Annotated in this window: 236 protein-coding genes, 3 tRNA genes, 3 pseudogenes and 1 riboswitch; of the genes and pseudogenes, 134 read left to right on the forward strand and 108 right to left on the reverse strand. The window is 64.3% G+C overall.

Features of this window, described 5'->3' with window-relative positions; translation table 11 throughout:
* Positions 1–138 (forward strand): annotated as a pseudogene (locus EN874_RS22110) (IS481 family transposase); the annotation flags it as partial.
* Between the two features lie 230 nt (positions 139–368).
* On the opposite strand, the gene EN874_RS22115 reads toward EN874_RS22110, so the two are convergent.
* The 3 genes from EN874_RS22115 to EN874_RS22125 all read right to left on the reverse strand — a co-directional run bounded on the left by EN874_RS22115 (position 369) and on the right by EN874_RS22125 (position 2,086).
* The gene (locus tag EN874_RS22115) at positions 369–1,547 is read right to left on the reverse strand and encodes a porin (protein WP_127427281.1); all 1,179 of its coding nucleotides are present in this window, start codon (positions 1,545–1,547) and stop codon (positions 369–371) included.
* Positions 1,548–1,647: 100 nt separating this feature from the next.
* Positions 1,648–1,890 carry a GIY-YIG nuclease family protein gene (locus EN874_RS22120; RefSeq protein ID WP_127427282.1) on the reverse strand — a complete coding sequence of 81 codons (243 nt, stop codon included), beginning with the start codon at positions 1,888–1,890 and terminating at the stop codon, positions 1,648–1,650.
* A 105-nt stretch (positions 1,891–1,995) separates the two neighbouring features.
* Positions 1,996–2,086, reverse strand: a tRNA-Ser gene (locus EN874_RS22125).
* Between the two features lie 451 nt (positions 2,087–2,537).
* Between EN874_RS22125 and EN874_RS22130 the strand changes: the two genes are divergently transcribed.
* Positions 2,538–3,719 carry a porin gene (locus EN874_RS22130; protein ID WP_127427283.1) on the forward strand — a complete coding sequence of 394 codons (1,182 nt, stop codon included), beginning with the start codon at positions 2,538–2,540 and terminating at the stop codon, positions 3,717–3,719.
* A 242-nt stretch (positions 3,720–3,961) separates the two neighbouring features.
* Positions 3,962–5,035 carry a site-specific integrase gene (locus tag EN874_RS22135; RefSeq protein WP_127427284.1) on the forward strand — a complete coding sequence of 358 codons (1,074 nt, stop codon included), beginning with the start codon at positions 3,962–3,964 and terminating at the stop codon, positions 5,033–5,035.
* 80 nt (positions 5,036–5,115) lie between these two features.
* On the opposite strand, the gene EN874_RS22140 is transcribed toward EN874_RS22135, so the two are convergent.
* Positions 5,116–6,003: an alpha/beta hydrolase gene (locus EN874_RS22140; RefSeq protein WP_127427285.1), complete on the reverse strand. Its 888-nt coding sequence runs from the start codon at positions 6,001–6,003 to the stop codon at positions 5,116–5,118.
* Between the two features lie 298 nt (positions 6,004–6,301).
* Positions 6,302–8,335, reverse strand: coding sequence for a lytic transglycosylase domain-containing protein (locus EN874_RS22150; protein WP_127427286.1), 2,034 nt, complete (start codon positions 8,333–8,335; stop codon positions 6,302–6,304).
* Between the two features lie 249 nt (positions 8,336–8,584).
* Here EN874_RS22150 and dapA point away from each other — a divergent pair, with 249 nt between their 5' ends.
* Genes dapA through EN874_RS22165 form a run of 3 tightly spaced genes read left to right on the forward strand, consistent with a single transcriptional unit; the run spans position 8,585 to position 10,748 of the window.
* A complete protein-coding gene (dapA, locus tag EN874_RS22155; RefSeq protein WP_127427287.1) occupies positions 8,585–9,466 on the forward strand; it encodes a 4-hydroxy-tetrahydrodipicolinate synthase in 882 nt (293 codons plus the stop codon).
* A gap of 25 nt (positions 9,467–9,491) precedes the next feature.
* On the forward strand, positions 9,492–9,971 hold the full coding sequence (gene smpB, locus EN874_RS22160) for an SsrA-binding protein SmpB (RefSeq protein ID WP_041002108.1): 480 nt from the start codon (positions 9,492–9,494) through the stop codon (positions 9,969–9,971).
* A gap of 54 nt (positions 9,972–10,025) precedes the next feature.
* The gene (locus EN874_RS22165) at positions 10,026–10,748 is read left to right on the forward strand and encodes a glycoside hydrolase family 25 protein (RefSeq protein ID WP_245516137.1); all 723 of its coding nucleotides are present in this window, start codon (positions 10,026–10,028) and stop codon (positions 10,746–10,748) included.
* Here the strand turns inward: EN874_RS22165 and EN874_RS22170 are convergent.
* Positions 10,721–11,677 carry a DMT family transporter gene (locus tag EN874_RS22170; protein WP_127427525.1) on the reverse strand — a complete coding sequence of 319 codons (957 nt, stop codon included), beginning with the start codon at positions 11,675–11,677 and terminating at the stop codon, positions 10,721–10,723. The two genes, EN874_RS22165 and EN874_RS22170, sit on opposite strands and share 28 nt — an antisense overlap.
* Before the next feature lie 132 nt (positions 11,678–11,809).
* On the opposite strand from EN874_RS22170, the gene EN874_RS22175 reads away from it, so the two are divergent.
* Positions 11,810–12,301, forward strand: a complete 492-nt coding sequence (locus tag EN874_RS22175) for an Lrp/AsnC ligand binding domain-containing protein (protein ID WP_127427289.1) — start codon at positions 11,810–11,812, stop codon at positions 12,299–12,301.
* A gap of 18 nt (positions 12,302–12,319) precedes the next feature.
* Here the strand turns inward: EN874_RS22175 and EN874_RS22180 are convergent, their stop codons facing one another.
* Together EN874_RS22180 and EN874_RS22185 are read right to left on the reverse strand one after the other, a co-directional pair.
* Complete coding sequence (locus tag EN874_RS22180; RefSeq protein WP_168247549.1) at positions 12,320–12,991, reverse strand: uracil-DNA glycosylase; 672 nt, start codon at positions 12,989–12,991, stop codon at positions 12,320–12,322.
* Complete coding sequence (locus EN874_RS22185) at positions 12,988–13,569, reverse strand: NYN domain-containing protein (protein ID WP_059189095.1); 582 nt, start codon at positions 13,567–13,569, stop codon at positions 12,988–12,990. Before EN874_RS22185 ends, EN874_RS22180 begins: the two co-directional genes overlap by 4 nt.
* 301 nt (positions 13,570–13,870) lie before the next feature.
* Here EN874_RS22185 and rpoZ point away from each other — a divergent pair, with 301 nt between their 5' ends.
* The 4 genes from rpoZ (at position 13,871) to EN874_RS22205 (ending at position 17,896) form a co-directional block, all read left to right on the forward strand.
* Positions 13,871–14,272, forward strand: coding sequence for a DNA-directed RNA polymerase subunit omega (gene rpoZ, locus EN874_RS22190; RefSeq protein WP_127427291.1), 402 nt, complete (start codon positions 13,871–13,873; stop codon positions 14,270–14,272).
* Between the two features lie 126 nt (positions 14,273–14,398).
* On the forward strand, positions 14,399–16,627 hold the full coding sequence (locus EN874_RS22195) for a bifunctional (p)ppGpp synthetase/guanosine-3',5'-bis(diphosphate) 3'-pyrophosphohydrolase (protein WP_127427292.1): 2,229 nt from the start codon (positions 14,399–14,401) through the stop codon (positions 16,625–16,627).
* A 234-nt stretch (positions 16,628–16,861) separates the two neighbouring features.
* Positions 16,862–17,440 (forward strand): orotate phosphoribosyltransferase, encoded by a 579-nt coding sequence (gene pyrE, locus EN874_RS22200; RefSeq protein WP_127427293.1) that lies wholly within the window; start codon positions 16,862–16,864, stop codon positions 17,438–17,440.
* Positions 17,441–17,515: 75 nt separating this feature from the next.
* On the forward strand, positions 17,516–17,896 hold the full coding sequence (locus tag EN874_RS22205; protein WP_127427526.1) for a VOC family protein: 381 nt from the start codon (positions 17,516–17,518) through the stop codon (positions 17,894–17,896).
* Here the strand turns inward: EN874_RS22205 and EN874_RS22210 are convergent.
* The gene (locus EN874_RS22210) at positions 17,877–18,404 is read right to left on the reverse strand and encodes a MarR family transcriptional regulator (protein WP_127427294.1); all 528 of its coding nucleotides are present in this window, start codon (positions 18,402–18,404) and stop codon (positions 17,877–17,879) included. The genes EN874_RS22205 and EN874_RS22210 overlap by 20 nt on opposite strands.
* A gap of 83 nt (positions 18,405–18,487) precedes the next feature.
* Between EN874_RS22210 and EN874_RS22215 the strand changes: the two genes are divergently transcribed.
* The 6 genes from EN874_RS22215 (at position 18,488) to era (ending at position 22,668) form a co-directional block, all read left to right on the forward strand.
* Positions 18,488–18,997 (forward strand): DUF417 family protein, encoded by a 510-nt coding sequence (locus EN874_RS22215; RefSeq protein ID WP_127427295.1) that lies wholly within the window; start codon positions 18,488–18,490, stop codon positions 18,995–18,997.
* A gap of 208 nt (positions 18,998–19,205) precedes the next feature.
* On the forward strand, positions 19,206–19,790 hold the full coding sequence (locus EN874_RS22220) for a DUF2062 domain-containing protein (protein ID WP_127427296.1): 585 nt from the start codon (positions 19,206–19,208) through the stop codon (positions 19,788–19,790).
* Positions 19,787–20,200, forward strand: a complete 414-nt coding sequence (gene acpS / locus EN874_RS22225; protein ID WP_127427297.1) for a holo-ACP synthase — start codon at positions 19,787–19,789, stop codon at positions 20,198–20,200. The genes EN874_RS22220 and acpS overlap by 4 nt, the downstream gene beginning before the upstream one ends.
* A gap of 80 nt (positions 20,201–20,280) precedes the next feature.
* Positions 20,281–21,030, forward strand: a complete 750-nt coding sequence (lepB, locus tag EN874_RS22230) for a signal peptidase I (protein ID WP_127427298.1) — start codon at positions 20,281–20,283, stop codon at positions 21,028–21,030.
* A gap of 4 nt (positions 21,031–21,034) precedes the next feature.
* A complete protein-coding gene (gene rnc, locus EN874_RS22235) occupies positions 21,035–21,751 on the forward strand; it encodes a ribonuclease III (RefSeq protein ID WP_127427299.1) in 717 nt (238 codons plus the stop codon).
* A complete protein-coding gene (gene era, locus EN874_RS22240; RefSeq protein ID WP_127427300.1) occupies positions 21,736–22,668 on the forward strand; it encodes a GTPase Era in 933 nt (310 codons plus the stop codon). Before rnc ends, era begins: the two co-directional genes overlap by 16 nt.
* Before the next feature lie 117 nt (positions 22,669–22,785).
* On the opposite strand, the gene EN874_RS22245 is transcribed toward era, so the two are convergent.
* Positions 22,786–23,139, reverse strand: coding sequence for a hypothetical protein (locus tag EN874_RS22245; protein WP_127427301.1), 354 nt, complete (start codon positions 23,137–23,139; stop codon positions 22,786–22,788).
* A gap of 90 nt (positions 23,140–23,229) precedes the next feature.
* Between EN874_RS22245 and EN874_RS22250 the strand changes: the two genes are divergently transcribed.
* Positions 23,230–24,903: a winged helix-turn-helix domain-containing protein gene (locus EN874_RS22250; protein WP_168247550.1), complete on the forward strand. Its 1,674-nt coding sequence runs from the start codon at positions 23,230–23,232 to the stop codon at positions 24,901–24,903.
* A 287-nt stretch (positions 24,904–25,190) separates the two neighbouring features.
* Here EN874_RS22250 and EN874_RS22255 read toward each other — a convergent pair whose 3' ends face one another.
* The gene (locus EN874_RS22255) at positions 25,191–25,388 is read right to left on the reverse strand and encodes a hypothetical protein (RefSeq protein WP_127427303.1); all 198 of its coding nucleotides are present in this window, start codon (positions 25,386–25,388) and stop codon (positions 25,191–25,193) included.
* A 215-nt stretch (positions 25,389–25,603) separates the two neighbouring features.
* Between EN874_RS22255 and EN874_RS22260 the strand changes: the two genes are divergently transcribed.
* Positions 25,604–27,277 (forward strand): winged helix-turn-helix domain-containing protein, encoded by a 1,674-nt coding sequence (locus EN874_RS22260; protein ID WP_127427304.1) that lies wholly within the window; start codon positions 25,604–25,606, stop codon positions 27,275–27,277.
* A gap of 162 nt (positions 27,278–27,439) precedes the next feature.
* Here EN874_RS22260 and EN874_RS22265 read toward each other — a convergent pair whose 3' ends face one another.
* A complete protein-coding gene (locus tag EN874_RS22265; RefSeq protein WP_127427305.1) occupies positions 27,440–27,967 on the reverse strand; it encodes a GNAT family N-acetyltransferase in 528 nt (175 codons plus the stop codon).
* Entirely contained in the window at positions 27,964–28,242 is a 279-nt protein-coding gene (locus EN874_RS22270; protein ID WP_127427306.1) for a DUF1778 domain-containing protein, read from the reverse strand. The genes EN874_RS22265 and EN874_RS22270 overlap by 4 nt, the downstream gene beginning before the upstream one ends.
* Positions 28,243–28,341: 99 nt before the next feature.
* Here EN874_RS22270 and recO point away from each other — a divergent pair, with 99 nt between their 5' ends.
* On the forward strand, positions 28,342–29,094 hold the full coding sequence (recO, locus tag EN874_RS22275) for a DNA repair protein RecO (protein ID WP_127427307.1): 753 nt from the start codon (positions 28,342–28,344) through the stop codon (positions 29,092–29,094).
* 9 nt (positions 29,095–29,103) lie between these two features.
* On the opposite strand, the gene EN874_RS22280 is transcribed toward recO, so the two are convergent.
* Both EN874_RS22280 and EN874_RS33780 read right to left on the reverse strand, forming a co-directional pair.
* Positions 29,104–29,568 (reverse strand): NUDIX domain-containing protein, encoded by a 465-nt coding sequence (locus EN874_RS22280; RefSeq protein WP_127427308.1) that lies wholly within the window; start codon positions 29,566–29,568, stop codon positions 29,104–29,106.
* An 87-nt stretch (positions 29,569–29,655) separates the two neighbouring features.
* The gene (locus EN874_RS33780) at positions 29,656–29,817 is read right to left on the reverse strand and encodes a hypothetical protein (protein ID WP_168247551.1); all 162 of its coding nucleotides are present in this window, start codon (positions 29,815–29,817) and stop codon (positions 29,656–29,658) included.
* Between EN874_RS33780 and EN874_RS22285 the strand changes: the two genes are divergently transcribed.
* The 8 genes from EN874_RS22285 to EN874_RS22320 all read left to right on the forward strand — a co-directional run bounded on the left by EN874_RS22285 (position 29,816) and on the right by EN874_RS22320 (position 37,953).
* Positions 29,816–32,554: a DUF2339 domain-containing protein gene (locus tag EN874_RS22285; protein WP_127427309.1), complete on the forward strand. Its 2,739-nt coding sequence runs from the start codon at positions 29,816–29,818 to the stop codon at positions 32,552–32,554. The two genes, EN874_RS33780 and EN874_RS22285, sit on opposite strands and share 2 nt — an antisense overlap.
* A gap of 62 nt (positions 32,555–32,616) precedes the next feature.
* Entirely contained in the window at positions 32,617–32,859 is a 243-nt protein-coding gene (locus EN874_RS22290; RefSeq protein WP_040972040.1) for a type II toxin-antitoxin system VapB family antitoxin, read from the forward strand.
* Entirely contained in the window at positions 32,856–33,272 is a 417-nt protein-coding gene (locus tag EN874_RS22295) for a type II toxin-antitoxin system VapC family toxin (RefSeq protein ID WP_189394131.1), read from the forward strand. Before EN874_RS22290 ends, EN874_RS22295 begins: the two co-directional genes overlap by 4 nt.
* 161 nt (positions 33,273–33,433) lie before the next feature.
* Complete coding sequence (locus EN874_RS22300; RefSeq protein ID WP_126085039.1) at positions 33,434–33,952, forward strand: RNA polymerase sigma factor; 519 nt, start codon at positions 33,434–33,436, stop codon at positions 33,950–33,952.
* Positions 33,949–34,743 (forward strand): anti-sigma factor, encoded by a 795-nt coding sequence (locus tag EN874_RS22305; RefSeq protein WP_127427311.1) that lies wholly within the window; start codon positions 33,949–33,951, stop codon positions 34,741–34,743. Before EN874_RS22300 ends, EN874_RS22305 begins: the two co-directional genes overlap by 4 nt.
* A gap of 200 nt (positions 34,744–34,943) precedes the next feature.
* Complete coding sequence (locus EN874_RS22310; protein ID WP_127427312.1) at positions 34,944–36,041, forward strand: peptidase C39 family protein; 1,098 nt, start codon at positions 34,944–34,946, stop codon at positions 36,039–36,041.
* Positions 36,042–36,045: 4 nt separating this feature from the next.
* A complete protein-coding gene (locus EN874_RS22315) occupies positions 36,046–37,509 on the forward strand; it encodes a RimK family protein (RefSeq protein WP_127427313.1) in 1,464 nt (487 codons plus the stop codon).
* 171 nt (positions 37,510–37,680) lie between these two features.
* Positions 37,681–37,953: a DUF3303 family protein gene (locus EN874_RS22320; RefSeq protein WP_127427314.1), complete on the forward strand. Its 273-nt coding sequence runs from the start codon at positions 37,681–37,683 to the stop codon at positions 37,951–37,953.
* 3 nt (positions 37,954–37,956) lie between these two features.
* Here the strand turns inward: EN874_RS22320 and EN874_RS22325 are convergent, their stop codons facing one another.
* Complete coding sequence (locus EN874_RS22325; protein ID WP_127427315.1) at positions 37,957–38,868, reverse strand: LysR substrate-binding domain-containing protein; 912 nt, start codon at positions 38,866–38,868, stop codon at positions 37,957–37,959.
* Positions 38,869–38,979: 111 nt separating this feature from the next.
* Here EN874_RS22325 and EN874_RS22330 point away from each other — a divergent pair, with 111 nt between their 5' ends.
* Complete coding sequence (locus tag EN874_RS22330) at positions 38,980–39,870, forward strand: fatty acid desaturase family protein (protein WP_127427527.1); 891 nt, start codon at positions 38,980–38,982, stop codon at positions 39,868–39,870.
* Positions 39,871–39,892: 22 nt separating this feature from the next.
* On the opposite strand, the gene EN874_RS22335 is transcribed toward EN874_RS22330, so the two are convergent.
* The 6 genes from EN874_RS22335 to EN874_RS22360 all read right to left on the reverse strand — a co-directional run bounded on the left by EN874_RS22335 (position 39,893) and on the right by EN874_RS22360 (position 46,650).
* The gene (locus EN874_RS22335; RefSeq protein WP_127427316.1) at positions 39,893–42,031 is read right to left on the reverse strand and encodes an EAL domain-containing protein; all 2,139 of its coding nucleotides are present in this window, start codon (positions 42,029–42,031) and stop codon (positions 39,893–39,895) included.
* A gap of 176 nt (positions 42,032–42,207) precedes the next feature.
* Positions 42,208–42,789 carry a methyltransferase domain-containing protein gene (locus EN874_RS22340; protein ID WP_127427317.1) on the reverse strand — a complete coding sequence of 194 codons (582 nt, stop codon included), beginning with the start codon at positions 42,787–42,789 and terminating at the stop codon, positions 42,208–42,210.
* Positions 42,790–42,957: 168 nt separating this feature from the next.
* Positions 42,958–44,001: an AraC family transcriptional regulator gene (locus EN874_RS22345; RefSeq protein WP_127427318.1), complete on the reverse strand. Its 1,044-nt coding sequence runs from the start codon at positions 43,999–44,001 to the stop codon at positions 42,958–42,960.
* 64 nt (positions 44,002–44,065) lie between these two features.
* Positions 44,066–44,896 (reverse strand): oxidoreductase, encoded by an 831-nt coding sequence (locus tag EN874_RS22350; RefSeq protein ID WP_127427319.1) that lies wholly within the window; start codon positions 44,894–44,896, stop codon positions 44,066–44,068.
* A 225-nt stretch (positions 44,897–45,121) separates the two neighbouring features.
* On the reverse strand, positions 45,122–45,775 hold the full coding sequence (locus tag EN874_RS22355) for an HD family hydrolase (protein ID WP_127427320.1): 654 nt from the start codon (positions 45,773–45,775) through the stop codon (positions 45,122–45,124).
* Complete coding sequence (locus tag EN874_RS22360; RefSeq protein ID WP_127427321.1) at positions 45,775–46,650, reverse strand: folate-binding protein YgfZ; 876 nt, start codon at positions 46,648–46,650, stop codon at positions 45,775–45,777. The genes EN874_RS22355 and EN874_RS22360 overlap by 1 nt, the downstream gene beginning before the upstream one ends.
* A gap of 77 nt (positions 46,651–46,727) precedes the next feature.
* Between EN874_RS22360 and EN874_RS22365 the strand changes: the two genes are divergently transcribed.
* The gene (locus EN874_RS22365) at positions 46,728–48,059 is read left to right on the forward strand and encodes a dihydroorotase (protein WP_127427322.1); all 1,332 of its coding nucleotides are present in this window, start codon (positions 46,728–46,730) and stop codon (positions 48,057–48,059) included.
* Positions 48,060–48,124: 65 nt separating this feature from the next.
* Here the strand turns inward: EN874_RS22365 and EN874_RS22370 are convergent, their stop codons facing one another.
* The 4 genes from EN874_RS22370 to EN874_RS22385 form a co-directional block, all read right to left on the reverse strand.
* Positions 48,125–48,919, reverse strand: a complete 795-nt coding sequence (locus EN874_RS22370; RefSeq protein ID WP_127427323.1) for a hypothetical protein — start codon at positions 48,917–48,919, stop codon at positions 48,125–48,127.
* A 120-nt stretch (positions 48,920–49,039) separates the two neighbouring features.
* Positions 49,040–49,297: a hypothetical protein gene (locus EN874_RS22375; protein WP_127427528.1), complete on the reverse strand. Its 258-nt coding sequence runs from the start codon at positions 49,295–49,297 to the stop codon at positions 49,040–49,042.
* A 356-nt stretch (positions 49,298–49,653) separates the two neighbouring features.
* Positions 49,654–50,031 (reverse strand): TIGR02301 family protein, encoded by a 378-nt coding sequence (locus EN874_RS22380; RefSeq protein ID WP_127427324.1) that lies wholly within the window; start codon positions 50,029–50,031, stop codon positions 49,654–49,656.
* 63 nt (positions 50,032–50,094) lie between these two features.
* Entirely contained in the window at positions 50,095–50,529 is a 435-nt protein-coding gene (locus EN874_RS22385; protein WP_127427325.1) for an NUDIX domain-containing protein, read from the reverse strand.
* 109 nt (positions 50,530–50,638) lie between these two features.
* Here EN874_RS22385 and EN874_RS22390 point away from each other — a divergent pair, with 109 nt between their 5' ends.
* Entirely contained in the window at positions 50,639–51,400 is a 762-nt protein-coding gene (locus tag EN874_RS22390) for an SOS response-associated peptidase (protein ID WP_127427326.1), read from the forward strand.
* 84 nt (positions 51,401–51,484) lie between these two features.
* Here the strand turns inward: EN874_RS22390 and EN874_RS22395 are convergent, their stop codons facing one another.
* Positions 51,485–51,640 (reverse strand): hypothetical protein, encoded by a 156-nt coding sequence (locus EN874_RS22395; protein ID WP_126085021.1) that lies wholly within the window; start codon positions 51,638–51,640, stop codon positions 51,485–51,487.
* A gap of 387 nt (positions 51,641–52,027) precedes the next feature.
* Between EN874_RS22395 and cysS the strand changes: the two genes are divergently transcribed.
* From cysS to EN874_RS22450, 10 genes are all read left to right on the forward strand, one after another.
* A complete protein-coding gene (gene cysS, locus EN874_RS22400; protein ID WP_127427327.1) occupies positions 52,028–53,479 on the forward strand; it encodes a cysteine--tRNA ligase in 1,452 nt (483 codons plus the stop codon).
* 208 nt (positions 53,480–53,687) lie between these two features.
* Positions 53,688–54,089, forward strand: coding sequence for a DUF559 domain-containing protein (locus tag EN874_RS22410; RefSeq protein WP_127427329.1), 402 nt, complete (start codon positions 53,688–53,690; stop codon positions 54,087–54,089).
* Positions 54,086–54,472 (forward strand): VOC family protein, encoded by a 387-nt coding sequence (locus EN874_RS22415; protein ID WP_127427330.1) that lies wholly within the window; start codon positions 54,086–54,088, stop codon positions 54,470–54,472. Before EN874_RS22410 ends, EN874_RS22415 begins: the two co-directional genes overlap by 4 nt.
* 45 nt (positions 54,473–54,517) lie before the next feature.
* Positions 54,518–55,009, forward strand: a complete 492-nt coding sequence (locus EN874_RS22420) for a GFA family protein (protein WP_127427331.1) — start codon at positions 54,518–54,520, stop codon at positions 55,007–55,009.
* Complete coding sequence (locus EN874_RS22425) at positions 55,006–55,482, forward strand: GFA family protein (RefSeq protein ID WP_127427332.1); 477 nt, start codon at positions 55,006–55,008, stop codon at positions 55,480–55,482. Before EN874_RS22420 ends, EN874_RS22425 begins: the two co-directional genes overlap by 4 nt.
* Entirely contained in the window at positions 55,479–56,444 is a 966-nt protein-coding gene (gene pip / locus EN874_RS22430) for a prolyl aminopeptidase (RefSeq protein WP_127427333.1), read from the forward strand. The genes EN874_RS22425 and pip overlap by 4 nt, the downstream gene beginning before the upstream one ends.
* A 53-nt stretch (positions 56,445–56,497) precedes the next feature.
* Positions 56,498–58,114 (forward strand): citramalate synthase, encoded by a 1,617-nt coding sequence (gene cimA, locus EN874_RS22435; protein ID WP_127427334.1) that lies wholly within the window; start codon positions 56,498–56,500, stop codon positions 58,112–58,114.
* 4 nt (positions 58,115–58,118) lie between these two features.
* Complete coding sequence (locus EN874_RS22440) at positions 58,119–58,646, forward strand: hypothetical protein (RefSeq protein ID WP_127427335.1); 528 nt, start codon at positions 58,119–58,121, stop codon at positions 58,644–58,646.
* Positions 58,647–58,769: 123 nt separating this feature from the next.
* Positions 58,770–59,699, forward strand: a complete 930-nt coding sequence (gene rarD, locus EN874_RS22445; protein ID WP_127427336.1) for an EamA family transporter RarD — start codon at positions 58,770–58,772, stop codon at positions 59,697–59,699.
* 52 nt (positions 59,700–59,751) lie between these two features.
* Entirely contained in the window at positions 59,752–60,438 is a 687-nt protein-coding gene (locus tag EN874_RS22450; RefSeq protein ID WP_127427337.1) for a glutathione S-transferase family protein, read from the forward strand.
* Between the two features lie 40 nt (positions 60,439–60,478).
* Here EN874_RS22450 and EN874_RS22455 read toward each other — a convergent pair whose 3' ends face one another.
* Positions 60,479–61,474, reverse strand: coding sequence for a transporter (locus EN874_RS22455; RefSeq protein ID WP_127427338.1), 996 nt, complete (start codon positions 61,472–61,474; stop codon positions 60,479–60,481).
* 161 nt (positions 61,475–61,635) lie between these two features.
* Complete coding sequence (locus tag EN874_RS22460; RefSeq protein ID WP_168247568.1) at positions 61,636–64,197, reverse strand: EAL domain-containing protein; 2,562 nt, start codon at positions 64,195–64,197, stop codon at positions 61,636–61,638.
* A gap of 403 nt (positions 64,198–64,600) precedes the next feature.
* On the opposite strand from EN874_RS22460, the gene EN874_RS22465 reads away from it, so the two are divergent.
* From EN874_RS22465 to EN874_RS22475, 3 genes are all read left to right on the forward strand, one after another.
* Entirely contained in the window at positions 64,601–65,572 is a 972-nt protein-coding gene (locus EN874_RS22465; protein WP_127427339.1) for an MBL fold metallo-hydrolase, read from the forward strand.
* A gap of 32 nt (positions 65,573–65,604) precedes the next feature.
* Complete coding sequence (locus EN874_RS22470) at positions 65,605–66,066, forward strand: tetratricopeptide repeat protein (RefSeq protein WP_127427340.1); 462 nt, start codon at positions 65,605–65,607, stop codon at positions 66,064–66,066.
* A gap of 241 nt (positions 66,067–66,307) precedes the next feature.
* Entirely contained in the window at positions 66,308–66,712 is a 405-nt protein-coding gene (locus EN874_RS22475) for a DoxX family protein (RefSeq protein WP_127427341.1), read from the forward strand.
* A gap of 106 nt (positions 66,713–66,818) precedes the next feature.
* Here the strand turns inward: EN874_RS22475 and EN874_RS22480 are convergent, their stop codons facing one another.
* Positions 66,819–67,601: a glucose 1-dehydrogenase gene (locus EN874_RS22480; protein ID WP_127427342.1), complete on the reverse strand. Its 783-nt coding sequence runs from the start codon at positions 67,599–67,601 to the stop codon at positions 66,819–66,821.
* 421 nt (positions 67,602–68,022) lie between these two features.
* Here EN874_RS22480 and EN874_RS33785 point away from each other — a divergent pair, with 421 nt between their 5' ends.
* Both EN874_RS33785 and EN874_RS22490 read left to right on the forward strand, forming a co-directional pair.
* A complete protein-coding gene (locus EN874_RS33785) occupies positions 68,023–68,397 on the forward strand; it encodes a hypothetical protein (RefSeq protein WP_168247554.1) in 375 nt (124 codons plus the stop codon).
* Positions 68,398–68,608: 211 nt separating this feature from the next.
* Positions 68,609–69,319 (forward strand): hypothetical protein, encoded by a 711-nt coding sequence (locus EN874_RS22490; RefSeq protein ID WP_127427343.1) that lies wholly within the window; start codon positions 68,609–68,611, stop codon positions 69,317–69,319.
* 40 nt (positions 69,320–69,359) lie between these two features.
* Here the strand turns inward: EN874_RS22490 and EN874_RS22495 are convergent, their stop codons facing one another.
* On the reverse strand, positions 69,360–69,650 hold the full coding sequence (locus EN874_RS22495; RefSeq protein WP_127427344.1) for a muconolactone Delta-isomerase family protein: 291 nt from the start codon (positions 69,648–69,650) through the stop codon (positions 69,360–69,362).
* 98 nt (positions 69,651–69,748) lie between these two features.
* On the opposite strand from EN874_RS22495, the gene EN874_RS22500 reads away from it, so the two are divergent.
* Complete coding sequence (locus tag EN874_RS22500) at positions 69,749–70,648, forward strand: LysR substrate-binding domain-containing protein (protein ID WP_127427345.1); 900 nt, start codon at positions 69,749–69,751, stop codon at positions 70,646–70,648.
* Between the two features lie 149 nt (positions 70,649–70,797).
* Here EN874_RS22500 and EN874_RS22505 read toward each other — a convergent pair whose 3' ends face one another.
* A complete protein-coding gene (locus EN874_RS22505) occupies positions 70,798–71,409 on the reverse strand; it encodes a TIGR00730 family Rossman fold protein (RefSeq protein WP_127427346.1) in 612 nt (203 codons plus the stop codon).
* Between the two features lie 117 nt (positions 71,410–71,526).
* Between EN874_RS22505 and EN874_RS22510 the strand changes: the two genes are divergently transcribed.
* From EN874_RS22510 to EN874_RS22525, 4 genes are all read left to right on the forward strand, one after another.
* The gene (locus tag EN874_RS22510; protein WP_127427347.1) at positions 71,527–73,107 is read left to right on the forward strand and encodes a LysM peptidoglycan-binding domain-containing protein; all 1,581 of its coding nucleotides are present in this window, start codon (positions 71,527–71,529) and stop codon (positions 73,105–73,107) included.
* 266 nt (positions 73,108–73,373) lie between these two features.
* Positions 73,374–73,694 (forward strand): metalloregulator ArsR/SmtB family transcription factor, encoded by a 321-nt coding sequence (locus EN874_RS22515; RefSeq protein WP_127427348.1) that lies wholly within the window; start codon positions 73,374–73,376, stop codon positions 73,692–73,694.
* Between the two features lie 27 nt (positions 73,695–73,721).
* Positions 73,722–75,605 (forward strand): ABC transporter ATP-binding protein/permease, encoded by a 1,884-nt coding sequence (locus tag EN874_RS22520; protein ID WP_127427349.1) that lies wholly within the window; start codon positions 73,722–73,724, stop codon positions 75,603–75,605.
* Positions 75,606–75,753: 148 nt separating this feature from the next.
* Positions 75,754–76,095, forward strand: coding sequence for an antibiotic biosynthesis monooxygenase (locus EN874_RS22525; RefSeq protein WP_127427350.1), 342 nt, complete (start codon positions 75,754–75,756; stop codon positions 76,093–76,095).
* Here the strand turns inward: EN874_RS22525 and EN874_RS22530 are convergent.
* Entirely contained in the window at positions 76,071–76,967 is an 897-nt protein-coding gene (locus EN874_RS22530; protein ID WP_127427351.1) for an SMP-30/gluconolactonase/LRE family protein, read from the reverse strand. The genes EN874_RS22525 and EN874_RS22530 overlap by 25 nt on opposite strands.
* A gap of 185 nt (positions 76,968–77,152) precedes the next feature.
* Between EN874_RS22530 and EN874_RS22535 the strand changes: the two genes are divergently transcribed.
* Together EN874_RS22535 and EN874_RS22540 are read left to right on the forward strand one after the other, a co-directional pair.
* Positions 77,153–77,851 carry a phosphatidylserine decarboxylase gene (locus EN874_RS22535; protein WP_127427352.1) on the forward strand — a complete coding sequence of 233 codons (699 nt, stop codon included), beginning with the start codon at positions 77,153–77,155 and terminating at the stop codon, positions 77,849–77,851.
* A gap of 75 nt (positions 77,852–77,926) precedes the next feature.
* Complete coding sequence (locus tag EN874_RS22540) at positions 77,927–78,670, forward strand: phosphatidylcholine/phosphatidylserine synthase (RefSeq protein ID WP_245468285.1); 744 nt, start codon at positions 77,927–77,929, stop codon at positions 78,668–78,670.
* Positions 78,671–78,673: 3 nt separating this feature from the next.
* On the opposite strand, the gene EN874_RS22545 is transcribed toward EN874_RS22540, so the two are convergent.
* Positions 78,674–80,896: an AMP-binding protein gene (locus EN874_RS22545; protein ID WP_127427353.1), complete on the reverse strand. Its 2,223-nt coding sequence runs from the start codon at positions 80,894–80,896 to the stop codon at positions 78,674–78,676.
* A gap of 124 nt (positions 80,897–81,020) precedes the next feature.
* Positions 81,021–81,428: a 4-oxalocrotonate tautomerase family protein gene (locus EN874_RS22550; RefSeq protein ID WP_127427354.1), complete on the reverse strand. Its 408-nt coding sequence runs from the start codon at positions 81,426–81,428 to the stop codon at positions 81,021–81,023.
* 114 nt (positions 81,429–81,542) lie between these two features.
* Here EN874_RS22550 and EN874_RS22555 point away from each other — a divergent pair, with 114 nt between their 5' ends.
* Positions 81,543–82,391, forward strand: a complete 849-nt coding sequence (locus EN874_RS22555; RefSeq protein WP_127427355.1) for a LysR substrate-binding domain-containing protein — start codon at positions 81,543–81,545, stop codon at positions 82,389–82,391.
* Positions 82,392–82,526: 135 nt separating this feature from the next.
* Here EN874_RS22555 and EN874_RS22560 read toward each other — a convergent pair whose 3' ends face one another.
* Positions 82,527–83,444, reverse strand: a complete 918-nt coding sequence (locus tag EN874_RS22560) for a DMT family transporter (protein WP_245513627.1) — start codon at positions 83,442–83,444, stop codon at positions 82,527–82,529.
* A 247-nt stretch (positions 83,445–83,691) separates the two neighbouring features.
* Between EN874_RS22560 and EN874_RS22565 the strand changes: the two genes are divergently transcribed.
* Positions 83,692–84,123 carry a nuclear transport factor 2 family protein gene (locus tag EN874_RS22565; RefSeq protein ID WP_127427356.1) on the forward strand — a complete coding sequence of 144 codons (432 nt, stop codon included), beginning with the start codon at positions 83,692–83,694 and terminating at the stop codon, positions 84,121–84,123.
* 21 nt (positions 84,124–84,144) lie between these two features.
* Here EN874_RS22565 and EN874_RS22570 read toward each other — a convergent pair whose 3' ends face one another.
* Together EN874_RS22570 and EN874_RS22575 are read right to left on the reverse strand one after the other, a co-directional pair.
* Positions 84,145–85,647: a peptidase S10 gene (locus EN874_RS22570; RefSeq protein ID WP_127427357.1), complete on the reverse strand. Its 1,503-nt coding sequence runs from the start codon at positions 85,645–85,647 to the stop codon at positions 84,145–84,147.
* A 268-nt stretch (positions 85,648–85,915) separates the two neighbouring features.
* Positions 85,916–86,392 (reverse strand): VOC family protein, encoded by a 477-nt coding sequence (locus tag EN874_RS22575; RefSeq protein WP_127427358.1) that lies wholly within the window; start codon positions 86,390–86,392, stop codon positions 85,916–85,918.
* Between the two features lie 55 nt (positions 86,393–86,447).
* Between EN874_RS22575 and EN874_RS22580 the strand changes: the two are divergent.
* A pseudogene (locus EN874_RS22580) lies at positions 86,448–86,732 on the forward strand (OsmC family protein); the annotation flags it as partial.
* Positions 86,733–86,761: 29 nt separating this feature from the next.
* On the opposite strand, the gene EN874_RS22585 reads toward EN874_RS22580, so the two are convergent.
* The 14 genes from EN874_RS22585 to EN874_RS22655 form a co-directional block, all read right to left on the reverse strand.
* Positions 86,762–86,986 carry a hypothetical protein gene (locus EN874_RS22585; RefSeq protein ID WP_124996320.1) on the reverse strand — a complete coding sequence of 75 codons (225 nt, stop codon included), beginning with the start codon at positions 86,984–86,986 and terminating at the stop codon, positions 86,762–86,764.
* Positions 86,987–87,386: 400 nt separating this feature from the next.
* Complete coding sequence (locus EN874_RS22590) at positions 87,387–88,028, reverse strand: hypothetical protein (protein WP_127427359.1); 642 nt, start codon at positions 88,026–88,028, stop codon at positions 87,387–87,389.
* Between the two features lie 86 nt (positions 88,029–88,114).
* Complete coding sequence (locus EN874_RS22595) at positions 88,115–88,858, reverse strand: SDR family NAD(P)-dependent oxidoreductase (protein ID WP_127427360.1); 744 nt, start codon at positions 88,856–88,858, stop codon at positions 88,115–88,117.
* A 27-nt stretch (positions 88,859–88,885) separates the two neighbouring features.
* Positions 88,886–90,367, reverse strand: a complete 1,482-nt coding sequence (gene purF / locus EN874_RS22600) for an amidophosphoribosyltransferase (protein WP_127427361.1) — start codon at positions 90,365–90,367, stop codon at positions 88,886–88,888.
* Positions 90,368–90,469: 102 nt separating this feature from the next.
* On the reverse strand, positions 90,470–91,147 hold the full coding sequence (locus EN874_RS22605; RefSeq protein WP_126084981.1) for a CvpA family protein: 678 nt from the start codon (positions 91,145–91,147) through the stop codon (positions 90,470–90,472).
* Between the two features lie 27 nt (positions 91,148–91,174).
* Positions 91,175–92,593: a DNA repair protein RadA gene (gene radA / locus EN874_RS22610; protein WP_127427362.1), complete on the reverse strand. Its 1,419-nt coding sequence runs from the start codon at positions 92,591–92,593 to the stop codon at positions 91,175–91,177.
* A gap of 220 nt (positions 92,594–92,813) precedes the next feature.
* Positions 92,814–94,304: a replicative DNA helicase gene (locus tag EN874_RS22620; protein WP_127427363.1), complete on the reverse strand. Its 1,491-nt coding sequence runs from the start codon at positions 94,302–94,304 to the stop codon at positions 92,814–92,816.
* A 570-nt stretch (positions 94,305–94,874) separates the two neighbouring features.
* On the reverse strand, positions 94,875–95,840 hold the full coding sequence (locus EN874_RS22625) for a small ribosomal subunit Rsm22 family protein (RefSeq protein ID WP_127427364.1): 966 nt from the start codon (positions 95,838–95,840) through the stop codon (positions 94,875–94,877).
* A 1-nt stretch (position 95,841) separates the two neighbouring features.
* Positions 95,842–96,165, reverse strand: coding sequence for a YnfA family protein (locus tag EN874_RS22630; RefSeq protein ID WP_127427365.1), 324 nt, complete (start codon positions 96,163–96,165; stop codon positions 95,842–95,844).
* Positions 96,166–96,238: 73 nt separating this feature from the next.
* Positions 96,239–97,525, reverse strand: a complete 1,287-nt coding sequence (locus tag EN874_RS22635; protein WP_127427366.1) for a cyclopropane-fatty-acyl-phospholipid synthase family protein — start codon at positions 97,523–97,525, stop codon at positions 96,239–96,241.
* A gap of 246 nt (positions 97,526–97,771) precedes the next feature.
* On the reverse strand, positions 97,772–98,356 hold the full coding sequence (gene rplI, locus EN874_RS22640) for a 50S ribosomal protein L9 (protein WP_127427367.1): 585 nt from the start codon (positions 98,354–98,356) through the stop codon (positions 97,772–97,774).
* Between the two features lie 212 nt (positions 98,357–98,568).
* The gene (gene rpsR, locus EN874_RS22645) at positions 98,569–98,817 is read right to left on the reverse strand and encodes a 30S ribosomal protein S18 (protein ID WP_006203718.1); all 249 of its coding nucleotides are present in this window, start codon (positions 98,815–98,817) and stop codon (positions 98,569–98,571) included.
* A complete protein-coding gene (gene rpsF / locus EN874_RS22650; RefSeq protein ID WP_127427368.1) occupies positions 98,817–99,311 on the reverse strand; it encodes a 30S ribosomal protein S6 in 495 nt (164 codons plus the stop codon). Before rpsF ends, rpsR begins: the two co-directional genes overlap by 1 nt.
* A 326-nt stretch (positions 99,312–99,637) precedes the next feature.
* Positions 99,638–101,584 (reverse strand): LTA synthase family protein, encoded by a 1,947-nt coding sequence (locus tag EN874_RS22655; RefSeq protein ID WP_127427369.1) that lies wholly within the window; start codon positions 101,582–101,584, stop codon positions 99,638–99,640.
* Positions 101,585–101,842: 258 nt separating this feature from the next.
* Here EN874_RS22655 and fabD point away from each other — a divergent pair, with 258 nt between their 5' ends.
* The 7 genes from fabD to gmk all read left to right on the forward strand — a co-directional run bounded on the left by fabD (position 101,843) and on the right by gmk (position 108,655).
* Positions 101,843–102,796 (forward strand): ACP S-malonyltransferase, encoded by a 954-nt coding sequence (gene fabD / locus EN874_RS22660; RefSeq protein WP_127427370.1) that lies wholly within the window; start codon positions 101,843–101,845, stop codon positions 102,794–102,796.
* A gap of 312 nt (positions 102,797–103,108) precedes the next feature.
* Positions 103,109–103,846 (forward strand): 3-oxoacyl-[acyl-carrier-protein] reductase, encoded by a 738-nt coding sequence (gene fabG, locus EN874_RS22670; RefSeq protein WP_127427371.1) that lies wholly within the window; start codon positions 103,109–103,111, stop codon positions 103,844–103,846.
* A gap of 199 nt (positions 103,847–104,045) precedes the next feature.
* Positions 104,046–104,282: an acyl carrier protein gene (locus tag EN874_RS22675; RefSeq protein WP_006203723.1), complete on the forward strand. Its 237-nt coding sequence runs from the start codon at positions 104,046–104,048 to the stop codon at positions 104,280–104,282.
* 34 nt (positions 104,283–104,316) lie between these two features.
* Entirely contained in the window at positions 104,317–105,579 is a 1,263-nt protein-coding gene (gene fabF, locus EN874_RS22680; RefSeq protein ID WP_127427372.1) for a beta-ketoacyl-ACP synthase II, read from the forward strand.
* 103 nt (positions 105,580–105,682) lie between these two features.
* Positions 105,683–106,930: an endolytic transglycosylase MltG gene (gene mltG / locus EN874_RS22685; protein ID WP_127427373.1), complete on the forward strand. Its 1,248-nt coding sequence runs from the start codon at positions 105,683–105,685 to the stop codon at positions 106,928–106,930.
* 154 nt (positions 106,931–107,084) lie between these two features.
* Positions 107,085–107,975 carry a YicC/YloC family endoribonuclease gene (locus EN874_RS22690; RefSeq protein WP_127427374.1) on the forward strand — a complete coding sequence of 297 codons (891 nt, stop codon included), beginning with the start codon at positions 107,085–107,087 and terminating at the stop codon, positions 107,973–107,975.
* Positions 107,976–107,980: 5 nt separating this feature from the next.
* Positions 107,981–108,655, forward strand: a complete 675-nt coding sequence (gene gmk / locus EN874_RS22695; protein ID WP_127427375.1) for a guanylate kinase — start codon at positions 107,981–107,983, stop codon at positions 108,653–108,655.
* 46 nt (positions 108,656–108,701) lie between these two features.
* Here the strand turns inward: gmk and rsmA are convergent, their stop codons facing one another.
* The 6 genes from rsmA to lptF all read right to left on the reverse strand — a co-directional run bounded on the left by rsmA (position 108,702) and on the right by lptF (position 116,613).
* Positions 108,702–109,535, reverse strand: coding sequence for a 16S rRNA (adenine(1518)-N(6)/adenine(1519)-N(6))-dimethyltransferase RsmA (gene rsmA, locus EN874_RS22700; RefSeq protein WP_126089502.1), 834 nt, complete (start codon positions 109,533–109,535; stop codon positions 108,702–108,704).
* 22 nt (positions 109,536–109,557) lie between these two features.
* The gene (gene pdxA / locus EN874_RS22705; RefSeq protein ID WP_127427376.1) at positions 109,558–110,592 is read right to left on the reverse strand and encodes a 4-hydroxythreonine-4-phosphate dehydrogenase PdxA; all 1,035 of its coding nucleotides are present in this window, start codon (positions 110,590–110,592) and stop codon (positions 109,558–109,560) included.
* Positions 110,593–110,773: 181 nt separating this feature from the next.
* Positions 110,774–111,700: a peptidylprolyl isomerase gene (locus EN874_RS22710; RefSeq protein ID WP_127427377.1), complete on the reverse strand. Its 927-nt coding sequence runs from the start codon at positions 111,698–111,700 to the stop codon at positions 110,774–110,776.
* Between the two features lie 214 nt (positions 111,701–111,914).
* Positions 111,915–114,329 carry an LPS-assembly protein LptD gene (locus EN874_RS22715; protein ID WP_168247556.1) on the reverse strand — a complete coding sequence of 805 codons (2,415 nt, stop codon included), beginning with the start codon at positions 114,327–114,329 and terminating at the stop codon, positions 111,915–111,917.
* Positions 114,329–115,414 carry an LPS export ABC transporter permease LptG gene (gene lptG, locus EN874_RS22720; protein ID WP_189394132.1) on the reverse strand — a complete coding sequence of 362 codons (1,086 nt, stop codon included), beginning with the start codon at positions 115,412–115,414 and terminating at the stop codon, positions 114,329–114,331. The genes EN874_RS22715 and lptG overlap by 1 nt, the downstream gene beginning before the upstream one ends.
* Positions 115,414–116,613 (reverse strand): LPS export ABC transporter permease LptF, encoded by a 1,200-nt coding sequence (gene lptF / locus EN874_RS22725; protein ID WP_127427380.1) that lies wholly within the window; start codon positions 116,611–116,613, stop codon positions 115,414–115,416. The genes lptG and lptF overlap by 1 nt, the downstream gene beginning before the upstream one ends.
* A gap of 351 nt (positions 116,614–116,964) precedes the next feature.
* Here lptF and EN874_RS22730 point away from each other — a divergent pair, with 351 nt between their 5' ends.
* Both EN874_RS22730 and EN874_RS22735 read left to right on the forward strand, forming a co-directional pair.
* Positions 116,965–118,506 carry a leucyl aminopeptidase gene (locus EN874_RS22730; protein ID WP_127427381.1) on the forward strand — a complete coding sequence of 514 codons (1,542 nt, stop codon included), beginning with the start codon at positions 116,965–116,967 and terminating at the stop codon, positions 118,504–118,506.
* 10 nt (positions 118,507–118,516) lie between these two features.
* Positions 118,517–118,966, forward strand: a complete 450-nt coding sequence (locus EN874_RS22735; RefSeq protein WP_126084960.1) for a DNA polymerase III subunit chi — start codon at positions 118,517–118,519, stop codon at positions 118,964–118,966.
* Positions 118,967–118,971: 5 nt separating this feature from the next.
* On the opposite strand, the gene EN874_RS22740 is transcribed toward EN874_RS22735, so the two are convergent.
* On the reverse strand, positions 118,972–119,385 hold the full coding sequence (locus tag EN874_RS22740; protein WP_168247557.1) for a T6SS immunity protein Tdi1 domain-containing protein: 414 nt from the start codon (positions 119,383–119,385) through the stop codon (positions 118,972–118,974).
* A gap of 312 nt (positions 119,386–119,697) precedes the next feature.
* Here EN874_RS22740 and EN874_RS22745 point away from each other — a divergent pair, with 312 nt between their 5' ends.
* Genes EN874_RS22745 through EN874_RS22770 form a run of 6 tightly spaced genes read left to right on the forward strand, consistent with a single transcriptional unit; the run spans position 119,698 to position 125,902 of the window.
* The gene (locus tag EN874_RS22745) at positions 119,698–120,690 is read left to right on the forward strand and encodes a 3-oxoacyl-[acyl-carrier-protein] synthase III C-terminal domain-containing protein (RefSeq protein WP_127427383.1); all 993 of its coding nucleotides are present in this window, start codon (positions 119,698–119,700) and stop codon (positions 120,688–120,690) included.
* A 2-nt stretch (positions 120,691–120,692) separates the two neighbouring features.
* Entirely contained in the window at positions 120,693–121,676 is a 984-nt protein-coding gene (locus tag EN874_RS22750; protein WP_127427384.1) for an NAD(P)-dependent oxidoreductase, read from the forward strand.
* Complete coding sequence (locus EN874_RS22755; RefSeq protein WP_127427385.1) at positions 121,673–122,506, forward strand: MBL fold metallo-hydrolase; 834 nt, start codon at positions 121,673–121,675, stop codon at positions 122,504–122,506. Before EN874_RS22750 ends, EN874_RS22755 begins: the two co-directional genes overlap by 4 nt.
* Positions 122,503–123,759 (forward strand): F390 synthetase-related protein, encoded by a 1,257-nt coding sequence (locus EN874_RS22760; RefSeq protein ID WP_127427386.1) that lies wholly within the window; start codon positions 122,503–122,505, stop codon positions 123,757–123,759. The genes EN874_RS22755 and EN874_RS22760 overlap by 4 nt, the downstream gene beginning before the upstream one ends.
* Positions 123,756–124,901 (forward strand): GNAT family N-acetyltransferase, encoded by a 1,146-nt coding sequence (locus EN874_RS22765; RefSeq protein WP_245513628.1) that lies wholly within the window; start codon positions 123,756–123,758, stop codon positions 124,899–124,901. Before EN874_RS22760 ends, EN874_RS22765 begins: the two co-directional genes overlap by 4 nt.
* Entirely contained in the window at positions 124,898–125,902 is a 1,005-nt protein-coding gene (locus EN874_RS22770) for a Rieske 2Fe-2S domain-containing protein (protein WP_127427387.1), read from the forward strand. Before EN874_RS22765 ends, EN874_RS22770 begins: the two co-directional genes overlap by 4 nt.
* 29 nt (positions 125,903–125,931) lie before the next feature.
* On the opposite strand, the gene EN874_RS22775 is transcribed toward EN874_RS22770, so the two are convergent.
* Positions 125,932–127,098, reverse strand: a complete 1,167-nt coding sequence (locus EN874_RS22775; RefSeq protein WP_127427388.1) for an ATP-grasp domain-containing protein — start codon at positions 127,096–127,098, stop codon at positions 125,932–125,934.
* A 64-nt stretch (positions 127,099–127,162) separates the two neighbouring features.
* Entirely contained in the window at positions 127,163–128,341 is a 1,179-nt protein-coding gene (locus EN874_RS22780; RefSeq protein ID WP_127427389.1) for an amidohydrolase, read from the reverse strand.
* A gap of 101 nt (positions 128,342–128,442) precedes the next feature.
* Here EN874_RS22780 and EN874_RS22785 point away from each other — a divergent pair, with 101 nt between their 5' ends.
* A complete protein-coding gene (locus EN874_RS22785) occupies positions 128,443–129,273 on the forward strand; it encodes an AraC family transcriptional regulator (RefSeq protein ID WP_127427390.1) in 831 nt (276 codons plus the stop codon).
* A 29-nt stretch (positions 129,274–129,302) separates the two neighbouring features.
* Here EN874_RS22785 and EN874_RS22790 read toward each other — a convergent pair whose 3' ends face one another.
* Positions 129,303–129,788 carry a DUF995 domain-containing protein gene (locus EN874_RS22790; protein ID WP_127427391.1) on the reverse strand — a complete coding sequence of 162 codons (486 nt, stop codon included), beginning with the start codon at positions 129,786–129,788 and terminating at the stop codon, positions 129,303–129,305.
* A gap of 116 nt (positions 129,789–129,904) precedes the next feature.
* Positions 129,905–130,822: a glycoside hydrolase family 26 protein gene (locus EN874_RS22795; protein WP_126084950.1), complete on the reverse strand. Its 918-nt coding sequence runs from the start codon at positions 130,820–130,822 to the stop codon at positions 129,905–129,907.
* A 547-nt stretch (positions 130,823–131,369) separates the two neighbouring features.
* On the opposite strand from EN874_RS22795, the gene EN874_RS22800 reads away from it, so the two are divergent.
* The gene (locus EN874_RS22800; RefSeq protein ID WP_127427392.1) at positions 131,370–133,250 is read left to right on the forward strand and encodes a cellulose synthase catalytic subunit; all 1,881 of its coding nucleotides are present in this window, start codon (positions 131,370–131,372) and stop codon (positions 133,248–133,250) included.
* Positions 133,251–133,618: 368 nt separating this feature from the next.
* The gene (locus EN874_RS22805; protein WP_127427393.1) at positions 133,619–134,026 is read left to right on the forward strand and encodes a hypothetical protein; all 408 of its coding nucleotides are present in this window, start codon (positions 133,619–133,621) and stop codon (positions 134,024–134,026) included.
* Positions 134,027–134,097: 71 nt separating this feature from the next.
* Here EN874_RS22805 and EN874_RS22810 read toward each other — a convergent pair whose 3' ends face one another.
* From EN874_RS22810 to EN874_RS22825, 4 genes are all read right to left on the reverse strand, one after another.
* Entirely contained in the window at positions 134,098–134,205 is a 108-nt protein-coding gene (locus EN874_RS22810) for an NAD-dependent epimerase/dehydratase family protein (RefSeq protein WP_127427394.1), read from the reverse strand.
* Positions 134,206–134,235: 30 nt separating this feature from the next.
* The gene (locus tag EN874_RS22815; protein WP_127427395.1) at positions 134,236–135,312 is read right to left on the reverse strand and encodes a glycosyltransferase family 2 protein; all 1,077 of its coding nucleotides are present in this window, start codon (positions 135,310–135,312) and stop codon (positions 134,236–134,238) included.
* A 5-nt stretch (positions 135,313–135,317) separates the two neighbouring features.
* Positions 135,318–136,235: a lysylphosphatidylglycerol synthase transmembrane domain-containing protein gene (locus EN874_RS22820; RefSeq protein WP_127427396.1), complete on the reverse strand. Its 918-nt coding sequence runs from the start codon at positions 136,233–136,235 to the stop codon at positions 135,318–135,320.
* Between the two features lie 136 nt (positions 136,236–136,371).
* Positions 136,372–137,982 carry a glycosyltransferase family 39 protein gene (locus EN874_RS22825; RefSeq protein ID WP_127427397.1) on the reverse strand — a complete coding sequence of 537 codons (1,611 nt, stop codon included), beginning with the start codon at positions 137,980–137,982 and terminating at the stop codon, positions 136,372–136,374.
* 319 nt (positions 137,983–138,301) lie between these two features.
* Here EN874_RS22825 and EN874_RS22830 point away from each other — a divergent pair, with 319 nt between their 5' ends.
* The gene (locus tag EN874_RS22830; RefSeq protein WP_245513629.1) at positions 138,302–138,877 is read left to right on the forward strand and encodes a DUF995 domain-containing protein; all 576 of its coding nucleotides are present in this window, start codon (positions 138,302–138,304) and stop codon (positions 138,875–138,877) included.
* Positions 138,878–138,968: 91 nt separating this feature from the next.
* Here EN874_RS22830 and galE read toward each other — a convergent pair whose 3' ends face one another.
* A complete protein-coding gene (gene galE / locus EN874_RS22835) occupies positions 138,969–140,105 on the reverse strand; it encodes a UDP-glucose 4-epimerase GalE (RefSeq protein WP_127427399.1) in 1,137 nt (378 codons plus the stop codon).
* Positions 140,102–141,169: a UDP-glucuronic acid decarboxylase family protein gene (locus tag EN874_RS22840; RefSeq protein ID WP_127427400.1), complete on the reverse strand. Its 1,068-nt coding sequence runs from the start codon at positions 141,167–141,169 to the stop codon at positions 140,102–140,104. Before EN874_RS22840 ends, galE begins: the two co-directional genes overlap by 4 nt.
* 592 nt (positions 141,170–141,761) lie before the next feature.
* On the opposite strand from EN874_RS22840, the gene EN874_RS22845 reads away from it, so the two are divergent.
* Complete coding sequence (locus tag EN874_RS22845; RefSeq protein ID WP_127427401.1) at positions 141,762–142,154, forward strand: hypothetical protein; 393 nt, start codon at positions 141,762–141,764, stop codon at positions 142,152–142,154.
* 188 nt (positions 142,155–142,342) lie between these two features.
* On the opposite strand, the gene EN874_RS22850 is transcribed toward EN874_RS22845, so the two are convergent.
* The gene (locus EN874_RS22850) at positions 142,343–142,810 is read right to left on the reverse strand and encodes a carboxymuconolactone decarboxylase family protein (protein ID WP_127427402.1); all 468 of its coding nucleotides are present in this window, start codon (positions 142,808–142,810) and stop codon (positions 142,343–142,345) included.
* Positions 142,811–142,946: 136 nt separating this feature from the next.
* Here EN874_RS22850 and EN874_RS22855 point away from each other — a divergent pair, with 136 nt between their 5' ends.
* The 4 genes from EN874_RS22855 to EN874_RS22870 all read left to right on the forward strand — a co-directional run bounded on the left by EN874_RS22855 (position 142,947) and on the right by EN874_RS22870 (position 145,789).
* Positions 142,947–143,594: a TetR/AcrR family transcriptional regulator C-terminal domain-containing protein gene (locus tag EN874_RS22855; RefSeq protein WP_245513630.1), complete on the forward strand. Its 648-nt coding sequence runs from the start codon at positions 142,947–142,949 to the stop codon at positions 143,592–143,594.
* A 12-nt stretch (positions 143,595–143,606) separates the two neighbouring features.
* Entirely contained in the window at positions 143,607–144,230 is a 624-nt protein-coding gene (locus tag EN874_RS22860) for a hypothetical protein (protein ID WP_127427404.1), read from the forward strand.
* A 7-nt stretch (positions 144,231–144,237) separates the two neighbouring features.
* Positions 144,238–145,086, forward strand: coding sequence for a 23S rRNA (adenine(2030)-N(6))-methyltransferase RlmJ (locus EN874_RS22865; RefSeq protein WP_127427405.1), 849 nt, complete (start codon positions 144,238–144,240; stop codon positions 145,084–145,086).
* 295 nt (positions 145,087–145,381) lie between these two features.
* Entirely contained in the window at positions 145,382–145,789 is a 408-nt protein-coding gene (locus EN874_RS22870) for a VOC family protein (RefSeq protein ID WP_127427406.1), read from the forward strand.
* 11 nt (positions 145,790–145,800) lie between these two features.
* Here EN874_RS22870 and EN874_RS22875 read toward each other — a convergent pair whose 3' ends face one another.
* A complete protein-coding gene (locus EN874_RS22875; RefSeq protein WP_127427407.1) occupies positions 145,801–146,568 on the reverse strand; it encodes a helix-turn-helix domain-containing protein in 768 nt (255 codons plus the stop codon).
* Positions 146,569–146,741: 173 nt separating this feature from the next.
* Between EN874_RS22875 and EN874_RS22880 the strand changes: the two genes are divergently transcribed.
* The 4 genes from EN874_RS22880 to EN874_RS22895 all read left to right on the forward strand — a co-directional run bounded on the left by EN874_RS22880 (position 146,742) and on the right by EN874_RS22895 (position 149,956).
* Complete coding sequence (locus EN874_RS22880; RefSeq protein WP_127427408.1) at positions 146,742–147,164, forward strand: VOC family protein; 423 nt, start codon at positions 146,742–146,744, stop codon at positions 147,162–147,164.
* A 23-nt stretch (positions 147,165–147,187) separates the two neighbouring features.
* A complete protein-coding gene (locus EN874_RS22885; RefSeq protein WP_127427409.1) occupies positions 147,188–147,550 on the forward strand; it encodes a DoxX family protein in 363 nt (120 codons plus the stop codon).
* Positions 147,551–147,660: 110 nt separating this feature from the next.
* The gene (locus EN874_RS22890; protein WP_127427410.1) at positions 147,661–148,113 is read left to right on the forward strand and encodes a hypothetical protein; all 453 of its coding nucleotides are present in this window, start codon (positions 147,661–147,663) and stop codon (positions 148,111–148,113) included.
* Between the two features lie 280 nt (positions 148,114–148,393).
* Positions 148,394–149,956, forward strand: coding sequence for an FAD-dependent monooxygenase (locus EN874_RS22895; RefSeq protein ID WP_127427411.1), 1,563 nt, complete (start codon positions 148,394–148,396; stop codon positions 149,954–149,956).
* Positions 149,957–149,982: 26 nt separating this feature from the next.
* Here EN874_RS22895 and EN874_RS34435 read toward each other — a convergent pair whose 3' ends face one another.
* Entirely contained in the window at positions 149,983–150,144 is a 162-nt protein-coding gene (locus EN874_RS34435) for a hypothetical protein (protein ID WP_245513632.1), read from the reverse strand.
* A 211-nt stretch (positions 150,145–150,355) separates the two neighbouring features.
* Positions 150,356–150,949 carry a TetR/AcrR family transcriptional regulator gene (locus EN874_RS22905; RefSeq protein WP_127427532.1) on the reverse strand — a complete coding sequence of 198 codons (594 nt, stop codon included), beginning with the start codon at positions 150,947–150,949 and terminating at the stop codon, positions 150,356–150,358.
* Between the two features lie 102 nt (positions 150,950–151,051).
* On the opposite strand from EN874_RS22905, the gene EN874_RS22910 reads away from it, so the two are divergent.
* The 5 genes from EN874_RS22910 to EN874_RS22930 all read left to right on the forward strand — a co-directional run bounded on the left by EN874_RS22910 (position 151,052) and on the right by EN874_RS22930 (position 154,243).
* Positions 151,052–151,582 carry a DinB family protein gene (locus EN874_RS22910; RefSeq protein WP_127427412.1) on the forward strand — a complete coding sequence of 177 codons (531 nt, stop codon included), beginning with the start codon at positions 151,052–151,054 and terminating at the stop codon, positions 151,580–151,582.
* A 426-nt stretch (positions 151,583–152,008) separates the two neighbouring features.
* Positions 152,009–152,374 carry a histone gene (locus EN874_RS22915; RefSeq protein ID WP_127427413.1) on the forward strand — a complete coding sequence of 122 codons (366 nt, stop codon included), beginning with the start codon at positions 152,009–152,011 and terminating at the stop codon, positions 152,372–152,374.
* 270 nt (positions 152,375–152,644) lie between these two features.
* A complete protein-coding gene (locus EN874_RS22920; protein ID WP_127427414.1) occupies positions 152,645–153,241 on the forward strand; it encodes a glutathione S-transferase in 597 nt (198 codons plus the stop codon).
* Between the two features lie 115 nt (positions 153,242–153,356).
* On the forward strand, positions 153,357–153,737 hold the full coding sequence (locus tag EN874_RS22925) for a TfoX/Sxy family protein (protein WP_127427415.1): 381 nt from the start codon (positions 153,357–153,359) through the stop codon (positions 153,735–153,737).
* Between the two features lie 77 nt (positions 153,738–153,814).
* Positions 153,815–154,243 (forward strand): GFA family protein, encoded by a 429-nt coding sequence (locus EN874_RS22930; protein WP_127427416.1) that lies wholly within the window; start codon positions 153,815–153,817, stop codon positions 154,241–154,243.
* 79 nt (positions 154,244–154,322) lie between these two features.
* Here the strand turns inward: EN874_RS22930 and EN874_RS22935 are convergent, their stop codons facing one another.
* Complete coding sequence (locus EN874_RS22935; RefSeq protein WP_126084926.1) at positions 154,323–154,979, reverse strand: outer membrane protein; 657 nt, start codon at positions 154,977–154,979, stop codon at positions 154,323–154,325.
* 413 nt (positions 154,980–155,392) lie between these two features.
* Here EN874_RS22935 and EN874_RS22940 point away from each other — a divergent pair, with 413 nt between their 5' ends.
* From EN874_RS22940 to EN874_RS22970, 7 genes are all read left to right on the forward strand, one after another.
* Positions 155,393–156,157 carry an SDR family oxidoreductase gene (locus EN874_RS22940; protein ID WP_127427417.1) on the forward strand — a complete coding sequence of 255 codons (765 nt, stop codon included), beginning with the start codon at positions 155,393–155,395 and terminating at the stop codon, positions 156,155–156,157.
* Complete coding sequence (gene uvrC / locus EN874_RS22945) at positions 156,154–158,250, forward strand: excinuclease ABC subunit UvrC (protein ID WP_127427418.1); 2,097 nt, start codon at positions 156,154–156,156, stop codon at positions 158,248–158,250. The genes EN874_RS22940 and uvrC overlap by 4 nt, the downstream gene beginning before the upstream one ends.
* A gap of 105 nt (positions 158,251–158,355) precedes the next feature.
* Positions 158,356–158,952, forward strand: a complete 597-nt coding sequence (gene pgsA / locus EN874_RS22950) for a CDP-diacylglycerol--glycerol-3-phosphate 3-phosphatidyltransferase (protein WP_126084923.1) — start codon at positions 158,356–158,358, stop codon at positions 158,950–158,952.
* Between the two features lies 1 nt (position 158,953).
* A complete protein-coding gene (gene moaD / locus EN874_RS22955) occupies positions 158,954–159,211 on the forward strand; it encodes a molybdopterin converting factor subunit 1 (protein WP_040972157.1) in 258 nt (85 codons plus the stop codon).
* Position 159,212: 1 nt separating this feature from the next.
* Complete coding sequence (locus EN874_RS22960; protein ID WP_127427419.1) at positions 159,213–159,692, forward strand: molybdenum cofactor biosynthesis protein MoaE; 480 nt, start codon at positions 159,213–159,215, stop codon at positions 159,690–159,692.
* Positions 159,693–160,044: 352 nt separating this feature from the next.
* Positions 160,045–160,812: a YbaY family lipoprotein gene (locus EN874_RS22965; protein ID WP_127427420.1), complete on the forward strand. Its 768-nt coding sequence runs from the start codon at positions 160,045–160,047 to the stop codon at positions 160,810–160,812.
* A 229-nt stretch (positions 160,813–161,041) separates the two neighbouring features.
* Positions 161,042–161,311: a hypothetical protein gene (locus EN874_RS22970; protein ID WP_127427421.1), complete on the forward strand. Its 270-nt coding sequence runs from the start codon at positions 161,042–161,044 to the stop codon at positions 161,309–161,311.
* Positions 161,312–161,372: 61 nt separating this feature from the next.
* Here EN874_RS22970 and EN874_RS22975 read toward each other — a convergent pair whose 3' ends face one another.
* Together EN874_RS22975 and EN874_RS22980 are read right to left on the reverse strand one after the other, a co-directional pair.
* Positions 161,373–162,113 carry a DUF1194 domain-containing protein gene (locus tag EN874_RS22975; protein ID WP_168247559.1) on the reverse strand — a complete coding sequence of 247 codons (741 nt, stop codon included), beginning with the start codon at positions 162,111–162,113 and terminating at the stop codon, positions 161,373–161,375.
* Between the two features lie 211 nt (positions 162,114–162,324).
* Positions 162,325–162,894 (reverse strand): helix-turn-helix transcriptional regulator, encoded by a 570-nt coding sequence (locus EN874_RS22980; RefSeq protein WP_135884710.1) that lies wholly within the window; start codon positions 162,892–162,894, stop codon positions 162,325–162,327.
* A gap of 814 nt (positions 162,895–163,708) precedes the next feature.
* A riboswitch (Fluoride riboswitch) is annotated at positions 163,709–163,770 on the forward strand.
* Between the two features lie 99 nt (positions 163,771–163,869).
* On the opposite strand from EN874_RS22980, the gene crcB (EN874_RS22985) reads away from it, so the two are divergent.
* Genes crcB (EN874_RS22985) through EN874_RS22995 form a run of 3 tightly spaced genes read left to right on the forward strand, consistent with a single transcriptional unit; the run spans position 163,870 to position 165,035 of the window.
* Positions 163,870–164,262 carry a fluoride efflux transporter CrcB gene (gene crcB, locus EN874_RS22985; protein WP_127427533.1) on the forward strand — a complete coding sequence of 131 codons (393 nt, stop codon included), beginning with the start codon at positions 163,870–163,872 and terminating at the stop codon, positions 164,260–164,262.
* A 6-nt stretch (positions 164,263–164,268) separates the two neighbouring features.
* On the forward strand, positions 164,269–164,682 hold the full coding sequence (crcB, locus tag EN874_RS22990; RefSeq protein WP_127427424.1) for a fluoride efflux transporter CrcB: 414 nt from the start codon (positions 164,269–164,271) through the stop codon (positions 164,680–164,682).
* A 14-nt stretch (positions 164,683–164,696) separates the two neighbouring features.
* Entirely contained in the window at positions 164,697–165,035 is a 339-nt protein-coding gene (locus EN874_RS22995; RefSeq protein WP_126084915.1) for a DUF190 domain-containing protein, read from the forward strand.
* A gap of 14 nt (positions 165,036–165,049) precedes the next feature.
* On the opposite strand, the gene EN874_RS23000 is transcribed toward EN874_RS22995, so the two are convergent.
* Both EN874_RS23000 and ndk read right to left on the reverse strand, forming a co-directional pair.
* Complete coding sequence (locus tag EN874_RS23000) at positions 165,050–165,256, reverse strand: hypothetical protein (protein ID WP_127427425.1); 207 nt, start codon at positions 165,254–165,256, stop codon at positions 165,050–165,052.
* Positions 165,257–165,434: 178 nt separating this feature from the next.
* Positions 165,435–165,857, reverse strand: coding sequence for a nucleoside-diphosphate kinase (gene ndk / locus EN874_RS23005; RefSeq protein ID WP_127427426.1), 423 nt, complete (start codon positions 165,855–165,857; stop codon positions 165,435–165,437).
* A gap of 182 nt (positions 165,858–166,039) precedes the next feature.
* On the opposite strand from ndk, the gene EN874_RS23010 reads away from it, so the two are divergent.
* Entirely contained in the window at positions 166,040–166,261 is a 222-nt protein-coding gene (locus tag EN874_RS23010) for a hypothetical protein (protein ID WP_127427427.1), read from the forward strand.
* 108 nt (positions 166,262–166,369) lie between these two features.
* Here the strand turns inward: EN874_RS23010 and EN874_RS23015 are convergent, their stop codons facing one another.
* Together EN874_RS23015 and EN874_RS23020 are read right to left on the reverse strand one after the other, a co-directional pair.
* Positions 166,370–166,663 (reverse strand): DUF1905 domain-containing protein, encoded by a 294-nt coding sequence (locus tag EN874_RS23015; protein WP_127427428.1) that lies wholly within the window; start codon positions 166,661–166,663, stop codon positions 166,370–166,372.
* A gap of 38 nt (positions 166,664–166,701) precedes the next feature.
* Positions 166,702–167,394, reverse strand: coding sequence for a glutathione S-transferase family protein (locus EN874_RS23020; RefSeq protein WP_127427429.1), 693 nt, complete (start codon positions 167,392–167,394; stop codon positions 166,702–166,704).
* 54 nt (positions 167,395–167,448) lie between these two features.
* On the opposite strand from EN874_RS23020, the gene EN874_RS23025 reads away from it, so the two are divergent.
* The 3 genes from EN874_RS23025 (at position 167,449) to EN874_RS23035 (ending at position 169,809) form a co-directional block, all read left to right on the forward strand.
* On the forward strand, positions 167,449–167,961 hold the full coding sequence (locus EN874_RS23025) for a DinB family protein (protein WP_126084909.1): 513 nt from the start codon (positions 167,449–167,451) through the stop codon (positions 167,959–167,961).
* Positions 167,962–168,122: 161 nt separating this feature from the next.
* Positions 168,123–168,761 carry a hypothetical protein gene (locus EN874_RS23030; protein WP_245513633.1) on the forward strand — a complete coding sequence of 213 codons (639 nt, stop codon included), beginning with the start codon at positions 168,123–168,125 and terminating at the stop codon, positions 168,759–168,761.
* A 262-nt stretch (positions 168,762–169,023) separates the two neighbouring features.
* Positions 169,024–169,809, forward strand: a complete 786-nt coding sequence (locus EN874_RS23035) for a GGDEF domain-containing protein (protein WP_127427431.1) — start codon at positions 169,024–169,026, stop codon at positions 169,807–169,809.
* 30 nt (positions 169,810–169,839) lie between these two features.
* On the opposite strand, the gene EN874_RS23040 is transcribed toward EN874_RS23035, so the two are convergent.
* The 6 genes from EN874_RS23040 to EN874_RS33790 all read right to left on the reverse strand — a co-directional run bounded on the left by EN874_RS23040 (position 169,840) and on the right by EN874_RS33790 (position 174,035).
* Positions 169,840–170,259 (reverse strand): hypothetical protein, encoded by a 420-nt coding sequence (locus tag EN874_RS23040; RefSeq protein WP_127427432.1) that lies wholly within the window; start codon positions 170,257–170,259, stop codon positions 169,840–169,842.
* Between the two features lie 243 nt (positions 170,260–170,502).
* Positions 170,503–170,805, reverse strand: coding sequence for a DUF982 domain-containing protein (locus tag EN874_RS23045; protein ID WP_127427433.1), 303 nt, complete (start codon positions 170,803–170,805; stop codon positions 170,503–170,505).
* A 142-nt stretch (positions 170,806–170,947) separates the two neighbouring features.
* Positions 170,948–171,133: a hypothetical protein gene (locus EN874_RS23050; protein ID WP_127427434.1), complete on the reverse strand. Its 186-nt coding sequence runs from the start codon at positions 171,131–171,133 to the stop codon at positions 170,948–170,950.
* 60 nt (positions 171,134–171,193) lie between these two features.
* The gene (locus EN874_RS23055; protein ID WP_127427435.1) at positions 171,194–171,505 is read right to left on the reverse strand and encodes a hypothetical protein; all 312 of its coding nucleotides are present in this window, start codon (positions 171,503–171,505) and stop codon (positions 171,194–171,196) included.
* Between the two features lie 121 nt (positions 171,506–171,626).
* Positions 171,627–173,708, reverse strand: a complete 2,082-nt coding sequence (locus EN874_RS23060; RefSeq protein ID WP_127427436.1) for an ATP-dependent helicase — start codon at positions 173,706–173,708, stop codon at positions 171,627–171,629.
* A gap of 171 nt (positions 173,709–173,879) precedes the next feature.
* Positions 173,880–174,035, reverse strand: a complete 156-nt coding sequence (locus EN874_RS33790) for a hypothetical protein (protein ID WP_168247560.1) — start codon at positions 174,033–174,035, stop codon at positions 173,880–173,882.
* 135 nt (positions 174,036–174,170) lie between these two features.
* Between EN874_RS33790 and EN874_RS23065 the strand changes: the two genes are divergently transcribed.
* Positions 174,171–174,353 (forward strand): hypothetical protein, encoded by a 183-nt coding sequence (locus EN874_RS23065; RefSeq protein WP_127427437.1) that lies wholly within the window; start codon positions 174,171–174,173, stop codon positions 174,351–174,353.
* Positions 174,354–174,621: 268 nt separating this feature from the next.
* Here EN874_RS23065 and EN874_RS23070 read toward each other — a convergent pair whose 3' ends face one another.
* Positions 174,622–175,590, reverse strand: a complete 969-nt coding sequence (locus EN874_RS23070; RefSeq protein WP_127427438.1) for a LysR substrate-binding domain-containing protein — start codon at positions 175,588–175,590, stop codon at positions 174,622–174,624.
* A 111-nt stretch (positions 175,591–175,701) separates the two neighbouring features.
* Here EN874_RS23070 and EN874_RS33795 point away from each other — a divergent pair, with 111 nt between their 5' ends.
* The 5 genes from EN874_RS33795 to EN874_RS23105 all read left to right on the forward strand — a co-directional run bounded on the left by EN874_RS33795 (position 175,702) and on the right by EN874_RS23105 (position 178,935).
* A complete protein-coding gene (locus EN874_RS33795; protein ID WP_168247561.1) occupies positions 175,702–176,535 on the forward strand; it encodes a hypothetical protein in 834 nt (277 codons plus the stop codon).
* A gap of 53 nt (positions 176,536–176,588) precedes the next feature.
* On the forward strand, positions 176,589–177,614 hold the full coding sequence (locus tag EN874_RS34440; protein WP_245513641.1) for a DMT family transporter: 1,026 nt from the start codon (positions 176,589–176,591) through the stop codon (positions 177,612–177,614).
* 29 nt (positions 177,615–177,643) lie between these two features.
* The gene (locus EN874_RS23095) at positions 177,644–177,853 is read left to right on the forward strand and encodes a hypothetical protein (RefSeq protein WP_127427535.1); all 210 of its coding nucleotides are present in this window, start codon (positions 177,644–177,646) and stop codon (positions 177,851–177,853) included.
* A 349-nt stretch (positions 177,854–178,202) separates the two neighbouring features.
* On the forward strand, positions 178,203–178,643 hold the full coding sequence (locus tag EN874_RS23100; RefSeq protein ID WP_126084900.1) for a MucR family transcriptional regulator: 441 nt from the start codon (positions 178,203–178,205) through the stop codon (positions 178,641–178,643).
* Between the two features lie 10 nt (positions 178,644–178,653).
* Positions 178,654–178,935, forward strand: coding sequence for a hypothetical protein (locus EN874_RS23105; protein ID WP_127427439.1), 282 nt, complete (start codon positions 178,654–178,656; stop codon positions 178,933–178,935).
* Positions 178,936–179,019: 84 nt separating this feature from the next.
* On the opposite strand, the gene EN874_RS23110 is transcribed toward EN874_RS23105, so the two are convergent.
* The 3 genes from EN874_RS23110 to EN874_RS23120 all read right to left on the reverse strand — a co-directional run bounded on the left by EN874_RS23110 (position 179,020) and on the right by EN874_RS23120 (position 180,843).
* Positions 179,020–179,211 (reverse strand): hypothetical protein, encoded by a 192-nt coding sequence (locus EN874_RS23110; RefSeq protein WP_127427440.1) that lies wholly within the window; start codon positions 179,209–179,211, stop codon positions 179,020–179,022.
* Positions 179,212–179,522: 311 nt separating this feature from the next.
* Positions 179,523–180,245, reverse strand: coding sequence for a lysozyme inhibitor LprI family protein (locus EN874_RS23115; protein ID WP_168247562.1), 723 nt, complete (start codon positions 180,243–180,245; stop codon positions 179,523–179,525).
* 187 nt (positions 180,246–180,432) lie between these two features.
* The gene (locus tag EN874_RS23120) at positions 180,433–180,843 is read right to left on the reverse strand and encodes a hypothetical protein (protein WP_127427442.1); all 411 of its coding nucleotides are present in this window, start codon (positions 180,841–180,843) and stop codon (positions 180,433–180,435) included.
* Between EN874_RS23120 and EN874_RS23125 the strand changes: the two genes are divergently transcribed.
* Both EN874_RS23125 and EN874_RS23130 read left to right on the forward strand, forming a co-directional pair.
* Entirely contained in the window at positions 180,830–182,707 is a 1,878-nt protein-coding gene (locus EN874_RS23125) for an ABC-F family ATP-binding cassette domain-containing protein (RefSeq protein WP_127427443.1), read from the forward strand. The two genes, EN874_RS23120 and EN874_RS23125, sit on opposite strands and share 14 nt — an antisense overlap.
* A gap of 87 nt (positions 182,708–182,794) precedes the next feature.
* A complete protein-coding gene (locus EN874_RS23130; RefSeq protein WP_127427444.1) occupies positions 182,795–184,900 on the forward strand; it encodes a molybdopterin oxidoreductase family protein in 2,106 nt (701 codons plus the stop codon).
* Here EN874_RS23130 and EN874_RS23135 read toward each other — a convergent pair whose 3' ends face one another.
* Positions 184,901–187,672 (reverse strand): sel1 repeat family protein, encoded by a 2,772-nt coding sequence (locus EN874_RS23135; protein WP_127427445.1) that lies wholly within the window; start codon positions 187,670–187,672, stop codon positions 184,901–184,903.
* A gap of 209 nt (positions 187,673–187,881) precedes the next feature.
* Here EN874_RS23135 and speB point away from each other — a divergent pair, with 209 nt between their 5' ends.
* From speB to EN874_RS23160, 5 genes are all read left to right on the forward strand, one after another.
* Positions 187,882–188,691 (forward strand): agmatinase, encoded by an 810-nt coding sequence (gene speB, locus EN874_RS23140; protein ID WP_127427446.1) that lies wholly within the window; start codon positions 187,882–187,884, stop codon positions 188,689–188,691.
* A 62-nt stretch (positions 188,692–188,753) separates the two neighbouring features.
* The gene (gene dapB / locus EN874_RS23145) at positions 188,754–189,530 is read left to right on the forward strand and encodes a 4-hydroxy-tetrahydrodipicolinate reductase (RefSeq protein ID WP_127427447.1); all 777 of its coding nucleotides are present in this window, start codon (positions 188,754–188,756) and stop codon (positions 189,528–189,530) included.
* A 176-nt stretch (positions 189,531–189,706) separates the two neighbouring features.
* Positions 189,707–190,720 (forward strand): ABC transporter substrate-binding protein, encoded by a 1,014-nt coding sequence (locus EN874_RS23150; RefSeq protein ID WP_126084891.1) that lies wholly within the window; start codon positions 189,707–189,709, stop codon positions 190,718–190,720.
* A 165-nt stretch (positions 190,721–190,885) separates the two neighbouring features.
* Complete coding sequence (locus EN874_RS23155; protein WP_127427448.1) at positions 190,886–191,740, forward strand: ABC transporter ATP-binding protein; 855 nt, start codon at positions 190,886–190,888, stop codon at positions 191,738–191,740.
* 13 nt (positions 191,741–191,753) lie between these two features.
* Positions 191,754–192,629: an ABC transporter permease gene (locus tag EN874_RS23160; RefSeq protein WP_126084889.1), complete on the forward strand. Its 876-nt coding sequence runs from the start codon at positions 191,754–191,756 to the stop codon at positions 192,627–192,629.
* On the opposite strand, the gene EN874_RS23165 is transcribed toward EN874_RS23160, so the two are convergent.
* The gene (locus EN874_RS23165; protein ID WP_127427449.1) at positions 192,610–193,998 is read right to left on the reverse strand and encodes a sensor histidine kinase; all 1,389 of its coding nucleotides are present in this window, start codon (positions 193,996–193,998) and stop codon (positions 192,610–192,612) included. The genes EN874_RS23160 and EN874_RS23165 overlap by 20 nt on opposite strands.
* A gap of 5 nt (positions 193,999–194,003) precedes the next feature.
* On the reverse strand, positions 194,004–194,672 hold the full coding sequence (locus EN874_RS23170) for a response regulator (protein ID WP_127427450.1): 669 nt from the start codon (positions 194,670–194,672) through the stop codon (positions 194,004–194,006).
* Positions 194,673–195,140: 468 nt separating this feature from the next.
* Between EN874_RS23170 and EN874_RS23175 the strand changes: the two genes are divergently transcribed.
* The 3 genes from EN874_RS23175 to EN874_RS23185 all read left to right on the forward strand — a co-directional run bounded on the left by EN874_RS23175 (position 195,141) and on the right by EN874_RS23185 (position 196,200).
* Positions 195,141–195,386: a DUF680 domain-containing protein gene (locus EN874_RS23175; RefSeq protein ID WP_127427451.1), complete on the forward strand. Its 246-nt coding sequence runs from the start codon at positions 195,141–195,143 to the stop codon at positions 195,384–195,386.
* Between the two features lie 269 nt (positions 195,387–195,655).
* Positions 195,656–195,901, forward strand: a complete 246-nt coding sequence (locus EN874_RS23180; protein WP_127427452.1) for a DUF680 domain-containing protein — start codon at positions 195,656–195,658, stop codon at positions 195,899–195,901.
* Positions 195,902–195,957: 56 nt separating this feature from the next.
* Positions 195,958–196,200 (forward strand): DUF680 domain-containing protein, encoded by a 243-nt coding sequence (locus tag EN874_RS23185; protein ID WP_127427453.1) that lies wholly within the window; start codon positions 195,958–195,960, stop codon positions 196,198–196,200.
* 218 nt (positions 196,201–196,418) lie between these two features.
* On the opposite strand, the gene EN874_RS23190 is transcribed toward EN874_RS23185, so the two are convergent.
* Genes EN874_RS23190 through purM form a run of 4 tightly spaced genes read right to left on the reverse strand, consistent with a single transcriptional unit; the run spans position 196,419 to position 198,964 of the window.
* On the reverse strand, positions 196,419–196,928 hold the full coding sequence (locus EN874_RS23190) for a histidine phosphatase family protein (RefSeq protein ID WP_127427454.1): 510 nt from the start codon (positions 196,926–196,928) through the stop codon (positions 196,419–196,421).
* Positions 196,929–196,937: 9 nt separating this feature from the next.
* Positions 196,938–197,144: a hypothetical protein gene (locus EN874_RS23195; RefSeq protein WP_127427455.1), complete on the reverse strand. Its 207-nt coding sequence runs from the start codon at positions 197,142–197,144 to the stop codon at positions 196,938–196,940.
* Between the two features lie 36 nt (positions 197,145–197,180).
* Positions 197,181–197,888, reverse strand: a complete 708-nt coding sequence (gene purN, locus EN874_RS23200; RefSeq protein WP_127427456.1) for a phosphoribosylglycinamide formyltransferase — start codon at positions 197,886–197,888, stop codon at positions 197,181–197,183.
* Positions 197,885–198,964, reverse strand: coding sequence for a phosphoribosylformylglycinamidine cyclo-ligase (gene purM / locus EN874_RS23205; RefSeq protein WP_127427457.1), 1,080 nt, complete (start codon positions 198,962–198,964; stop codon positions 197,885–197,887). Before purM ends, purN begins: the two co-directional genes overlap by 4 nt.
* Positions 198,965–199,194: 230 nt before the next feature.
* Between purM and EN874_RS23210 the strand changes: the two genes are divergently transcribed.
* From EN874_RS23210 to hdaA, 3 genes are read left to right on the forward strand one after another with little or no spacing between them, the layout of a single operon-like run.
* A complete protein-coding gene (locus tag EN874_RS23210) occupies positions 199,195–199,782 on the forward strand; it encodes a CDP-alcohol phosphatidyltransferase family protein (protein ID WP_127427458.1) in 588 nt (195 codons plus the stop codon).
* Positions 199,724–200,935 (forward strand): AI-2E family transporter, encoded by a 1,212-nt coding sequence (locus tag EN874_RS23215; RefSeq protein WP_127427459.1) that lies wholly within the window; start codon positions 199,724–199,726, stop codon positions 200,933–200,935. Before EN874_RS23210 ends, EN874_RS23215 begins: the two co-directional genes overlap by 59 nt.
* Position 200,936: 1 nt before the next feature.
* Positions 200,937–201,641 (forward strand): DnaA regulatory inactivator HdaA, encoded by a 705-nt coding sequence (gene hdaA, locus EN874_RS23220; protein WP_127427536.1) that lies wholly within the window; start codon positions 200,937–200,939, stop codon positions 201,639–201,641.
* Positions 201,642–201,775: 134 nt separating this feature from the next.
* On the opposite strand, the gene EN874_RS23225 is transcribed toward hdaA, so the two are convergent.
* Positions 201,776–202,042: a hypothetical protein gene (locus tag EN874_RS23225; RefSeq protein WP_127427460.1), complete on the reverse strand. Its 267-nt coding sequence runs from the start codon at positions 202,040–202,042 to the stop codon at positions 201,776–201,778.
* Positions 202,043–202,140: 98 nt separating this feature from the next.
* On the opposite strand from EN874_RS23225, the pseudogene EN874_RS34445 reads away from it, so the two are divergent.
* The 3 genes and pseudogenes from EN874_RS34445 to EN874_RS23240 form a co-directional block, all read left to right on the forward strand.
* Positions 202,141–202,388: pseudogene (locus tag EN874_RS34445) on the forward strand (hypothetical protein); the annotation flags it as partial.
* A gap of 174 nt (positions 202,389–202,562) precedes the next feature.
* Positions 202,563–202,820 (forward strand): type II toxin-antitoxin system prevent-host-death family antitoxin, encoded by a 258-nt coding sequence (locus tag EN874_RS23235; RefSeq protein WP_127427461.1) that lies wholly within the window; start codon positions 202,563–202,565, stop codon positions 202,818–202,820.
* Positions 202,817–203,200 (forward strand): type II toxin-antitoxin system VapC family toxin, encoded by a 384-nt coding sequence (locus EN874_RS23240; RefSeq protein ID WP_127427462.1) that lies wholly within the window; start codon positions 202,817–202,819, stop codon positions 203,198–203,200. Before EN874_RS23235 ends, EN874_RS23240 begins: the two co-directional genes overlap by 4 nt.
* Before the next feature lie 42 nt (positions 203,201–203,242).
* Here the strand turns inward: EN874_RS23240 and EN874_RS23245 are convergent.
* Positions 203,243–203,319, reverse strand: a tRNA-Pro gene (locus EN874_RS23245).
* Between the two features lie 74 nt (positions 203,320–203,393).
* Positions 203,394–204,590 carry an NAD(P)/FAD-dependent oxidoreductase gene (locus tag EN874_RS23250; protein WP_245513635.1) on the reverse strand — a complete coding sequence of 399 codons (1,197 nt, stop codon included), beginning with the start codon at positions 204,588–204,590 and terminating at the stop codon, positions 203,394–203,396.
* 245 nt (positions 204,591–204,835) lie between these two features.
* Between EN874_RS23250 and EN874_RS23255 the strand changes: the two genes are divergently transcribed.
* The 4 genes from EN874_RS23255 to EN874_RS23270 all read left to right on the forward strand — a co-directional run bounded on the left by EN874_RS23255 (position 204,836) and on the right by EN874_RS23270 (position 206,006).
* On the forward strand, positions 204,836–205,141 hold the full coding sequence (locus tag EN874_RS23255; protein ID WP_126084876.1) for an ETC complex I subunit: 306 nt from the start codon (positions 204,836–204,838) through the stop codon (positions 205,139–205,141).
* Positions 205,142–205,198: 57 nt separating this feature from the next.
* Positions 205,199–205,275 (forward strand) — tRNA-Arg (locus EN874_RS23260).
* 117 nt (positions 205,276–205,392) lie between these two features.
* Entirely contained in the window at positions 205,393–205,671 is a 279-nt protein-coding gene (locus tag EN874_RS23265; protein ID WP_127427463.1) for a type II toxin-antitoxin system RelE/ParE family toxin, read from the forward strand.
* 26 nt (positions 205,672–205,697) lie between these two features.
* Positions 205,698–206,006: a HigA family addiction module antitoxin gene (locus EN874_RS23270; protein WP_127427464.1), complete on the forward strand. Its 309-nt coding sequence runs from the start codon at positions 205,698–205,700 to the stop codon at positions 206,004–206,006.
* A 332-nt stretch (positions 206,007–206,338) separates the two neighbouring features.
* Here EN874_RS23270 and EN874_RS23275 read toward each other — a convergent pair whose 3' ends face one another.
* A complete protein-coding gene (locus EN874_RS23275; protein ID WP_127427465.1) occupies positions 206,339–207,124 on the reverse strand; it encodes a hypothetical protein in 786 nt (261 codons plus the stop codon).
* Positions 207,125–207,356: 232 nt separating this feature from the next.
* Here EN874_RS23275 and EN874_RS34940 point away from each other — a divergent pair, with 232 nt between their 5' ends.
* The gene (locus tag EN874_RS34940; RefSeq protein ID WP_127427466.1) at positions 207,357–207,938 is read left to right on the forward strand and encodes a CatB-related O-acetyltransferase; all 582 of its coding nucleotides are present in this window, start codon (positions 207,357–207,359) and stop codon (positions 207,936–207,938) included.
* An 88-nt stretch (positions 207,939–208,026) separates the two neighbouring features.
* On the forward strand, positions 208,027–209,001 hold the full coding sequence (locus EN874_RS23285) for a glycosyltransferase (RefSeq protein WP_127427467.1): 975 nt from the start codon (positions 208,027–208,029) through the stop codon (positions 208,999–209,001).
* 376 nt (positions 209,002–209,377) lie between these two features.
* Here EN874_RS23285 and EN874_RS23290 read toward each other — a convergent pair whose 3' ends face one another.
* A complete protein-coding gene (locus EN874_RS23290) occupies positions 209,378–209,620 on the reverse strand; it encodes a DUF982 domain-containing protein (protein ID WP_126084872.1) in 243 nt (80 codons plus the stop codon).
* Positions 209,621–209,898: 278 nt separating this feature from the next.
* Here EN874_RS23290 and EN874_RS23295 point away from each other — a divergent pair, with 278 nt between their 5' ends.
* Positions 209,899–210,081, forward strand: a complete 183-nt coding sequence (locus tag EN874_RS23295) for a hypothetical protein (protein ID WP_127427468.1) — start codon at positions 209,899–209,901, stop codon at positions 210,079–210,081.
* Positions 210,082–210,229: 148 nt separating this feature from the next.
* Here EN874_RS23295 and EN874_RS23300 read toward each other — a convergent pair whose 3' ends face one another.
* The gene (locus tag EN874_RS23300) at positions 210,230–210,475 is read right to left on the reverse strand and encodes a DUF982 domain-containing protein (protein WP_059186167.1); all 246 of its coding nucleotides are present in this window, start codon (positions 210,473–210,475) and stop codon (positions 210,230–210,232) included.
* Positions 210,476–210,590: 115 nt separating this feature from the next.
* Positions 210,591–210,788 carry a hypothetical protein gene (locus tag EN874_RS23305; protein ID WP_127427469.1) on the reverse strand — a complete coding sequence of 66 codons (198 nt, stop codon included), beginning with the start codon at positions 210,786–210,788 and terminating at the stop codon, positions 210,591–210,593.
* A gap of 446 nt (positions 210,789–211,234) precedes the next feature.
* On the opposite strand from EN874_RS23305, the gene EN874_RS23310 reads away from it, so the two are divergent.
* Positions 211,235–211,594 (forward strand): metalloregulator ArsR/SmtB family transcription factor, encoded by a 360-nt coding sequence (locus EN874_RS23310; RefSeq protein WP_059186266.1) that lies wholly within the window; start codon positions 211,235–211,237, stop codon positions 211,592–211,594.
* Between the two features lie 262 nt (positions 211,595–211,856).
* On the forward strand, positions 211,857–212,396 hold the full coding sequence (locus EN874_RS23315; RefSeq protein ID WP_127427470.1) for a cytochrome b: 540 nt from the start codon (positions 211,857–211,859) through the stop codon (positions 212,394–212,396).
* Between the two features lie 335 nt (positions 212,397–212,731).
* Here the strand turns inward: EN874_RS23315 and EN874_RS23320 are convergent, their stop codons facing one another.
* The 4 genes from EN874_RS23320 to EN874_RS23335 form a co-directional block, all read right to left on the reverse strand.
* A complete protein-coding gene (locus tag EN874_RS23320) occupies positions 212,732–213,538 on the reverse strand; it encodes an ABC transporter permease (protein WP_127427471.1) in 807 nt (268 codons plus the stop codon).
* A 4-nt stretch (positions 213,539–213,542) separates the two neighbouring features.
* A complete protein-coding gene (locus EN874_RS23325) occupies positions 213,543–214,376 on the reverse strand; it encodes an ABC transporter permease (protein WP_127427472.1) in 834 nt (277 codons plus the stop codon).
* A 21-nt stretch (positions 214,377–214,397) separates the two neighbouring features.
* Positions 214,398–215,513 carry an ABC transporter substrate-binding protein gene (locus EN874_RS23330; protein ID WP_127427473.1) on the reverse strand — a complete coding sequence of 372 codons (1,116 nt, stop codon included), beginning with the start codon at positions 215,511–215,513 and terminating at the stop codon, positions 214,398–214,400.
* A 68-nt stretch (positions 215,514–215,581) separates the two neighbouring features.
* Positions 215,582–216,676: an ABC transporter ATP-binding protein gene (locus tag EN874_RS23335; protein ID WP_127427474.1), complete on the reverse strand. Its 1,095-nt coding sequence runs from the start codon at positions 216,674–216,676 to the stop codon at positions 215,582–215,584.
* Positions 216,677–216,735 lie beyond the last annotated feature (59 nt).

Genomic DNA, 216,735 nt, shown 5'->3' on the forward strand with positions numbered 1-216,735 from the left:
GACGCTTACAACTTCGGGCGCCGGCTTAAGACACTGACGGGGCTAACCCCCTACGAATACATCTGCAAATGCTGGACAAAGGACCCTGAACGCTTCAGGCTCGATCCAATCCATCAAATGCCGGGACTAAACACCTAGGTTGGTAAACGATGGGCGTTCCAGCCGATTCCAAACATTTGCGATGGTTTGCCGAAACGACCTGTGAAATCTCGGCTGATCATGTCTGCAACTTGTCCGGATTGATCCGGCTGAGTGAGGTCCCTGCGATCGCGCAAAATGCAACCTCTGCAAATTGCACGTCGGGTGCAGCCAGCAGAAAAAACCCGGCGGTTGCCCGCCGGGTTTTCGATTCAATCAGGCAGCGCCTGTTAGAACGAGCGCTGGAAGCGGAGCAGGCCGCCGACGCTGTTTTTCTTGTTGGCGCCAGTGAAGTTGACGGTCGAGGTGGGGTCGGCGGTCCATTCGTCAAACTTGCCGAAGTGATCGTAGTCGACTTCGGCAGTGACCGTGAAGCCGGGAACGATGTCGTAGGCGACGTTCGCCGCCACGCCGTAGTTCTTGTCCTCGTCACCCGACACCTGGAGGTTGAACGAGGTCTTCTCGTTGAACTTGTAGGTGCCGCCAGCCCAGAACGCCCAGTTGCCGCCCCAGATCTTGTAGAAGCCGCGGTCACCGGCCGGGATGGCATAGGTCGGGTCGTTGAGGTTGTCGTCGCTGCCATAGCCGAACATGCCGAACAGCGAGATCTGGTCGTTGACGTTGACGTCCAGGCGGACCTTGCCTGCGACTTCCTCGTAGTTGCTGTCGTAAGCGACGACGCCGGTGATGGCGCCCCAGCCCTGCGTCCACTTCACGCCGCCGACGACATGCGGAACGTAGCTGTCGATGGTGCCGACGACGCCCGAACCTTCTTCGAGCGAGACCACGGCCGAGAAGCCGTTGCCGGCGTCGAAGTAGTACTGGACGACGTTGGTGTCGAAGTCACCGTAAGGAACGAGCGTATCCTGGATGACGTTGCCGGCGTAGCCGATGAACGTATCGAAGGCCGATTCGTCCTTACCGACGCGGAGGCCACCGAGCTGGATCCAGGCGAAGTTCAGCGAGACATTCTTGTTGCCAGCGGGATTGCCGATCGGGTCGCCGCCGGTGGTGAAGGCACCGTAGCCGTTGCGGTTGCCGAAGTTGAAGCGGGTCTCGGTGTAGGTCTTCAAGGTGCCGAGCTCGGTTTCCTGGCCGGTCCAGGTCTTCAGCGTGAAGCGGGTGTTCTTGTACCAGGTATCCTGGCTGTCGCCGTCTTTGTGGTCGAACGACCTCGCGCCGTCGAACGAGCCGACGTCGCCGAGGCCGATGTCGTAACGGACATAGCCGCCGATGCGCAGGCAGGTCTCGGTGCCGGGGATGTAGAAGTAGCCCGAGCCGTACACGTCGCAGATCTTGACGTATTCAGCCGGTTCCGGCTCGGCGACGGTCACCGCGTCGGCGGCGCGAGCGCCGGAAACTGCGATCAGGGCCGCAGCTGAGCCGAGAAGAAGGCTCTTGATGTTCATTTTCTGACCTCCAGTCAGAATCGAACGAAAGGGCCGAGTTCATTCGACGGCCATCACTGCCAGTGCTTTGCTATTGCTACATTTTTTGCTCTGGTGAATCCTACCAAAGGCGTTTGCTGGCGAACGCGTGTCCGGATCCCGATTTGAGATAGCGCTCGACTGAAGTCGCCTTTGCTCGGCTTGAAAAGGCCACGTAGGTCACGATTCGCCAGGGGAGAAATTTGGAAGTGTGACTGGATTTTCCGGCGTTGTGATCGGCAATCCGCCTCTTCAAATCGGACGTTATGCCGATATAGCGCTCGCCTTCCAAAGCCTCGCTCTCAAGCAGATAGACGTACCACACGGACCGGCCCTCCTTTGCCAAGGCTTCGGAGGGCATCCTCTCCGCCATCCTGCTTCGCACGAACGGTTGGGGCTTGTCCTGCGAAGCGCGCAGCGCGAAGCAGGATGGCGGAGAGGATGGGATTCGAACCCACGAGAAGCTTTTGACCTCTACTCCCTTAGCAGGGGAGCGCCTTCGACCACTCGGCCACCTCTCCGTCGCGCCGCTGGATAAAGAAAAGCGGCGGCACAATCAACAAGCCGGCGCCAGAATCGCTGAAAAAACAGCGCATCAGCCCGGCCGAGCTCCGCATGAGGCGATTCCGCGGCGGCAACTGGGGTCGGCGACTCGCCTCTGCGCCGCATTTCTGTCCAGCCATCGCCGGATTCGGCCGGATTCAGGGGTCGCGCCGCCCCTATTGGTTAACGAGAGCTTTCGGAGTGAGGCCAAATCGTGTCATTTGTGCAACAACGTCCGGGGATAGCATCCGGATAGGGCTTTTGCCGATACGATCCTGGTTGAACGCCGCCGCCGCCTGGGTAAAGGTCTGGTTCGAAGGAGCGGCGCGGTGCGCATCTTTTTCGGTAAGTGGGGATGGGGCAGGGAACGCTGTCCTTCAGCAAAAAATACCCAGACCCGTTTTTTAACTTTTGACTGGAGGTCAGAAAATGAACATCAAGAGCCTTCTTCTCGGCTCAGCTGCGGCCCTGATCGCAGTTTCCGGCGCCCGCGCCGCCGACGCGGTGACCGTCGCCGAGCCGGAACCGGCTGAATACGTCAAGATCTGCGACGTGTACGGCTCGGGCTACTTCTACATCCCCGGCACCGAAACCTGCCTGCGCATCGGCGGCTACGTCCGTTACGACATCAGCGGTGGCGACGTCGGCTCGTTCGACGGCGCGAAGTCCCGTGATGTGAAGGACGGCGACGAACAGGATACCTGGCGCAAGAAGGCCCGCTTCACGCTGAAGACCTGGACCGGCCAGGAAACCGAGCTCGGCACGTTGAAGACCTACACCGAGACCCGCTTCAACTTCAACAATGCCAACGACTATGCCACGTTCTATGGCAACCCTGCTGGCAACTCGGGCGCCTCGCTGAACTTCGCCTGGATCCAGCTCGGTGGCCTCCGCGTTGGTAAGGACGAATCGGCCTTCAATACCTTCATCGGCTACGCCGGCAACGTCATCCAGGATACGCTCGTTCCTTACGGTGACTTCGACACCAACGTCGTCCAGTACTACTTCGACGCCGGCAACGGCTTCTCGGCGGTCATCTCGCTCGAAGAAGGCTCGGGCGACGGTACTTTTGGTCAGTACGGCGTGGGCACGATCGACAGCTATGTTCCGCATGTCGTCGGCGGCGTGAAGTGGACCCAAGGCTGGGGCGCCATCACCGGCGTCATTGCCTACGACAGCAACTATGAAGAAGTTGCCGGCAAGGTCCGCTTGGACGTCAACGTCAACGACGCGATCTCGCTGTTCATCATCGGCGGCTACGGCAGCGATGACAACTACAGTGACCCGACGTATACGCTCCCGGCTGGTGGCCGCGGCTTCTACAAGCAGTGGGACGGCAACTGGGCAGTCTGGGGCGGTGGCACCTACAAGTTCAACGAGAAGACCTCGTTCAACGCTCAGGTGTCGTATGACGAAGGTGAGAACCTCGGCATCGCCGCCAACATCGCCTACGACATCGTTCCCGGCCTCACGGTTACGGCCGAAGTCGACTACGTCAATGCAGGCAAAATCGGCGATCCCGATACCCTTGGCACGAATCACAACTGGACCAACATTCGCAATGGCGACGACGCCATCGGCGGCATGCTCCGCTTCCAGCGCTCCTTCTAAGGGCTGGACTGCAACAACTGAAATCCGGCCCGGGCGTCAAATGCCCGGGCCGTTTTGTTTTCGCGACTGGTTCAACGCAACGAAAGGATGGGGGTGAAATCGGTAAGCTGATCGGGTCTGTGGAGCGACTTTGTGGGATCCGCCACCAGCGGATGGAGTCGGCCGCAAGATTCGAAAACTCTTGAAAGGACATCTCCGAACGGTTAGGGCTGAAAGCTTAACCACAGGGGGTGTGGCTAAGAATGTCGAACGAAGCGATTCAAGAGGGGGAGCCCTCTGGTCAATTTGCGGTATTTTCTTCTCAGAATTCGAAGTTTAGGTACACCTACAACAAGATCCGGGAAGTAAGATCGTACAGGGTCAGTGAGCTCTTTACAGCGTACCGGGACATACTCTGGGATGACGGGCGGCATAAATACAATGTCAGCTCGTTCATCGGTGAAATAGACGAGATCCTTCTGGGAGAACGTTTCAGCACCTTTGACCAGAACACCCTGGACAATCTTATCGGTACCTTGCGTCAGCGCGGGAACAGCAACGCAACCATCAACCGCAAGATGGCTGCCCTCAGCAAGCTGCTGCGCAAGGCTCATAAGATGGGAGATATCCACAGCCTGCCTGAGTTCCGCCGCCAGAAGGAGCGGGCGGGACGGATTCGCTTCCTTGAAAGGGACGAAGAAGCAAGGCTGTTCGCCGCCATCAGGAGCCGCAGCGAGGACGCCTACCGGCTTTCCGTCTTCCTGGTCGATACCGGCTGCCGCCTCGGGGAGGCGCTCGGCCTGATCTGGAACGACATCCAGGAACACCGCGTCTCGTTCTGGATCACAAAATCCGGCCGCAGCCGCACCATTCCGATGACAGAACGCGTCAAGGAGGTGATCAAGCTGCCGCCGACGACCGAAGGCCGCCGGCCGAAGGGTCCATTCACCAAGCTCAGCCAGGCGCAGTATCGCGCCATCTGGAACGAGGCGAAGGCCGAGGTCGGTCTTGGCGCCGATGAGCAGGTGGTGCCCCATATCCTGCGCCACACTTGCGCTTCGCGACTTATCCAGGGCGGCATCGACATCCGGCGCGTGCAGATGTGGCTCGGCCATCAAACGCTCTCGATGACCATGCGCTACGCGCATCTCGCCACCAACGACCTCGATGGCTGCGTCGTCGTGCTCGAAAAACCGCGCGCCGACGAGGCGCCGCGCCCGGCGGAGAGCTCGGTCTTTGCCTCTCCGTTGACCACGTCGTCGCCGCCCAAAGCCGCTCGCAAGGAGAGCGGACCGGAGCCGGCGAAGGCGCGTCGCAAGAGCTCGAAGGGCAAATAGGCGGACGCCGCGCGCCGGCACGCAAGCGAAAAACTATATTTCACCGACGAGCCCGAGGCCGAGATAGTCTCGGGCTTTACTTATTTTGACTTATCTTCAGCGCGATCGAGGAAATCGGCAATCTCCTGCGGCAGGGTGCCGGTTTCCAGGAAGGGCGCGTGTCCTTGGCCTTCGACCGTGATTGCCTCCATGCCGGGATGACGCTTTCCCATCGCCTCGAGCGTCGCGGCGGACAACAGCTTCGAATTGTCGCCGCGGATGGCGAGCATCGGCGCCGCGGCAAGCGCGTCGAATTGTGGCCACAGATCCGGCAGCGGCTTGGTGAAGTCCGCGCCGGCCAGCGTATCGACCAGCGCCGGGTCGAAATCCGGTACCAGTCCGGCATCCGTGTCACGGCAGATGGCGCTAACCATCCGCGCCCAGTCGGCATCGGTAAGTGCCGGAAAGCTGGCGCCATGCACGCGCCGCTGCGCGTCGACCGCCTCGGCGAATGTCTTCGGTTTCGGCGCACGGTCAAGGTAGGCGCGGATTTGGGCGAGGCCTTGCGCCTCGATCACCGGGCCGATGTCGTTGAGGACAATCGCTTTCAGCACGGCGGGTTTCAATGCGCCGAGCACGTGGACGATCAGGCCGCCGCGCGAGGTGCCGATGAAGACAGCCTCTGCGATGCCCAGCTCCGACAAGCCGGCGAGCACGTCGCCGGCCTCGACGCCGACATTATAGTGGGTGGTGTCGGGATCATAGTCGGACTGGCCACGACCGCGATAATCGAAAGCGATGACCTTGCGCGGTCTCTTCGCCTTGCTGGAAAGATAGAGGGCGAACTCATGGAAGTCGCGGGCATTGCGCGTCAAGCCGGGCAGGCAGACGACAGGCCAGCCAGTGTTGGCCTCGCCGTATATCCGTGCATGGAGTTTCAGGCCATCGGGTGCGATATAGAAGAAGTCGGAAAAGCCTTCGCTCGCCATAGGAGTATCGTTCTTCCTCGCTGAAGACAGCCGTCAGCTACAGGCGAGAGCAGGAATGGTCAAATGGCAGGTTTGCCCAGAGGAATCAGCGCTGGCGGGACAGCGCCCCCCTCTGTCCTGCCGGACATCTCCCCCACAAGGGGGGAGATCGATTGGCACCTCGGCTTTCGCCAATTTTCAACGCTGCAGAATGGGCGAACCGCCGAAACTGCCAATCTCCCCCCAAGTGGGGGAGATGTCCGGCAGGACAGAGGGGGGCGCGAAGGAACTCGACCTTAAACGCTTCGCGGAAGACGCCTCAACTCCGCCCGTTCACCAGATCTCCGACGATGTCGTACTTGCCTGAAATACGCATCTTGTAGACCTCGTAATTCTCCATCACGCGCTGCACGTAACCTCTTGTTTCCGTGTAGGGAATCCTCTCGATCCAGTCGACGACGGCATCCACGTCCCTGCCGCGCGGGTCGCCGTATTTCGCCACCCACTGGGCGGCGCGGTTGGGGCCGGCATTGTAGCCGGCGAAGGTCAGCACGTAGGAGCCGTTGAAGCGGTCGAGCTGCTCGCCGAGGAAGGCTGAACCGAGCGTGGCGTTGTAGCCGGCGTCGGTCGTCAGCCGCGCCTGCGAGAAGGTCATGCCGGCTTTCTTCGCCAGTTGCTTGGCGGTGCCCGGCATCAATTGCAGAAGGCCGCGCGCGCCGGCGCTGGAAATCGCGCCGATGTTGAACTCGCTTTCCTGGCGGGCGATGGCATAGGCCAGCGCCTTGCCGGAGCCCGAGATATTGGCCGAATCGGGGATGACGCCGAGCGGATGCGACAGCGCGCCGACATCGATGCCGCGCTGAGCGGCGATCTTGCCGACCTTCAGCGCCATGAAATGATTGCCCTGCTTTTCGGCGAGCACCGCCAGCAGCGCAAGCTCGCCGGGGCTGGTCAGCTGTCCCGCAAGGTCGCGGTAGAGCGTTTCGGCGTAGCGGTCATAGCCAGCCTCCTGCAGCCGCTTGATCGCGTTCACCGCCTCGCGGCCCTCGAAGCTCTGGCGGTCGGCGGCGCTGGGCTTGGGATAGGCGATGTTGAGGGTTCTCAAGCCCACGCGCTCGCCGGCGAGCTGGCCATAGAAGGTCGTGCCGTAAGCGGCCGCGCGGGTGAAGTAGTCCTTGGCATTGCCCGGACCGCCGACTTCCGCGGCGCGGCCAAGCCAGTAATAGGCGCGCGACAGCGACACCGGTCCCTGCGCCATGTCTGCGATGCGCGAAAAATGCGTGGCCGCGGTCGCCGGGTCGTTCAGGCCGCGCAGCGCGTACCAGCCGGCATGGAATTCGGCTTCCGCGGCGCTTGCCGGGCTCTCTGACGCATGCATGGAGACTATTTTGTAGGCGGTTTTCACGTCGCCCTGGTCGACCAGCTCGCGCGAAAGAACGCGGCGCTCCGCCCACCAGGCATCGGGATCGACCAGCGCGTCGCGGTCGGTCGGCGCCTTCATCAGAACCGCCGCGGCTTGCGCGAACTTCTGCTGCTTGCGCAGATATTCGGTCTCGGCGAAGAAATAGCCGGCCGAACGCTGCGCCGCAGGCACCGCCTTCAACAGCTTCACCGTGTTCTTGTCGCCCCTGTCGGTGGCCGCCCAGGCATCCGCCATTGGCTGGGCGCCGGCAAGGGCGGCGACGCGCAGCGCCGAGTCCGGCCTGTCGGCATAGAACATGCGCTCCATGCGGTAACGATGATCGGCCGCAGGGATCAGCGCGCCGAATTCCTTGATAAAAGCGGTTTCGTCCTTCGCTTCCAGCTTCTCGCTGCGCCAGAAAGGCACCAGCACCGCGCGCGCCGCCGCGGCATTGCCCAGCGCCACCTGCGAACGGGCGAGGATCATCACCCCTTCCGGCGTCAGCGGTTGGCTGCGGCCGAAGGCCTGCACCACAATTTGCGGCGGCGGGTTCTCCCGATAGAGCGCGCGTTCGCTGTTCTTGCGCAGCGCGATCGTGCCCGGCCATCCGGGCAGCATCTTGGCCGCGTCGGCGATCTCGCCGCTCGGCACCTGGCCGCCGCCATAGAGCGCGATCGCCCAGGCCAGGATATGTTTGTCGAGCGAGGTGGCTGGCAGCGTGTCGCGCGCGTTGCGGGCGCCGGCGATGTTGTTGGCGGCCAAGGCGTCGAGGCCGCTCTTCAACTGGGCTATGCTGGCCGGGGAGGGCTGCGTCTCGCCCGAGGCGTGCGCCTCGGGAACGGGGATCGCCGCCGTCACGCGCACGTCGACGCTGCCGCCGATTGCCATCCCCGGCATCAGCGCGACGACCGCGCTGAGAAGCGCGAAGAGATGAGGCCGCCCCGTCGGCATTGTTTCTTACCCCAGCACGTTGTCAGCAGGCAGGGACGCTGAAGGTCCGGTCCCGAAGCCTAGACTTAGGTCGTCAAAGGCTCGTAAACAAAAGGTTATGGAGGCCGTTCGAATTCCCCCTGCTGGCATTATTGCGATGCTTGCCGCTGAACCATGTCGAGACTATGGTGCGCGGCTTCGCTTTCGGTTAGAAGGCGCGCGAACTAACGGATCAACAACCCCAAAAAGTCCCAAGGGAGTTTGGACAATATGCTGAGAGGCTCGCTGACCGCGCTCGTCACACCGTTCGAAAAGAGCGGGCGTTTCGACGAGAAAGCCTTTCGGGCGTTTGTCGAATGGCAGATCTCGGAGGGCACCAAGGGCCTCGTCCCGGTCGGCACCACCGGCGAGTCGCCGACGCTGTCGCATGACGAGCACCGCCAAGTCGTGAAGGTCTGCATCGAGGTGGCCAAGGGCAGGGTGCCAGTCGTGGCCGGCGCCGGCTCCAACAACACCGAGGAAGCCGTCGGCCTGGTGCAATATGCCGAAAAGGCCGGCGCCGATGCTGCCCTTGTCGTCACACCTTACTACAACAAGCCGACACAGCGCGGCCTCTACGAACATTTCGCCGCCGTCGCCAGGGCAACTAGGCTGCCGATCATCATCTACAACATTCCGCCACGCTCGGTGATCGACATGAGCCCGGAAACGATGGGCAGGCTGCGCCACGACTTCAAGAACATCGCCGGCGTCAAGGACGCGACCGGCAAGGTCGAGCGCGTCTCCGAGCAGCGCATGACCTGCGGCAAGGATTTCATCCAGCTTTCCGGCGAGGATGCCTCGGCACTTGGCTTCAACGCGCATGGCGGCGTCGGCTGCATCTCGGTGACCTCGAATGTCGCCCCGCGCCTCTGCGCCGAGTTCCAGGAAGCGACGCTCTCCGGCGACAGCGCCAAGGCGCTCGAGCTGCAGGATCGCCTTTTGCCGCTGCACAAGGCGATCTTCATGGAGCCTGGCGTGTCCGGCGCCAAATACGCGCTGTCGAAGCTGGGCAAGATCGAGAACGTGGTCCGCTCGCCGCTGGTGACGGTCGAGGCCCCGACCGCGGAGAAGCTCGACGCGGCCATGAAGCATGCCGGCTTGATAAATTAGGGATGAGGCGCCACCTCTCCGCATTATGAATCAAGTCAAGAAAGCCGACCCCAACAACAGGACGGTCGCCGAAAACCGCAAGGCGCGCTTTTCCTACGAGGTGCTCGACACGATCGAGACCGGCCTGGTGCTGACCGGCACCGAGGTCAAGTCGCTGCGCCAGGGCCAGGCCAACATCCAGGAAAGCTACGCCTCGGCCGAAGGCGGCGAGATCTGGCTGATCAATTCCTATCTGCCGGAATATCTGCAGGCCAACCGCTTCAACCATGAGCCGCGCCGGCGCCGCAAGTTGCTGGTCAGCAAGCGCGAGATGGCGAAGCTCTCGCAGAGCGTCGAGCGCGAAGGCATGACGCTGGTGCCGCTGAAAATCTATTTCAACGACCGCGGCCGCGCCAAGCTGCTGCTCGCCATTGCCCGCGGCAAGAAGCTGCACGACAAGCGCGAGACGGAAAAGCAGCGCGACTGGTCGCGCGAGAAGGGGCGCCTCCTCAAGGAGCGCGGGTAGCGACGCCGGCTATTCCAGGCAGGGCGGCAGGGGAGCCAAGGCTTGAGGAACCGCTTGATTGTCCTGGCCCTGGCTTTCGTCTTTCTGGCGCTCGCCATTTGGCCGGAAGGCTTTTTCCGGCCTCGCGCTTTCCCGCCGGATCGCGGTGAATTTCCCATAAGGGGCATCGACGTCTCGCATCACCAGGGCAGGATCGACTGGCCGCGCGTCGCGGCTGACGATGTCGCCTTCGCCATCATCAAGGCGACGGAAGGCGGCGATCATGTCGATGACGCCTTTGCCGAGAATTTGCGCCAGGCCCGCGCGGCGGGTCTCGCCGTCGGCGCTTATCATTTCTTCACCTTCTGCCGTCCGGGCGCCGATCAGGCGAAGAACTTCATCTCGGCGGTGCCGCGCGGCGAGCAGCTTTTGCCGCCGGTCGTCGACATCGAGTTCCACGGCAATTGTCCGCGACGCCCGTCGCCCGCCGAGCTGAACGCGGAGCTGCTTGCATTCCTGGACCCGGTCGAGGCGGCCTATGGCAAGCCGGCCATCATCTATATCACCGACGAGATGGCGCCGACCTATTCCGCCCATATCGCGGTTCGCCAGCGCTGGCTGCGCTCGCTGCGCGGCCCGCTCAACGATGACGACTGGATTTATTGGCAATATCTCGACACGGGCCGTGTCGACGGCATCGTTGGCGATGTCGACCTGAATGTGCTGAAGGGCGGACCGGCGAGGCTGACCGAACTGTTCGCGCCGGCGCCTCAATCCAGCGCTTCAGGAACGCCGTGACCGCCTGGACGGCTTTGTCCCGTTCGCGGTCGGGCGGCTTCAGCCATGGGCTTGGCAAAAGCTGACAATGCCATGCCTGCCGCCATGATTGCGATGGCCGCGAGCTGGGCGCTTGTCGGCGTTTCGCCAAGCACCGCCATGCCGACGATGACGGTCACGATCGGCACGCAGGGCATGAACAGCGATGCCGTCTGCGATCCCAACTGCCGGACAACAAAGGTGTAGAGAAACATGGCGGCCGCACCTGCCAGAAATCCTTGGATGACGATCTGGCCCGCGATTTCGGCGGCCGGCGCTGCATGAAGGCCGGTCGGCGCAAATAGGTAGACAAGGGGCAGCGGCAGGCATGACAGCAGCACGACGCTGGCGGTCGCCGTCACCGGATCGACGCGCCATCGCCGCACGAGCACGGCGTAGCTGGCAAACATCGCGCCCGATCCGATGAACAGGAGATCACCGAAGAATACGTCCGTCATGCCGAGGCCTGTATCCGCGGGCGAAATGAAGAGCATCAGGCCGGCAATGATGGCAACGACGCCGATGGTTCGTTGGCGTGAGGCCTGGTCGGTGGTCGCGATTTGCGAGAGCAGGTACGAGAAGAAGACAATCGACGCCGGACAGAGCGCCGCGCCATGCGCGGCCGGCGCATAGGTCAGGCCCCAGTTGATGATGATCGGATATGGCAATCCGGCCAAAGCCGCAAGCGCCAGGGCGCGCTTCCAACCCAACATTTGCATTGCCGCCATGCCGCTTCGACAGGAAATCGGCAGCAAGACCATGCCGGCGCCGGCAAAACGCAGGGTTGCCAGATCGGTTGACGTCAGATGTTCCCTGAGACTGAAGCGGGCGGCAACAAATTGCACGGCGTAGATGCCGATCATGGCCAAGCCCGCGATGATCGCCAGCCTCGTATTGCGGTCCCGTGCCATCTTGGTACCTGCCTGTCGTTCTCGCTGGACAAAGCGGAAACTGCCTCGGCCTCGCTTGGTCAAGCACAGACTATTGTCGAAAAATCCGCGATGAAATACGCTGCTTTTGCAAGACTTGAGTGAGATTCACCGATGAAGGGCATTTCCGGCGTGAATCCTGAAGCCGGCGATCTGGACAATATCGACCGCAGCCTCCTTCGCCTGCTGCAGGAGGACGGGCGGCGCACGACTCTCGATCTCGCTGCCCGAGTAGGCCTGTCGCCAACCGGCGCCAGTCAGCGGGTGAAGCGTCTGTTTCGTGAAGGCTTCATCACCGCGGTCAGGGCCGTGCTCGATCCACGAAAGATCGGCCGCGGCACCCTTGTGTTCATCGAAGTGCGGCTCGATCACACGGCACCCCATATTTTCGACCGCTTCGCCGAGGCCGTGATCAGGGCCCCCGAGGTTCTGGAGTGCCACATGGTCGTCGGCGGCTTCGACTATCTGGTGAAGGCCCGAATTGCGGAAATGGGCGCCTATCAGGATTTTCTGAAGCGGGTCATCCTGCCGCTGCCGGGCGTGAAGGAAACGCACACCTATGCCTCGATCGGCGACGTCAAGCCCGAAGCGCTGTTGCCGGTATGAACCCCGCCGGCAGTCTTGTCAGCCGTGCAGGAACGCCGCGATTTCCTTGAAGACGTCGACGAACATCTCTTCCGTCAGCACGCCGGTATTGGTGTTGTAGCGCGAGCAGTGATAGCTGGAGAACAGTGTGATGCCGCCGGCTTCCTGCCGCCCGCCATGGCGGAAGGGAAGTGCGGCGACACGTCCCCCCAGCGCCCGCACCGTCGACTGATGCGCGATCGAGCCCAGCGTCAGGATGGCGCGCAAATTGGCGAACCTTGCGATCGTCGGCTGGAGGAAGGTGCGGCAGGTGGCGATCTCGGCGCCGACCGGCTTGTTCTCCGGCGGCACGCAGCGCACCGCATTGGTGATCGCGGTGCCGACGAGTTCCAGCCCGTCATCGGGCCTTGCCTTGAATTCGCCGCGCGCCAGGCCCTGCGCGATCAGCGTGCCGTAGAGCAGGTCGCCGGCATAGTCGCCGGTGAAGGGACGCCCCGTGCGGTTGGCGCCGCGCAGCCCAGGCGCCAGCCCGACTATAAGAAGCTTGACCGAAGCCTCGCCCTCCGGCGGCAGGAAGGTCGGCACCGGCGCGTTGAACCAGCCGGGCTCGCGCTCGCGCCAGCCGGCGATGAAGTCGTGCAGCCGCGGGCAGAGCGGACAGTCACGGCTGGGTTCGGGGGAGGGCGCGGCGCTCAACGCCGCCGCTCTCAATAATCGTCCTCGTCGACCTCGGCCGGCTCGGGCCGGCGGACCGGCCGCTCGGATGGGTCGCGACCGACCTCGTTCTTCAGTGTCATCAGATCGATGAAATGGTCGGCCTGGCGGCGCAGGTCGTCGGAGATCATCGGCGGCTGCGAGGCCATGGTCGAGATGATCGAGACCTTGCGGCCGCGCCTTTGCAGAGCCTCGACAAGGGTGCGGAAATCGCCGTCGCCGGAGAAGATGACATAGTGATCGACGACATCGGCGAGCTCCAGCGCATCGACGGTCAGTTCGATATCCATGTTGCCCTTGATCTTGCGGCGGCCGGTCGAGTCGGTGAACTCCTTGGCTGGCTTGGTCACCACCTTGAAGCCGTTATAGTCCAGCCAGTCGATCAGCGGCCGGATCGAGGAATATTCCTGATCCTCGACCAGCGCGGTGTAGTAATAGGCCCGAAGCAGGTAGCCGCGCTTCTGGAAGCTCGACAGAAGCTTGCGGTAGTCTATGTCGAAGCCCAGCGCCCGCGAGGTGGCGTAGAGATTGGCGCCGTCGATGAAAAGGGCGATCTTTTCACGGGGATCGAACATTGAAAAACATCCCTTTTCGAAAATTTCTGTCATCTAAATTGGACGTGACGGACAGGCTCGGTAATGGTCCCTCTTGCCGTCTCATCCGAGATAGCGCCAGATTTGTGGATATCCAAGGGCGCGGACGCGCATTGCAAGCAATTGTGATCGGCACTATGTGGCAGCAGAGCGATGTCCGGTTGTTGAGCCGGGCAAGGGCTTATGCTTTGGTCGCTGCCGCCATAAAGCTTGTGTTTCGGCGGCGTCCTTGTTATGGAGCCCGCCAGTTTTCCATTAAATCCACGCATGAAAGGGGCAGTCCATGGCCCGCGTAACCGTTGAAGATTGCATCGACAAGGTCGACAACCGTTTCGAGCTCGTGCTGCTCGCCGGCCACCGTGCCCGCCAGATCAGCCAGGGCGCGCAGATCACCGTTCCTCGCGACAATGACAAGAATCCGGTCATTGCGCTGCGCGAGATCGCCGAGGAGACGCTGTCGCCCGACGACCTCAAGGAAGACCTGATCCACTCGCTGCAGAAGCATGTCGAGGTCGACGAGCCGGAGGTCGACGGCGAGGCGATCGCCGATCAGACCGGCGCCGCCACCGCTGCCGCCGACACCGACGATGCGGAAGAGAACATCGCCTTCGACCGTATGAGCGAGGAAGACCTGCTCGCCGGCATCGAGGGTCTGGTGCCGCCGGAAAAGAGCGACGACTACTAAGCGCATCCGGAACCCGTCTGGATCAAGCATCCGGCACTTCCGTATCGTCAGTTTCGTGGCTATCTATGGCATGCGCCGCAAGCAACTGCGGCGCATGATTCATTTCAGCACCGCGAGATCCCGCCCATGATGCGTCAGTATGAGCTTGTCGAGCGCGTGCAGCGCTACAAGCCTGACGTCAACGAGGCGCTGCTCAACAAGGCCTATGTCTACGCCATGCAGAAGCATGGCCACCAGAAGCGCGCCTCGGGCGATCCCTATTTCTCGCACCCGCTGGAAGTCGCCGCCATCCTCACCGAAATGCATATGGATGAGGCGACCATCGCGGTTGCCCTTTTGCACGACACGATCGAGGACACGACCGCGACCCGGGCCGAGATCGACGAGCTGTTCGGCCCCGAAATGGGCAAGCTGGTCGAAGGCCTGACCAAGCTGAAGAAGCTCGACCTCGTCTCCAAGAAGGCCGAGCAGGCGGAGAACCTGCGCAAGCTGCTGCTCGCGATCTCCGAGGATATCCGCGTTCTCCTGGTCAAGCTCGCCGACCGCCTGCACAACATGCGTACGCTCGACCATATGCCGGAGTCCAAGCGCCTGCGCATCGCCGAGGAGACGATGGACATCTATGCGCCGCTCGCCGGGCGCATGGGCATGCAGGGCATGCGCGAGGAGCTGGAAGAGATCGCCTTCCACTACATCAATCCGGAGGCCTATCGCGCCGTCACCGCGCGGCTGGCTGAAATCTTCGAGCGCAACAAAGGCGTGCTTGACGAGATCGAGAAGGCGCTGTCGGGCCTGTTTGAAAAGCATTCGATCAAAGCCAGCGTCAAAAGCCGGCAGAAGAAGCCGTGGTCTGTGTTCCGCAAGATGGAGGCCAAGGCGCTTTCCTTCGAGCAGCTCTCCGACATCTTCGGCTTCCGTGTCGTCGTCGACACGGTCGAAGATTGCTACCGCGCGCTCGGCGCAATCCACACCACCTGGTCGATGGTTCCCGGCCGCTTCAAGGACTACATCTCGACCCCGAAGCAGAACGACTACCGTTCCATCCACACCACCATCGTCGGTCCGTCGCGCCAGCGTGTCGAATTGCAGATCCGCACCCGCGAGATGAACAAGATCGCCGAATACGGCGTCGCCGCGCACTCGATCTACAAGGATACCGGCGGCAAGACGAATGGCGCCGCGCACTCGATCTCCAAGGAGACCAACGCCTATGCCTGGCTGCGCCGCACCATCGAGCAGCTGGCCGAAGGCGACAATCCCGAGGATTTCCTGGAAAACACCAAGCTGGAGCTGTTCCAGGACCAGGTGTTCTGCTTCACGCCCAAGGGCATGCTGATCGCGCTGCCGCGCGGCGCCACCCCGATCGACTTTGCGTACGCCGTACACACCGATGTCGGCGACACTTGCGTCGGCGCCAAGGTCAACGGCCGCATCATGCCGCTGATGACGGAACTGAAGAACGGCGACGAGGTCGAGATCATCCGCTCCAAGGCGCAGGTGCCGCCTGCCGCTTGGGAATCGGTCGTCGTCACCGGCAAGGCGCGCGCCGCCATCCGCCGCGCCACCAAGAACGCCATCCGCAAGCAATATTCCGGGCTCGGCGCCCGCATCCTCGAACGCGCCTTCGAGCGCGCCGGCAAGAACTTCACCAAGGAAAGCCTGAAGCCGGTGCTGCACCGGCTGGCGCGCAAGGACATCGAGGACGTGCTGGCCTCCGTCGGGCGCGGCGAGCTTGCATCGACCGACGTCATGAAGGCGGTCTTCCCCGACTACAAGGACGAGCGGGTCACGGTCGCGGCGTCCAAGCAGCGCGAGGAGGGCTGGTCGAAGATCCGCAACGCCGCCGGCATGCTTTTCCAGATGCCCGGCCGCGCCGCGCGCAAGGGCAAGGACCAGCAGCGCGACGACGCGGTGCCGATCCGCGGCGTGCGCGGCGACCTGCCGGTGCGCTTCGCGCCGGAAGGGGCGGTGCCCGGCGACCGGATCGTCGGCATCATCCAGCCGGGAACCGGCATCACCATCTATCCGATCCAGTCGCCGGCGCTGCAGGCCTTCGACGACCAGCCCGAGCGCTGGATCGACGTGCGCTGGGACATCGACGAGAGCACCAAGGAGCGCTTTCCGGCGCGCATCTCGGTCACCGCCATCAATGCGCCGGGATCGCTCGCCGACATAGCGCAGGTCGTCGCGTCCAACGACGCCAACATCCATACGCTATCGATGGTGCGCACCGCGCCCGATTTCACCGAGATGCTGATCGACCTCGAGGTCTGGGACCTGAAGCATCTCAACCGGCTGCTGTCGCAGCTTAAGGACAATTCGAGCGTCAGCGATGCGCGGCGCGTCAATGGGTGAATAGTGAATGGTGAATGGTGAATAGTGAATGTGAATAGTGAATAGTGAATAGTGAATAGTGAATAGTGAATAGTGAATAGTGAATAGTGAATAGTGAATAGTGAATAGTGAATAGTGAATAGTGAATAGTGAATAGTGAATAGTGAATAGAAGGTGTTCTCACTACCATTCACCATTCACCATTCACCATTCACCATTCACCATTCACCACTCGCCAAGGGCAGGGAGCGAACAATGAACACCGACGAAGTGCTGGGCATATTCCGCGATGCCGGCGCGGTTCTCGAAGGCCATTTCATCCTGACGTCCGGTCTGCGCAGTCCGATCTTCCTGCAGAAAGCGCGCGTCTTCATGCATGCCCACAAGACCGAGCGTCTGTGCAAGGCGCTGGCCGAGAAGATTCGGGAAGGCGTGCCGGGCAGGATCGACTATGTCGTCGGCCCGGCCATCGGCGGCCTGATCCCGGCCTATGAGACCTCGCGCCACCTCGGCGCGCCGGCGATCTGGGTCGAGCGGGAAGGCGGCGAGTTCAGGCTCCGCCGCTTCGAGATCGACAAGGGGTCGCGTGTCGTCATCGTCGAGGACATCGTCACCACCGGCCTCTCGATCCGCGAAACCATCGACTGTCTGCGCGAGCTCGGCGCGGAGGTGGTGGCGGCCGCCTGCATCATCGATCGCTCGGCTGGCAAGACCGACGTCGGCGTGCCGCTGATCGCGCTCGCCGAATACGAGGTTCCGGCCTATCCGCCCGATCGCCTGCCGCCCGAGCTTGCCGCTATTCCAGCCGTCAAGCCGGGCAGCCGCAACATCTGAAGTCGCCATGCGCAAGAACAAGCACTTGAGCGCGCCGCTTGAGTCTCTTTGCCAGCGATGCGCGTGGCGATCGCGATGATCGCCGGCATCGATCATTTCGTGCTGACGGTCCGCTCGGTCGAAGCGACCTGCGACTTCTACCAGCGCGTGCTGGGCATGCGGCGGCTTGATGAACCGAGCCGGCCGACGGCGCTTTTGTTCGGATCGCAGAAGGTCAACCTGCACGAGGTCGGCCGCACCTTCGAGCCGAAGGCAAAGGCGCCGACGCCGGGCTCCGGCGATTTCTGCCTGGTTGCGGCGGTACCACTTGCCGATATCCTCGCCAGCCTCGCAGCCAACGGTGTCGCGATCGAAGTTGGCCCGGTCGAGCGCATCGGCGCGCGGGGAAGGATGACGTCGGTCTATTTCCGCGATCCCGACGACAATCTGGTCGAGGTCAGCGAGTATCCGGCGTAGCTAGCGCCATAGACAGTTCCGCTTCCACCGGGCAGTCGAGGCAAGCGATATAGTTGCAGAGCCGGCAAATACGGTATGCCTGATCCTCGTTGCCGACCAATCCCCGCAGCACCTTGGCGGCAAGTTTGCCGAATTCCTGCAGCTCTTGCGGATCCAGAACGGCGAGCGCTGACGCGAGCCCGCTCTGGCGGGCGGAAAGAATGGCATTGCAGGTTGTCTCGCCCAAAGGAGTGAGCCTTAGCGCTACGGCGCGATGGTCGGGCGCCGCGAACCGAGCCGCCAATCCTTCCGCAACCAATCGATCGACGAGGCGAACCGCACCCGAATGCGACAAGCTCAGGGCGCGGCGCAGCCTCTCGATCGACAGGCCCGGTACGTGGCCAATGAGGGTGACAGCCGCAGCCGCGGGACCCGCCTCCGGCGCCTCGGCCTGAGCGTCCCGCTGCAATGTGTCCGCGAATGCAAGCGCCAGAGCGCCAATCACATTTTCGATCTTGGAATCAGTCATTTGTGAAAAATATATGCTTGGCGCATATACATCAAGGTCGAAATATTATATGCTTCATGCATACAAACCGAAGGAGGCTTGCTATGTTTACCCCCGTAACATCGACCACGCCGTTCGGGACGCACGTCAATCTGGCCGCCGGCCGGCTTGCCGCTGTTGGCCGCGCGGTAACCCTTTTGGGAGTGGTGCTCCCGCTGTTGTTGATTGGCGTTTTGAAATTCACCTCGATCGAAATCGAGGCGCTTAAGCCATTGATCGAGAACACGCCGTGGCTCGCATGGCTTTACGCCGTCTTTGGTTTTGCAGGAGCGTCCTACTTTCTGGGCGTGGTCGAACTCGGCACCGCGCTTCTGCTGATTGCATCACTTCGCAGCGCCTGGGCTGGCCTCGTCGGAGGCGCCTTGGGGTCAATCACCTTTGCGCTGACATCGTCCACCATGCTCATCCTGCCTATCTGGGAAACCGGCTCGGGAGGATTTCCCTTCCTCAACGGTCTAGGTTCCTTCCTGATAAAGGATGTCGTGCTGCTGGGTGTGAGCCTGAGCATAATGGGCCGCAGCCTTCGGAAACTCGCGTCCCTCGATGAACGGTGAGCCGAGCGGCCGAGGTCATGTTCGCTGTCTGGCGCATGACGGGCGAACCAGGCAGGCTGCGGCAGACCATCGCGGCCAGGTTCGTTGTTCCGCGGCCTGGCCGTCGCTATATCAAAGTTTTGTTGCCTTCCTGCGCCCTCGAAGCGCAAGATATGTCGGCGCGACCCGGTTGCAGGGGAGCGCGTGTTGGACCAGGAACTGAAATAGAGTGCTTTTTCGACGCCGAGAGCCTGATGGCCTCCTGGAGCGGGTGCGTACTTACCTGTGGCCGCGCCGCTCCTTTTCGCGCTCCGTTCAGTATTTCTCCAAGCGCATCCTGCGGCTGAAGGCGACGCCCCATTCCGTCGCGGCCGGCGTCGCGGCGGGCGTTTTCGCCTCTTTCTTCCCGCTTGGCTTCCACTTCGTCATCGCCGCCGTGCTCTGCTGGGTGATTGCCGGCAATCTGGTGGCGGCGGCGCTCGGCGCGGTGTTCTTCGGCAATCCGCTGACCTTCCCGCTTCTGTGGGGCGCGTCCTGGGAGACCGGCAAGCTCATCCTGCATGAGCGCCTGCCCAAGCACGGGCCGCCTGAGCATCTTGGCGAAATGATGCACACGCTTTCCTTCGCCAAGCTGTGGCACCCCATCCTGGAGCCGATGCTCATCGGCGCCGTGCCGCTCGGCCTTGTCTTCGGGCTTCTGTTCTACGGCGTCACCCGATGGGGCATGACGGTGTTTCGTGAGCAGCGCAAGAAACGCATAGCCGAGCGAGCCAAGAAGGCGGGACAAGGCGGACGGGAAGTGCCCGCGGAATGATCATCGGCATCGGCAGCGACCTGATCGACATCAGACGCATCGAGAAGTCGCTGGAACGGCATGGCCAGCGGTTCATCCAGCGAATCTACACCGAGTTCGAGCAGGCGAAGTCCGAAAAGCGCGCGGCCCGCGCCGCTTCCTACGCCAAGCGCTTCGCAGCCAAGGAGGCCTGCGCCAAGGCGCTGGGCACCGGCATGGCCGAGGGCGTGTTCTGGCGCGACATGGGCGTGGTCAATCTGCCGAGCGGCGCTCCGACCATGGCGCTCACCGGTGGCGCTGCCGCCAGGCTGGAAAAAATCCTGCCCAAGGGCCAACGCGCGCTGATTCACCTCACCATCACCGACGATTTTCCGCTTGCTCAAGCCTTTGTGATCATCGAGGCAGTGCCCGCCGAACAAGCGCCACATTGATTCCATCTGACCACGGGCGGCATGACGTTGCCCAGCGCGCGCCGAGACTCTATACCAACCAACGCACAATCGAGGACGACATGAGCGTGGCTGAAAAATCGCAGAAGAAATCCGGCGGGCTTGGCGAAACCTTCTCCGTTATCATCCAGGCTCTGCTGCTCGCGCTCGTCATCCGCACGCTGCTGTTCCAGCCCTTCTCCATCCCGTCCGGCTCGATGCGGCCGACGCTGCTCGAAGGCGACTATCTGTTCGTCACCAAATGGGCCTACGGCTATTCGCGCTACTCGCTGCCTTTCGGACCCAACATCTTCTCCGGCCGCATCTGGGGCTCGGAGCCCAAGCGCGGTGACGTGGTCGTGTTCAAATTCCCGCCGGATCCGTCCGTCGACTACATCAAGCGCGTCGTCGGCCTGCCTGGCGACAAAATCCAGGTCAAGGACGGCCAGCTCTTCATCAACGGCACCGCTGTGCCGCGCGAAAAGGTCGGCCAGATCGACAATCCCGACATCACCGAGGTGGACCGCCCCGTCGATGTCTATCGCGAGACGCTGCCCAACGGCGTCACCTATGACACGCTCGACCTGACGCCCAATTCGATCGGCGACAACACGCGCGAGTTCGACGTGCCGCCCGGTCACTATTTCATGATGGGCGACAACCGCGACAACTCCTCCGACAGCCGCTTCACCGTCGGTTTCGTGCCGGCCGAGAACCTTGTCGGCCGTGCCAATATCATCTTCTTCTCGATTGCCGATGGCGCAAGCCCCCTGGAAATCTGGAAGTGGCCGTCGCTGATGCGCGCCGGGCGCCTGTTCCATCTCGTCCACTAAAGTCATGGCGGCCACCAAGCGTTTGACCGCCGATGCGCTTGCCGAAGCGCTTGTCGAGCGCACCGGCCACGTCTTCGCCGACCGCCAGCGTCTGCAGCGCGCGCTGACCCATGCCAGCGCGCGTTCGACCCATGCCGGCGTCGACTACGAACGCTTCGAATTCCTGGGCGACCGTGTCCTCGCCCTTGTCGTGGCCGACATGCTGCTGGCCGCGTTCCCCGATGCCGCCGAGGGCGAGCTGTCGCTGCGCCTCAACGCGCTGGTCAATGCCGAGGCGCTCTCCGGGATCGCCGAGGAGATCGGCCTGCCGGCACTGGTCCGCGCCGGCTCCGATGTGCGCAACCTCGAAGGCCGCAAGCGCACCAACCTGCGCGCCGACGCGCTGGAATCGCTGATTGCCGTGCTTTATCTGGACGGTGGCCTTGAGACTGCCCGCGCGTTCATCCATCGCTACTGGCAGCCGCGCTCGCAGGCGATAGGGGCCGCCCGCCGCGACGCCAAGACCGAATTGCAGGAATGGGCGCACCAGGCGGCGTCGGGCGCCGTCCCGACCTACCGGGTCGACGGCCGCGAGGGGCCCGACCACGATCCGCTTTTCACCGTCAGCGTCAAGGTCGGCTCCTTCGCGCCGGCCATCGGCAGCGGCCGTTCCAAACGCGAGGCGGAGCAGGCCGCCGCTGCGGTGTTGCTGTTGCGCGAAGGCGTATGGAGCGCTGCATGACCGGCACCGAATGTTCAGAAACGCCTGCCACGCGCTCCGGCTTCGTCGCGCTGATCGGCGCGCCCAATGCCGGCAAGTCGACGCTGGTCAACCAGCTGGTCGGCGCCAAGGTGTCGATTGTCACCCACAAGGTGCAGACGACGCGCGCGATCGTGCGCGGCATCGCCACGCACGACAATGCGCAGATCGTCTTCGTCGACACGCCCGGCATCTTCAAGCCGAAGCGACGTCTCGACACGGCGATGGTCACCACCGCCTGGGGCGGCGCCAAGGACGCTGATGTCGTGGTGCTTTTGATCGACGCCGAGCGCGGCATCAGAGGCGACGCGGACGCCATACTCGACCGGCTGAAGGACGTCCAGCAGCCGATGCTGCTCGTCCTCAACAAGGTCGACCGCGTCAAGCCGGAGACGCTTCTGGCCTTGGCCGCGGCAGCGAACGAACGCGTGCCGTTCAAGCGCACCTTCATGGTTTCGGCGCTGACGGGCTCAGGCTGCAAGGACCTGCTCGACCATCTCGCCGAGACGCTTCCCTCCGGCCCCTGGTACTATCCGGAAGACCAGATCTCCGACCTGCCGATGCGCCAGCTCGCGGCCGAGATCACCCGGGAAAAACTTTATCTCAGGCTGCATCAGGAGCTTCCCTATTCCTCGCATATCGAGACCGAGAAATGGGAAGAGAAGAAGGACGGCTCGGTACGCATCGAGCAGGTCATCTATGTCGAGCGCGACAGCCAGAAGAAGATCGTGCTCGGCCACAAGGGCGAGACGATCCGCGCCATCGGCCAGGCGGCGCGCGCCGAGATCGCCGAGATCCTCGAGCAGAAGGTGCATCTCTTCCTGTTCGTGAAGGTGCGCGAGAACTGGGGCGACGACCCCGAGCGCTACCGCGAGATGGGGCTCGAGTTTCCGCATTAAGGCATGTCTCCCGAAACCGGTTCCCACTTTCGGGAGACGCGCTTTCAAAGCGCGTCGCGCTGAAGTGGATTCAGGCGACGCGCTTTCTCCCAAATCGCTGCGCAGTTTTGGGCGACATCAGGATGGCTGACGTGTGTCGCGCCGAATGACTGGCACGAAGAGGTACTTCACGACACGTTCCTTCATCAGCAAGAGCGCCTTGGTCGTGTCCATATCAGGGGTCGCGGCCGGTCGGGTGCAGAGATAGAACTCGTCGCTCGTGGTCCGCATGATGCGGGGGTCGCCTTCATAGACCTGCTCCCTGAGGCTGGCCACATAATAACCGGCGGGGTTGGCACGGACATCGTCAGCCGAAGCAACCTCGTTGACGTGGTCAGGGCCACAGAATTTCGCGATATCGGAATCCGCTTTCGCAGCCGCTGGCGCTGCCGAAAGAAGAGCGAGAGCGATGATGAGCCTGGTGGGTTTCATGTCTTCCTCCTTCCGATCCGGTGACCGCTGCGATCGCTTTGAAGCGACGACCGAATGCGGTACGTTAGGAAGAGCGCCAGGAGGGGTGAAATGTCCCGAAAGGCTCCTGAAATTGACCTGAAACCTGCCGAAATGATCACCTTCGGCGGTTTTGTTTTCCTGACGAAAAAGAGAGAACTCCGGACCGTTGAAGGCAAAATGGTCGATCTTCGCAGCCAGTCTGCCGAAGTGCTCTCCGTGCTCGCGGCGCGACCGAGTGAGATCGTCTCCAAGGACGCGCTGATGCAGGCGGTTTGGCCCGATACTTTCGTGACCGAGGACAGCCTTACCCAATGCATCGCCGATATTCGCCGCGCCTTGCGGGACGACGCGCATAAGATCGTGGAAACCTTGCCCAAGCGAGGCTACCGGCTGAACGCCGATCTGTTGGATGCGGTGGGTTCAGCCGCGACTGCTGGCGCGGAACGAACCAAGTCACGATTCCTGCAACTCGGATTGGTTACTGCAATCGTTCTCGTCGTCGCAGCTATCGGCGCGTACTTCGGCGCCGAAACATGGCGAGCCGCTCCGGTTCGTTCGAGCGACATGCCCAGGATCGCGGTCCTTCCCTTCGACGACATGAGTGCTGGTGCGGACAAGGGCTATCTCAGCGATGCCGTCGCCGAGGGGATCATCACCGAGCTGGCGCGGAGCAAGACATACACCGTCATCGCACGGAATTCGAGCTTCAGGTACCGTGATAAGCCCACCGATGCCAGGCAGATTGGAGATGAACTCGGTGTCGACTATCTGCTCGAGGGTAGTCAGCAGAAGGCCGGAGACCGGCTGAAAGTGACCGCCCAGCTGCTCGATGCGCGTGACGGCTCGCATCTGTGGGCCAACGCCTACGACCGCGAGATTGGCGATCTTTTCGTCGTCCAGGAGGAGATCATCCGCACGCTTGCGGATCGGGTCGGACTCAGGATCGAGCGCCCCTTGCCAGAAAGGGGTGCGGAGAGAGTCAGCGCGCTCCATTATTTCCTGAAGGGGGTAGCTGCGATCGAGGATTTCTCTGCCGCAGGGAACGAGTTGCTGCGGCAGTTTGGCCGCAAGGCGATCGAAGCGGATCCAAACTCGCAGTTCGGCTATATCGCCCTCGCCTGGTCCTATCGCAATGCCGGGCAGTTCGGGTGGGACGAGCAGGAGCATAACCGTGACCAGGCGTTCAAGCTTGCCGCCGAGTACGCCGACAAGGCCATCCTGCTCGCTCCTGACGACGCCGAGGCGCACCATATCCGCGCCCAAATCCATACCGACGCCGGCGAGGCGGAGCAGGCCCTTGCGCAATTCGACCAGGCGATCACCCTGAATCCCAGCAACTCGAATATCCTGGTCCACAGTACGAATCTGCTGCTCTTTGTTGGCCGCACAGACGAGGCGATCGATCGGATCAAGCAAGCTATGGGCATCGATCCTTTCTACCCAGACTGGTACAACTGGCAGATGGGCTGGGCGCTCTATGAAAAAAACGATTGCGAGGCTGCGCTGGCGTCGATGCGGAAAATGTCGAGAATCCCGAACGGCGCACAGCGCATGGTTGCGGGAATCCAAGCTTGTCTGGGGAACTTGCGGGAGGCAAGGGAAGCGCTTGCGGTTTTCCTCAAAGACTCGCCCAACGAATCCATCAGCAAAGAACGCAAGGAATGGGGGAAGGTATATATCGCCCCCGGAGCCCTCGACCGCTGGCTCAACCACATGCGGATCGCTGGCTTGCCGGAGGAGTGACAAGCAGTCGGTGTGGCCCGCCGGGCGGCACGAGTAATGTCTCGGGACCTACCAGTCCGGCGGGGCAGCGCGACAACTTTTGACCAGGGACCGCATGGAGAAAGTCCTGAACGGTCCCTGCCAGGAAACCTCGGTCTAGTCGGGCGCATCGTGCCCTTCATCGGGCGGGCCGTCCTGGGTAACCCTGGTCTTGCGCCGGCGTTTGAGCGACCTGGCCAACGCAGCGTTTATCACCGCGCCGCGCCTGGGTTTTTCGGCCGTCTGAGCATTGTAATCAGAAGCGATAATCATTTCCTCTCACAGATATAAGCGGCTGACAGATATTTAAGACCAACAGGGAGGCACAAAAATTCATATTGATGTTTCAGATATTTGCATTCGGCCTCTGAAACTAAAACCTTGGGAGGAAAACCATTTTCATCATTGCCGGATACTACCGTGCCGTCAAAATTTAACAGAAGGGTAATTAAAAGAAACTGTTCCATTGCTATCCCCTAATCTCCCCGACGTGGTCAGGGCCGCAGAGTTTCGCGATGCGGGAGTCCGCTTTTGCAGCCGTTTGCGCTGCCGAAAAAAGAGCGAGCGCGACGATGGGCTTGGTGCAATTCATGTCGTCCTCCGTCCCCATCCGATGCTGCTGGGATCGCTTGGAAGCGACGGCCGGATGGGCTAAGCTAAAAAGAGTGCCGGGAGGGGTGAAATGTCCCGAAAGGCTCCCGAAATTGACCTGAAATCTGCCGAAATGATCACCTTCGGCGGTTTTGTTTTCCTGGCGAAAAAAAGAGAACTTCGGACCGTTGAAGGCAAAGCGGTCGAACTTCGCAGCCAGTCTGCTGAAGTTCTGTCCGTGCTCGCGGCGCGGCCGGGCGAGATCGTCTCCAAGGACGCGCTGATGCAGGCGGTCTGGCCCGATACCTTCGTGACCGACGACAGCCTTACCCAATGCATTGCCGATGTTCGCCGCGCCTTGCGGGACGACGCGCATAAGATCGTGGAAACCTTGCCCAAGCGAGGCTACCGTCTGAACGCCGATTCGTTGGATGCGGCGGGTTCAGCCGCGACTGCAAGCGCGGAAAGAGCCAAGTCACGATTCCTGCGACGCGGCTTGCTTGCCGCGCTCGTTCTCGTCGTCGCAGCGATCGGCGCGTACTTCGGCGCCGAAACATGGCGAGCCGCTCCGGTTCGTTCGAGCGACGTGCCCAGGATCGCGGTCCTTCCCTTCGACGACTTCAGCACCGGCGCGGACAAGGGATATCTGAGTGATGCCGTCGCCGAGGGGATCATCACCTACTTGGCGCGGAGCAAGACGTATGCCGTCATAGCCCGGAACTCGAGCTTCAGGTACCGCGGCAAGCCGACCGACGTCAGGCAGATCGGAGATGAACTCGGCGTCGACTACCTGCTCGAAGGCAGCCAGCAGAAGGCCGGAAACCGGCTGAAAGTGACCGCCCAGCTGCTCGATGCGCGTGACGGCTCGCATCTGTGGGCCAACACCTATGACCGCGAGATCGGCGATCTGTTCGTCGTCCAGGAGGAAATCATCCGCACGCTTGCGGATCGGGTCGGGCGCAGGATCGAGCGCCGCCTGCCAAAAGGCGGTGCGGAGAGAGTCAGCGCGCTCCACTATCACCTGATGGGGCTCGCCGCGCTCGACAAGGATTTCTCCACCGCGGGGAACGATCTGTTTCGGCAGCTGAACCTCAAAGCGATCGAAGCGGATCCGAACTCGCAGTTCGGCTATATGGGAGTGGCCTTTGCCTATCGCGATGACGCGGTATTTGGGTGGCATCGGCAGGAATACACCTTCGACGAGGCATTGAAGCGGGCCGCCGAGTACGCCGACAAGGCCATACTGCTCGCTCCGGACGACGGTGAGGCGTATCATGTCCGCGCCCAAATCCATGCCGAAGCCGGCGAGGTCGAGCAGGCACTTGCGCAGTACGATCAGGCGATCGCCCTGAACCCCAGCAACTCGGAAATCCTCGTCAACAGCGTTAGCCCGCTGCTTAATGTCGGGCGCGTCGACGAAGCGATCGATCGGATCAAGCAAGCTATGGGCGTCGATCCTTTCTACCCTGACTGGTTCAACTGGCAGATGGGCTGGGCGCTCTACGAAAAGGACGATTGCGGAGCCGCGCTGAGGGCGATGCAGAAAATGTCCAAAATCCCGAACGGCGCACAGCGCATGCTTGCGGGGATCTACGCTTGCCTGGGAAACGTTCCGGCGGCAAGGGAAGCGCTTGCGGTTTTCCTGAAGGACTCTCCCAACGATTCCATCCATGAACAGCGCAAGAAGTGGGAGAGGTCATATACCGCCTCCGGAGCCCTCGACCGTTGGCTCAAACACATGCGCATCGCGGGCTTGCCGGAGTGATGCCACCAGTGCGCGGCACAGGCGGGCGACCAGAAAGTGGTCCTAGTCGGGCGCATCGTGCCCTTCATCGGGCGGACCGTCCTGGGCCAGGCCGAGGTCGGAAGACAGCGCCGGGTGATCGACGAAGTGCTCGCCGATCACGAACGCCGGGCTTGATGTAGACTACAACAGGCCTTTGGCCCTGAGATCGGCAGCGAAAGTCGCCAGCGGCATCGCGAGGGTCAGCGGTTTTCCCGAAAGGGGCTCGGCGCCATATCCACGATACCAGTTCGCGGCACGCTCGCTCTTGGCGTCAATGATGAGCAGCAGACCGCCACTCTCGGCAGCGACACGTAGGCAGCGCAGGGCAGCCGCCGCCAGCAGCTGACCTCCGAGGCCTTGACCCGCGACGGTTAAATCGGTCGCCAGGCGGGCAAGCTTGAACCCGGATACTTCATGTCGGGCCAGCCCTTTTGTTAGGGCCGAGGGCACTTGCTCATGAGCAACGGCGGAGGGTGCGACCGTATAGAAGCCAAGAATACGGCTTGGGTTCTCGCCGTCGACAGCGCAAAATGTCTTCGAAGCATTCTGTTCATGACTCTGCCTGGCGAACCGCCGCAGAAAATCATTCATCTGCTCGTCGCCGCAATCAAAGGACGCGCGATCGTGCGATTTCCAGATCGGCTCCTCTTGCCATCGCGGCAGGATCATATCGTATCGGGAAGAGCCGCAATGGCAGCCCGCAGTTTCGCATTTGGCTTCGGCGGATGCTCGAGCAGTTCGAGGATACGTTTGAAGTCACGCTCCGAGACTTCGGTCTTTTCGATCGCCTTGATCACGGCTTCCGCCTCGGGCAGCACCTTGTCGAGGATGAAATCGGTCATGTCCTTGTGCGACAGCGCCGCCGCGCGGGCGATCATCGCCTTTTGCGCGGGCCGGATGCGGATGTTGAAGCGTTCGGTTTTGTCGCTGGATAGCTTAGGCATGGCGAGTTCCTTTGTATCAACATAGCGTACGTACGGGATGCGTACAACAGTCAACCCCAATCTTGATTTCGCCACCCAACAGGTGAAAAGCTCTGGCCCATGGAATGGCGCGATGAGGGAATCATTCTCGGCACCCGAAAGCATGGCGAAACCAGCGCCATCCTCGAGGTGATGACGCGTGCGCATGGCCGGCATCTGGGTCTCGTGCGCGGCGGCCGGTCGCGCAAGCAGCAGCCGGTGCTGCAGCCAGGCAACCGCGTCGACCTTCTGTGGCGGGCGCGGCTCGACGAGCATCTCGGCATCTTCCAGGCCGAGGCGATCGAGATGAACGCCGCCCGGCTGATGGACAGCGCCGTTGCCGTCTACGGGCTGCAGACCATGGCCGCGCATCTGCGGCTCCTGCCCGAGCGCGATGCCCATGGCGGCCTCTACGAGGCGCTGGCCGTGATGATCTCCCATCTCGACGACGCCGATGCCGCGGGCGAGCTGGTGGCGCGTTTCGAGCTGCTGATCCTCGACGAGCTCGGCTTCGGCCTCGATCTCAGCCAATGCGCGGCGACCGGTTCGAGGCAGGACCTCGCCTATGTCTCGCCGAAATCCGGACGCGCCGTCTCGCGCGGCGCCGGCGAGCCCTGGCGCGACAAGATGCTGGCGCTGCCTGCCTTCCTGCAGCGCGGCTCGGGGCTCCGCGCCGATCAGGCGGCGCTGGAGGACGCCTTCCGGCTGACCGGCTTCTTCTTCACCCGACATGTCTATGAGCCGCGCGGCATCGAGCCGCCCGACGCCCGCGCCGGCTTCCTGGCCGCGCTGCGCCGCCATCAGGTGGCGGTGAAGGCAATCGCCGGCGGATAGGGCGAGCATCTAATCGGCGCTTCGCCGCTCCAGAAAATCGTCGAGGATGGGACGCTGGCCTTTCAGGATCTTTTGGCCGGCTTCGGGAAGTGAAAACCAGCCGGCTTTGTCCACTTCGGGGAATTCCTTCTTGGCGCCGGACCTTGGCGGCCATTCCATGGTGAACGTATTGCTCCTGACGGCATCCGCATCGATGTCCGCTTCGACGCTCCAGGCAATCACGATCTTGCCGCCCGGCTGCTTGTAGCTGCCAACGGGCTGGAAGTCGCCGTCGATGGCGACGCCGAGCTCCTCCTCGGCCTCGCGACGGGCCGCCTCCAGTTCATCCTCATTGTCGTCGATCAGCCCTTTGGGGATCGACCAGGCGCCTTCATCCTTCCTTGCCCAGAACGGGCCGCCGGGATGAACCAGCAGGAACTCCATCACACCGGCGGTTCGCCTGTAGATCAGCAGGCCCGCGCTTCGCTGCGGCATCGGTCTTCCTCTTGGCAATTTCAGCGAGCGTCAGAGAATAGCATGAGTATTTCGCGGCCAGCGGCAGGTAATTTTCCGGCCCGAGTCTCAGCCGTTTAGACCTATCGCCTTTGGACAACGCGTCAAGTTGCTGGCAATCGACGCCGAAACATGCTCGATCTTGCAGGCCGGCAACGCGCTGATTTCAATAGCCGTCTCATTGCCGCATTTGTCGGCGACGACTGGCACGGTTTTGAGGGGAACCGCCATGTTTTTCAGCCTGATTGCCATTGCCGCGGTCATCGCCTTATTCGTCATCATTTCGCGCCAGCAAACCCGCATCGGCCTGATCGAGCGCGAGCTCGGCGCACTGCGCAGCCTGGTGCTTTCGGGTGTTCCGCAGCCCGCGCCCAAGACGAGCGCCGCGACGGAAGGCGCGCCGGCAGGGGCGCCCGCCGCAGTGGCCGACGGTGTTTCGCCGATGGCTGGTGAGGCTGCCCCAGCCGAAGCCGCTGTCGCGACGCCCGACGCTTCCAAGGTCGAGGTGCTGGAAGAAGCGGGCGAGGGGACTCCCACCGAACCCACGGAGCCGGCCGAAGCGGCGCAACCTGCCGCGCCGGCCGAGGCTGCGCCGCCGGCGGCGGCGGCACGCCAGACCGATGTCGAGACCGCGCTCGGCACGCGCTGGGCGGTGTGGGTCGGCGGCATCGCGCTGGCGCTGGGCGGCCTGTTCCTGATCCGCTACACCATCGAAGCCGGCATTTTCGGGCCCGGCGTGCGCCTCGCCATGGCCGGCATCCTCGGCCTGGTGCTGATCGCCGGCGCCGAGTTCATCCGCCGCACCGGCTTCAGGGTGCCGGTGCAGGGCGCTGCCGGCGCCTATATCCCGTCGATCCTGACGGCGGCCGGCGCCTTCATCCTGTTCGGCACCGTCTATGCCGCGCACGGCATTTATGGCTTCATCGGCCCGGCGCTGGCCTTCACGCTGCTCGGCGCGATCGGCGTCGCGGCTATCGCCGCCTCGCTGGTCCACGGCCTGGCGCTGGCCGGCATCGGCCTCGTCGGCGCCATGGTCACGCCGGCGCTGGTCGCCTCGCAAGCCCCCAACCCCTGGGCGCTGTTCGTCTATCTGGCGATCGTGCTTGCCGCCACCGCCGCAATAGCCCGCATCCGCGACTGGAAGGCGCTTGTCGCGGCGGCCTTCGCCGGCACCGGCATCTGGACCATCCTCTACATGACCGATGCGCCGGAGATGAACCTCGCCGCGGTAGTGTTCGTCAGCCTGGCCACGCTCGCCGTGCTTGCTTTGGTCTGGCTCAGTCGGCGCGACGAGGCGGAGTCTGGCTTCGACTGGCCTTCGATCGCGCCCGGTTTCTTCGTTGCGCTGACCGCGCTCGGGCTGTCGGTCGATCCGGTCTTTGCCAAGGCGGGCGACGCCTTGCATGGCGCGCTGCTGCTCGCGGCGCTCGTGGCGGTGGCGCTCTACCGGCCGCGCGCGCTGCCGCTGGTCTTCGCCGCCGGCCTGGCGACGGTGCTGATCTATCTCGGCATTATTCCGCCCGCCACCATCGGCGCCGACGCGCTTGATGTCGGCCTGGGCGCCGAGCCGCTGGCGACATCCGACACGCTGACCTTCCGCCTCGGCATCGCGCTCGCCCTTGTCTTCATCGGGGCCGGCTTCTGGGCCGCGCGCCGCTTTGCGGCTGCCGCGCCCGCCCTTGCCGCGTCATGGGCGGCATGGGGCGTCATTGCGCCGCTGGTCGTGCTCACGGCGCTCTGGCTCACCTTCGGCGATATCGACCGCGACCTCGGCTATGCGCTGCCGGGGCTGCTTCTGGGGCTGGTCTTTGCCGCCGGCGGCGAGTGGATCGCGCGCAGCGAAGAGCCGCCGCTCGGCGGCGGCCCCGCCGTCTCCTTCGCGCTTGCCGGCGCCGGCGTCGCTGGCCTTTTGATGCTGCACATGGCCTTTGGTTCCGGCTGGACGACCGCGCTTCTTGGCGCCGCAGCCATCGTGCCTGCGCTTGCGACGCGCTGGCGCTCCTATCCGGTGCTTGGCTGGATAGCGGTGGGTGCCGCGGTTGCCGTGCTCGGTCGCGTCGCCTTCGACCCGACCATCGTCGGCGCGGCGACACTGTCGAGAACGCCGGTCTTCAACTGGCTGCTGATTGGCTACGGCGTGCCGGCGCTCGCCTTCGGCTTTGCCGCCTGGCAGCTCGCTCGCACCACCAATGGAAGGCCGCGTCTCGCCATGGAGGCGGCGTCAGCACTGTTTGCGCTGCTTGCCGTTGCGATGCTGGTGCGCCACGCCATGCATGGCGGCGTCATCGACACCGGCGCCGTTACGCTCGGCGAACAGGCGATTTACACGCTGATCGCGCTCGGCGCCGGCGCGATCCTGGTTGCCATCGACATGCGCTCGCCGAGCTCGGTGCTGCGCTATGGCTCGATGGCCGCCGGCGCGCTTTCGGTCGCCTTCATCGTCATCCGGCATTTCGCGGTGCTGAACCCGCTGCTGACCGACGAATCGACCGGCACCATCCCCGTGTTCAACCTGTTGTTCCTCGCCTATCTGCTGCCGGCTGTCGCCGCCGGCGCGCTGGCGCTATACGTCCGCGACAAGCGCCCGCGATGGTTCGCCGCGATGCTGGCGCTGGTCGCCTCGCTGCTAGCCTTCGCCTATGCGACGCTGTCGGTGCGACGGCTGTTCAAGGGCGAGTTCATCGGCCTGTGGAGCGGCCTCGGCCAGTTCGAGACCTACACCTATTCGGCGCTCTGGCTGGTCATCGGCGTGGCGCTGCTCACCGCCGGCGTTTGGCTGAGGTCGCAGGTGCTGCGCATTGCGTCGGCCGTGCTGATCGCGGTCGCGGTGCTGAAGGTCTTCCTCTTCGACATGTCGGAGCTGGAAGGCGTGCTGCGCGCGCTGTCGTTTATCGGCCTTGGTGCCGTGCTGATCGGCATCGGACTTTTCTATCAGAGGCTTTTGACGCGAGCGGTGAGAGAGAGATGAAGCTAGATCCTTGTATGAATATTCAAAATGGAATATATGAATATTCAACAGGAGATATTCAAATGCCGCTCTACATCCGCGACGACGAGGTGGATGCGCTGGCCACGAAATTGCAGCGCGAGACAAATGCTCCAAGCAAGACCGAAGCGGTCCGGACCGCGCTTTTGCACGAGCTCGAGCGCAATCGCGCCCGCAAACCGCTGCGCGAAAGGATTGCCATTCTTCAGGCACAAGCTGCTGCATTGGGACCGTCCGATCCCAACTTCGACATGAAGGCGTTCATGGACGAGATGTGGGAAGACTGATGTTCGTCGATGCGTCGGTGATCGTAGCGATTCTCGCCAAGGAGCCAGGCTGGGAGCAACTGCTCAAGCAAATAGTCGGCGCCGACGGTCCTCTATATATTTCCGCGCTTGTTCGACTTGAAGCGACGCTCGCACTTGGACAAACGAGCGCTGGTGCCAAAAAGCCGACCTCCGAAATGCTCTCAGCAGCTGATCTAGTCGATACATTCATTGTCGAGATCAACGCCCACAATGTGGTCATCGACGAAGACATCGGCTCGCGAGCCATCGACGCCGGCACCCGCTATGGCAAAGCGGTCGACCATCCAGCCTATCTCAATCTAGGAGACTGCTTCGCCTACGCCTGCGCCAAGGCGCTTGACGTTCCGCTGCTCTACAAGGGCGGTGATTTTCTGCAGACGGATTTGGCATAAATATAGCTTCGACAACCGGATAGCCGGGAATAAACCGCCATCCGCCGGCGTTGTTAAGGTGCTTGGGTACCGGAGCGGGTTAGCCGCTTCGCGCTGGCTGCTTGCGCCGCGCCGGAAAGGCGCGTTCAATCGGATGGAAGACGATCTCGAAACAAGCCGTCATGGACGACAAGAAGGCAGCGATCCTGAGCGAGATACCGCGTTTGCGGCGCTACGCGCGCTCGCTGCTGCGCGACCGCGATTCCGCCGACGATCTCGTCCAGGACTGCCTGGAGCGCGCGCTTGTGCGGCTCGACAACTGGCAGACTGGAGAAAGCCCCAGGAGGTGGCTGTTTACGATCATGCATCACTTGTTCATCGACCAGATGCGGAAGGTGAACCGGCGCGGTGAGGCGGCGATGCTGCCTCTGGAAGCCGGCGAAGCCCAGTCCGCGCCCGCCGATCAGGTCGAGACCGTCGCCTCGCGCGAGATCATGGATGCGCTGCAGGCGATCAGCCCCGATCGCCGCGCGGCGCTGGTCATGGTCGCCATCGAAGGCTTTTCCTACGCCGAGGCCGCCAACATCCTCGGCGTGCCGGCCGGCACGCTGATGTCGCGCATCGCGCGCGGCCGCGAGGAACTGCGCGGCCTGCTGGACGATTCCTCGCGCCGCCGCTCGATAAGGATTGTCGAGCGATGACCCGGCGCGATTTCTCCGAACGCGATATCCACATGGCCCTCGATGGCGAGCTGCCGGGCGAGGAGCGCGTGGCTTATGACGCCTGGCTCGAGGCCAATCCCGAGATGAAGGCGAAGAGCGCCCGCTACATCGCCGACCGCGCGGCGCTCCGCGCCGCCTTGGCCGGTGTGATGGACGAACCGGTGCCGGCGAGGCTGCGTCAGGCGGTGCTGGGCGAAGCGCCGGCGAGGGCGCCCGCCTGGCGTTCGCGCTGGTGGCTTTCGGCCGCGGCCGCCGCCGTGCTGATGGTCGGCGGGCTCGGTGGCTATGTCGCGGGCATCGACGGCATCGGCCGAATCAACGAGAGCGACGACCAGCTTGCCGAGCAGGCGATCGCCGCCCATGTCATCTACGCCGCCGAGAAGCGTCATGCGGTCGAGGTGCCGGCAAGCGAGAAGGACCATCTGCAGACCTGGCTGTCCAACCGTGTAGGGTTGAAGCTGGTCGCGCCCGATCTCGCAGCGGAAGGCTTCCAGCTTGTCGGCGGGCGGCTGCTGCCCGCCGGCGACCAGGGCAAGGCGGCGATGCTGCTTTACGAGGACGCCAAAGGCGAGCGCATCTCGCTCTTCGTCACCGCCGAATCGTCGCAGACCACCAAGGGCACCTACAGTGCCGAGGCGGACGGACCCGAGGCGGTCTATTGGCTGGACAAGGGTTATGGCTGCGCCGTCGTCGGCTCGCTGCCGCCCGAGCGCCTGTCGGCGGTCGCCAAGAGAGCCTATGGCCAGCTTCTGGCCGGTATTTCGAGCTGAGACCCGGCTGCGTTTTCCGCAGCCGGCAGCCCATCCAAACAGCGATCTTGTTCAAACGCTTCGCGCTTCCTTGCCGCCGCCGAAAGTGTCACAATTCAGCCCAAATCAAGGAGCGATAGCGCTTGATGAATACCGGCTCTTCGGCTGGTATTGCCGGGGCCATTTCATTAAACCCAATCCGAGGTTCTCCCAAAGCCCGTATGCCTGCCGAGATCCGCAAGGCCCGCGCGTCAGACGTCGATGACCTCGCCGCCATCGAGAAGGCCGTTTTCTCGGGCGACCGGCTTTCCCGCCGCTCCTTTCGCCAGTTCATCGAGCGCGAGACCGCCGAGATGCTGGTGGCCGAGAATGACGGCCATGTCGCCGGCTACGCGGTGGTGCTGTTTCGCAAGGGCAGCGGCGTGGCCCGGCTTTATTCCATTGCCGTCGGTCCTTTCTTCGGCAGTCTCGGCATCGGCCGGCAACTGCTGGCCGCGGCCGAGGAGGCGGCCTATGAGCACGACCGCATGATGCTCAGGCTCGAGGTGCGCGAGGACAACCAGCGCGCCATCCGCATCTACGAGCAGGCCGGCTACCGCAAGATTGGCCGCGAGCCCGACTATTACGAGGACGGCGCCACGGCGCTGCGCTACGAAAAGACGCTGCGCGGCGATGTCCCGACCGCCACCCGGGTGCCATTCTACCAGCAGACCTGCGAGTTCACCTGCGGCCCCTGCTGCCTGATGATGGCGATGGCCAATTTCGACCGCGGCTTCGTGCCCGACCCGGTCATGGAAATCCGCCTGTGGCGCGAGGCGACTACCGTCTTCATGATGTCGGGGCCGGGCGGCTGCGAGCCTTTCGGCCTGGCGGTTGCCGGCTATGAAAGCGGGCTCGCCGCCGAGATTTTCGTCTCCTTCCACGGCGCGCTCTTTCTGCAGTCGGTGCGCAGCGAGGAGAAGCGCCGGGTGATGGAGCTCGCCCAGGTCGACTTCCGCCGCCGCGCGGAACTTTACGGCATCCCGGTGAATTACCGTCCGTTCGGCATCGACGACATCCGCTCGGCGCTTGGCGAGGGCAAGCTGTTGCTGGTGCTGATCAGCGGCTTCCTGATGTTCGGCAAGAAGGTGCCGCATTGGGTGCTCGCCATCGGCGACGACGGCGACCATATCCTGATCCACGATCCCTGGGTCGAGGACGAAAGGCAGGAGACCATCCTCGACGCCGCCAACATCCCCGTGCCCTACGGCATCTTCATGAATATGGCGCAGTTCGGCCGTGACGGCTTGCGCGCCGCGATCACTCTGGGAAAACGTTGAAACAATGACCTGGGTCATCCTTACAGGCCGGCAGAACGATCTCGACCAGGTGGCGACGCCGCACAAGATCATCACCAACCGCGACTATCTCGCGCACCCGGCGCTGTTTCGCGGCCAGCGGCCGAAGGTGATCAACCTGTCGAACAATTACGGCTACCAGAGCCGCGGCTACTATGCCTCGCTGCTTGCCGGCTCGCGCGGCCACAAGGTGATCCCGACCGTCGAGACCATGATCGATCTCTCGGAGCGCAAGCTCTACGAGCACGCGCTGCCGGAACTCGAGCTCGCGCTCAACAAATGCCGCAAGGATCTCGGCGGCACCTTCCCGTCGAAGGTCGCGGTCTTCTTCGGCATCGGGCCGTCGAAAGTGTGGGATCGCTTCACCAAGCTCCTGTTCGACTGGTTCCGCGCCCCGGCGCTCGAGGTCCATATCAAGGACAGCGCCGAATGGGCCTCGATCCGCAAGATCGGCTTCCTGCCGCTCGCCCGCATGAACGACGAGGAGGAGGCCTCCTTCCTGCAGTGCCTGGAGACCTACACCAATCGCGAATGGCGCGACACCAAGGGCCGCACGCCGGCGCGCTATACCTTTGCGACGCTGGTCGATCCGCATGAGGAACTGCCGCCGTCAGAGATTTCCTCGCTGCGCTACTGGGCGAGGATCGCCGAAAAGATGGGCGTCGAAGTCGAGCCGATCACCAGGAAGGACCTGGCCAAGCTCGCCAACTACGACGCGCTGTTCATCCGCGAGACGACGTCGATCTCCAACCACACCTACCGCTTCGCGCGCCGCGCCCAGCAGGAAGGCATGCCGGTGATCGACGACCCGCTGTCGATGATCCGCTGCACCAACAAGGTCTATCTCAACGAGCTGATGACCTACAACAAGGTGCCGGTGCCGCCGACCGTGATGATCGCCGGCACCTCGGATCTCGAAGTCGCGGCGCAGACGCTGGGCTTCCCGCTGGTGCTGAAGATCCCGGATTCCTCTTTCTCGCGCGGCGTCAAGAAATGCGAGAACCTGGCCGAGCTCACCAAGCTCGCGACCGAGTGGCTGGAGGATTCCGACCTCCTCATCGCGCAGAAGTTCATCCCGACCGAATATGACTGGCGCGTCGGCGTGCTCGGCGGCCAGCCGCTGTTTGCGGTGCATTACCTGATGGCCAAGAAGCACTGGCAGATCGTCAACCACAAGGCCAACGGCAAGCCCGACCAGGGCGGCATAAAGACCTTCACGCTGAAGCAGACGCCGCCGCATGTCGTCGAGACGGCGGTCAAGGCGGCAAAGTGCATCGGCGACGGACTCTACGGCGTCGACCTCAAGGAGACCAGGGACGGCGTCTTCGTCATCGAGGTCAACGACAACCCCAATCTCGACCATGGCTGGGAGGATTCCGGCGAGAAGGACGAGCTCTGGGTGCGGCTGACGCAATGGTTCCTGGAGCGCCTGGAGCGGCCGGAGAAGTAGCGGCCGGAGAAGCGGAATTGAGAAACTGGGGAATTGAGGAATTGAAGAACTGAGGAACTGGGGAACTGAGGAACTGATGAAGTGACTGACGGCCCTTCTAACCGCTCCAATTCTTCAGTTCTCCAGTTCTTCAGTTCTCCAGTTCCCGATCGTTCAAACCTGAGGGAAAGAATGCTGTTCTTCGTGATCGAGGATTTTGCCGGCTGCGATCGCAAGGAGATCTACCGCCGCTTCCGCGACAAGGGCCGGCTGAAGCCGGACGAGCTCGTCGTGCACCACAGCTGGATCGCCGGGGACATGGGCCGCTGCTTCATGCTGGTGGAGACCGATGAGGTCACGCTGCTGCAGCGCTGGGTCGTCGAATGGGCCGATCTGGTGGAGTTCGAGATCGTGCCCGTCGCCACCAGCAAGGACATGGTCGCGGCGCTGGCGGGGCATCTCTGACTGCTAGGCGATGAGCGCCGGAGATCTGACCGCGCGCACGCATTCCCCCACCAGCCATTGGCGGAACGCCGCCACCACGTCGCGCCTTGCGCTGCGCTCGGGGATCGTCAGGCAATAGGGCTGGCGCAGGTCCAGTGCTCGGGCAATCGGCCGCACAAGCCTGCCGTCTTCCAGCGCCTGGGCACAATAAATGCCTTGCGCCAGCGCCACGCCGAGCCCCGATATGGCGAGGTCGAGTGCTGCCCGCGACGAGTTGGCGGAAAGGCCGCGCTGCGCCGCCCGGCCTGGCTCGATGCCGGCCGCCTCGAACCAGTTGCGCCAGGACGGAAAGGCGGCGCCGGTCGGTCCCCAGTCGGTGTGGATCAAGGGCAGGCCGGCGAGGCTTTCCGGCTTGATTGCGCCGGCAAGGCTGGGTGTGCAGACGGGATAGACGGCGTCCTGGACGATCTCCTCGGTCGGATGCTCGCGATAATGCGGACCGTAGGAAAGCCGGATGTCGATCAGCTCATGATCGAACGGCACCGGGTCGTCGTCGCCTCTGAGCGAGATGTCGGCGGCGCCGTGGCTGGCGACGAAGCCGGCGAGCCGCTCGGAAAGCCAGCCCATCGCCATCGAAGGCGGCACCGAAATGACGAGCCTCGGCCGGAACGCATCGCCGACATCGCGCGCGACGCTGCCGATCTCCCGGAAGGCCATGGTGAGCCTGGGCAGCATCTCGACGCCGGCCTCGGTGAGCACGACGCGCCGGTTGACGCGGTGGAACAGCTTGCGGCCCATCTGCTCCTCGACGGTGCGGATGAGCTGGCTGACAGCGGCCGCCGAGACCGACAGTTCTTCCGCCGCCGCGGCGAAGCTGCCGGTGCGCGCCGCCGCCTCGAAGGCCTGAAGTCCGCGCAGGGAAGGAAGTGCGACCATGACGACCACAAAGATAAGTTAAGCTTATCTATTTTGCAGAATTCCTCGTTTTTCGAAAGGTTTCTTTCTAAGTAGGCTGGTTTCATGAATGCAATCGACCGCAACGAACCCATCGATCACCGCGACGTCATCGCCTCGCTGAGCAATGCGGAGCGCAGCCGGCTGACCGGCAAGTCGGACTGGCCGGGCCTCCTCCAGTTCGCCCTCCATCTCGGCGCCATCGTCGGTCTCGGCGCGCTAATCGCGGCCAAGGTGCCGTTCTGGCCTCTCCTGATGCTGCCGCAGGGGATATTGATCGTGTTCCTGTTCACGCTGCTGCATGAGACCGTGCACAGGACGGCGTTCGAGACGCAGTGGCTGAACGATGCCGTCGCGCGGCTCTGCAGCCTGGCGATCGCGCTGCCCGCCGACTGGTTCCGCTATTTTCACTTCGCCCATCACCGCTTCACCCAGGATCCGCAGAACGATCCGGAATTGGCCTTCCCGAAACCGGAGACCTTGCGGCAGTACATTGTCCACGTCTCGGGCCTGCCGGTATGGTGGGGGCATTTCAAGACCCTCTATACCAATGCCGGCGGCCGCTGCCGCGACAGCTATGTGCCGCCGAAGGGTTTGCCGAAAGTGCAGGCCGAGGCGCGGGCGATGATCGCCTTCTATGTCATGGTCCTCGGGCTAGCCGTCTGGTTCAAGGCAAGCGTGCTGCTCTACGTCTGGATCGTGCCGGCGCTGCTCGGGCAGCCCTTCCTCAGGCTTTACCTGCTGGCCGAACATGGCCGCTGCCCCTTCGTTGCCAACATGCTGGAAAACACCAGGACGACGCTGACCAACTGGTTCGTGCGCAAGCTCGCCTGGAACATGCCTTACCATGCCGAGCACCACGCCTATCCCGGCGTGCCATTCCACCAATTGCCGGCGTTCCATCGGCTGATCGAGCGCCATCTCAAGGTGGTCGAGCCCGGCTATGTGAGCTTCCACGAGAGATACATCGAGACTCTGCGCTGACGGGCTACAGAAATCTCCGCCGTCAGCCGGACCGGCGCAGCTGCGCCTGCGAACGCAGCAGCCGGGTCATCTCCGAGGCCTTGGCCGGCACGCCGATCAGATAGCCTTGCGCCTCGCCGCAGCCGGCCTTGCGCAGCATGTCCAGCTGTTCCTCGGTCTCGACGCCTTCGGCGGTGACGGTGATGCCGAGCTCCGCTCCAAGGCCGATCACGGTGCGCACGATCGCCGCGGTCTCGCGCCTGTCGAGGTCGCGGATGAACGAGCGGTCGATCTTGATCTTGTCGACCGGGAAACGCCGCAGATAGCCGAGCGAGGAATAGCCGGTGCCGAAATCGTCGAGCGCGATGCGGATGCCGAGCCCGCGCAAATGGCCGAGCGTCCTCAGCACCGTATCGCTCTCATCCATCATCACCGTTTCGGTGATTTCGAGTTCCAGCCGGCTGGCTGGCAGGCCGGAAAAGGCAAGCGCCGAGACGACGCTGCGGGCGAAACCGCCGCTCTTGATCTGGGCAGCCGAGACGTTGACCGCCATGCGCATCTCCTGCGGCCAGCCCACCGCCACGCCGCAGGCCTTGCGCAGCGCCCAGTCGCCGAGTTGCACGATCAGGCCTGTCTCCTCGGCCGCCGCGATGAAATCCTCCGGCGATACCCGCCCGCGCGACGGCGAGCGCCAGCGCATCAGCGCTTCGGCGCCGACGATGTCGCCCGAAGCGATGTCGAGGATCGGCTGGTAGTCCAGTTCGAACTCGCGCCTGGGGAGCGCGGCTTCGAGATCGGCCTCGAGCGCCCGGCGCTCCCGCACCATGGCGTCCATGCCCGGCTCGAAGAAACGGTAGATGTTGCGGCCTTCGCTCTTGCCCCGGTAGAGCGCCATGTCGGCATTGGTGAGCAGCGTGTCGGCATCCTGCCCGTCTGCGGGATAGAGCGCGATGCCGAGGCTGACGCCGACATGCATCTCCCGGCCCTTGTCGCGATAAGGCCTGCCGATCACCTCGATAATGCGCTTGGCAAGCTTTTCGGCATCGGCGGTGCCTTTGATATTGGACTGGATGATGGCGAATTCGTCGCCGCCGAATCGCGCCACCACGTCCTTGTCGCTGCGCAGGCAGCGCCGCAGGCGCTCGGCCACACATTTCAGCAGCCAGTCGCCTGCCGGATGCCCGAACGTGTCGTTGACGGCCTTGAAGCGATCGAGGTCGAGCGAGAAGATCGCCAGCGGCGCGATCTTGGCCTCGCTCAGCGCCTGGTCGAGCCGCTCGCGGAACATCGAACGGTTGGGCAGGTTGGTCAGCGTGTCGTGATGCGCAAGATGCGTCATGCGCTCCTCGGCGCGGCGACGCTCGGTGACATCGTCGAAGGTCACCACCCAGCCGCCGCCCATCGGCTGGCGCACGACGAGCAAGGTCCTGCCGTCGGAAAGATAGCGGTAAGTCGAATGCATCTTCCCCGCCTGCAGGCAGGCTTCGGTCTTGGCGACTTCGCTGGCGACGTCGAGCTTGGTATAGATGCCGAGCTCCAGCAGCCGTTCGAGCGCGTCGCGATGCGTCGTTCCGAACGGGAAGTCCGCCGCGGTGACGTTGTAGAGTTCCAGAAAACGCTGATTGCGCACGATCATCTTGCCGTCGGCGTCGTACATCAGCAGGCCTTGAGACATGTTGGCCAAAGCGGCGTCGAAGCGGCGGTGCTGCTCCTTCAGCTCCTCTTCGGCGCGCCGCTGCACGGTCACGTCCTCGTAGATCGACACCCAGCCGCCGGAGGCCAGCGGCCGGTGCGAGATGACGATGATGCGCCCGTCCGCCAGCGTCTCTTCATAGGTCGAGGGCTTCGCGCCGTCGATGTAAGGCTTGCGAGCGGCATAAAGCTTCTCGGCGCTTTGCGAGGCGACTCCGATATCGACGCTGTGCTGCAGGATGTCGAAGAAAGGGATGCCGGGCTTCACCACCTTGGCGTCGAGGCGGAACAGGTCGATGTAGTTTCGGTTGCAGATGATCATCCGCTCTTCGGCGTCGAACATGCACAGCCCATGCGACATGTTCTCGACGGCCGCCGAAAAGCGCTCGTTCTGCGCGCGCAGTTCCTCAGCTATTCGTCGAGCCGGACCAATACGGGTTGCTTTCCGCCTGCCTGCGGCCGAACCAGCCTTGACATGAGCGACGGGCATGAGCGCGCCTGCTGACCGTGACTGAACGCACTACTGTCGTGGCCGCCGGTTAATTTAGCGTTCTTTCACTTGACGGAATTGACAGCAGGAAGACCTGGCGTTTGGCTTCTGGCGCATTCAGTCGCCAGAAAATGAACATGCACCACCGAGTCTTAGAATGCTTGCTGGATCAGTCTTCAGTGTTGGCGCAAGGCTCGTCGCCGCGAAATCCGGTAGACCGCCGCAGGTGGGACGTTCAGCATCGTACGACCAATGTGTGTTGCTTGAAGACCCAATCCCTCGAGGATCGGTCGCGCGACAGGGCATCGCGGGCCGTAGGTGAATTGATAGAATGCTCCGTCCGGTTTCAGGTGCGCAAATGCACCGTCCAGGATCGCAATCACCTTCTGATCAGGCATGCTTAGCAGTGGCAGGCCGCTTATGACTGCGCCGACCGGCGTGCCGCTCGGCAGTTCGATCTCCCCAACTTCGGAGGCGTCCATTCGAAGCACGCGCACCCGAGGAAATCGCGATTTCAGGTGCGTTGCGAAGTTCGCGCCATATTCAACCAAGGTGAGGTCTTCCGGCCGCACGCCGCGCTCAAGCAGTTTAGCTGTGAAGACGCCGGTGCCCGGTCCCAGTTCGATTACTTGTCCTATCCCCGGCGTAATGTCCTGCGTAATGATCCTCGCCAGCGCGTTGCCGGACGGCGCGATCGCCGCCACACGGAGGGGCGCGGTCATCCAGGACCGAAAGAACATCCAGAAATCGCCTTGCATCGTTCTCCTCGAAAGAAGGCCAGTGAGCATTCGACGGGGATTTGGATAGCGCTTGGGACGGGTGCGTCGCAGTAACGGAGGGCGCCAACGAACTTGCGGAGAACGCCAATGGCGTAACGCATTTCAGGATTGCGAGCGGACCTGCGAAACGCCGCTGGTCAGCCTTCGCTATTGCAGGAAGCTGCCTGAAGCCGCCGGCTTGAAGCCATCGAAATTGAGTTCCCGCCAACGATTGGGGGTCGTGCCCTCCCACTCCCGGAACGCACGATAGAAGGAACTCGCATCCTGGTAACCGAGCAGGCAGGCGACTTCGTCGATATCGGCAGAAGGATCCGACAAGAGTTGCCGGCCGAGTTCCTTTCGCGCGCTGACGAGAAGCTCGCGGAAGCTCGCTCCTTCTTCCGTTATCCGCCGCTGCAGCGTGCGTTCGCTCATCCCAAGCTCGCACGCGACGCCGGAAAGCTCTGGCCTTCCGCTCGCCAGGCTTCTCTTAAGAACGACCTTGACTTGTTCGCTGGTCGAGCTTTGCGCGTTGAGTTCACCGAGCGCGGCCGCAAGGGCGGGCGTGAGAATGTCGAGAAGCTCGGGGTTGTGACCTGGAAACGGCCGATCGAGGTCGGCGGACCGCAGGACGAGCAGGTCGCGCGGTGCTGCGTAGCGGACCGGACATCCGAAATAGTCCCGGTGCACGTCGCTCTTCGGATCGGCACGCGCGAATTCGACGCGGCGAGGAGTAAGATGCTGTCCCGTCCCCCGCCGGCCGAGTTCGAGGAGAAAGGCAAAGGCGACATCGGTGGCAATCGCGGGTGCCGGCTCGGTGGCGTAAGGCCATTCGCAGCTTATTGTGCATTCGCCGTTCTCCTCGGCGACATTGAGATGCTCGGGTGTGCAGAGCCGCTTGAAGCGCGCAATCCGGGCGATGCCGTCACGGTAGTCGCGCGCGTGAAAGGCGGCGAGAGTCGACGGTGGATGGATCGCGGTGTCGGCGGCTTGGACCAGCTTTATGCCTGGAGCCGGTTCAGCGGACAGCTCTTCGAGAGCCTTCCAGAGAGCGAAATACTGAACGGTCGTGACAAAGGCGTATTCGTTGAGATGAAGGGCGGCGGGAAGCCGGGCCTGCCGCAACACGGCGCGCGGAGGTAGGCCGATACCCTCCACGGCTCGCCAGAATGCGCGTGGCACCTTGCATTTGTCGCCCGGAACTCCGCTCATGCAGGTTTCCCTCGCTGTCCTTGCACGGCCCGTTGAAGAGCTTCCAGGCTTGCTTTTGCGCCGTTCACCGCATCTGGCTGAGGATAAGCCGGTCGAACATCCGATCGCCCAACCACTTCCTGACGCCGATCATCATTTTTGCATATTTGCCGGCGGCGTAGCGCGTCCGCGGTCTAGCCGAACGCACGGCCGTCGAGACCACATCGGCGATGACGCGGGGATGGCTGCCAAGTCCATGGCCGTAGCTCGCTCTCGTCGTCTTCGCCACCACCTGGGCCACCTTTGCATAGGCGCTGGTACTGGATCGTTTCAGAAGCCCGTCCGCGACGACATCGCCGAATCCGGTCTCGATCAGGCCGGGCTCGACGACCACGACTTTGATGCCGAAGGGAGCGAGCTCGAGCCGGAGGCTGTCCGACCAGCCTTCAAGCGCGTGCTTCGTCGCGTGATACCACGCGCCGAGCAGGGTGTAGATCTTGCCGCCCATCGAGGTGATGTTGACGATCGTGCCCGCTTTCTTCCTGCGCATCGCCGGCAGCAGGAGCTGCGTCAGCCGGGCCGGGCCGAAAACGTTCACCTCGAACTGATAACGCGCTTCGTCGATGTCGATATCCTCAACCGGCCCGTAGAGCCCGAAACCCGCATTGTTGACGAGGACATCGACCCCGTCGACCTCGGCGAGGATGCTGGCGACGGCCGCCTCGATCTCTTCGTTCTTGGAAATATCCATGCACAGCGGGCGCGCGCCGAGCGCCGCCAGATCTTCCATTTTCTCCATCTGGCGCGCGGCCACATAGACTTGTAAGCCGTCCTGAATCAGGCGCTTTGCGATTTCCTTGCCCATGCCGGACGATGCGCCGGTCACGAGGGCTGTCTTTTTCTGTCTGTCAAACATGATTGCCTCTCATCTGCTTGACCAGAATCTAAAATCGGGCGCCCGCAATTTCATTGACGAAACACGCCATGAGAGTAGCAGATTACGCCAAAACTTGCCGCTCTTCATGCTCAATCCAAGGGCGGACAGATGGTTGAATAGCTGCTGCGATTGGTTCGATTGCCGATAGATTTTAGGCCGCGGCTCATCTCGGCGGCGAGCTACCGGTGCGGTGACGGTCGCATATCAAGTAAGCGTTTTTTGCGCAGTGGAATTGATCGCACGGAAAGCCTGTCGTTCAGCCTCAAGCGTCGCGAAACGCTTCAGAAATGCCGTCTGCGCCCAGGTCACCGAGCGCGGCGTGAAGTCGAAGCGGTCGGCCGAAAATCCGCGCGGCCGGCCGAAATATTCGGTCGCTTCAGCCGTCGAGAAGCCCGCGAGCAGCGTCGCCTCGTAATAGGCGGCGATCTGGTCGGCGCGCTTGATGTCCTTGCGCAAGGTCGCGCCGAGCTCGGCCGGCAGCGAGAAGCGCAGATGGATGGCGCGCTGCAGCCTGAGCTCGCAGTCCTTGTAGGAACCGCCCATCACCGATTTGAACGGCGAGATCATGTCGCCGATGACATATTCGGGCGCGTCGTGCAGCAGCGCGGCGAGCCGCGCCTCGGCGGAAGCGGCCGGCGCAAGCTCGCCATAAAGTGACTCGACCAGCAGCGAATGCTGCGCCACCGAAAAGGCGTGATCGCCGCTGGTCTGACCGTTCCAGCGGGCGACGCGGGCGAGCCCGTGCGCGATGTCGGCAATCTCGATGTCGAGCGGCGAGGGGTCGAGCAGGTCGAGCCGGCGCCCCGACAGCATGCGTTGCCAGGCGCGCGGCGGCGCTCCGGCCCTGTCGGCCGCCATCAGGCTTCCTCCGCGCTGACGGCATCCTGCGGGAAGGAGAACTTGGCCCAGGCGGGAATCGCGAGCGTCACCGGGACGTTTCCGGCCATGATCGCATCGCCCGCATCAAGCGCCGCCTTGACGCGGTCGATGCGGGCGATGGCGAGGCCGCGTCCGCCGCTTACCGAGCCAAGAGTGCCGACAGGCCGGCCATTGACGGTCACCTCCGTGCCGGTCGCGGGTAGCGCGCCGGCGGCAGCGGCGATCAGCACGCGGCGGCGCGCGGTGCCGCGGTGCTGCATGCGCGAGACCACTTCCTGGCCGACATAGCAGCCCTTCTTGAAGCCGACGCCGCCGGTCTCGCCGAGCAGAACGTCGTGCGGGAAGGCGTCGCCGAGCGCGTAGTCGCTGCCGCTCTCGGCAATGCCGTTGGCGATGCGCAGGGCCAGCCATGCGTCGAGGTCGCCGCCCTCCGCCGAACCACCGTGGACGCGTCTGACCGCCACGTCGCGGAAACGGGCGTCGACGAGCGATGTTGAATCAGCCCCGATTGAATCAAGATATGAAGCGGTTGAATCATCGCCCCATGCGGTCGTGACAAGCACCTGATCCTGCTTGGCAATCTCGGCCTTTGCCCGCAACCGGTAGAGCATCAGCCGGCGTACGAAATCGTCGGCAATGTCGGCCCGGCACTCCAGCCGGAAGCCGTCCTCACCGGCGCGCGAGACCAGAAAATCGAACAGGATCTTGCCTTGCGGCGAAAGCAGCGCGCCCGGCTTTGCCTCGCCCGAGCCGAGCGCATCGAGATCGGTGGTGAGGATGTTTTGCAGGAAATGCTCGGCATCCGGGCCTGACACGGAAATGAGCGCGCGGTCTTTCAGCAGGGCAAAGGGCATGAGCGGCCTGATCTTGCAAAACGTTCGGTCATTACGTAAGCCGGCCACACTCCCCCCGCAAGAGATTGGACCTGTCCATGGCAACCACCTTCGATCTCATCCTGACAGGTGGCACGGTTGTCAACCATGACGGCGAAGGCCGGCGCGACGTTGGCGTGAAGGCCGGACGCATTGCCGCCATCGGCGATCTCGGCCAGGCATCGGCCGGCGAGACCGTCGACTGCAAGGGCCTGCACATCCTGCCCGGCGTCGTCGACAGCCAAGTGCATTTCCGTGAGCCGGGGCTGGAGCACAAGGAAGATCTGGAGACCGGCTCCCGCGCCGCCGTGCTGGGCGGCGTCACCGCCGTCTTCGAGATGCCCAACACCAATCCGCTGACCACCAGCGCGGCCGCCCTTGCCGACAAGGTGCGGCGCGCCACGAACCGCATGCATTGCGACTTCGCCTTCTGGGTCGGCGGCACGCGCGACAATGCCGGCGATGCCGGCGAGTTGGAGCGGCTGCCGGGCGCTGCCGGCATAAAAGTGTTCATGGGCTCGTCCACCGGCGACCTGCTGGTCGAGGATGACGAAGGCGTCGCTTCCATCCTGCGCAACACGCGCCGACGCGCCGCCTTCCATTCTGAGGACGAATTCCGCCTGCGCGAGCGGCTTGGGCTCCGCGTCGAGGGCGATCCCTCGTCCCATCCGGTCTGGCGCGACGAGATCGCGGCACTGCGCTGCACCGAGCGCCTGGTGCGCATCGCAAGGCAGGCGCGCGCCCGCATCCACGTGCTGCACATCTCGACGGCCGAGGAAATCCTCTTCCTTGAGCAGCACAAGGATGTCGCCACCTGCGAGGCGACGCCGCATCATCTGACGCTCTCGGCCGACGACTATGCGCGGCTCGGCACGCTGATCCAGATGAACCCGCCGGTGCGGGCGGCGCAACACCGCGACGGCGTCTGGCACGGCATCGCGCAAGGCATCGTCGACGTGCTGGGCTCCGATCATGCGCCGCACACGCTCGCCGATAAGGCAAAGCCCTATCCGGCCTCGCCGTCAGGCATGACCGGCGTGCAGACGCTGGTGCCGATCATGCTCGATCACGTCAATGCCGGCCGGCTCACCCTGCAGCGTTTCGTCGACCTCTCCAGCCACGGCCCACAGCGCATTTTCGGCATGGCGCGGAAGGGCCGCATCGCCGCCGGCTACGACGCCGATTTCACCGTCGTGGACATGAAGCGCCGCGAGACCATCACCAATGCGCAGGCGGGTTCGAAGGCCGGCTGGACGCCCTATGACGGCAAGCCGGTCACCGGCTGGCCGGTTGGCACCATCGTGCGAGGCACGCGCGTCATGTGGGAGGGCGAAATCGTCACGCCCGGCCAGGGCAGGGCGGTGGAGTTTTCCGAGGCGCTGCCGGCCTAGCTAGAGCAATTCCAGGGAACGTGTGAGACGGTTTTCCGTCCGCGATTGCGCCAAAACAACAGCCTTCAATCCCCGGCGACGAAGAACAGCCACTGGCCGGTCGGGGTTATGCCGACGCGGTAGAAGATGTAGGCGCCGAACTGCTTCATGTCGTCATAGTCGCTGGCGGTGACCAGCTTGAACAGCTCGACCCGTTGCCTGGGGTCGAGCTTGTCGAGCGGTAGCGCGAAGAAATACGGCCAGACATAGAGTTCCTGCGGCGTGCCGGTGTCGACATGGACATAGCCGGCGCTGAGCACCTCTTCCAGAATGGCGAGGATCTCCTGGCCGTCGCCGTCGCCCGAGAGCCCCTTGAGGAAAGTGACCGGGTCGCCGTCGATGTCGCCGAGCGACAACTGCGTCATGGATTCGCCCGAGCCGATCAGAGGCCGAAGTTTCTCGATGTCGCCGCTCTTGCAGGCCTCGATGATCAGGCCGTGCATGCGCTTGACCGGTTCGGGAAGCTTGTCGAGGTCGTAGACGACCGGTGGCGGCGGCGCATCTGGATCGGAGCGCGGGCTGGTGACGCCGCCGCTGCCGGCTGGCGCCTCGGGCTCGCTCTTGTCCGTGTCGTCGGCCGGCTGGCCGGTGTCGGAGGGTTTGGTGCCGGGCGGGACCGGCATCGGCACGGTGGTTCCCGGAGCGGTGTCGTTATCGGCAGGCGGCGTGACCGGCGAGGGCAGGTCCCCGCGCTGGATCTCGCTCAGCGCGTAGGATGGCGTGCTGGCGAGGCAGATCGCCAGCGGAACGGCGCAGCAGGAAGCGGCAATCCAGATGCGGAGGATCAGCCCGCTTGGGCGGCCTACCAACGAAAATCTCACCCCTTGCCTCTCCATGGTTTCCGGGCTCGCTCGGTCCGGACAGCGCTTTTGAGCTGTTAAGGCACCCAGGCATGATGCAGAAATGGCGCGTCGCCGTCAAAAGGCACAAAAGCGGGCGGGCTAGTGTTTCAGCCGCTCCGGCTCGAGGGCGCCGGAAAGTACCTTTTCCCGCATGCGGTCGAGCAGGGCCAGCGCGGAGGTCTCGCCATTGGCGCGCAGCATCTCGCCGAAAGCGGTCTCGAGGGCGGCTTCGGCGATGATTTCGGGCTCGATGCCGGCCGACAAGCCTTCAGCCCAGGCTTCGCTGTGGCTTTCGACGGCGGTCAGGCGCTTTTCTTCCCTGACCAATGCGTCGATGTCGCTGACACCATGTTCCATTGCGATGTCCACCTTCTTCAAGCGGCGATCCGGCGATGGATCGGGCTTGACCTGTCCGTTCTCCGCAGCCTTCAATAAGCCATTGTAAATACGCCATTTTTACGGTCGCAATTTACATTTCGAGCAAGGCTGCGCTCAATCCGTCCCGAGCTTAGCCGATTAGGCCGGCTTGCGGCATCAAAACCTTCAGTTTGAGTTAATTCCGCATTCGTGCGCTAACGTTTCATTAACATTGTTGCACAAGCGCAACACCATGATTGCACCAAGGCGCAGCCTGACACAATAAGCCAGCTCACATTGGCGGTGATTATTGTGGAATGTGTGCATAACGCGGCAGTCGCGACCGTTGTCGCCCGTCAATTCCCATAGCGGGAAGCGATGTCGCGCGACAGCGTCTCGCCTTCCTTCATGTAGCGGGCAATGGCCTCGGTGGCCGAGGGCGTGCACCGCGTGTAGGCGCCGCTGAAGGAGCGGTAGCCGCGGTTGAAGGAGGCGATGAAGCGGGCGCGCCGGTCGGGATCGGGGTTTTCCGATTCGAGCAGCTTTTCCATCTCGACCCGCCACTGGTCGCCTTTCTCGCCGCACAGATTGCGCAGGAAATGCAGCGAGCCCAGCACCTCGGCGAGCCGCATCAGCCCTGGCTCGAACGGCGCCTCGGCGGCCGGCGCCGGCAACACCGTGACCGCCATGCTGACGGCGAGGCACGCGGCGAGGAGAGGCGAGGCACGGGTCATCAGGGCCTTGGCGTGAGAGAGCTAAGGCTTTGTGACGAAACATTTTGTCGCCTGCAAGGCGATTTATGAGAGTTGCCGCCCGTTGCCTTGCGCAGACCCTAGCAATTCCTCGGCCACCTCGAGCACATCGCCCGCCAGCGGCATCTCCGCCATTTCCGCAAGCGTATAGAAGGCCGCCGTCTCGGCATCGTCGCTGGCCATCGGCTCGCCGCCGGCATAGGCCGCGCCGAACACCGTCAGCAGATAGTCGACGGCGTGGTTCTCGCTGCTCCCGTCGATATGGATGGCGCGCAGCGGGCGGTAGTCCTTGGCCTCGAGCCCGGTTTCCTCCTCGAGCTCACGCGCCGCCGCTTCTTCCAGCGTCTCGCCCGGCTCCACCTTGCCGCCCGGATAGGCGTAGAGCCCTTGCGAGGGCGCGCGCGCCCGCTTGACCAGCAGCACCGACCTGCCGCGCACGACCGCGACGGAGACGGCGGGAATTGTCCTGCGTGGTTCCATGCGTTTCTGCAGCCTGTTGTGGACCGACTGGCCGGATCCAGCTTTAGCGGTTGCGGCGTGGCTGTTCTATCGCCAGTTTCACGGGAACTCAAATCGACGAGCCGAATTCATGTGCGGACGCTTTGCCCTGACCGCCACACCGGTCCAGATCGCCGCCTATCTCGGCCTGGCGGAGCTGGAGGCGTTTCCGCCCCGCTACAACATCGCCCCCACACAGCCCGTGTTGATGATCCTTGCCGGTCCGCCGCGCGCGCCGGGCTCCAACCTGCCGGACCGTCAGGAGATGCTGGTGCGCTGGGGCCTGATCCCGGCCTGGGTCAAGGATACCAGGGAATTTCCGCTGCTCTTCAACGCCCGCTCGGAGGGCGTGCTGGAAAAGGCCTCGTTCAAGACCGCCATGCGCCATCGCCGCGCTCTTGTGCCGGCCTCCGGCTTCTATGAATGGCAGCAGTCCGGCGGCGCCAAGGGCCAGCCCTACTGGATCCGGCCGAAGCGCGGCGGCGTGATCGCCTTCGCCGGGCTGATCGAGACCTACGCCGAGCCGGGCGGCTCCGAAATGGATACCGGCGCTATCCTGACGACGCGCGCCGGCGCCGGCATCGCTCATATCCACGACCGAATGCCGGTGGTGATCGAGGAGCGCGACTTCGCCCGCTGGCTGGATTGCCGCACGCAGGAGCCGCGCGACGTGCTCGATCTCCTCAAGCCCGCAGAGCCCGATTTCTTCGAGGCCATTCCGGTTTCCGACCTTGTCAACAAGGTCGCCAACACCGGGCCGGAGATTCAGGAGCGGGGCATCGTCGGGCCAGAACCCGAGAAGGTCAGGCGCCAGAAACCCGGCGCGGACGAAAACCAGATGACCCTGTTTTAGCGAGGCGCGCTCTTGTCGTCGGCCTCAATTCCAGGGCGCGTATCGGCGCCCTCATCGCCGGCTGTTGCGCCGGTCGTGCCGTTTTCAGGCGGCGCGCGGCGAAACGATCTTCTGCGCCGGCTTCTTCTTCTTCGCGGTATGCAGAAGGGCTGCGACGATGGCCGCCGGGCCGATCGCGCGGTAGTGCTTGGTGAGCGGCTGTTGCGGCGGTCGGCTCTGTTCCTGCTTGCTTCGTGACATTGTTCTCTTCCCTGGTAACGTTTTCGTGTCCCGCGTTTGCCGGTCGATTCGGACCAAATCGTGACACCCGGCCGGTCTAGCCGGCGAATGTTTCATCACTGTGCCGACATGTTTAATAAAATGTTTCGCCCCGTCTTTACCTGTGATCCAACGATATCTTTCCCGAGTTGAGCGGCTTGACGGCAACACTTGGTGGCGCGATAAAGCCGCCCATGAAAACGTCTTTCGCCATTTGTGGCATTTGCATTATTGGCTAGCCTCGCGCTGGTCCGGACGTTTTCGCCTTATCTTCCCCCAGATTGGACAAACGCCCCGGCCAGCAGGCTGGAGTCCGCTTTGCGCTTCGGCGCAAGGTGGGTTTGCGAGTAACCAACCGGGAAGGCACGCATGTCTGACGCATCGAAGGGCCTCAGCTTCTACAACACGCTAACGCGGGCGAAGGAGCGTTTCGTTCCGATCGATCCGCAAAATGTGCGCATGTATGTCTGTGGTCCGACCGTCTACGACTTCGCCCATATCGGCAACGCCAGGCCGGCGATCGTCTTCGACGTGCTGTTCCGTTTGCTGCGCCAACTCTACGGCGAAAGCCACGTCACGTATGTGCGCAACATCACGGACGTCGACGACAAGATCAACGCCAGGGCGCTTCGCGATTTCGGCGCGGAGATCGAAGCCGGAAAACTCTCGCTCAACGATGCGATCCGCAAGGTCACCGAAAAGACCGCCGACCAGTATCACAAGGACGTCGCTGCGCTCGGCTGCCTGGAGCCGACTTTCGAGCCGCGCGCCACCGAATTCGTTGCGCCGCGCGCGGACGGCAAGGCCGACATGCTGTCGCTGATCCGGCAGTTGATCGAGCGCGGCCACGCCTATGCCGCCGGCGGCGAGGTACTGTTCGACACCGCCTCGATGCCGGACTATGGCGAGCTCTCTAAACGCAATCTCGACGAGCAGCAGGCCGGCGCCCGCATCGCCGTCGACGAGCATAAGAAGAACGCCGGCGATTTCGTATTATGGAAACTCTCGAGCCCGGAAGAACCGGGCTGGGAGAGCCCGTGGGGCAGGGGCCGGCCTGGCTGGCACATCGAATGCTCGGCGATGTCGGCCGCCTATCTCGGCGAGGTCTTCGACATCCATGGCGGCGGCCTCGACCTGATCTTCCCGCACCACGAGAACGAGATCGCGCAGTCGCGCTGCGCCCACGGCACCAAGGTCATGGCCAATGTGTGGATGCACAATGGCTTCCTGCAGGTCGAGGGCCAGAAGATGTCGAAGAGCCTCGGCAATTTCTATTCCATCCACGAGCTCTTGGAGACCAACACCTTCGGCGGCCGCAGCTGGCCGGGCGAGGTGCTGAGGCTGGCGATGCTGATGACGCATTACCGCGAGCCGATCGACTTCTCCGTGCGCAAGCTGGAGGAGGCGGAAAACACGCTGCGCAAATGGAAGCGCGCGGCGGACCTTGCGCCGGAGGCGGCGAAGGATCTGCCGGCCGTTGTGGTGGAAGCACTGGCCGACGACCTCGCCACCTACGCCGCCTTCCAGCGGCTGACGCAGCTTGCCGGCGAGGCGATCGAGTTCAGCGGCGCCGGTGACAATGCTGCCGCCGCTTCGCTGAAGGCCGCGCTTGCCTTCCTCGGCTTCGACGTCGGCGCTGCCAAGGTGGACGAAGCGGCGATCGCCAAGGCGATCGCGAAGCGCCTGGAACTGATCGCGGCGAAGAACTGGGCCGAGGCCGACCGCATCCGTGAGGAGCTTCTGGCGCAAGGCGTGCAACTGAAGGACGGCAAGGATCCGGTTAGCGGCCAGCGTGTGACGACCTGGGAGATAAAGCGGTGAGGGTGGGCGCTCGCAATGTAAACTTGGAGAGCATGGCGCGAGGCAACCCCCTCTGTCCTGCCGGACATCTCCCCCTCAAGGGGGGAGATTGGATGTCGCCTTGGCTTTCGCCAATCGCCGACGTTGACGATTGGGCGCCGTCGGCGAAGCTGCTGATCTCCCCCCTTGAGGGGGAGATGCCCGGCAGGGCAGGGAGGGGGGCCTCGCGATGACCCATCATCGGGTATCTCCAGCCAACCGCGGCAATGCGCGCAAGATGCGCAAGGCAATGACCGATGCCGAGCTGAAGCTATGGAACGAGATACGCGCGCATAGGCTCATGGGCCTATCTTTTCGACGCCAAATGCCCATAGCAGGCTACATCGTCAACTTTGCTTGTCCCGCCAAGAAGCTGATTATCGAGCTGGATGGTTCCCAGCTTGCTTCGCCTGAAGTCGAAGTATCCGATGCCACGCGAACTGCGAAGCTCGAAGCGCTCGGCTGGACCATCCTGCGCTTCTGGAATGATGACGTCATCCGCGATATCGACAATGTCTGCCAGTACATGATTGCGGCCGGCCTGGCCGGCGCCGGTGTGCCTGAGCAAGCAATGGAGGAGCTCGTTCCATGATCGACCATCTCGGCATCACCGTTTCCGATTTCGATGCATCGAAAGCTTTCTACGACAAGGCGATGGCGCCGCTGGGCGCCTCGTTGCTCTACATGGTGCCGCAGGAATATACCGGCGGCGCCAAGGTCGGCGGTTATGGCCGCGACCGGCCGGTGTTCTGGGTGAGCGGCGGCAAGGAGAAGCCGAGAGACCGCCAGCACGTCGCCTTCACCGCGCGCAGCCGCGCCGAGGTCGAAGCCTTCCATGCCGCGGCGCTTGCCGCCGGCGGCAGAGACAATGGCGGGCCCGGCCTGCGCCCGCATTATCACCCCAACTACTACGGCGCCTTCGTCTTCGATCCCGACGGCAACAATGTTGAGGCGGTCTGCCATGACCCGGAGTGAGCCCATTAATCGGACCATGAATCGGCCCATGACTGGGAGTGAGCCATGAGCCTCGACAACCGGCCGGTCTACACGGGCGGCTGCCAGTGCGGAGCGGTGCGCTTCCGCGTCGAGGGCACGCTCGGCGATGCCTCGGTCTGCCATTGCCGCATGTGCCAGAAGGCGAGCGGCAATTTCTATCTGCCGCTGGTTTCGGTGCGTGGCGCCAGGCTCGACTGGACGCGCGGCGAGCCGAAGCGCTTCCGCTCGTCCAGCGCCGCATGGCGCGGCTTCTGCGCCGAATGCGGCACGCCGCTGACCTTCGAGGCGCCGGACGGCGTGGCGCTGGCGATCGCCGCCTTCGACGATCCGACCGGCATCGCGCCGACGATCCAATGGGGCGTCGAGGCGAAGCTGCCCTATGTCGACGGCATTCCAAAGCTGCCGTCCGAGGCCACGATGGCCGATATTTCGTCCGCGCCCTATCTCGCCGAGCTCGTCTCCTACCAGCATCCCGACCACGATACCGACCAATGGCCGCCGGAGGAAAGACCATGACCGACCAGGTTCGAACAGGCGGCTGCCAGTGCGGCGCCGTGCGCTTCCGCATCAGGGGCAAGCTTGGCCGCCCGTCCATCTGCCACTGCCGCATGTGCCAAAAGCAATTCGGGAATTTCTTCGGCGCGCTGGTGACGGTGCCGAAGGACGGCGTCGAATGGACGCATGAGGAGCCGAGTTATTTCCAGTCCTCGGTCAACATCGATCGCGGTTTCTGCCGCCGCTGCGGCACGCCGCTGACCTACCGCCAGCCGGGCGCGCTGGAGATCGCCATCGGCGCCTTCGACGACCGCTCGGACCTCGCGCCGCAGATCCAGGTCAACTACGCAGTTCGCTTGCCTTGGGTGGAGAAGATCTTCGAGGCGCCGATCCACGACGACCCCGACTACTATCGAAGGCAGGAGCAGATCATCTCCTTCCAGCATCCCGACCACGAGACGGCCAACTGGCCGCAGCAGGGCCTGAAACTATGACCATCCACGCCAGTTCCTTGCGTAGCCTCTATCCGGAGATCGAGCCGTTCGAGACCGGCATGCTCGATGTCGGCGACGGCCATACCGTTTATTGGGAGCGCTGCGGCACCAAGGGCGCCAAGCCCGCCGTGTTCCTGCATGGCGGCCCGGGCGGCACGATCTCGCCGAAACACCGTCGGCTGTTCGACCCGAAACTCTACGACGTCATCCTGTTCGACCAGCGCGGCTGCGGGAAGTCCACGCCCAACGCTTCGCTCGAAGCCAACACGACATGGCATCTGGTCGCCGACATCGAGCGGCTGCGCGAGATGGCGGGCTTCGACAAATGGCTGGTGTTCGGCGGCTCGTGGGGCTCGACGCTGGCGCTTGCCTATTCCGAGACGCATCCGGAGCGCGTCAGCGAGCTCGTCGTGCGCGGCATCTACACGCTCACTCGCGCCGAGCTGGAATGGTACTATCAGTTCGGCGTCTCGGAGATGTTCCCCGACAAGTGGGAGCGGTTTCTCGCGCCGATTCCGGAGGCCGAGCGCGGCGACATGATGGCCGCCTACCGCAAGCGGCTGGTGGGCACGGACCGCAAGGCTCAAGTCGAGGCCGCCCTTGCCTGGAGTCTCTGGGAAGGCGAGACGATCACGCTCTTGCCGGAGCCTGAAACCAGCACGCCCTTCGGCCAGGACGACTATGCGGTGGCGTTTGCCCGCATCGAGAACCATTATTTCGTCCATGCCGGCTGGCTGGAGGAAGGTCAGCTGCTGCGCGACGCCTGGAAGCTGAAGGACATCCCTGGCACCATCGTCCACGGCCGCTACGACATGCCGTGCCCGGCACGCTATGCCTGGGCGCTGCACAAGGCCTGGCCCAAGGCCGATTTCCACCTGATCGAGGGCGCCGGCCATGCCTATTCGGAGCCCGGGATTCTGGATCGGCTGATCCGCTCGACGGATGGGTTTGCGGGGAAATAGTGATGCACGTTCGTGCTCCACGGTGAAGGAGCGCGGCATTTCGAGCTACTGTCATGACAAAGCAACGCCTCTACCTCTTCGACACCACGCTTCGCGACGGCCAGCAGACGCCGGGCATCGACTTTTCCGTCGAGGACAAGATCGCGATCGCCAAGCTGCTCGACGAGTTCGGCGTCGACTATGTCGAGGGCGGCTATCCCGGCGCCAATCCGACCGACACCGCCTTCTTCCAGAACAAGCGCACCGCAAGGGCCAGCTTCGTCGCCTTCGGCATGACCAAGCGGGCAGGGGTCTCCGCCTCCAATGACCCGGGGCTTGCGGCCCTTGTGCAGTCGAAGTCCGACGCCATCTGCTTCGTCGCCAAGAGCTGGGACTATCATGTGCGCGTCGCGCTCGGCTGCACCAACGAGGAGAACCTGGAGTCGATCAAGACCTCGGTCGAGACTGCGGTGGCCGCCGGCAAGGAGGCGATGGTCGACTGCGAGCACTTCTTCGACGGCTTCAAGGCTAATCCGGACTATGCGCTGGCCTGCGCCAGGACCGCCTATGACGCTGGCGCGCGGTGGGTGGTGCTGTGCGACACCAATGGCGGCACGCAGCCTTCGGAAGTGCGTGCCATCGTCGAGAAGGTCATCGCCGGCGGCATCCCGGGCGACCATCTCGGGATCCATGCGCATGACGACACCGGCCAGGCGGTGGCGAATTCACTCGCCGCCGTCGAGGCCGGCGCGCGCCAGGTCCAGGGCACGCTGAACGGCATCGGCGAGCGCTGCGGCAACGCCAATCTGATCTCGATCGTGCCTACGCTTTCGCTGAAGCCTGCCTTCGCCGATCGCTTCGAGACCGGCATTTCGGCCGAGGCGCTGACCGGAATCTCGCGGCTCTCCCGCGCCTTCGACGAACTCTTGAACCGCGCGCCGGAAGCCCAGGCGCCCTATGTCGGCTCCTCGGCGTTTGCCACCAAGGCCGGCATCCATGCCTCGGCTTTAGCCAAGGAGCCGGCGACCTATGAGCATGTGCCGCCGGAGGCCGTCGGCAATCGCCGCCGCGTCATGGTCTCCGACCAGGGCGGCAAGGCGAATTTCCTCGCCGAATTGAAGCGGCGCGGCATCGAGGTGCCGAGGGACGATCACCGGCTCGACGCGCTGATCGCCGTGGTCAAGGAACGCGAGGCCGAAGGCTACGCCTATGAGGGCGCCGACGCGTCTTTCGAGCTCCTGGCGCGCAAGATGCTGCACGGCCTGCCGGAGTTCTTCAACGTCACCTCGTTCCGCTGCATGGTCGAGCGCCGCTTCGATGCCAACGGCAATCTGAAGACGGTGTCCGAGGCGATCGTGAAGGTGATGGTCGACGGCGAGGAGAAGATGTCGGTGGCCGAAGGTCACGGCCCGGTCAACGCGCTTGACATCGCGCTGCGCAAGGATCTCGGCAAGTACCAGAGCGAGATCGTCGATCTCGAGCTCGCCGACTTCAAGGTCCGTATCCTCAACGGCGGCACCGAGGCCATCACCCGCGTTCTGGTCGAATCGCACGACTCCACCGGTGCCCGTTGGTGGACGGTCGGGGTCTCGGAAAACATCATCGACGCCTCTTTCCAGGCGCTGATGGATTCGATCGTCTACAAGCTGATGAAGAACCGCGAGATGGCGGGGCTGGTGGCGGCGGAGTAGGCGCGTGGGATTCTCGATCAGCTGGCTTGGCTTCCGGGGCTACGGGATCAAGGAAGCCGCGGCCTTGTTCGGCAGGGAAGTCGGCGGCTCATCGGAGGATTTCGATGCCCCGGTTAATGCTTATCGCAGCGACACGAACTGGGCGATCATCATCCTCGGCTACTGCAGCTTTCCCAATCCCCCAGACAGCTATTTGTCTGCGTTTTCGCAAGGCAGGGAAATGGTCGTCGTGCACATAGAAGAACATAGGATGTTTGCTCACGCCGAGCTCTGGAGCTCCGGAAAGAATATCTGGAGGGTTTGGCACAGCGGCGACGAGAACGTCATGGACTTGCACACCACGGGCGATCTTCCGGCCTCCTTTGAAACCCTGAGCCAGCAAGCGTTTTCAAAGCGGGACAAGGAAAGTGATGTCGATTATGTCTTCGACATTCCTCTCGATCTGGCGGCGGAGTTGACGGGCTTCAGGCATGATGAGGGAGCACCCGACAGGGTCTTCTTCGAGCTTGTCGAAAAACCCGCTCAGCGATGAGCATGCATCGCTGTTGAGGCGCCTGGGAGCAAGGTCAACCGCTTGAACCATCACCAAAAGTCGATTGATCCATCATAATTTTGTGATGGTCTTGGACGATGCGCTGGGCCATAGCGTTGGGCCATGGTCACCGCAACAGCCGATCTCGATCAAGACGCCAGGGCCCGCCGAGGGTTCCTCTTGGCGCTGGGCGCCTATTTCCTGTGGGGGCTCTTGCCCTTCTACATGAAGGCGGTGGCGCATCTGCCGCTCGCCGAGGTGATCGCCAACCGCGTCGTCTGGTCGGTGCCGATCGCAGCTTGCGTGCTGGTCTGGGCCGGCCGCACGGCCGATTTCAAGGCGGCGATCCGCTCGCCCCGTAGCATCGCCATGGCGGCGCTGACGGCGGTGCTGATCTCGGTCAACTGGGGCATCTATGTCTGGGCGATCTCGGTCGGCCGCACCGTCGAGACGGCACTGGGCTACTACATCAATCCGCTCGTGGTTATCGTCGTCGGGGCGGTGTTGCTCGGCGAGCGGCTCGACCGCTTGCAGATTGTCGCGGTGGCGCTGGCCGCGATCGCTGTGACGGTGCTCACCGTCGAGGCCGGCAAGCTGCCCTGGGTGTCGCTGGCGCTCGCCTTCTCCTTCGCCGCCTACGGCTTCTTCCGCAAGACGCTGCCGATCGGCCCGAGCCAGGGCTTTCTGCTCGAAGTGCTTTTACTCTCGGTGCCGGCGCTCTGCTACATCGCCTACCTGGTCGCCACCGGCCAGGACCATTTCGTCTCCAGCACCGCCACGGACACCGCGCTGCTGATCGGCTGCGGCCCGATCACCGCGGTGCCGCTGCTGCTCTTTGCCTTCGGCGCCAGGTTGCTGCGCCTCTCCACCATCGGCATCATGCAGTATATCGCGCCGACCATGGTGTTCCTGATCGCCGTACTGATCTTCGACGAGCCGTTCGGCACCACCCAGGCGATCGCCTTCGCGCTGATCTGGACGGCGCTGGCCATGTACAGCTGGTCGATGTTCAAGGGCCGCGAGGTCCGGCAGCCGGCATCCTCGACAAGGTAAGCAAGAAGGGTGAGACGGTTTTCCGTCCGCATTATACGGGAAGGGGTGCCTGATGTACGTTCTGCACATTGGCAACAAGAACTATTCGTCCTGGTCGCTGCGGCCGTGGGTGCTGATGCGCACCCTCGGCATTCCCTTCGAGGAGCGGCTGACGCCGTTCCCGGCCGGACCGAGTTTCAGCCTCTTCCGGTCGTTCTCGCCGAACGGCCGCGTGCCCTGCCTGGTCGACGACGGCTGGGCGGTCTGGGATTCGCTCGCCATCGTCGAGTATCTGGCAGAGCGCCATCAGGGCGTCTGGCCGGCCGACGCAAAAGCGCGCGCCTGGTCGCGTTCGGCCGCCGCCGAGATGCATTCCAGCTTCACGGCGCTGCGCAATGACTGCCCGATGAGCTGCGGCGTGCGCGTCGAGCCGGCGCCGATGTCCGATGCGCTGAAGCACGATCTCTTCCGCCTCGGCGGTTTGTGGACCGATGGCCTCGCCCGTTTCGGCGGACCGTTCCTGACCGGCGACCGCTTCACAGCAGTCGATGCCTTCTTTGCCCCGGTGGCGTTCCGGACGCAGTCCTATGGCTTGACGTTCGAGGCCGCCGCCGCTGCCTATCCGAAACGCTTGCTCGATCTCCCGGCCATGCGCGAATGGTACGAGGCCGGCCTCGCCGAGACATGGCGCGAGCCCGGCCATGAGGCGGAAGTCCACGCCGCCGGCACTCTCGTCGAGGATCTGCGCGCAGGCGCGTGAAACGCTCTAAGTCTTTGTTTTTACGCAATTCCGGACGGCTCTAAACCCGCCCGAGTCGCCGCACGATCATATAGACGACGCCGGCGATCGCGATCGATATCGCCGTCACCACCCAGAAACCCAGCGGCGTGTCGACCAGCGGCAACCCGCCGACATTCATGCCGAACAGGCCCGAGATGATGGTCATCGGCAACAGCACCGCCGTCATCACGGAGAGGATGTAGAGCAGCTGGTTCGATTGTTCGGTCAGCTTCGCCATCAGCTCGTCCTGCAGGAGCCGTGTGCGCGCCTGCAACTGCTCGCCGTCGTGATGCAGCGTGTGCGCCCGGTGCGAGAGGCGCGTGGCCATGTCGTTGATCGGGTCCGGCAGGTCGTCACGATGCGAATGGTCGAGATGGCGGAAGAGGTTGGTGAGCGTCGCCATCTGGCGGTGGATGATCACCAGATGCCGGCGCGCGTCGACCAGCGCCTGCCGCTCGCTGTGCCATGCGTCGCAGACGATGCGATCCTCGATGCCGTCCAGCGTGCCGCCCATCTTGTCGAGCTCGCCAGCCATGCCGTCGAGCGACTGGCCCATCACCGCCTCGATCAATTCGGCCGGCGAGCGGAATTTGCGCGCGCCGCTCTCGACCAGCTTGCGGATCTTGTCGACCGATTCCAGCGGCTGCTTGCGGGCGCCGACCAGCATCGTCTCGTTGAAGGCGAAGCGGAAATGGGTGAGCCCGCGCGCCTCGGCGAAGTCGTGCCTAAGGTCGGGCAGATCGCCGTAGAGGAAGCCGTCCTCGAAATCGATGTGGCAGCCGTGGCTGGGAGACAGGAAGGCTTCGCGCACCAGCGTCGGCAGCGCCTGCTCGGCGCCGATCTCCTTGCGCGCGCGCATGTCCGTGATCTGATAGCTGCGCCACGTCCAGCACGCCTCGGCCGCATCCTTGGTGCGCAAGCCCTCGGCGGTGAAATGATAGATGAAGAACAGGCCGTGCTCGTCCGGCAAATAGGGCGACAGGTCGGTGCCTTCGTTGGGAACAGCGATGTTCATGGCGGCTTCGCCGGCTCTTGATGCGGAAGGGGTCGCGGTGGCGGCCAGGCGCCGTTTCTAACATGAGCGATCTCGCCGCGTGTGACAGTTCGATGACGGCCGGACGCAGACCCGGCCGCCGCGTCTTCGCGGCCAGAAAGGCAATTGTGGAGGCGTTTCGCTTACCCGGCTGCCAGCCATTTGCGGGACTGGGCGAAGGTCCTGAAGGATTTCGCGTCCATCGGACGGCCGAAGGCATATCCCTGCAGGATGTCGCAGCCAAGCTCCTTCAGGATGCGAGCATGTTCCATCGTCTCGACGCCTTCGGCGACGACCTCTATGCCGAGCGACTTGCCGATCTCGATGATCGAGGATACCAGCCGGCGCTGCGCCCCGGAGCCGATGATCGGCGTGACAAGCTGGCGGTCGATCTTGAGGCGGCGTGGCTGCAGCTTGAGCAGGCTTACGACGGAAGCATAGCCCGTGCCGAAATCGTCGATCTCGATGTCGATCCCGAGCTCCTTGATATGTTCGATATTCCAGGCGACGAGATCGTCGTTCTCATCGAGGAAGATGGACTCCACCAGCTCGAACGATACGGTTCCTTGCTTGATCGCGAGCTTGCGCAGACCGTTGATGAGATCCTTGTCCTCCAGGCGCCTCGCGGAGACATTGACCGACACGCGCGGGATGGTGAGCCCGTCAGTCGACCAGCGCTCGAAATTCTCCAGCGCCTGCTCCAGGACCGTGCGGTCGATCAGCGACACGACGTTCAGTTCCTCGGCCACATTGAGGAAGATGTCGGGGGCGAGGATGCCGCGCCGCGGATGCCGCCACCGCGACAGCGCCTCGACGCCGACGATCTCCAGCGTCTTGGCGTCGAACTGCGGCTGGTAATAAGCGACGAACTCGTTGCGCTCCAGCCCGCCGAGTATCTCGTCGGCGGTCTGCTTGGTCCGGACGATCTCGCTCTGGAACTCCTCGTTGAAGAATTCGTAGCGGTTGCGGCCGCGGCTCTTTGCGCGATAGAGCGCGAGATCGGCGTTGATGAGCAGTTGCTTCGCGTCGACGCCGCTATTGGCTGCAATGCCGATTGTGACCCCGAACCTGCATTGGTGACCTTGGTAGTCGACGGGCTGGCGCATCTCCTCGATGATACGGTCGGCAAGCGCCGCGAGTTCGTCGTCGTCACGCCCGTGGCTCACGACCACGAATTCGTCGCCGCCGATACGCGCCACGAAGTCGGATGTCTCGGCCATGGCCTTGATGACCTTGGAGGCATGCATCAGCATGGCGTCGCCCGCCGCGTGGCCGAGCGTGTCGTTGATGTGCTTGAAGCGGTCGAGGTCGAGATGCAGCAGCGCCGTCCGGCCGTCGACTGTGCCGCCTTCGGCGAGCATCTCGTCGAGATAGCGGCGATTGGGCAGGCTGGTTAGCGAATCATGCAGCGCGACGTGTTCGATGCGCGCCTTCGCCGCTTCCAGCTCGGCATTCTTCGATTCCGACAGCTGGCGTTCCCGCATCAGGTTCTCGTTGAGGAGCACGTCGCTGGTCACATCCCATTCGGCGCCGACCATCTTGGGCGTGCCACCGATATCCTGCAGGAAGGTTGCTCGCGCGCGCGCATGACGGGTCGTGCCGTCGGGCAACAGAAGCCGGTACTGCGAGGAATAGCGGCCCTTGGTCGCGGCGGCGGTGTCGAAATCACGTCTCGCCCGTTCAAGATCGTCGGGGTGGATGGTTCGTTCCCAATCGTGATAGGCGCGCGTCTCGCCGTCCGCCGGTTTGCCGTAGATCTCGTTGACGCGATCGTCCCATACCAGCTGGTTGGTGGAGAGGTCATGCTCCCACACGCCGATGCCGGAAGCGTCGAGCGCAAGCTCCAGCCGCTGCGAAAGCCGCCTGAGTTCGGCGTAGTTCTTCTGCCTTTCGCCGAAAAGCCAGCCGGCGACCAGGATAGGCAGCACCACCAGAGTGCCGGCCAACGCCATCGTCGCCAGCAGGACGGCCTCGTTCTCTGGCGTGGTCGGCCACCCCCCCTTGGGCACCGCCGATATCTGCCAGGAACCTACCGGCAATCGCACCTCGGCCGTCACCGGATTGGCGTTGACGATGTTTTCGCCGCCGAAGAAGCGCTCGCCGCCGCCACCCAGCGCATCCTTGCCGATGAGCGCTACGTCGATGTCGAGACTGGGATCGGTGAGACCGCTCGCGGCATAAAGGCGATCGACGTCGATCACCGCAGAGACTATGCCCCAGAAGCGGTCGCCGCCGCCCGCCGTCGGCACGAAGATCGGAATCCGGCCGATAAAGCCGCGGCCGCCCTGGGCGAGGTTGACGGGACCGGCGAGGATCAGCGCGCGTCGGTCGCGCGCGCGAAGCGCCGCCATGCGTTGCGCCTCGTTTTTGCGGTAGTCAAGCCCTACCGCCTTCTCGTTGCCTTTCATGGGGTACATCAGCGAGATGACGAGATCGGGCGCGCCGGCAATGTTGTGCAACTGCGAATTCTGCTTGAGCAGATTGGCGGCCAGCGAGGCAAATCTCTGCTGCCCCATATAAGGCTCGGTTACGATGGTCGAGGCGAGGCCCTGCACCAACTGGAGATTGCCGTTTATGTTGCCTTCCAGCTTGGCGCGGACGACGTTGACTTTGGCCAGCACGTCCGCGCGGGTCAATTGATCCGCCACTCTCCTGTTCTGCTGGTCGACGAATATGGCACAGATCAGAAGCACGACGGCAGCGATCGCCGCCGGCAAGTTGGCGGAAGAGAAAACGGCCTGGCTGACTCGGCCGAGATTGAGACCCTTGCTGGTCAAATCGACCCGATAACCTTTCCTGGACAATGGTCCATCGGTCGACGCTAATGGAAAGTGCTTAAATTATAACTTCCGCGTCGGGCCGAAGTTTCAGCATCTGCACTCGGGTTTTCCGCATTCTGGCCAGCAAACTGAAGCCTTGCCTAACGGCGGCTTGGCTGCTGCCAAGGCTGCGTTCTTTCAGCTTTTCAAAAAATTCTGCGTCCGTCCGGGAATAAAGCCCGTGCCTTCCGGGTCTTGCTGTGTAGCGAGGCCATCCTCCCAAGGCAGCAAACCAATGAACTTCCGTCCGCAACTCGCAGCCACTCATGGCCACTAGAGGAGACTTCTGATGTTCAACATCACACGCCGCATGGTGCTCGGATCCGCGGCGGCAGCCGCCGCCTTCGGCATTGCCGGCAAGCTGGAATTCGCGTCCGCGGCTCACGCCCACACCCCGGTCGAGCCGCCGATCGGCTTCCATAAATACAAGGTGGGCTCGCTCGAGGTCACCGCCGTCTATGACGGCATTTGGCGCAAGCCGCACGACCCGGCCTTCATCAAGGACGTTTCCGTCGACGACACCAAGGCGGCACTCGCCAAGGCGGGGCTCACCACCGAGTTCATGCCGATCCCGCTCACCGTCGTGGTGCTCAAGATGAACGGCCGCACCATCATGATGGATGCCGGCTCCGGCGTCGGCCAGTGGCAGGCCAACGCCACGCATCTGCCGGCAAACATGAAGGCCGCCGGCATCGACTACAAGGCGATCGACACCATCATGATCTCGCATTTCCACCCCGACCATGTCTGGGGCCTGATGGAGAAGGGCACCAACGCGCCGGTGTTTCCGAATGCGGAGCTGATCGTCAATGCCACCGAATACAATTGGTGGACCGACCCCAGCCGGCTTGCCAAGCTGCCCGAAGGCCGCAAGCCGGCCGGCAAGCGCATCGCCGAAAACTTCCCGAAGTGGAAGAACTGGAAGCCGGTCGAGGACGGCATGGAAGTGGTGCCCGGCATCCGCATCATGGCGGCGCCCGGCCACACGCCCGGCCATTCCGTCTACCATGTCGATGCCGGCTCCGAGCAGTTCCTCGTCTCGGCCGACACCATGTACGTGCCGGCGCTGCTCGCGCCGCATCCCGAATGGCAGGGCGCCTACGACCAGGACGGGCCGATGGCGATCGCCACGCGGCACAAGATCGTCGACCAGGTGATCGCCGACAATGTCCGCATCTGCGGCTCGCACTTCCCGTTCCCGGGCACCGGCAGCTTCGTCAAGGACGGCAACGCCTACGCCTTCACCCCAACCCAGATCTGAATCGATCTCTGAGCCAAAAGAGAGAAGCTCCCATGAAACATGCACTTTTCGCGGTGCTCGGCGCCATTGCGGTGCTGACCGCGGCCCCGATCGCCATCGCCGTGCCGGCCTATGCCGTGGACGACATCGAAGGCGCCGACGCGCCGGACCTGACGGCCGTGAAAGCCAAGATCGACGCCAAGGATTACAAGAGCGCGCTGGCCGACCTGCGCGATCTTGCGCAGGACACCCAGCAGGCCGACGTCTACAATCTGCTTGGCTTCACGCTGCGCAAGACCGGCGACTACCAGACCTCGCTGACCTACTACGCCAAGGCGCTGGAGCTTAAGCCCGACCACAAGGCGGCGCATGAATATCTCGGCGAGCTCTATGTCGAGACCGGCGACATGGCCAAGGCCAACGAGCAGCTCGCCTCGCTGCAGAAGCTCTGCCCGGCGGGCTGCGAGGAGCTTTCGGACCTCAAGCAGGCGATCGACACCAAGGTGACGAAGTAGGCGGCCACCTCGCACCACAAAGTGGGGCGAGGTGGCCGCGAAGCGGCCGGTGAGGGGCCTGGAGCCGACCTCGCCCCGCAAGCATCGAATTTTTGGGCGCCACGGCGGTAGCGCCTGAAAACCGGAGCCGGCGTCCACCTCTCCCATCCGCCGGCTCCGACCCTTTCAATCTCAAACACGCGCAGGCGCGCGTCCGTCGCGATGCGTGAAGCCCACCTGTTTCCAAAGATTGGAACCGACCATGACACCGATCGAACTCGCGGAAAGACGTCACGCCAGGGACGTCGTCCTGCTTGCCGGCCGCCTGCTTCTGTCACTGATCTTCGTGCATGAAGGCCTGCAGCTCACGACGCATTTCGAGGGCGCTGAGAAAGCGATGGCCGCGCTCGGCGTCGGCACGCCGCTGCTCCTTGCCACCATCGCGCTGCAGCTCGGTGCCGGCTTATCCGTGGCGCTCGGCGTCCTGGCGCGGCTCGGCGCGGTAGCGCTCGGCCTGTTCTGCCTGATGACGGCAAGCCTCTTCCACGCCAGCTTCGCCAGCCAGAACGAGCTCCTGCATTTCGAGAAGGATCTCGCCATTGCCGGCGGCATGTTCATCCTGGCGCTCAGCGGGTCCGGCAGGCTGTCGGTGGATAGGGTGCTGTAGGGATGGCGAAGGGCAGGGCGTGCGAAGGCTCCCGATGCCGCGCCGATCGAGCAGCATCTGTCGGTGGGAGAGTCCAGCCTACCGGTCTGAGAGGGGCGAGGCCCCGCTACAACACGCTCGTGATCCCGCCATCCACCAGCAGCGTCTGTCCCGTTACGAAGCTCGCGGCGTCGGATGCCAGGAACACGGCAGCGCCGGCCAGTTCCTCGACGTCGCCCCAGCGCCGCATCGGTGTGCGGCCGGTGAGCCAGCCGGAGAATGTCTCGTCGGCGACCAGCGCGGCGTTGAGCTCGGTCTTGAAATAGCCGGGCGCGATCGCGTTGACGCGCACGCCGTGCTGGCCCCATTCGCCGGCCATCGATTTGGTCAGCATGGTGATCGCTCCCTTGGTTGCAGCGTAGGGTGCGATCGAGGGGCGGGCGAGCACGCTCTGCACCGAGGAGACGTTGATGATGACGCCCTTGCGGCGCGCGATCATGCCTTTGACCACCGCCCGGCTCACCTTGAACACGCCGTCGAGGTTGGTCGCCATCAGCGCGTCCCAGTCGGCGTCGCTGAAACTCTCCAGCGGTGCCCGGCGCTGAATGCCGGCATTGTTGACCAGGATGTCGATCGGACCGGTGCCGGCCTCCGCCGCCGCAATTGCGGTATCGACCGACTGCGTGTCGGTGACGTCGATCACCGATTCTGCAATCGTGCAGCCCGCGGCGCGCAGGCGATCGCCGGCAGCTTTGAGTTCGTCCGCCTTGCGGCCGCCGAGCGTGACACGCGCGCCGGCCCCGGCAAGCGCTTGGGCGAAGGCAAGACCAAGGCCTCGGCTGGCGCCGGTGATGAAGGCATGCCTGCCTTCGAGGCCGAACAGGCGGCCGAGATAATCAGTCGAACGCAATTTTGCACCTTCATCGATTGTCGCCGGCAGGCTCACCGGCCGTCGCCAGCGTGCCGCGCGGCTCGATGAAGTGCAAGCGCTCGCCAACATCGATCTGACGGCGCTGATTGAGTCACCCTAAAGCGTGTTGGAGTTCAACTGCCGGGCTAGTGTAGATAGCCCAGCAGCCAAAGAATGAGGATGATGGGCAAAGGAATTCCGATAAGCCAAAGCAGTGCGCCTCGCAGCATGACGATCTCCACGGTCTCATTATGTGAGGCAACGCTAACGTGCGGGCTTGGTTCCCGGTCGGGAGTCTGCTGCGCTGGGCAAATGGCGACGGGAGCCGATGCTCGGCTTAGGCTTCCATACCTGCCCCGTTACCCGCCATTAATTCCGGACTGCTACTTTAAGCTGTGTCTGTTGGGGCAAGGGGGTTGCCGTGGGCCAGCGCGCATTCATCTCTCTGCTCATCTTGCTTGCAGTGCTTGTCGCTTTGTCGGCGACTTCCTTTCCGGGCGCGATGATCGGCTTCCTGTTCGGGATCGCCATTGCCTTCTTCGTCGCCGGGCCGGCTCTGCTGCTCGGCAAGGTGCTGGAGCAGGCCGGCATGCCGGTGAGCGGAACGGCGGTGCTATGGGCGCTGGGCGGGCTCTACGCGGTGCTCATTCTTGCCGCTGCCGTCCAGATTTGGCGCCGGCTTCAGCACCAGGAGGCGGACCAGGCGCGATTGGCCGGCCTGCGGCTGGCGCTTCTAGTCGCGCTGCCTTTGACTGCCTGGCTCTCGGTAAACGCGATGCAGAACGCCTGGCCGTGAGGTCTGGGCGGCGGCTCCGTGAACTGGCAAGATGGCCTGGCTTATTGTCGCGGGCGAGGGGTGGGCGATGACTTTGCTTCAGTTCGCAGTCACCGGCGAACAGATCTCGAACGAGGAGACCGAAGAGGTCATCCGCGAGGCGGAACCGCACCGTGGCCTGGTGCGCTACCGTCCCGATGGCGGCGAGCTGTTCGTTCATACGCGCGTGAACATGGCGCTTCTGCGCGCCGCCGCTTCGCTGCCGATCCTGCTCCTGAAGCTCAGCCCGCGCGCGAACGAACTGACGCCGCGCGACGCTCTGCTGACTCCCAAGGGATCAATCCGGAATTACGCCTTCCTCGAAAAGCTTTGCGAGGATCTGGCAACCGCCGGCTGTCCTGCCTGCTACCTGGCGGAGCGGCATGGCGAGGGGCGCCGGGATTTCTATTTCACCACGCAAGACGTGGCCGGCTTTGAGCAGATAGCCCGCATGGCGGCCGAGGCGTTTGCCTTTCCGCTCATTCTCGAACAGCATTCGCTTGCAGCGGTTGCGCCGCTCATTCTTCCCGCCGAGGCGATCGGCGACCTCAACCTGGAAATCGCTCCGGATGCCCGCATCCGGCCGACACGCTTCGAGTTCTGGGGCGCGGAGCCCGCACTGAAAAAGCTGTGCGCCGAGCTCGAAAAGCGCGGCTATCGCTTCCTCAGCTTCGAGGCGTTCTCCCGTGAACTGCGGATGGCAAAGAACGTGCCGATCGACGGAGAAGGGTTTGGGGCGGTGTTGAAGGAAATAGTCCCTTTGGCCCGTTCGCTGCAATGCAGCTATTGCGGCACCGAGACCGTCGAAGGGCGCGATCAGTTCCTGCTCACCCGCCCATTGCCCGAGCGCTACGCCGGCGCGTCGCGGGTGGGCCTTTTGCGTCGCATCTTCGGTCGCTCATAGGTGCTGCCGGCCAAGCGGCAGCACCGATCTTCACGCAGTCTCAGCGCTTCGGACCGAACCCAGGATACGGGCTGAGCGGAACAATCGCCGCGATGTCCATCATGCCGGCCTCGACCAGCGGCAGCGTGGCGAGATGGCCTCGCACCTCCTTCTCGTCGGCCGCCTCGAACATCATGCCGCTGCCGGGAATGTCGCCGCGGTTCCAGACCTGCCGCACGGCGCCCTGCGCATAGAGCGTGCGCCGCTGCTCGGCCTCGCCGGGCAGCAGCGGCGCGAAATCGGCGTCGCTGAGCTTCTGGGTGTTGCGGGTAAGCAGGGCAAAGAACTGCATGGCGGTCTCCTTCGTGGTTGACGCGGGAGATATCGCGCCGGCTGGTCAGACTGTCAAAGACTGATTAGACTAAAGTTAAGACCTGACAGGACTTAAAGATGCTCGACCTGCGCCAGATAAGATATTTCGTCGCCGTCGCCGAGGCCGGCAATGTCGGCCGCGCCGCCGAGCAGCTGCATATCTCGCAATCGCCCTTGAGCCGGCAGATCATGCAGCTCGAGGAGCAGCTTAGCGTCACGTTGTTTGAGCGGGCGAAGCGGCGCGTCCATCTCAACGCCGAGGGCAAGGCTTTCCTCGCCGAAGCCCGGGCGCTGCTCGCCAGCGCCGCGCGGCTGGAGGAGCTCGGCCGCAATCTTGCGAGCGGCGCGGCCGGCAGCCTCGCCATCGGCTATGTCGAGGGCGCGGTGCACGCCGGGCTGGTCGCCGCCATGCTCAAGGAATTCCGCCGCGAGCGGCCGGATTTCCATCTGCAACTCAGGAGCGGCCGCACGGCAGCGCAGTTCGAAGGTCTGCGGCAGCGTGCGCTCGACCTCGGCTTCGTCTATGCGCCGGCGCCGAAGGGCGATCCGGATATCGAGAGCATGCTGGTGCGGCGCGAACAGCTGGTGCTGGCAATCCCCGAGGGCGATCTGCTTGCTGATGTCGCCGACATCCGGCCGGATCATCTCGACGGCCGCGTCTGGATCACTGTCGTGCGTCAGCCCGATGACACCAATCGCGCGCAGTTCCTGGCGGCTTGTGTCGAGGCCGGCTTCGTGCCCGACATCGCCTATGAGACAGCCGACCCGCTGACCTCGCTCGGCCTGGTCAGCGCCGGGCTTGGTCTGGCGACGGTCCAGGACAGTCTGCGCGCCGCAGCGCCGCCGGGAATCGTCTTCCGCGACCTGCCGTGGTTCGGGCGCATTGTCGTCATCCATCTCGCGTGGCGCCGCAATGATCGGAGGGCGGTGATTGGAGATTTGAGGAGGGCAGTAGGTGGTGTAGTGAATGGTGAATAGTGAATAGTGAATAGTGAATAGTGAATAGTGAATAATAACAGTAGCATTCAGTGGGACGCCGAGCGATCCCTGCCATTCACCATTCACCATTCACCATTCACCATTCACCATTCACCATTCACCATTCACCATTCACCATTCACCATTCACTACATCTTGTCGATCACCGCCTGCACACCCTCCGTCGGCGCGTCGACCGACGATCCGGCGACCATGATAGCGGCGACGATGGCCTCGGGGTCGTTCACCACCAGCGGCTTCACCCTATGTGCGGTGTGGATGAAGCCTTCGCCCGACATGTGCTCGATCAGCGAAAGCATCGGGTCCCAGAAGCCCTTGATGTTGGCGAACACGATCGGCTTGCGGTGATGGCCGAGCTGCGCCCAGGTCATGATCTCGACGATCTCCTCGACCGTGCCGATGCCGCCCGGCAGCGCCACGAAGGCGTCGGACTTCTCGAACATCCGGTGCTTGCGCTCGTGCATGTTGTCGGTGATCAACAACTCGTCGAGCTTGTCGAGAGCGGTCTGGGTTGCCTCCCTGTTGATCAGGAAGCGCGGGATGATGCCGGTCACCTGGCCGCCGGCCTTGATCGCTCCGTCGGCGACGGCGCCCATGATGCCCTTTGTGCCGCCGCCATAGATCAGGCGCAGGCCCGACTTGGCCAGCGAGCGGCCGAGCAGGTGGCCGGCCTTGACATAGGCTTCGTCGCGGCCCGGAGACGAACCGCAATAGACGCAGACGGATCGAATCGTGTTCATGGGATGATTGGTGATGGGACCAGTTGGCGCGGTCAAGCCCATGGGCGGGCTTTTTCTTGTAGCACTGGTTAAAACACGCTAGACCGGCGTTAGGTGGCTAAGGGGGCAGAAAAGATTATGGCTATCAATCCTTCAAAGGCGTTCTTGTTCGCGGCGGGCGGCGTTGCCGTCGTCGCGGCGGTCGCCTACGGGTCGGGCGCGCTCGACCCGTATATCAACAAAGAGAAACCGGCACAGGTCGCGGCGCTTCCGCAAGCGGACACGAAGCCGGCTGAATCCTCGAGCACGTCCACCGAGGGGCGCCTGCCGCAGGCGCAAGCCCCGGCCAACACGATGGCACCGGCCAACAACACCGTGGCGCCGGCCAACAAGATGGCGCCCGCCAACAACGCAATGGCACCGGCCAGCAATGCGACGGCTCCGGCAGTTTCGGCCCCGGCCGCTCAGGCGCCCGCCGCCGGTCCGGTGCTGCCGACCTTCGATGTCGTGCGCGTCGAAGGCGACGGCTCGATCGTCGTCGCCGGCAGCGCCGCGCCCAACGCCAAGGTCGAGATCCTGAATGGCGGGACGGTGCTTGGGTCGACCGATGCCGGCTCCGACGGCGCCTTCGCCATCGTGCTCGACGATCCGCTGAAGCCCGGTGACTACACGATCACGCTGCGCTCGACAGCCGGCGGCGTCGCCGTTGCGTCGGCGCAGACGGCCGTCGTCTCGGTGCCGCAGAGCCCGACCGGCCAGGTGCTGGCGATGGTCGAGGAGCCGGGCAAGCCGTCCGAACTGCTCACCGTTCCGCAGCCGGAGGCCAAGCCGGCCGCACCGGCCGCCACCGACCAGGCTGCCGCCCCGGCGGCGTCCGCCACGGCGACAGCGCCTACGGCGGCTGCTCCGGCTGCTACCGGCCAGGCTCCCGCGACGCCGGCGCCCGCGGCGGCCGAGCCCAAGATCGCCGTCGAGGCGGTCGAGATCGACGGCAGCAAGATCTTTGTCGCCGGCACTGCAGATCCCGGCCGCAAGGTGCGCGCCTATGCCGATGACATCCTGCTTGGCGAGGCCAATACCTCGCCCGATGGCCATTTCCTGATCGAGGCGGCGCGCGACATTCCCGTCGGCAGCCACACCATCCATGTCGACGGCCTGGATGACGACGGCGTCAAGGTCGTCGCCCGCGCCGCCGTGCCGTTCGAACGCGAGCCCGGCGAGTCGATTGCCGCCGTCGCGCCGAGCGAGACCAAGCCGGCTGGAAAAAAGCTCACGCAGGTCCAGGGTGCCGGGTCCCAGTCCGCGGAGGCAAAGTCCGCGGAGGCAAAGTCCGCCGAAGCCCAGTCCTCCGAAGCCAAGCCCGCAGCAGCCGCTGAGACCAAGCCCGCCGACTCGGCGGCGCCGGGCGCCGAGGCTCCTGCCAAAGTCGCGGAAGCGACGCCGTCGGCCGGTGTGGCGGAGACGGTCGCGCCGAAGCTCGAACACGCCGACGGCGCCGTCATCATCCGCCGCAATGACACGCTCTGGCGCATCTCGCGGCGGGTCTACGGCCATGGCACCCGCTTCTCGACCATCTATCTCGCCAACCAGGACCAGATCCGCGATCCCGACCGCATCTGGCCCGGCCAGGTCTTCAAGGTCCCCGGCAAGTCCAAGGAAGGCGAGCCGGCCGATATGAAGGCCATCGGCGACCAGATGACCACGCCAAAGGCGGAGTAGGGTGGCGATTAGCTGATCTCCCCCCTTGTGGGGGAGATGCCGGCAGGCAGAGGGGGGCGCTGTCCCGCCGGCTTCTCAGTCTATACAGTCTGCATAAAACGCGGTGGGCGGTGCATGTTGGCCAGATTGGAAGAGGCCGCGTTCCTTCGCGCCCCCCTCTGTCCTGCCGGACATCTCCCCCACAAGGGGGGAGATTGGCAGTTCCGACGATCTACCCATTCGCCTAGCTTGCCCTCGCATCGTTCATCGTCTATCGCCGATGAACGATGACCGAATCCCAATCCGACAACCGCGCCCCCGACAGCCGCGCCGTTGCCGCGCGGTTTGCGGCACTTTCGCATCCGGCGCGCATCGAGATCCTGAAGCGTCTCTCGGCCAGCCGCTGCTGCTCCTGCCGCGAGGTGGTCGATCATCTCGACCTCGCCCAGTCGACGGTTTCGCAACATCTGAAAATCCTGGTCGAGGCCGGGCTGGTCCGCTTCGAGGCCGACCGCCAGCGCTCGCGGTACGCGGTCGATCACGCGGCGCTCGCGAGCGTGTCCGCCTCGCTCCATGACCTCGTCAACTCCTGCTGCGCCAGCCGCTGAACCCTCTCACCCAAAAGGCAAGAAATAGTGGCCGACAAGACCGTCTCCGCCGAATCCGGCACCCTCACCACACTACGCAACCTGTGGCCCTATATGTGGCCGGCCGACCGCGCCGACTTAAGAGCCCGGGTCACCTGGGCGACGCTGCTCCTGGTCGTCGCCAAGGTCACGCTGGTCGCCGGCCCCTATTTCTTCAAATGGGCGACCGATGCGCTGGCCCACGGCTCGAAGACACCGCCGCCGCTGCCCGCCTTCATGCTGGCGCCGGTGATGCTGGTCATCGCCTACAACGTGCTGAGGCTGGTGCAGCTCGGCTTCAACCAGCTGCGCGACGCACTGTTCGCCCGCGTCGGTCAGTATGCGGTGCGCCAGCTCGCCTTCCGCACCTTCGTCCACATGCATCAGCTGTCGCTACGTTTCCATTTGGAGCGCCGCACCGGCGGCCTGTCGCGCATCATCGAGCGCGGCACCAAGGGCATCGAGACGATCGTGCGCTTCGTCATGCTGAACACGGCGCCGACCATCCTCGAATTCGCGCTGACGGCCGGCATCTTCGCCTACACCTATGGCTGGAAATACGTGGCCGTGGTGGCGGTCACCGTCTGGATCTACGTCTGGTTCACGGTCAAGGCCAGCGACTGGCGCATCTCGATCCGCCGCGACATGAACGACAGCGACACCGATGCCAACACCAAGGCGATCGACTCGCTCTTGAATTTCGAGACGGTCAAATATTTCACCAACGAGCGCATGGAGGCCGAGCGCTTCGACCGTTCCATGGCGCGCTACGAGACCGCCGCGACGAAAACCTGGACCTCGCTCGGCTGGCTGAACTTCGGCCAGGGCGTCATCTTCGGGCTGGGCACCGTCATCGTCATGTGCATGTCGGCGCTCGAGGTGCAGGCCGGCACGCAGTCGGTCGGCGATTTCGTCTTCATCAACGCCATGCTGATGCAGCTTTCGGTGCCGCTCAACTTCATCGGTTTCATCTATCGTGAGATCCGGCAGGGGTTGACCGACATCGAGCACATGTTCGACCTGCTCGACGTGCCGCAGGAGATCGTCGACAAGCCGGATGCCAGGCCGTTGAAGGTGAGTGCCGGCAAGGTCGAATTCCGCGACGTGCACTTCTCCTACGATCCGAACCGCAAGATCCTGAAAGGCGTCTCCTTCGAGGTGCCGGCCGGCAAGACGGTCGCCATCGTCGGCCCCTCCGGCGCCGGCAAGTCGACCGTCTCCAGGCTCCTGTTCCGCTTCTACGACGTCCAGCGCGGCCAGGTGCTGATCGACGGCCAGGACATCCGCGATGTCACGCAGGAGAGCCTGCGCGCTGTGCTCGGCATGGTGCCGCAGGACACCGTGCTCTTCAACGACACCATCGCCTACAACATCCGCTACGGCCGCGTCGGCGCCAGCGAGGAGGAGGTGCGCAAGGCGGCCGAGCTCGCCCAGATCGGGCCGTTCATCGCCAAGCTGCCCGAGGGTTATCGCTCGATGGTCGGCGAGCGCGGGCTGAAGCTCTCCGGCGGCGAGAAGCAGCGCGTGGCGATCGCTCGCACCATCCTCAAGGCACCGCCGATCCTGATGCTCGACGAGGCGACCTCGGCGCTCGACACCCAGACCGAGCAGGAGATCCAGGCAGCACTCGACCTCGTCAGCAAGGGCCGCACCACCATCGTCATCGCCCACCGCTTGTCGACGGTGATCTCGGCCGACGAGATCATCGTGCTCAAGGACGGCCAGATCGCCGAGCGCGGCACCCATGCGGCGCTGCTCGCCAGGCACGGCCTCTACGCCTCCATGTGGGACCGCCAGCGCGAGGCCACCGAAGCCGAGGAGCGCCTGCGCATCGCCCGCGAGACCGACGAGCTGGGTGTGATCGTGCGGCGGAGGACGTCGGAGGTTTCGTAGGAGCGGCGAAGCGCCAATCCCCCTTGTGGGGGAGATCAGCAGTGTCAACGTCACGCGAAAATTCTCCTTGACCTCAACCTATCTTGAGCTTGCAAACCGTCTCCGAGCCCCTGCGAAACAAGTCGTTAAAGAACGGAGACGGATCGAAATGAGCAATAAGAATCAAAGCGATGGCAGCGTGTTCCGGGTCGACAAGTTCGTCGTCCCAGCGGAAGCGCGTGACGAGATCCTCGCCAAGGTATTCATGACGCATGAATTGCTGCGCCGGCAGGAAGGCTTCGTGCAGGATTTCCTGCTCGAGCAGTTCTCCGGCCCCGGCGAATTCAACATCGTCACCATGGTCGAATGGGAAAGCCAGGCGGCCGTCGACAAGGTGGTGCCGATCGTCAAGGCAGCGCATGAGCGCATCGCCTTCAGCCCGCCGGAGACGATCGCTCGCCTCGGCGTCAAGGCCGACATCGCCAACTACCAGCGCGTGCCGGAATCATAAGACGGCCATCCCGCCCCAGGCGAGGAAACGGCGGCGCTCAGCACCTGACCGGTGCGGGCGTCGCTCACCATGTTCTCGAAACCGCGCCATTCGGCGGCAACGATGAACAGCGTCCTGCCGCCGGCGCCGCCCAGCATGCAGGCAAAGCAGCCGCGATCGACCTCGACCTTGTCGATTTTCGCACTGCCCTCGCGCACCCTGACGCAGTGCCGGTTGGGCACGTCGGCGTACCAGACGCAACCCTCGGCATCGATGCATATTCCGTCGGGATAATCATTGCCGAGATCCGCCCAAACGCGGCGGTTGGAAAGGCTGCCGTCGGTCGTGATATCGAAGGCGGTGAGGCGGTTGGCGTGGGATTCGGCGACAATGAGGGCCCGGTTGTCCGGTGCCACCGCCATGCCATTGGCGAAGGCAATGTTCTCGGCCACCTGTCGGACCGCGCCGTTCGGCGTGATCAGCACGATGGTGCCCGGCCCAAAATGCTCACCCGGCGCCGGCGCCGGTCCGCCGCCATTGACATAGATGTTGCCGTGTCCGTCGACGACGATCTCGTTCCATGGGTTCTTGGACAGGTCTCTCAGATCGGCATGGGTGGCGAGCGTTCCATCTCGTTCCTGCCGGAGCAGAAGCCCCTCCCGACCGGAGACCACCAGAAGCCGGCCGTCGGGCAGCCAGTCGATCGAATAGGGCAGGACGGCCGGCACGGTGAGCATGACCTCGCTCTTGCCCTCTTCGTCCACGGCGACAATCTCGCCCGTGCCCCAGTTGCAGAGCCAGAGTCGCCCCTCACGCCAGCGCGGCGACTCGCCGAAGGCGAGGTCCTCTGTGATGACCCTGGCACTTCTTGCAGACGATTTCGGCGATGGCATCGGCGGCTCCTTGGAGTGTTGTCTAGCCAAGGACGAGTGAAAGGGCCGAGTTCCGACAGTAGAGGCAAAAGTTATTGCCGCGCGCCGCCTGCCATCCGAGCCCGCCTCTCTGCCATTGTTGCGTTGCGGGGAGGGGGGCTTTCGGCTATTGAGGCCGGACCTGAAACAGGAACCACCCCAGCCCGATGAGCCTCGTCGACACGATCAAGAATACGTTCGTTCCGATCCATCGCGAGGGCTATCCCTTCATCGCCGCCTTCGGCGCGGGAACGCTTTTCCTCGGCTATTTCTCTTCCGTCCTGTTCTGGATCGGGCTGATCCTCACCGCCTGGTGCATCTATTTCTACCGCGATCCCGAGCGCGTCACGCCGGTCGACGACCGGCTGGTGGTGAGTCCGGCCGACGGCGTGATCTCGGCGGTCGGGCCTGCCGTGCCGCCTGGCGAGCTTGGCCTGGGTTCCACCGAGATGACCCGCATCTCGGTGTTCATGAATGTCTTTTCCTGCCACATCAACCGCGCGCCGGTGCGCGGCAGGATCACGCGCATCGAGCATCGTCCCGGCAAATTCCTAAATGCCGAGCTCGACAAGGCAAGCGCCGAGAACGAGCGCAACGGCCTGGTCATCGACAGCCCCAACGGCACGATCGCCGCGGTGCAGATCGCCGGGCTGGTCGCCCGCCGCATCGTCTGCTGGGCCGAGCAGGGCGGCTCGATCGGGATCGGCGAGCGTTTTGGGCTGATCCGCTTCGGCTCGCGTGTCGACGTCTTCCTGCCCGCGAGCGCCGTGCCGCGCGTTGCCGTCGGCCAGACGGCTGTGGGCGGCGAGACGGTGCTAGCGGAGTTCGGCGGCGTGGCCGTCGCCCCGCTGGTCAGGATTTCCTGAGACGTGGGCGCGCCCTTCAAGAAATTCGAGGCTCACGCAAGCGGCGGCCCGCGCATCCGCGAGATCCCGATGCGCATGGTGCTGCCCAACCTGGTTACCGTGCTTGCCATCTGCGCGGGCCTGTCGGGCATCCGCTTCGCCTTCGAGGACCGTTTCGAGCCGGCCGTCGTCATGGTGCTGCTCGCTGCCTTCCTCGACGGCATAGACGGCCGCCTGGCGCGCATGCTGAAGGCGACCTCGAAATTCGGCGCGCAGATGGATTCGCTGGCCGACATCGTCAATTTCGGCGTCGCGCCGGCGCTGGTGCTCTACGCCTTCCTGCTCGATCGCGCCGGCTCGCCGGGCTGGATCGCCGCGCTCCTCTTCACCATCGCCTGCGGCATGCGGCTGGCCCGCTTCAACGTGCTGGCCGACGACACCGACCAGCCGGCCTGGCAGACAGAATATTTCGTCGGCGTGCCTGCGCCGGCCGGCGCGGTGCTGGTGATGCTGCCCTGCTATCTCTATTTCCTGCGGCTCGGGCTGGAGCCCAGCCGGCCTGCGGCCTTCATCGCCACCGGCTTCACCGTGCTGGTCGCCTTCCTTCTGGTCAGCCGGCTGCCGGTCTATTCGGGCAAGAGCGTCAAGGTGCCGGGCGACAGGGTGCTGCCGGTCATCCTAGGCGTCGTGCTCTATATCCTGCTGTTGATGGCCTATCCCTGGTACACGCTGACCGCCTCGGTCGCCGGCTACCTGCTGTTCCTGCCGTTCTCGGTGCGCGCCTATTCGAAGCGGGCCATGCGCGAAGGCGAGAAGGTGCCGCCTTCGGATATCGGGTAGGCGCTACGCCGCGGCACTCAGCCCCAGCCGGTCGATCGCGAGCTTGCGGGCCGAGACATAGTCGGTCTTGCCGGAACCCAGCACAGGGATTTCTTCCACCTTGATGATGTCGTTCGGCACCATCAGCTCCGCCGCGCCTGCCTTCTTGCCGAACTGGCGCAGCTCTTCCGGATTGGCGTCGTCGGCCGTGGTTACCAGCACGATGCGCTCGCCGCGCCTTTTGTCGGGCACCGCCACCGCCGCGTGGCGTTCTTCCGGCCACAGCGACTGCACCAGCATCTCGACCGCGCCCAGCGACACCATCTCGCCGGCGATCTTGGCGAAGCGTTTTGCGCGACCTCGGATGGTGATGAAGCCGTCGCGGTCGACCGACACGATGTCGCCGGTATCGTGCCAGCCTTCGAGCGGCTGCAATTCGCCCGGCCGGTCGGCGGTCATGTAGCCCATCATCATGTTCGGCCCGTCGAGCCACAGCCGGCCGGCGTCGCTGATGCCCTCGACCGGCTCGAGCTTCATGCGGATCGCCGGCAGCAGCCGGCCGACCGTGCCGTCGCGGTTGTGGATCGCGGTGTTCACCGCCACCACCGGCGCCGCCTCAGTCAGCCCAAAGCCCTCGATGATCGACGCCTCGAAACGGTCGCGGTAGACGCGCCTGGTCTCCGGCTTCACGGCCTCGGCGCCGGCCACCACGAAGCGCAGGCTCGAGAAGTCGCCGTCCTTGGCGGTGCGGCCATAATTGGCAAGGAAAGTGTCGGTGCCGAACATCACCGTCGGCTTCACCTTGCGCGCGATCTCCGGAATGATCTTGTAGTGCAGCGGCGAAGGGTAGAGGAACAATTTCACCCCGGTCACCAGCGGCAGGATGGTGCCGCCGGTCAGCCCGAAGGAATGGAACACCGGCAGCACGTTGAGCAGGATGTCGGATGGCGAGACGGTGATGCGCGCCTCGGCCTGCATGGCGTTGGCAAGAAGGTTGCGGTGCGACAGCACCACCGCCTTCGGCGTGCCTTCCGAACCGGAGGTGAACAGGATCACCGCCGGCTTGGCCGCATCCTGGCGCTGCAGCGGCAAGCGCCAGAAAAGCGCCGCGGCGACTTTGTCCAATCCCGTCACGCTTTCGCGCACGTCCTCCAGCCATAGCATCTTCGCGCCACCTGCCTCGACGGCGGCGACGATATCGTCGATGCCGGCCTTCTCGATGAAAGCGCGGGAGGAAACAACCGTCCTGATAACGGCGGTGCGGATCGCCGCTATCACGCTCGCCGGTCCGGCGGTGTAGTTGATCATCGCCGCGACGCGGGCCGCCGAGATCAGACCGACGAATGAAAGCACCACGCCATTGGCGTTGGGCAACAGCAGGCCGACCGCTTCGCCGGGCGCGGTCGCCGCCTCGAAGCGGCGGCCGAGCACGCGCGCGCCGATGAACATCTTGCGGTAGCTGAGCGCGCCCGAAATGACGTCTTCGATGATCGGATGCGAGGCGCCGACGCGATCCGCCGCATCGCGCATGGCCAGGAACAGGCCACGGTCGAGATTGCTGCCGTAAAGCCGCGCTTCGGCGAAACGGTCGAACAGCGCGTTGGTGTTCGACGCCATGTCGGGGTTGCGCGCCACCAGTTCGGCGACGGTCATCGGCTCCAGCACGCTGAGCGACAGCCGCGGGAACCAGTGGCGCGGCGCCTTGTCGGCCGGCGTCAGCGACACCGGCAGGTCGCGTGAACCGGCGACGAAGATCGGCACGATTCGGGCGTCGGCCTGCATGGCGATGCGGGTGATGGCGCGGAACAGCCGGAACGACTTGACGTCAGGCTCGACCGTGTCGGGCAGATAGACGGCAAGCCGACCCTTGCCCTTCAGCACGCGCACCAGCCGGCGGCTGACGAAGACATGCTCGGCGTTGAAGGCGATGGTGCGGGCAAGCTCGCGCCACGGTTCCAGCCATGGCGAGCGCGCCGAGGCCTCGTCCAGGATATGCAGCGTGTCGTCGGGCAACAGCGACAGCATCAGCGCCGGCTCGATGCGCGACTGGTGCGAGACGACATAGATGACCGGCGTCCGCGCATTGCGGGCAATGCGGATGCGGTTGTCGGCGATGCGGTAGGCGAGCTTGAACGGCACGTAGAGCAGCGCCTGGGTGAAGCGCAGGTCGAGCCTGAACCTCTCGATCAGGCCGATCAGCAGCCAGGCAAAGACAACACCGGCAAGCAGCGCCAATGTCAGGATCATGCCGCTCTCCCAACGTCCTCCAGCGGCTCTTGGCGGCCGCTTCGGTGGCAGAGGGTAGCGGAAGTGGGGGGAAGGTCAATGCGCTCTCCTTCCCCCCCTTGCGGGAGAAGTGGGCGCGCCGGCGCTACGCCGCCTTCAACCGCCCGCTGATGAACCGGAATTCCTGCGACTTGCCGCCAAAGCCGTAGGCCGCCGCCGGCACCTCATGCACCAGCGCATAGCTTTCCTCATGCACGCCGTCGAGCAGGCGGCCGAAGGCGTCGAAGATCGCCTTGAGATAGGCTTCGAGCTCGAGCTTGGTGTTGGTGCCGTCCACCACCTTGATATCGAGCCAGAAGGTGCTGGTCCCGTGCTCGGCGAGCGACTTGCCGCCGGCGAACCAGTGCTGCGGGTCGATATAGCTGACCGCGACCGCGGTGATGGTGGGGTCCTTGCGCAAATGCGTGGCCGTGATCTCGGTTACGTCTTTCGCGATCGCGGCGGAAAGCTTTGCATCCGGCTTGCCGGTGACGCTGATATTGATGATCGGCATTTTTTTCTCCTTCGGGTTCGGCGGCGTCGCGCCGTCGATGGAAGGATCATGTCATCATCATTGAATCAAAAAAAATCGAATTGTTTTTGACAAACACTTCGATATTGTCGAACTATGGAAACACTCGATCCCGATCTGCTGAAGACGTTCCTTGCCTTTGTCGAGGGCGGCTCGCTCGCCAAGGCGGCGTCCGCTGTCGGTCGATCGCCATCGGCGATCACCGCGCAGATGCAGCGGCTGGAGGAGATCGTCGGCGAGCCGTTGCTCAGCCCCCAGGGCAGGGGGCGCGGCCTGACGCCGGCCGGCGAGGACCTTGTCGGCCATGCCAGGCGCATCCTTGCCGTCCACACCGAAGCCTGGCTGGCGCTGAAAGGCGCGCGGGCCGGCGGTCGCATCGCCATCGGCACCACGCAGGACTTTGCCGATCATGGCCTGCCGGAGCTGCTCAGGGCCTTCGCCGCCAGCCATCCGCGCGTCAGGATCGAGTTGCGCGTCGGCCGCTCGCTGGAGCTCGGATCGGCGCTGCAGGCAGGTCAGCTCGACCTTGCGATCACCATGCGCCAGGCGCCATCACCCGATGAAGTAGCGCTGATCAGCGAGCCGATGCTGTGGCTCTCCTCGGAAAAAGGGCTGGCGACGCGGCAGGAAGCGGTGCCGCTGGCGCTGCTCGACCCCTATTGCGGCTTCAGGGAGGCTGCGCTCGATGCGCTCGACGCCGCCGGCCGCCGCTATCGCATCGCCGCCGGCAGTGCCAGTCTTGCCGGCCTGCGCGCGGCGGTCAATGCCGGCATCGCGCTGACGCCGCGCACGTGGCGCTTCGCGCATTCCGGTATTCTAGAGGCGTCTCCCGACCTCGACCTCCCACCCTTGCCGCTCGCCGATTTTGCTATCCGGCTCAGCCGCGAGGCAGGCCGGCCGGCGCGGGATCTGGCCGAGCTTCTCGGCAGCGGCCTGGCGTCCTGAAGAAAAGAAAAAGCCGACCTTTTTGCGGGTCGGCTTCTAGTCGGACGGGTCGAGGGGTTTGGGGGGACTTGGGGGGTGACCCGTCGACCTAACAATGCGTGAGTCGGATGATGGTTCCGTGACCGCGAAAAAAATTTACGAACGCGCCGATTTCGCCTTCATCCAGTCGCGCCCGGCATGCGCGAACACCGCGCCAAGCACGATGGCGCCGCCGACGATGCTGGCGATGGGCGGGATTTCGCCGAGGAACAGCAAGGCAAACAGGATGGCGAACGGCACCTCGGCCGAGCCCAGCAGGCCGGATTCGGCGGCAGGGATCAGCCGCGAGCCCTCCGTCCACAGGATCGAGGCCAGCGCGAAGGAGCAGCCGAAGCTGGCAAGCAGCACCAGGTCGCGGGTCGAGACGGCCAGCGGATCGGTGACGAACCAGCCGAGCACGAAGAGCAGGAAGGCGGACACTGCGCCGGCCCAGACGACGGGCGAATCGTGGAAGGCGCGCACCATGATCATGTAGAGCGCGCTGCCGGCGGTCATCAAAAGCGCCAGGCCATCGCCGAACAGGTGGCCGCTGCCGAGGCCGCCGCCCACCATGATGGCGACGCCGCAAAGCGACACCGCCGCCGCCAGCATCGTCTGCAGCCGGAATTTCTCCCGCACCAGCAGCAAGGCGAGCAGCGCCGCGATGAAGGGCGAGGTCGCGTAGATCACCGCGACATTGGCGACATAGGTGAATTTGAAGGCCGAGATGAAGGCAATGCTGGCGGCCGCACCTTCGACGGCCAGCAGCCAGCCGCGCCAGCCCAGCGTGAGACTCTCGCGCCCGCCCGAACGCCGCCTGCGCCAAAGCACATAAAAGGTGATCAGGATCGAGCCGAAGAAGCCGCGCCAGCAGGTGATGGTCAGCGGATCGGCATGGATCGACTTGGTCAGCACGCCGGTGAGCGCGAAGGCGATCGCCGACGCAGAGACCAGCACGATGCCGAGCGTGCGTTCGGCCGCGATGCTGGCCGCGCCGTGCCTGAGCGTGTCGGGCATGTCGAGAGAATCCGTCATGTCATCAGGCTACGCCTGCCGTCCTGACACCCTGCTGTCAGCAGCAGATACCATCCCATGGCGCAGCCGGCGCGCCTCTGCGCCAGCTCCACCCTTGCGTTGGGGCAGGAGCAGGCGAGCATGTTCGGGGCCTGCAATGATGGACGGACAAAGCCCAATCCGGTAATTTTGAGGATCGCGGATTGATCGGCGTGGCTCATACCAGGGCGTGCGCCAATGCGTGCGTTGCATAAGTCCGGGAGTTTCGATGACTGACGTGATCGATCGACTGGTGAGCGCGATGAACGCGCATCATCTCGACGCTATCACCGCTCTCATCCACGAGAACTATCGCAGCGTCCAGCCGGCGCACCCGGGCAGAGCCTTCGTCGGCCGCGACCAGATGCGAGCCAACTGGCAGGCCATGTTCGCGGGAATTCCTGATTTCCATGCGGCGGTCACGCGCTCGGTCCGGGACGGTGACACGACGTGGGTCGAATGGCATTGGTCGGGTACTCGCTCCGACGGGCAACCCTTCGAGGTGCGCGGTGTCACGCTGTTCGAAATCATCGACGATCAGATTGTGGCCGGGCGGCTGTATCTGGAGGACGTCGAGCGGGAGGTTGTCGGCATCGAAGACGCGGTTGAAGCCCTCTCCGGGCGCCGCCCGCCAACGGCCGGCGGTGGAACCGGTTCGTGACCTCGAGCGCGTGCCACCACCCTACTGCGTCGCCTGGTAGAGTTCGGACGCCGCTTCCTTCAGTGCGCGCCTGCCGTCCGGCCTGAGATACATCATGTGGCCGCCCTCGACGACATCGAGGCGGATCGGCTTGGCGTCGGCGAGCGTGGGAAGCTGGTTCACCAGATAGCGCGAGGCGAGATAGGGCGTGACGAGATCGGTGTAGCCGTTGACGATGACGACGCCGAGCGACGGATTGAGCGAGCGCGCCCGCTGCAGATCGTTCATCACCCCGGCATAACCCTGGCCGGAGGTGCCGTAGTCCCAATTGTGGCTGACCTCGCCGTTGAGCAGCCGGTAGCTGACATCGGTGCGGTAGTTCAGTTCATCGCGCGCATAGCCGACGAAGGCCGAGGTCAGCACCGGCACGCTGCGGTCGAGCACCGGATCGGGGCCGGCGATTTGGGCGCTTTCCGGCGCGATGTCGCTGGTCGCGACCATGGCGTCGTAAGGGCTGAGCACCTTGCCCTTGGCGCGCTGGAATTCGCGCGCGAACAGGCCGGTCCGGACGCGGGCGAAATTGCGCTCGACGAGATGGAGCGGCAGGCCGGTGATTTCCGCTACCCGCCCGCTGGCCAGCTTTCCGCCTTGCTCCAGCCCGCTGTTGAGCGCCGTCAGATAGTCGCCAAGCGCATAGTGCTCGACCTCGGCCAGCCTGTCGCGCAGCGCCTCGCCGCTGACGCCGTCGGCGCGAAGCCGCGCCGCCGCCAGCGAGGGCAGTTCGAGCGCCCAGTGCAACTGGTCGAACTGGTCCGGCCGCACCAGCATGAATTCCAGCGCCGGCGAGATCAGGACGATGCCGCTGGGGCTGAGGCCCACGTCGTCCTGCAGCGTCCTGGCGAGCAGCGCGGCACGGAAGCCGCCATAGCTTTCGCCGGCGAGGAAGAGCGGCGAAGCTGTGCGGCCGTTCTGTGCCAGATAGAGGCGGATGAAGGCGCCGACCGAACTGGCGTCCTGGTCGACGCCCCAGAACGCCTTCGTGTCCTGGTCCGGCGCCTCGCGGCTGTAGCCGGTTCCGACCGGATCGACGAAGACGAGGTCGGTCATGTCGAGCCAACTGTCCGGATTGTCGATAAGCTTCTGCGGCGATGGCAGGAATTCGCCGTCGGCCGCGGTGGCGACGATGCGCGGGCCGAGCGCGCCAAGATGCAGATAGGCCGACGCCGCGCCCGGCCCGCCGTTGAAGACGAAGGTGATCGGACGCTCCTTCGCCGGGGCGGGCGATTGCTGCGTGTAGGCGACGTAGAAGATTTCCGCCGTGACCTCGCCCTTGCCGGACAGAAGCGACAGTGTGCCGGCCTTGGCCTGGTAGTCGAGCTTGCGCTCACCAAGCGTGATCGAATGTTCGGTCACCTGCGGCGGCGGCAGGAGCGACAAGACGCCGCCGGCCGGCGCCGGCCGTTCCGGTGTTTCGGCGGGGGCTGGCTGCGCGAAGGCTGTGAGCGCCAGGAGAACGAGGGGGACGAGCTTCAACTTGGACCGCATGAGACCTCCGCGCCAACGACCTCCGCAAAGGTATGGCCGGAAGGGGCGAAGTCAAAGGGGATGGAACAGAAAGCGTCTCAAGCCTTGGGTTCCTCGCCCCCGCAAAGCGGGAGAGAGGTGTGCGCGAAGCGGACGGAGAAGGGCCTTCGTAGGGCGCTCCCCCTTCTCAACTACGCCGAGCCACCTCTGCCCCACTGTCGTGGGGGCGAGGAACCCAGGCTGGAATATGCTGGCCGCCTTCTATGATGCGTTGAACCGCGTACGACACTCATCCCCCAAACGCCCTCTCCAGCGCCGCGACATCGATCTTCACCATGCCAAGCATTGCCTCCGTGGCTCGTTTGGCGCGCTCGCGGTCGGGATGGGCGGCCATGTCGCCGAGGATTTTCGGCACGATCTGCCACGACAGGCCCCAGCGGTCCTTCAGCCAGCCGCATTGCTCGGCCTTGCCGCCCTTGTCGAGAAAGGCGTTCCAGATGCGGTCGATCTCGGCCTGGCTCTCGAGCTCGACCAGGATCGAGAAGGAATGGTTGAACGGGTCGAGCGGACCGGCTTCGAGCGCGATGAAATTCTGGTCGTCGAGCACGAATTCGATGATCTTGACGCTGCCGGCGGGACCGCTCGGATTGTCCGCCGCCACGTCCGTGGTGCGGCCGATCGCCGAATTGGGAATGGTGGCGACATAGAACTCCACTGCCTGCCGCGCGTCCTTTTCGAACCACAGATGCGAGGTCACCTTGGCCATGCTGGGTCTCCTTTCTGTTGGACAACGGCCGAAGGACGTTCGAGTTTCGCACGATCTGGTCGCCTGCGCCGGCGTGACGCTGAAGGCGGTCGCGACGGTGCTGGAGTTCAAGCTCCGCAACGCCACCGTCGAGGCCGAGGGCGACGTCGATTTTCGCGGCACGCCCGGCGTCGCCCGCGACGCGCCGGTCGGGTTTCGCGAGATCCGGCTGAAATTCGGCCTCGACACCGACGAGCCGCAGGAGCGCATCGATTCGCTGCTGAAGCTCACCGAACGCCACTGCGTGGTGTTCCAGACGATCAACAGCAAGCCGGCGTTGACGGTGAGCGCGGGGCGCTGATCCCCCCCTCGATGAGGGACTGGCTCGCGCTACTGCGCCGACGGCTCCTCCGCATCGCCTTCGTCGGTAAACGGCGAGGCGCTCGGCACGCATTGCACGGCCCAGCCCTGCGGTGTCGGCTGCTTCTGATATTCGGCAATCGCATTGGTGCACTGTTCGCGGGTGTCGAAGGTGCTGGGCAGCACCACCATGCCGCCTTGCGGGCCGGCGATCACCAGATACCAGACCAACGCGACACTGGGAGTGGCAGCCATGGGAATTCCTCTTTGCTCGATGTGGGAGTCGGACCGATCCTAGCAACTCCCCGCAAATGGCGAAAGCAGGGCGGCGGAACACGCTTCCGCCAACCCGTTCACAGACCCGTGAAGAGGGCTTTCGCCCAAAGCAATTCCAGGAAAAGTGTGAAGCGGTTTTCCGTCAGGAATTGCGTCAAACAAAGCAATTCCAGGAAAAGTGTGAAGCGGTTTTCCGGTTAGGAGTTGCGGCAAACAAAGCAATTCCAGGAAAAGTGCGAAGCAGTTTTCCGTCAGGAATTGCGTCAAACAAAGCAATTCCAGGAAAAGTGTGAAGCGGTTTTCCGGTTAGGAGTTGCGGCAAACCAAGCACGATAGATCAGTTCGTCGTTCCGCGAGACGACGAACCGATCCGGAGTGCTCACTCGACTGCGAAGCAGTAGAACAGGCCGTCGCCGCCGGTGCCCTTCAGCGCCTCCTGGCTGCAGCCGCCGCGCGAGGGATGCGAGGAATTCCATGATTTCGCCGCCGCCGAATCGTCCAACCCGCTGCGGTCGTGATGGCCCATCATGACGGCGCCCTCCGCGCCGCTCATCGTCCAGTCGCCGCGGGTCTGGTCGGCGATCTTCGTGCCGTCGGGCTTCGAGCCGGTCAGCACGTCATGCCGGTTGGGCTTGTCGCCGCGGCCGTTGACCACTTCGCCTTTCTCGTTGAGCGCCGTCTGCTTGGTGATGCCGTTGGCGTCGCCGTGCAGCGAGGCGACATCGTCGGCGATCTTCTCGCCTTTGGCGTTGAACCAGGGACCCTTGCCGATGCGGTCGCGCGCATCCTCGGCGCTGGTGGAAAGATAGGCGTGCCAGGTCTTGCCGGTGACGCCGGCCGCCTCCGCCAGCGAGGCGCAATGCGCGTCAGCACCCTTCAGGCCGCCGAGATCGGCGCCCTTGCCGGAGCCGACACTGGTGACGAAGAAACTCGTCTTGGCGTCTTGCGACAGCGCCGCGCCTGCCGTGGCGGCAAGAGCGGCGGCCACCGCGGTGGCGGCAACGAGAAGAAGTCTGCGCATGTCGATCCTCCGGTTTTCGAATGTCTACATTCGAAGAACGTTGCCGGAGGCCTGTTTAATCCGCCTCAAACCCAGCTTTGTCGGGTCTATTCGGGCTGCCGGTAGGCGACGAAGCGGTTGTGCTTGGCCTGGAAGATCAAGCCGGTCTGCTTCAACGCAGGGCTCGCCAGCGGCACGATGCGTTTGGCGATCTCCAAAGGGTGCGGCAGAGCCTCCGGATCCTCGCCGGGCATGGCCTGGGCGCGCATCGCCGTGCGGGTGGCGCCCGGATCGGCGGCGTTGACGCGCAGCGGCAGGCTCTCGGTCTCATGCGCCCAGGAGCGCATCATCGTCTCGACCGCGGCTTTCGAGGCCGCGTAGGGCGCCCAGAAGGCGCGCGCCGAATGCGCCGCGTTGGAGGACATGATGATGGCGCGGCCGGCATCGGAGAGCCGGAGCAGCGGGTCGACCGAGCGGATCAGCCGCCAGGTCGCGGTGACGTTGAGGGTCATCACCTTCTCGAAAGTCTTGGCCTCGACATGGCCGATCGGCGAGACAACGCCGAGGATGGCGGCGTTCGCCACCAATATGTCGAGCTTGCCCCAGCGCTCATGGATCGCGCCGCCCAGCCGGTCGATGCCGGCCATGTCGGTAAGGTCGAGCGGCACCAGCGTGGCCTGTCCGCGGCCGTCGGTCTTGATCTGGTCGTCGAGTTCCTCCAGCCCGCCCACGGTGCGGGCGACCGCAACCACATGCGCGCCGGCCGCCGCCAGTTCCCTGGCGATGAAATAGCCGATGCCGCGCGAGGCGCCGGTGACGACCGCGACGCGGCCGGAGAGGTCGATGGTCATGCGAAAGCTTCCGTGAGGTGGCCCGGCTTATGACCCGCTGCTCGCCAGCAGCGACAGCGTGCGCACATTGTCGTGGCCTTCGAAATCGAGCAGGCGGGTGGGGTACTGGCCGGTGAAGCAGGCGTCGCAGAACTGCGGCTGGTCGTTGTCGCGGCGCGCTTCGCCGACAGCGCGGTAGAGCCCGTCGATCGACAGGAAGCCGAGGGAGTCGACGCGGATGAACTCGGCCATCTCCTCGACCGACATGCGCGATGCCAGGAGCTTCGACTTCTCCGGCGTGTCGACGCCGTAGAAGCACGACGCGCTTGTCGGCGGCGAGGCGATGCGCATATGCACTTCCCTGGCGCCGGCGTCGCGCACCATCTGCACGATCTTCTGGCTGGTGGTGCCGCGCACGATCGAATCGTCGACCAGCACCACGCGCTTGCCCTCGATCATGCGGCGGTTGGCGTTGTGCTTCAGCTTCACGCCCATGTGGCGAATGGAATCGCCAGGCTGGATGAAGGTGCGCCCGACATAGTGGTTGCGGATGATGCCGAGCTCGAAGGGAATCCCCGCTGCCTGGGAAAAGCCGATCGCCGCCGGCGTGCCGGAATCCGGCACCGGCACGACGATATCGGCCTCGACCGGGTTCTCCTGCGCCAGCTCGGCGCCGATGCGCTTGCGGACCTCATAGACGTTGCGGCCCTCGACCGAGGAATCCGGCCGCGCGAAATAGACATATTCGAAGATGCAGAAGCGGGTCTTCTGCGGCTCGAAGGGGAACAGGCTCTCGATGCCCTTGGAGGTGACCACCACCATCTCGCCGGGCTTGATGTCGCGCACGAAGCGGGCGCCGATGATGTCGAGCGCGCAGGTTTCGGAAGCGAGGATCCAGGCGCCGTCGAGGTCGCCCAGCACCAGCGGCCTGATCCCAAGCGGATCGCGGCAGCCGATCATCTTCTTGGCCGTCATCGCCACCAGCGAGAAGGCGCCTTCGACCTGGCGAACCGCGTCGATGAAACGCGAATTCAGATCGCGTTCCTTGCTGGTCGCGACCAGGTGCAGCAGCGTCTCGGTGTCGGAGGTGGACGAGAAGATCGAGCCCTGCTTCTGCAGCACGCGCTGCACGGTGAGCGCATTGGTGAGATTGCCGTTATGGGCGACCGCCAGGCCGCCCTCGGCAAGCTCGGCGAAGAAAGGCTGGATGTTGCGCAGGCCGGCGCCGCCGGTGGTGGCGTAGCGCGTGTGGCCGATGGCGCGGTTGCCCTGCAGACGGTCGATGACGTTCTGCTTGGTGAAGGTATCGCCGATCAGGCCGACATGGCGCTCGACGTGGAACTGGGTACCGTCATAGGAGACGATGCCGGCCGCTTCCTGGCCGCGATGCTGCAGGGCGTGGAGCCCGAGTGTGACGATGGCTGCGGCGTCCTGCCGGCCGAAGATGCCGAACACGCCGCACTCGTCGTGGAAATGATCGTCGGCCTCGGCGGAAAGCACGTCGCCTGCGTCTGCCTTCGGGTCTGCCATGTCGGGCTCAAGCTCCGCTAAAATCGCCATATAGGGCGATCGCTCGTCGAAAGCAACGCATTCACAAAGAGCACGAGGCCGGCCGTCACGGCCGGCCTGAAATCAATTTGCCGGCGCCGGAGCGGGAGCCGGGGCAGGGGCCGGCGTCGGCTCGTTGTCGGCCGGAGCCTCGCCCTCGCTGTCGTCGGGCGCCGGCGCGTTGTCTTCGCCGGTCGCCGGCGGTTCGGCCAGGGGCTGGTCCGTGGTCGGCGGCGTCTCGGTCGTGGCCGTGCCCTTGTGGGTGTATTTGTTGACCAGTTCTTCCGTGTTCTCGGGCAGCACGCTTTCGAGCTTTGCGCCGATCGTCTCCAGCAGCGGCCGCGACTTGGCGTTGGCGACCCAGGCGGGCGCCTTGGCGCCGGCCAGCCAGTTGAAGAACAGAAGCGCCACCGCCACGACCAGGATGCCGCGGGCAGCGCCATAGAGGAAGCCGAGCGTGCGGTCGAGAGCGCCGATGCGCGAATCGATGATCCAGTCGGCGATCTTCATGGTGATCACCGAGACGACGATCAGCGCGATGACGAAGACGACGCCGGCGGCAGCCGCCATGGCGATCTTGTCGTTGTCGACATAGGGCTGAACGTAGGGCAGGACCGGCTTGTAGAAGAAGAAAGCCGCCGCCGCCGCCGCTGCCCAGGAAACCACCGACAGCACCTCGCGGGAAAAGCCGCGCACCATGGCAAGCATTGCCGAGACCAGGGTGAAGCCGACGAGAATTCCGTCAAGCAGCGTAATCGGCATGTCTTTCGCCCCACATCATGAGCCGCATCACTCCTCCTCATCGGCGCGGCTGCGCCGTGAGCCGGCTATGCGCGCCACGAGATCGGCAAGCTCGGTGGGCTGGAAAGCGCCGGCCGCGATTCCCCCGGCCCCATTACCGCCAACGACTTCCTCGCTGCCGAGCGGCAGCACCGCGCTTCCGAAACCCAGCTTCTCGGCCTCTTTGAGGCGCTGCTGCGCATGCGCAACCGGCCTCACCGCGCCCGAAAGGCTGATTTCGCCGAAATAGACGCAATCGGCGGGAAGGGCAAGACCGGTGAGCGAGGAAACCAGCGCCGCGGCAACCGCGAGATCGGCCGCGGGCTCGGAGATGCGGTAGCCACCGGCGACGTTGAGATAGACGTCGTGCTGGCCGAAACGGACGCCGCAATGGGCTTCCAGCACCGCCAGCACCATGGAGAGCCGCGCGCCGTCCCAGCCGACGACGGCGCGGCGCGGCGTGCCGAGCGAGGAGGGCGCGACCAGCGCCTGGATCTCGACGAGAACCGGCCGCGTCCCTTCCATCCCGGCGAAAACCGCGGCGCCGGGCGATTTCGCGTGTCGTTCGCCGAGGAACAGCTCCGACGGATTGGCGACCTCGCGCAGGCCCTTGTCCGACATTTCGAAGACGCCGATCTCGTCAGTCGGCCCGAAACGGTTCTTCACCGTGCGCAGGATGCGGAAGTGATGGTTGCCCTCGCCCTCGAAATAGAGAACGCCGTCGACCATGTGCTCGACGACGCGAGGGCCGGCGATCTGGCCTTCCTTGGTGACATGGCCGACGAGCACGATCGCCGCCCCTGTGGATTTCGCGTAGCGGATCATCGCCTGGGCGGCGGCGCGCACCTGGGTGACGGTGCCCGGGGCCGAATCGGCAAGGTCGGTCCACAGCGTCTGGATGGAATCGAGGATGACGAGGTCCGGCCGCTTGCCGTCGGCTATCGTTGCCAGGATGTCCTCGACATTGGTCTCCGCGGCGAGCTCGACCGGCGTCGAGGCGACGCCGAGACGCTGCGCTCTCAGCCTGATCTGCGCGACCGCTTCCTCGCCCGAGACATAGACGATGCGGTGGCCCTTCGAGGCCAAGGCCGCCGCTGCTTGCGTAAGCAGCGTCGATTTGCCGATGCCGGGATCGCCGCCGACCAGAAGCGCCGAGCCGCGCACGAAGCCGCCGCCGGTGGCGCGGTCGAGCTCGCCGATGCCCGACACGATGCGCGGCGCATCCTCGATGTCGCCGGACAAGCTGGTCAGCACCACGGCGCGGCCCTTGCGGGCGTTGCGCGTGTTCGCCGGTCCGGAGCCGATGCCGCCGGCCGTGCCTTCCTCGACCAGCGTGTTCCACTCGCCGCAGGCATCGCATTTGCCCGCCCAGCGCTGATGCACCGAGCCGCAATTCTGGCAGATGAACTGAACGCGGGACTTGGCCATTAGGCGCGGCCCGATATTGGATAGGCCGGCGGGACAGCGCCCCCCTCTGTCCTGCCGGACATCTCCCCCTCTAGGGGGGAGATTAGCAGTTTCGCCGACGGCGCCCATCTCGCAACGTCGGGGATTGGCGAAAGCCGACGCGACATCCAATCTCCCCCCTTGAGGGGGAGATGTCCGGCAGGACAGAGAGGGGGGTGACGGAGTGAGGCCTGCCGCAAGCTCACTCAAACCTCTCCGGCAGATGATGCTCCTCCGCCAGATCGGAGAACCGCGTGAATTCGCCGTGGAAGGCCAGGCTCACCGTGCCTGTCGGTCCGTGGCGCTGCTTGGCCACGATGCACTCGGCCTTGCCGCGCGCCTCGTTCATCTCGTTTTCCCACTTGACGTATTCCTCGGTTCCGAGCTTCGGCTCGCGGTTCTTGAGGTAGTATTCCTCGCGGTAGACGAACAGCACCACGTCGGCGTCCTGCTCGATGGAGCCTGATTCGCGCAGGTCCGAGAGCTGCGGGCGCTTGTCGTCGCGGCTTTCGACCTGACGCGACAGCTGCGACAGCGCGATGATCGGCACGCCGAGCTCCTTGGCCAAAGCCTTCAGGCCGGTGGTGATCTCGGTGATTTCCTGCACGCGGTTCTGCGAAGCGCGGGCGCTCGAGCCCTGCATCAGCTGGATATAGTCGATGACGATGAGGTCGAGGCCGCGCTGGCGCTTCAGCCGCCGCGCGCGGGCGGAGAGCTGGGCGATGGAAATGCCGCCGGTTTGGTCGATGAACAGCGGGATCTTCTGCATCGTCTGCGAGCAGGCGACCAGCTTCTCGAAATCCATCTCGGTGATCTCGCCGCGGCGGATCTTCGACGATGAAATTTCGGTCTGCTCGGAGATGATGCGGGTGGCAAGCTGCTCCGACGACATTTCCAGCGAGAAGAAGCCGACGACGCCGCCATTGGCCGCCTTGAACGAACCGTCGGCCTGCTGCGCCGGCACGTAAGCCTCGGCGATGTTGAAGGCGATGTTGGTGGCCAGGGAGGTCTTGCCCATGCCGGGGCGTCCGGCGAGCACGATCAGGTCGGACGGCTGCAGGCCGCCCATGCGGCGGTCGAGGTCGCGCAGGCCCGTGGCGATGCCCGACAGATGGCCGTCGCGCATATAGGCGGCATTGGCCATGTCGACGGCGGTCTTGACCGCGTCGTTGAAGCTTTCGAAGCCGCCGTCGTAGCGGCCTGTTTCCGCCAACTCGAAAAGACGCCGCTCGGCGTCCTCGATCTGGTCGGAGGGCGACATGTCGACCGGCGCGTCATAGGCGATGTTGACCATGTCCTCGCCGACGGTGATCAGCGCCCGGCGCGTGGCGAGATCGTAGATGGCGCGTCCGTAGTCGGTGGCGTTGACGACGGTGACGGCCTCGACGGCCAGCCGTACGACATATTGCGCCACCGTCATGTCGCCGACCTTCTCCTCCGCCGGCAGGAAGGTCTTCAGCGTGATCGGCGTCGCGATCTTGCCCATCCGGATGAGCTCCGCGGCGACCTCGAAGATCCGGCGGTGCAGCGGCTCGTAGAAATGCGCGGGCTTCAGGAAATCGGAAACGCGGTAGAAGGCGTCGTTGTTGACGAGGATTGCGCCAAGCAGCGCCTGCTCGGCCTCGATGTTGTTCGGTGCCTCGCGATAAAGCGGTTGCTCCGCCACGCCGAGTTTGCGCGCTGCTTCTGCCATGTTGTCCCCGATTCCGATCCCGGCCTCTCGATATCAGAACGAGACGGATCGGGTGCTGACCTTTCTGCAACACTGCGTGTCGATGCGGGTTGGATTCACGTTGTTCACAGGAACGCCGGGCCATCCACAGGACAGTATTCCGGTGGCCCGATTCCGGTTGACTCGGCAAGGGGCGATTCTTAGTTGCAAGGATGGAACGAAGCAAGAACAATTTTGACGGCTAGTTGGTCTTGTGGGTCGCTCGCGGCAGACTGTTCATGCCCGCTTGGGCAGAGCGGCACCGTCGGGGATTAGCCGAAACGCTTATCATGTCGTCATTCTATGGCGGAGCAAGGAGCGAAGCGACGCGGCGCAGACCATAGAATCCATGCCGTTACCTCGGAGCGTTGCTGCGGCGCAGAATGACCTTAGTTCTGCACCGCTTTTACTCCTCGCACAACGTCACGGAATGGATCCTCGGGTCTGCGCGACGCTGCGCGTCGCTCCGCCCGTGGATGACGAAGTTCAGGCGCTTCGGCTAACCTCCGAGGTAGACGACGCTCCCTCCTCAATGTCGTCAGGGTATGCGGCCTATCCCACCGTGTCGCCCCAATCCGCCCGCCGTGCGGCCTTGAACAAGTCGCCGTCGCGCTTGCTGAACAGGCGCTCGCCGGCACTGCCGTCAGGCCGGCAAAGCTTGAGCACCACCTTGCCGGAGCCTGTCTTTGGCGGCGCGATCACCCGCGCCGCGCGCGCCGGCGCGGGATGACGCGAAGCGGCGAGGTAGATGAACTTCTCATCCTCCCACGGCACGTCGGCATCCTTGGCCAGCCGATGCAGGCGCGAGCGGGCCACGCGCCGCGAGAAGTGGCACCAGTCGGGCGGCAGGAGCGGGCAGGGCGCGTCATGCGGGCAGGGCGCCGAGACATGCGCGCCGGCTTCGACAAGCTGCCTTCGCGCGGCAAGGATGCGCTGCCAGCCGGCCGGCGTGCCGGGCTCGACGACGAGCAGCGTGTCGGACGTCAGGCGCCAGAGCCGGTCGACCAGCTTCCTCAGCGATGCCGGTGCGATCTCGTCCAGGACATAGGTCGCGCTGACGAGGTCGGCGGGCTCGAGACCATCGAGATCGATGGTGGCGTCGCCGGCAATCCAGTCGGTCGGGACGGCGATCGCGCCGGCGGCCAGCGACTGGCCAACCTTGCGCGCCGCGGCGCTCGCCTCGACCAGCACCGCCTGTTGGAGCTCAGGCCAGGCGTCGGCCGTGGCCCAGAGCATCGTGCCAGGCCCGGTGCCGATGTCGAGCAGGCTTTTCGGCTGGAAATCGGGACGGGCTTCGGTCAGCGCGTCGGCGCAGGCGCGGACGGCGGCGTAAGTGGCGGGCAGCCTGGTCGCCAGGTAGGCCTTCACCGCCATGTCTTCCGCCATGTGCAGGCGGCCGTCGCGCAGCTCGGCGCGGTAGCGCTCGGACAGCGTCTTGGCGGCTTGTTTCAGCGCCGGCAGCGGCACCTTCTCGAGCAGGCTGTCGATGCCTTGCCGCAGCGGGGCGGGGAGCTCCATGTCAGGCTCCCCTTGGCGCGAGCAGGATGACCGAAGCGCCAGCGATGCAGAGCGCGGCACCCACCAGGTCGAAACGGTCTGGACGCACGCCCTCGATCAGCCACAGCCACCCGAGCGAGGCGGCGATGTAGATGCCGCCATAGGCGGCGTAAGCGCGACCGGCGGCATTCGTGTCGACCAGCGCCAAAAGCAAGCCGAAAAGGGCAAGCGAGACGAGGCCGGGAACCAGCCACAGCGGCGACTTCGCCAGCCGCCACCAGGCCCAGAACGAAAAGCAGCCGGCGATCTCGGCAAGGGCGGCTGCGATGTAGATGAGATAGGTCATGAAAAAGGCCTCGCGAACGAGACCTTTTTCGTGGCGTCAGGCCGCAATGGCAAGCGGCAAATCGGCGGCGGTTCTACTCCACCGCCTTCCGTCTGCGCGTTGGCTTGGCCGCAGGCTTCGCCGGCTCCTGATGGCCGAGGTCGCGCATTTCCAACGCCTTCTCGCATTTGGCCATGTAGTCGCGCGTCACCGGCAACGTGTCGTTCTTCTTGGCGAGTTGGATCTGGAAGATGACGAGATCCTGCCAGCGGAAGGCGGCTTCCGAGGCGGCGAGGTAGAATTCCCACATGCGGCAGAAGCGCTCGTCATAGATCGCCTTGGCCTTGTCGCGGTTGGCGGCAAAGCGCATGCCCCAGTGCTTCAGCGTCTCGGCATAATGCAGCCTGAGCATCTCGATGTCGGTGACCACCAGGCCTGACTTCTCGATTGCCGGCATCACTTCGGAAAGGGCCGGGACGTAGCCGCCGGGGAAGATGTATTTACGGACGAAGGCACTGGTCGCCCACGGCACGCCGGAACGGCCGATGGTGTGGAGTAGCATCACGCCGTCGGGCTTCAAGAGCGTCGCCGCCTTGTCGAAGAAGGTGCGGTAGTGGTTGACGCCGACATGCTCGAACATGCCGACCGAGACGATGCGGTCGAAGCGTTCGTTGAGGGCGCGGTAATCCTTGAGATCGAAATGCACCCGGCCCTGCAGGCCCATCGCATGCGCGCGGTCGGTGGCGACGCCGTGCTGCTCGGTCGACAGCGTCACGCCCTGCACGTCGACATCGAATGCCTTGGCGAGATAGAGGCTGAGCCCGCCCCAGCCTGAGCCGATGTCGAGCACCGTCTGTCCGGGCTTCAGCCTCAACTTGGCGGCGATGTGGCGCTTCTTGGCAACCTGCGCTTCGTCCAGCGTCATGTCGGGCTGTTCGAAATAGGCGCAGGAATACTGCATGTCCTCGTCGAGGAAGAGCTTGTAGAGCTCGCCCGACAGGTCGTAGTGGCGCTGCACGTTGCGGCGCGAGCGCGAGGCTGTATTGATCTGCTGCAGTCGGCGGAAGGCGTGGCGCAGGCCCTCGATCGCTTTCGACCAGGTCGCGTCGATGCCGCCGCTGCCCATATTCTGGAAGGCGATGCGCATCATGCCAAGCACGCCGCCCTCGAGAATGTCGAGCTCGCCGTCCATATAGGCTTCCGGCACCGCCAGCATCGGGTCGAAGCTTATGGCGCGCTCGGCATGCCTGGTCTTGATGTGCATGTGCACCGGCTCGCCGCTGCCGTCGCCGAACGTGACGGCCGAGCCCTTGGGCCCTGTAACCTTGAGGTTGCCGACCCGCACCAGGCGATCGAGAATGCGCTTCAACAGGATATTCATGACCAAATGTCCCCTCAGACGGACCATCCGGCGGCCGGACCGAACGCCAAATCGAAAGTGCCACAGCGCATCGCCCGCGTCCAATCGACGCGCCAGGCTGTAGTCTGCAACAAGATATAGGGGCTAGAAAAGTTCCGATTGGCATAAAAAAGCCCGGGTCGGAGACCCGGGCGTTAGTCCAGTATTGATTGAACAACGAAGCGGCCGGAACTGCGCCTCGGCCGGGTTGATCAAGGATGTTGTCGATCAGGCGTTGTCTTCGCCGCCTTCGAACTCGGCGCTCGGGTCGAAGAAGTTCTCCGGCCGGGCGTTGTCGTTGATGTCTTCGCCATAGATGGCTTCGGCCGTCGTCAGCGTCTCGCCCTTGGCCTGGCGCTCCGCCTCGTCGGCCGAACGGGCGACGTTGAGCGTCACGGTGACCTCGACCTCCGGATGCAGCGCGATCGCCACATTGGAGAGGCCGATGGTCTTGATCGGCTGGTTGAGCTCGATCTGGTTGCGGTTGACGGTGAAGCCTTCCGCGGTCAACAGTTCGGCGATGTCGCGGGTCGATACCGAGCCGTAGAGCTGACCGGTCTCGCCGGCCGAGCGCACGACGATGAAGCTCTTGCCGTCGAGCTTCTCCGCGATCTGCGAGGCCTCCGACTTGCGCTCGAGGTTACGGGCTTCGAGCTGGGCGCGCTGGCCCTCGAACTTCTTCTTGTTGGCTTCGTTGGCGCGCAGCGCCTTGCCCTGCGGGAGCAGGAAGTTGCGGGCGAACCCGTCCTTGACCTTGACGGTGTCGCCCATCTGGCCGAGGCGGGAAATGCGCTCGAGGAGAATGACTTCCATGGTTTCGTTCCTTTCGTCTGGGCAGCCGATGCGCGATCGGCACCGATTGTTCGGAACAGGTCAGGAAGCAAAGAGGCGTTGCCGCCGGTGTCGCTGTCCTGCCTGTCGCGGCAGTTAGGGGTTTTTGACCCCAACTCGGGATTTGATGCTCGAACCGGTCGTGCCCGTCACGGCCGGGAAGAAGCGGGCGGCAAGCCGCCCGCTCGAGAATATCAGCGAACCACGTAGGGCAGCAGGCCGAGGAAGCGGGCGCGCTTGATCGCCTTGGCGAGCTCGCGCTGCTTCTTCTGGCTGACGGCGGTGATGCGCGAGGGCACGATCTTGCCGCGCTCGGAAATGTAGCGCTGCAGGAGACGCACGTCCTTGTAGTCGATCTTCGGGGCGTTGGCGCCGGAGAAGGGGCAGGTCTTGCGGCGGCGATGGAACGGGCGCCGGGTCGGGATCTGGTTGATGTCGACCATTATTCTGCACCCCCTTCAACGTTTTCGCGCGGACGGCGCGGACCACGGTCGCCGCCGTCACGGTCGCCGAACGAACGCGGGCCACGATCGCCGCGGTCGCGGTCGCCGAACGAGCGCGGGCCACGGTCGCCGCGGTCGCGGTCGCCGAAGCCGCCGCGCTCGGAGCGCTCCTCGCGCTTCTGCATCATCGCCGAGGGACCTTCCTCATGCGCCTCGACCTTGACGGTCAGGAAGCGAAGGACGTCCTCGGACAGGCCCATCTGGCGCTCCATTTCGTTGAGCGCCGCCGGCGGGCAGTTGATGTCCATCAGCGTGTAGTAAGCCTTCCGGTTCTTCTTGACCCGGTAGGTGAGGGACTTCAGTCCCCAGTTCTCGATCCGGCCGACCGATCCGCCATTGGCGGCGATGACACCCTTGTACTGTTCGACAAGCGCATCGACCTGCTGCTGCGACAGGTCCTGCCGGGCAAGAAACACATGTTCGTAAAGAGCCATTATGTTTTTCTGCCTTTCTTCGTTTCTCTTACCGGCCCTCGCGGCTAAGCCTCTGCAACTTGTCTGACCCGAACGCGAAGGAGCGGGGAAGAAAGGAGCATCGCGAGACGGTCGAGAGCGGAGACACGGGAGGCCAAAAGCGCTTCTGGCTTCATGACGTGGCCTTCGAAAAGCCACGGCCCTCCGTTCAGCCCCCAGCAAGGACCGGCAGATTGCCGGCGTCTATACAGCAATTCGCCAGGAAGGCAAGGGCGGGAGACAGGATCGACGATTCCACGATGCCGCATGGCCGGAAATCTCCGGCGCTCGCGCAAATAGTGACAGGCTCAGCTCGTATGCGCGACGAGCGGGACGACCGTTTCGGGGAAGAAGTCGGGCGCGACGCGGCGCTTGCCGAACATCATGTCGTACTGGATCAGCCGGAAATCGTTGATCCGCGGATCGATTTTCTTTTGTCTCGCCCACTCGGGCGTCGCCTCGCCAAAGCGCGACAGCAAAAGGTTGCGGTCGACCACCCGGTAACGTTGGCGCAGCGCGCCGAGGAAGCCGGTGTAGTAGGGGTGGGAAATCCCCGCCGTGGTGAGGATATGGTAAGGCAGGAAGGCCGGGCTTACCGAGCCCAGGTTCTCTACCGGGCCGGAGCGGTTCGACCAGATGATCAGCGGCGTGTCGTGATGCTCGAGCGCGGCTTCTGGTGTCGGCTCCTTGCGTGGCGCGACATTGTCCTTGAGGAAGCCGGTCTCGACATAGACAGGGCCGAGCGGCGGCAGATGGTCGCCGAAGAAGGCGACGACGGTCGGCCGCTCGCGCTTTTTCGCCCACTCGATCAGGCGCTGCAGGCCGCGATCGGCATCGGCCGAGCCTTCGGCATAGGAGAGCAGCGATTCCCGTGCCCAGGTGCTGATCGGCGCGTTGATCGCATGGGTTGGATTGTAGTAGCGGTAGGGCTCGTAGGGCCCGTGGTTCTGCAGGCTGACCGCGAACAGGAACACCGGGTCCTCGCTGGCGTCGGCCTCGCGGATGATCTCGTCGGTCATCGCCGCGTCGGAAGCCAGCGGCCCGCGTTTTTCCAGCGGCGGCAGCGTTTCTTCCGAGCGGAAGTCGTTGAAGCCGAAATCGGCATAGACGGCGCCTCGGTTCCAGAACCAATTGGTGCCAGGGTGGATGGCGCGCGCCCTATAACCTTCGCTCTTCAGGAAGGTCGCCAGTGACGGCGTCGGCGTACGCACGTACTGTTGGTAGGGGATCGAGCCGGCCGGCAGGAAGGCGTTGGAGAAGCCGGTCAGCGCCTCGAACTCGATATTGGCGGTCATGCCGCCGAATTCCGGCGAGAACATCGAGCCCGAGCGCAGCGCGCGCACGGTCGGGATCGGATCCGGCTTGATGCTGACGCCGGGAAGCCCCGTTGGATCCCAGAAGGATTCGCTCATCACCACGATGATGTCGGGCTTCTGGTCCGGCACCGAGGCGGCAACCTCCGGGCGCGTGATCGCGTCCAGCGTCTTGTCGTCATAGCCAGGCGGCGCCGAGACATGTGCCATCGGCACGTTCATCGCGAAGGCGAGCGCGAAGCCGTTGGAGGCGTAGTTCTCCTTCTGGTCCCACATGATCGGGATGATCTGCAGCCTGTCGCGCGTCCACGAGAAGGTGGCGTAGTCCATGATCGAGACGAAGAAGGCGAGCAGCGGCACGGCCAGCGACAGCCGCGCCAGCCGTCCCTTGCGGCTGAGGATCGGCACGCGCCGGCGCCAGAGCCGCCAGCCATAGACGAGCAGTGTCAGGCTGGCGACGATGGCCGCGCCGAGCATCACTGCGGTCCAGGGCCGCTCGCGCACCAGAAGCGGCATCAGGGCCATGATCTGGCGGGCATAGAGGAAATCGGTCGGATAGAGCGGATCGCCGAGATAGTGCGATTTCTGGTGACCGACAAAGGCCAATGCCAGCGTCAGCGGCGCGACGATCATCAGGCTCTGATGGCTGCGGCCGAGTATGGCGTCGAGCCCGATCAGCACCAGCGCAAAGACGATGATCGTGGTCCAGCCGGGCTTGAAGGGCTGCAGGAAGAAGTCGACCGTGCCGAAGAAGTCGCCGCGCACGATCCATTCGATGGCGAACACCAGAAGGGCGGAGGCGAGCAGCGTTGCGAGGCCGTAGCGGACAATCGGCCATCTCCGGCCCGGCAGATAGCCGGTGGACGGATCGTCTTCCAAAAATTGCGGCGCGGGCTTGGCCGCGCCTTTCCTGATCCTAGCCACTTTGCTTCCCCGGCCCATGTTACGCGTCTTCCACTCGCGTCACGCCACTGTCATCGAAATGTCACGCAAAGCTAGCGCCTGTGGCGGAAATAAGAAGAGCCAGCAAACGATTCGTGAGCGGTTTTCATCAGGTGTGATCGCCAAAAAGCCTTTTTGGAACAGGCAACTCGGCAGGTTTTCCGGCCGAAATAGGCGCTGAGCCGGCGACAGCGGGCTTGACTTGGCCGTCCGCCTTGCGCCAGAGGCAGGGAAAAACAAGCCGCTGGAGACGCTAAGATGGCCGTCGCATTCACCTTTCCGGGACAGGGCAGCCAGGCCGTCGGCATGGGCAAGGACCTCGCCGATGCCTTTCCTGAGGCGCGCCGCGTCTTCGAGGAGATTGACGAGGCGCTTGGCGAAAAGCTGTCGAAGCTGATCTGGGAAGGACCCGAGGAAACCCTGACGCTGACGGCCAACGCGCAGCCGGCGCTGATGGCGGTGTCGCTTGCGGCGCTGCGGGCGCTGGAAGCGCGCGGCTTTTCGTTGAGGGACAAGGTGTCTTACGTTGCCGGCCATTCGCTCGGCGAATATTCAGCACTTGCCGCCTCCGGCTTCGTCTCGGTCGCCGATGCCGCGCGGCTGCTGCGCACCCGTGGCAATGCCATGCAGGCGGCAGTGCCTCCGGGCGAGGGGGCCATGGCGGCGATCATCGGGCTGGAGCAGGCCGATGTCGAAGCCGCCTGCGCGGAAGCGGCACAGGATTCCGCCAATGGGGCGGTTTGCCAGGTCGCCAACGACAATGGGGGCGGCCAGCTGGTGATTTCCGGCGCCAAGTCAGCCGTCGAGCTGGCGGCGAAGTTCTGCACGGAAAAGGGCGCCAAGCGGGCGCTGATGCTGCAGGTCTCGGCCCCGTTCCATTCGGCGCTGATGGCGCCGGCGGCCGAGATCATGCGCGAGGCGCTGGCCGGGGTGGCGAAGAAGGCGCCGGTGATTCCGGTCGTCTCCAATATCAGCGTGACCCCGACGAGCGACCCGGACGAGATCGCCCGCCGCCTTATCCAGCAGGTCACCGGCCGCGTGCGCTGGCGCGAGACGGTGGAGTGGTTTGGCCAGAACGGCGTCTCGACGCTCTACGAAGTCGGCGCCGGCAAGGTGCTGTCGGGCCTGGCGCGGCGCATCAACCGCGACATCGCCACCGGCGCCGTCGGCACGGCGGCGGAAGTCGAGGCGGCGCTGGCGGCGCTGGGGTAAGCAGGGGCTTTTCAATTTCATCCGCAGGTGCGGCGTGCCCACATCGGTTCGACTTTCTCCCGAAATCGAGCAACGCCTAAAGGATCTGGCGCGGAAGACGGGTCGAAGCAAAGCTCAACGCCTGCGAGATTTCGTTGAGCGCAGACTTGAAGATCTTGAGGACTACTATCTAGCCGCGGAAGTGCTGGAGCCGATCAGGCTCGGCGAAGAATCGGTCGTGAGCGCCGAGAACTTCTGGTATGGCCTAGACGGCATGACGAATACAGAACGAGGGTCGCTAGCGGGGCGTCCAGAAGAGAGAGGTTTAAAGAAATGTTCGAACTGACCGGCCGCAAGGCCCTCGTCACCGGCGCATCGGGAGGCATCGGCGAGGCGATCGCCAGGGTGCTGCACAGCCAGGGCGCCATCGTCGGCCTGCACGGCACCCGTGTGGAGAAGCTTGAAGCGCTGGCCGGCGAGATGGGCGAACGCGTGAAGCTGTTTCCGGCGGATCTGACCAACCGCGACGCGGTCAAGGCGCTCGGCCAGAAGGCCGAGGCCGATCTCGAAGGCGTCGACATCCTGGTCAACAATGCCGGCATCACCAAGGACGGGCTGTTCGTGCGCATGTCGGACGCCGACTGGGATTCCGTGCTGGAGGTGAACCTCACCGCGGTGTTCCGCCTCACCCGCGAGCTGACGCACCCGATGATGCGCCGCCGCCATGGCCGCATCATCAACATCACCTCGGTGGTCGGCGTCACCGGCAATCCCGGCCAGACCAATTACTGCGCCTCCAAGGCCGGCATGATCGGCTTTTCCAAGTCGCTGGCACAGGAAATCGCCACCCGCAACATCACCGTCAACTGCGTCGCTCCGGGCTTCATCGAATCGGCCATGACCGACAAGCTCAACGACAAGCAGAAGGAAGCGATCATGGCGGCGATTCCGACCCGGCGCATGGGCACCGGCGCCGAGGTCGCTGCCGCGGTCGCCTATCTCGCCTCGGACGAAGCCGCCTACGTCACCGGCCAGACCATCCATGTCAACGGCGGCATGGCGATGATTTGATCGACCAAGGTCGGGCGGCTGTGAAAACAGCCATTTCGGCTTGGACGCCCGCCATTTTTCGTGTAATGCGGCCGGCAACCCGGCGGTTCGGGCAAAAACCGGTCCTGTGGCGTTGCGTTTCCCATAAGACCATCTTTCAGCTTGATTAGCGGCATTCCGCCCGCTAACGAAGACAACACAACGTAAGACGAGGCCCCAAATGAGTGACACCGCAGAGCGCGTCAAGAAGATCGTCATCGAGCATCTCGGCGTCGATGCCGACAAAGTGACGGAGCAGGCGAGCTTCATCGACGATCTGGGCGCGGATAGCCTCGATACGGTCGAACTCGTCATGGCGTTCGAAGAAGAGTTCGGCGTCGAGATTCCGGACGACGCCGCCGAAACCATCCTGACTGTCGGCGATGCCGTGAAGTACATCGACAAGGCCTCGGCCTGAGACTTTCCGCGGGCATCACCGGGGAGGACCTGCGATGAGGCGAGTCGTCGTCACGGGCCTTGGCCTGCTTTCACCGTTCGGCACGGGCGTCGAGCACAGCTGGAAGGAACTGCTTTCCGGCCGCAGCGCTGCTCGCCGCATCACCGAATTCGAGGTGGACGACCTTGCCTGCAAGATCGCCCACATCGTTCCGCGCGGTGACGGTGCCAACGGCACCTTCAACCCCGAGGCCGTGCTCGAGCCGAAGGAACTGCGCAAGATCGGCGACTTCATCCTCTACGGCATCGCGGCCGCCGACGAGGCGCTGGCCGATTCCGGCTGGAAGCCCGAGACGCATGAGGATCAGTGTGCCACCGGCGTGCTGATCGGCTCCGGCATCGGCGGCATCGACGGCATTGCCGAGAACGCGTTGATCCTCAAGGAGCGCGGTCCGCGCCGCATCAGCCCGTTCTTCATCCCTGGACAGATCATCAATCTGGTCTCCGGCCAAGTTTCCATCCGGCACGGGCTGAAAGGCCCGAACCATGCGGTCGTCACTGCCTGTTCGACCGGCGCGCACGCCATCGGCGATGCCGCGCGGCTGATCATCTGGGGCGATGCCGACGTCATGGTGGCCGGCGGCGCCGAGGCGCCGATCACGCGGCTTTCCATGGCAGGGTTCGCTGCCTGCCGCGCTCTATCCACCGAGCGCAACGACACGCCCGAGATCGCTTCGCGCCCCTATGACCGCGACCGCGACGGCTTCGTCATGGGCGAGGGCGCCGGCGTCGTCGTCCTGGAAGAGCTCGAGCATGCCAAGGCGCGCGGCGCCAGGATCTATGCCGAAGTCACCGGCTACGGCCTCACCGGCGACGCCTATCACATCACCGCCCCGGCCGAGGATGGTGACGGCGCTTTCCGCTGCATGACGGCGGCACTGAACCGGGCGAAGCTCTCGCCCGCCGATATCGACTACATCAATGCGCACGGCACGTCGACCATGGCCGACACGATTGAGCTCGGCGCCGTCGAGCGGCTGGTCGGCAATGCCGCCTCCAAGATTTCGATGTCGTCGACCAAGTCGTCGATCGGCCATCTGCTGGGCGCCGCGGGCGCCGCGGAAGCGATCTTTTCCATCCTCGCCATCCGCGACAACATCGCCCCCGCCACCATCAACCTCGACAATCCGGAACGCGAGACGGCGATCGATCTCGTGCCGAACAAGCCGCGCCAGCGCCAGATCGATGTGGCGTTGTCGAACTCCTTCGGCTTCGGCGGCACCAACGCCTCGCTCGTCTTCCAACGTTATAATGGCTGAGCATTCAGCCCGCCGGCAGGTCCGCCGCCTGCCGTCATTTTTGCCAAATTTGTCCCTACGCTTCGGCTAGGGGATTCGTTGCAAGATCAGACGGTAGGGCGCCATGAATACAAATCCGGGCGGCGGCGGGGAATTCGGACAGCGTCCGACGCAAGGACCGATCGTGCCCAAGACCGCCGCCGAAGCGTTGCGCCCCGAGGCCGGCACGCCGCCGCCGTCGAAACGCTCGCGCGCCTCGCGCAGCCAGGTCGTCGTGTTCCTGAACTTCTTCCTGTCGGTGGTCATCCTGCTCGTGCTCGCCTCCGGCGCGGCACTCTATTTCGGCATGCAGGCCTTCGTTGAGCCCGGCCCGTCCGCCAATGGCGACACTTTCATGGTCAAGCCGAACACCGGCGTGCAGGAGATCGCCGACCAGCTGGAGCGTCGCGGCCTGGTCAGCGATGCCCGCATCTTCAGGCTGGGCGTTCGCGCCACCGGCAACGATTCCGCTCTGAAGGCCGGCGAATACGCCATCAAGCCGCGCGCCTCGATGCGCGACATCATGGAACTGTTCAAGAGCGGCAAGTCGGTGATGTATTCGCTGACCATCCCCGAGGGACTGACGGTCGAGCAGGCGCTGCAGCGCGTGGCCGACCAGGAGGCGCTGACCGGTGACATGCCGGCGACCATGCCGCCCGAGGGCAGCATCGCCACCGACACGCTTCGCTTCACCCGTGGCGCCACCCGGCAGCAGATGGTCGACAAGCTGGTCGCCGATCAGAAGAAGCTGGTCGACGACGTCTGGGCGCATCGCGCGCCCGACCTGCCGATCGCCAACATGGACGACTTCGTCATCCTGGCCTCGATCGTCGAGAAGGAGACGGGCAGGGGCGACGAGCGCTCGCGGGTCGCAGCCGTCTTCCTCAATCGGCTGGCCAAGGGCATGCGGCTGCAATCGGACCCGACCATCATCTACGGCCTGTTCGGCGGCAAGGGCAAACCGGCGGACCGTCCGATCTACCAGTCCGACATCGACAAGCAGACGCCCTACAACACCTATCTGATCAAGGGCCTGCCGCCGACGCCGATCGCCAATCCGGGCCGCGCCGCGCTGGAGGCGGTGGCCAATCCGTCGAAGACTGACGACCTCTATTTCGTCGCCGACGGCAATGGCGGCCATGTCTTTGCCGCGACGCTGGACGAGCACAACCAGAATGTCGCCCGCTACCGGGCGCTGCAGAAGAAGCAGGCGGACGCCGCCGCCAAGGCCTCGGGCCAGACGACGGCGCCGGCCGCTCCCGATGACAATGCCGGTTCCGATTCCGGTGAGGCCGGCGAGAACGGCGACGCGGGCGGCGACGCCGCCCAGTAGGCCGCGGCCTTTACCGGAACTGGCCCGCCTCCTTTGACGCCGGGCCGTATTCATGTTTTGAGGGGACTTCCGACGCTGGCCAGGGGTTCGGCGTCTTGCAAGGGGCGTATGTTCAGGCAATCGCGCCCGGGCTGCGACAGGGGTGACACGCATCATGAACGTGCAGAGCATGACCGGTTTCGCGCGAGCCGTTGCTGAACGCGACGGCACCTCGATCGCGTGGGAAGTGAAATCGGTCAACGGCAAGAGCGTCGAGGTCAGGCTGAGATTGCCGCAGGGCTTCGACCGGCTGGAACTCCTCGTGCGGCAGACCGTGCAGAAGCGCTTCGCGCGCGGCAATTTCCAGGCGACGCTGACCGTCGCCCGCGCCGCCGCCCAGCAGGCGCAGCCGGTGGTCAACGAGGCGTTTCTGAAGGATCTGGCGGGGCTGGCCAGGCGCCTCCAGGAGCAGTTCGGCACCGCTCCCGCGACGGCTGACGGCCTGCTGGCGCTGCGCGGCGTGCTCGACATTCCGGAAGCCGTCGAGACCGACGAGGAGAGGGCCGCCCTCGACGCCGCGATCCTGTCGGCGCTGGACACGGCGCTTGCCGGGCTGGAGCAGGCAAGGCAGAGCGAGGGCGCCGCGCTGCGCACGCTGTTGTCCGGCCATATCGCCGCCATCGAGGCGCTGACACTCAAGGCCGAGGCCGACCCTTCGCGCGAGCCGGCGGCGATCCGCGCGCGCATCGCCGAACAGGTTGGTCTGCTGATGGACGCGTCGGCCAATCTCGACGCGGTTCGGCTGCATCAGGAAGCGGCCTTCCTCGCCACCAAGGCCGACATCCGCGAGGAGATCGACCGGCTGAAGACGCATGTCGCTTCCGCGCGCGCGCTGCTTTCCGGCGGTGGCGCCGTCGGCCGCAAGCTCGATTTTCTGGCGCAGGAATTCAATCGCGAATCGAATACCCTGTGCTCCAAGTCGAACGCTGCCGCGGTCACTGCGGTCGGGCTGGAGCTCAAGGCGGTGGTCGACCAGTTTCGCGAACAGGTTCAGAATCTGGAGTGACGGGGATGGTTGCCAAGGAACCGACGGCTGCCAGGGACTTGGGATCCCGCATCCGCCGCCGCGGGCTGATGCTGGTGCTGTCGTCGCCATCGGGCGCCGGCAAGTCCACGATCGCGCGCAATCTTCTGGAAAGCGATTCCAGCCTGGAGCTGTCGGTCTCCGTCACCACCAGGCCGCGCAGAGGCTCGGAGATCGAAGGCGTCCACTATCATTTCCGCACCATGCGCGAGTTCGAGCGGCTGCGCGATTCCGACGCGCTGCTGGAGTGGGCCGAGGTGCACGGCAATTTCTATGCGACGCCGCGCGAGCCGGCCGAAGCGGCGCTGGCCGAAGGCCGCGACATGCTGTTCGACATCGACTGGCAGGGCGCCCAGCAGCTCAAGGAGAAGATGCGCGCCGACATCGTCTCGATCTTCATCCTGCCGCCCTCGATGAAGGAGCTGAAAGCGCGCCTGAAGCGCCGCGCCGAGGATCAGGAGCAGGTCATCGAGACCAGGCTGAAGAATGCCCGCGTCGAGATCGAGCATTGGAAGGAATACGACTTCGTCATCGTCAACGACGATCTCGACCGCGCCTTCGCCGAGGTCCGTGCCATCGTCACCGCCGAACGGCTGCGCCGCGACCGCCGCCCGGGCCTGTTCGACTTCATCTCCGGGTTGCTTGACGAGAAGACGGAGTAAGGCAGCTCTCCTTCTCCCCTTGCACGGGAGAAGGGAAGGGCGCAGCTCAAATCGCGTTCGTCAACCTTACGAATTCCTCGACGCTGAGCGTCTCGGCGCGGCGCGTCGGATCGATGCCCGCGCGGGTGAGCAGCGCTTCCCCGCCCAGGCTCTTCACGCTTTGCCTCAGCATCTTGCGGCGCTGGCCGAAGGCGGCTTCTGTGACTCGGCCGAGCCGCTTGCCGTCGGCGAGCAGGGGGGAGGCGCGCGGCACCAGATGCACCACCGAGGAGGTGACCTTGGGCGGCGGCGTGAAAGCCTGCGGCGGCACGTCGAACGCGATCTTTGCTTCCGTGCGCCAGCCGGCCAGCACGCCGAGCCGGCCATAGGCGTCGCTGCCCGGGCCGGCGGTGATTCGCTCGGCCACCTCGCGCTGGAACATCAGCGTCATCGATTGGTAGAAAGGCGGCCATTCGGCCATCGTCAGCCAGCGGATCAGAAGCTCCGTGCCGATATTGTAGGGCAGGTTGGCGGCGATCTTCACAGGGCTGCCATCGGCCTTGCTTGCAAGCGCGGCGAAATCCGTCTTCAGCGCGTCGCCGGGAATGACCTCGAGCCGGCCGGGATAGTGGCTGGACACCTCCGCCAGCGCTTCCAGGCAGCGCTCGTCGCGCTCGATGGCGATCACGCGCTTGGCACCGTTGAAGAGCAGCGCCCGGGTCAGCCCGCCGGGGCCGGGGCCGACCTCGATCACCGTCGCCTCGCCGAGCTCGCCGGCCGTGCGCGCGATCTTGCTCGTCAGGTTGAGGTCGAGTAGGAAATTCTGGCCGAGCGCCTTCTTCGCCTGCAGGCCGTGCCGCTCGATCACCTCGCGCAGCGGCGGCAATCCGTCGATGGTCACGCGCCCCCCGCTCAATCAAGCCTCATGCGGCCGCGGCCTGGCGGCCGCTGTCGGCCAGCCGGCGCGCGAGCCTCAGCGCAGCGATCAGGCTGTCGGCGCGCGCGATGCCCTTGCCGGCGATGTCGAAGGCCGTGCCGTGGTCCGGCGAGGTGCGGATGAAGGGCAGGCCGAGCGTCACGTTGACGGCCTCGTCGAAGGCCAGCGTCTTGGCCGGGATCAGCGCCTGGTCGTGATACATGCAAAGCGCTGCGTCATAACCGGCGCGTGCCAGCGGGTGAAACATGGTGTCGGCCGGCAGCGGCCCGACAGCGTCGATGCCCTCGGCCTTGAGCGCCTCGACGGCCGGCTGCACGATGGAAAGATCCTCCGAACCCATTGCCCCGCCTTCGCCGGCATGCGGGTTGAGACCGGCAATGGCGAGCCTCGGCCGCGCGACGCCGAAGCGGCTGTGGAGGTCGGCGGCCGTGATGCGGGCCGTGCTGACGATCAGTTCGCTCGTCAGAACCCTCGGCACCTCGGCAAGCGCGATGTGGATGGTGACCGGAACGGTGCGCAATTCGGGTCCGGCAAGCAGCATCACCGGTGTCACCTCGGCGCCGGTATGGCGCGAGGCCAGATGCGCCAGGTATTCGGTGTGGCCGGGAAAGCGGAAGCCGGCGTCATAGAGCGGCTTCTTGGCGATGGGGCAGGTGACCACCGCGGCGGCCTGTCCCGCGAGGCAGTCGGCGACGGCGCGGTCGATCGCCTCGATGGTGCCCGCGGCATTGGCCGGGTTCGGCTTTCCGGGACTGTCGATATGGCGGGCGTAGAGCGGAACGATGGGGAGGGCGCGGGGAAAGTGATGCGCCGCTTGCCCCGGCAAGGTCTCCACGATCGCTATCGTTGCGCCGATTTCGCGCGCCCGCGCCGCAATAAGGGCCGGGTCGGCGAGCAAGTAGAAAGGCGGCACACCGGCGCTGTCGCCTGCCTGCCAGGCGGCGATGGCGATCTCCGGTCCGACGCCGGACGGATCGCCGACGCTGAGCGCCAGCGGCGCATCGGTCCTGCGCGCGCTCATGGCGTCCAGCGGGGCGCCGTGCCTGCTTCGGGGCAGAGCGGAAGGCTCGAGCTGTGTCCTGTCATTCGGCGAAACGCCCTAAAGCATGTCTCCCGAAAGTGGGAACCGGTTTCGGGACAAAGACATGCGTAAATCAAAAAACTAAAGCACACGGAGCGAATCTGAAAGATCGCGACGCCCTTTAGCGCTCGACGATGTTGGCCTTTTTGCGCAGTTCCTCGACATATTTCTTGCTGAGCTCGTCGGCGTCCTTGTCGTTGCTGCCGCCTTCGGCCTGGAACACCATCTGGGCGGCCTTGTCGTCGGAAACCTCGCGCGAGGAGCAGATGCCGATGAACTCGACGCCGCGTTCGGTCTCGCGCGTCGGCGTCGCGCCGCCGACCTTGGTCGCCTTGATCTGCTCGGCCCAGTCCGACGGCAATTGGGGCGCCAGCACGCGGCCGAGATCCCGCACCGTGACGTCGAGCAGTCCCTTGGCGAATTCGCGCGTGGTGTTGCAGCCGTTGAAGCGGGCGCGCATGGCGTCGGCCTCGCGCTTGCGCTTGGCGAGCGTCGCGGCGCGCTCGGAAGCAGGCACCACGAAGATGACCTGCTGCAGCATATACTCCATGGCGGTCGGCTTGGAACCGCCCTTGTCGAGCATGCGGCGGACCGCATCCTGCTCGGTCACCGAGCCTCCCTCGCCGGAGCGGTAGCGCGCGCCAAGGGCCTGGTTCCAGGCCATCTGCGCCCGGATGAACTCCTTGAAATGCTCCTTGGTGACCCCCGACTGCGTCATGACGGCGTCGAGCTTCGCCAGTGGCATCTTGTTGTTGGAGGCAAAACGCTGATAAGCGGCATCGACCTGCTGATCGGTGATGCGGATGCCGAGCCGCCGGGCCTCGGCAAGGCGCAGCGTCTGGTCGATCATCTCCTGCGCTGCATCGCCCTTCTTGCGCTGCAGTTTGAAAAATGCGGCGCGGTGCGCGATGTCGCCCGTGGTGATCGGTATGTTGTTGACGACATATTTGATCTGGCTGGCGAATGCCGGCGGCGTCATCGCCGTGATCGAAACCGAGGTCGCCGCCACCAGCAGCGCGAATCCTGCCGAAAACAGGTATTTCCTCATCTCACCTTCCCAATTCCTATCCGCCACGTCGGCGCCGCACGTCCTCCGAACGCATGCGCTATGTGGTCGACCCCATGCCCGTCCTATGCGGCGAAACAATGTCGCCGGTGCATGACCCCGGGAATCGGCCCCATTTTCGAAGGATCATGCACCAAATCAAGGTTCATGGCATCGCCCGCGCCCGACGCGCAACGCCGTGGTCCGCGGCTGCCGCTTACTGGATCGTATCGACAGCGGCGGTCGACGAGCCGAAATCGCCGAGCGTGCGGAACGACAGGTTGAAGCCGATATTCTGCGACACCTCCTTGGTGACCGTATCGCGCGTCTGCGAGAACGTCATCACATAGGTGAAGCAGGAATCGTTGTAGGCGAAGCCGACGCCATCCTTGACCAGAACGCTTGTCTGGAGATCGTAGGTGCCGGTGCCGAAGACCCGCCAGTTCTCGGCCAGATGCGTCGAGGCGCCGAGCGTGACCTCATGGCGATCCGTGGCAAAGCCATAGAGCGGCTGCGCCTGGATGAAGGCATATTTGGCGCTGAGCGAAACCGGCAGGCCGGAATAGGCGGCCTTGATCTCCGCGCGCCTGACCTCGAAGGTCTGCTCGTCGAAACGGCCGCTGAGCGAGCCCGAGAAACCGCTTGGGCTGTTGAAGCCGACAAGGCCGACATAGTCGGACTTCGCCGTCTGCAGGCCCGAATAGGCGCCGACATTGACAAGGTCCGGAGCGTCGAAGGAGTTCTCGCCGCCCAACTGATAGGACTGGCCGAAGATGGCGTTGGTGCCCCAGCCGCTTTCATAGGCGCCCGAATAACGGAAGCCGACATTGGCGCGCGTGCCGCCTTCGATCCGGTCGTAGCCGGAGAACTTGTCGCGCTCGAACAGCGTCGTTGCGTCGAAGACGAAGCTCTGCGCGTCTTCGTTCGGAATGGCGAGGCCACCGACATATTGCTCGTTCGGGCGCACGAAGATCTGCGCCGTCGGCTCCAGTACGTGGCTGGAGTTCGGCATCGAGAACAAGAGCGGCCAGCGCGCCTCCAGGCCGAGCGTGGCCATGTAGCGGGCGAGCGAGGAGCGCATGTCGACGGCTTCGCCCAGATTCGACGCCATCTGGTTGACGGCGACCAGCGAGGCGGCGGTCTCGGAGCTGTATCCGGTGTCGCCGCGCAGCGCGAGCAGCGGCGTCAGTTGCAGGCCGCCATCGGTGGTGAAGGTGCGCTTCCATTCGGCTTCCGCCGTCAGCCGGCTGGACTGGCCCTCGAGGCCGCGCACGTTGTTGATGGAATCCGGATCCTTGATATCGGCCAGCACCGCGTCCAGCCGGTCGCGGCTGATGACGCGCGCATTGACGTTGAGCGACAACTGGCCGCCTGCCACCGACATGTCGGGGATATAGGCGTAGTCGAAAGACGGCAGCACCCAGGGCTGCTTGGCGGAACGCGCCGTCGGGTCGCTGGACAGCGTGTCTTCCTGCACTTCGAAGCGCATTGCCCTGATGTCGAAATAATTGCGGTCGCTCAGGCCCGTCAGATAGATCGACGACTGGTGGACGAGATCGTTGTAGCCGTCGATGTTGTAGGTGCGCGAGAAATTCTTGTCGGTCTGCAGCAGCACGTCCCAGCCGAAGTTCCAGCGTTCGTTGATGGCGAACTGACCCCTGGTGCCCATCATGCCGCGGAACTTGTTGGGGTCGTTGGGCTCTCCCGAATCGACGGTGAAGCGATTGCCCGTGCCGATGAAGGCGTCGGGATCCTGCTGATTGATGCCGGCGATCTTCAGGCTGTATTCGCCATTGTTGAAGCGCTGGCGCCATTCGGCCTCGCCGAGGAAGCCCTGCTTGGTGTAGCCGCTGCCGGTGACGGTCAGGTCATAGGTCGGCGAGAGCGCGAAATAATAGGGAACCTTGAGACCGACGCCGAGGTGGTTGTTGTAGACGATGCCGGGGATCAGGAAGCCGCTCTTGCGCTTGACCGTCGGGTCGGCAATCTCGAAGGCCGGCAGGTAGGCGAGGGGGAAGCCGAAGAACTCGAAATTCGCATTCTCGAAGCGAACCGTCTTCTTTTCGCCGTTCCAGATGATCTTTCTCGCCTTGACGCGCCATGTCGGCGCCGAATCGGGCTTGTCCTCGCAGGGTTCGCAAGCGGTGTAGATGCCATTGTGGAACGTCGTCAGCACACCGCCCATGCGCTCGCCGCTCTCGGCGGCGAAATAAGCCTTCTCGACCGTCTCGACCCGCAGCGCGTTGACGAAACCGTCGGCGAAGTCGTCGGTGATGTCGATATGGTCGGAATTGATCTTGGTGCCGTCGCTGTTGATGAGCTCGACCGCGCCGCTGGCGACCAGGCGCTTGGTGTCGCGATTGTACACCACGCGCTGGGCGACAAGCTTGTTGCCGCCATAGTCGATCTGCACGCCGCCGACGGCGGTCACCGTGTGCTTGTCGTTGTCATAGACGAGCGTATCGGCGGCCAGCAGCATCTGCGTGCCGGAGGGAACCGGCTTCGCCGTGATAGTCTGCGCCAGCGCCGGTACCGATGGTACCACGCAAGCAAACAGACATGCCAAGGCTGTCGCCCCATAAAGGCGTGCCAAACCGGCCTGCCTATGGCTGCGCAAACCAGCCTCCCTCACTAGCCGTCTTCCTTGTATAGCAGAAAAGTCACCCCGAAGAACATAGCCACGACAACCGGAACCCATGCAGCCACCATTGTAGGCACGAATCCGGCGACCCCGAATGCCTTGACCAGTACCGAAACGACATAAAGCAGAAAGCCGGCCAGGACGCCACCCAGAATCATCGTCGCCGACTGCCCCATTCGCGCAAATCGCATTGAAACTGTTGCCGCAATCAGCGTCATGGCGACGAGGAGGAACGGCAGCGCCACCAGCGAATCAAACTGCATGGCGAAGGCATTTGCCTTCAGCCCGAAGGAGCGGGCAACCTCGATCTTGGCCGGCAGCTCGTAGAACGGGATGGTTTCCGGGCGCGCCAGGCGTTCCTGCACGAATTCCGGCTTGAGGTTGGTTGGCACGCGGTCGGAAGCCTCGGGACGGATGACGCCGTCCTTCAACACCTTGACGTCCTGCAATTCCCAGTAGCCGTCGCGAAGGAAGGCGCGCGCGGCGTCCTTGCGCTCGACGATATTGCCCTGCTGGTCGAGGACGAAGAACACCGCGTCCGCCATCTCCAGCCCCTGGTTGAGGATGGCGCGGGCGCCGATGATGGTGTCGCCGGAGCCGGTCTTTTGCCTAAGCCACGGCGTCGTGTCCGCCGGGACGGCGTTCGACTTGCCGGCCCTGAGCTGGTTTTCCATCTGCTCGGACCAGGAAAAGCCGTGCGCGGCGATCGGGTTGAGCACCCCGACCGACAGCAGGCCGAACATCAGCGCGCCGACGCAGCACGGGAAGAGAAACTGCCAGGCCGAAACGCCGGCCGAGCGCGCGATGACCAGCTCGTAGCGGCGGTTGAGCGACACCAGCGTCGCCATCGCCGAGAACAGCCCGACGAACGGCACCGTCTGCAGCATGATCATCGGCATCCTCAGCGCCGATATGGCGAAGGCGGTGCCGTAGGTGAAGCCCGGTAGTCCGGTCGTGCGGCCCGAAAGCTCGGTGAAATCGATCAGGAACACCAGCGCCAGCAGGCCGAGGAAGAACCAGACCGTGATCGTCACATAGCGAAAGAAGAAATAGCGGCCCAGCGTCCAGCCCATGATCAGGCTCCCTGGCCGGAGGTGCCGCGCCTGGCGAACCACAGCTTGAGCGCGGTCCAGCCCTCGCTGACGCGGCCGGCGAGATTCGTCATCCAGTCGGCCCAGGCGGTGGGCAGTTCCATGCTCCGCGAGGAGACGATGAACCAGACGGAGACCGCCGACGCCATGATCGGCACCGCGTAGACCATATAGGCGTAATACCAGACCTTATCGGCCTTGCCGGCGGCGAAGAAGCCAAGCCAGCGCACGAAAAGGGCGATTGCGATCGCGGTGATCAGCGGATGGATGCGCGCCTCGCGGTGCGAGCGCGCGTCGCCTGCGACGGCAAGCGCGATCAGCGCGAAGACCAGCGAATAGGACCATTCGGAGAAGCGCTGATTGAGCTCGGCCGTGTAGCTGCCGGGCTGGCTCTGGTACATCTTGTCGTTGGGATCCGGGTTGAGCAGGTATGGCGTCGTCCGGTCCTTGGGCAGCAGCGTGATCTCGTTCGCCGCCGACATGAAGGCCGACAGGTCGAAGGCGTAGGAGGTGAAGCGGATGACCGAGAGGTCGCCGGTCACCGATTTGCGGTTGATGACGCCGTCATTCATCATCAGCACCTTCTCGTCGCCTTTTTCGACGATGCTGCCGGTCTTGGCGTAATAGGTGAGGTTGGCGCCTTCCTCGCGCGAATCAGCGACGAAGATGCCGCCGAGCCTGTTGTCGGGGAGCCGCTCGCCGATCTGCAGGAACAGGCCGTCATCGATTTTGCGGAACGTGCCTTCCTGGATGATGAGCGACAGAAGGTCGGCGCGCGAGGCCGCCACCAGCTGCCGGTTCTTCTGCCTGGCGTAGGGATCGACGCCGTTGTCGACGGCGAAGGAAAAGACGCTGGCCGCCAGCGCCAGCAAGAGGATCGGCCGCGCGATCGTCCAGCGCGAGGCGCCGGCGGCGTTGATCACCGCGAGCTCCGAATCCGTGTTCATGGCGCTCAGCGTCTGCGCCACCGCGACCACCAGCGCGAACGGTACTACGATCGGAATGATCGAGGGGATGATCAGGGCTGCGACTTCGAAGAAGGTCAGCGCCGACTGGCCGCTGTCGGTGACGAGGTCGATCTTGGCGAGCACCTGCGTTGTCCACACGATCGCCAGTGTCCAAACCAGCGCCGCCACGAACATAGCGGTGGTGCGACGCATGATGTAGCGTTCAACGACCTTCATGAAGGCTTTTCTCGATTGTGCCGAACGGCATCATGCCCGCCGACAAGGTAGTCATCCGCCGACGCTCGTACAACCGGGTCCATGGGCGGCTCATCTGGTTTGTCGCTCCACGCCATGCGCCCCCGGCGCGGCGGAGTGTCCGCGTCAATGGATAAGAAATGCAGAACATTGATGGTTAACAATAGGTTGCGGCACGAAGCTTATGTCTTGCCGCGACGAATCCTTCGGCGGTTGCAGCGCCGATATAGACAGCGATTTCGGCCAAAGTCTTGCCAAATGGCCGAAAACGACCAAATGTCGCGCACGCTTTGAAAGCCGGTTCGCGGCGCCTCACCCCGAAAGCAGGATCTGATGACTTCGAGACCTTCGATTGCCTTCGCTAAATTCGCCGCGCCCAAAAAAGGCAGCGTCTTCGTGCTTGCGGCCGAGGGCGGCGGCCTTGGCGATGCAGCGAAGGTCTGCGACCCGGCCGGCGCGTTGGCGCGCGCGTTTCCGGTCGCCGATTTCTCCGGCAAGTTCGCCGGCACGGTGGAGGTGCTGGCGCCGGAAGGAACGTCTGTCGACCGGCTGGTGGCGATCGGCGCCGGCAAGGTCGCAAGCCTCGACGACTACGCCTGGCTGAAGCTCGGCGGCGCGGTTGCTGCCGCGCTGCGCAGGACTGCGGAAGTCGCTGTGATCCTCGACCTGCCCGAGTTCCAGCCGGACGGCCGGCAGGCGGCGAACCTTGCCGCAGGCATCCTCCTGCGCAGCTACGGCTTCGACAAATACAAGACCAGGAAGGACAAGGACGAAGGCCAATCAAACGCCAACGGGGCCGACGGCAAGGCGTCGGAGACCAAAAAAGCGGAAGCGGCGAAGCCGGCCAAGATAACCATCCACTGCGCCGACCCGACCGCCGCCAGGAAGGCCTTCGCCGGTGAAGAGGCCGTTATCGACGGCGTGCTGCTCGCGCGCGATCTCGTCAACGAGCCGGCCAATGCGCTTGGACCGGTGGAGTTTGCCGCGCGCGCGAAGGAGCTGGAAGCCATCGGCGTCGAGGTCGACGTCCTCACCGAGAAGGAGATGAAGAAGCTCGGCATGGGTTCGCTGCTCGGCGTCGCGCAGGGCTCGCCGCGCGGTGCCCGCATGGCCGTCATGCAATGGAAGGGCGGCAAGGCCAAGGATGCGCCGATCGCCTTCATCGGCAAGGGCGTCACCTTCGACACCGGCGGCAATTCGATGAAGCCGGCCTCGGGCATGGAGGACATGAAGGGTGACATGGGCGGTGCAGCCGCCGTCACCGGGCTGATGCACGCGCTGGCCGCGCGCAAGGCCAAGGCCAATGTCGTAGGCGTCATCGGCCTTGTCGAGAACGCCGTCGACGGCCACGCGCAGCGGCCCGGCGACATCGTCACCTCGATGTCGGGTCAGACCATCGAGGTGATCAACACCGACGCGGAAGGGCGCCTGGTGCTGGCCGATGCGCTCTGGTACGCCAATGACCGCTTCAAGCCGAAATTCATGGTCAACCTGGCGACACTCACCGGCGCCATCATGGTCGCGCTCGGCCAGCACTATGCCGGCCTGTTCTCCAACAGTGACGAGCTGGCAGTCAGGCTGACCGGCGCCGGCCAGGCGACGCAGGAGCGGCTGTGGCGCATGCCGCTCGGCGCCGAATACGACAAGCTGATCGATTCCAAGAACGCCGACATGAAGAACATCGGCGGCCGCTATGGCGGCGCCATCATCGCCGCGCAATTCCTGCAGCGCTTCGTCAAGGATACGCCCTGGGCGCATCTCGACATCGCCGGCACCGCGATGGGCGCGCCGGCGAGCGAGATCAACCAGTCCTGGGGCTCGGGCTTCGGCGTCAGGCTGCTCGATAGGCTGGTGCGTGACCACTACGAAAGGTAAGGCTTTCGAGGTGGCCGACATCCTCTTCTACCACCTGACGGAATCGACGCTCGAGGAGGCGCTGCCTGGCCTGCTCGAGCGCAGCGTCGAGCGTGGCTGGCGCGCCGTCGTGCAGACCGGAACCGAGGAGCGGCGCGACGCGCTCGACCAGCATCTGTGGATTTTCCGCGACGATTCCTTCCTGGCGCATGCCACCGACCGCGAGGCCTATCCGGCCGAGCAGCCGGTCCTGCTCACCACGGGCGAGGGCAATCCCAACGCCGCGCAGATCCGCTTCCTCGTCGACGGCGCCGTGCCGCCCGAGCTTTCCGGCTACGAGCGCGCCGTCTTCCTGTTCGACGGCCATGACGCGGCACAGCTCGAAGGCGCCCGCGGCCACTGGAAGACGATGAAGGAAGCCGGCCACGCCGTGACCTACTGGCAGCAGACGCCCGACCGGCGGTGGGAACGCAAGGCCTGAGGGTCTTAGCGGTCGCCGATCGTCACTTTGTTGATTTTCGTGCCAGGCGGGAGGTCTTTTACCTGCCGGTGAATCTGGCCTGCGATATGGACCTTCACCACGAAGAAGGTCTTGTCCATTTGCTCAACACTCATTTCGCCGCCGAGCACGGGCGGCTTCTTTAAGTCATAGCATTCGCCATCATCGAGGACTAAACCCCTCCGTCGCGCCGCCATCACCAAGCCAGCCAGCAGAAGATCATCTTGGCGATCGGCATTGTTTAGCTGCGTTTCGAGCTCCGACCACGTCCCCGACATTTGGGTCAAGCGACCCTCGACCAAGTCTAGCAACTTGGCCGATCCGTCAGCGGCACGAAAGAAAATATCACCAAAGGCCGAAACTGCGGCAGGCTCCAAACCGTCGAGTCCGATCCAGGTCAAACCGCCCAGAGCCTCCGCGACATCCTTCCACGTGGCTCGATAAACAGGGGCTGAAGGTCGCGGGGCCATGCGTTTTTGACAAGATCCTGCTCTGCACCGGCACGCGATTTGAGGCCGGAAGTGCCAAAAATCGAAGAAACAAAACGAGAAAAAGAATTGGCCATAGTTCACCCCCGCAAAGTATACTTACAGCAGATCTATCTGCAATCAACGGGGTGTCCCCGCACCAAGCATTCGTTCGGCTCGATGATGGGCGTCGCTCCAGACCGCATTTTGAGTTAGATAGACGCAAGCTCACGCGGCGGGGGGAGGATGCGGATCAGGATCGTCGGAACCGGCAGTGCGGTGCCGGCTCGTTGCGTGACCACATGCGCACTTGAGGAGGAACTGGGCCTTGGGCGCGGTGCGCTCGAAGCCGCCACCGGTGTGGTCGAGCGCTACGTCTGCGAGGCCGAATCGCAGATCGATCTCGCCTGCGCTGCCGCGCGGGTCGCGCTTGAAGATGCCGGGCTCGAAGCCGAGGCCGTCGACCTGATCATCGGCGGCTGCGGCGTGCCTTACCAGCCGCTGCCGGCCACGGCGCCTTTGGTCATGCGGCGTCTCGGCCTCGCCGACGGTTCGGCCGCCGCCTTCGACGTCAATAGCACCTGCCTTGGCTTCCTCACCGCCTTCGAGACGGCAGGCCGCACGATCGACGCCGGGCAATGCGAGACGGCATTGGTCTTCTCCGCCGAAGTGGCTTCGCGCGCACTGCCGTGGCGGGAAGCGCCGGAGGTCGCGGCACTCTTCGGCGACGGCGCGGCGGCGGCCGTGCTGCGCAGGGCGGGGGCCGGCGAGGGCAGCAGGGTGGCGGCGAGCCTGATGCGCACTTATCCATCCGGCTGGGAAGCCTGCGGCATCGGCGCCGGCGGCACGCGCTTCGATTTCCATCGTCAGCCGGAAGAGTTCGCCGAGCACAGCCTTTTCCACATGGACGGCAAGGAACTGTTCCGCCTGACGTCGCGCCATTTCAGCAGCTTTGTCGCAGACCTGCTGGAGCGTGCCGGCTGGCGGCATGAGGATATCGACCTCGTCGTGCCGCATCAGGCAAGCCCGTTGGCACTTGCTCACATGGCGCGTCAGACCGGCTTCGCGCCGGAAAAGCTGGTCGACATTGCCGCCCGCTTCGGCAACCAGATCGCCGCCTCCATTCCCTTCGCCCTCGATATCGCGCGCCGCGAGGGCCGTGTGGCACCGGGCATGAAGCTGCTCGTCCTCGGCACCTCGGCCGGCGTCTCGTTCGGCGGCATGGCGTTGGAAGCCTGACGATGGCTGTCCTCGTCACCGGCGCCAGCGGCTTCCTCGGTTCCCATGTGCTCGAGCGGCTGGCGGCGACGGGCACGCTGGCGCTCGGCCTCGGCCGCGACGCGGCCCGTTGCGCCGCGCTGGAAGCCGCCGGTCATCGCATCATCCGCCATGATCTTTCTCAGCCGCTCGACGGAGCGCTCGATCCGAGACTGGGCAGGGTCGAGCGGGTCATCCATTGCGCCGCGCTTTCCGCGCCGTTCGGCCGTCCGCAGGATTTCGAGATGGCAAACGTCTCGACGACGCGGAACCTCCGCGACTTCGCGATCCAGCAGGGCGTCAGCCGCTTCGTCCACATCTCCAGCCCATCCGTCTGCTTTGCCTTTCGCGACCAGCTCGGCCTGACTGAGGACGTGGCCTTGCCTGACCCGGTCAACCACTATGCCCGCACCAAGCGCGAGGCGGAGCGGATCGTGCTCAGCGCCGCCGAAATCCATCCGGTGGTGCTTAGGCCGCGCGGCATTTACGGCACCGGCGATCGCGCGCTGCTGCCGCGCCTGATCAAGGCGGCGAAGAGCCGGTCGCTGCCACTCTTCCGCGGCGGTCGGGCCGCGATCGATCTCACCCATGTCGACGATGTCGTCGATGCCATCATGGCGGCGCTTGCGGCACCCAAAGAGGCCGAAGGCCAGATCTTCAACATCTCAGGCGGCGAGGTGCTGCCGGTGCGCCGCATCGCCGATGACGCCTGCGCCCGCGCCGGCCTTGAGGCGCGCTGGCGGCCGATGTCGCTGCAGCCGGCAATGCTTGCGGCGGGCCTGATGGAAGCGGTGGCGCTCAGGCTGCCCGGCAGCCCGGAGCCGCCGGTCACCCGCTATGGACTCGGCCTCTTCGCCTACGCCCAGAGCCTGGATCTCTCCAAGGCAAGACGCATGCTCGGCTGGACGCCGAAGATCGCTCTCGAAGAGGGGCTCGACCGCACCTTCTTCAGCAGGGCCAGGCTATGAAGATCGTCTTCGCCAACAGCGCCTGGGTCAACGCCGCCGAACGGCTCATCCTGCGCGGCGGCAGCTGGCAAAGCGTGCGGCTGCGCGTGCGTTACGGGCTGATCTTGCATCCCGTCGCCGGAGCGGTGCTGATCGATACCGGCTATACGCAAGAAGCGCTTTCGGGAGAGCGACGAGGCCGGATGCTGCGCCTCTATGGCGCGTTGCTGAAACCCGAGCTCAGCGCCGCGGGACAGGTCTTGCCGGTGCTGAAGCATTTCGGCCTTTCGCCGGATGACATAGGCACCGTCATCGTCACCCATTTCCATGCCGACCACATTTCCGGCCTGTCGCTGTTTCCAAAGGCGCGCTTCGTCGCCAGCGATGCCGCCTGGACGCGGGTCAAGGCGCGAACACCGCGCCGGAATTTGCGCCACGGCATCTTCACCGAGCTCTTTCCGGCCGATTTCGAGACGCGTTTGGACGGTCTGTCCTCCAAGCCGCGTGTCAAAGCGAACGATGGCGTGCCCAGCGGCGGCGACCTCTTCGGCGACGGCAGCGTGATCGCGGTCGATCTTCCTGGACATGCCGATGGGCAGTTCGGCCTGCTGTTTGCCGGCCTCGATCGGCCGCTTTTCTATGCCGTCGACGTGCAATGGCTGCTTCAAGCCTTGACCGAAAGCCGCACGCCCGGCTTCCCGGCCACGCTGATCGCCGAGGATGCCGTGGCAATCGAGCCGACCAGCGCTATGTTGCGGCGTTTCATGGCCGCTGGCGGCGAGGTGGTGCTTTGCCATGATCCGGCGCCGACCGCCTACGATCTGGCGCTGAGTGATCCGGAGGCCGCATGAACGCTTTGGCGGAAGCGATCGGCTCTTTCGCCCTGACGAGCTGGGTCTCGCGCAAGAGCCGCGCCGACTTCGAGCGCTGGCAGGCGGCCACCTTGCGCCGTTTCCTCGACCGCGACCTGCCGCTCGCGCCTTTTTATCGCGACGCGCCGGCGCGTTTCACCGACCTGCCGGTGACCGACAAGGCGCTGCTGATGGCACGCTTCGAGGATTTCAACATCCACGGCATCACCGCAGCCGAAGCCTGGGCGGCTTTGACCCGCGATGGGCGCGTCGGCTCGCTCACTGTCGGCGCAAGCACCGGCACATCGGGCAATCGCGGCCTGTTCGTGATTTCGGAGGCGGAGAAATACCGCTGGCTGGGCACGATCCTCGCTAAGGCGGCGGCCGATCTTCTGTGGCGCGGCATGCGTGTCGCCGTCATCCTGCCGCAGAACACCGGCCTCTACGACAGCGCCCGCAGGTCGCGGCTGATCGAGCTTGCCTTCTTCGACCTGACGCTCGGACCGGAACGCTGGCGCAGGGCACTGGAAACCTTCGATGCGACTGTGATCATCGCGCCGCCGAAAGTGCTGAGGCATTTCGCCGCCCAAGGCTTCCGCCTCCAGCCGAAACGCATCTTCTCGGCCGCCGAGACGCTCGATCCGGTCGACCGTCCGGTTATCGAAGATTTCTTCCGGCTGCCGCTCGACCAGATCTACATGGCGACCGAAGGGCTGTTTGCCGTGACCTGCCGGCACGGCAGCCTGCATCTTGCCGAAGACTCGGTCTTCTTCGAATTCGAGCCGGCCGGCGATGGTTTGGTGACGCCTTTGGTCACTGCTTTCCGCCGCCGCACGCAGATCATGGCGCGCTACCGCATGAATGACCTGCTGCGGCTTTCGGAGCGGCCCTGCCACTGCGGCTCGCCGCTGCGCTGCGTCGACGAGATCATCGGCCGCATGGACGATGTCTTCCGGCTGGATTCGCCGTGCGGTCCGATCCTCGTCACGCCGGATGTGCTGCGCAACGCCGTGCTCAAGGCCGACCGCCGCATCGATGATTTTCGGCTCGTGCAGACCGCGCCCGATGCGATCGAGCTGAGACTGCTTCCGGCGCTCGCCGACGAAGCTGCCGCCTCCGCACATCAGGCGGTGCGCGCGCTTCTTGAAGCACGAAAGGCAACCGCGGCCGTCACTCTAATTCGCGCGCCGCTGCCGCTGGAGACGAGCCGCAAGCTGCGCCGCGTCGAACGCCGGCCGGAGCGGGTTCCGTGAGCCGGGCGATCGCCACGGAAATGCCGGTCCAACAGGCCGACCGCGTCGAAAACATGCCGGCCAAGGTCGAGGCTTTCGTCCGGTTGTTCAATGAGGTGCCGGTAAACGACCTCGTCGCCAATCTGACGACCAAAGTCGAAACCTTCGAGGTCGCGGGCCGGACCTTCCCACAGACGCTCAACGACGCCGGCGAGGCGCCGAACTGCTACATATGCTGCCCCTCCAGCGCCTATATCGACTATGCGATAGACGAGACGCGCAACTTCGCCGCCCACCCGCTGCTGCGCCGCGCGCTCCGGGCCCTCATCGGCGCCTGCGCGCCGCTGGTGAGGGCAAGCGGCCTCGACCATCAGGTGCAGGTCAACAACTGGCTCTATTCCACCAATCCGGTGCCGCTGCTCGATCGGCGGACGATCGCTCCGCTTCGCTCGGCGCTGGTCGCACGCTTCCCCGACCGTGCCATCGTCATCCGCTCGCTGAACGAGATCGCCGATCCGACGAGCATTGCCGCGCTGAGGGCGGAAGGTTTTCGCATGCTGGCGGCGCGGCAGGTCTACATCTTCGCCGACCGCAGTGCCGTGCCCGCCATAACGAAGAACCTGAAACGCGACCGCAAGCAGCTCGTTGCCACGCATTTCGTGCGGGTCGGCGATGCCGATTTCACCGAGGCCGACTATGAGCGCGCCGAGCAGCTCTACAAGATGCTCTATCTCGATAAGTACACGCCTCTCAATCCGCACTATACGGCCCGTTACATCGGCGAGATGCACCGGCGCGGCATCATCAGCCTTGCCGGGCTGCGCCGTCCGGGCGGCGAGCTGGTCGCGGTCACCGGCCTGTTCGAGAATGGCGCCACGCTCACCCAGCCGATCGTCGGCTATGACACCAGCCTGCCGCTCGGCGAGGGGCTCTACCGCATGGTGATGGCGATGGGGCAGGACCATGCGACGGCGCGCGGCCTGTTCTTCAACATGAGTGCCGGCGCGGCGGGCTTCAAGCGCCTGCGCGGCGCGGTCGCTGCGATCGAGTACATCGCCGTCTATGCCGGCCATCTTCCGCGTCGCCAGCGCCTGGCGATCCGCGTCATGGAAACCGTGCTGGCATGGGTCGGCATTCCTCTGCTCAGGAGGTTCGAACTGTGAGCGAGCGCCGGGATCATGCGAAGGATCACTGGCAGGCGGTGGCGCTGTCGGCCGATATAGCAAAGCGGCCGAAGCGCGTCCTTCTCGATGGCTCACCGTTGGTGCTGTTCCGCTCCGCGCAGGGCATTGCCGCGCTGTTCGACCGCTGCCCGCACCGGCTGGTGGAACTCTCGATCGGCAAGGTCGTCGGCGGCGAGATCGAATGTCCCTACCACGGCTGGCGCTATGACGGCGAAGGCCGCTGCACCGCCATTCCCGGCCATGTCGGCGCCATGCCGCATTACCGCGTGCGCCGCTACGCCGCGATCGAACGCGACGGCGTCGTCTTCGTCTCTTCCGGCACGCCGCAGGGCGAACCCTATCTCCACTGCATGCAAGGCAAGGACATCATCGCGCGGCGGCTGCGCTCATCGACGCAGTCGACCGTCATCGATGTCGCAGAAAACATTCTCGACGCCACCCACACCCATTTCACGCACAAGGGCCTGCTGCGCGGCCTGACCTCGAAGCGGCACCTGGTGCAGGTCGAGGTGACCGGCGGCGAAGGCTGGGTCGAAGCCCGCTACACCGGCGAGGATCGCCAGCAAGGCCTGATCAGCCGGCTGCTGGAAGGCGAGCGCGCGAAAACCATCGGCCGCTTCCGCCATCCCGGCATCGCCGAGCTCGAATATTGGGGCAAGGACGGGCTCGTGCTCGCCACCACCTTCCACCTGCGTCAGGCCGACGAGCGCACCGTCGAGGGCGTCGGCTGGCTGATCGGCGGCCGCCAGGGCCTGCTCGGTGAGTTGAAGGCGCTCGCCTTCAAGCCGCTCTTCACCACCGCGCTGCACCAGGATCGCCGCGTGCTGAAATCGGCGAGCGACAATGCCCGTTTCCAGCCTCCGGCCTTGCCGGTGATCGGCCCGCTCGACTTCCTGCGCCGCGACATCGCAGCGATCATGGAAGGCAAGCTGCCGCCGGCGGCGGCGAGTGAGCCAAGGGTGCATCAGATCGAATTGTGATCGGCCGCGGACAGCAGGAAGTTCACACCTCAAGAACGGTCGCTCGGCCCGTTCCACTCGATATCCCGGGTGGACGCCGCCTGCAGGCTGATCCCTTGGCGCCAGGCCACTCCGGCGATTTCGGCCAACGCCGGCCACTGCGCCTTCACAGGTGCAGGGTCGCCCGGCCAGTCGAGCAATTCCTGGCCATCGCGCATGGCCTTCCGAAAGCCGCCGAGGCCACCAGAACGCAACGCTGCCGGCAGTCCGTAGATCCACATCGCAAGCCGCACCGTTTGCGGCGCGATGACGTCGGGGTTCACTTCCGGTCCGTCACCCAGCACCGCATCGGCATACCGCGCCGTGTCGCGAAAAAAATGCAGGCCGCTCACCGCGCGCGGATTGCACTCCAGCGGCAGCACGCGGCCGTCCTCCTCGCGCATCAGGTCAAAGGAGATTTGGCCAATCCATCCAGTTGCGGTGACGATGCGCTCGACCAGTTCGCGCGCTGCCTGATCTTCGACCCGTTCGAAGAAAATCCCGCCGCCCTTGCCGGCGCGGTAGAGCGAGCGGTAGAGCGCCAGCGCCTTGAGCTTGCCCTCGCGCGCAACCGCGTAGGCGCTGATCTCGTCGCCATCGACAAAACGCTGCGCCACCCACGGCATGGCGGGCGAGGGGGCGATGGTGTCGAGAAAATCCGGCGTCGGACGCCGCAGCACGTGACTGGCAAAGCGCGACCAGACCGGCTTGAACACCAGCTCGCGTGACCGGCCGCGCACCGCCTCAAGATCGGCGGTCGATTGCAGCAGCACTGTTTCCGGCACGGCGAGCCCGAGCCGTTCGGCCAGCCGGATGAAGGCATGCTTGTTGTGGACTTCCGCCAGAAGCTCGATGCCGGGGGCGAACAATCGTGCCGGCATCGCCCGGCCACGCCAAGCCATGGCGAGATGAAAGACTTCCTCGCAGGTTGGAATGACGAGATCTATGCCTTCCGCCCGAACCAGCGCCTCGACCGCCTCGGCGTAGGCCCGCGGCTCGAAGCGCGGCGGCGGCAGCCGATGGTAGCGCGCGCAGGCCTTGCTCGCGGCGGCGATCGGGCGCGCCGGCGCGTCGGCCAGGATCACCCGGCGGCCGGCGCCATGGAGCAGGCGCGCCAGATGCAGCGCCACCGGCGCGCGCGCCCCGGTGATGAGCACGGTTTTGTCAGCCCCCGGCATCAGGTCTCGCGATCGTTTCCGTCGTGAAGACCGTTGCGTGAAATCGGCGGACTTGGCAATTGCGCTACCTCCCGCCGACCGGCAGCGCGCGCTGGACGACATTGAGGAAGAAGCGGATGCCGATCGGGACGATGGTATCGTTGAAGACGAAGCGGTCGCCATGCAGTCCCGCGCCTGGGCCGACATCGCCGGCGCCGATCCACACATAGGCGCCGTCGCCGACGCCCTGCAGCAGGAAGGCGAAGTCCTCGCAGCCCATGCTGGGCTGGAATTCGTTGACCACGCGTTCGGCGCCCACCGTATCCGCGCCGGCTTGCGCCGCAAGCTTTGCGCCGCTTGCCGGGTTCACCACGGGCGGATAGCCGCGCCTGTAGGTGAGCTCAGCCCTCGCGCCGTGCATGGCGGCCGCAGCCTGCGCCACGCGCTCGATCTCGACCGCGCTATGGTCGGAAAGCGCTAGGTCGTAGAAGCGGCAGGTGCCTTCGACCTTCACCTCGCCCGGCACGAAATTGTTGAAGCGACCGCCATGGATCTGCGTCACCGACAGCACCGCCGGCGACAGCGGATCGACGCTGCGTGAGACCAGCCGCTGGATCGCGGTGACGAAGCTCGCCGCGGCCAGCAGCGGGTCGTCGCCCAGATGCGGCATCGCCGCGTGGCAGCCGCTGCCGCGAAAGACGATCTCGAAATCGTCGACCGCGGCCATCTGCGGCCCGGCGCGCACGCCGATATGGCCTTCCGGAAAGCTCGGCCAGTTGTGCACGGCAAACACCTGCTCTACCGGGAAGCGTTCCAGCAGCCCGTCCTCGATCATCTTCCTGCCGCCGCCAAGCACCTCCTCGGCCGGCTGGAAAACGAACACCACGGTGCCGTCGAAATCCTCGTTTTCGGCGAGCAGCCTGGCCGCGCCGAGCAGCATCGCGGTGTGGCCGTCGTGGCCGCAGGCATGCATGACGCCGTCCTTGCGCGAGGCGTAGGCGATATCGGCACCTTCCTTGATCGGCAGCGCGTCGAGCTCGGCGCGCAGCGCGATGGCCTTGCCGCTCGCGCCTTTGGTCAGTGTCGCCACCACGGCCGTGGCGCTGACATCGGTATGGACGGCAAGGCCGAATTCTTTGAGCTTCGCCGCGACAAAAGCCGCCGTATCATCCTCGGCGAAGCCGAGTTCCGGATTGGCGTGGATCGCCTGTCGCCAGCCGATCACCTCCGGCACGATCGCCGCCACCTTGTCGTTCATCCGCATCGCTCTGTCTCCGCATTCGAATGCGCCCATCTAGCCGGCATCTTCGGCGAGCGTCTTGAACGGGATTGACGGGCAGGGCGCTTTCGCGAAAGGCTACGTCCATGAGCAATGCCAGCGAGCAAAGGGAGCGCGAAGCTGCAAGGCTGACGCGGCATGAAGGCCTCGGCGGTCTCGAAATGCTGGCCGCCCACTATCGCGACTATGCCTATTCCTTGCACACCCATCCGACCTGGGTGTTCGGCGTCGTGGTGGCCGGCGTCGAGAAGCTCAGGATCGGCCAACGCCAGCATCTGGCGCCGGCGGGCACGATCATCATCGTCAATCCGGAAGAGCCGCATGACGGCGAGAGGGGGGAGCCCGCCGGATGGGCCTACCGCACCTGCTATCCCGATGCCGCGCTGATGGCCGAAATCGCCGAGGATCTGGACCTGCCGACCCTGCCGATGTTCGGCAAGGGGACCGTGGAGGCGCCTGAGCTGGCACGCGCCTTCGTGCGGGCGCATCGCCTGGCGGGACAGGCGCTGGAGCAGGAAGCGGCGATGCTGGCGGTGCTGCGCGAACTGGTGAGCCGCTTCGGCAACGGCAGGCACCGCGACCGCGCGCCGGACGGCGGCGAAACGGCGCGGCGCTTCCGCCTCTATGGCGAGCTGATGGCCGCCGATCTTGCGGCCGGCTTCGACCTTGCGCATCTGGCCGCAGCCGCCGGCGTCACCCGCTTCCGGGTCATCCGCGACTTCCACCGCGCCGCCGGCATGACGCCGGGCCAATATCTGCGCGACCGACGCATCCGCGCGGCCTCGGCACTGATCAAGACCGACATGCCGCTGGCCGAGATCGCGGCGGCGACCGGCTTCGCCGACCAGAGCCATCTCACCAGGGTGTTCAAGACGATCAAGGGTCTGTCGCCGGGCGCCTGGCGCGCTGCGGCGTAAACTCGGCGTTTCGGTGTCGCTGCGGTGGGCTACAGCCTGGCCTTGATGCGTTTCATCTTGCCGCTGGCATAGTCGCCATAGCGCAGCTTCGACTTGCCGTGCCGATCCTTGAATGCGTACCACTCGCCGTCAGGCAGCTTGCGTTGGTAAACGACCTTGCCCGCTTGGCGGTGCTCGAAGCAGGTCATGGACTTCTTAGATCCCCAGGAGCCGTACCACGCCGCGCGATAGCAGAGCTTGCCGCCGCCCGGAATGAACCACATGCCGTCGCCATAGCCGGGCTTGCCTTTGTCGGAGGTCCAGGCGTCAAGCTGCCGCTGCTTCACTGCGAAGAACGCGGCGCCGTTCTTGCCCCAGAGCCAGGAATGGTTCTGATAAAGCTGGTAGATGCCCTCGTCGGAGACGACGGCGGCCCTTGACGCCTGGTCGTCGACCGTCGCGGCCTTGGCAAAGCCGACAATAAAAACGGAGCAGGCAAGCGCTGCTCCGACAAATTTCCCCGAAACCCGTTTCACGCCACTACTCCGTTACGCAACGCCTACGCCCGTCTCCAAAGCCGGGCTTTGGAGCTTGTCACTTTCGAACTTGAAGCTGAGGCCCGTCCCGGGTGCCGGGACGGGATCTCTAGGTCTTACGGCAGCACGTGCTGCGTCACCCGCCAGTCGGGCAGCCCGTAGCCGTTCAGCCACGGCCAGGTTTCCTTCTGGTTGAAGTAGACCACCGAGGTCAGGGCCGGAAACTCCGCATAGGACTTGCGGGTTTCGTCCGCCCACTTCGTCACATAGTCCTGGTTTCCGACATAGCCGAGCTCGGCCACGATCACCGGCTTGTTGAATTTCGCGACACGGTCGTAGCCGGGCTTCAGCGTCTCGGCGAATGTCCGGTCGCGACCGGCTTCGTCATTATCCTTCTTCTGCAGGCCGAACACCGACAGGCCGATGACATCGACATAGTCGTCGCCCGGATAGTATTTCTCGAGGCCGTCCATTCCCTTGGGCGACCACATGTATTTGGCCGCCGGCGCAGCCTTGCGGCAGACATCGACCTCGCGCTTGTAGGCGGCGATCCAGTCCTTGGGCGCCCAGTTGGCCCAGGTGAAGCGACCGTTGGTGTCTTCCATTTCCTGCGCCCAGCGGATCGTCACCGGGCTCTTCATCTGTCCGACCAGGTTGCAGATTGCCTGCATGTTGGCATCGTATTTGCCGCCCAGGATGCCGTTGCGCAGCTCCGGTGGGGTGATGCGCCAGTCCTTCGACCACGTCCACGGCTCGATGGTGATCAGCAGCGAGCGGCCGCGCTGCAAGGCGTAGGCGTCAGCCAGCGGCAGCGTCGAGAGATCGACGTCTTCCCAAGGCAGGAAGAGCTCTTCGATGGTGGCCGATTTGTCATTGCTGAAGTCGCCATAAGGATCATAGGAGCCGAATGCCGACGCGGCCGAACTCGTCTGCACTGGATCCGTGCCCGGCGGCGATCCCGCCGATGCCGGCAGCACAAGGCAGCCACCGACGATAAATGCCGACACAAGTGCGGTTGCTGTGGAGTATTTCATGCCCAACCTCCATAGCCTCAACGAGGGATGTTGAAGCTCGCCACAGCGTGCCGATAGGGATCGGCACGCAAACCCAATCGGTCTGCCGACGTGAACTGTGGGTTTTTGAGCGACTGGGACGGGCACAGCTTTGGCGCGAGGCCGTCCATCAGAATAATCCCTTGGGTGCCTGAACCTTGGTGTCCCCGGAGACTGTCGCCGCGATACTCACAAATTCGCGTCAACATTACGATATTAACCCTTCCTGATATAAGAGCCTATGCTTCGCCAGAGTCAAGAGCAATTAACCGTTACTTAACCCTATCGGGCCGGACATAGTTAACGCGACGGTTGCAAAAAGGGCCGCTTGGCTTTCGTCGGGAATCCTTGGCGCGGCGCGCCAGGCCGCAACGGCTGTCCCGCCTCGGCACGAGGTTAACCAGTTCTCAAGAAGCTTGGTTAAGGGAGGCTTAATTCTGTTGACTCTCCATTAGGAGACGCTGATTCTACCGTGGGGATGTGAAAGCTCTCGGCCGCAGGGACGGGAGCGGAAGCGGCGGCGGGTAGTATGAGCGTTTCGGTGGGTGCCGGCGTTGTCGGCGGCAATGGGGGGCGTGCGGGTAAGTCGGGCGGGGCTGGCGCCGGTGTTGGTCCGAACCGCGCTTATCTGGTGCCGGTGCTGACCTCCCGGCAGCAATTGATCCTCCGGCTTGGCCTCGCCTCCTGGTTCGTCACACTGGTCTTCTTCTGGTCCTGGTGGCTGCGGCCGCAACATATCGAGTATATCGGGCCCTATGCCTTTGCCACCCTCGTGCTGGCCTGGCTGACGCTGATGCCGATGTATTTCCTGCTCAACGTTCATGCCTCGCGCAAATCCTCGAAACTGCGCACCGTCCCCAAGCGCTCGCGCGTCGCCATGGTGGTCACCAAGGCGCCATCCGAGCCGTTCGCAGTCGTCCAGCGCACATTGGAGGCGATGCTGGCGCAGGACTATCCGCACGACACCTGGCTGGCCGACGAGGATCCGGCCGAGGAGACAATTCGCTGGTGCGATGCGCATGGCGTGCTGATTTCGACGCGGCGCGGCCGCGAGGACTATCACCGCAAGGCCTGGCCGCGCAGGACCCGCTGCAAGGAAGGCAACCTCGCTTTCTTCTACGATCACTACGGTTACGAACGCTACGATTTCGTCGCGCAGATGGATGCCGATCACGTACCGTCGCCCAGCTATCTGCGGGAAATCCTCTATCCTTTCGCCGACCCTTCGGTAGGCTATGTTTCGGCGCCCAGCATCTGCGACAACAACGCCGATGAAAGCTGGGCGGCGCGGGGCCGCCTGTTCCCGGAAGGCATGTTCCACGGCCCCCTGCAATCCGGCCATACCGGGGGCGGCGCGCCGCTCTGCATCGGTTCGCACTATGCCGTCAGGACCAAAGCGCTGCGCGAGGCCGGCGGACTTGGCCCTGAACTCGCCGAGGACCATTCCACATCGATGCTGATCAACGCCGCGGGCTGGCGCGGCGTGCACGCCATCGACGCCATCGCCCACGGTGACGGCCCGCAGACCTTCGCCGATCTCGTCACGCAGGAATTCCAGTGGTCGCGGAGCCTGGTGACGATCCTGCTCGAATACACGCCGCAATATTTTCACAAGCTGCCGCTGCGGCTGAAGTTCCAGTTCCTGTTTTGCCAGCTCTGGTACCCGCTGTTCGCGCTGTTTGCGCTGATGATGTACGTCATGCCGATCTACGCGCTGTTCACGGGGCGCAACTTCGCCAACGTCATGTACGCCGACTTCATCTTCTATTACCTGCCCAATTCCTTGGCGCTGGTCGGGTTGGTGATGATGCTCAAGGCTTTCGGCCTGTCCCGGCCCCTGACCGCCAAGACGCTGAGCTGGGAGGGCACGCTGTTCCTGTTTTTCGCCCGCTGGCCCTGGGTGTTGTGGGGGACGCTGTCGGCGATCCGCGACTATGTGACGAAATCCTTCGTCGATTTCCGCGTCACCCCTAAAGGCAGCGGTCCGAAGCACCTTTTGCCCGCGCGGGCATTCGCGCCCTATGTTGTCCTGGCGATCGGGGCGGCTCTGCCGGTGCTGCTCGTCAAGCACCCCTTCGACGCCACCGGTTTCTACTGGTTCGCCGCCTTCAATGCCTTCCTCTACGGCCTGCTCGTCGTGGTCATCATCGCCAAGCACATTTCCGAGAACAGGATATCGCTGCGCGCCAATGCCGCGAAATTCGCGTTGCACGCTTCGCTCGCGCTGCTCGCGCTCGGTGTGCCGGTCGCGGGCTTCTACGATCGCGGACTGGAGGGCGTCTATGGACTGCAGCAGGGTGCCGGCGGCTTCCGCATCGTCAGGATCGCCTACGTGATTTCAGGCGCCGGCATGGGCGACATCGGTGCGCGCAAATTCTACTTCGACCCCGGCTGGGAAACCCCGCGCTGATGCATGTCGCCCAAAGTGCGCGGCAGTTCTGGAAAACGACATCATCAAGACAAGACTAGAAGCGTGTCGCCTGAATCCGTTTCAGAGCGACGCGCTCTAGGCCTTCCACGCGTCATCGTGCTCGCCTGACCTGACGTCCTGACAGCGACCTGCTGCAGGCGGCAGCCGGAAAGATTCAAATTTTAACAATAATCGATCGAACCCGGAAAGACGGCGCTCATTGTGTCGTTTGCATGAATTTTAATAAGTCTCCTCTAATATTTCTCACATGAAGCAAGTGGCAATAGACCGCTTGCAGGGCGCGGAAAGAAGCAGAGAGAAACTATATCCCCGCGCTCCAGAGAATTATTTCACGACAGGGGACGACAATGAAGAAATTCGTGAATGGCGCGGCGGTGCTCGCGAAGAAACATGCCAGCGTCTTTGTCGCTATTGCGCTGGTCTCGATGGTGTCCGGATGCCAGAGCATGGACGCGGGCAGGACCAGCTCGATCGCCGGCAACAAGCCGGTGGCGAACGCGCTCGCCAAGAAGGTCTATTACGTCAAGGGAAAGCGGCTCTACCGCGTCCATCGCAAGCCGTTGACGCAGACGACCAGCGTGACGCGGGTCAGAGAAGAGGCTTATGCGGCCTTCGTGCGGCCGCAGCGCATCCGCACGCCGGCGCCGGTCAAGGTGTCCTTCAGCCCAGGCAGCGCTGGGCCGCTGCTCGGCCACTCGCCCTGGATTTGCGGGCCGAGCGGCTTTGGCCAGCGCTCCGCCTGCCGCGCGCGCTGAACCGGCACAGGCGTTCACTTGAAATCAAAGACCTAAAGCAGGTCGCGTGAATCTCTTTCACGTGACCTGCTTTAGGCGTTCACGCCATCGACGCCGCTCCCGGTGTCGCCGCGATCCAGCAGACGTTGACAGACATGGCTGCCGATGAGGCCGGCGTTTCCCGTCACGAAGGCGGTCATGCGCGGGCCCCGGACGAGGGCAGCGGCGGATCATTTCCGTCGCGGGGCTTTCTTGGCTTCCGCCGGCGGGCTTGGCCAGCGCCAGCCATCGCCTTCGCCATGCGCGGGCTGCGGGCGCGCCACATAGGCGAGCGAGACATTCGCCTCGAGATAGACGCGCGACAGCATTTCGGCGAGCACGCCCGACGTCACCATCTGCAGCCCGGCGATGACCAGGAAGAAGCCGGTGAACAGCATCGGGCGCGTTCCGATGTCCTGCCCGAAAAACACCTTCAGGCCGAACAGGTAGGTCAGGACGAGGGAGCCCAGCACGCCGAGCACGATGCCGATGCCGCCGAAGAAATGGCCGGGCCTGGTGCGGTAGCGCATGAAGAAGAACATGAAGACGAGGTCGAGCACCACGCGGAAGGTGCGCGATATGCCGTATTTGGACTGGCCGTGGATGCGGGCGTGATGCGTCACCACCTCCTGGGCGATGCGCCGCGGCGTCGTCACCGTCGCCAGCCAGGCCGGGATGAAGCGGTGCATTTCGCCGTAGAGGCGCACGCTGCGGATGACGCTGCCGCGGAAGACCTTCAGGCTGCAGCCATAGTCCTTCAGCTTGACGCCGGTGACGCGCGCGATCAGCGAGTTGGCGATGCGCGACGGCAGCCGCCGCATCCAGAACCCCTCCTGGCGGTCCTTGCGCCAGCCGGCGACGAGGTCGAGATCCTCCGTCAGCAGGCGATAGACCATCCGCGGTATGTCGAACGGGTCGTTCTGCAGGTCGCCGTCGAGCGTCGCGATGACATCGCCGCGGGCGGCGTCGAGGCCGGCCTGCATGGCGGCGGTCTGCTTGTAGTTGCGCACCAGTTCCACACCATGCACATGCGCTCCGTACTCGGCCGCGAGCCGGCGGATTTCGCTCGGCGTGGCGTCGGTGCTGCCGTCGTCCACCAGCACGACCTCCCAGGGCTGGCTGTAGTTCTCCATCGCCTGGTGGATGCGCACGACCAGCGGCTCGACATTGTCGGCTTCGTTGTACATCGGAATGACGATGGAAAGCTTGTGCTCGGGCATGACGGCGCCCTCGGGCAGTCCCGAGAGCGGAATGGGAAGCACGTTCATGGCGGTCATTTCCTTGCGGGCCCCGTGGCCGGGTTGTCCGGCAGTGTCGATTTCGAGGGAAACAGCCAGGCGATCGCACCGGTGGCGACGGCCGAGCAGAGGATGAAGAGATGCAGCGCAAGCGCTGCTTGCAGGCCGTCCTTCATGGCGATGCCGGAATAGAGCAGCGCCGCCGCGGCGCCCGCCTCGTAGGTGCCGAAACCGGCGACGCCCTGGACGGGCAGGATGGCGGCGGCCTCGGCGCCGACGGCGCCGGGAAAGGCCGTCTGGAAGGAGGTGCCGAGTAGCATGGCGAGCAGCCACCCCTGCACGGCAAGCTTGAGCGTCCAGTTGGCCACCGTCCACCACCAGCCGTAGCGAGAGCGTCCTGTCGCCTCTGTGAAGATGTCGCGCAGCTTGCCGAGCTTCGAAACGATCCTGCCGCGCCCGGCCCAGTCATGCGGCGCGCGCGCCCGGCGCGGCAGGTACCAGGCGACGACAATCAGCGCCGCGATGCCCGCGGCCCTGAGCGCTGGATGGAGGCCAGGCCAGACTAGGCAGGCAAGCACGCCGACGACGAAGGCATCCTGCAGCCTGAACCAGAGGAGCGAGGCGCTGGCGCGCACGATCGAGATGCCGAACACCTGGCGCAACAGGATCGGAAAAGCGGTTTCGCCGCCGCGGAACGGCACCACATTGATCATGGCGTTGTGGACCAGGATGACGCGCAGGCAGGCACCGAAGCGGCCGTTCACCTCGTCGCGGAACTCGTCGCAGACCCGCAACGCGCGCAGCACATAGGTGACGAACAGCGCCAGGGTCACCGCCGCGAAGGCGCCCGGCGTGATGCTGGCGAAGGCGTCGCCCACCATCTTCCAGCGCGCGTCGCCGGCAAGCCATGCCAGCAGCGCCAGGGTGACGATTATCGAGAATGCTTTTTTCAACCAGTTCTCCGCCGGCTTCCGTTGCCGCGTCAGCGGCTGCGGCGCAACGTTCATCGGTACGCGGCCGTCTGCCGACAGCCTGGTCTGCCGTTTGCCGCCGAAAGACCATGGCCCGGCCTCAAAAGCCGCGGCTTCCTCACGGGCGGGTGATCCTATAGACCAGCAGCTTGTCCGAATCCACAAGCTTGGTTGCGGTCTTGTCGAGATAGTCGACCACCCCGTCATGATGTTCGACGAACAGACGGTCCCGTTTGTCGGCGGCGTTCTTGGCGGTGCCGAAATAATCCGCCCCCTGGGTGCGCAGATCCTCGAGCTGGGCGATCGCGGTGGTGTCGTCTTCGGCGAATTTCGACCATTCGACATCGCCGCCGCCGGGCGGAAATACCCAGCCGCGGACCCGGCTGTAGTAGATCGCGACGGGGTCGCCGGCTTCCGGCGCGATGGCCACGACAAGCTCGCCGGGCTGGACGAGGCGCGCCAGCTCCTCGCCAAGCAGCTTGCCGTTCATGGCGATCGGCGCCTTCATCGTCTTGAGCAGGGGAACGGTCGACAGCGCCAGGGCCAGCACCGCGATGAAGGCCGAGCGCAGAATGACTGCGGGAGTCAGCGCTGTTCCGGTGCCGAGCGTCGCCAGCACCAGCGCGCCGCGGCCGCAGAACATCGCCAGCGGTACATTGAAGATGTGGTAATTCCATGGATTGCTGGTGATCTCGCGCGCGGCGGCGATATAGACGACCGCCGCCGCCGCAAGCCATACATAGGGAATGGCCGAAAGGGCCCGCTCGCTGGTCTCGGCAGGTTTTGGCGGCATCCATAATCCGACGGCGATCAGCGCCATGAACGGATAGCCGTAGAACCACCAGACCGAAGTGTTCCAGACGGACTTCAGATAGAAGCTGTTCTTGAAGAACGTTGCGAAGCCGGAATCCCAGATATAGCCGCTGCCTGCCACATGATATGGCGGGTAGGAGCGGCCGAGATAGATCGCCCAGCTGAAATAGGTGGCGATGATGGCGAGGCTTACCAGCCCAGCCGCGAACACTCCGGTCGCGTGCTTTCTTTTCCCGGCAACGATCCAGCAGACCATCAGGTAGAAGATGACCGCGCCGGCGGCGAGTCCGGGTGGCTTTGCGAGCGCCCCCAGCGTGAAAGAGAGGGTGGCCAGCGGCAATAGCCATGCCTTGCCGCCGACCCAGTATTTCGCGAACAGCCACACGCCAAGCGTCACCAGCGCCAGCATCGAGGGGTCGGGCAGGAACGAGCTGTCGATCATCGCCGGGCCGGGCATCAGCGCATAGGCGAGCGCCGCCGCATGGGCATGCGCCTCTTCCCAGCAGAGCGCGGTCAACCGGTGCAGCGAGAACACCGTCACCATGCCGAACGCCGCCGCGATCATCCGGCCGAACCAGTCGTGCCAGCCGAAAAGCTGATAGAGCAGGGCGGTGAGATAGCTGACGATCTGGAATTCCCGCCCCTGATAGCTCGGCCCGGGGCCGGTCCAGCTCACTTCCGGAAAGAAGATGTTCCAGCTGCGCTGCTGGAAATTGTCGGCCATCATCGCGGTGCTCGTCTCGCGCCAGCTGAAAGCGTCGACGAGCGGCTGGGTGATATTGTGGAAACGGGCGATTGCAGCCACCAGCAGGATGGCCAGCAAAATCAGCGTATGGACCTCGATGCGCACGCCCACGCCTCGCCGGCGAGGCAGCGCCACGCCCGGGACATCAGCCGTTTCCGTGTTGCCGGTCATCCTAAGCCGCTCCCTCCCACCGCAGCTACTGTGGCACGTAATCGCCAATAACTGTGAAAATATCACAAGATTGTAATACCCATGGTTAAATAACGTCTTGCCGCGATGACTTGGGTCTGGACTCTGTTGACATCGCGCCACGCTGGGCTGTTAATGGCTTCAAGGGCGCTCACCGCGCCGCCATCGGGCAGACAGCGCCCGGGCATCGTGACGGACCGCGGAAAGCCCGAAGAAACATCTTCCACATCATGGTTGCTCGATCCCGTTGGCTTGGGTTCGAGAGGGGGCTATTGACATGCGATCGCGCATCGGAACGACAGTGAAAACCATATCCCGATCGGAGCCGGGCAGGGGGTCCCGCCGGTTCGCCGGCCGCGGCTGGCTCGTGCCCTTCATCGCCGTTTGCGGTCAGCTTGCTTTTTCCGGCGCGGCCGGCACGGCGGCCGCCAAGAGCAGCGCGCCACCGGTCGAAGCCGCCGCCAAGCCCGAAATCGCGCCGACGGCCTTCGAACTGCAGCTTCTCTATGCCGATCGCACGTGGAACTGGAAGAACGGTGCGGCCTATTTCGGCCTCGACCGGCGCCTGCAGGCCTGGACGGCCGGCCAGGACAAGCCGGCCGTCGCCGAAGGCCGCTGGCTGCTGACCGACACCGGCAAGATGTGCATGGAGCTTGCCTGGAGATCCAAGACCTACACCACCAAGCCGCAGCGCACCTGCTACAGCCATCGCATAGAGAGCGGCAAGATCGAGCAGCGCAAGGATCCGGACGGCGAGTGGTACGATTTCAAGCACGCCAAGGACGATCCCGCCGACGAGCATCAAAAATTCCAGACCGGCAACACCAAGGGCGCGCAGTTCGACGAAACCCGCAAGCTGGTCGACAGCAAGGGATAGCTGCCGGCACCTGGAGCGGTTCGGCATTCCCGTGGAAAGCCGAACCGCTTCGGTCCGCACCCGAATAGAAGAGGCTCGCTGAGACAAGCCCTCAACCCAGCTCAGCGAGCCCGCGCCCCGACACAGTACTCACAGGGACGACTGCCGGCCTTGCGGGCTGGCGTTTTTCACCGGCGTTCTTGCCGCGCGGCGTGCGCTTTGCGCGCGAGACGGCGGCGGAGGCGTTGAAAGCCTTGGGTGTCTGGGCCGGCTGCAGCCCGAAGAAGGGCGCGGCTGTCCTGACGATGGTGTCGATATCGGAAAGTTCCGCCACGAAGCCCAGCTGCTCGCGCGCGAGGCTCGGATCGGCGAACAGTCCGGCCGGGTCGCCCGGCCGGCGCGGTTTGTAGGAGACCGGGACCGGCCGGGCCGTGATGCGGCCGACGGCCTCGAGGATCTCCTTGATCGAGATGCCCCGACCGGTGCCGAGATTGACCGACAGGCTGGCGCCACCGGCCTCGAGATGCATCAATGCCATGAGATGCGCGCGGGCGAGGTCGCTGACATGGATGTAGTCGCGCACGCAGGTGCCATCCGCTGTCCTGTAGTCGGTCCCGAACACCTCGATCGCCTCGATCAGGCCGGACGCCGCCATCAGCACCCTCGGAATGAGGTGGGTTTCGGGCGTATGCCACTCGCCAAGCTCGCCTTCGGGATCGGCGCCGCAGGCGTTGAAGTAGCGAAGGATCGCGTATTTCATGCCGTAGGCCGCGCCGCAGTCCTTGATGATCTCTTCGCACATCAGCTTGCTGCGGCCATAGGGGCTGATCGGTTTCTGCGAGCAGGCTTCGCTGACCGGCAGCGCCTCGGGCACCCCGTAGGTCGCGCAGCTCGAGGAGAAGATCACCTTGTCGATGCCGTTTGCCCGCGCCGCGTCCAGCACCGCGACGGTGCCGGCGACATTGGTCGAGTAATAGTCCGCCGGCTCGCTGACCGACTCGCCGACATAGGCAAGGGCGGCGAAGTGGACGATCGCCCGTGGCTGGTGGGCGTCGATCGCCCGCTGCAGCGCCTCGCGGTCGCGGATGTCGCCGACGACCAGCGGACCCCAGCCGACGGCCTTCTCGTTGCCGCGGCTCAAATTGTCGTAGACCACCGGCAGGTAGCCCGCCGCCGAGAGCAGCTTTGAGGTGTGGCTGCCGATGAAGCCGGCGCCACCCGTCACCAGAACCGGGTGGCGGGTCGTCATGCCGTTGCCTCCCTGGCGGAAGATGCCTCGACGTCGCGCGGGACGACAGGCCGGCGGCCGCCCAGAAGGGCGTCGAAATAGGACGTGGTATGGGCGAGCCCCTCGCTCAGCGCAACCTTCGGCTCCCAGCCGAGATGCTGCCTGGCAAAGGAGATATCGGGCTTACGCTGCCTGGGGTCGTCCACCGGCAGCGGCCGGTGCACGATGCGCGAGCGTGAATTCGTATAGTCGATGACCGACTCGGCCAATTCCATGATGGTGAACTCGACAGGGTTGCCGAGATTGACCGGGTGCTGGGGGGCCACACCGGCGTTCATCAGGCGCACGAAGCCCTCAATCAGGTCGTCGACGAAGCAGAAGGAGCGCGTCTGCGAGCCGCTGCCATAGACGGTGATGTCATCGCCGCGCAGCGCCTGGACGATGAAGTTCGACACCACGCGGCCGTCGTCGGGCCGCATGCGCGGACCATAGGTGTTGAAGATGCGCGCGACGCGGACATCGATGCCGTATGTCCGCGAATAATCGAAGAACAGCGTCTCGGCCGACCGCTTGCCCTCATCGTAGCAGGAGCGCGGGCCGTGCGTGTTGACGTTGCCGAAGTAACCTTCCGGCTGCGGATGCACCAGCGGATCGCCGTAGACCTCCGAAGTCGAGGCCTGGAAGATCTTGGCGTTATGGCGCCTGGTGAGCTCCAAAAGGTTGATCGAGCCGAGCACGCTGGTCTTGAAGGTGTGGATCGGATCCGCCTGATAGTGCGGCGGAGAAGCAGGGCAGGCGAGATTGTAGATCTCGTCGACCGCAAGATCCGTGGGCAGCGTATCGATGATGTCGTGCCTGATGCAGGTGAAGGACCCGTCTCGCGCGATTCCGGCCAGGTTGTAGCCCTTGCCGGTGTGGAAATTGTCGAGCGCGATGACTTCATATCCGTCGGACAAGAGCCTTTCGCAAAGATGCGAGCCTAGAAATCCGGCTCCCCCCGCGACCAGGGCGCGGCCCCGATCGAAATTGCCCCCCCTGCGACGTCCCCCCCTGTCGAGCTTCAGAACCTTGACGACCCTACTCATGGTTTCCTCATACGCGCCGCGAACACCATCCCATCGCGGCAAGGCACGTCGCCTGGCCACGTCAGGAAAACACCACGACGATTTCCGCTCGCACGGAATCGCCCTCACCGATGTGTTTTTTTCTGAGTTCGCGGAGCTCTTGCTATACGGCTTGTTTTCGCCGCTTAGCGTCCCTTCGCCCCTAAGTCGCGATCCACGAATATGGCTGCCACCACCGCGGACTGCTCGCCCAAATTGCACACCCAACGCATATAAAAATATACCTGTGGACCGCGTAGTCAACTAAATTAGCGTTTTGTTAACCCCACTTGTTTGTGAGTGGTTAACCAGGAACGCCTCGAATGCGGGTCTCGGAGGTCCAAAGTAACGCTGCGGCGTCGACCGCCCATGCGCTATGGGCCGGCACTCGTCAGGGCGAGGACAACCAGGGCCGGAAGATGAAAAGCGCGGCCGATCTCATGGTATAAGGAGAAACGCGCTTACATGAGATCTCGCCGGGGACGCCAAGCTTGCCCGTTTTGTTTCGATGGGCGGCCGAACGCTAGATGTTCTGGGCTGAAAGCGGTACGGGACCTCTCGTGAAGCAATGCGATTGCTGTCCGAAGCCGCTCGGGCTGCAGATATGCGCGGCGTTCCCAAAATAGGGGTTGGCGCTCACGCTGGCGACCGCGGCGGGCGCGGTTCTGGTCTGAGCAACCCGATTTGGCTTCAAGCTGATCAAGGCGGCGCTGCCGCTCTGGGAGGCGCTGAATGCCGACGGCTGCCCAAAGTTGAAGTATTGGCACCCGGAAATTGCTATAGCTGTGCCAAGGATAAAAAAAGTATTGAGAAATTTACTGGATCTGAGAAATTTGTTGTTGGAGGAAGGTTTGGTTTGCTTCTCGTGAGCCATGAGCATCAAAAATCCTCTGGAGCGTGCGAGACGCTCTGTTTCGAATCACTAGCCGGAACCCCACTCGGCAAACACTATGGCAAACTTGGTTAATTTTAGCGATAGCTGATTGATTGGCTGGAAATTTTTGCTGCCCGGCAAGGGGCGCCCGAGGAGGCGGGGCGGCGTCACACCCGTTGGTTGCCGGTCCGGGCGCCGGCGCTAGCGGTGCCCGCGGGCCGCGCATGGCCCGCACCTCGCGGGCCATGCCGTCTCCTTCGGGGACTCTTGCCGCCTCGATCCTATTCTCCGCCCATATCCTTCTTGAACTGCGCGAAGTCGACCTGCATGCCGTTGAAGATGGTGCTCCAATGGCGGGTCAAGGCGGCCATGGCGACGGCCTCCTGGATCTCCTCGTCGGTGGCGCCGGCGCGCTTGGCGTTCTTGGTGTCCGACCAGATGCAATAATTGCAGGGGATCTGCGCCGCGACCGCCAGCGAGATCAGCGACTTCACCTTCGGCGGCAGCGCCGTCTTGTCGCTGAGCTCGATGGCCTTGATCTCGGCCCACGCGCCGGGCAGACCGGCTTTCGGGAACTGTTTGACGAAGCCGGGCACGCCGCCCATGGTCGACTGGATGTCCTTGATGGCGGCGTCATAGTCGTCGGCGCTGGCCGGCGCGGCCAAGGTCGCGGTGAGCGCGACTGCGGCGAGCAGCGAGGTGGAACGAAGGCTGGAATGCGCGGCTGAGACGATGCGAGAGACCGACATGCTTTTCTCCTCTGGTTTTTGTTAGCCTTACGGTGTAAGGTGGTGCGGAAGATGAACCTTACAGTGTAAGTTGTCAAGCGACGCCATGGACTCGTCGATCAAAAAAAAGCGAACACGCGGCCGGCTGTCCCGGGAGATGATCGAGGACGCCGCCTTCGAGGTGGTCGAGCGGGAAGGGCTCTCCGGCTTTTCGATGCGCAAGCTCGCCGCTGCGCTCGGCTGCGAGGCGATGAGCATCTACCATCACTTCCCCTCGCAGGCGCATCTCTACGAGGCGCTGGTCGATCGCCAGATGAGCGGGCTTGTCGTTCCCGACGACAGCCTGCCCTGGCGCGAGCGGGCACGCATCGGCATGCAGGAATTCCGGCGTGTCGCGACCGAGCATCCGGCCTTCGCGCCGTTCCTCGTGGTCTATCGCATGAACTCGCCGCCCTGCCTCGCCAAGCTGAACGCCATCATCGGCCTGTTCGCGGACGGCGGCTTCGGACCCGAGCTCAGCGCCCGTCTGTTCCGCGCCGCCGGCTACTATCTGATGGGCGCGATCCTCGACGAGACCGCCGGCTACGCCAAGGGTCCGTCGGCCGTCACCACGGTCAGCGACGAGGAGCTGGCGCGTGACTATCCCAGCGTCGTGGCCGCCGGCGCCTATTTTGGCGCCGCGGGCTTCGACAAGACTTTCGAGCTTGGCCTGGAGATGTTTCTGGACGAGATGGAGCGGATCCGCGAAGCTGCCCAGCGCGAAGCCGCAAGGAGCGGCGGCGACCGCGGCCAGACGAAGAAATAACCAGGACTTTCGATGCGCTTCCTATCGGTTCTTGTTCTCATCGCAGGCGCCGCCGTCGGCGTCTTCTACCCCTGGGCGATGAGCAATTTCTCCGGCCACGCGATCGGCACATACCGTGTCTACGATAGTAGCCGCTTTCGGCCGGTCACGGTTCAGCTCGCTGCAAGCGATGCGCCAGTCCGCGTGCTGGTCGACCTCACCGCGCGGGCCGCGCGCGTCGCCTCCCGGCAGCGCACGGTGCTGACGCTGACCGCGGCGAGCGGCGGCCGCACGGCGCTCGCCTCGACGCTCTCCTTCAACCACACCGACAATCCACGCCAGGTGAGCCCGCAACTGCCCGACAAGGTCTTTCGCGACGAGGCCGGCGTGATCGGGAAGGTCACTCCCGGTCCTTACGTCTTCACCCTCGGTCCGGGCGATGCCGATGGCATCGACATGCGCGCCGTCGACCTGATCTTGCGCGCCGGTACCACTTCGATCGACGAAAGGGCGCGGCCGGCAGGCTATGCGCTGATGGGCATCGGTCTCGTCGGGCTGGTGCTCTCGCTGGTCTTCGGCCGCGGCTCAGGCCATTCGCAAAACCCCAACTCGCAGCCGCCACCGCCGCGCTGGGGCCGCGGCGGTTCGCAAAGGTGAGGGCGGCATGAACTATCGCCACGCCTATCACGCCGGCAATTTCGCCGACGTCGTCAAGCATGCCGTGCTCAGCCGGCTGGTCGAATATCTCAAGCAGAAGGACAAGGCCTTCCGCGTCGTCGACACCCACGCCGGTATCGGCCGTTACGATCTCGCCTCGGTCGAGGCCGGCAAAACGGGTGAGTGGCAGGGCGGCATCGGCCGGCTGCTCGAGGTCACGCTCGAGCCACAGGCGGCAGCGCTCCTTCAGCCCTATCTCGAAGCGGTGCGCGCCGAAAACCCCGATGGCGGCCTGCGTTGCTATCCCGGCTCGCCGTTGGTGGTGCGCCATCTGCTGCGCAAGCAGGACCGCCTGACGGCGATCGAATTGCATTCGCAGGACGCGGCGCGGCTCAAGGCCGTTTTTGCCGGCGATTTCCAGACCAGGGTGATCGAGCTCGACGGCTGGATGGCGCTCGGCGCGCATCTGCCGCCGAAGGAGAAGCGCGGCCTGGTCCTCGTCGATCCGCCTTTCGAGGAGGAGGGCGAGTTCGCCCGTCTCGTCGAAAACCTTCGACGCGCGCACCGGCGCTGGCCGGGCGGCATCTACGCGCTCTGGTACCCGATCAAGGACCGCAAGGCGGTCGCCGCTTTCCGCGCGGCGCTGAAGGAGACGGGCATTCCAAAACTGCTCGACATCGGCTTCGAGATCCGGCCGGCCTCGAGCGAGCCCAGCCTCGATGGCAGCGGCCTGGTGGTGGCCAATCCGCCCTTCACGCTGGAGGGCGAGTTGCGGCTGATGCTCCCGGCCTTGCACAAGGTGTTGGCTGTCGGCCAGCCGTCACGCTGGACGCTGGACTGGCTGGCGGGGGAGTAAATTCTCCCTTTGAGATGGCAGTGCTGTCTAGGTATCCGTTGACACTGCGTTGGCAAACCGATATTAGATATCTAATTATACGATTATCGAAATAACTTCCTGCCCTCGATGCATCCGCGGCAACGGGTGGTTGTCGATCGCGTCGAGGGAGGAGAAGGGCGCCCTGACATTTCTCGCCCCCGCCGTAACGAGGCGGATAGCATCACCGGTCAACGCATAGCCGCCTGCCCGGCCGGGTCGCCGGCGGCGCCTTAGAAACTTCCCAACCCAAAACCCCAGCCGCAAGGACTTGCCGATGCCCAAGATGATCTTTGTCAATCTACCGGTCACCGACCTGGCTAAATCGATGGCCTTCTACAAATCGATCGGTTTTGAGAACAATCCGCAGTTCACCGACGACACCGCCGCCTGCATGGTGTGGAGCGAGGCTATCAACGTCATGCTGCTCACCCACGACAAGTGGCGCCAGTTCACCACTCGGCCGATCGCACCTCCCGGCGCCAACGAGGTGATGATTGCGCTCTCCTGTGACGGCCGGGCCGAGGTCGACGCCATGAATGATGCGGCCGCGAAGAATGGCGGCACGGCCGATGTCAATCCGGCGCAGGACCTCGGCTTCATGTACAACCGCAATCTCGCCGACCCGGATGGCCACATTTTCGAGGCGATGTGGATGGACATGTCGGCGATGTCGCAAGGCTGAGCGGCGCTTCTCTATGGAGCGCCGCCCGCCAGCGCCGAGGGCGTGACGCCCGTCAGCCTCCGGCTCTCGCGGATCAGATGCGCCTGGTCGGCATAGCCGGCCTCGACGGCAAGCAGCGCGGTCGAGGCGTCACCTGCCTTCTCGCGCAGGCGCCGGAAGCGGTGGAAGCGCAGGATGCGGTCGAGCGTTTTCGGCCCATAGCCGAAGGCGTCCTCGAAGCGCCGGCGCAGCGTCCGCTCGCTCATATGCAAGTGGCGCTGCAGGAAGGGAACCAGCGGCGTTTCCGGCGGCAGCCCTTCATCGACCACGTCGAAGGCTCTGCCCATCAGCGGATCGAGCGTCTCGCGTCCTTCCGTGTGCATGCCGATCGCCTCTTCCAATTGCCGCACCATGGCGATGAGGTCTGGCGCGGATTTGATGCGGTCCGACAACTCGCGGGCGCGTGTGCCCCAAAGCTCGCCGAGATCGAGCCGCCCGCCGACGATCTCGCCGGCCGGCACACCGAGCCAGCCGGCGGCGGCTCCCGGCCGGAAGCGGAAGCCGACGATCACCGCCCCGGCCGGCGGCCTCTCGATCTGCGGCTCCTTGTCCGGCCCGGCGATGCGGAGGCGGCCGTCGATCCACTGCAGATCGATGGTCGCGTCCGGCGTGATGACGATCGGCGGGGCAGCCTGATCATCGAGGCGATGCACCCAGACCACGGAGAAGGCGCCGGCCAGGCCTTGGGTCACGGGCCGCTCCCGAAAGAAGCCGGTGGTCTGCGCCAGGACCGGTTCCATCATTTCTCCGATCTGCTCCGCCGGATCGGTGCGACGGTGATTTTGGCCGAAATCTTCAATGCCGGCCGCGTTGTCCGTGGCAAAACCAATGCAGCCTTACGGCGCTTCATGCGCTTCTATCAGACGGCGTCCGTTTCCGAATGTGGTCACGAATATAGAAAGGAGTGAGAGAAATGAAAGCTCGCATCACCGTCATCACGCTTGGCGTCGACGATCTCGAAGCCTCGCTCAAATTCTATCGCGACGGTCTGGACCTGCCGACCGAAGGCATCATCGGGCGCGAATTCGAGCACGGCGCCGTCGCCTTCTTCGAGCTTACGGGCGGCCTGAAATTCGCGATCTTCGAACGCTCGAGCATCGCCCACGACGCCACGGTGCCAGAGAGCGGCCGCGGCCCGACCGAGTTCACCATCGGCCACAATGTGGCGTGCGAGGCCGAGGTCGACGCGGTGATGGCCGAGGCCGTCAAAGCGGGTGCACGCGTGGTCAAGCCGGCGCAAAAGACCTTTTGGGGCGGCTATGCCGGCTACTTCCAGGATCCCGACGATCATCTCTGGGAGGTCGTCTACAACCCCGCTTTCATCCCGAAGGACTGAACGACGAATCCGGGGAAGCCGACATGCCCATTGATACCGTTCAGGCGATAGGCGCGCTTCTTATCGGCGGCGTGTTCGTTTTCGCCGGCATCGAGCACTTCCTGAAATTCAAGGCGATGCGCGACTATCTGGCGAGCCGGGAATTGCCGGCTCCCGCCCTCATGCTGGCCGGCGGCTCGGCGCTCGAGATCGTCGCCGGCCTGATGCTGGCGCTCGGCTTCGCCGTGCCTTTCGCCGCCGGCGCGTTGGTTCTGTTCACGCTGGCGACGAACGTCATGTTGCTGCGCTTCTGGGCCTACGAGGAGCCGGAGCGGCAGGTGCTGCGCAATGCCTTCCTGATCAACGTCGCCGTCGTCGGCGGTCTGCTAGTGGCGGGAACGGTCTAACAAGCGGACTGCATCTGCAACGATCATTTGGGAAACCATTGTCTTCACAACCGCTTGACCGCCGCCGAGCGAATCCGCACAGTGCGCGCAATCGACCTTGAGAGGCTGTCATGACTCGCTGCGCCCATTCCGCCCTTGCTGTGCTGATTTCGCTTCTGACGCCGCTTGGCACCTCGCTCGGCTTCACCCAGGCCGCGCACGCCGCTGACTTGGGCGTCTACACGGAGGACGACGGCGGCGTCTGCGGCGAGGCCTGGGTGCTGAACAAGATCACCGACCGCTTCGCCTATCAGGTCAGGCACGTGCCGCATCTGCCCGATGTCGCGATCACCGACTTCCATCGCATCCACCAGCACCGCTACCTGCCGGCCAGCGACGAATGGCCGATCGGCCGCCGCTATTGCGGCGCCACCGTCAGCCTGTCGGATGGCCGCGACCGCACCATCTGGTACCTGATCGAGGAAGGTCAGGGCTTTGCCTCCATCGGCGACAATGTCGAGTTCTGCGTCTCGGGCTTCGATCGCTGGATGGTCTACAACGGCCGCTGCCGCGTGCTTCGGTAAAAGTCGGCTACAGCTTCTCCGACTGAGATAGACAGCTTTGGCTGCCGTCGCAGCCTTGTGGGGTTGCAAGCCAATCGCCGCATCGCTATGCAGCCCGTGTCGGAAAAGGCAGACTTGGTCTGGTAAGCCCAAGTCCTTTCGGTAACGAAAGCTCTGGTCTCTGGCCTCGTGCAAGAGATCCCCACGACGAACATCGGACGCCACTGGCGTCCATTTGTTCGTCCGTGTGGCTCTCAAATGTGAGGAACGCTCCGGTCGAACATCGACAAAGGAGCAGTTCATGCGCAATCACCACCCCTCTCTCTATGATGTCGTCATTGCCGGCGCCGGCCCCGTCGGCCTGTTTCTCGCCTGCGAGCTGCGTCTCGCGGGCCTCTCCGTGCTGGTGCTGGAACAGGCGGAGGATCCGCGTTCTCCCCTCAAACGGCTTCCATTTGGAATGCGCGGCCTCTCGGCACCTACCGTCGAAGCCCTCTACCGTCGAGGGCTGCTAAGCGATATCGCGGCGCCGCGGCCTGCGAAAGATGGCGCAGGCGCCAGCGGTGTCGCGGCCGCCGCGCACTGGATGCAGCAAGCGCGCCGGCCAGCCGGCCATTTCGCCGGCATTCAGTTTTACCATGAGGACATCGACACCTCGAAGTGGCGGTATCGCCTGCCAGGCCCGGCCGGCACCAACTTGGCAATCGATATGGAATCCCTCGAGCGTGTGCTGGCGGCACGCGCGAACACCATGGGCGCCGAGATCAGGCGGGGCCTTGGCGTCGAGGGGCTCGACCAGTTCGATAACGACGTGGCGATACGCGCGGGCGGCGAGACCTTCCGCGGACGCTGGCTCGTCGGTTGCGACGGCGGCCGCAGCGCGGTACGCAAGGCTGGCGGCTTCGAGGTTACCGGCACCGAGCCGGAGTTCACCGGCTATTCCGTCGAAGTCGAGATGACTGATCCTGATAAGCTTCGCCTCGGCCGCCACTACACCCCGACGGGCATGTATACCTTTTCGAAGCCCGGGACGATCGCGATGGTCGAGTTCGACGGCGGCGCTTTCCATCGGACCCTGCCGCTTGCGCCGGAGCATGTACAGGCGGTGCTTCGCCGTGTTTCCGGCACCGACGTCACCGTAACCGGTCTTCGGCTTGCCACAACCTGGACGGATCGCGCTTTTCAGGCGACGACCTATCGCAACGGGCGGGTGCTGCTCGCGGGCGAGGCGGCGCATATCCATTCGCCATTGGGTGGTCAGGGCCTCAACCTCGGGCTCGGCGACGCGATGAACCTTGGATGGAAGCTTGCCGCCACAATACGCGGCGACGCGCCGGCCGACCTGCTCGACACCTATTCGAGCGAGCGGCATCCGGTTGGTGCGCAGGTCCTTGACTGGTCGCGCGCCCAGGTCGCACTGATGCGACCGACCCGCAGCACACGCGCGCTGGAAGCCATCATCCGCGATCTCGTCGATACCCGCGACGGCGCGACTTACTTCGCCGAGCGCGTGTGGGGCGTCTCGCTGCGCTATGACCTCGATGGCGACCACCCGCTGGTTGGCCGCAGCGTTCCTGATTTCGAACTGGCTGACGGGACGAAGATCGGCGATCTGCTCGGGACAGGTAAGGGTCTCTTGCTGGATTTCGAATCCCGCGCTTCGCTGCAGGCGCTCGGCAGCCGCTGGAGTGGACGCATCGCCTATGTCGCCGGCGAGGCCAGGGACCGGTTGGGCTTGAGCGCCGTGCTGGTGCGCCCCGACGGTTTCGTTGCCTGGGCCAACGAGGTTGCCGCCGCCGACAGCGAGGAAGCTTTCACGGCCGCCTCGCGTTGGTTCGGCGAACCAGGCTATGTACCAACGTGACCTCTCCGGGAGGATGTGAGGGTGGATCACGTTGTTCGCTGTGCACCGGCCATGCGCGCATCGGCCCTGGCGAGCAGCAGGGCGCGCTCCCTGTCATTGCCGGTCAATTCGGCGGCGGGGCGGAATTCGGCGCGCGCTTCCTTCGTTCGTCCGAGCTTCTCCGGCAGGTCGCCGCGCACCGTGGGCAAGAGATACGAGTCCTTGAGGCGCGCCTCGTCCTGCAGCGCGCCGGCGATGGCGAGGCCCTACGCTGGTCCAAACGCCATGCCGACCGCCACCGCGCGGTTGAGTTCGAGCAACTGACGCCGCGCCGCATCGGCGCCTGCGCCGTCGTCGCGCTCGGCGCGATCTGCCTCGGCTATCAGAGTTGCCTCCGCCGATCGCGGGATCTCGCCGGCGTCACGCCCGCGCGCCCTGACCGGACAGATAGGCGCAGATCAGTTCGGCGAGCTGCTTCTGTATCTCCGGCGCATCGAGCATGTTGCGGCGGGCCGCATTGTGGATGACGCCCTCGACGGCCGAGGAGAGCACGCGCGCCATAGTCTCGGTATCCTTCTTGCGCCGGCGGTATTGCGCGACCGCCGATGCATAGTGCTCGAGGTAGCGGGCCTGGAACGAGGCATGCGCGGCGCGCGAGCCGCGGTCGCCCGGCGCCTCGTCGAGCAGCACCTGATGCAGCGTCGGGTGAATGCTGTGCGCGGCGATCATGCCGCGCACAAGCTCGCGCGCGAATTGCCGGAGCGGCTTCTCCTCGGCCGCCGCTTCGCGGATGACCGACAGCACATGGTCGAAGTGGCGGCGCCGGATCGCGTCGACCAGTGCGAGCTTGTCCGGGAAATACTGATAGAGCGAGCCGATGCTCACACCCGCGGCCTCGGCCACCTTGTTGGTGCTGAAGCCCGCCCAGCCGATCTCGCTCAGAACGCGAGCACCTGCTTCAATTATCGCCTCGACGGTGGCGACCGAGCGCGCCTGGCGCGGCTCCTTGCGCATGCGCGGGGCTGGCTTTGCAATGCGAGTAGACATCCTGCCGTGTCTCCCGAGAATATAAACAAGATACTCACATCTATTTCCAGCGCAAACGGAGCCGGACGGATGAGTGCCAGGATGTTGCTGAAGGGTCTGCTTGCCTACCAGGCCTGGGCCAATGACGAACTCTTGGAGAAGCTCGCCGGTCTTGACCCGCGCCGCAACGCGAGGGAACGCCATGCCGCGCTGAGGCTGATGAACCATAGCCATGTCGTGTCGCGGATATTTGCGGCGCATCTCACAGGCGTCGCGCATGGCTACCGGAGCGACAACACAGACGAGACGCCGGCGCCGGCCGAGCTTTGCGCCGCCATGGCGGAAAGCGACCGCTGGTATCTCGACTATGTCGAAACCGTTTCGGAGCAACGGCTTGCGGAGCCGGTCGCCTTCACCTTCACCGACGGCGACAGAGGCTGCATGACGAGGCAGGAGATGCTGTCTCATGTCGTCCTGCACGGCAGTTATCATCGCGGTGAGGTCGGCCGCATGCTGTCCGGTATCGCAGTCCCGCCGCCTTGGGACACCTATGCCGTGCATCTGCATCGGGCCGAGCCGTCGCGTCGCCTGCGCAGTGAGCCGGAGCCGCTCGACGCCTGACGCGGCATTGCCAGAATGCGAGCAATAAGCTCACCTTGGAGTCGGCAAGCTTTGCCAGGGAACTGGCTCGCTTCTGCTTCCTCCTGACCTGTAGATCTTTAAGATGGACAAGATGAAACTGTCGCTGCGCCGCTGCTTCTCCATTGTGAGCAGCTTGCTCACATTTTGCTGTTCGCGCAGCACCAAGGATGTCTGGATGATCGGGCGATAGAAAGCGTCGGGAATTCTCGGAGATCCAATTTCACTTCGATCGGCAAAGATTCGCTGTCGTTTTTTGCGTCATTACCCTTGTCAGCACGTCTTGTGTAACCAAAATTCAATAACTGAAACTCATTGTGTTGCTTCGCTGGCTAGATAGCCGCGAGTCAGATATGCATGAGCACGCCGGGTCACTCACGACCTTCGGCAAAACGCAAGGGGCATCGCATGGCAAAGACGACAACCAAGGCGCCGGCGGCGAAAGCGCCGGCAAAGAAAGCGGCACCGAAGGCTGCCGCGAAACCCGCAGCAGTGAAGAAGGCAGCGCCGAAGGCAGCCGCCAAGGCTCCGGCGAAGGCCGCGGCGAAGCCCGCCGCCGCCAAGAAGCCGGCCGTCAAGGCAGCAGCCAAGCCCGCCGCAAAGGCAGCGGCGAAGCCCGCCGCCAAGGCAGCAGCGAAGCCTGCCGCCAAGAAGCCGGCAGCGAAGGCTGCGGCCAAGCCCGCCGCCAAGGCGCCGATGAAAGCGGCAGCCGCCAAGTCGACGGCAGCCGTGAAGAAGGCCGCGCCTGCCAAGAAGGCGCCGGCCAAGAAGTAATCGCGTAGCTCCGCTCGCGACACGGAAAGGGTGGGGGCGGACGCCGTCGGCGTCCCTCTCGCCAGTTCGGCGTCACAGCGGGCGAAGCGGATCGGCGAACGCCTTTCCTGAAGCTCCTGGAAATTTGCCGCCCGGCAAACTTCCGGGAGCTTTTTTGTTGCCCGGCTTCCTTTGTTGTCGGAGCATTGGCTACCCGGTTTCACGGTGCTGGCCGTTGCTCTGACGGGAGCATTCGGTCAACAGTGCGCGCAGAAAACTGGGAAACCGATCATGCCGAAGCTGCTCTACGCCTCCGCCTCTCCCTACAGTTCGAAGGTCCGCATGGCCGCCGCCTATGCCGGCATCGCCATCGACCTCGTTCCGGTCAAGACGGAGGACAAGCCGGCGGAATTGATATCGGCCAATCCGCTCGGCAAGATCCCGGTGCTGGTGCTTGAGGACGGCCGCACCATCCATGACAGCCGGGCGATCACCCAGCATCTTAACCGGCTGTCGAAGAACGCGCTGTTCCCGCGCAATTCCGACAAGCGGCTCGAGGCCGAAGTGCTGGAGGCGCTGGCCGACGGCATCTGCGACTGCGCGCTGTCGATGGTCTATGAGCGGCGCACGCGCCCGGACACGATGGTCTATCAGCCCTGGCTCGACCGGCAGTGGACGAAGATCACCGCCGCGCTCGATCTCCTCAACGCCAACCCGCCGAAGCTGCCCAAGAAGATCACCGCCGGCCAGATGGCGTTGCGCGCTACCCTCGGCTATCTCGCCTTGCGCTTTGGCGGCCAGTGGGAGAAGGGCCGCGGCCGGCTTACCCGCTGGGCCGCGCGCTTCGACGAGAAGTTCCCCGAGTTGAAGGGATGCGTGCCGGGCTAAATACAGCTGATCTCCCCCCACAAGGGAGCAGATCAGCAGCTTCGCCGCAGCGCCTCCACTTGAATCCCTACCCGCATCCGTGCTTGCCTGTCGCGCAAAACGCGGAGGGCTGAGCATGGCGAGGTCGGTCACCAAAATCAGCGCCGTCGACCCCATGGTCGAGCGCCTGCGCGCGGCCCTCGGTCAACGCGCCTTCACCGAACAAAAGATGTTCGGCGGCACCTGCTTCATGCTCAACGGCAACATGCTGATCGGCACCTCGAAGCGCGGGCTCTTGGTGCGTGTCGGCAAGGAGGCGCACGCGGTCGCCGCCGCGCAGCCCCATGCGCGACCGATGGAAATGGGCGGGCGCTCGATGGAAGGCTATGTCCATGTCGCGCCGGAAGGCACGGCCACCGATGCCGACCTCGCCGGCTGGCTCGACCGCGCGCTGGCCTTCGTCGAAACACTGCCGCCGAAAGACAAGTCCGCCAAGGTCGCAAAGAAGCGCGTGTAAGGAGATCGCGCAGTCTATGCAGTCTACCTTGTGCCGCATCGGCCGATGTCGGACCGGCTCGGCAACGGGAGGGAGCCATGGCAGTTCTAGCGGGGCATTGCATGTGCGGTGCCGTCACCTGGACATATTCCGGCGAGATCACACGCAATCTGGTCTGCTACTGTGCCGATTGCCAGCGCGCCACCTCTTCTCCCTTCACCGCATTCATGGGCATGAAGCCGCAGCAACTGACCTGGGCCGGCGACATCCGGCACTATGAAAGCAGTCCGAACACCTTTCGCGGTTTCTGCCCGTCCTGCGGCACGAGGCTCTATTTCCGCTCCGACAGATGGTCTCACGAGATTCACGTTCACGCCGCCACCATGACCAACCCCGAGGACTACCGGCCCGATGCGCAGGTCCTCATCCGCTCGCGGATGGAATGGCTGGACCGGCTGCCGTCGATTCCCGCCCATGACGGTTTCCAGCAACAGCCGTCGGTTCACCCGCCTGTCGAGACATGTTGAGTTCCAGAAGCACCGTCCACAGCCAACAAAAAAAGCCGGGCGCGAGGCCCGGCTTTTTTCGTGTCGTGGCTTGGACGACTTAGAACTTCATACCGACGCCGAAAGTGACGCGGTTGTCCTTCGACTTGACGTTGCCGAGGGCGCCGAAATCCTTGTCGCCGTAGTCGGTGTAGCGGTACTCGACGCGGCCGAACACGTTGTCCGTGATCTTGATGTCGGTGCCGACGCCGGCGGTCCAGCCCAGCATCGCCTTGCTCTCGTCGGTCGAGGTGACGCTGTCCGTGATCTTCTGGTTCTTGGCGGCGAGACCGCCGGTGCCATAGAGCAGGATTTCCGGGGTCACCGAATAGCCGAGACGGGCACGCAGCGAGCCTTCGAGACCGCCCTTGGCATTGATGCCGGCGCTGTCGCCCTTGACGCCATTGTAGCCGAGATCGGCTTCAGCACCGTAGACGAAGTTCTCCTGCTGCCACTGGTAGCCGCCGAAGACGCCGCCGATGAAGCCCTTGGTCTTCACGTTGACGCCGGCGTCGCGGGCATCGGCATGGCCGCTGAAGCCGTAGCCGAGGCTGATACCGGCATAGGGGCCGGCCCAGGAAGCGACGGGGAGTTCGGCAACCGGAGCGGGGGCCGGCGGCTCTTCCGAGACCACGTCTGCGGCATAGGCGGTACCGCCGAGGGCGAAGAGCCCGAGCGCAACCGCCAGCGGCCGCGCAAACTTGAGATTGGCTTGCATTGTTGTTTACTCCTTAAGCCACAAGACACGAGGCTTTTTATGTTCATGAATGCCCCGGCCCGTCCGGGGGGATAAACGGGCTTGGCGTTCAACGGTTCCAAATGTCGTGCTGAAATGCGGCTGAAGCTAACCTGAACTTGGGTCATTCCCCGGCGCCAATGAGGCTGAAAGGTGACGTTGCATCTTCGCAACAGCGAATGTCAGCAGGCTAATCATGTTGCCCTGCACACCGCTTGGTTCAAGGGGTCCAGCAGCATATATAGATTTATGACGGACCCGAATCCGGGCCGGGCGAGAGCGTGTATCGGCCGCTTCGCCATATTCCCGCCCCAGGTGGAAATGGTGTTTAACACCTTGCTCCGTCATATTGTGCCGGCTTCCCGGAATCGTGAAGCCGATTGAGGATTGACAACATGAGACAAGCCGCTGGCGTGGCGCTGGTGACGGGCGGAGCGAAAAGGATCGGCAAGGCGATCGTCGAGGATCTGGCCGCGCACGGTTTTGCCGTCGCCATCCACGCAAACCGTTCGGGCGACGAAGCCGAGGCCTTGGCCGGGCGCATCAGGGGCGAGGGCGGCCGCGCCGCCGTGGTTGCGGCCGACCTCACCGACATGGACGCCGTCGGCGATCTCGTCGGCCGCTCCGAGGCTGCCCTCGGCCCGGTCACGCTGCTCGTCAACAACGCCTCGCAGTTCGTCGACGACCGGGTCGAGGATTTCGACTGGCAGGCCTGGGACCGTCACTTCGCCATCCATGTGAAGGCGCCGGCGCTGCTGGCGCAGAACTTTGCCCGCGCCTTGCCGGAAGGCGCCGACGGCCTGATCGTCAACATCATCGACCAGCGTGTCTGGCGGCCGACGCCGCGCTATTTCTCCTATGCGCTGTCGAAATCGGCCTTGTGGACGCAGACGCAAATGCTGGCGCAGGCGCTGGGGCCGCGCATTCGCGTCAACGCCATCGGCCCGGGCCCGACGCTCAAGAACAAGCGCCAGGACGACGATGATTTCGGCAAGCAGGTCGAAGGCCTGATCCTGAAGCGCGGTCCGCAATTGCCGGAATTCGGTGCCACCATCCGCTACCTCTGGGAAGCGCGCTCCGTCACCGGCCAGATGATCGCGCTCGACGGCGGCCAGCATCTTGCATGGCAGACGCCCGATGTGACAGGCATGGTGGAATGAGTCCTGCCCAAAAACATAAGCGAAACGGCGCCGCCGACGATCTGCCCCCCGATGTCGACCCCGAGATCGACATGGAGGACGAGGCCGCGGAGGAGATCGTCGAGCCGGAGGCGGTTCCCGCCGGTCCCGATGTCGCCTTCACCGCGATAGACTGGACGCCGCATGCCGGCGACGCCGACGGCATGGTCGGCGCTGAGGTGATCCAGACCTTAGTCAAGCGGCTGCCCAATCAGCCGGGCGTCTATCGCATGATGAACGCTGCCGGCGACGTGCTCTATGTCGGCAAGGCGCGCAGCCTGAAGAAGCGCGTCACCAACTACGCCCAGGGGCGTTTCCACACCGCCCGCATCGGCCGCATGGTGCGCGAGACGGTGACGATGGAGTTCGTCGTCACCCGCACCGAGATCGAGGCGCTGCTGCTCGAGGCCAACCTCATCAAGCGTCTGCGGCCCCGCTTCAACGTGCTGATGCGGGACGACAAGTCGTTCCCCTACATCCTGCTCACCGGCGACCACGTCTCGCCCGGCATCTACAAGCATCGCGGCGCGCGCTCGCGCAAGGGCGACTATTTCGGCCCCTTCGCGTCGGCCGGCGCGGTCGGGCGCACAATCAATTCGCTGCAGCGCGCCTTCCTGCTTCGAAGCTGCACGGATTCCTTCTACGAGAACCGCACGCGGCCCTGCCTGCTTTACCAGATCAAGCGCTGCGCCGGACCTTGCACCGGCGAGATTTCGCATCAGGCCTATGGCGAGCTGGTTGCCGAGGCGAAGGACTTTCTCTCCGGCCGCAGCCAGAAGGTGAAGACCGAGATCTCGGCCGCCATGCAGCAGGCCTCGCAAGAGCTCGATTTCGAGCGCGCCGCCATCTATCGCGACCGCCTCGCGGCGCTCTCGCATGTGCAGGCGCATCAGGGCATCAACCCGCAAACGGTCGAGGAGGCGGACGTCTTCGCCATCCACCAGGAAGGTGGCCAGACCTGCATCCAGGTGTTTTTCTTCCGCACCGGCCAGAACTGGGGCAACCGCGCCTATTTCCCCAAGGCCGATCCGGCGCTTGAGCCGGCCGAGGTGCTGGGCTCGTTCCTGGCGCAGTTCTACGACGACAAATTGCCCGCGCGGACGCTCCTCCTTTCCCACGCGGTGCAGGAGCAGGAGCTGCTCGCCGAGGCGCTCTCCACCCGCGCCGGCCGCAGGATAGCGATCTCGGTGCCGCAGCGCGGCGAGAAGAAGGATCTGACCGACCACGCGCTGCAGAACGCGCGCGAGGCGCTCGGCCGCAGGCTGGCGGAAACCTCCACCCAGGCGCGGCTGCTGCAAGGTTTTGCCGAGACCTTCGGCCTCGCAAAGCAGCCCGTGCGCATCGAGGTCTACGACAACTCGCACATCATGGGCACAAATGCGGTCGGCGCGATGGTCGTCGCCGGGCCGGAAGGTTTCGTGAAGAACCAGTACCGGAAATTCAACATCCGCTCGACCGAGATCACGCCGGGCGACGATTTCGGCATGATGCGCGAGGTGATGGAGCGGCGCTTCTCGCGGCTGCTCAGGGAGCACAGCGATGCCAAGTCTTCAGGCGGGGCGGGCCAGGAAGCCGAGGACGATGCGGCCGAGGATCTCGTCGAGGGAAACGGCAGTTTCCCGGCCTGGCCCGACGTCATCCTGATCGATGGCGGCCAGGGCCAGATGACGGCGGTGCGCAAGATCCTGTCCGATCTCGGCATCGAGGATCGCGTCGTGGCCATCGGCATCGCCAAGGGACCGGACCGCGACGCCGGGCGCGAGCGCTTCTTCGTCAAGGGCCGGGATTCTTTCATGCTGCCGGTGCGCGATCCGGTGCTCTATTTCGTCCAGCGCCTGCGCGACGAGGTGCACCGCTTCGCCATCGGCTCGCACCGGGCGCGGCGCAAGAAGGAGATGGTGAAAAGCCCGCTCGACGAGATCGCCGGCATCGGTCCCGGCCGCAAGCGGGCGCTGCTGCTTGCTTTCGGCACAGCCAAGGCGGTCAGCCGCGCCGCGGTCGAGGACCTGGTCAAGGTCGACGGCATTTCCGAGCATGTGGCGAAGCTGGTCTACAACCATTTCCATGACAGCTGACCATTCTTGCGCCAATTTTCAGGCGGCCAATCGAATCTCGCCTGTTGACCCGCCACATTGGCTTCTGATTTGAGTACGCAGGCGGAGAAGAGTTCCCGATCAGACATGGCCCAGCGCGCTTTCAACCTGCCGAATATCCTCACCTACGCCCGCATCGTAGCGGTGCCGCTGGTGGTGCTGTGCTTTTTCCTCGAAGGCCATCTGAAGTCGTCCGACTTCGCCCGCTGGTCGGCACTGGCGATCTTCCTGCTCGCCTCCATCACCGACTATTTCGACGGTTACTTCGCGCGCGCCTGGCAGCAGACGTCCAACATCGGCAAGATGCTCGACCCGATCGCCGACAAGCTTCTGGTCGCCACCTGTCTGCTCCTGCTCGCCGCCGACACCGACCGGCATGCCGGCATTGCCGGCTGGTCGCTCTGGGCGGCGATCATCATCCTGTGCCGCGAGATCCTGGTTTCGGGCCTGCGCGAATATCTGGCGGCGCTGAAAGTGTCGGTGCCGGTGACGCAGCTCGCCAAGTGGAAGACCACCATCCAGATGGTCGCCATCGCCTTCCTGCTCGTCGGCCCGGCCGGCGACAAGATCTTCCCGCTGACCACCCAGATCGGCCTGGTGCTGTTGTGGATCGCGGCGCTCGTGACCCTCTACACCGGCTACGACTATTTCCGCGCCGGTCTGAAGCACATCATGGACGAGTGAGATGTCAACGAAACTTATCTATTTCGCCTGGGTGCGCGAGCGGATTGGCAAGCCGGAAGAGCATGTCGAGCTGCCGGCGGGCATCGAGACGGTAGCCGACCTTTTGCGCTGGCTGAAGTCGCGCGGCGAGGAATACGAAAACGCGCTGCAATATCCGGACGTCATCCGCGTCGCCATCAACCAGGAACATGTCGGCCACCGCGAGAAAATCGCGGGCGCGCGCGAGATCGCGCTGTTTCCGCCGATGACCGGGGGCTGAGATGGCGAGCGCCGTCGTGCCGGCCATCCGCGTCCAGCGCGAGGATTTCGACATTGCCGCCGAGATCGCCGCCTTGACGAGGGGCCGCGCCGACATCGGTGCCGTGGTCACCTTCTCGGGGCTGTGCCGCGACGAGCGGGGCGCGCTTGCGGCGCTTGAGCTCGAGCACTATCCCGGCATGGCCGAGGCCGAGATCGGCCGCATCGCCGCAGAAGCCATCAAGTGCTGGCCGCTGCAGGGGCTCACCGTCATCCACCGCCACGGCAAGATCGCGCCAGGCGAGAACATCGTGTTGGTCGTTGCGGCCTCCGCCCACCGTCAGGCGGCCTTCGAGGCGGCGAATTTCCTGATGGACTACCTGAAGTCGCGCGCACCATTCTGGAAGAAGGAGCACCGCGCAGATGGCTCCGAAGGTGGCTGGGTAGAAGCTAAGGAGGCCGACGACGAGGCCGCCGGCCGCTGGAAAAAATCGGATGGATAAACTTCGGGCGAGGTACCGGGAAGCCCAAAGTCGACCGCGCACGGTCTCAGAGGCAGCCGAATGTCTTCGAAATCCAACAAATGGCTGTCCGTAGCATCTGCGCTCGATAAGGCGCCACGCAAACTCGTGCTCTGCCCGTCCTGTCAGACAGCGACTCTTGTCGTACATGATGTACCTTTTGGCGACGAAGGCAGGTTCGAGCGCTGGGTTCATTGCCCTCTATGCGAGGACGGCACGCAGATCTTATATGGCCCACAAAATTCAAATTGATCCACTGCTGGCTGCGGCCATTGATTGACCGCAATCCTTCCTGAACCTGCAATCGGTTTGATTTGCTTTGCGGAGCAGGGTCATGCTGGACAGGATCGCGGAGTTCTTCATCTTCGGCCTGGTGCCGCTGGTCGTCGGCGTACTCGCCGTGCCGGAAATCTCCGGCGCCGCGGAGAAGACATTGACGGGCGAGGTGACCTATCGCGAGCGCATCGCGCTGCCGCCCGATGCCGAGCTTTCGGTCGAGCTCGCCGACGTGTCGCTTGCCGATGCGCCGGCGACGATCATCGCTCAGCGCAGGATCGTGCCGGCCGGCCAGGTGCCGACCAAGTTCGAGATCGGCTTCGATCCCACGGCGGTCAAGCCCGGCAGGACCTATGCGCTGCAGGCCCGCATCACCGTCGAAGGCCGGCTGCTGTTCGTCACCGACACCCGCCACCGGGTCGATCCGCTGGACGGCAAGCCGCAGACCGTTGTGATGAAGATGGTGGCGCCCGCCACCGAGCCGGATGCCGCGGCGCTCTATGGCCAGAGCTGGCTCATAGAATATATCGACGGCATCGGCGTCATCGCTGAACCGCAGGCGACGTTCCGCGTCAGCGAAGCCGGCAAGGCGGGCGGCAAGGGACCTTGCAATACTTACTTTGCTACCGCCAAGGTCGATGGCGAGAAGATCGCCATCGGCGACATCGGCTCGACCAAGATGGCCTGCGCGCCGGACGTGATGGCGCAGGAGAAGGCGCTGTTCGACGCGCTCGGCAAGGCTGCGTCATACCATGTCGACGCCGGCAAGCTCGTCATCGCCGACAAGGACGACCGCGTGATCCTGCGCTTCAACGCCGCGAGCTGAGGTCTCGACAAAGGGTGCTACACGCCGGGGCGGCGCGAAGGATCGCAAGCTGGGTCTTTCCTTGCACGCCACGACAATATCCCACGACTGCCGGAATAATCCGGGCGCCCGAGGCGTTACCTTTTCAGTAAGGCGGGCAGGCAAAAGGGCTGTTTCCAAAAACATCCCTTCACTGAAGCCGCCAGACCGAATGCGCGGCTCGATCTGGCCACTCAAAAGGAGACCAGACATGAAAAAGCACGCGCTCATCCTTGCCGCCACTGGTGCGTCGCTCCTCGCCTTCGCCGGCATTGCGAAGGCGGACGATCACCTGTTCAATGCCACACAGCATGGCCTCAGCCTCGACAGCCAGCCCTACCAGACCAACAAGGCCGGCCACAGCGGCGATCTTGCGCCTGGGCAGGGCAGTCCGTTCACCGGCGAAGAGACGAAGACGCCGGCCACCGACAACGAAACGGCTAATGATCATGCGAATGTGAAGGACCGCCAGCCGAAGTGACCTTGAAGCCCGCCGTGGGGGGCGGCGGTTTTCTGGCCGCAGAGCGGGTCGCGGTTGGCAGCTAGCGGGGTACAGTTCCGGGCATCGAACAGTCGAACGCCGGGGCGCTTGGCTGTGCATAGGAAGCGAGTCTGGGTCGCGTGGGCAGGCCGGCGATTTCTAGAAGCAGCTTTCGCCGGATCGCCACCTCGAACAAAGCGAGGTCGTCAATTCCGATCACAAATGCGTCCGGCCCACCGATGACGCAATGCTCATAGTACAAGGAAAGATACTGTCGGCCAAAGGACTGAAAGCCGTTGGAGGCACCATGCGCGAGCGATATCGGCAAGCCGTTGATGGTGATCCCCGAGCTTGTCAGCATGTCACGTACAGGTCCGACCGGCGGGCCGGCATTGTTCGGACCATCGCCGGATATGTCGATCACCCGGCGCTCGCCCGACGCCAGGCTGTTCGCCAACAAGCCGGCCGCCGCCAGCAATCCGCCGGAAATGGATGTGCCGGCTTCCGCCATGATTGGCTTCGTGGCGAGCGCGTCAGCGAAGCGCTTCGCATCTTCGGCGCTGCCAACAATAGTCCACGGCAAGACGACATGTTGATGCCCCGGCCCAGCCCACTCGAGATAAGACACCGCTATCGCGCCGCGCGCGCCCGATCCTATTGCCCACGCGAGGTCCGGATGGCGGAAGGCACTTACGTAGCCGTCGCGCTGGATCTTTTGCTCGGCGAGACTCATCGAGGAAGACACGTCGACTGCGAGGATCAGTTCGAGGTCGACGCCGGGCTTTCGTAGATCGCCTGCCACTATCGGAGAACAGGGGCTGCTGGCGAGAAGCGCTAGTGTCAGAAGACACGATCCCGGGGGCCCTCGTCTCATACGCGGGGCGGTTCCATGTTTCTCAAGCAATGCCGCCATCCGGCCCAAGCTTCCGGCACCTTCATTGACCTCGGCAATTGAGCAGAAATGTGCGCTTGCAGGCGGTTGCGCGCTTCACCCGAACGGGTGAAGCTGGCAATCAGCAGCGTGAAGAAGCTCGGAAACGCGACAGCAGCGCCGTGAGCTCGGCCTGGCGATGCGTTCCGGTCTTGGCGAGAATCGCGCGGAGTTGAGTTCGCGCCGTTTCGCGGCCGATCGCCAGCCGCGCGCTCGCCGCGTCGATGCCGCCGCCAGTGGCAAGGCTGGAGGCCAGCCGCGCTTCGGCCGCGGTCAGCTGGAAAGCCAGGCCAAGCAACCGTTCCGACGGGATCTTTTCGCTGACGAGATCGGTGAAGCTAAGCAGGAAGTCACCACCGTTGAACAGGTCGCGCACGAATGACGTCATAGGCACGATCTCGGCCAGCATCCAGTACGCTCCGTCGCGGGCGACGACTTCCGGCTCCGCCGGAAACGTTCCGTCTTGTGGGCTTTTGACGGCCATATGAATCATCCGCTGAAGACGTGAATCGCTCTCGCGATCCGCCGCGTGGATGCGGCTGTGTCGGACCATAAGGCCAGAGCCGAACAAGGCGTCCGCGTGCTTGTTGCAACGCCTGAGACCGCCGCGGCTATCGAGCAGCGCTGCCGCACAATTGAACTGGTCGAGCATGGTCAATGTCGGGTCAAGCGAAACATCCCAGATCTTCTCGGCCAGACTGACGATGCGGGCTAGGTCCGGCGCCACGCGCAGAAAATGCTCGGCTTCCGACATTTCAAAGGGGCCGCCCTTTGTGGCATCGCGGTACATCGACAGGACCCATTTGCGTCGCTTGACCGGGAAAACAACGGCGGCCCAAAACTCGCGATGCCCCGGACGGGCTATCTCCTGATAGTAAGGCAGGAGCCTTCTTTCCTCTGGCGTGGAGATTTCGTCTTCGACGGTGAAGCAGGGCGCCGGCTTCGACAGCCGCGGCTCCCTTTCCGGATGCGGATCCGGCGCGTCTCGGGCGTTCGCGACCCAGAGCTCCGTGAATTCGGCGTGTTCCAGCGAGTCCGGCGTCGGTCTGGTTCGCTTGCTTTGATCGCTGCGGAACGGATGCGTGTTGTCGTGGGTGCGGACAGCGCAACTCGTCACGCCCAGGCAATCAGCCAAGTTTTGCAGGGCCACCGGCCACCGTCCGAATTCGAAGGCGGCATCGTAGCAATCTTCGATCGCGAATGCGATTCCCCGATTGGCAGCCATTTCGAACTGACCTTCGCAATGGACGGGCTACCACCTATCCATATTAGCACAAGCTTGCGGAAAAAATCACAAGCAAACAACGCGACGAAGCGACGGCCGCAATCAAACTACGAGATTCTCGGGAGCGAGCGGCCAAGCGGGCTCTTGTCGTTCCATTGCAAGTTCATGGCATCGTCTGGATGCACGTGGCAACTTCCTCCAGCCGATTGACCGGGATGGCGGAAGCACCTAGTTTCGCCACAACAAAAATGGGGATGGGGTTCCCCCGAAACCGCCCCTTGGGCTGATGACTCCTGCCAGGCGTGCTTCGCGCGGCAGGATTTGCTTTTTCCGCTCGCCACATGCCTGTCTTTGGTAGCGCGATTCCCGCGAGGGTTTCGCCAGATGAAAGGCAATGAAGCGATGACCCTTGCGGCTTGCGCCCTGGTCCTGATCGGGGGCTTCTTCGGCGGTATTTGCCGCTTCTTCCTGTCGGGCCTGGTTGGCCGCAGCGTCGGCGAGACCTTTCCCTGGGGCACGCTGGCGGTCAACGTCTCCGGCGCGCTGGCCATCGGCGCGTTCGCCGGCGCGGCGCGGTCGGTCGGCGGCATCTTTTCCGCCGAGCTGGTGCGCGACCTGATCGTGGTCGGCCTGTTCGGCGGCTATACCACGGTATCGTCCTTCAGCCTGCAGACGCTGAACCTGGCGCTCGACGGCGAGCGGCGGCTCGCTGCCTTCAACGCCGTCGCTTCGTCGGCGCTCTGCGTGCTTGCGGTCGCCCTGGGCTTCCGGGTTGTCGTCTGGATGGCGGGGTAGGGCGTCATGTCCGGAAAAGACAGGCAGACGGAGTTTCGCCTCTATCTCTCGGTCGGCTGCGGCGCGGCAGTCGGCTCGCTGGCGCGCTTCCTGTGCGGCTATGTCATCGTCTCGCTGCTGGGCCTGAGCGCGCTTTACGCCACCGCTTTCGTCAACATCGTCGGCTCCTGGATCATCATGTTCTTTGCCACGCTGACCCGCCCGGACGGGCGCCTGATGGTCGGCCCTGCCGGCCGTCAGTTCGTCACCGGCGGCGTCTGCGGCGGCCTCACCACCTTCTCGGCCATGAGCCTCGACACCTTCATCCTGCTTTTCGAGGGCGACCTTGGCCTCGCCGCGACCTATCTTGCCAGCGTGGTCGTGCTGTCGCTGGCGTCCGCCTGGCTTGGCTACGCAATGGCGATCAGGATCAATCGATAATCAGGGAGGAGAACATGGAACTTCCCAGCCAATGCGTGCTGCTCAGGATCTTCTTCGGCGAGGACGACAAGGCGGCCGACGGCAAGCCGCTGCATGAGGCGATCGTCATCAAGGCACGCGAGACCGGCATGGCGGGCGCGACTGTGCTCAGGGGACCGCTCGGCTTCGGCCGCTCGAGCGTGCTCCACACCGCCAAGATCCTGCGGCTGTCGCAGGACCTGCCCATCGTCGTCGAGATCGTCGACGCGCCGGAGAAGATCGATGCGCTGATCCCTCAGATCAAGGCGCTGACCAGCAGCTGCCTGATCACCAGGGAGAAGGTCGAGGTGATCCGCTACGGCGACGGGGATTGAACCCGACCGTTCGATCAGCCATGGCGAAGACGACGGCTTACCGAGTCTTCGTCGAAAATGCCCGCGGAAAAGAGCTTCATGGCTTCGATCGCCAGCTCGGAGGCCTCGGGGCTGCCGCGGGTGATGCCCCGCTCCTCGCAGACCTGGTCATAGATACGCTTCAACAGGACGAGATCGTCCGGATAGGCAACGCCGCTTTCGGAAACATGGGATTTGATCATGCTTCCCTCCCTTTTCACGGGCGGAAGCGTGGTGGTCGCTCACAGCCGGCGACGCCCTTGCAACCTGTCGCCGATGCCATGGAGCTAGCGCGCGCTTCGCGTTTGTCCATCGCGGAATGAAGAAAGGGCGGCGCCGCTCGAGCGGCGCCGCCCTTATTCTCAGTCAAACGGCCAAGGCTCAGCCGACGATCTCGGTGTCCGAGAACCAGTAGCGGATCTCCTGCGCGGCGGTTTCCGGCGCGTCCGAGCCGTGCACCGAATTTTCGCCGATCGACAGCGCATGCACCTTGCGGATGGTGCCCTCGGCGGCGTTGGTCGGGTTGGTGGCGCCCATCACTTCGCGGTTCTTGGCAATGGCGTTCTCGCCTTCCAGCACCTGCACGACGGTTGGGCCCGACGACATGAACTCGACCAGCTCGCCGAAGAACGGACGATCCTTGTGGACGGCGTAGAAGCCCTCGGCCTCGCGGCGGCTCATCCACACGCGGCGCGACGCGATGACGCGCAAGCCCGCGTCCTCCAGCATCCTGGTGATGGCGCCGGTCAGGTTGCGCTTGGTCGCGTCCGGCTTGATCATGGAGAAGGTGCGTTCGATCGCCATTGGGTCGTCCTTGTTCTGGGAATGGAAATTGGAGTGGCGGGCTCTATACAAGCCGCCCGGCGGCTTGCCAAGGGGAGGCGGCTTGCCTCGTCTGCTCTGGCCAAAGCCTGCTCCTTGCGCGACAATGGACGCTTGCACACGCAAGCCAAAAAGAGATCCCGCCTGGGACCTGGAGGCAGACAATGAACTGGCCTCACCTCAGACCAGGAGACATCACCGGCGTTCTCTTCGTGGTCGTCCTTGTTGGTATCGTCGTCCTTCTGCTGCTGCTTTTTCGCGGACTGAAGCGGAACGAGAATTTCGGTTTCGGCCCGGAATGGCAGTGCACCCGGATGGAGCAGGGCGATCCGATCTGCGTCAGGCTGGTCGACAAGGATGCGCCAGACAAGGGCGCGCGGAGGTAGACGCTAAGAGCAGTTCATCGTTTCACGGAAACGCCGAGCTGCGCTAACCATTTGTTTTCACGCAATTCCGGCCGTAAAAGACCGTCACACGCTTTTTCTGGAATTGCTTTAAAGCTCGACCTCGATGGTCAATGTCGTATCGCCGGGCTTCAGCTGTTCACGTTGCCGCACCGAGGCCTTGACCGGCAGAAGCAGGCTTCCGGACGCCTTGTCGGGGAAGAGCGACGTGCTCCATCTTGTCTTGCCGATGACGGCCGTCACGCCGAGCGAGCCCCAGGGCCGCGCCCGCCCTGCCATCGCCGTCTTGATCCGGGCCGCGAGCTCCGCCGGCAGCGTCACGAAGTGCCAGCCGCCCTTGCCGGGATAGACCCAGATCTCGCCCTGCATCTCATAGCGCAGCATGGCGATCCCGCCGCCCGCGGCCCCGCGAGATCATCCCGTCACGCCGCGGCCGCGACCTGTCGGCCGATGCCATCATGCAGGCCGAGGCAGCGCTCGAACCACTGGGCCACGCTGTCGTCGGGCTCGAGCAGCCGATAGGGCGAGGCGATGCGCCCCCATTGCAGCGCGCCGAAGACGATGTAATCGGCAAACAGCGGCGATGCTCCGCCGATGAAAGGCTGGTAGCCGAGCATCGAGCGCAGCGGCTCCAGCGAGGCGCGGAAGCCGGCGAGCCCGGCGTCGCGGTTCGCCACCACATCTTCCAGCCGCTTGCCGTAACGCTCCTCACGGCTCCTCCGGAAATAGGCGGCGTTTGCCTCATCCTGCATCCCATTGAGATCCGTCAGTGCCACGGTCGCGACGTAAGGATGGATGGTAAGCTGCGACCAGCGCTCGATGAAGCGCGCCATTGCCTTGCCGCCTTCGCCGGAAAACAGCGTCGGCCGTTCCGGATAGGTCTCGTCGAGATAGAGCGCGATGGCGAAGGAATCGGCCACCACGCGGTCGCCGTCGCGGATCACCGGCACCGTCTTCGACACGCCGCCCTCCACCTCGGGCACTTCCAGGAAACGCGTCGGCACCTTGGTGGCGTCGAGCCCCTTATGGGCCAGCGCCATCTTGGTCTTCCAGCAATGCGGACTGAACGGGCGGTGGGCGTCGTGGCCGACGAGGTCATAGAACAGAATGGTCATTGCGGTTCCTGCGGGTTAGGAAGAGCCGGGATTCGTTGCGAACCGGATGGAAGAATGAAACAGCATTTCATGATGTTTGCGGCCTACAATCAATGGGCCAATGCGCGCATCTACGATGCCGCTGCCGATCTCAGCGACGAGGAATTCAACCGCGATACCGGCGCCTTCTTCGGCTCTATGATGGGAACGCTCAACCATATCCTGACCGCCGACCGTATCTGGATGAAGCGTTTCACAGGCGAGGGGCACGCACCGTCGTCCCTTGACGCCATTCTTTACAAGGCGTTGCCACCGTTGCACAGCGCGCGCGAGGCAGAGGACATACGGATCATCGACTGGCTCGGCGGCATGAGCGAGAAGGCGCTCGCCGGCCGCTTCTCCTACATGACGCTTTCCGATATGCGCACAGTCTCGCAGCGGCTGGCGCCGGCGCTCAGCCATTTCTTCAACCACCAGACCCATCACCGCGGCCAGGCGCATATGTGCCTCACCGTGCTCGGCAGGCCCTCGGTGCCGCTCGACCTGATGCTGTTCCAGCGCTCCGAGGAAGGCCGCGCCTACGCCTGAAGCTTGCTCGGATCTGGCTGGCCAATCCCAAAAATCTAATGCAATTTCGTCTATATTTTTAAAACAACAATATCGTGTTTGAAAACCACGATTAGCCATATGCGCAGAAGCTAAAGAAACCAAAAGCGCACTCTCGGCGTATCTCCTGTCTTAAAAAGTGCATGCGAGTGACATTGCAACAATGCTGCAATGCGGAAATAGAAAACCACAAGGAGAGTGTTATGGCTAGTATCGCAAAGAGATTCGCCAGCACGTTGGCGAGTGGTGCAATCATCGCTGTTCTTGCCATGCCGGCGAACGCGCAGAGCGTCGGGCTTGGAGGGGTTGGCGGCGTATCCGTAGGCGGCAACAGCGCCGATGCCAACGCGGGCGGCCCAAATGGGGCTGACGCCAATGCATCCTTCGGCGGCGGCAGCAGCAGCGCCAACGTTTCGATCGGCGGCACGAGCGGCGCCAACGGAACCGGCACCATCGGCGGCGGCGGTTCCACGGCCACGGCATCCATCGGCGGGACAAACGGGGCCGGAGCCGATGCGACTTTGGGCAACGGCGCCAATAGCGCGCTCAACGCGACGGTCGGCGGCACGAGCGGCGTTGGCGCCGGTCTTGGCGTTGGCGGCATCGTTCCTGGAGCTCTCGGCGCGACACCGCCCGGAACCCCGAACGTGGCTTCCGCCGTCGCCCAATTGTCGAGCGGCCAGCTGGCGCGGATGAAGAAGCGTTGCGTCGATGTGCTCAGCAGCGAAGGCACCTACGACCGCGATCTCAGGGCGCTTTGCCTGATGATTTCGCGTCGCTGACAGCGCCGCAGGTGGCATAGCCGGAACCAAGCTGTGAGGCTCTACGGCACTCTCCTACCGTGTCGCCGGCCGCTGCCGGCTGCATGCTGACGAGATCCTCCAGCCGTCGGAGAGCCCGCTGCGGTGGTAGGCCCTCTGACGCTTCAACCTTCGAGAGATCGAAAGGACAACTGGTTAACCAACGTCGCATTGAAGCTAATGTATTAGGATTTCGTTTGCGCTCGCACTGCACAATGGACCCGTTGCAGTGGGAGCAAATGCCATGCGCATCGATTTGTCCGCCACCAGTTGGGGCAGGGTGGTGGCTGTTACGGTCGCCGGCACCGCCTTCTTCATTGCTGCCGCCTTCTTTGTCGATTCCTTCAACTTTCCTTCGCTGTCGCCCGAGGCGCTGCTCTGGGCCAAGCTCACCGACCTGTTCCTGCCGCTCATCCTGGGCGGTTCCTTCCTGTTCTTCCTGATGTGGAAGATGCGCCAACTGGCCATCGCCCAGAGGGAGCTCAGCATCGTCGCTGCGACCGACAGCTTGACGGCGGTCTTCAACCGCGGCGCGTTCTCGATGCTGGTCGAGGCCTATCTCAACCAGGCCCGCAGCCATGACGTCGCCGATGCCGGTGCGCTGCTGATCGTCGACGCCGATCATTTCAAGTCGATCAACGACCGCCTCGGCCATGATTGCGGCGACGAGGCGCTGAAGCTGATCGCCAGGACGATCCAGGGCCAGCTCCACGGCGCCGACATCGTCGGACGCATCGGCGGCGAGGAATTCGCGGTCTTCCTTCCGGGCGCCGACGCAACGCGCTCCTTCCTGGTCGCGGAATCGATCAGGCTGCGCATCCGCGAGGCCGACTTCGCGCCCGGCGGCCAGCCATGTCCGCTTTCGGTCAGCATCGGCGGCATCGCTTTCAGCGGCCCCACCACCTATCACGCCATGTTCCAGGTCGCCGACAGGCATCTCTACAAGGCGAAATCGAACGGACGCGACCAGGTGAGCTTCGAAAGCCCGCGCAACCGGTTATCGGGCGAGGCCGCCAGCACGTTCCACTGATCGGTTCTGTGCGACGCACCTTACCGGCTCTCACTGGCGGCTGCGATTGAGCAGCGGCCTGTGCTGGCGGATGAGCTGGCGCTCGATGTCGAGACAGGGCCTGATCAGGCCCGCGGCCGTCAATGCCGGCTCGGGCTGATGGACAACCGCCGTCAGCATGCCATGCGCGGTCAGCAGGCCCAGCCACTTCAACGCTTCCCATTTCGGCGTCGCGCCGCCGTGCCCGGCCAGGCTCCGGTTGATATAGCCGGGATAGGAGAGCAGACGCTTGCCGGCCGATGCGCCGCAAGTGCCGATCCTGACCGGCTTGCCGTCGGCGGTGATCCAGACATAGACGGCCTCGCAAAGCTCGCACACCTTCGGGTCGGTTACCGTGACCCGGATCGACGACTTGTCGCGGCCGAGCCTCATTTCCGCCGCCGGTTTGAACTGGTCGTGATCGAGAAACATTGGCATCCCTGCTGCATGTCCGCAAACCTGCACGGGGAAGGCGAATGTTCTGTGCGCTGTTTCACGCAGCCGGCTGGTCTGTGCGCTGTTTCACGCGGCGGACCGTTCTATGCGGTGTTTCATGCAGCGCGGAAAAAGTTCGCAGAGGGCCGGCCAGGCAGCGGCATGCATAGGGGAAGACCCGTCTGAGAGCCATCTCAGACGGGTTTAGTCGGGCCGTTGTCGGCGTCAGGCGGGCCGATCTCAGGCGGCGAAGCCGCTATGGCCGCGCGCGACCGGCTTTACCGAGACGATCGGCTGATCCGACGGCCATAGGATGCCGGCCGTCACCGCGAAGGTGATCAGCGCATCGCGCGCCGATTCGGCGGAGATATCTCCGGCCCGTGCGGCTTCGCAGGCCTTCGCCGCGGCGCCGTAGCTCAGCCGCCGGCGCGACGGCGGGAACTCGGTCAGGAACTCATGCATGTCGGACAGCGAAGCGATCATGCGCTTGCGCCCGGCGCCGACACTGACTGCGACCGGCGTGAGGAAGAACCTGTCGTGCATTGAGACCTCTCGGATTGGGGCGGAGGACGGCGGGCTGCCGGCCTCGGTCTGGACGCCACACAACGCGCCTGGGGGCGCGAGGTTCCACGTTGGGAGATCTTTTCCTGCCGGCCGCCAGAGGCGGCAATCGCGAGGCAGATCGTCATGGGCCGGATCTGGTCGTGATCGCCATCACCGCCGGGGGTTGCGGGACGTGGTAATGTGCTGACAACACCAGCAGGAGGATGGCAACCCCTGCGAACAACATCGCAACAATGTTGACGAAGAGCTGGCCGGCCCGTTCGGCAAGCCGTTGCCGCCAACTCATCGCCGATGGGATCAAGCGCATTGTCCACCTGTCCTACAGGCGCCGCCCGCCGCGGCGTCAATTTCGTGAAGGGGATGGCTCCTAGTATCGCCAGCCTCCATGGCGGCCACAGCTCCAGGCTCTCTTCACGACCCAATGATGGTGGTGCCAGCGCTTGTGCACCCTGACCATGCAGTCGCGATGGTGACGATAGCTGCGCCAATCGCGCATCTCGTATCGGCTGCTGTAGCGCCAGTTGTCGTCGCGCATGTGATGGCGGCGCCAGTAGTAGTCGTCATTGTACCGGCCCATGTCGTCATCAGTGATGATGGTCAAGCTTGTCGCCTGCGCCGCAATCGTTGTCGGTGCCATGGCAGCCACGCCGAGCATGGCGGCTAGAATAAGATTCTTCATTGCAGCCTCCTTGCATTAGATTTTCCTAACGGAAATCCATTGCCGGGTGAAAAGTTCCATGGCGAAGGCTGCAGGGCGGTTGCTCGTTGTGTTGGCGGGTCGGGCGATGTTCGGGCGGATGCTATTTCCACATGCCGCGCATGCGGGCACCGAGATCGACCTTGACGCCCGGCCTTTGGCGCGGGTCGTCCTTGATCGCGGCGCTTGCCCAGGATGACTGCTCGAAGGCTTCAAGCATCGAGGCCGGAATGAAGCGGGTGCGCGAGGCATAGACGTGGCGGTCGCCGCGCGCGGGCTGGTTGTGCGGATAAAAGCGCTGCGGCACCACCAGATGCAGGCTGTCCTTGGCCCGCGTCATCGCCACATAGAGCAGCCGCCGCTCCTCCTCGATATCCTCCTTGCTGCCGACGCCGAGATCGGCCGGGATGCAGCCGTCGACGGTGTTGAGCACAAAGACGTTCTTCCACTCCTGGCCCTTCGCCGAATGGATGGTCGACAGGATGAGGTAATCCTCGTCGCGATGCGGCGGGCCGGCCTGGTCGCTGGTGGCGTCGGGCGGATCGAGCGTCAGCTCGGTCAGGAAACGCTCGCGCGAGGGATAGCCCGACGCGATCTGCTCGAGCTGCAGGAGGTCCGCCCGGCGCGTGATCGCGTCCTCATGGATGCGTTCCATATGCGGCTCGTACCAGAGCCTGACCCGCTCGAGGTCGGCCGGCCATTTCGGACCGGCGCGCAACCCGCTGTAGATATCGAGGAAGACCGGCCAGTCTGCAGCCGTGCGCTGCGGCGGCCGGAAGCGGGCAAGGCCCAGCGTCTCGTCCAGCGACGTCGCCATCGCCTCGACGATCTGCGAGGCGGCGGAAGGGCCGATGCCCGGCATGAGCTGCAGCACGCGAAAGCCGGCGACGCGGTCGCGCGGGTTCTCGGCGAAGCGCAGCATCGCCAGCATGTCCTTGACATGGGCGGCGTCGAGGAACTTCAGGCCGCCGAACTTCACGAAGGGGATGTTGCGGCGCGTGAGCTCCACCTCCAGCGGCCCGCTGTGATGCGAGGCACGAAAGAGCACCGCTTGCGCCTTCAGCGCCGTGCCGGCCTCGCGCTCGGCCAAGATCGCGTGGCAGACATAATTGGCCTGCTCGGCCTCGTCGCGCACGCTGACCAGTTGCGGCTTGTGCGACGACCGGCGCTCGGTCCAAAGGTTCTTGGTGAAGCGTTCGCTGGCCTCGCCGATGACCTTGTTGGCGGCAGCCAGGATCGTCTCGGTCGAGCGGTAATTGCGCTCCAGCATGACGATCTCGGCGCCTTGCGTGAACTGTTTCGGGAAGTCGAGGATATTGCGCACTTCCGCGGCGCGGAAGGAATAGATCGACTGCGCGTCGTCGCCCACCACGGTTAGGCCGGCGCCGTCCGGCTTCAGCGCCAAGAGGATCGAGGCCTGCAGCCGGTTGGTGTCCTGGTATTCGTCGACCAGCACATGGTCGAAACGGCTGCCGAGATGCGCCGCGATCTCCGGCTCCGCCGCCATCTGCGCCCAATAGAGCAGAAGGTCGTCGTAATCGAGCACGTTCTGTGCCTGCTTGGCTTCGACATAGGCCGAAAACAGCTCCTTCAGCTGGTCCGCCCATGCCGCGCACCAGGGGAATGCCGCGCCGAGCACCTCGCCGAGCGGCGCCTGCGCGTTGACTGCGCGGGAGTAGATCTGCAGGCAGGTGCTTTTTGTCGGAAAGCGGCTTTCGGTCTTGGAAAAACCGAGCTCGTGCCGGGCGAGATTCATCAGGTCGGCCGAATCCTCGCGGTCGTGGATGGTGAAGGCGGGATCGAGCCCGATCTGCTCGGCATAGTCTCGTAAGAGCCTCGCGCCGATGCCGTGGAAGGTGCCCGCCCAGGCGAGCGCGTCGGCGATGATTGCCGCGTCGCGCCCCAGCACCTCGCCGGCGATGCGCTCGACGCGCTTGGCCATCTCCGACGCCGCGCGGCGCGAGAAGGTCATCAAAAGGATGCGGCGCGGATCCGCGCCCTTGACGATGAGGTGCGCCACGCGGTGCGCCAGCGTGTTGGTCTTGCCGGATCCGGCACCGGCGATCACCAGCAGAGGTGCTGCCACCTTGCCGTCGCCATGCACCACCGCCAGCCGCTGCTCGTCATTCAGCCGGGCGAGATAGGCGGGCGCTTCGAAGGACGAATCACGGGCGGCGATGTTCATGGCCCATCAAGCATCGTTTCCGCTTTGTTCGCAATACAACTCACGCGCTGGCGAATAGCGAAAGCGGTCCAACAGAGGGGAGATGCGCGGCAGGGCGGACGGGGCGCTCTCGCGCCGGCTTTCTGGACTTGGGTTCCTCGCCCCACCTTCGGCGGGGGCGAGGAAAGGCAACTACCGCTTCGGCTCTACCCCCATCGCGGCGGACTGGCGCCGCAGCGTCCGTCGTTCGTCCAGCGGCGCGGCATCGCCGGACATCTCATAGATGATCCTCATCGTGACGCGGTAGGCGCTGTAAGCGAACAGTCCGACAAGCAGCAGGCGGATCATGACCATCTCCTCGGTGCGTTGGATTGTTGGGAGTTCAACCGGGGCTTGGATGATTGGTTCCCGCCGGCCCACGCAACCAAACCGCCGCCGCCTCGTTTGCCCCAAAGAAAAAGGGGCAACCGAGAGGAGGTCGTCATGAAGAAGCTTCCTGTGCTGCTGGCTCTCGCGGCAGGGCTCGCGCTTGCCGCCTGCGACAACAGCGTGCCGCCGACCAAGGCACCAAGCGACACCGTCAATCAGAACCCGCAAGTCGACAAGAACCCGGTGCCGAAATCGACCACCGGCGGCGACCAGCAGGGCACACCGCCGGCGCAGTGATGGTGCGACGACGCGGGCAGGAATACTCGGCCGGAACAGGCGGCGGTGATCGGGAAATGACGCTGCCGCCACAGAAGAAGGCCGGCGCTGCTTGGGAGGAAGCTGGAAAGCGCCGGCCAAGCGGGAAATCAGGCCCGCCGCACACATGAAGATAGCTGAGTCTCTCCGCCGCGTCATGGCGTGATCGCGCAAGCCGGCTATCGATGGCTGGTGCCGTCTTTCAAGGACCGAGAAATCTTTGAAAAGGATTGCGTGTTCGCAGCCTGCCTCAGGCCATCGCCGCCCGCTTCACTGGTATGCCGGCGATCTCGAGATCCAGCTGGCGCTGCGTCAGCGCCGCCTCGGCCATGATCCACTGCTTGAAAACTTCGACCTTGCGGGCGCCGTGCGCGTTGATCGGACTGACGAAGTACCAGCCGGCGGTGTTGGGATGGTGCACCGCGAAGGGTGCCACCAGCCGTTCGGCGCGGATGTCGCTCGCCATGTAGGCGCGGTTGGCGACGGCAAAGCCCATGCCGGCATTGGCCGCCTCGTAGGACATCATGCAGGAATCGAAATAGATGCTCTTGGTTTCGCCCAGCACGAAGCTCGCGCCGGCAAAGGCCAGCCATGACTGCCAGTTCTGGGTGCACGTATCGGAGTGGAGCAGGGTGAAATGCCTCAGATCCTCGGGCGTTACCTTCGACGGCGGCTTGTCGCCCAACACCTCATGGAACAGCTTGCGGCTGCACACCGGCGTCAGGTCCTCCTTGAACAATAGCTCGCAATGGAGGCCGGGGAAGTTGCCGTCGCCGTAGCGGATCTCCAGATCGTATTCGGAGGCCGAGAATTCATGCGTCGCATAGGAGGTCGACACCCGCATCTCGATGTCCGGATACTGCCGCTGGAAAGTGGATAGGCGCGGAAACAGCCAGCGCGCGGCGAAAGTCGGCAGCACGCAAATCTTCAGCACGTGCAACTGGGACTGGCCGGTTGCCTCCATGCTTGCCGCCACGATCCGCTCCAGCGCCTCGCGCACGCGCGCCACATAGGTCTCGCCCTCCGGCGTCAGCGACACCGCATTGCCGCCGCGCTGGAAGATCTTGAAGCGCAGCTGGTCTTCCAGGCTCTTCACCCGCTGGCTGACGGCGGAGGCGGTAATGAACTGCTCCTCGCCGGCGCGCGTGAAGTTGCGGTGCCTGGCGGCACTTTCGACGATTTTCAGCGAGTTCAGGTTGACCTGACTGAGCAGACGCACGGGGTTCGACCTTTAGCTGCGCTTAAAGTAGCACCAGCATTCCTAAATTTACAGGGGCGGGCGGCTTAATCGACTGTTTACCAAGTGTTGCCCCTACCTTGGAGAAGTAGAATGAACGCCCATACAATCCCCGAACTGCGCTATGCGATGAGCCGCGAAGCCATCATCGGCCATGATACGGCGTGGAAAGTGTCGAGCTTCGGGGTCGCCCAGTATCTTCACGGCTACGACGCGCAATTGCTTGCCGCGATCGAGGAGGCGGCACTGAAGCTAAAGGCCAGCCATGCGGTGCACAAGCATCTCGACCTCACCTTCATCACCGGCGCCGATCGCTACATTCCGGAGATCAAGGAGCTGCTCAACGACAGGCTGCGGCTGGAACGGCTGTCCGACATGATGGGCACCAAGCTCGAACCCTATCCGCTGTCGATCGTCGGCTCGACCGTCACCTTCATGAACCCCAAGGACGGCGCCGTCGAATGGCACTGCGATGGCGTTCCGGTCACGGAGCTCATTCCGCTCTCGATCAGCGACCCTCTGATCGGCGGCCATCTTGAGATCTATTGCGACGATTCCGAGACCGGCCGCGCCATCCTCGAATCCGGCCGCGACCTGCCGCGCAACAAGGTCATGCGCATCGATCACAAGATGAACTACGCCACGCTCGGCCAGTTCCTCGGCGTGCTGCATCGCACCGCGCCGATCCAGCTCGGCTCGCGCGTCACCCTGGTGGTCAACCAGCGTTCGGTGACGAAGCCCTATGTCGACGACAACCGCATGTTCTACCTCGCCGCCGACAACGACCAGGACCGCGCCTGGGTGAACGAACTGGCCGACGACGTCTGGACGAACCAGCTGCCGGCCTATCGCCGCCATGCCGAAGAACATCCGGTGTCGAAGCGGGCCGCCGAGCCGGTCGCGGGCGGAGCAAGGGAATCGTGGTAGTGGCAGATGACCCGGCTCGGCTGCCTTCGGCGTCGCCGAGCCTCGCTCCGGTCATGGTCGAAAGCCAGCAATCCCGGTCCAATGGTGCCTCGACCGCGGCGCTGGCGTTTGCCTTCGGCGCCGTGGCGCTCTGGGCGACCAATGCCCTGGTCGGCAAGACACTGCTTGCGAGCCACCCGGTGTCGCATGTGCAGTTTTTGCAGTTCTGCGGCGCGGCGTTGGTCTTTGCGCTGATCAGGCTTGCGGGCGCTTCTCCTTCCCCCCTTGTGGGGGAAGGTGGATCGGCGCGCAGCGCCGAGACGGATGAGGGGTGTTCCAGCGAAGTGAGACGTTGGCGTTCGCTGGAACACCCCTCATCCGACCTCGCTTCGCGAGGCCACCTTCTCCCACAGGGGGAGAAGGAAAGGACCCCGGTCGCCGCCTACGCCGTCGGCTTCATCGGCCTCGTCGGCACCATGGTGCTGCAATACGTCGCCTTCGCCTCGATGCCGGTCATCGAGGCCAATCTCGTCGCCTATACCTGGCCGCTTATGGTGGCGGCCGGGATCATCGTCATCGGCAACCCGAAGCGGCCGCTGTTGCTTGGGCTCACCGCCGCGCTCGGCTTCGCCGGCGTGGCGCTGGTGATCTCCGGCGGACGCGCGCAAGCCTGGTTCGAAGGCGGCCTCGTTGGTTATTGCGCCGCCTTGGGCTCGGCGCTTTGCATGGCTTTCTATTCAATCGCCGTGGGCCGTCTGGCCGTGCCGCCCGACCGCCTGCTTTTGCCCTCCGCGGTGCTCGGCGTCGCGCTGACCTTTGCCTGGTGCCTGCACGACGGCGTCTGCGGCATGGGCGGCCTGGATTTGCTGCTCGGCCTCTATCTCGGCGCCGGGCCGATGGGGCTCGGCTATTATTTCTGGTCGCGGGCGCTCAGCCTCGACCAGGGCGGCAGGCTCGCGGTCGTCGCCTATCTCACGCCGATCGCTTCCACGCTTTTGCTGGCGCTGTCGGGCGAAAGCCTGTCGATGACGGCCATTGCCGGCGCTGTCCTCGTCATCGGCAGTTGCATCGCTGTAGGCATCGAACGTCCGGAGGCCTGAAGACCATGCCAGGAAACATGCCAGGAAACATACTTGACGACGATGAACGCCGCGCCTGGCAGGAGGCGCATTGGCTGGTGAAGGAATTCGGTGCCGACGCGCAGCTCTATGCCGCCATGAAGGCCGAGAAGGCCATCGAGCAGAAGGATTTCGGCCGCTGCGCCCGCTGGAAACGCGTTCTGGATATCCTGGCCGGCGGCGGACCGGCCACCCTCCGGCGCGGGGCCGCCGCGAAATAAGCGACTCGCGCCATCGAATCGGGCACGATCGGTCATCCGGACGTGATTCTGTTCGCCAGCATCCATATCCGTCCTGAATTCGATTTTTGCAGGAATTACTCGCAAAAATCGAAGTGCTGCCCGGTCATTTCCGGTCTTGCGCCGGATTTCAGCGCGTAAAGTGTTTGTTATAGGTATTAGAATTCCTAACTTGCGCGGTCGCGATCCGCAGTGAAAACATACCTGCGGTATTGAGTCTCGTGCGTTTACTGACTCTGGACGGTCCGTTGGGGGACAGGTCCTATACGATACCTAGACCAAAGTCTTAAAAACAGCTGGTCACTTGAGAGCCAGCAGAGGATGAAAAAAATTGTCCAATATCGACGACAAGACTGCAATCGAGCTGACCGCCGACATTGTCTCGGCCTATGTAGGCAACAACCCGCTTCCGGCCTCCGGCCTGCCTGATCTGATCGCCAGCGTCAGCGCATCGGTGCGCAAGCTCGCCGGCGGCGTCGCCGTCAAGGAGAGCGCGCCGCAGACGCCGGCCGTCAATCCGAAGCGTTCGGTCTTCCCCGATCACATCGTCTGCCTCGAGGACGGGAAGAAGTTCAAGTCGCTGAAGCGGCATCTGTCGACCGACCATGGCCTGACGCCGGACGAATACCGCGCCAAATGGGGCCTGCCGGCGGACTATCCGATGGTGGCGCCCAGCTATTCGGCCACCCGCTCGGCGCTCGCCAAGTCTTCCGGCCTGGGCCGCAAGCCGGCCGCGGATTCGGGCAAGGGCAAGCGCAAAGCCAAGGCCTGAGCCGACGGCCATGTTGCCTGCAACGGACGACGCCAAGCTGTCGGCCGACCGGGTGGCCGCGTTCGACGCATTGCGTCGCAGGGTGGCCCTCCAGTCTTCCGCCGACGCCGGCGAAGGGGTCAAGGCGCGGCGCGTCCTGTTCTCATTGGACCTGCCGGCCGTCGATCTGCATGCCGCGCTTGTCGCGCTCGACAATTTCGAGCGCGCCATCGTCGAGCATGACGATCGGCTGGTCGTTGCTGCGCGACGGCTGAGATGCCTCGCCGTCCTGGGCGGCATCATCGGCGGATGAAAAGGCGCGCGATTGCGTCCTCTGCATTCCCGGAAGGCAGATAGCCAGACCGTGTCGGCGGTCCTGCCGGTGCTCTGGCAGTCCTCAGTTGCGAGGTGGCTTGCCGACCTCGGCGCGGCGGTCCTGCTCGGCCGCGAGGCTATCGGCCTCGACAGCCGTCATCTCCAGGAAATAGACCAGCATCTGATAGCGCGTGCGTGAAAGCATCTTCGCAAGCCTGCGCGTAATCTCCGCGACATATCTCAGCATGCGCAGATCGTTGGCTGCTCCGTCCATCGTGAGCTCCTGACACAGTCGAGTTATTGTTGTTATTGTTGATTGTTATTGGCGCCTATGCGCGACTCATGGCGCAATCATAAATTCGCAGGATTGCGGTAAAACTGAAACCAATTTTTCGCCAAGCATCACGGCTGGATCAAAAGATTTGCGACCTTTTCTGCTGGCAACTGTGCGAGCCGCGCCAATATAAGCCAAGGTGGAAGTTGCGGTTGTCTTGGCAGGATGGCCCTCTCCTACGCGAGGAAATAGCATTGCTCACCGATCGGTGACGGGGGGCCGGACTGAACGGCCAGGCCCCGCTGTGTCGCTCAGTCCTTGTAAGCGGAACAGAAGGCAGGCGGGTTGTCGTTGCCTATCATGGCGCAGCCGCGCTTGATCTCGTCGATCATCATGCCGCACGCGTTCTGGCCGTTGCAGGGCGGATGTGTCGCCGGCGACACCTGAATGCATTGCGAGACATATTGGTCCGATTTCGCCTTGCCTGCCGATTGCACGCACGGCCGCGTATCGTTCTGGCTTGCCTTGGCAGGAGCGGCCGTCGCAGGCGCAGCGCCAGCCGTCGCAGGCGCGGCACCAGCCGTCGCAGGCGCGGCACCAGCCGTCGCAGGCGCGGCGGCGCCGGCGGCTTGCGGTACGCAGGAGAGGTCGCCTTCCGGACATTGCAATTGGTGCTGCAACTGCGCCAGCCGGGCCTGGGTCAGCTCCGCCTTGCAGGTTTCGACCAGGCTCGAATACACCGAGCCGTCGGCATAGGGCCGGGTGCGGAAGGCGCATTCCTTGTCGCGGAACGGGATCCAGGCGCGCTGCGCATCACGCAGGCGCTGCTGGTCGGCGGTGGTGAGGCGTTCCGCCAGCGCCCTGTAGACGACGTTGAGCGCGGCATCGGCCGAGGTCGCGTCCTTGGCTGTGCATGTGGCGAGATCGGCCTGCGTCTTCGCCGCCGCGCAGTCTGCGGCCTGGGCAGGGACCGCCATCATGGCGGCAACCGCCACTGCCAGCACGGCCGAAAGGAGGGTGGTCTTACACGTCATCGGATCTGTCCTTTGCGTGGATAGGCCCCAGCCGCTCGCGCCAGCATAGGTTGAGACGATGGCAGCCATCAACGTCAAACCGGAGACGTGGCAACCAAAGGGTGAGCGGTTGCGATTGGCGAAAGCGGACGAGCGCGCAATCTCTCCAACTGGAGAAGGGCACAGGTGGCGCTGTGCCGCCGGCCTCTCAGTCGTTCACAGGCGACGCCTGAGATTGTTCTCCGGGATCGATTTGGATCAGCAGGTGTTCCATCTGGCGTGCCTCCGGTCCGCCGGCCGTCTCTGCCACGAGCGGGGAGATTGAAGATGTCAGCAACGCGCTCGCCGGCTCAGTCGAGGAGAGTGCTCCAGCGGCATCGCCCGCGAACAGAACCACCTGCGTCGCCAGCGCAGCCGTCGTGGCGACCTGGAAGAAGATGAAGGCGAGTGCGAGATAGCGGATCACGGGCCCCAAAACGCTCGGGGAGGCGAGTGGTTCCAGTCCGTCGGGTTTTTCTGCCGCATGGTCCACGGTCGCGCGCGGCGAGCCCCATCCGCGGCCTGGCTCTTGCGAAGCGCCGATGTCCCGTGCAAAAGCGCAGCCCATGCTCATCATCAACGACCTCTCGCTGCGCATGGCGGGGCGCCTGCTTCTCGATCATGCCTCGCTGACCCTGCCGGCCGGCACCAAGGCCGGTCTCGTCGGCCGCAACGGCACCGGCAAGACCACGCTGTTCAAGGCGATCACAGGCGATTTCCCGTCCGAGACCGGCTCGATCAGCCTGCCGAAGAACACCCGCATCGGCCAGGTGGCGCAGGAAGCGCCGGGCACCGAGGAGCCGCTGATCGAGATCGTGCTCAAGGCCGATGTCGAGCGTGCGGCTTTGCTTGAAGAGGAAAAGACCGCCACCGATCCGCATCGCATCGCCGAGATCCATACGCGGCTCGCCGACATCGACGCGCACTCGGCCGAGTCCCGTGCGGCCACCATCCTTGCCGGCCTCGGCTTCGACGATGCCGCGCAGCGGCGGCCAGCCTCGTCCTTCTCCGGCGGCTGGCGCATGCGCGTCGCGCTCGCCGCCGTGCTGTTCTCCGAGCCGGACCTTCTGCTGCTCGACGAACCGACCAACTATCTCGACCTCGAAGGCACGCTGTGGCTCGAGAACTATGTCTCGAAGTATCCGCACACCGTGCTTTTGATCTCGCACGACCGCGACCTGCTCAACCGCGCCGTCAACTCGATCGTCCATCTCGACCAGAAGAAGCTGACCTTCTGGCGCGGCGGCTATGATCAGTTCGAGCGCCAACTGACCGAGCAGCGCGAATTGCAGGAGAAGAGCCGCGCCAAGCAGGAAGCGCAGCGCAAGCACATGGAGTCCTTCGTCGAGCGTTTCCGCGCCAAGGCTTCGAAGGCGAGGCAGGCGCAGTCGCGCCTGAAGGCGCTGGAGAAGCTGAAGCCGATCGCCGCCGTGGTGAACGACACGGTGCGGCCGTTCTCCTTCCCCGAGCCGGTCAAGACGGTGGCGTCGCCGATCGTTGCGCTCAACGGCGTCAATGTCGGCTACACCGAGAACAATCCGGTGCTGAAGAAGATGACGCTGCGCATCGATGCCGACGACCGCATCGCGCTGCTCGGCGCCAACGGCAACGGCAAGTCGACCTTCGCCAAACTGCTTGCCGGCCGGCTGAAGGGCGAGACCGGCACGATGACGATTGCGCCGGGGCTGAAGGTGGCAATCTTCGCCCAGCACCAGCTCGACGATCTGCGGCCAGAGGAAAGCGCCTATGAGCATGTGCGCCGGCTGATGCCGGACGCGCCCGAAGCCAAGGTGCGCGCCCGCGTCGCCCAGTTCGGCTTGTCGACCGAGAAGATGAACACGGCGGCGAGGGACCTGTCCGGCGGCGAGAAGGCGCGGCTGCTGATGGGCCTGTCGGCCTTCGAGGGCCCGAACCTCTTCATCCTCGACGAGCCGACCAACCATCTCGACATCGACAGCCGTGAATCGCTGATCCATGCGCTGAACGATTTTCCGGGTGCGGTGATCCTGATCTCGCACGACCGGCATCTGCTCGAGGCGACGGCCGACCGGCTCTGGCTGGTCAAGGACGGCGCGGTCAATCCCTATGACGGCGACCTCGAGGATTACAAGACGCTGGTTACCGGCGTTTCGTCCAACCGCCGCGAGCAGAAGGAAGCGGACAAGGCCTCCAAGGCCGACCGCCGCCGCGAGGCGGCCGCCCGGCGCTCGGCGCTCGAGCCTTTGGCCAAGGAGATCCGCGCCACCGAGGCGCTGATGGACCGCATCCGCAAGCGCATCGACCTCATCGAGGACGAGCTCGCCAATCCGGCGATCTACGAAAAGGATCCGTCCACCGCGACGCGCCTGGCCAAAGAGCGCTCGCAATTGGCGCATACGCTGGCGCAGAACGAGGACAAGTGGCTGACCATGTCGGCGGAATACGAGGAAGGGATCTCGGAGTAGCGCCTCTCCTTCTCCCCAAACAAAGGGGAGAAGGGGAAGCCCCATCTGGCCCTACACCTCTCCGCCAAAACCCGCTACACGCCCCCCATGAACCAGCATGCCAAGCTCAGGATCGGCCATTCGGCCTGTCCGCACGATTGCCCCTCCACCTGCGCGCTCGACGTCGAGCTTCTCGACAATAACCGCATCGGCCGCGTCCACGGCGCCAAGACGAACAGCTACACGGCCGGCGTCGTCTGCGCCAAGGTCGCGCGCTATGCCGACCGCGTGCATCATCCCGACCGCCTGCTGAAGCCGCTGGTGCGCGCCGGCGCCAAAGGCGAGGGCGCCTGGAGGGAAGCGAGCTGGGAAGCGGCGCTCGACCTCGTCGCCGAGAAGTTCATCAGGGCCGAGGAGACATACGGCTCGGAGACGGTCTGGCCCTATTACTATGCCGGCACGATGGGTCTGGTGCAGCGCGATGGCATCCACCGGCTGCGCCACGCGAAAAAATACTCGGGATTCTTCGGCTCGATCTGCACCAATCTCGCCTGGACTGGCTGGATGGCGGGTGCGGGCGCGCTACGCGGTCCCGACCCGCGCGAGATGGCGAAGTCGGATTGCGTGGTGATCTGGGGCACCAACGCGGTGGTCACCCAGGTCAACGTCATGACCCATGCGATGCGGGCGCGGAAAGAGCGTGGCGCGAAGATCGTCGTCATCGATATCTACGACAACGCCACGATGAAACAGGCCGACCTCGGTCTTGTTTTGCGGCCCGGCACCGACGGCGCGCTCGCCTGCGCGGTCATGCATGTCTTGTTCCGCGATGGCATGGCCGACCGCGCCTTTCTCGAAAAATACACCGACGACCCGCGCGGGCTGGAAGAGCATCTGCAAGAACGCACGCCGGAATGGGCGGCCGCCATTACCGGGCTCAGCGTCGCTGAGATCGAAGCCTTCGCCCACCTCGTTGGCACGACAAAGCGGACTTATTTCCGCCTCGGCTACGGTTTTGCGCGCCAGCGCAACGGCTCGGTCAACATGCATGCCGCTTCCTGCATCGCCGCCGTCACCGGCGCCTGGCAGTATGAGGGTGGCGGCGCCTTCCACTCCAATTCCGGCATCTTCAAGCTGGATCAGGATGTGCTCGAGGGAACCGCGATGCGCGACCCGAACATCCGCTATCTCGACCATTCGCGGATCGGTCCGGTGCTGACCGGTGCGGCGGATGCGCTCTATGGCGGTCCGCCGGTGACGGCGCTGCTCATCCAGAACACCAATCCGGTCAACGTCGCGCCCGAGCAGCGGTTGGTGACTAAGGGTTTTATGCGCGACGACCTGTTCACCTGCGTGCACGAACAGTTCATGACCGACACGGCCAGGCTCGCCGATGTCGTGCTGCCGGCGACGATGTTTCTGGAGCATGACGACGTCTACAAGGGCGGTGGCAACCAGCACGTCACGCTGGGGCCGAAGCTGATCGAGCCGCCCGAGGGGCCGCGCACCAACCATTTCGTCATCGAGGAACTGGCAAAGCGGCTCGGTGTCTCCGACCGGCCGGGCTTCGGCCTGACCGAGAAGGAGCATATCGACATCATCCTCGGCAAGCGCGGGATCGGCAGCTTCGACAGCTTGAAGGAACAGAAGTGGATGGACTTGCAGCCCGGCTTCGACGACGCGCATTTCATCAACGGTTTCGGCCATGCCGACAGGAAATTCCACTTCCGCGCCAACTGGACCGGGCAGTCGGCGCCCAACCGGCCGCCGAAAAGCATGGGCCTGTTAGGCCCGGTCGAGCGGCTGCCTGAATTCCCCGACCATGTCGAGCTGATCGAGGTCGCGGATGAGGAGCATCCGTTCCGGCTGACGACCTCGCCGGCGCGCAATTTCCTCAACTCGACCTTTGCCGAGACGCCGGTGTCGAAGGCCAAGGAAGGTCGGCCGGAACTGCTACTCCACCCCGACGACGCCGCGGCGCTCGGCATCGAAGATGGCGGCCGCGTCGAGGTCGGCAACCGTCGCGGCGACCTCGTGCTGCATGCCAAGCTTTTCGACGGCGTGAAGCGCGGCGTCGTGGTGGCCGAGGGCATCTGGCCGAACAGCGCGCATGAGCGCGGCGAGGGCATCAACGTGCTGACCGGCGCCGATGCGCCCGCGCCCTATGGCGGCGCCGCCTTCCACGACAACAAGGTGTGGTTGCGGGCGCTCTGACTACTTCGTCGCCTGCGCGTCCAGCGCCTTGATCTGCTCCGCGGCCGCCTTGCGGGCCGTCGCATCGATGCCGGACGCGCCCTTGTCCTTGGCATAGGCGATCAGTGCCGTGCGCGTGTCCTCGTCGCATCCGTCCTCGCCCAACCCGTCGATGCCGGCCTTGCGGGCTGCGGCCAGTACGGAGTCGCAGGCGTCGGGCGCGAATGCGAACTGGCCCATGATGGCGCCGAGCGTCAGCGGATCCTGCAGGCGCGGATCGTCGCGGATGGCCTGCAACGTGGCGTTGCCCATCGCCTTCGATTTTCGATCCTGCGCGATCTGCGTCAGGTCGAAGATGAATTCGAATTCCGCCTTGTCGACGCCCGCCGGTTTCGACACGAGGATGTCGAGCGCATAACGTATGACCTGGTCGGGCGTGACGACCGCTCGCACTGCCTTTGCCTGATGGTAGTTGCGCACCAGCGCCCAACGCGAGGGCAGGTCGCCATAGCGAGCGAGCATGTCGAGCTGCTTGATGGCGGCCAGCTTCTGCTTCTCGGTCTTGGCGGCCTGCGCCTGGGTGAAGACCTTGTCGCGGACGCGGTCGAGAATTTCGCCCGCCAGCAGGTCGGTGGCCGGCGCTGCCTGCTGCGCCCCTGCGGCTTGCGGGCTGGGAGCATCGCCAAGCGGGCCCTTCGCGTCGACCCAGTCAGCCAGCGCCTTGCGCGCGTCCGGGCCGAAATAGCCCTTCGGCTCACCGGCGTAGAAGCCTTCGCTTTTCAGCGTCGTCTCGATCGCAACGCGGATTTCGTCCGGCAGCGTCTTGCCGACGCCGACCAGGTTCTCTTCCTCGAGGCCGGCTGGCGCCTCGCGGAACGCGTCCATCACGGCGGCGGCGACCGCAGCCGTTCCGGCGCTGGAGGCCGGTCCGGAAAACAGGCCGCTCAGTTCGATGTCGGCGCCGCCGCCGAACACGCCGGCGCCCATTCTGCCGAATCCGTCATTGTAAAGCGCGATACGGTCGGTGATGCCTTCGCGCAGCGTCATCAGGTGATCGAAACTGTCGAAGGTGAAAGCATTGGCGAGCTTGCTTTTTGCCTTGAGTGAACCGAGCCGCGCCGCCTCGCGCCACGCATGCAGGCGTTCGCGCGGGTTCTTGTCGATGCCGAGACCGTTGTCATAGGCCTCGCCCAGCAGGACCATCGCCTCGACGCTGCCTAGATTTGCGGCGTTGATCAGCATCGCGGTCGCCTTCGCGTCGTCCTGGGGGTAGACCACGCCCCGCCGCAGGAGCTTGGCCTGCAGCAGATAGGCCTGCACTTCCTTCTTGGCTTCGCCCTGGTCGATCAGCGCTTTCAGTTGATCGTCGCTCAGCCCGTCGTCGCGGCGCGACGGCTTATAGCTGGTCGAATCGAGATTGGCATATTGCGTCGAGGCGTAGAGCCAGAGCGCGTCGCGGTCGCCGGCATCCGCCAGCGGCTTCAGCATGGCGCGCGCGGTGTCCTCGCTCTTGAACTGCTGATTGTCCGAAAGCTCAAGCCGCGCCAGCGCCAGTGCCGCGCCGGGCTCGCCCGCTTCGGCGCCGTCGCTCAGGCGTTCGACCAGCAGATCGGGATAGTCGACCCGCACGCCGTCATAGTCGAGAAGCGGGCCCGCAAGCCTGATGCAGGCATCGAGATCCCATGAGGCGTTGAATAGTTGGACCGCCGCCCGCGGCTGGCGGCCGACGAACTTGCCGTCCAGCAGCAGGCCGGCGAGCATCGGCCCGGCCTCGGCAACATTCTTGGTGGCGGCGCGCAGCATGGCGATGGCGCGCTTGCCGTCCGCCGGGCCGCCTTCGCCCTTGGCCAGCATGTCGGCCAGCATCGGGACGGCGTAGTCGTCGTGACCGGCGCGCGCCTCCAGCAACTGCCTGGCCTTTGCCGCATCCTGCGGCGTCCCCCGGCCCAGTCGCAGCGCCGTGATGTAGGCGAGCGCGGATCGTCCGGAGTCATTGGTCCCGGCCTGGGAATCGGCCTCGACAGCATGAAAGGCCTTTTGCTGCTCGTCACTGGTGAAGCCATCCTTCTCCAGCGTCTTCTGCGCGATCAGCAGCGGCATGGCGGCGCGGAGCTGGGCGTCCCATTCGCCGGGCGACTGGCCCTGGGCCGGCGCGCCGCTGATGCGCTGCGCGATCTCGACCATTTTGCGCGCGTCGCGGCGCAGCAGCGGCCCTTCGCCATACTGGCGCAGCAGCGTCAGCAGGGCGGTGAGATGACCGGCCGCGCCAGCTTTCTGCAAGGCATCGAGCGCCATTTCGCGCGTGACCGACGGCGCACCGGCATCCGCGCTGTCGCGCCGATGCACCGAGTAGAACTCGTAGAGCAGGAAATTCGCTTCAGGGCTGCCGCCATCGGCCAGCGGCTTGACCTGCGGGATGAGCCAGGTCAGTCCCGGCTGGTCGAGCGCCACTTCGACCCTCAGCCATTGCAGCGTCAACCGCTTTTCCTGTGGCGCGCCGAGCATCGCCGCCTGACATTTGTTGGCCAGGTCTTTGAGTTTGCTGAGGTTCATATCGAATGGGAAGAGCGCGCCATACTGGACCGGCGGCGCCTTGGCCTCAGGGTCGAGCGGCACGGAGGCGCCACGGTCACAGGTGCTGATCGCCTCGGCGAGCGCGGCCTTCTTTGCCGCATCGTCGGGTTTGTCGGAAGACGCCTGCGCCGCGAAGGCCCCGCCGGCAAGTGACGCCGGAGCAAAGCAGGAAAGAACAGTGAGGCAGGAAAGAACCAGGACATGCACTGGCCGCAACATGGGCGTCCCCCTCGGACACGGTCCGGGCGTCGCAGCCGGACACTGACGCCAAATTAGCACGTCACGTCAGCGATGATGAGTGTGGCGCTTCACATTCGCGCGCGGTTCGCCCCAGCTTTCTGCGGGCTTTGCGATCTGGCCCAAGCGGCTTCGGTCGCACCCGCCAGCTCCGGCGGCTATAGAGGCACCACGCAACGAAGGAGGATGCCGTGGCCAAGGTCTCGCTTCTGGGCATTCCGCATGACGAGAACTCGTCCTATCTGCGCGGGCCGGCCGAGGCGCCGCCGCTGATCCGGCGCGAGCTGGCCAGCGACGCCTACACCTCGTGGTCGGAAAGCGGCTTCGATTTGACCGATCGCTTCATCGATCACGGCGACATCGATTTCACCCAAGCCGGCGACCCGTGGCAGCGGATCGAGAACGAGGTCGGCCGCGCTCTGGATGCTGGGCACCCGCTGATCTCGCTCGGCGGCGACCACGCGATTTCCTGGCCGGTGCTGCGCGCGGTGCGCCGCCGCCATCCGAGCCTGACGATCGTGCACATCGACGCGCACCCGGACATCTATCATTCCTATGACGACAATCCGCGCTCGCACACCTCGCCCTTCGCCCGGATCATGGAAGAGCGGCTGGCCGACCGGCTGATCCAGATCGGCTTGCGCACCGTCAACGACCATCATCGCGACCAGTTCAGGCGCTTCGGCGTCGAGGTGGTGGAGATGCGGCATTTCAAGGAAGGCTTGCAACTCGACCTCAAGACGCCCGTCTATATCTCGATGGACATCGACGCGCTCGATGCAGCCTTCGCCCCCGGCATCTCCCACCGTGAGCCGGGAGGCTTCACCACCCGCCAGGTGATCGGCCTGATCCAGGGAATAGACCAGCCAATCGTCGCCGCCGACGTGGTCGAATACAATCCGCGCCAGGACCTTTCCAACGTCACCGCGCTCGTCGCCGCCAAGCTGGTCAAGGAGATCGCCGGCATGATGCTGAAGACGAACGGCGCGACGGCCGGCTGAATCAATTTGCTAAGGCGGCGTGCTAAAGGTTTGTTGCGACTCGCATCTCGACGGGGAAAGCCATGCCGCAGCCGCTCAGGATAGCCATAGCCGGCGCGCTCGGCCGCATGGGCCGGCAGATGGCGGAAGCCGTTCAGGCCGATCCGCGGCTGGAGCTTATCGTGCGCTTCCATCGGCCGGGCAGCGCGGGCGAGGGGCTGGTCGAGCGCGACGAGGCGCTGGCGCTTGCCGATGTGGTCATCGATTTCACCACGCCGGCGGCTTCGGCCGAACTGGCAAAGGCCTGCGCCGCGCGCGGCGGCCCGGCGCTGGTCATCGGCTCGACCGGCTTCGACGCTGCCGAACTGGCCGCAATCGCCGAGGCTGCGAAGACAATCGCCATCGTGCGTTCCGGCAGCTATTCGCTGGGGCTCAACATGCTGACCGGTCTGGTCGAGCAGGCAGCGCGGGCGCTCGGTGCCGACGACTGCGACATCGAGATTTTCGAAGCGCATCACCGCTTCAAGGTCGATGCACCTTCGGGCACGGCGCTGATGCTGGGCGAAGCGGCCGCGCGCGGGCGTGGCGTCAGGCTGGACGGTGTGGCCAAGCATGCTCGCAACGGCATCGTGGGCCCGCGCCCGCAGGGCGAGATCGGCTTTGCCGTGCTGCGCGGCGGCAGCATCGTCGGCGAACACAGCGTCAGCTTCTTCGGCGAGGGCGAGAAGCTCACGCTTTCGCATGCCGCTAGCGACCGCTCGATGTTCGCGCGCGGCGCCATCGCGGCGGCGCTCTGGGTCGCCGGCCGGCCGCCGGGCGAATACGACATGCGCGACCTGCTTGGCTTCGTCGCTTCGTGATCGGCAGTCGCCGCGGAATTCGTCCGTTCGGCCGTCAAAACGGCTGAAAGCCAGCTGAAAGCTTGGGCATGCAATGACAGTTCTGCGGCGTTGCCGCGTGACCGGTCGGGGAGCGGCCGGCAAGGAGGAGATGCGGCGCAGCCTGGAGGGCGCGCCGCCCAGGTGGAGGAAGTTACGTGACCGGTTTCATCTCGAAGTGCGTCTTGCGTTCGGCAGCGCTCACGCTTGCCGTTGTCGCCGCCAGCGCGACGGCGGCATCGGCCGCCGACAAGATCACCATCATCGTCGGCGGCATGGAAAAGCAGATCTACCTGCCGGCCGTGCTCACCCAGCAGCTCGGTTACTTCAAGGATGAGGGGCTCGATGTCGAGCTGGTCAACTCCCGCGCCGGCGTCGAGGCCGAAAACGAATTGTTGGCGGGCGCCGTGCAGGGCGTCGTCGGCTTCTACGATCACACCGTCGACCTGCAGTCGAAGGGCAAATACATCCAGTCGATCGTCCAGTTCAGCCAGGCGCCCGGCGAGGTGGAGCTGGTTTCCGCCAAGCATCCGGAGATCAAGTCGCCGGCCGACTTCAAGGGAGCGACGCTCGGCGTCACCGGCCTCGGCTCCTCGACCGATTTCCTGACGCAGTATCTTGCCGTGCGCAACGGCCTGAAGCCTGGCGACTACACGCTTTTGCCCGTGGGCGCCGGCAACACCTTCATCGCCGCCGTCAAGCAGGACCAGATCCAGGCCGGCATGACCACCGAGCCGACCATCGCCAAGCTGCTCCAGACCGGCGAGGCCAAGGTGCTGGTCGACATGCGCACGCCCGAGAAGACCAAGGAAGCGCTCGGCGGCAACTATCCGGCGGCGTCCTTCTATGTCCAATCCGCCTGGATCGAGAGCCACAAGGACGAGGCGCAGAAGCTCGCCAATGCCTTCGTCAAGACGATGAAGTACATCGCCAGCCACTCGGCCGAAGAGATCGCCGACCAGATGCCGAAGGACTACTACGCCGGCAACAAGGACCTCTATGTCCAGGGTCTGGCCGGCGGCAAGGCGATGTTCACGCCCGACGGCCGCATGCCCGCCGATGGCCCGGAGACTGTGCTGAAGGTGCTGTCGACCTTCTCCAAGAGCCTGCAGGGCAAGCAGATCGACCTGTCGAAGACCTACACCACGGCATTCGTCGACGCCGCCAAGTAGCATCGATTGGCGAGCCGCGCTTGCCCGGCGCGGTCGTTGAAGAACAACAACTTGCGCGGCTTGCCTGAATCAATTCGGCAGCGGCGCCTTCCGGATGCCGAGGCACCGCAGGCCCATGGGCGTAAGCCCCCGGGCATCCCCGCACCATCGCCAAAGGAGTGTGCCATGCAGTTGCAAACCATGGCGGCCGAAAGGCTGTCTCCGGCCGCGCCGCCGGCCGATGCCGCAATCGCCATCGACGACGTGACGCTGCGCTTCGTCACGCCCGACGGCCACATGATGACGGCGATCCGCGATTTCACCATGACGGTGGCGCACGGCGAGTTCGCCTGCGTCGTCGGGCCGACCGGCTGCGGCAAGTCGACGACGCTCAACCTGGTCACCGGCCTGCTCAGGCCGACCACCGGCAATGTCCGCGTCATGGGCAATCCCGTCACCCAGATCAGCCGCGACATCGGCTTCGTCTTCCAGGCCGACGCGCTGTTTCCGTGGCGCAGCGTCATCGACAATGTCGCCGCCGGCCCGCTCTATCGCGGCACGCCGAAGGCTGAAGCCTATGAGCGGGCGCGCGACTGGATCGCCCGCGTCGGCCTTGCCCGCTTCGAGAAACACTATCCGCATCAGCTGTCGGGCGGCATGCGCAAGCGCGTGGCCCTTGCCCAGACCTTCATCAACCAGCCGAAGATCCTGCTGATGGACGAACCGTTCAGCGCGCTCGATATGCAGACCCGCACCGCCATGCAGGACGAGCTGCTTGGTCTCTGGTCGGAGCTGAAATCCTCAGTGGTCTTCGTCACCCACGACCTCGAGGAAGCGGTGGCGTTGGCCGACAAGGTCTACGTGCTCACCGCCGGCCCGGGCACGGTGAAAAGCGTCTACCGCATCGACCTGCCGCGCCCGCGCGTCATGGCCGACATCCGCTACGACCAGAAATTCATCGAGATCGCCAAGGTGATCTGGAACGACCTGCGCGAGGAAGTGCAGCTCGGCCAGAGCCGAGGCCTGCAGACCGGCCATTGAGAGGAGAAACAGCATGACCGCCATTTCTTCCACCGATCAGGCTGCCGCCCGCGCGACCTCGATCGTCGCCGCCGAGGCCCGGGCGAGGGCGCGGCTGCGCCGCCGCCATGCCCTGGTCATCGGCCTGCGGCTCGCCATCCTGATCGTCTTCCTCGCGCTCTGGGAACTCGGCGCGGACTACAACATCATCGATCCGTTCTTCTTCTCCAGCCCCTCCGGCATCTGGGAGCAGATCTGGTCCTGGGTCACCGAAGGCACCTCGCAGGGTCCGCTCTGGCTGCAGATCTACGTGACGCTGGAAGAAACCTTCCTCGGCTTCGTCATCGGCGCGCTGGGCGGCATCGCTGCCGGCATCATCCTCGGTCGCAATCGCCTCCTGGCGGATGTCTTTTCGATCTACATCAAGATCGCCAACTCGGTGCCGCGCGTGGTGCTTGGCTCGGTCTTCATCATCGCGCTCGGCCTCGGCATGGCCTCCAAGGTGGCGCTCGCCGTGGTCATGGTGTTCTTCGTTGTCTTCGCCAATGCCTTCCAGGGCGTGCGCGAGGCCGACCGGGCGATGATCGCCAACGCCCAGATCCTCGGCGCCTCGCCCTATCAGATCACCACCACGGTCATCATCCCGTCGGCGATGAGCTGGATCCTGGCGAGCCTTCACGTCAGCTTCGGCTTCGCGCTGGTCGGCGCCGTGGTCGGCGAGTTCCTCGGCGCCAAGCAAGGCATGGGCCTCTTGATCTCGACCGCGCAAGGCGCCTTCAACGCCAATGGCGTTTTCGCGGCCATGATCATCCTGGCTGTGATGGCGCTTGTGGTGGAATTCCTGATCACCCGCTTCGAGAACTACGTCGTCAAGTGGCGCCCGGCGCCGTTCAACGAGCAGGGGACCTGATCGGTCCGTCATCGGAGGAGGCCAGCGGCAGCCGCACCTCGACCTTGAGTCCGCCGCCGGCGGCGTCTCCAAGCGTGACGCTGCCGGCGGCATTCTCGACCACCTCGCGCACGATTGCCAGGCCGAGCCCGCTGCCTTCCTCGGTCGCGCCGGCAATGCGATAGAAGCGCTCGAAGACATGCTCCCGCTCCTCAGCCGGAATGCCGGGGCCGGTATCGGTGACCGTCAGCACGCCCTCGCGATCGACCGCGGCCAGCTTGACGGTCACGTTGCCGGTAGCCGGCGTGTAGCGCAGTGCATTGTCGACAAGATTGACGATCATTTCACGCAGCATGGTGCCGTCGCCGATGACGAGCACCGGCCCAGTCTCATCGAGCCCAAGGTCGATGTTGCGCTCGATCGCCTTCGGCGCTTGGCCTTCCAGCACCTGGCGGGCGGCTTCGGTGAGGTTGATGCGGTCGGCGCGCGGTCGCCGGCTGCCGGGCTCGGCGCGTGACAAGGTCAAAAGCTGTTCGGCCAGACGCGCCAGCCTGCCGGAGCTTGCCTGCAAGGCGACAAGCGCCTCCTGGCGCTGGTCGGCGGCGCTTTCGCGCAGCGCATAGCTTGCCTGCGTCGACATGAGCGCCAGTGGCGTGCGCAGCTGGTGCGCGGCATTGGCGATGAAACGGCGCTGCGCCGCCATCTGCGCCCGCACGCGCTCCATATAGGCGTTGAGCGCGTCGATCAGCGGCCGGATCTCGCTTTGCGCGCCGGGAACCTCGACCGGGTCGAGGTCGCTGCGGTCCGGCGAGCGCACCGCATCGCGCAGGCGGATCAGCGGCGCCAGCCCACGGCGCAGGCCAAGCAGCACGAACACGCCGGCAATCGCCACCAGCGCCAGTTGCTGGGCGAAGGCGCTGAACCAGAGGCGCTTCACCATCGCGTCATGCCCGGCAAGCGTGACGCCCACGGTGACCCTGATCGGCGAATCCGCGCCGGCGCCGATCACCGCATGGCTGAGCGTTGCGAGACGCAGCCGGTGATCGCGATAGGAAGCCTCGATGCTGCCGCCTTGCGGCGCCCCGGGCAGGTCGGGATAACCGGTCAGCAGCCGGCCGTTCGCGGTCTCGACCCGATAGTAGACACTGTCGCGGTCGCCGGTGTCGAACATCTCGATCGCGGCTGGCGGAACGGTGGCGTCGAGAACGCCGTCGGCCATCGCCACCTGCTCGGCGATCGCGCGCGCCGAACCGACCAGCATGCGGTCGGTGACGAGGTCGGAGGTCGACACGGCGTTGCGCTGGCTGGTCCACAGGTTGACGGTCACCAGCGCAGCCAGCGGCAGCACCACCCAGGCCAGCAATTGCAGGCGGAGGCTGCTAATCCGCATGGCGCCTATTCTTCATGGCGCAGCAGATAGCCGAGGCCGCGCAAGGTGGCGATCTGGACGCGCGAGCCTTCCAGCTTCTTGCGCAGGCGATGCACATAGATCTCGATGGCGCTGGGGTCGGCGTCGGTGTCGAAATCGTAGATTGCCGCCGAAAGGGCCGCCTTGCTCACCGTGCGCCCGGCCTTGACCACCAGCTGCTCCAGCACCGCATGTTCGCGTGGCGTCAGGGACAGCGTCTCGACGCCGAGCGAGAACAGCCTGGTGTTGGTGTCGAAGACGAGGTCGCCGCAGGAAATGACGGGCGCGGTCCGGTCGTTGGCGCGGCGCAGCTGCACGCGGATGCGCGCTTCCAGCTCCTCGATCTGGAAGGGCTTGGCCAGATAGTCGTCGGCGCCTTCGTTGAGGCCCTTGACCCGGCCGTCGAGACTGGCGTTGGCGGTGAGCACGATCACCGGCACCGGGTTGCCGCGCGCCCTCAGCCGTTTCAGCACCTCCATCCCGCCCATGCGGGGCAGGGCGAGGTCGAGGATGATCAGCGCATGGTCCCCGGCCGCCAGCGCATGCTCGACGTCCTCGCCGTCATGGACGACATCGACGACATAACTCGCCTGGCGCAGCGTCTTGCTCAGCCAATCGGCCAGTTCGCGATTGTCTTCGACAAGCAGGAGCCGCATCGTCTGTCGTTGTTCACTCCGCGGACCGCGCCGGCCCTGACGAGCGCGCGGCGTCCGAATTCGATCCTCAACGTCAACCGATAGTATCGATCCGTTCACAAGGCAAACGCCGGCCGGAACCTGGCGGCGCCGGCTTTCGATCGCTCAGCCGATCTTGACTCTGATCAAACCGAACGGTTCGGTTCAAATTATGTTGACGAATTGTGCGTCACGGGTGAACACCGGCGCTCCAATTGAGGGCGCGGCGCCGGATGTGACGACATGTAACTTATTGCAAATAAAAGAATATCTAATTGCGATGGGGCGCTTTTCTTCGGACTCAAGGTCGAACCGATCGGTTCGATTTGCACTTTTTCGTGATTGGAAATGGCAACAGGGTAGACCCATCTCGGGGTGGTCCGAGCGACGCGAATTTCCATTAAGGCACGCCACTAACGGACACGACTTTTGAAATCTGGAGTCCCTGAAATGAACAAGATTGCTCTTACCGCCGCCGCCGTTCTCGTTGCCACCGGCAGCGCCTTCGCCGGCAGCGACCATTACGGTTCCGACAACGTCAACCAGCCGGCTGTCACCCAGTCGGCCGCTCCGCGATCCGGCGACAATATCGATCGCAGCATCACCGGCTCGATCCGCAAGTTCGAGCAGCGCGATCTCGAGATCACCCCGGATCAGAACCAACCGGAATCCGGCCAGGGCATCTGGGGCCGCTAAGCCGACCCGATCCCGAAACCGATAAGAACCACAGACCTCAGAGCGGCGGGGTTGTCCCGCCGCTCTGCTCTTGTAGAGCCGGCTGCCGGTCGGCCTGAATCTGTTGTTGCGAAACGAACTTCCAGGCGCGGCCACGACGGCGGCTTCGACGTGCTCAGCGAGGAAGAGATTTCGCCCGGGAATAAAACCGGGCCGTTCCGGGTCTTGTCGGCAGCGGGGCCATCCTCCCAAGGCGCCGCCGATGAAACGACAGGACAAGGAACACTCAAATGACCAGGATCGCATTCGTCGCGGCCGCCATGCTTGTCGCTGCCATGGGCAGCGCCTCTGCCGGCAGCGACCACTACGGCGCCGACGGCGCCAACCAGACCAACGCCGGCGTCGACCAAGCTCCGACCGCCTCGATCCGCGTACGGGACATGGCGCATCACCAGGCTTCGGTGGCGACCGGCTCCGGCGAGACGGTCGCCGACATGATCGCCAGGCACAATGACGAAGGCCTCTGGGGCAGATGACGGCGCCGAACCTTCCTCGAAAACTCCATCCACACTCAACGACAGGAACTTCTGAAATGACCAGGATCGCTCTCACCACTGCCGCCATGCTTCTCGCCATGGGCTCCGCCTTCGCCGCCAGCGACCATTACGGCGCCGACAACGCCAATCAGCCGACCGCCGGCGTCGACCGCGGGCTCACCGCCTCGGTGCGCAAGCACGAGGCCGCCAAGCCGGCCAATGTGGATTCCACAATGACCACCGGCCCGGCACCATCGCAGCTCTGGCCGGATCCGGGCCAAGGCATCTGGGGCAATTGATTTTTCGCCTCGAGGATTTTGCTGAGCGGTGAAGCTGCCGATCTCCCCCCTTGTGGGGGAGATGTCCGGCAGGACAGAGGGGGGCGCGAAGGAACGCTGCCCGGGCAATTTCGGCTGATGGGCTGAGGGGCGGAACACCGGAAGGTCGGCGGGACAGCGCCCCCCTCTGCCTTGCCAGGCATCTCCCCCACAAGGGGGGAGATCAGCAGCTTCGGCGTCTACCCCAGATCCTTCGGCCTGATGAAATCCGTCAATCGCGCGCCGCCGAATTCGAGGTTCGCCCAACCGTCCTTCACCGTGAACCGCGCCAGCGCCGCCGTCGGGAACTTCGCTTCGATCTTCTTGAACACCCCTTCATCCGATCCGGCGCCGGCGAGCCGCAGCGCGAAATTCTGCAGGCCGGGATTGTGGCCGATCACCAGCAGGCTCTTCGCTTTCGCTTGCCGCACGCGCGCCAGGATGGCGGCGGGCGCCGCTTCGTAGAGCTCCTCGGCGAACTCCGCCGGCACATGCTTCGGCAGTTCCCGGGAGACCAACCGCCAGGTGTCGCGCGTGCGCAGCGCCGGCGAGACCAGCGCCAGATCCGGCTGCCAGCCGCGCCGCGAAAGCTCGCGCCCCATCAGCGGCGCCGTCTTCAGCCCGCGCGGTCCGAGCGGTCGGTCGAAATCGGCAAGCTTGGGATCGTCCCAGCTCGACTTGGCGTGGCGCAGGATAAGCAGTTGTCTCATCGGCATTGTTCAGGACCAGGTAATCTCGGCGTTGAAATCCTTGCCATATTCGCCACCATATTTCGCGCCCGTGGCGGCATCAAAGGCCCCTACCAGTGCACCGAAGACAAACAGGCCCACGCGCTGTTCGTCGCTATCCCACCTCACGGCCTCTTCGTACTCGAAGACACCTGCAATGTCGCCTTTGGTGCAGACCGCGCTGTCGAAGATATCCACGGCTACCAGGTCCCGATTGGTGCGTCGTCTCTGCCTCTAAGGCGTGATCCGCGCCAGCTGTTCGAGGTCACGCTCTTCGCGCAGCGGATCCGGCGCCATCACCACCGAGGTGGCGTTGTCGGCGTCTTCGGCGAAGTGGGCGAGCACGGTGTGGCCCTTTTCCATGCGGGCCTTGCCTTCGGCGACCAGACCCAGCGCCAGCGGGTAGAGGCGGTGCTCCACTTTCAGCACCCGTGCGGCTAAAGTGTCCTCATTGTCGCCGACCATCACCGGCACGGCGGCCTGGGCGATGATGGGGCCGTCGTCCATCTCGGGCGTGACGAAATGCACCGAGCAGCCATGGATGCGCACGCCGGCGCGGATGGCGCGCGCATGCGTGTCGAGCCCCTTGAAGGCCGGCAGCAGGGCAGGGTGGATGTTGACTATGCGCCCTTGCCATTTCTCGACCAATCCGCGGCCAAGGATGCGCATATAGCCGGCCAAGGCCACGATCTCGGCGCCGAAGCCGGTGAGCCCCGCGTCGAGCGCTGCGTCGTACGCGTCCTTGCTCGGATGGTCGGCGCGCTGGATGACCTTGGTGGCGATGCCGCGCGACTGCGCGATGCCGAGGCCGGCGGCGTTCGCGCGGTCGGAGATGACGCCGACGATCTCGGCCGGATAGGTTGGGTCCGCGGCCGCCGCGATCAGCGCCGTCATGTTGGAGCCGCGCCCCGATATCAGGACGACCGTGCGCTTCCTGCTCATAGGCCGATCGAGCCCCGATAGATGACGCCCGCGTCGCGCCGCGGCACGATGCGCCCGATCGGCGTCACCGTCTCGCCCGCCTCCTGCAGCACCGCCGCCACCTGCGCCGCCTGGCCGGAAGCGACGGCCAGGATCATGCCGATGCCGCAGTTGAAGGTGCGCATCATCTCTTCCGGCGCGACGCCGCCGGTCTTGGCGAGCCACGAGAACACCGGCGGCACGTCGATCGCCTCGAGGTCGAGCTCGGCCGAAAAATCCTTGGGCAGCACGCGCGGAATGTTTTCCGGAAAACCGCCGCCGGTGATGTGGGCGAGCGCCTTGATGCCATGCGTGTTGCGGATGGCCTTGAGGATCGACTTCACATAGATGCGCGTCGGCTCGAGCAGCGCCTCGGCGAGGCTGATCTCGTCGTTGAACGGCGCCGGATCGCTCCAACCAAGGCCGCTCGCGGCGACGATGCGGCGCACCAGCGAGAAGCCGTTGGAGTGCAGCCCGGAGGAGGCGAGCCCAAGCAGCACGTCGCCCTCGACAATGTCGTCGGTGGGAAGCAACTGGCCGCGCTCGGCCGCGCCGACGGCAAAGCCCGCAAGATCGTAATCCTTGTCGTAATACATGCCTGGCATCTCGGCCGTCTCGCCGCCGATCAGCGCGCAGCCGGCCTGCCGGCAGCCCTGCGCGATGCCGCCGACGATCGCCGCGCCCTGGTCGGGGTCGAGCTTGCCGGTGGCGAAATAGTCGAGGAAGAACAAAGGCTCGGCGCCCTGCACGACGATGTCGTTGACGCACATGGCGACAAGGTCGATGCCGATCGTGTCGTGCTTGCCGGCATCGATGGCGATCTTGAGCTTGGTGCCGACGCCGTCATTGGCCGCGACCAGCACCGGATCGGTGAAGCCGGCGGCCTTCAGATCGAACAGGCCGCCGAAGCCGCCGATCTCGCCATCGGCGCCCGGTCGGCGCGTCGCGCGCACCAGCGGCTTGATCTTCTCGACCATCAGATTGCCGGCATCGATGTCGACGCCCGCCTCGGCATAGGTGAGCCCGTTCGTGCGCTTGGCCTTGTCGCCCTTGCTCATCTTCGGCTCGTCCCTGTTTCCATTGCGGGCTCTTCGCATGAATGGTTTCGGGGAGCAAGGTTGACGCGCAGGCGAGGGAGTTTGTTCCGGGGAAAGTGCTGGCGAGGCGATTGGCCGTCACCGCCGCATTCGCAAATGGCCAGCGCAGAAGAAGGAAGCAAGCCCCCTCCCTTGCATCCACCCCCCATCTCCCTCATCTATTTCCCAATAAAGCCACGACGGGACATCGCGTGACCATACCCAACATGATCACGATCATGCGCCTGCTGCTGGTGCCCGCCGTGGTACTGGCCATGCTGCAGTCGCGATGGGACTGGGCGTTTGCCGGCTTCCTCGTCGCCGGCATCTCCGATGGCATCGACGGCTTCATCGCCCGCCGCTATCGGTTGTTCTCGCAGCTCGGCGCCTATCTCGATCCGATAGCCGACAAGCTTCTCCTGGTCTCGGTTTTCGTCGTCATGGGCTTTGCCGGCGAGCTGCCGCTGTGGCTGGTCGTGACCATGGTCTCGCGCGACGGACTGATCGTCTGCGCCGTGCTTTTGTCGAGCGTGATGGCGCATCCGGTCGAGGTGAAGCCGCTCTTCGTGTCGAAGATGAACACCGCCGTGCAGATCGCGCTTGCGGCGCTGGTGCTGGGCGAGCTTGCCTTTTCCGTCCATCTCGATCCGCTGCGGCCGGCGCTCATATTGCTGTCCGGGGTCTTGACCGTGGCTTCGGCCGCGGCCTATCTCGTGGCCTGGCTAAGGCATATGAGCGGCAATGGCGAAGGCTCCCAGACGAGCGGCACCAAGTCGGGCAATTCCAACACCGGCACCTGACAGCGAAGCCTGGACGGCCGCGGCCTCGACCGCGCTCCGCCGGCAGATCGCGTTCTGGCTGATCTTTGCCGTGCTCCTTGCGCTGTTCCTCTACATCTTCTCCGGCATCCTGCTGCCCTTCGTCGCCGGCATGGTGCTCGCCTATTTCCTCGATCCGGTGGCCGATTGGCTGCAGCGGCTCGGCCTTTCCCGGCTCATGGCGACGGTGGTGATCCTCATTGCCTTCATCGTCGTCGTTGTGCTCGCCTTCGTCATCCTGGTGCCGGTGCTGGCGACCCAGATGGCCGATTTCGCGCGCAAGCTGCCGGAATATCTCACCCGCCTGCAGTCACTCATCACCAGCTTCGATCCGAAGTGGCTGGAGCAGCGTTTTGGCGTCAACGCCGCCGGATTGCGCGACGGGCTGAACTCGCTGCTCACCTCCGGTTTCAGCCTGTTGACCACCGTCTTCACCTCGATCTGGAGTTCGGGCGTGGCGCTGGTCTCGGTCGTCAGCCTGTTCGTCGTCACCCCGGTCGTCGCTTTCTACATGCTGCTCGACTGGGACCGCATGGTGGCCGTGGTCGACAGCTGGGTGCCGCGCGACTATGTCGAGACGGTGAGAGCGCTCGCCCGCGACATCAACACCGCCACCGCCGGCTTCGTGCGCGGGCAGGGCACGCTCTGCCTTGTGCTCGGCGCCATGTATGCCACCGGCCTGACGCTGACGGGCTTGAACTTCGCCATTCTCATCGGCTTCTTCGCCGGGCTGATCTCCTTCATCCCCTATGTCGGCTCGCTGACCGGGCTGGTGCTCGCCGTCGGCGTCGCCTTCGTCCAGTTCTGGCCGGACTGGACGATGGTCGTGCTTGTGGCTTGCGTATTCTTCGTCGGCCAGTTCATCGAGGGCAACATCCTGCAGCCAAGGCTGGTCGGCAAAAGCGTCGGCCTGCACCCGGTCTGGCTCATGTTTGCGCTGTTTGCCTTCGGCGCGCTGTTCGGCTTTGTCGGGCTGCTGATCGCGGTGCCGGCTTCGGCGGCCATCGCGGTGCTGGTGCGCTTTGCGATTTCCCGCTATCTCGAATCGCCGCTTTACAGGGGCCACGCCACCGAGACCACGCCGCCGCTGCCGGCCGATCGCGGCGGCGGCCACCGCAGCCAACCGCGTGGCTGAGATGGCTGGTGAGCGCACCGAACCGCCGCGCCAGCTGCCGCTCGACCTCGGCCACGGCACCGGTTATTCGCGCGACGAACTCGTCGTCTCCGGCGCCAATGCCCAGGCGGCGGCACTGGTCGACCGCTGGCCGGACTGGCCCTCGCCGGTGGTGGTGCTGGCCGGGCCTCCGGGTTCCGGCAAGACGCATCTCGCCCAGATCTGGCAAACACGGGCGCATGCGGTCGCTATCGCTCCCGACAGGATCGGCGAGAACATCGGCGGGCTTGGCGCGATGCCTGCGCTCATCGACGACGTCGACAAGAGCCCGATCGACGAGCAAGGCCTGTTCCACCTGATCAACACGGTGCGCGGCGCCGGCTCCACGCTGCTTCTGACGGCACGGCGCTTTCCCTCCGCCTGGCGCGTTACGCTGCCGGACCTCGTCTCGCGGCTGAAGGCGGCGGCGACGATCGAGATCCACGAGCCGGATGACCTGCTGCTTGCCGGCGTCATCACAAAGCTCTTCGCCGACCGCCAGGTCGAGGTCGAGCCGCATGTCGTGCAATATCTGGTGCGGCGCATCGAACGCTCGCTGGCGACCGCCATGCGCGTCGTCGAGCGCCTCGACCGCGCCGCGCTCGAACGCAAGACGCCGATCACCCGCGCACTTGCCGCCGAGACCGTCAGCGCCATGGACGAAGGGCAGGGCGAGTTCGATATTTAAGGCATGGCTCCCGAAAGTGGGAACGGGTTTCGGGACAAAGACATGCGTAAAATCAGAACCTAAAGCGCACGGGCGAGTCTGAAAGATCGACGCGCCTTAGGATAACGAGGAAGGCGCTCGACCGAGAGGTCCTTCTACGCCCATAGCCCTGCCAAATGCTGGACCAGTAGATAGACCCCCGTATGCGCCGCCACGTAGCAGGTGGCGACGAAGACAAAGAATATGAGGCTCGCCGATCGCGACCGGCCGGCGCCGCCGTTCTGCCTCTTGCTCGGCCGGTTGTTCCAGATCCACAGGGCAGCGCAAAGAATTGCCCAGACGACCATGACCGGAACCGTGAAGCCGTAATAGGCCAGGTAAGCCGGGCCGATCAGCGACAGCAACGCCTCGATACCAGGCATCGGAAAATCCCCCTTTTGTCCAAAGTCTAGACCGGCGGCAGAGTTGGAAGCGAGCGATTATTCGAGCCGTGCTCGGACAGAAACTGGTGCACTTCCGAAAAGTTCTGGCGTTCGATATCGAAGCGGCTCGTCGCTATGCCAGTCTCGCCGTAAAGGCCAGAACCGCCGGCAAGGGCTTCCCGGTCCGGATGGCTACATCGCGCCGATCGCCGCCGCGAGAGGTTTCCAGGTCGCTTCGCGAGATGTCGGGCCGTTCCATGCGGCGGGTGTGCCACTCATCAATCCATGGGGTGGCGCATGGTCCCATTCCGGGACGGTTCCCGCTGGCATCCATCTTGCACCGTGAGAGACGCCGGTTGATCCCGGTCCCGATCGCGTTTCAGATCGGGTTGTAGGCTCGCCGGGCTTGAGGTTGTTGGGGACTCGCCCGGCGGGTTTACGGCCGCTTCCAACTCCAATTGAAATGGACCAGAAGATGGTCTATTTGAGATGGACCAGATCGTGGTCCATCGGAGCAGCCATGCAGATATCCGTGACAGATGCCAAGGGACAGCTAACCGAGCTGGTGCGCCGGGCCGAAGCAGGGGACGAAATCATCCTGACCCGTCACGGCCATGCCGCCGTACGCCTGGTTCCGGTGCGGCCTGGGGTGGACAGGAAAGGGCGGCGGGCCTTGCTGGAAGCCGCTCGGGCTGCAGGCGCGGCCAAGGCCAGTAACGGCCCGTCCGCGGCGCGCAGCCAGGACTTCCTCTATGGCGATGACGGCTTGCCGGAATGATCGTGGTCGATACATCCGCCTTGATGGCCGTCGTCCTCGATGAGCCACAGGCAGGCGCATGCACGGCGGCGCTCGAAGCGGAAGACGAGCTTCTGATATCGGCGGGAACCGTGGCTGAACTGCTGATCGTCGCGGCAAGGCGAGGGGTGGTCGAGGAAGTGTCAGCCTTGATCGATGGGCTTGGCTTCGAGATCGCGCCGGTGACCGAGGGTGCCGCGCGCCGCATCGCCGAGGCCTACGCGCGGTGGGGCAAAGGCATCCATGCAGCGGCGCTCAATTTCGGCGACTGCTTCGCCTATGAAGTGGCTAAGGATCGCGGCTGCCGGCTGCTCTATGTCGGCGAAGATTTTTCGAAGACCGACATCGAAAGCGCGCTATAGGATCGCAGCCCCTGCTCATAGATTGGAAACCAAGACAGAAAATGGTCGGAGTGGCGTGATTCGAACACGCGACCCCCTGATCCCAAATCAGGTGCGCTACCAGGCTGCGCTACACTCCGACGCTCGCGGCGTATAGGGTTCCGTGGCCCGGAAGGCAACCCAAAAACGGAAGCTTTCGCACGCGGAACGCGCCTCAGCGCTTTTGCCTGGCAATCCTGCCGGCGACTGCCGCGCCCTGGATGCGGGCGTTGGCGAAGCAGCCGCGAATGCTCGGCCGCATGCCGGTGAACCAGAGGCCGGGCAGCTTCGGGTCGCTCGCGGCACCGTTGAATAGCGGCACGCCCTTGGCATCGAGCACGCCGAGTTTGCCCACCATCGCGTCCAGGCCGGTGCGGTAGCCTGTCGCGGCAATGACGATGTCGGGCGCGATCGTCTGGCCTTTCTCGAGGACGACGCTGTCGTGTCCGAACGCCTTGACCTGCGGCACGACGATGATGCGGCCGGCCTTGATTGCCTCGACCGCGCCGTCGTCGGCGGCGATCGCCGTATAGTCCGAGCCGAGGCGGCTGGCGCCGCCCGACGGGGCAGGGGGCAGGCCGTATTTCCTGAGGTCGCCGAAGACCAGCCGCTGCGTTGCCGTCATAACCGCGTCCGCCAGCCGGGCCGGCAGGCGCGCCATGACGGGCGAGAAGCGATGCACGGCGATCTTGCCGATGCGTTTGGGCAGGAGCGACGGCCCGTTGCGCGCCGAGAGCCACATCTGTCCGGTCTCGACGCCGGAAAGGTGGTTGAGCGCGTCGAAGCCGGAATTGCCGGCGCCGACCACCAGCACCTTCTTTCCGGCATAGTCGCCCGCCCGGCCGAAATGCGCCGAATGGACGATCTTGCCCGAAAAATCCTTCATGCCCTTCCAGGCCGGGATGAAAGGCTGCCGGTCGCGGCCGGTGGCGATCACAACATGGCGGGCCGCCCGCCGTCCCGCGTTGGTCTTCACCAGCCAGTGGTCGCCGCGGAATTCGATTTCCTCGACGACGATGCCGAAGGCGATCGGCAGCCGGTGCGTCCGGGCGAAGTCGTTGAGATGGCGGATCACCGCGCTGCGGTGCGGAAAGGCAGGGGTGCCTTTCGGAAAGGAAACCCCGGGCAGTGTCGACAGGTCACGATGCGTGTTGAGATGCAGGTTCTCATGGCGGTGATGCCAGGGCTCGGCCAGGCGTCCCTCGCGCTCGAGGACCTCGGTGGCGATCCCGGCCTCGATCAAGGCGTAGGCGGCCGCCAATCCCGCGGCGCCGGCACCGATCACGATCGCTCCTTCGAGGATCGCCGGCTCGCCGGTCCAATCCGGCGAGATTTCCGCTTCCATGCCCATTCTTGTCTTTATCGTCGTCATGGCTCTCAGGTGCCACGGTCATGTATCCGACATATGCCGCTGACAAGGCAATGGGAATAGGCCACGGTTGCGAAGGGCCCGGCATTGTGTCGCGGATAGGGGGCCGTCTGCCGGGCCGCAGCCGCTTGCGGGCGCCGCCGTTGCACAGTATTGACGGGTTGGCGCGCGGCCTCGGGCTCGAATTCGGCTTCTCGGACGCGCGCCGCGAAAAGGGTGCCCGGTCTTCGGGCGGCAAAGAGGTGGTCATGTCCGCGCGCATTTTCAGCCCAGCCAAAACCGCGATGCAGTCCGGCAAGGCCAAGACCGGCCACTGGGTGCTGGAGTTCGATCCCGCCCAGCGCAAGAAGATCGACCCGCTGATGGGCTACACCACATCGGGCGACATGCTGAGCCAGGTGCGGCTCACCTTCGACACGAAGGAAGAGGCGGTCGCCTATGCCGAGAAGCAGGGCATTGCCTTCCGCGTCGAGGAGCCGAAGGAGACCAAGCGCCGGCAGATTTCCTATTCGGACAATTTCCGCTATGACCGCAGGACGCCTTGGACGCACTGACCTTCCGGTCGAGCGTCCCTCGGCATGAGTGGCATCAGCCGGCCTCGGCCGGCCAGCGGTCCCGTAGCTCAGCTGGATAGAGCACCGGCCTTCTAAGCCGATGGTCGCAGGTTCGAATCCTGCCGGGATCGCCATTTTTATAGTTCCCGATCTGGAGAATGGCAGAACGATCTCTGAGTCGTCGTTCCATGTGTGTACGCTTTTCGCTTACGAAGCCTTGATGTGTGTATGCTATTTGCTTACATGAAGCTATGATCAAGTCGTTCAAGAGCAAGGCGCTGGCGAAGCTGTTCTCAACCGGGAAAACCGGGAAGATCGACGCCAAGATGCAAAAGCGTATCCTTCTCAGGCTTGATCGTCTCGAAGTCTCCGAACGGCCTGAAGACATGAACCTGCCGGGTTTTGATTTTCATGCTTTGAAAGGCTTCGACCCGACCCGCTACACGGTCCGTGTGAACGGCCCGTGGTGCATTACATTCGAATTCGACGGCAAGGATGCCGCCCGCGTCGACTTCGAGCAATATCACTGAGGCGGACAGTTTGGAGCAGTCGGTTTATGAGCGAGCACAAGCCGAAGCGTCCGATTGAACGCTGCCCGTCCCACCCGGGAGCGCTGCTTGAGGACATCATCCCGGCGACCGGAAAGACCAAGGTGGAAATTGCCAGGCTGCTCGGCATTTCGCGGCAGCAACTTTACGACATCATCCGCGAGAGGAAGCCGATATCGCCGGCCGTCGCGGCGCGACTTGGAAAGATGTTCGGCGACGGCGCCGCCATCTGGCTTCGCATGCAGGCCGCCTATGATGCCTGGCATGCCGAGCGGGAAGTGGACGTAAGCGCCATTCCGACACTGCGCGCGGCGTGAGAGTATAGTCGCCGGTCTCACGACTGGGCACCGGCCCTCCAAGCCGACAGTTCCAATCCGAGGTGATCGCCGCCGCCGAGGAACTGAACGCCTGATCCAAGGCGGAGACCCGGCGTAGCCGCGTGGAACTGCATGCTTGAAGACGCGCGCCGGGATCAGTATATCGCGCCGAAAAGGGGGCGGTGGATTCAGGGTGTTACAAGAAGGTTATCTCGAATTTGTGTTGCGCTGGCATCTGTATCGCAGATGGCATTGTCCGCCGCGCCCGAAGAGGCGGGCTGAGTTCGACTTTCATCAGTTGATGAGATCCCTTCCGCGCCATGGCTGCGGAATCAGCGCGACCACATTTGTCGCTGGCGCCATAAGTCTATGGGCGTTCGCCAAAGACGATATCGACCGGCTTCTTTAATTTGCTGAGCAATTGGCGCGTCGCCGTAGACATTGAAGAATTGATGAACGCGTGGTCCTGCGAACAGCTTTTTACCCCGCGTGTTGTAGTTCCTAATTTTAAGGCGATGCGGGCTGATGGTTCGACCATCTTGGGATAGGGCGATGCCAATGCAGAACTGCTCAGCAGCATCTATCATCGCGATCTCATGAACGGCGAGCATCGGAGGATAGGCGTCGAGTAGGGCAGGAAGGTTGTCACGGTGCACGCCGAGGATGCCGCTATTCCACATCGGCTCATGGCCGGTCACGACATAGTCGCCGACCCGAACACCTTTGCCCTCCAGCCGCGGGCACCACGCATGCGGCCCCTCGCAAAGACGCATGATTGAATGGCAGGGCGTGATGGCCTCGAAGGCTCGGGATGGGTTCCCGACCGGGTACATATCCGTGTCCATGAAAAGCAATCGGTCAGCGCGCTTCAAGAGCTTGATAAGGCCCCCCGCCTTGATGCCGAAATGATAGCGCCAATCGAAGGATAGCTCGTTCTTGTTCTCGGCGCTCACAAGTATCGTCTCAAGCGGGTATCCGCGAAAGAACGCCGGTCTGTCAGTTGCGACGATTATCTTGGCGCCGGGGCAATGGTGCAAAAGCTTAAGCGCGCTGAGTAGCGCGCCAAAGCGATAGAGTTCGTTGTCGCCATAGGCGATGTAACCAAAGACGTCATTCATTCGGTCAAGTCGTTCATTCTATTAGGCGGAGCGGGCCGTCCGCTCCACTATCAACACTCCCAGGCGCAATCCACCGCAAAACACAGCGCCAAGAGACGAAAAAGGCTGAAACCGATATCTTCGGCGATCCGGTCCCAACCTGAAGATCACTCGCCCGGCTTGTGAAACCTCAGGCTTGTGGATTTGGCCCATCTGCGGCTATGTCGTTGTTGTGCTGGGGTAGGCCTTCAGAATGTCCGTATTATCCGGCTGGTTGAGGAACGCTCGCTCGAAACTGCCGGAACACGTGACGGTAGGACGCCACACCTATGGGATGTCACGGCGGAAGGTTTTTTTCGCCTCAAAGGAGGCCCCGCTAACGGTTGGGGCTTTCTGCTCGATCGCCGGTGAAGTGCTTTTCATGTGCTCCGGTCAGCATTTGACCGATCGCGCCACGACATTTCCGATCCACAGCCGGATGCTGAAGCAATCCGATCCCGTCGGAAATGGCGGCAGACCGAGCGGTGTCACAATCGGCAACGACGTCTGGATTGGCCACGGCGCTATAATATTGCCGGGGGTGAAGATCGGCGATGGCGCAGTCGTCGGCGCAGGGGCTGTGGTCACCAAGGATGTGACGCCTTATGCGATCGTTGGCGGCTCGCCGGCCCGACTGATTAGATATCGCTTCCCTGACGATGTGATTTCGAAGCTGCTGGCAATCCGGTGGTGGGAATGGGACGACGATAAAATCAAACGGGAAGCCGACACGCTCACCGGCCCCATTGAGACTTTCATAGAGAGCCATTTTGTGGCAGGCACCGCTTCGGTGTAGTACGGCGGCTGGGATAAGCAGTTGGGTGGCTCAAACTGCGTAAACCGCAATTGATTTTAGATCGGCCCGTCAGGCGAAGCTCGATATCATGGAGGCAGGCTTGCAGCGGCCGTGCTACTTCTTGGCTACGGATAGCAATTATTTTCCCTATGCATGCCTAACGGCGCGCCGGATATTGGATGTTTCCGCGCCAATTGATGGCTTCATTCTCCACGTGAAGGTTCGTGAGAGCGATATGCAAGTCGCGAGGCGGCTGCTCGGGAACAGAGTAGCGTTGCTCGACGTGTCTGACTTCATGGATCGCGTTGGCTTCCGCTTTGGCACCTACAGCATCGCTGCCTATGTCCGCCTGTTCGCGGACTTGCTACCGCAATTCGACAGCTATGGCCGGGTCGCCTACACCGATTGTGATGTCCTGTTCAACCGCGACATCAATGACCTGGCTTGCCAAGGGCTCGACGCGCCTCTGCTCGCGGCCCACGACGATTACATGTACTTCCGGCCGTCTTATCGCAAAAGCCTCGGGATGCAGCAGGGCGCGCCATACTTCAATTCCGGCGTGCTGGTCTTCGACATGGATGCGGTGCGCGCGGAGGGCCTCCTGGAGAGGACGCGCCAGACTGCCATTAATGGAAAAATGAACGACCAGAACGCGCTCAACATCGTCTTCGAGGGCAAATGGCAGACGATGCACCCGAACTGGAATCTGATGTCGAACGCCACCAGCGAATTTCGGTTCTCCCAGGCCTATGCCCGGCATTTCGCGGGCGGCAAGCCATGGGGCAACCAGGTTGGCGTCGAACCTGATGCCCTTAAGGTGTGGCGCGATCTGGCAAAGGGCACGCCCTGGTGCAAACCCTTCGAGCAGCGCGTGCCGTTCGAACGCGGCGTGATCAAGCGCTTCCTCCGGCGTTTCGACGCTGTCGCAGGCGTGTTCGGTAAGGATGTTCAGCGCCGCCGCGCGCGCTATGACGGGGCGAAAATGCACCGGATCTACGCCAGGCAGGCGGAGGCGGGGGAGATGGCGGTTCAGTTTCCGGAAGTGCTTGGCGGGTTCGACTGATCGAGGCGGCGAACGGTCCGGGGTCGGTCGGGCCCACCTGTGGATAGTAACCTCTCGTTGACCACAACCTGACCCCGGCGTTGAATCCGGAGGCCCCGCTCGCCGAAATGAAAGGGCCTGAACAACAGGCGCCCGAAGCCCAGCGGCCGGCGTTTTCATGTACCCCGGGGGAGGCGCTCTGAACCCTCTCCGGTATACGCCGGCCGCGCTGCAGTTTCCGTCCAGATTGCCCGGCGTAAAAATCAAGCCCGCCCCGGCGATGGGAAGGCCGGAACGGGCTCGGCTTGGGTCTGGAACCCCGTAGTCACGAGACTACAGGGAAGAAACAGGTCGGCGGTTGCAATGTTCCGAAATTTCTCGGCTTGCGGGTCGCCGACTAGGCCAGCAGGCCGGCGGCCTTCGCCGCCTTGCGCAGGGTTTTGCGGGCTTCGACGGGACTTCTCAAACCGTCGAGCGCATCGCGGCAGACACGGCTTGCCGACCGCCAGGCGCCGTCGCGCGCCCGTCTTGGCCAGCGCTGGTCAAGGCATTCGACCGCCTCGAAGCAGCTTGAGACCTTGTGTTGTCCGCTTGGTTCGAAATCGATCACGACCGGCTCGGAAAACCAGACGTCGTTCACCAGATCCTCCGTTCGTATGATGGTCTTTTGACAGCGGCGCCGGCGGGCGCCGGTTGGGATGCAGGTCCGGGATGATTGGCGGACCCGCGCATTAACCAACCACTCCCGATAATGTTCCGAAGAATTCTTGAGATCGGCGATCGGTCGTCCGGGTCGGCTGACGGGCCGGATTTTTGTCGGCGCGCCGCGCAAAAGACGTGTGACCAAAGTCACTGGCTGCGCTGTCGGCCGCGGCGATAATCGGATCCGACACGCCGCAGAATGCGGGAAGACCTCTCATGCTGATCGCCGTGCTTGCATCCACCATGACCGTCGCCTTGTTGATGGCGACCGCTTTCGGGCTCTATGAAGAGGCGGAGCGCAGCCGTTCGCACGCCGAAGCGGACCGCAAACAGCGGTTTCGCCTGGCGCGCCGGCTTCCGGTCACGCGCAAAACGCCGGGCGAATTGCGCAACCGATAGGCGCCGGCACCGCCAGACATGTCCGTCCCGCTCTACCTGGTCATGTGCGTCTTGCGGGCAGCAATCCTGCTTCCCCCCGCGGCGTTCGCGGTGGTGGTGCTTTGTGGCTCTTCTACAGATAGGCAGGTCGTCAGTTGCCGCCGTGGACCTATTCGACCAGCACATGCGCTTCGCGCGCGGCGCTGATGAAGGCTTCCCTGGCGTTGTCGGCCGGAACGTCGCCGCTCATTGCCCGGCGGCAGGCACGCAGCGCCGCGCCATGCTGCGCGCTGCCGGCATCGCGCCATTGGCCTGTCAGCAATTCCACGGCCTGTTGTGCATTGGAAATGTGTCGGATCGAGCCTGCCACGCCGACGGCGACTTCGACCGGCCTGGAAAACCATCCCTGGATCATCGCGAAACCCCTGATGCGTTGTGAGCGGATGATAAACGCGCAACTGCCCGGCAGGTTTCATCCCGATATTTCAACAGGATGTGAGCAGCGCACCGACAACGGACATGGCCCCGTTTCATCGTCCGAGCGGCTTGCGGGAAAGTTCGATGAGTTCGGCTTCGTCGGTGATGCCGGCCATGTAGTTGGCGATGATGCGCGAGGCGCGTGCCTCCTTCTGCTCTTCGGTTTCTCCATCGACGCGCCCGTTCTCAAAGACGCGCCCGAACAGAGCAGTCTCGGCGGGCGTGAACGCGTTTCGTGAAATGTTGGACATGGGCGTTTTCCTTCAGCTCATGTCCCCCTTTCTTCCCCGGCTAATATTAACACGGGTTCGCAAACGAGGGTGAGTCTTCAAGGAGATGGCGACAATGTCTTTCGTGACGTCCGGGCTAGTGGGGCTTTCGGCTCGTTGTCTGGACTTCAGGCATGCCGAATACTGGGCCAGCTTCGCTATATCCTTGCCGAAACAACGAAGCGCTGATACTCATTAGCAGCGCGGAATTATTCCGAGTCTGCGCCAACTTGCGTCACGCAGCAACGCGGCGCATGCTGTCCGAGGCCAATATCCCGACGTGGTGGCAACCGGGTTACGAAGGGGTTTGGTCGAACAAAGAAGCAGGGCAGGTTCCGACTCCGGGTCGGTGCAGGCCAACCAAATGCTCTGGAATTCTGAAGCCATTGCCCCCATGGCCTCGGAAGAGCATGAACATGGGGAAACCGATGGTGACGAAGAAACTTACCGCCAACGCAGAGAGCGCGGCAGCCTTTCTTGCGGTGATGGGCAACGAGAAGCGTCTGCTCATCATGAACTACCTGGCCGAGGGCGAACTGTCGGTCGGCACGCTTGCCGACAAGGTCGAGCTCAGCCAGTCCGCACTCTCCCAGCATTTGGCCAAACTGCGTAGGTTTGGCCTGGTCGACACCCGCCGCGACCGCCAGATGGTCTACTACTCCTGCAAGTCGTCCGCAGCGCGTGAGCTCCTCGCTCTGCTCGACGGCCTGCTGACCATGGACAGGCCGCTCGCCGGCCCGGCCCGGCAGGCTCTTGTCGAAAGGATGCGGCGGCCCCAGGCCGCGTGATCGGCTGCGGCGCAGGCGAGGGCCGGAGGGTCTTCGCCTGCGCGAATGCAACGGGATGGCAACGCGCCGCGCGGTGCCGGTATTTTCTTTTGCCTAATGTTTGTTTTGCCTATTGCCCAGCCGGAATATTTCGATCCGTAATTCCCATTACAAATTCGTAATTTAGCGGCCACAAGTTCGCCGGGAATGCGCTTGAGACAGCGGCTTAAAGCGCCTCGCCAGGATCCGTTCCTGCGCGACGCGGTTCAAGGAGCCTTGCCGAATGTCCCGTGACGCCTACACGTCCACCCAAAAATTCCTGCATTGGGCGCTCTTTGTGCTGGTCGTATTGCTCTACGCCCTGACCTATGGCGAAGACCTGCTGCGCCGCGGGGATCCGACCGTCGAGGCCGTCTGGCGGCTGCATATTTCGTTCGGGCTCCTGCTCGCCGCGTTCGTCTTTTGGCGGGTCGTCCTGCGCGGCATGAGGGGAGCGCCGCGCCTCCCGGCGGATATGCCTGCCCCGGAGCGCGCCGCCGCCCGGATCGGGCATTTCGTTCTTTACGCGCTGCTCGTGGCCATTCCCGTGCTCGGCATCCTTTTGACCTGGTTCAGGGGCGACGCTTTGAGCTTCTTCGGCCTGTTCACCGTGCCGGCCCCGTTTGCCCCGGACAGAGCGACCGCGCGGACCATCCGCGAACTGCATTCGCTGTGCGCGAACGGCATACTGATCGTGGCTGGCATACATGCCCTGGCCGCGCTCTATCATCACTTCGTTCGCCGGGACACGATCCTGACCAGGATGCTGCCGGGAAATCGGTAGCCTCTCTGAGCATCCGCCTGACCGGCTCGTCGGGTGGCGGGAGGCCCATGGCGTCCTTGCCCGTGTCTCGCCGGCGTTCCCATCACTTTTGATTGAAGGGCGCCGCATCGGCGCACTCGCGGATGCTTGCAAGGCGATGATAATACGGTCCTTTTTGCCGACACCGCTCGCTGTTGCCGGCACGAAGCTTACGGATTTGTAAATCGCCCGCCGGACCGCCATTGGCTAAGGTCAGCGGGATCCACACCCCCGGATCATTAGGAGCCAAACTTCCACTTTGGCGCCCGACGAGGCCCGTCGCTCCCGACGGGCCTCTTTCGTCTGGGTGAGCGGGCTTAGGGTGCGGCTTGCCGGCGCGTGACGACGCTGCGCACGGCGAGCACCAGCACGGTGATGATGATCAGGATCACCGAGAGCGCCGCGATCGCCGGGTCGATGTTGTCGCGCAAGCCCATCCACATCAGCCGGGGCAGGGTGATCGCGTTCACCGAGGTGATGAACAGGGTCACGCCGATCTCTTCCCAGGAGAGCACGAAGGAGAGGAGCGCAGCGGTGACGATGCCGAACTTGATGTTGGGCATGATGACGCGCGTCGCGCGCTCCCACACGGTTGCGCCGAGGCCGCGCGCGGCGAGGTCGATGCGGCGGTCGAGCTGGCTGAGCGAGACCAGGATCAGCACCGTTGCGAAAGGCACGGTCATCACCGAATGCGCCATCGCCACACCCAGCCAGGTGTCGTAGCCGAAGAAGGACGAGATGCCGGAGACCGAGGTGAGCAGGAAATAGAGCGTCACCGCCGAGACCACCGGCGGCACCACCATCGGCAACAGCACGAAGCCGACCAGCGCCGCCGTGAAGCGCGGCTGGAACATCCACACCCCCAGGCTGAAGGTGAGCGCGAGCACGGTGGAAAGCGCGCTGCTCACCACGCCGACCCGCAGCGAAAGCAGGATGGACTCCAGCCAGCGCGGATCCTCGATCAGCGAGCGATAGTGGCGCAGCGACAGTTCGCCCGTCGGCATTGTCAGCATGCGGCTCGGCGTCAGCGACACCGGGATGACGGCGAGCAACGGCAGAAGCAGGAACAGCGCCACAAGTACGGCAAGCCCAAGGGAGACGGGACCGGGGCGGTAGGTCGGCATCGCGCTACACCAGTTGCTTCGGTTTGACGTAGCGGAAAAGCAGCGCCATCAGCGCGCCGACGAACACCACCAGCACCACGCTGATCGCCGCGCCCAACCCCCAATCCGGGCTCTGGAAGATGCGCAGGTAGATCAACTCGGCGATCATCACGCTGCGGCCGCCACCGAGGATCGCCGGCGTGACGAAGAAGCCGAGCGAGAAGACGAAGGTGATCATCGCCGAGCCGATGATGCCGGAGCGCGTCATCGGCACGAACACGGTCCAGAAGGTGCGCATGCGGCTGGAGCCGAGCCCGCGCGCCGCCAAGAGCACGCGCTCGTCGAGACTGCGCATGGCCGATGCCAGCGGGAATACCGCGAAGGGGATGAGGAAATGCGACATGCCGACGATGACGCCGAACTCGTTGCGCACCAAAGTCAGCGGCTCGGAGATGAAGCCGATCGACTGCAGCCAGGTGTTGATCAGCCCGCGGTTGGACAACAGCGCCACCCAGCCGAAGGCGCGCGTCAGCACCGAGATCCAGAACGGCACCAGGATGCAGAACTCGGCTAGCACGCGCTGCACCGGACTGCCGCGCACCCACACCACGGTGATGGCATAGGCGGCGGTGACCGAGACGACGGTGACGATCGCCGCGATGCGCAGGGTGCGGATGAACACCGATTGAACCAGGTCGTCGGTGACCAGGGCGTGGTACTGGCCGAGGCCGGGCGAGGGGAGGGTAAAACTCCACTTCACCACGCCGAGGAAGGGCCAGGCATAGGCAAGGATGAGGAACAGGAGCAGCGGCGCCATTAGCAGCGCCGCGCCCATCCTGTCGGAGAGGATGTTTCTCATCGGTCCGAAATCTCGGCCTGATCAGGCCGAGATGATCTTTGTGTATTCGTCGAGCGCTGCGCCGTAGTTCTTGGCGTACCACTCCATGTCGAGCGCGATCTGCTTCTTCATGTTCTCCGGATCGACGGGATTGATGCGCTTCTTGTCGGCCGGGATCAGCGCGTCGGCCGCCGGGTTCGCCGGGCCCTGGCCGAGCTTGTCGAACATCACCAGTTCCTTCTGCGGATCCTGGGTGCTGGCGATGAACTTCATCGCCGCTTCCTTGCCGCCGGGGTTGTTCTTGAGCACGGCCAGCGCGCCGGGTGAGATCAGGCCCTGGTCCCAGATGAACTTGATCTGGCCGCCCGAGTCCTGCTCGATCAGCGAGGCGCGCGTCGACCACACGATCGCCATGGAAGCCTCGCCGTTGAGCAGCACGCTCTGGCTTTCGGCGCCGCCGCCCCAATAGGAGACGACGTTTTCCTTGAAGGCGGCGATCTTGTCGTGCGCGCGCTTGAGGTCGAGCGGGTAGAGCGAGGCTGGCGCCACGCCGTCGGCGAGCAGGGCGGCTTCCCAGCTCGACACGCCCCATTTGTAGAGCGAGCGCTTGCCCGGGAACTTCTTGACGTCGAAGAAGTCGGCCATGCCGGTTGGCGCGTTGGAGCCGAATTTCTGCGAGTCATAAGCGATCACGTAGGAGAAGAAGTAGGTCGAAGCGGCGTATTCCCAACCGAAGCCCTCGCGCATCTTCTTCTTGTCGACGATTGTATAGTCGATCGGTTCGAGCATGCCCTGGCCGCCCAGCGTGATGGCCGAGAACGGATCGACGTCGACCAGATCCCAGGTCGGCGCGCCGCTCTTGAACTGCGCGGCGATCGCGCCTTCGGTTGGACCAGAGCCGTCCATCTTGACGGGAATGCCGGTGTCCTTGGTGAAGGCCTGGCCGTAGGCTGCGTCGTAAGCGGTGATGGCGTCGCCGCCCCAGTTCACCAGCACCAGCCCTTTCGTCTCGGCGAAAGCGCCGGTCGAGCGTAACAGCATCGGCGTGCCGGCAAGCACAAGGCCGGCAAGCTGCGCAAATTGCCGGCGCGAGATCTCGCCGCGCTTTGCTCTTTCGGCAAGCGATTCGATGGTCTGTTTCCTGGTATCGTTCGTCATGTCAGTTCCCCTTGTTTTGTTTGATCTGATCCGGAAGCCGGTGCGGCGATGTCAGGCCGCAGCGGTATTCATTGTCCTCCATCCGGAAGGAGGAAGCCTTTTTCGGCCGGCCAGGTCAGCCAGACCGAATTGCCCTTGCTGAGCGCTGCAGCCGCGACCTCGTTCGGCACCGAGACGGTGACCTTGGCGCCCTGGCGCGTGGTGAGGTCGAGCTTGGTCGCGGCGCCGAGATAGGTCGAGGCGACGGCGGTCGCGGCAATGCCGTTCTCGCCGACGGCGGCCTCAGGGGCGATCGACATATGCTCGGGGCGGATGGCGAGGATGGCGTCGCCGCGGACCTTCTCGGCCTTGCAGCGCATGTTGACCGCGCGGTCCTCGCAGAGGCCCGTCGCGCCATTGTCGGCGGGCTTGACGCCCTTCACCGGCAGCATGTTGATCTCACCGAGGAACTCGGCGACGAAGCGATTGTCCGGCCGGTCGTAGACCTCGTCCGGCCTGCCCACCTGCAGAAGCTTGCCATGGTTGAAGATGGCGACGCGAGAGGACAGCGCCAGCGCCTCGCTCTGATCGTGGGTGACGAAGACGAAGGTGGTGCCGGTCTCCTGATGCAGCCGCTTCATCTCGGCCTGCATCTGGCCGCGCAGGCTCTTGTCCAGCGCCGAAAACGGCTCGTCCAGCAGAAGCACGCCCGGCTCGAACACAAGCGCGCGGGCCAGCGCCACGCGCTGCTGCTGGCCGCCGGAAAGCTGCGCCGGCAGCTTCTTCTCGTGGCCCTTGAGGCCGACTCGATCGACCATCTCGCCGACGCGCCGCTTGATCTCGGCGGCCGATTTCTTGCGCACCTTGAGCGGGAAGGCGATGTTCTGTTCCACGCTCATATGCGGGAAAAGCGCATAGCCCTGGAATACCATGCCGGCGGCGCGCTGTTCGGCCGGCCGGTCGGTGATATCGACGCCGTCGCTGAAAAGCCGGCCCTCGCTCGGTTGCACGAAGCCGGCCAGGATCATCAGGAAGGTGGTCTTGCCGGAGCCGGATGGACCGAGCAGCGTCAGGAACTCGCCGCGGCCGATATCGAGCGACAGATTGTCGAGCGCCCGGAACGAGCCGAAGCTCTTGCCGATCCCATTCGCCTTGATTTCCGCGGCCCGGCCGGGTTGCTGCATCCTGCCTCTTTCCTCACCGTCAACTCAAATCGTAGGCACGGCTGCGGCTCACCGCAACC

Origin of the sequence: Mesorhizobium sp. M1D.F.Ca.ET.231.01.1.1, from assembly GCF_003999155.2 — a bacterium.
Classification (GTDB): domain Bacteria; phylum Pseudomonadota; class Alphaproteobacteria; order Rhizobiales; family Rhizobiaceae; genus Mesorhizobium.

Excerpts from the sequence above, each read along its gene's own strand:
- EN874_RS22115 (WP_127427281.1), bottom strand. The coding sequence starts at position 1,547 with ATGAACATCAAGAGCCTTCTTCTCGGCTCAGCTGCGGCCCTGATCGCA.
- EN874_RS22130 (WP_127427283.1), top strand. The coding sequence starts at position 2,538 with ATGAACATCAAGAGCCTTCTTCTCGGCTCAGCTGCGGCCCTGATCGCA.
- EN874_RS22135 (WP_127427284.1), top strand. The coding sequence starts at position 3,962 with ATGTCGAACGAAGCGATTCAAGAGGGGGAGCCCTCTGGTCAATTTGCG.
- EN874_RS22140 (WP_127427285.1), bottom strand. The coding sequence starts at position 6,003 with ATGGCGAGCGAAGGCTTTTCCGACTTCTTCTATATCGCACCCGATGGC.
- EN874_RS22150 (WP_127427286.1), bottom strand. The coding sequence starts at position 8,335 with ATGCCGACGGGGCGGCCTCATCTCTTCGCGCTTCTCAGCGCGGTCGTC.
- dapA (WP_127427287.1), top strand. The coding sequence starts at position 8,585 with ATGCTGAGAGGCTCGCTGACCGCGCTCGTCACACCGTTCGAAAAGAGC.
- smpB (WP_041002108.1), top strand. The coding sequence starts at position 9,492 with ATGAATCAAGTCAAGAAAGCCGACCCCAACAACAGGACGGTCGCCGAA.
- EN874_RS22170 (WP_127427525.1), bottom strand. The coding sequence starts at position 11,677 with ATGGCACGGGACCGCAATACGAGGCTGGCGATCATCGCGGGCTTGGCC.
- EN874_RS22175 (WP_127427289.1), top strand. The coding sequence starts at position 11,810 with ATGAAGGGCATTTCCGGCGTGAATCCTGAAGCCGGCGATCTGGACAAT.
- EN874_RS22185 (WP_059189095.1), bottom strand. The coding sequence starts at position 13,569 with ATGTTCGATCCCCGTGAAAAGATCGCCCTTTTCATCGACGGCGCCAAT.
- rpoZ (WP_127427291.1), top strand. The coding sequence starts at position 13,871 with ATGGCCCGCGTAACCGTTGAAGATTGCATCGACAAGGTCGACAACCGT.
- EN874_RS22195 (WP_127427292.1), top strand. The coding sequence starts at position 14,399 with ATGATGCGTCAGTATGAGCTTGTCGAGCGCGTGCAGCGCTACAAGCCT.
- pyrE (WP_127427293.1), top strand. The coding sequence starts at position 16,862 with ATGAACACCGACGAAGTGCTGGGCATATTCCGCGATGCCGGCGCGGTT.
- EN874_RS22205 (WP_127427526.1), top strand. The coding sequence starts at position 17,516 with ATGATCGCCGGCATCGATCATTTCGTGCTGACGGTCCGCTCGGTCGAA.
- EN874_RS22210 (WP_127427294.1), bottom strand. The coding sequence starts at position 18,404 with ATGACTGATTCCAAGATCGAAAATGTGATTGGCGCTCTGGCGCTTGCA.
- EN874_RS22215 (WP_127427295.1), top strand. The coding sequence starts at position 18,488 with ATGTTTACCCCCGTAACATCGACCACGCCGTTCGGGACGCACGTCAAT.
- acpS (WP_127427297.1), top strand. The coding sequence starts at position 19,787 with ATGATCATCGGCATCGGCAGCGACCTGATCGACATCAGACGCATCGAG.
- lepB (WP_127427298.1), top strand. The coding sequence starts at position 20,281 with ATGAGCGTGGCTGAAAAATCGCAGAAGAAATCCGGCGGGCTTGGCGAA.
- rnc (WP_127427299.1), top strand. The coding sequence starts at position 21,035 with ATGGCGGCCACCAAGCGTTTGACCGCCGATGCGCTTGCCGAAGCGCTT.
- era (WP_127427300.1), top strand. The coding sequence starts at position 21,736 with ATGGAGCGCTGCATGACCGGCACCGAATGTTCAGAAACGCCTGCCACG.
- EN874_RS22245 (WP_127427301.1), bottom strand. The coding sequence starts at position 23,139 with ATGAAACCCACCAGGCTCATCATCGCTCTCGCTCTTCTTTCGGCAGCG.
- EN874_RS22250 (WP_168247550.1), top strand. The coding sequence starts at position 23,230 with ATGTCCCGAAAGGCTCCTGAAATTGACCTGAAACCTGCCGAAATGATC.
- EN874_RS22255 (WP_127427303.1), bottom strand. The coding sequence starts at position 25,388 with ATGGAACAGTTTCTTTTAATTACCCTTCTGTTAAATTTTGACGGCACG.
- EN874_RS22260 (WP_127427304.1), top strand. The coding sequence starts at position 25,604 with ATGTCCCGAAAGGCTCCCGAAATTGACCTGAAATCTGCCGAAATGATC.
- EN874_RS22265 (WP_127427305.1), bottom strand. The coding sequence starts at position 27,967 with ATGATCCTGCCGCGATGGCAAGAGGAGCCGATCTGGAAATCGCACGAT.
- EN874_RS22270 (WP_127427306.1), bottom strand. The coding sequence starts at position 28,242 with ATGCCTAAGCTATCCAGCGACAAAACCGAACGCTTCAACATCCGCATC.
- recO (WP_127427307.1), top strand. The coding sequence starts at position 28,342 with ATGGAATGGCGCGATGAGGGAATCATTCTCGGCACCCGAAAGCATGGC.
- EN874_RS22280 (WP_127427308.1), bottom strand. The coding sequence starts at position 29,568 with ATGCCGCAGCGAAGCGCGGGCCTGCTGATCTACAGGCGAACCGCCGGT.
- EN874_RS22285 (WP_127427309.1), top strand. The coding sequence starts at position 29,816 with ATGTTTTTCAGCCTGATTGCCATTGCCGCGGTCATCGCCTTATTCGTC.
- EN874_RS33780 (WP_168247551.1), bottom strand. The coding sequence starts at position 29,817 with ATGGCGGTTCCCCTCAAAACCGTGCCAGTCGTCGCCGACAAATGCGGC.
- EN874_RS22290 (WP_040972040.1), top strand. The coding sequence starts at position 32,617 with ATGCCGCTCTACATCCGCGACGACGAGGTGGATGCGCTGGCCACGAAA.
- EN874_RS22300 (WP_126085039.1), top strand. The coding sequence starts at position 33,434 with ATGGACGACAAGAAGGCAGCGATCCTGAGCGAGATACCGCGTTTGCGG.
- EN874_RS22305 (WP_127427311.1), top strand. The coding sequence starts at position 33,949 with ATGACCCGGCGCGATTTCTCCGAACGCGATATCCACATGGCCCTCGAT.
- EN874_RS22310 (WP_127427312.1), top strand. The coding sequence starts at position 34,944 with ATGCCTGCCGAGATCCGCAAGGCCCGCGCGTCAGACGTCGATGACCTC.
- EN874_RS22315 (WP_127427313.1), top strand. The coding sequence starts at position 36,046 with ATGACCTGGGTCATCCTTACAGGCCGGCAGAACGATCTCGACCAGGTG.
- EN874_RS22320 (WP_127427314.1), top strand. The coding sequence starts at position 37,681 with ATGCTGTTCTTCGTGATCGAGGATTTTGCCGGCTGCGATCGCAAGGAG.
- EN874_RS22325 (WP_127427315.1), bottom strand. The coding sequence starts at position 38,868 with ATGGTCGCACTTCCTTCCCTGCGCGGACTTCAGGCCTTCGAGGCGGCG.
- EN874_RS22335 (WP_127427316.1), bottom strand. The coding sequence starts at position 42,031 with ATGCCCGTCGCTCATGTCAAGGCTGGTTCGGCCGCAGGCAGGCGGAAA.
- EN874_RS22340 (WP_127427317.1), bottom strand. The coding sequence starts at position 42,789 with ATGCAAGGCGATTTCTGGATGTTCTTTCGGTCCTGGATGACCGCGCCC.
- EN874_RS22345 (WP_127427318.1), bottom strand. The coding sequence starts at position 44,001 with ATGAGCGGAGTTCCGGGCGACAAATGCAAGGTGCCACGCGCATTCTGG.
- EN874_RS22350 (WP_127427319.1), bottom strand. The coding sequence starts at position 44,896 with ATGTTTGACAGACAGAAAAAGACAGCCCTCGTGACCGGCGCATCGTCC.
- EN874_RS22355 (WP_127427320.1), bottom strand. The coding sequence starts at position 45,775 with ATGGCGGCCGACAGGGCCGGAGCGCCGCCGCGCGCCTGGCAACGCATG.
- EN874_RS22360 (WP_127427321.1), bottom strand. The coding sequence starts at position 46,650 with ATGCCCTTTGCCCTGCTGAAAGACCGCGCGCTCATTTCCGTGTCAGGC.
- EN874_RS22365 (WP_127427322.1), top strand. The coding sequence starts at position 46,728 with ATGGCAACCACCTTCGATCTCATCCTGACAGGTGGCACGGTTGTCAAC.
- EN874_RS22375 (WP_127427528.1), bottom strand. The coding sequence starts at position 49,297 with ATGGAACATGGTGTCAGCGACATCGACGCATTGGTCAGGGAAGAAAAG.
- EN874_RS22380 (WP_127427324.1), bottom strand. The coding sequence starts at position 50,031 with ATGACCCGTGCCTCGCCTCTCCTCGCCGCGTGCCTCGCCGTCAGCATG.
- EN874_RS22385 (WP_127427325.1), bottom strand. The coding sequence starts at position 50,529 with ATGGAACCACGCAGGACAATTCCCGCCGTCTCCGTCGCGGTCGTGCGC.
- EN874_RS22390 (WP_127427326.1), top strand. The coding sequence starts at position 50,639 with ATGTGCGGACGCTTTGCCCTGACCGCCACACCGGTCCAGATCGCCGCC.
- EN874_RS22395 (WP_126085021.1), bottom strand. The coding sequence starts at position 51,640 with ATGTCACGAAGCAAGCAGGAACAGAGCCGACCGCCGCAACAGCCGCTC.
- cysS (WP_127427327.1), top strand. The coding sequence starts at position 52,028 with ATGTCTGACGCATCGAAGGGCCTCAGCTTCTACAACACGCTAACGCGG.
- EN874_RS22410 (WP_127427329.1), top strand. The coding sequence starts at position 53,688 with ATGACCCATCATCGGGTATCTCCAGCCAACCGCGGCAATGCGCGCAAG.
- EN874_RS22415 (WP_127427330.1), top strand. The coding sequence starts at position 54,086 with ATGATCGACCATCTCGGCATCACCGTTTCCGATTTCGATGCATCGAAA.
- EN874_RS22420 (WP_127427331.1), top strand. The coding sequence starts at position 54,518 with ATGAGCCTCGACAACCGGCCGGTCTACACGGGCGGCTGCCAGTGCGGA.
- EN874_RS22425 (WP_127427332.1), top strand. The coding sequence starts at position 55,006 with ATGACCGACCAGGTTCGAACAGGCGGCTGCCAGTGCGGCGCCGTGCGC.
- pip (WP_127427333.1), top strand. The coding sequence starts at position 55,479 with ATGACCATCCACGCCAGTTCCTTGCGTAGCCTCTATCCGGAGATCGAG.
- cimA (WP_127427334.1), top strand. The coding sequence starts at position 56,498 with ATGACAAAGCAACGCCTCTACCTCTTCGACACCACGCTTCGCGACGGC.
- rarD (WP_127427336.1), top strand. The coding sequence starts at position 58,770 with ATGGTCACCGCAACAGCCGATCTCGATCAAGACGCCAGGGCCCGCCGA.
- EN874_RS22450 (WP_127427337.1), top strand. The coding sequence starts at position 59,752 with ATGTACGTTCTGCACATTGGCAACAAGAACTATTCGTCCTGGTCGCTG.
- EN874_RS22455 (WP_127427338.1), bottom strand. The coding sequence starts at position 61,474 with ATGAACATCGCTGTTCCCAACGAAGGCACCGACCTGTCGCCCTATTTG.
- EN874_RS22465 (WP_127427339.1), top strand. The coding sequence starts at position 64,601 with ATGTTCAACATCACACGCCGCATGGTGCTCGGATCCGCGGCGGCAGCC.
- EN874_RS22470 (WP_127427340.1), top strand. The coding sequence starts at position 65,605 with ATGAAACATGCACTTTTCGCGGTGCTCGGCGCCATTGCGGTGCTGACC.
- EN874_RS22475 (WP_127427341.1), top strand. The coding sequence starts at position 66,308 with ATGACACCGATCGAACTCGCGGAAAGACGTCACGCCAGGGACGTCGTC.
- EN874_RS22490 (WP_127427343.1), top strand. The coding sequence starts at position 68,609 with ATGGCGCTTCTGCGCGCCGCCGCTTCGCTGCCGATCCTGCTCCTGAAG.
- EN874_RS22495 (WP_127427344.1), bottom strand. The coding sequence starts at position 69,650 with ATGCAGTTCTTTGCCCTGCTTACCCGCAACACCCAGAAGCTCAGCGAC.
- EN874_RS22500 (WP_127427345.1), top strand. The coding sequence starts at position 69,749 with ATGCTCGACCTGCGCCAGATAAGATATTTCGTCGCCGTCGCCGAGGCC.
- EN874_RS22505 (WP_127427346.1), bottom strand. The coding sequence starts at position 71,409 with ATGAACACGATTCGATCCGTCTGCGTCTATTGCGGTTCGTCTCCGGGC.
- EN874_RS22510 (WP_127427347.1), top strand. The coding sequence starts at position 71,527 with ATGGCTATCAATCCTTCAAAGGCGTTCTTGTTCGCGGCGGGCGGCGTT.
- EN874_RS22515 (WP_127427348.1), top strand. The coding sequence starts at position 73,374 with ATGACCGAATCCCAATCCGACAACCGCGCCCCCGACAGCCGCGCCGTT.
- EN874_RS22525 (WP_127427350.1), top strand. The coding sequence starts at position 75,754 with ATGAGCAATAAGAATCAAAGCGATGGCAGCGTGTTCCGGGTCGACAAG.
- EN874_RS22530 (WP_127427351.1), bottom strand. The coding sequence starts at position 76,967 with ATGCCATCGCCGAAATCGTCTGCAAGAAGTGCCAGGGTCATCACAGAG.
- EN874_RS22535 (WP_127427352.1), top strand. The coding sequence starts at position 77,153 with ATGAGCCTCGTCGACACGATCAAGAATACGTTCGTTCCGATCCATCGC.
- EN874_RS22540 (WP_245468285.1), top strand. The coding sequence starts at position 77,927 with ATGGTGCTGCCCAACCTGGTTACCGTGCTTGCCATCTGCGCGGGCCTG.
- EN874_RS22545 (WP_127427353.1), bottom strand. The coding sequence starts at position 80,896 with ATGATCCTGACATTGGCGCTGCTTGCCGGTGTTGTCTTTGCCTGGCTG.
- EN874_RS22550 (WP_127427354.1), bottom strand. The coding sequence starts at position 81,428 with ATGCCGATCATCAATATCAGCGTCACCGGCAAGCCGGATGCAAAGCTT.
- EN874_RS22555 (WP_127427355.1), top strand. The coding sequence starts at position 81,543 with ATGGAAACACTCGATCCCGATCTGCTGAAGACGTTCCTTGCCTTTGTC.
- EN874_RS22560 (WP_245513627.1), bottom strand. The coding sequence starts at position 83,444 with ATGACGGATTCTCTCGACATGCCCGACACGCTCAGGCACGGCGCGGCC.
- EN874_RS22565 (WP_127427356.1), top strand. The coding sequence starts at position 83,692 with ATGACTGACGTGATCGATCGACTGGTGAGCGCGATGAACGCGCATCAT.
- EN874_RS22570 (WP_127427357.1), bottom strand. The coding sequence starts at position 85,647 with ATGCGGTCCAAGTTGAAGCTCGTCCCCCTCGTTCTCCTGGCGCTCACA.
- EN874_RS22575 (WP_127427358.1), bottom strand. The coding sequence starts at position 86,392 with ATGGCCAAGGTGACCTCGCATCTGTGGTTCGAAAAGGACGCGCGGCAG.
- EN874_RS22585 (WP_124996320.1), bottom strand. The coding sequence starts at position 86,986 with ATGGCTGCCACTCCCAGTGTCGCGTTGGTCTGGTATCTGGTGATCGCC.
- EN874_RS22590 (WP_127427359.1), bottom strand. The coding sequence starts at position 88,028 with ATGCGCAGACTTCTTCTCGTTGCCGCCACCGCGGTGGCCGCCGCTCTT.
- EN874_RS22595 (WP_127427360.1), bottom strand. The coding sequence starts at position 88,858 with ATGACCATCGACCTCTCCGGCCGCGTCGCGGTCGTCACCGGCGCCTCG.
- purF (WP_127427361.1), bottom strand. The coding sequence starts at position 90,367 with ATGGCAGACCCGAAGGCAGACGCAGGCGACGTGCTTTCCGCCGAGGCC.
- EN874_RS22605 (WP_126084981.1), bottom strand. The coding sequence starts at position 91,147 with ATGCCGATTACGCTGCTTGACGGAATTCTCGTCGGCTTCACCCTGGTC.
- radA (WP_127427362.1), bottom strand. The coding sequence starts at position 92,593 with ATGGCCAAGTCCCGCGTTCAGTTCATCTGCCAGAATTGCGGCTCGGTG.
- EN874_RS22620 (WP_127427363.1), bottom strand. The coding sequence starts at position 94,304 with ATGGCAGAAGCAGCGCGCAAACTCGGCGTGGCGGAGCAACCGCTTTAT.
- EN874_RS22625 (WP_127427364.1), bottom strand. The coding sequence starts at position 95,840 with ATGGAGCTCCCCGCCCCGCTGCGGCAAGGCATCGACAGCCTGCTCGAG.
- EN874_RS22630 (WP_127427365.1), bottom strand. The coding sequence starts at position 96,165 with ATGACCTATCTCATCTACATCGCAGCCGCCCTTGCCGAGATCGCCGGC.
- EN874_RS22635 (WP_127427366.1), bottom strand. The coding sequence starts at position 97,525 with ATGAATATCCTGTTGAAGCGCATTCTCGATCGCCTGGTGCGGGTCGGC.
- rplI (WP_127427367.1), bottom strand. The coding sequence starts at position 98,356 with ATGGAAGTCATTCTCCTCGAGCGCATTTCCCGCCTCGGCCAGATGGGC.
- rpsR (WP_006203718.1), bottom strand. The coding sequence starts at position 98,817 with ATGGTCGACATCAACCAGATCCCGACCCGGCGCCCGTTCCATCGCCGC.
- rpsF (WP_127427368.1), bottom strand. The coding sequence starts at position 99,311 with ATGGCTCTTTACGAACATGTGTTTCTTGCCCGGCAGGACCTGTCGCAG.
- EN874_RS22655 (WP_127427369.1), bottom strand. The coding sequence starts at position 101,584 with ATGGGCCGGGGAAGCAAAGTGGCTAGGATCAGGAAAGGCGCGGCCAAG.
- fabD (WP_127427370.1), top strand. The coding sequence starts at position 101,843 with ATGGCCGTCGCATTCACCTTTCCGGGACAGGGCAGCCAGGCCGTCGGC.
- fabG (WP_127427371.1), top strand. The coding sequence starts at position 103,109 with ATGTTCGAACTGACCGGCCGCAAGGCCCTCGTCACCGGCGCATCGGGA.
- EN874_RS22675 (WP_006203723.1), top strand. The coding sequence starts at position 104,046 with ATGAGTGACACCGCAGAGCGCGTCAAGAAGATCGTCATCGAGCATCTC.
- fabF (WP_127427372.1), top strand. The coding sequence starts at position 104,317 with ATGAGGCGAGTCGTCGTCACGGGCCTTGGCCTGCTTTCACCGTTCGGC.
- mltG (WP_127427373.1), top strand. The coding sequence starts at position 105,683 with ATGAATACAAATCCGGGCGGCGGCGGGGAATTCGGACAGCGTCCGACG.
- EN874_RS22690 (WP_127427374.1), top strand. The coding sequence starts at position 107,085 with ATGAACGTGCAGAGCATGACCGGTTTCGCGCGAGCCGTTGCTGAACGC.
- gmk (WP_127427375.1), top strand. The coding sequence starts at position 107,981 with ATGGTTGCCAAGGAACCGACGGCTGCCAGGGACTTGGGATCCCGCATC.
- pdxA (WP_127427376.1), bottom strand. The coding sequence starts at position 110,592 with ATGAGCGCGCGCAGGACCGATGCGCCGCTGGCGCTCAGCGTCGGCGAT.
- EN874_RS22710 (WP_127427377.1), bottom strand. The coding sequence starts at position 111,700 with ATGAGGAAATACCTGTTTTCGGCAGGATTCGCGCTGCTGGTGGCGGCG.
- lptF (WP_127427380.1), bottom strand. The coding sequence starts at position 116,613 with ATGAAGGTCGTTGAACGCTACATCATGCGTCGCACCACCGCTATGTTC.
- EN874_RS22730 (WP_127427381.1), top strand. The coding sequence starts at position 116,965 with ATGACTTCGAGACCTTCGATTGCCTTCGCTAAATTCGCCGCGCCCAAA.
- EN874_RS22745 (WP_127427383.1), top strand. The coding sequence starts at position 119,698 with ATGCGGATCAGGATCGTCGGAACCGGCAGTGCGGTGCCGGCTCGTTGC.
- EN874_RS22750 (WP_127427384.1), top strand. The coding sequence starts at position 120,693 with ATGGCTGTCCTCGTCACCGGCGCCAGCGGCTTCCTCGGTTCCCATGTG.
- EN874_RS22755 (WP_127427385.1), top strand. The coding sequence starts at position 121,673 with ATGAAGATCGTCTTCGCCAACAGCGCCTGGGTCAACGCCGCCGAACGG.
- EN874_RS22760 (WP_127427386.1), top strand. The coding sequence starts at position 122,503 with ATGAACGCTTTGGCGGAAGCGATCGGCTCTTTCGCCCTGACGAGCTGG.
- EN874_RS22775 (WP_127427388.1), bottom strand. The coding sequence starts at position 127,098 with ATGCCGGGGGCTGACAAAACCGTGCTCATCACCGGGGCGCGCGCGCCG.
- EN874_RS22780 (WP_127427389.1), bottom strand. The coding sequence starts at position 128,341 with ATGCGGATGAACGACAAGGTGGCGGCGATCGTGCCGGAGGTGATCGGC.
- EN874_RS22785 (WP_127427390.1), top strand. The coding sequence starts at position 128,443 with ATGAGCAATGCCAGCGAGCAAAGGGAGCGCGAAGCTGCAAGGCTGACG.
- EN874_RS22795 (WP_126084950.1), bottom strand. The coding sequence starts at position 130,822 with ATGAAATACTCCACAGCAACCGCACTTGTGTCGGCATTTATCGTCGGT.
- EN874_RS22800 (WP_127427392.1), top strand. The coding sequence starts at position 131,370 with ATGAGCGTTTCGGTGGGTGCCGGCGTTGTCGGCGGCAATGGGGGGCGT.
- EN874_RS22805 (WP_127427393.1), top strand. The coding sequence starts at position 133,619 with ATGAAGAAATTCGTGAATGGCGCGGCGGTGCTCGCGAAGAAACATGCC.
- EN874_RS22810 (WP_127427394.1), bottom strand. The coding sequence starts at position 134,205 with ATGACCGCCTTCGTGACGGGAAACGCCGGCCTCATCGGCAGCCATGTC.
- EN874_RS22815 (WP_127427395.1), bottom strand. The coding sequence starts at position 135,312 with ATGAACGTGCTTCCCATTCCGCTCTCGGGACTGCCCGAGGGCGCCGTC.
- EN874_RS22825 (WP_127427397.1), bottom strand. The coding sequence starts at position 137,982 with ATGACCGGCAACACGGAAACGGCTGATGTCCCGGGCGTGGCGCTGCCT.
- galE (WP_127427399.1), bottom strand. The coding sequence starts at position 140,105 with ATGACGACCCGCCACCCGGTTCTGGTGACGGGTGGCGCCGGCTTCATC.
- EN874_RS22840 (WP_127427400.1), bottom strand. The coding sequence starts at position 141,169 with ATGAGTAGGGTCGTCAAGGTTCTGAAGCTCGACAGGGGGGGACGTCGC.
- EN874_RS22850 (WP_127427402.1), bottom strand. The coding sequence starts at position 142,810 with ATGTCGGTCTCTCGCATCGTCTCAGCCGCGCATTCCAGCCTTCGTTCC.
- EN874_RS22855 (WP_245513630.1), top strand. The coding sequence starts at position 142,947 with ATGATCGAGGACGCCGCCTTCGAGGTGGTCGAGCGGGAAGGGCTCTCC.
- EN874_RS22860 (WP_127427404.1), top strand. The coding sequence starts at position 143,607 with ATGCGCTTCCTATCGGTTCTTGTTCTCATCGCAGGCGCCGCCGTCGGC.
- EN874_RS22865 (WP_127427405.1), top strand. The coding sequence starts at position 144,238 with ATGAACTATCGCCACGCCTATCACGCCGGCAATTTCGCCGACGTCGTC.
- EN874_RS22870 (WP_127427406.1), top strand. The coding sequence starts at position 145,382 with ATGCCCAAGATGATCTTTGTCAATCTACCGGTCACCGACCTGGCTAAA.
- EN874_RS22875 (WP_127427407.1), bottom strand. The coding sequence starts at position 146,568 with ATGGAACCGGTCCTGGCGCAGACCACCGGCTTCTTTCGGGAGCGGCCC.
- EN874_RS22880 (WP_127427408.1), top strand. The coding sequence starts at position 146,742 with ATGAAAGCTCGCATCACCGTCATCACGCTTGGCGTCGACGATCTCGAA.
- EN874_RS22885 (WP_127427409.1), top strand. The coding sequence starts at position 147,188 with ATGCCCATTGATACCGTTCAGGCGATAGGCGCGCTTCTTATCGGCGGC.
- EN874_RS22890 (WP_127427410.1), top strand. The coding sequence starts at position 147,661 with ATGACTCGCTGCGCCCATTCCGCCCTTGCTGTGCTGATTTCGCTTCTG.
- EN874_RS22895 (WP_127427411.1), top strand. The coding sequence starts at position 148,394 with ATGCGCAATCACCACCCCTCTCTCTATGATGTCGTCATTGCCGGCGCC.
- EN874_RS22905 (WP_127427532.1), bottom strand. The coding sequence starts at position 150,949 with ATGCGCAAGGAGCCGCGCCAGGCGCGCTCGGTCGCCACCGTCGAGGCG.
- EN874_RS22910 (WP_127427412.1), top strand. The coding sequence starts at position 151,052 with ATGAGTGCCAGGATGTTGCTGAAGGGTCTGCTTGCCTACCAGGCCTGG.
- EN874_RS22915 (WP_127427413.1), top strand. The coding sequence starts at position 152,009 with ATGGCAAAGACGACAACCAAGGCGCCGGCGGCGAAAGCGCCGGCAAAG.
- EN874_RS22920 (WP_127427414.1), top strand. The coding sequence starts at position 152,645 with ATGCCGAAGCTGCTCTACGCCTCCGCCTCTCCCTACAGTTCGAAGGTC.
- EN874_RS22925 (WP_127427415.1), top strand. The coding sequence starts at position 153,357 with ATGGCGAGGTCGGTCACCAAAATCAGCGCCGTCGACCCCATGGTCGAG.
- EN874_RS22930 (WP_127427416.1), top strand. The coding sequence starts at position 153,815 with ATGGCAGTTCTAGCGGGGCATTGCATGTGCGGTGCCGTCACCTGGACA.
- EN874_RS22935 (WP_126084926.1), bottom strand. The coding sequence starts at position 154,979 with ATGCAAGCCAATCTCAAGTTTGCGCGGCCGCTGGCGGTTGCGCTCGGG.
- EN874_RS22940 (WP_127427417.1), top strand. The coding sequence starts at position 155,393 with ATGAGACAAGCCGCTGGCGTGGCGCTGGTGACGGGCGGAGCGAAAAGG.
- uvrC (WP_127427418.1), top strand. The coding sequence starts at position 156,154 with ATGAGTCCTGCCCAAAAACATAAGCGAAACGGCGCCGCCGACGATCTG.
- pgsA (WP_126084923.1), top strand. The coding sequence starts at position 158,356 with ATGGCCCAGCGCGCTTTCAACCTGCCGAATATCCTCACCTACGCCCGC.
- moaD (WP_040972157.1), top strand. The coding sequence starts at position 158,954 with ATGTCAACGAAACTTATCTATTTCGCCTGGGTGCGCGAGCGGATTGGC.
- EN874_RS22960 (WP_127427419.1), top strand. The coding sequence starts at position 159,213 with ATGGCGAGCGCCGTCGTGCCGGCCATCCGCGTCCAGCGCGAGGATTTC.
- EN874_RS22965 (WP_127427420.1), top strand. The coding sequence starts at position 160,045 with ATGCTGGACAGGATCGCGGAGTTCTTCATCTTCGGCCTGGTGCCGCTG.
- EN874_RS22970 (WP_127427421.1), top strand. The coding sequence starts at position 161,042 with ATGAAAAAGCACGCGCTCATCCTTGCCGCCACTGGTGCGTCGCTCCTC.
- EN874_RS22980 (WP_135884710.1), bottom strand. The coding sequence starts at position 162,894 with ATGCTCGACCAGTTCAATTGTGCGGCAGCGCTGCTCGATAGCCGCGGC.
- crcB (WP_127427533.1), top strand. The coding sequence starts at position 163,870 with ATGACCCTTGCGGCTTGCGCCCTGGTCCTGATCGGGGGCTTCTTCGGC.
- crcB (WP_127427424.1), top strand. The coding sequence starts at position 164,269 with ATGTCCGGAAAAGACAGGCAGACGGAGTTTCGCCTCTATCTCTCGGTC.
- EN874_RS22995 (WP_126084915.1), top strand. The coding sequence starts at position 164,697 with ATGGAACTTCCCAGCCAATGCGTGCTGCTCAGGATCTTCTTCGGCGAG.
- EN874_RS23000 (WP_127427425.1), bottom strand. The coding sequence starts at position 165,256 with ATGATCAAATCCCATGTTTCCGAAAGCGGCGTTGCCTATCCGGACGAT.
- ndk (WP_127427426.1), bottom strand. The coding sequence starts at position 165,857 with ATGGCGATCGAACGCACCTTCTCCATGATCAAGCCGGACGCGACCAAG.
- EN874_RS23010 (WP_127427427.1), top strand. The coding sequence starts at position 166,040 with ATGAACTGGCCTCACCTCAGACCAGGAGACATCACCGGCGTTCTCTTC.
- EN874_RS23015 (WP_127427428.1), bottom strand. The coding sequence starts at position 166,663 with ATGCTGCGCTATGAGATGCAGGGCGAGATCTGGGTCTATCCCGGCAAG.
- EN874_RS23020 (WP_127427429.1), bottom strand. The coding sequence starts at position 167,394 with ATGACCATTCTGTTCTATGACCTCGTCGGCCACGACGCCCACCGCCCG.
- EN874_RS23025 (WP_126084909.1), top strand. The coding sequence starts at position 167,449 with ATGAAACAGCATTTCATGATGTTTGCGGCCTACAATCAATGGGCCAAT.
- EN874_RS23030 (WP_245513633.1), top strand. The coding sequence starts at position 168,123 with ATGCGAGTGACATTGCAACAATGCTGCAATGCGGAAATAGAAAACCAC.
- EN874_RS23035 (WP_127427431.1), top strand. The coding sequence starts at position 169,024 with ATGCGCATCGATTTGTCCGCCACCAGTTGGGGCAGGGTGGTGGCTGTT.
- EN874_RS23040 (WP_127427432.1), bottom strand. The coding sequence starts at position 170,259 with ATGTTTCTCGATCACGACCAGTTCAAACCGGCGGCGGAAATGAGGCTC.
- EN874_RS23045 (WP_127427433.1), bottom strand. The coding sequence starts at position 170,805 with ATGCACGACAGGTTCTTCCTCACGCCGGTCGCAGTCAGTGTCGGCGCC.
- EN874_RS23050 (WP_127427434.1), bottom strand. The coding sequence starts at position 171,133 with ATGCGCTTGATCCCATCGGCGATGAGTTGGCGGCAACGGCTTGCCGAA.
- EN874_RS23055 (WP_127427435.1), bottom strand. The coding sequence starts at position 171,505 with ATGAAGAATCTTATTCTAGCCGCCATGCTCGGCGTGGCTGCCATGGCA.
- EN874_RS23060 (WP_127427436.1), bottom strand. The coding sequence starts at position 173,708 with ATGAACATCGCCGCCCGTGATTCGTCCTTCGAAGCGCCCGCCTATCTC.
- EN874_RS33790 (WP_168247560.1), bottom strand. The coding sequence starts at position 174,035 with ATGATCCGCCTGCTGCTTGTCGGACTGTTCGCTTACAGCGCCTACCGC.
- EN874_RS23065 (WP_127427437.1), top strand. The coding sequence starts at position 174,171 with ATGAAGAAGCTTCCTGTGCTGCTGGCTCTCGCGGCAGGGCTCGCGCTT.
- EN874_RS33795 (WP_168247561.1), top strand. The coding sequence starts at position 175,702 with ATGAACGCCCATACAATCCCCGAACTGCGCTATGCGATGAGCCGCGAA.
- EN874_RS34440 (WP_245513641.1), top strand. The coding sequence starts at position 176,589 with ATGGTCGAAAGCCAGCAATCCCGGTCCAATGGTGCCTCGACCGCGGCG.
- EN874_RS23105 (WP_127427439.1), top strand. The coding sequence starts at position 178,654 with ATGTTGCCTGCAACGGACGACGCCAAGCTGTCGGCCGACCGGGTGGCC.
- EN874_RS23110 (WP_127427440.1), bottom strand. The coding sequence starts at position 179,211 with ATGGACGGAGCAGCCAACGATCTGCGCATGCTGAGATATGTCGCGGAG.
- EN874_RS23115 (WP_168247562.1), bottom strand. The coding sequence starts at position 180,245 with ATGACGTGTAAGACCACCCTCCTTTCGGCCGTGCTGGCAGTGGCGGTT.
- EN874_RS23125 (WP_127427443.1), top strand. The coding sequence starts at position 180,830 with ATGCTCATCATCAACGACCTCTCGCTGCGCATGGCGGGGCGCCTGCTT.
- EN874_RS23130 (WP_127427444.1), top strand. The coding sequence starts at position 182,795 with ATGAACCAGCATGCCAAGCTCAGGATCGGCCATTCGGCCTGTCCGCAC.
- EN874_RS23135 (WP_127427445.1), bottom strand. The coding sequence starts at position 187,672 with ATGTTGCGGCCAGTGCATGTCCTGGTTCTTTCCTGCCTCACTGTTCTT.
- dapB (WP_127427447.1), top strand. The coding sequence starts at position 188,754 with ATGCCGCAGCCGCTCAGGATAGCCATAGCCGGCGCGCTCGGCCGCATG.
- EN874_RS23155 (WP_127427448.1), top strand. The coding sequence starts at position 190,886 with ATGCAGTTGCAAACCATGGCGGCCGAAAGGCTGTCTCCGGCCGCGCCG.
- EN874_RS23160 (WP_126084889.1), top strand. The coding sequence starts at position 191,754 with ATGACCGCCATTTCTTCCACCGATCAGGCTGCCGCCCGCGCGACCTCG.
- EN874_RS23165 (WP_127427449.1), bottom strand. The coding sequence starts at position 193,998 with ATGCGGATTAGCAGCCTCCGCCTGCAATTGCTGGCCTGGGTGGTGCTG.
- EN874_RS23170 (WP_127427450.1), bottom strand. The coding sequence starts at position 194,672 with ATGCGGCTCCTGCTTGTCGAAGACAATCGCGAACTGGCCGATTGGCTG.
- EN874_RS23175 (WP_127427451.1), top strand. The coding sequence starts at position 195,141 with ATGAACAAGATTGCTCTTACCGCCGCCGCCGTTCTCGTTGCCACCGGC.
- EN874_RS23180 (WP_127427452.1), top strand. The coding sequence starts at position 195,656 with ATGACCAGGATCGCATTCGTCGCGGCCGCCATGCTTGTCGCTGCCATG.
- EN874_RS23185 (WP_127427453.1), top strand. The coding sequence starts at position 195,958 with ATGACCAGGATCGCTCTCACCACTGCCGCCATGCTTCTCGCCATGGGC.
- EN874_RS23190 (WP_127427454.1), bottom strand. The coding sequence starts at position 196,928 with ATGAGACAACTGCTTATCCTGCGCCACGCCAAGTCGAGCTGGGACGAT.
- purN (WP_127427456.1), bottom strand. The coding sequence starts at position 197,888 with ATGAGCAGGAAGCGCACGGTCGTCCTGATATCGGGGCGCGGCTCCAAC.
- purM (WP_127427457.1), bottom strand. The coding sequence starts at position 198,964 with ATGAGCAAGGGCGACAAGGCCAAGCGCACGAACGGGCTCACCTATGCC.
- EN874_RS23215 (WP_127427459.1), top strand. The coding sequence starts at position 199,724 with ATGGCGAAGGCTCCCAGACGAGCGGCACCAAGTCGGGCAATTCCAACA.
- hdaA (WP_127427536.1), top strand. The coding sequence starts at position 200,937 with ATGGCTGGTGAGCGCACCGAACCGCCGCGCCAGCTGCCGCTCGACCTC.
- EN874_RS23225 (WP_127427460.1), bottom strand. The coding sequence starts at position 202,042 with ATGCCTGGTATCGAGGCGTTGCTGTCGCTGATCGGCCCGGCTTACCTG.
- EN874_RS23235 (WP_127427461.1), top strand. The coding sequence starts at position 202,563 with ATGCAGATATCCGTGACAGATGCCAAGGGACAGCTAACCGAGCTGGTG.
- EN874_RS23240 (WP_127427462.1), top strand. The coding sequence starts at position 202,817 with ATGATCGTGGTCGATACATCCGCCTTGATGGCCGTCGTCCTCGATGAG.
- EN874_RS23250 (WP_245513635.1), bottom strand. The coding sequence starts at position 204,590 with ATGACGACGATAAAGACAAGAATGGGCATGGAAGCGGAAATCTCGCCG.
- EN874_RS23255 (WP_126084876.1), top strand. The coding sequence starts at position 204,836 with ATGTCCGCGCGCATTTTCAGCCCAGCCAAAACCGCGATGCAGTCCGGC.
- EN874_RS23265 (WP_127427463.1), top strand. The coding sequence starts at position 205,393 with ATGATCAAGTCGTTCAAGAGCAAGGCGCTGGCGAAGCTGTTCTCAACC.
- EN874_RS23270 (WP_127427464.1), top strand. The coding sequence starts at position 205,698 with ATGAGCGAGCACAAGCCGAAGCGTCCGATTGAACGCTGCCCGTCCCAC.
- EN874_RS23275 (WP_127427465.1), bottom strand. The coding sequence starts at position 207,124 with ATGAATGACGTCTTTGGTTACATCGCCTATGGCGACAACGAACTCTAT.
- EN874_RS34940 (WP_127427466.1), top strand. The coding sequence starts at position 207,357 with ATGTCCGTATTATCCGGCTGGTTGAGGAACGCTCGCTCGAAACTGCCG.
- EN874_RS23285 (WP_127427467.1), top strand. The coding sequence starts at position 208,027 with ATGGAGGCAGGCTTGCAGCGGCCGTGCTACTTCTTGGCTACGGATAGC.
- EN874_RS23295 (WP_127427468.1), top strand. The coding sequence starts at position 209,899 with ATGCTGATCGCCGTGCTTGCATCCACCATGACCGTCGCCTTGTTGATG.
- EN874_RS23300 (WP_059186167.1), bottom strand. The coding sequence starts at position 210,475 with ATGATCCAGGGATGGTTTTCCAGGCCGGTCGAAGTCGCCGTCGGCGTG.
- EN874_RS23305 (WP_127427469.1), bottom strand. The coding sequence starts at position 210,788 with ATGTCCAACATTTCACGAAACGCGTTCACGCCCGCCGAGACTGCTCTG.
- EN874_RS23310 (WP_059186266.1), top strand. The coding sequence starts at position 211,235 with ATGGTGACGAAGAAACTTACCGCCAACGCAGAGAGCGCGGCAGCCTTT.
- EN874_RS23315 (WP_127427470.1), top strand. The coding sequence starts at position 211,857 with ATGTCCCGTGACGCCTACACGTCCACCCAAAAATTCCTGCATTGGGCG.
- EN874_RS23320 (WP_127427471.1), bottom strand. The coding sequence starts at position 213,538 with ATGCCGACCTACCGCCCCGGTCCCGTCTCCCTTGGGCTTGCCGTACTT.
- EN874_RS23325 (WP_127427472.1), bottom strand. The coding sequence starts at position 214,376 with ATGAGAAACATCCTCTCCGACAGGATGGGCGCGGCGCTGCTAATGGCG.
- EN874_RS23330 (WP_127427473.1), bottom strand. The coding sequence starts at position 215,513 with ATGACGAACGATACCAGGAAACAGACCATCGAATCGCTTGCCGAAAGA.
- EN874_RS23335 (WP_127427474.1), bottom strand. The coding sequence starts at position 216,676 with ATGCAGCAACCCGGCCGGGCCGCGGAAATCAAGGCGAATGGGATCGGC.